Source organism: Phaeobacter sp. NW0010-22 (assembly GCF_040365955.1).
Classification (GTDB): Bacteria; Pseudomonadota; Alphaproteobacteria; order Rhodobacterales; family Rhodobacteraceae; genus OMPR01.
This window is the reverse complement of sequence record NZ_BAABWT010000006.1, coordinates 57,672-281,776: the sequence shown is the minus strand read 5'-3', so window position 1 is coordinate 281,776 and position 224,105 is coordinate 57,672. Positions and strand designations below refer to the sequence as shown.

At 55.4% G+C, this 224,105-nt stretch carries 222 protein-coding genes, 2 tRNA genes, 1 other RNA gene, 2 pseudogenes and 3 riboswitches (2 of these 230 cut by a window edge); of the genes and pseudogenes, 76 read left to right on the top strand and 151 right to left on the bottom strand.

Going from position 1 to position 224,105, the window contains the following annotated elements; translation table 11 throughout:
• The 6 genes from ABWV33_RS15110 to ABWV33_RS15085 all read right to left on the bottom strand — a co-directional run.
• On the bottom strand, nt 1-679 hold the 5' end (the start) of the coding sequence (locus ABWV33_RS15110; RefSeq protein ID WP_353331912.1) for an OpgD/OpgG family glucan biosynthesis protein. It extends 827 nt beyond the left edge of the window; the window shows 679 of its 1,506 coding nt (coding positions 1-679); its start codon is at nt 677-679; the stop codon falls past the left edge of the window.
• Nucleotides 676-1,893, bottom strand: coding sequence for an OpgC family protein (locus ABWV33_RS15105; RefSeq protein ID WP_353331910.1), 1,218 nt, complete (start codon nt 1,891-1,893; stop codon nt 676-678). Before ABWV33_RS15105 ends, ABWV33_RS15110 begins: the two co-directional genes overlap by 4 nt.
• 22 nt (nt 1,894-1,915) lie before the next feature.
• The gene (locus tag ABWV33_RS15100) at nt 1,916-3,283 is read right to left on the bottom strand and encodes a tetratricopeptide repeat protein (RefSeq protein ID WP_353331908.1); all 1,368 of its coding nucleotides are present in this window, start codon (nt 3,281-3,283) and stop codon (nt 1,916-1,918) included.
• A gap of 178 nt (nt 3,284-3,461) precedes the next feature.
• Complete coding sequence (locus ABWV33_RS15095; protein WP_353331906.1) at nt 3,462-4,646, bottom strand: CaiB/BaiF CoA transferase family protein; 1,185 nt, start codon at nt 4,644-4,646, stop codon at nt 3,462-3,464.
• On the bottom strand, nt 4,633-6,252 hold the full coding sequence (locus tag ABWV33_RS15090) for a thiamine pyrophosphate-binding protein (protein ID WP_353331904.1): 1,620 nt from the start codon (nt 6,250-6,252) through the stop codon (nt 4,633-4,635). The genes ABWV33_RS15095 and ABWV33_RS15090 overlap by 14 nt, the downstream gene beginning before the upstream one ends.
• 91 nt (nt 6,253-6,343) lie before the next feature.
• Nucleotides 6,344-6,814 carry a DUF302 domain-containing protein gene (locus ABWV33_RS15085; RefSeq protein WP_502930916.1) on the bottom strand — a complete coding sequence of 157 codons (471 nt, stop codon included), beginning with the start codon at nt 6,812-6,814 and terminating at the stop codon, nt 6,344-6,346.
• Between the two features lie 179 nt (nt 6,815-6,993).
• On the opposite strand from ABWV33_RS15085, the gene ABWV33_RS15080 reads away from it, so the two are divergent.
• Together ABWV33_RS15080 and ABWV33_RS15075 are read left to right on the top strand one after the other, a co-directional pair.
• Nucleotides 6,994-8,544, top strand: a complete 1,551-nt coding sequence (locus ABWV33_RS15080; protein WP_353331902.1) for an acetolactate synthase large subunit — start codon at nt 6,994-6,996, stop codon at nt 8,542-8,544.
• Between the two features lie 230 nt (nt 8,545-8,774).
• Entirely contained in the window at nt 8,775-9,131 is a 357-nt protein-coding gene (locus tag ABWV33_RS15075) for a DUF1636 family protein (protein ID WP_353331900.1), read from the top strand.
• Between the two features lie 92 nt (nt 9,132-9,223).
• Here the strand turns inward: ABWV33_RS15075 and ABWV33_RS15070 are convergent, their stop codons facing one another.
• The 9 genes from ABWV33_RS15070 to cbiE all read right to left on the bottom strand — a co-directional run bounded on the left by ABWV33_RS15070 (nt 9,224) and on the right by cbiE (nt 16,063).
• Nucleotides 9,224-9,718: a hypothetical protein gene (locus tag ABWV33_RS15070; RefSeq protein WP_121998655.1), complete on the bottom strand. Its 495-nt coding sequence runs from the start codon at nt 9,716-9,718 to the stop codon at nt 9,224-9,226.
• 69 nt (nt 9,719-9,787) lie between these two features.
• Complete coding sequence (locus ABWV33_RS15065; protein WP_353332010.1) at nt 9,788-10,474, bottom strand: CbtA family protein; 687 nt, start codon at nt 10,472-10,474, stop codon at nt 9,788-9,790.
• Nucleotides 10,475-10,478: 4 nt separating this feature from the next.
• Complete coding sequence (locus ABWV33_RS15060) at nt 10,479-10,649, bottom strand: CbtB domain-containing protein (protein WP_113825933.1); 171 nt, start codon at nt 10,647-10,649, stop codon at nt 10,479-10,481.
• Between the two features lie 36 nt (nt 10,650-10,685).
• A riboswitch (cobalamin riboswitch) is annotated at nt 10,686-10,894 on the bottom strand.
• Between the two features lie 43 nt (nt 10,895-10,937).
• Nucleotides 10,938-11,681 (bottom strand): precorrin-6A synthase (deacetylating), encoded by a 744-nt coding sequence (cobF, locus tag ABWV33_RS15055; protein WP_353331897.1) that lies wholly within the window; start codon nt 11,679-11,681, stop codon nt 10,938-10,940.
• Nucleotides 11,674-12,402, bottom strand: a complete 729-nt coding sequence (gene cobA / locus ABWV33_RS15050) for a uroporphyrinogen-III C-methyltransferase (RefSeq protein WP_353331895.1) — start codon at nt 12,400-12,402, stop codon at nt 11,674-11,676. Before cobA ends, cobF begins: the two co-directional genes overlap by 8 nt.
• Nucleotides 12,399-13,721 (bottom strand): cobyrinic acid a,c-diamide synthase CobB, encoded by a 1,323-nt coding sequence (locus tag ABWV33_RS15045; protein ID WP_353331893.1) that lies wholly within the window; start codon nt 13,719-13,721, stop codon nt 12,399-12,401. The genes cobA and ABWV33_RS15045 overlap by 4 nt, the downstream gene beginning before the upstream one ends.
• The gene (cobM, locus tag ABWV33_RS15040; protein WP_353331891.1) at nt 13,708-14,502 is read right to left on the bottom strand and encodes a precorrin-4 C(11)-methyltransferase; all 795 of its coding nucleotides are present in this window, start codon (nt 14,500-14,502) and stop codon (nt 13,708-13,710) included. The genes ABWV33_RS15045 and cobM overlap by 14 nt, the downstream gene beginning before the upstream one ends.
• A complete protein-coding gene (locus tag ABWV33_RS15035) occupies nt 14,499-14,867 on the bottom strand; it encodes a cobalamin biosynthesis protein (protein WP_353331889.1) in 369 nt (122 codons plus the stop codon). Before ABWV33_RS15035 ends, cobM begins: the two co-directional genes overlap by 4 nt.
• Nucleotides 14,864-16,063: a precorrin-6y C5,15-methyltransferase (decarboxylating) subunit CbiE gene (gene cbiE, locus ABWV33_RS15030; RefSeq protein ID WP_353331887.1), complete on the bottom strand. Its 1,200-nt coding sequence runs from the start codon at nt 16,061-16,063 to the stop codon at nt 14,864-14,866. The genes ABWV33_RS15035 and cbiE overlap by 4 nt, the downstream gene beginning before the upstream one ends.
• Between cbiE and ABWV33_RS15025 the strand changes: the two genes are divergently transcribed.
• Nucleotides 16,062-16,793, top strand: coding sequence for a cobalt-precorrin-6A reductase (locus ABWV33_RS15025; RefSeq protein ID WP_353331885.1), 732 nt, complete (start codon nt 16,062-16,064; stop codon nt 16,791-16,793). The two genes, cbiE and ABWV33_RS15025, sit on opposite strands and share 2 nt — an antisense overlap.
• On the opposite strand, the gene cobJ is transcribed toward ABWV33_RS15025, so the two are convergent.
• The 8 genes from cobJ to ABWV33_RS14985 all read right to left on the bottom strand — a co-directional run bounded on the left by cobJ (nt 16,784) and on the right by ABWV33_RS14985 (nt 26,009).
• Nucleotides 16,784-17,551 (bottom strand): precorrin-3B C(17)-methyltransferase, encoded by a 768-nt coding sequence (gene cobJ, locus ABWV33_RS15020; protein ID WP_113825941.1) that lies wholly within the window; start codon nt 17,549-17,551, stop codon nt 16,784-16,786. The genes ABWV33_RS15025 and cobJ overlap by 10 nt on opposite strands.
• Nucleotides 17,548-18,276, bottom strand: a complete 729-nt coding sequence (locus ABWV33_RS15015) for a precorrin-2 C(20)-methyltransferase (RefSeq protein ID WP_113825942.1) — start codon at nt 18,274-18,276, stop codon at nt 17,548-17,550. Before ABWV33_RS15015 ends, cobJ begins: the two co-directional genes overlap by 4 nt.
• Nucleotides 18,273-18,902, bottom strand: a complete 630-nt coding sequence (locus ABWV33_RS15010) for a precorrin-8X methylmutase (protein WP_353331883.1) — start codon at nt 18,900-18,902, stop codon at nt 18,273-18,275. Before ABWV33_RS15010 ends, ABWV33_RS15015 begins: the two co-directional genes overlap by 4 nt.
• On the bottom strand, nt 18,902-20,029 hold the full coding sequence (gene cobG, locus ABWV33_RS15005) for a precorrin-3B synthase (RefSeq protein ID WP_353331881.1): 1,128 nt from the start codon (nt 20,027-20,029) through the stop codon (nt 18,902-18,904). Before cobG ends, ABWV33_RS15010 begins: the two co-directional genes overlap by 1 nt.
• Nucleotides 20,026-23,319 (bottom strand): cobaltochelatase subunit CobN, encoded by a 3,294-nt coding sequence (cobN, locus tag ABWV33_RS15000; RefSeq protein ID WP_353331879.1) that lies wholly within the window; start codon nt 23,317-23,319, stop codon nt 20,026-20,028. Before cobN ends, cobG begins: the two co-directional genes overlap by 4 nt.
• A gap of 14 nt (nt 23,320-23,333) precedes the next feature.
• Entirely contained in the window at nt 23,334-24,389 is a 1,056-nt protein-coding gene (gene cobW, locus ABWV33_RS14995; protein ID WP_353331877.1) for a cobalamin biosynthesis protein CobW, read from the bottom strand.
• A 2-nt stretch (nt 24,390-24,391) separates the two neighbouring features.
• Nucleotides 24,392-24,775, bottom strand: a complete 384-nt coding sequence (locus ABWV33_RS14990; protein WP_353331875.1) for a DUF1636 family protein — start codon at nt 24,773-24,775, stop codon at nt 24,392-24,394.
• Between the two features lie 66 nt (nt 24,776-24,841).
• Nucleotides 24,842-25,052: riboswitch (cobalamin riboswitch) on the bottom strand.
• Nucleotides 25,053-25,124: 72 nt separating this feature from the next.
• On the bottom strand, nt 25,125-26,009 hold the full coding sequence (locus ABWV33_RS14985) for a LysR substrate-binding domain-containing protein (RefSeq protein ID WP_353331873.1): 885 nt from the start codon (nt 26,007-26,009) through the stop codon (nt 25,125-25,127).
• A gap of 122 nt (nt 26,010-26,131) precedes the next feature.
• On the opposite strand from ABWV33_RS14985, the gene ABWV33_RS14980 reads away from it, so the two are divergent.
• Entirely contained in the window at nt 26,132-27,097 is a 966-nt protein-coding gene (locus ABWV33_RS14980) for an NAD(P)-dependent oxidoreductase (RefSeq protein ID WP_353331871.1), read from the top strand.
• Here the strand turns inward: ABWV33_RS14980 and ABWV33_RS14975 are convergent, their stop codons facing one another.
• Genes ABWV33_RS14975 through ABWV33_RS14945 form a run of 7 tightly spaced genes read right to left on the bottom strand, consistent with a single transcriptional unit; the run spans nt 27,098 to nt 34,469 of the window.
• A complete protein-coding gene (locus tag ABWV33_RS14975; protein WP_353331869.1) occupies nt 27,098-28,939 on the bottom strand; it encodes a V-type ATP synthase subunit A in 1,842 nt (613 codons plus the stop codon). It lies immediately after the preceding gene.
• A complete protein-coding gene (locus ABWV33_RS14970) occupies nt 28,936-29,628 on the bottom strand; it encodes a hypothetical protein (RefSeq protein ID WP_353331867.1) in 693 nt (230 codons plus the stop codon). The genes ABWV33_RS14975 and ABWV33_RS14970 overlap by 4 nt, the downstream gene beginning before the upstream one ends.
• Before the next feature lies 1 nt (nt 29,629).
• A complete protein-coding gene (locus ABWV33_RS14965; RefSeq protein ID WP_353331865.1) occupies nt 29,630-30,307 on the bottom strand; it encodes a hypothetical protein in 678 nt (225 codons plus the stop codon).
• A complete protein-coding gene (locus ABWV33_RS14960; protein WP_113825952.1) occupies nt 30,307-30,750 on the bottom strand; it encodes an ATP synthase subunit C in 444 nt (147 codons plus the stop codon). Before ABWV33_RS14960 ends, ABWV33_RS14965 begins: the two co-directional genes overlap by 1 nt.
• Nucleotides 30,747-32,528 carry a V-type ATP synthase subunit I gene (locus ABWV33_RS14955; RefSeq protein WP_353331863.1) on the bottom strand — a complete coding sequence of 594 codons (1,782 nt, stop codon included), beginning with the start codon at nt 32,526-32,528 and terminating at the stop codon, nt 30,747-30,749. The genes ABWV33_RS14960 and ABWV33_RS14955 overlap by 4 nt, the downstream gene beginning before the upstream one ends.
• On the bottom strand, nt 32,525-33,130 hold the full coding sequence (locus ABWV33_RS14950; protein ID WP_113825954.1) for a V-type ATP synthase subunit D: 606 nt from the start codon (nt 33,128-33,130) through the stop codon (nt 32,525-32,527). The genes ABWV33_RS14955 and ABWV33_RS14950 overlap by 4 nt, the downstream gene beginning before the upstream one ends.
• Nucleotides 33,108-34,469, bottom strand: coding sequence for a V-type ATP synthase subunit B (locus tag ABWV33_RS14945; protein ID WP_353331861.1), 1,362 nt, complete (start codon nt 34,467-34,469; stop codon nt 33,108-33,110). The genes ABWV33_RS14950 and ABWV33_RS14945 overlap by 23 nt, the downstream gene beginning before the upstream one ends.
• Nucleotides 34,470-34,863: 394 nt before the next feature.
• On the opposite strand from ABWV33_RS14945, the gene ABWV33_RS14940 reads away from it, so the two are divergent.
• A complete protein-coding gene (locus ABWV33_RS14940; protein WP_113825956.1) occupies nt 34,864-35,523 on the top strand; it encodes a L,D-transpeptidase in 660 nt (219 codons plus the stop codon).
• 43 nt (nt 35,524-35,566) lie between these two features.
• Here ABWV33_RS14940 and ABWV33_RS14935 read toward each other — a convergent pair whose 3' ends face one another.
• Nucleotides 35,567-35,848 (bottom strand): hypothetical protein, encoded by a 282-nt coding sequence (locus ABWV33_RS14935; protein WP_113825957.1) that lies wholly within the window; start codon nt 35,846-35,848, stop codon nt 35,567-35,569.
• 256 nt (nt 35,849-36,104) lie between these two features.
• Here ABWV33_RS14935 and ABWV33_RS14930 point away from each other — a divergent pair, with 256 nt between their 5' ends.
• Nucleotides 36,105-37,034: an MYG1 family protein gene (locus ABWV33_RS14930; protein WP_353331858.1), complete on the top strand. Its 930-nt coding sequence runs from the start codon at nt 36,105-36,107 to the stop codon at nt 37,032-37,034.
• 308 nt (nt 37,035-37,342) lie between these two features.
• Nucleotides 37,343-40,129, top strand: a complete 2,787-nt coding sequence (locus ABWV33_RS14925; RefSeq protein ID WP_353331856.1) for a bifunctional aconitate hydratase 2/2-methylisocitrate dehydratase — start codon at nt 37,343-37,345, stop codon at nt 40,127-40,129.
• Between the two features lie 982 nt (nt 40,130-41,111).
• On the opposite strand, the gene ABWV33_RS14920 is transcribed toward ABWV33_RS14925, so the two are convergent.
• The 3 genes from ABWV33_RS14920 to ABWV33_RS14910 form a co-directional block, all read right to left on the bottom strand.
• Nucleotides 41,112-42,761 carry an arylsulfatase gene (locus ABWV33_RS14920; protein ID WP_353331854.1) on the bottom strand — a complete coding sequence of 550 codons (1,650 nt, stop codon included), beginning with the start codon at nt 42,759-42,761 and terminating at the stop codon, nt 41,112-41,114.
• Between the two features lie 669 nt (nt 42,762-43,430).
• The gene (locus tag ABWV33_RS14915) at nt 43,431-43,727 is read right to left on the bottom strand and encodes a hypothetical protein (RefSeq protein WP_353331852.1); all 297 of its coding nucleotides are present in this window, start codon (nt 43,725-43,727) and stop codon (nt 43,431-43,433) included.
• A gap of 261 nt (nt 43,728-43,988) precedes the next feature.
• Nucleotides 43,989-44,996, bottom strand: coding sequence for a helix-turn-helix domain-containing protein (locus tag ABWV33_RS14910; RefSeq protein ID WP_353331850.1), 1,008 nt, complete (start codon nt 44,994-44,996; stop codon nt 43,989-43,991).
• Nucleotides 44,997-45,402: 406 nt separating this feature from the next.
• Between ABWV33_RS14910 and ABWV33_RS14905 the strand changes: the two genes are divergently transcribed.
• Together ABWV33_RS14905 and ABWV33_RS14900 are read left to right on the top strand one after the other, a co-directional pair.
• Complete coding sequence (locus ABWV33_RS14905) at nt 45,403-45,783, top strand: hypothetical protein (RefSeq protein WP_164619133.1); 381 nt, start codon at nt 45,403-45,405, stop codon at nt 45,781-45,783.
• On the top strand, nt 45,780-46,997 hold the full coding sequence (locus ABWV33_RS14900) for an HlyD family secretion protein (RefSeq protein ID WP_113823291.1): 1,218 nt from the start codon (nt 45,780-45,782) through the stop codon (nt 46,995-46,997). Before ABWV33_RS14905 ends, ABWV33_RS14900 begins: the two co-directional genes overlap by 4 nt.
• Before the next feature lie 752 nt (nt 46,998-47,749).
• On the opposite strand, the gene ABWV33_RS14895 is transcribed toward ABWV33_RS14900, so the two are convergent.
• Entirely contained in the window at nt 47,750-48,166 is a 417-nt protein-coding gene (locus ABWV33_RS14895; RefSeq protein ID WP_113823292.1) for a VOC family protein, read from the bottom strand.
• Between the two features lie 157 nt (nt 48,167-48,323).
• Between ABWV33_RS14895 and ABWV33_RS14890 the strand changes: the two genes are divergently transcribed.
• Both ABWV33_RS14890 and ABWV33_RS14885 read left to right on the top strand, forming a co-directional pair.
• Nucleotides 48,324-48,932 (top strand): carboxymuconolactone decarboxylase family protein, encoded by a 609-nt coding sequence (locus ABWV33_RS14890; RefSeq protein WP_353331847.1) that lies wholly within the window; start codon nt 48,324-48,326, stop codon nt 48,930-48,932.
• 1,275 nt (nt 48,933-50,207) lie between these two features.
• A complete protein-coding gene (locus tag ABWV33_RS14885) occupies nt 50,208-51,482 on the top strand; it encodes an MFS transporter (RefSeq protein WP_353331845.1) in 1,275 nt (424 codons plus the stop codon).
• A 60-nt stretch (nt 51,483-51,542) separates the two neighbouring features.
• Here ABWV33_RS14885 and ABWV33_RS14880 read toward each other — a convergent pair whose 3' ends face one another.
• The 3 genes from ABWV33_RS14880 to ABWV33_RS14870 all read right to left on the bottom strand — a co-directional run bounded on the left by ABWV33_RS14880 (nt 51,543) and on the right by ABWV33_RS14870 (nt 54,127).
• Nucleotides 51,543-52,034, bottom strand: coding sequence for a hypothetical protein (locus ABWV33_RS14880; RefSeq protein WP_353331843.1), 492 nt, complete (start codon nt 52,032-52,034; stop codon nt 51,543-51,545).
• 541 nt (nt 52,035-52,575) lie between these two features.
• Nucleotides 52,576-53,490 (bottom strand): nickel/cobalt transporter, encoded by a 915-nt coding sequence (locus tag ABWV33_RS14875; RefSeq protein WP_353331841.1) that lies wholly within the window; start codon nt 53,488-53,490, stop codon nt 52,576-52,578.
• Nucleotide 53,491: 1 nt separating this feature from the next.
• Complete coding sequence (locus ABWV33_RS14870) at nt 53,492-54,127, bottom strand: DUF1007 family protein (RefSeq protein WP_353331839.1); 636 nt, start codon at nt 54,125-54,127, stop codon at nt 53,492-53,494.
• A gap of 662 nt (nt 54,128-54,789) precedes the next feature.
• Between ABWV33_RS14870 and ABWV33_RS14865 the strand changes: the two genes are divergently transcribed.
• Nucleotides 54,790-55,581: a class I SAM-dependent methyltransferase gene (locus ABWV33_RS14865; RefSeq protein WP_353331837.1), complete on the top strand. Its 792-nt coding sequence runs from the start codon at nt 54,790-54,792 to the stop codon at nt 55,579-55,581.
• Nucleotides 55,582-55,716: 135 nt separating this feature from the next.
• On the opposite strand, the gene ABWV33_RS14860 is transcribed toward ABWV33_RS14865, so the two are convergent.
• The 3 genes from ABWV33_RS14860 to ABWV33_RS14850 all read right to left on the bottom strand — a co-directional run bounded on the left by ABWV33_RS14860 (nt 55,717) and on the right by ABWV33_RS14850 (nt 58,573).
• A complete protein-coding gene (locus tag ABWV33_RS14860) occupies nt 55,717-56,328 on the bottom strand; it encodes a glutathione S-transferase family protein (protein WP_353331835.1) in 612 nt (203 codons plus the stop codon).
• A 13-nt stretch (nt 56,329-56,341) separates the two neighbouring features.
• Complete coding sequence (locus tag ABWV33_RS14855; RefSeq protein WP_353331833.1) at nt 56,342-57,214, bottom strand: alpha/beta fold hydrolase; 873 nt, start codon at nt 57,212-57,214, stop codon at nt 56,342-56,344.
• A gap of 69 nt (nt 57,215-57,283) precedes the next feature.
• Nucleotides 57,284-58,573, bottom strand: coding sequence for an alpha/beta hydrolase family protein (locus ABWV33_RS14850; RefSeq protein WP_353331831.1), 1,290 nt, complete (start codon nt 58,571-58,573; stop codon nt 57,284-57,286).
• Nucleotides 58,574-58,862: 289 nt separating this feature from the next.
• Here ABWV33_RS14850 and ppk2 point away from each other — a divergent pair, with 289 nt between their 5' ends.
• Both ppk2 and ABWV33_RS14840 read left to right on the top strand, forming a co-directional pair.
• Nucleotides 58,863-59,867, top strand: coding sequence for a polyphosphate kinase 2 (gene ppk2 / locus ABWV33_RS14845; RefSeq protein ID WP_113823303.1), 1,005 nt, complete (start codon nt 58,863-58,865; stop codon nt 59,865-59,867).
• Nucleotides 59,868-60,123: 256 nt separating this feature from the next.
• Nucleotides 60,124-61,485 carry an MATE family efflux transporter gene (locus tag ABWV33_RS14840; protein WP_353331829.1) on the top strand — a complete coding sequence of 454 codons (1,362 nt, stop codon included), beginning with the start codon at nt 60,124-60,126 and terminating at the stop codon, nt 61,483-61,485.
• A gap of 33 nt (nt 61,486-61,518) precedes the next feature.
• Here the strand turns inward: ABWV33_RS14840 and ABWV33_RS14835 are convergent, their stop codons facing one another.
• Entirely contained in the window at nt 61,519-61,935 is a 417-nt protein-coding gene (locus ABWV33_RS14835; protein ID WP_353331827.1) for a VOC family protein, read from the bottom strand.
• A gap of 173 nt (nt 61,936-62,108) precedes the next feature.
• Between ABWV33_RS14835 and ABWV33_RS14830 the strand changes: the two genes are divergently transcribed.
• Nucleotides 62,109-62,873: a nuclear transport factor 2 family protein gene (locus ABWV33_RS14830; RefSeq protein WP_353331825.1), complete on the top strand. Its 765-nt coding sequence runs from the start codon at nt 62,109-62,111 to the stop codon at nt 62,871-62,873.
• A 42-nt stretch (nt 62,874-62,915) separates the two neighbouring features.
• Here the strand turns inward: ABWV33_RS14830 and ABWV33_RS14825 are convergent, their stop codons facing one another.
• From ABWV33_RS14825 to ABWV33_RS14815, 3 genes are read right to left on the bottom strand one after another with little or no spacing between them, the layout of a single operon-like run.
• Nucleotides 62,916-63,317 (bottom strand): hypothetical protein, encoded by a 402-nt coding sequence (locus tag ABWV33_RS14825; RefSeq protein ID WP_113823307.1) that lies wholly within the window; start codon nt 63,315-63,317, stop codon nt 62,916-62,918.
• On the bottom strand, nt 63,314-63,691 hold the full coding sequence (locus ABWV33_RS14820; protein ID WP_353331823.1) for a DUF8817 family protein: 378 nt from the start codon (nt 63,689-63,691) through the stop codon (nt 63,314-63,316). Before ABWV33_RS14820 ends, ABWV33_RS14825 begins: the two co-directional genes overlap by 4 nt.
• On the bottom strand, nt 63,688-64,890 hold the full coding sequence (locus tag ABWV33_RS14815) for a pyridoxal phosphate-dependent aminotransferase (RefSeq protein ID WP_353331822.1): 1,203 nt from the start codon (nt 64,888-64,890) through the stop codon (nt 63,688-63,690). The genes ABWV33_RS14820 and ABWV33_RS14815 overlap by 4 nt, the downstream gene beginning before the upstream one ends.
• A 94-nt stretch (nt 64,891-64,984) precedes the next feature.
• On the opposite strand from ABWV33_RS14815, the gene ABWV33_RS14810 reads away from it, so the two are divergent.
• The 3 genes from ABWV33_RS14810 (at nt 64,985) to ABWV33_RS14800 (ending at nt 66,206) form a co-directional block, all read left to right on the top strand.
• Entirely contained in the window at nt 64,985-65,374 is a 390-nt protein-coding gene (locus ABWV33_RS14810; protein ID WP_121998698.1) for a helix-turn-helix domain-containing protein, read from the top strand.
• Nucleotides 65,374-65,631, top strand: a complete 258-nt coding sequence (locus tag ABWV33_RS14805) for an FAD assembly factor SdhE (RefSeq protein ID WP_113823311.1) — start codon at nt 65,374-65,376, stop codon at nt 65,629-65,631. The genes ABWV33_RS14810 and ABWV33_RS14805 overlap by 1 nt, the downstream gene beginning before the upstream one ends.
• 77 nt (nt 65,632-65,708) lie before the next feature.
• Nucleotides 65,709-66,206 carry a MarR family winged helix-turn-helix transcriptional regulator gene (locus ABWV33_RS14800; RefSeq protein ID WP_162930695.1) on the top strand — a complete coding sequence of 166 codons (498 nt, stop codon included), beginning with the start codon at nt 65,709-65,711 and terminating at the stop codon, nt 66,204-66,206.
• 206 nt (nt 66,207-66,412) lie between these two features.
• On the opposite strand, the gene ABWV33_RS14795 is transcribed toward ABWV33_RS14800, so the two are convergent.
• From ABWV33_RS14795 to ABWV33_RS14785, 3 genes are all read right to left on the bottom strand, one after another.
• Nucleotides 66,413-66,841 (bottom strand): VOC family protein, encoded by a 429-nt coding sequence (locus tag ABWV33_RS14795; protein WP_113823313.1) that lies wholly within the window; start codon nt 66,839-66,841, stop codon nt 66,413-66,415.
• A gap of 73 nt (nt 66,842-66,914) precedes the next feature.
• On the bottom strand, nt 66,915-68,309 hold the full coding sequence (locus tag ABWV33_RS14790) for a surface lipoprotein assembly modifier (RefSeq protein ID WP_353331819.1): 1,395 nt from the start codon (nt 68,307-68,309) through the stop codon (nt 66,915-66,917).
• Nucleotides 68,310-68,311: 2 nt separating this feature from the next.
• A complete protein-coding gene (locus ABWV33_RS14785) occupies nt 68,312-69,322 on the bottom strand; it encodes a hypothetical protein (protein ID WP_353331817.1) in 1,011 nt (336 codons plus the stop codon).
• Nucleotides 69,323-69,525: 203 nt separating this feature from the next.
• Between ABWV33_RS14785 and thyX the strand changes: the two genes are divergently transcribed.
• Nucleotides 69,526-70,437: an FAD-dependent thymidylate synthase gene (thyX, locus tag ABWV33_RS14780; protein ID WP_353331815.1), complete on the top strand. Its 912-nt coding sequence runs from the start codon at nt 69,526-69,528 to the stop codon at nt 70,435-70,437.
• Nucleotides 70,438-70,689: 252 nt separating this feature from the next.
• Here thyX and ABWV33_RS14775 read toward each other — a convergent pair whose 3' ends face one another.
• Nucleotides 70,690-70,896 (bottom strand): cold-shock protein, encoded by a 207-nt coding sequence (locus ABWV33_RS14775; protein ID WP_113823318.1) that lies wholly within the window; start codon nt 70,894-70,896, stop codon nt 70,690-70,692.
• Nucleotides 70,897-71,113: 217 nt separating this feature from the next.
• Here ABWV33_RS14775 and ABWV33_RS14770 point away from each other — a divergent pair, with 217 nt between their 5' ends.
• Both ABWV33_RS14770 and ABWV33_RS14765 read left to right on the top strand, forming a co-directional pair.
• Nucleotides 71,114-71,431, top strand: coding sequence for an ArsC/Spx/MgsR family protein (locus tag ABWV33_RS14770; RefSeq protein ID WP_353331813.1), 318 nt, complete (start codon nt 71,114-71,116; stop codon nt 71,429-71,431).
• A gap of 39 nt (nt 71,432-71,470) precedes the next feature.
• The gene (locus ABWV33_RS14765; RefSeq protein ID WP_353331811.1) at nt 71,471-71,839 is read left to right on the top strand and encodes a hypothetical protein; all 369 of its coding nucleotides are present in this window, start codon (nt 71,471-71,473) and stop codon (nt 71,837-71,839) included.
• Between the two features lie 62 nt (nt 71,840-71,901).
• Here ABWV33_RS14765 and ABWV33_RS14760 read toward each other — a convergent pair whose 3' ends face one another.
• From ABWV33_RS14760 to thrS, 5 genes are all read right to left on the bottom strand, one after another.
• Nucleotides 71,902-72,465 (bottom strand): DoxX family protein, encoded by a 564-nt coding sequence (locus tag ABWV33_RS14760; RefSeq protein ID WP_353331809.1) that lies wholly within the window; start codon nt 72,463-72,465, stop codon nt 71,902-71,904.
• Nucleotides 72,466-72,469: 4 nt separating this feature from the next.
• Nucleotides 72,470-73,222 (bottom strand): HvfC/BufC family peptide modification chaperone, encoded by a 753-nt coding sequence (locus tag ABWV33_RS14755; protein ID WP_353331807.1) that lies wholly within the window; start codon nt 73,220-73,222, stop codon nt 72,470-72,472.
• The gene (gene bufB, locus ABWV33_RS14750; RefSeq protein ID WP_353331805.1) at nt 73,219-74,076 is read right to left on the bottom strand and encodes an MNIO family bufferin maturase; all 858 of its coding nucleotides are present in this window, start codon (nt 74,074-74,076) and stop codon (nt 73,219-73,221) included. Before bufB ends, ABWV33_RS14755 begins: the two co-directional genes overlap by 4 nt.
• 74 nt (nt 74,077-74,150) lie before the next feature.
• Nucleotides 74,151-74,456, bottom strand: a complete 306-nt coding sequence (locus tag ABWV33_RS14745) for a BufA1 family periplasmic bufferin-type metallophore (protein ID WP_113823324.1) — start codon at nt 74,454-74,456, stop codon at nt 74,151-74,153.
• Nucleotides 74,457-74,676: 220 nt separating this feature from the next.
• Nucleotides 74,677-76,623, bottom strand: coding sequence for a threonine--tRNA ligase (thrS, locus tag ABWV33_RS14740; protein WP_353331803.1), 1,947 nt, complete (start codon nt 76,621-76,623; stop codon nt 74,677-74,679).
• On the opposite strand from thrS, the gene ABWV33_RS14735 reads away from it, so the two are divergent.
• The 7 genes from ABWV33_RS14735 (at nt 76,622) to ABWV33_RS14705 (ending at nt 81,118) form a co-directional block, all read left to right on the top strand.
• Nucleotides 76,622-76,798, top strand: coding sequence for a hypothetical protein (locus ABWV33_RS14735; RefSeq protein ID WP_164619588.1), 177 nt, complete (start codon nt 76,622-76,624; stop codon nt 76,796-76,798). The genes thrS and ABWV33_RS14735 overlap by 2 nt on opposite strands.
• A 39-nt stretch (nt 76,799-76,837) precedes the next feature.
• The gene (locus tag ABWV33_RS14730) at nt 76,838-77,587 is read left to right on the top strand and encodes an alpha/beta fold hydrolase (RefSeq protein WP_353331801.1); all 750 of its coding nucleotides are present in this window, start codon (nt 76,838-76,840) and stop codon (nt 77,585-77,587) included.
• Entirely contained in the window at nt 77,584-78,579 is a 996-nt protein-coding gene (locus tag ABWV33_RS14725; protein WP_353331799.1) for an alpha/beta hydrolase, read from the top strand. Before ABWV33_RS14730 ends, ABWV33_RS14725 begins: the two co-directional genes overlap by 4 nt.
• Nucleotides 78,579-79,007 (top strand): VOC family protein, encoded by a 429-nt coding sequence (locus ABWV33_RS14720; protein ID WP_353331797.1) that lies wholly within the window; start codon nt 78,579-78,581, stop codon nt 79,005-79,007. The genes ABWV33_RS14725 and ABWV33_RS14720 overlap by 1 nt, the downstream gene beginning before the upstream one ends.
• Before the next feature lie 17 nt (nt 79,008-79,024).
• Nucleotides 79,025-79,639: a hypothetical protein gene (locus ABWV33_RS14715; RefSeq protein WP_113823500.1), complete on the top strand. Its 615-nt coding sequence runs from the start codon at nt 79,025-79,027 to the stop codon at nt 79,637-79,639.
• A 98-nt stretch (nt 79,640-79,737) separates the two neighbouring features.
• Complete coding sequence (locus ABWV33_RS14710) at nt 79,738-80,433, top strand: alpha/beta fold hydrolase (protein WP_353331795.1); 696 nt, start codon at nt 79,738-79,740, stop codon at nt 80,431-80,433.
• Between the two features lie 133 nt (nt 80,434-80,566).
• The gene (locus tag ABWV33_RS14705) at nt 80,567-81,118 is read left to right on the top strand and encodes an NYN domain-containing protein (protein WP_353331793.1); all 552 of its coding nucleotides are present in this window, start codon (nt 80,567-80,569) and stop codon (nt 81,116-81,118) included.
• Nucleotides 81,119-81,157: 39 nt separating this feature from the next.
• Here ABWV33_RS14705 and ABWV33_RS14700 read toward each other — a convergent pair whose 3' ends face one another.
• Entirely contained in the window at nt 81,158-81,748 is a 591-nt protein-coding gene (locus ABWV33_RS14700; protein ID WP_353331791.1) for a DUF6151 family protein, read from the bottom strand.
• 4 nt (nt 81,749-81,752) lie between these two features.
• A complete protein-coding gene (phaZ, locus tag ABWV33_RS14695; protein WP_353331789.1) occupies nt 81,753-83,030 on the bottom strand; it encodes a polyhydroxyalkanoate depolymerase in 1,278 nt (425 codons plus the stop codon).
• A 112-nt stretch (nt 83,031-83,142) separates the two neighbouring features.
• Here phaZ and ABWV33_RS14690 point away from each other — a divergent pair, with 112 nt between their 5' ends.
• From ABWV33_RS14690 to phaR, 3 genes are all read left to right on the top strand, one after another.
• Nucleotides 83,143-84,945 carry a PHA/PHB synthase family protein gene (locus ABWV33_RS14690; protein WP_353331787.1) on the top strand — a complete coding sequence of 601 codons (1,803 nt, stop codon included), beginning with the start codon at nt 83,143-83,145 and terminating at the stop codon, nt 84,943-84,945.
• A gap of 131 nt (nt 84,946-85,076) precedes the next feature.
• Nucleotides 85,077-85,523 (top strand): phasin family protein, encoded by a 447-nt coding sequence (locus ABWV33_RS14685; protein ID WP_113823332.1) that lies wholly within the window; start codon nt 85,077-85,079, stop codon nt 85,521-85,523.
• Between the two features lie 264 nt (nt 85,524-85,787).
• Nucleotides 85,788-86,348, top strand: a complete 561-nt coding sequence (gene phaR / locus ABWV33_RS14680; RefSeq protein WP_121998717.1) for a polyhydroxyalkanoate synthesis repressor PhaR — start codon at nt 85,788-85,790, stop codon at nt 86,346-86,348.
• Between the two features lie 78 nt (nt 86,349-86,426).
• Here phaR and ABWV33_RS14675 read toward each other — a convergent pair whose 3' ends face one another.
• The 18 genes from ABWV33_RS14675 to secG all read right to left on the bottom strand — a co-directional run bounded on the left by ABWV33_RS14675 (nt 86,427) and on the right by secG (nt 102,315).
• Nucleotides 86,427-87,617: a DegT/DnrJ/EryC1/StrS family aminotransferase gene (locus tag ABWV33_RS14675; RefSeq protein WP_353331784.1), complete on the bottom strand. Its 1,191-nt coding sequence runs from the start codon at nt 87,615-87,617 to the stop codon at nt 86,427-86,429.
• A 180-nt stretch (nt 87,618-87,797) separates the two neighbouring features.
• Nucleotides 87,798-89,156, bottom strand: coding sequence for a glutamine synthetase family protein (locus tag ABWV33_RS14670; RefSeq protein WP_113823335.1), 1,359 nt, complete (start codon nt 89,154-89,156; stop codon nt 87,798-87,800).
• A complete protein-coding gene (locus ABWV33_RS14665) occupies nt 89,156-89,833 on the bottom strand; it encodes a type 1 glutamine amidotransferase (RefSeq protein ID WP_353331782.1) in 678 nt (225 codons plus the stop codon). The genes ABWV33_RS14670 and ABWV33_RS14665 overlap by 1 nt, the downstream gene beginning before the upstream one ends.
• Before the next feature lie 59 nt (nt 89,834-89,892).
• On the bottom strand, nt 89,893-91,212 hold the full coding sequence (locus ABWV33_RS14660) for a glutamine synthetase family protein (protein ID WP_353331780.1): 1,320 nt from the start codon (nt 91,210-91,212) through the stop codon (nt 89,893-89,895).
• A gap of 385 nt (nt 91,213-91,597) precedes the next feature.
• Entirely contained in the window at nt 91,598-91,831 is a 234-nt protein-coding gene (locus ABWV33_RS14655) for a nucleotidyl cyclase domain-containing protein (protein ID WP_353331778.1), read from the bottom strand.
• Nucleotides 91,832-91,840: 9 nt separating this feature from the next.
• A complete protein-coding gene (locus ABWV33_RS14650; protein WP_353331776.1) occupies nt 91,841-92,617 on the bottom strand; it encodes a CHASE domain-containing protein in 777 nt (258 codons plus the stop codon).
• Between the two features lie 264 nt (nt 92,618-92,881).
• Nucleotides 92,882-93,688, bottom strand: coding sequence for an ABC transporter permease (locus tag ABWV33_RS14645; RefSeq protein WP_164619573.1), 807 nt, complete (start codon nt 93,686-93,688; stop codon nt 92,882-92,884).
• A 91-nt stretch (nt 93,689-93,779) separates the two neighbouring features.
• Nucleotides 93,780-94,667, bottom strand: coding sequence for an ABC transporter permease (locus ABWV33_RS14640; RefSeq protein ID WP_113823341.1), 888 nt, complete (start codon nt 94,665-94,667; stop codon nt 93,780-93,782).
• A 102-nt stretch (nt 94,668-94,769) separates the two neighbouring features.
• Nucleotides 94,770-95,492, bottom strand: coding sequence for a transporter substrate-binding domain-containing protein (locus tag ABWV33_RS14635; protein WP_353331774.1), 723 nt, complete (start codon nt 95,490-95,492; stop codon nt 94,770-94,772).
• A 33-nt stretch (nt 95,493-95,525) separates the two neighbouring features.
• Nucleotides 95,526-96,302: an ABC transporter ATP-binding protein gene (locus ABWV33_RS14630; protein ID WP_121998724.1), complete on the bottom strand. Its 777-nt coding sequence runs from the start codon at nt 96,300-96,302 to the stop codon at nt 95,526-95,528.
• A 149-nt stretch (nt 96,303-96,451) separates the two neighbouring features.
• Nucleotides 96,452-97,264 carry an SDR family NAD(P)-dependent oxidoreductase gene (locus ABWV33_RS14625; protein ID WP_353331772.1) on the bottom strand — a complete coding sequence of 271 codons (813 nt, stop codon included), beginning with the start codon at nt 97,262-97,264 and terminating at the stop codon, nt 96,452-96,454.
• 4 nt (nt 97,265-97,268) lie between these two features.
• A complete protein-coding gene (locus ABWV33_RS14620) occupies nt 97,269-97,997 on the bottom strand; it encodes a phosphate/phosphite/phosphonate ABC transporter substrate-binding protein (protein ID WP_353332005.1) in 729 nt (242 codons plus the stop codon).
• A 5-nt stretch (nt 97,998-98,002) separates the two neighbouring features.
• Nucleotides 98,003-98,455 (bottom strand): tellurite resistance TerB family protein, encoded by a 453-nt coding sequence (locus ABWV33_RS14615; protein WP_353332003.1) that lies wholly within the window; start codon nt 98,453-98,455, stop codon nt 98,003-98,005.
• Nucleotides 98,456-98,496: 41 nt separating this feature from the next.
• Nucleotides 98,497-98,937 carry a tellurite resistance TerB family protein gene (locus tag ABWV33_RS14610; RefSeq protein ID WP_113823346.1) on the bottom strand — a complete coding sequence of 147 codons (441 nt, stop codon included), beginning with the start codon at nt 98,935-98,937 and terminating at the stop codon, nt 98,497-98,499.
• A gap of 42 nt (nt 98,938-98,979) precedes the next feature.
• Nucleotides 98,980-99,273 (bottom strand): DUF1330 domain-containing protein, encoded by a 294-nt coding sequence (locus ABWV33_RS14605; RefSeq protein ID WP_113823347.1) that lies wholly within the window; start codon nt 99,271-99,273, stop codon nt 98,980-98,982.
• 233 nt (nt 99,274-99,506) lie between these two features.
• A complete protein-coding gene (locus tag ABWV33_RS14600; protein ID WP_353331770.1) occupies nt 99,507-100,013 on the bottom strand; it encodes a hypothetical protein in 507 nt (168 codons plus the stop codon).
• Nucleotides 100,014-100,146: 133 nt separating this feature from the next.
• A complete protein-coding gene (gene pyrG, locus ABWV33_RS14595) occupies nt 100,147-101,790 on the bottom strand; it encodes a CTP synthase (RefSeq protein ID WP_113823349.1) in 1,644 nt (547 codons plus the stop codon).
• A 162-nt stretch (nt 101,791-101,952) separates the two neighbouring features.
• Entirely contained in the window at nt 101,953-102,315 is a 363-nt protein-coding gene (gene secG, locus ABWV33_RS14590) for a preprotein translocase subunit SecG (RefSeq protein WP_113823350.1), read from the bottom strand.
• A 149-nt stretch (nt 102,316-102,464) separates the two neighbouring features.
• Between secG and nthA the strand changes: the two genes are divergently transcribed.
• Genes nthA through ABWV33_RS14575 form a run of 3 tightly spaced genes read left to right on the top strand, consistent with a single transcriptional unit; the run spans nt 102,465 to nt 104,079 of the window.
• Nucleotides 102,465-103,079, top strand: coding sequence for a nitrile hydratase subunit alpha (gene nthA, locus ABWV33_RS14585; RefSeq protein WP_353331767.1), 615 nt, complete (start codon nt 102,465-102,467; stop codon nt 103,077-103,079).
• Complete coding sequence (nthB, locus tag ABWV33_RS14580; RefSeq protein ID WP_353331765.1) at nt 103,076-103,753, top strand: nitrile hydratase subunit beta; 678 nt, start codon at nt 103,076-103,078, stop codon at nt 103,751-103,753. The genes nthA and nthB overlap by 4 nt, the downstream gene beginning before the upstream one ends.
• Nucleotides 103,750-104,079 carry a nitrile hydratase accessory protein gene (locus ABWV33_RS14575; protein ID WP_113823353.1) on the top strand — a complete coding sequence of 110 codons (330 nt, stop codon included), beginning with the start codon at nt 103,750-103,752 and terminating at the stop codon, nt 104,077-104,079. Before nthB ends, ABWV33_RS14575 begins: the two co-directional genes overlap by 4 nt.
• Before the next feature lie 86 nt (nt 104,080-104,165).
• Here ABWV33_RS14575 and ABWV33_RS14570 read toward each other — a convergent pair whose 3' ends face one another.
• Nucleotides 104,166-104,384 carry a hypothetical protein gene (locus ABWV33_RS14570; RefSeq protein WP_353331763.1) on the bottom strand — a complete coding sequence of 73 codons (219 nt, stop codon included), beginning with the start codon at nt 104,382-104,384 and terminating at the stop codon, nt 104,166-104,168.
• Between the two features lie 3 nt (nt 104,385-104,387).
• A complete protein-coding gene (locus ABWV33_RS14565) occupies nt 104,388-104,783 on the bottom strand; it encodes a DUF6524 family protein (protein ID WP_113823355.1) in 396 nt (131 codons plus the stop codon).
• 155 nt (nt 104,784-104,938) lie between these two features.
• Between ABWV33_RS14565 and ABWV33_RS14560 the strand changes: the two genes are divergently transcribed.
• Nucleotides 104,939-106,234, top strand: a complete 1,296-nt coding sequence (locus tag ABWV33_RS14560) for an adenylosuccinate synthase (protein WP_353331761.1) — start codon at nt 104,939-104,941, stop codon at nt 106,232-106,234.
• Nucleotides 106,234-106,479, top strand: a complete 246-nt coding sequence (locus ABWV33_RS14555) for a DUF2842 domain-containing protein (RefSeq protein ID WP_353331759.1) — start codon at nt 106,234-106,236, stop codon at nt 106,477-106,479. Before ABWV33_RS14560 ends, ABWV33_RS14555 begins: the two co-directional genes overlap by 1 nt.
• Nucleotides 106,480-106,641: 162 nt before the next feature.
• Here the strand turns inward: ABWV33_RS14555 and ABWV33_RS14550 are convergent, their stop codons facing one another.
• Nucleotides 106,642-108,783 carry a chemotaxis protein CheA gene (locus ABWV33_RS14550; protein WP_353331757.1) on the bottom strand — a complete coding sequence of 714 codons (2,142 nt, stop codon included), beginning with the start codon at nt 108,781-108,783 and terminating at the stop codon, nt 106,642-106,644.
• A 139-nt stretch (nt 108,784-108,922) separates the two neighbouring features.
• Here ABWV33_RS14550 and ABWV33_RS14545 point away from each other — a divergent pair, with 139 nt between their 5' ends.
• Complete coding sequence (locus ABWV33_RS14545; protein ID WP_353331755.1) at nt 108,923-109,618, top strand: thiamine diphosphokinase; 696 nt, start codon at nt 108,923-108,925, stop codon at nt 109,616-109,618.
• Here ABWV33_RS14545 and ABWV33_RS14540 read toward each other — a convergent pair.
• The 4 genes from ABWV33_RS14540 to ABWV33_RS14525 all read right to left on the bottom strand — a co-directional run bounded on the left by ABWV33_RS14540 (nt 109,563) and on the right by ABWV33_RS14525 (nt 113,190).
• Nucleotides 109,563-110,501, bottom strand: coding sequence for a DMT family transporter (locus ABWV33_RS14540; protein WP_353331753.1), 939 nt, complete (start codon nt 110,499-110,501; stop codon nt 109,563-109,565). The two genes, ABWV33_RS14545 and ABWV33_RS14540, sit on opposite strands and share 56 nt — an antisense overlap.
• A gap of 63 nt (nt 110,502-110,564) precedes the next feature.
• Entirely contained in the window at nt 110,565-111,938 is a 1,374-nt protein-coding gene (locus tag ABWV33_RS14535) for an L-serine ammonia-lyase (RefSeq protein ID WP_353331751.1), read from the bottom strand.
• A gap of 1 nt (nt 111,939) precedes the next feature.
• The gene (locus tag ABWV33_RS14530; protein ID WP_353331749.1) at nt 111,940-112,641 is read right to left on the bottom strand and encodes a glutathione S-transferase family protein; all 702 of its coding nucleotides are present in this window, start codon (nt 112,639-112,641) and stop codon (nt 111,940-111,942) included.
• A 99-nt stretch (nt 112,642-112,740) separates the two neighbouring features.
• Complete coding sequence (locus tag ABWV33_RS14525; protein ID WP_353331747.1) at nt 112,741-113,190, bottom strand: hypothetical protein; 450 nt, start codon at nt 113,188-113,190, stop codon at nt 112,741-112,743.
• Nucleotides 113,191-113,270: 80 nt separating this feature from the next.
• Here ABWV33_RS14525 and ABWV33_RS14520 point away from each other — a divergent pair, with 80 nt between their 5' ends.
• From ABWV33_RS14520 to ABWV33_RS14485, 8 genes are all read left to right on the top strand, one after another.
• Complete coding sequence (locus tag ABWV33_RS14520) at nt 113,271-113,705, top strand: MarR family winged helix-turn-helix transcriptional regulator (protein ID WP_353331745.1); 435 nt, start codon at nt 113,271-113,273, stop codon at nt 113,703-113,705.
• A gap of 114 nt (nt 113,706-113,819) precedes the next feature.
• On the top strand, nt 113,820-114,608 hold the full coding sequence (gene rpiA, locus ABWV33_RS14515) for a ribose-5-phosphate isomerase RpiA (protein WP_113823364.1): 789 nt from the start codon (nt 113,820-113,822) through the stop codon (nt 114,606-114,608).
• Nucleotides 114,609-114,875: 267 nt separating this feature from the next.
• The gene (gene gor, locus ABWV33_RS14510) at nt 114,876-116,234 is read left to right on the top strand and encodes a glutathione-disulfide reductase (protein WP_353332001.1); all 1,359 of its coding nucleotides are present in this window, start codon (nt 114,876-114,878) and stop codon (nt 116,232-116,234) included.
• A gap of 71 nt (nt 116,235-116,305) precedes the next feature.
• Complete coding sequence (gene hflK, locus ABWV33_RS14505; protein ID WP_353331743.1) at nt 116,306-117,469, top strand: FtsH protease activity modulator HflK; 1,164 nt, start codon at nt 116,306-116,308, stop codon at nt 117,467-117,469.
• Entirely contained in the window at nt 117,469-118,344 is an 876-nt protein-coding gene (hflC, locus tag ABWV33_RS14500; protein WP_353331741.1) for a protease modulator HflC, read from the top strand. The genes hflK and hflC overlap by 1 nt, the downstream gene beginning before the upstream one ends.
• Nucleotides 118,344-118,538, top strand: a complete 195-nt coding sequence (locus tag ABWV33_RS14495) for a DUF2065 domain-containing protein (RefSeq protein ID WP_121998804.1) — start codon at nt 118,344-118,346, stop codon at nt 118,536-118,538. Before hflC ends, ABWV33_RS14495 begins: the two co-directional genes overlap by 1 nt.
• A gap of 35 nt (nt 118,539-118,573) precedes the next feature.
• The gene (locus tag ABWV33_RS14490) at nt 118,574-119,335 is read left to right on the top strand and encodes a sulfotransferase-like domain-containing protein (RefSeq protein ID WP_353331739.1); all 762 of its coding nucleotides are present in this window, start codon (nt 118,574-118,576) and stop codon (nt 119,333-119,335) included.
• A 177-nt stretch (nt 119,336-119,512) separates the two neighbouring features.
• Nucleotides 119,513-120,952 (top strand): DegQ family serine endoprotease, encoded by a 1,440-nt coding sequence (locus ABWV33_RS14485; RefSeq protein WP_164619670.1) that lies wholly within the window; start codon nt 119,513-119,515, stop codon nt 120,950-120,952.
• Nucleotides 120,953-121,213: 261 nt separating this feature from the next.
• Here ABWV33_RS14485 and ABWV33_RS14480 read toward each other — a convergent pair whose 3' ends face one another.
• The 5 genes from ABWV33_RS14480 to ABWV33_RS14460 form a co-directional block, all read right to left on the bottom strand.
• On the bottom strand, nt 121,214-121,882 hold the full coding sequence (locus ABWV33_RS14480) for a Crp/Fnr family transcriptional regulator (protein ID WP_353331737.1): 669 nt from the start codon (nt 121,880-121,882) through the stop codon (nt 121,214-121,216).
• A gap of 67 nt (nt 121,883-121,949) precedes the next feature.
• Nucleotides 121,950-122,558 carry an inner membrane-spanning protein YciB gene (locus tag ABWV33_RS14475; protein ID WP_353331998.1) on the bottom strand — a complete coding sequence of 203 codons (609 nt, stop codon included), beginning with the start codon at nt 122,556-122,558 and terminating at the stop codon, nt 121,950-121,952.
• Between the two features lie 20 nt (nt 122,559-122,578).
• A complete protein-coding gene (locus ABWV33_RS14470) occupies nt 122,579-123,481 on the bottom strand; it encodes an EamA family transporter (protein WP_353331735.1) in 903 nt (300 codons plus the stop codon).
• Between the two features lie 34 nt (nt 123,482-123,515).
• Nucleotides 123,516-124,664, bottom strand: coding sequence for a signal recognition particle-docking protein FtsY (gene ftsY / locus ABWV33_RS14465; protein WP_353331733.1), 1,149 nt, complete (start codon nt 124,662-124,664; stop codon nt 123,516-123,518).
• 59 nt (nt 124,665-124,723) lie between these two features.
• Nucleotides 124,724-125,374, bottom strand: a complete 651-nt coding sequence (locus ABWV33_RS14460; protein WP_353331731.1) for a lysoplasmalogenase family protein — start codon at nt 125,372-125,374, stop codon at nt 124,724-124,726.
• 138 nt (nt 125,375-125,512) lie between these two features.
• Between ABWV33_RS14460 and ABWV33_RS14455 the strand changes: the two genes are divergently transcribed.
• Nucleotides 125,513-126,535: an alkane 1-monooxygenase gene (locus ABWV33_RS14455; protein ID WP_353331729.1), complete on the top strand. Its 1,023-nt coding sequence runs from the start codon at nt 125,513-125,515 to the stop codon at nt 126,533-126,535.
• Between the two features lie 38 nt (nt 126,536-126,573).
• Nucleotides 126,574-126,969, top strand: a complete 396-nt coding sequence (locus ABWV33_RS14450; RefSeq protein ID WP_353331727.1) for a hypothetical protein — start codon at nt 126,574-126,576, stop codon at nt 126,967-126,969.
• Between the two features lie 3 nt (nt 126,970-126,972).
• Here ABWV33_RS14450 and xseA read toward each other — a convergent pair whose 3' ends face one another.
• Nucleotides 126,973-128,526, bottom strand: a complete 1,554-nt coding sequence (gene xseA / locus ABWV33_RS14445; RefSeq protein WP_353331725.1) for an exodeoxyribonuclease VII large subunit — start codon at nt 128,524-128,526, stop codon at nt 126,973-126,975.
• A gap of 77 nt (nt 128,527-128,603) precedes the next feature.
• Between xseA and purD the strand changes: the two genes are divergently transcribed.
• A complete protein-coding gene (gene purD / locus ABWV33_RS14440) occupies nt 128,604-129,866 on the top strand; it encodes a phosphoribosylamine--glycine ligase (RefSeq protein ID WP_353331723.1) in 1,263 nt (420 codons plus the stop codon).
• A 254-nt stretch (nt 129,867-130,120) separates the two neighbouring features.
• Entirely contained in the window at nt 130,121-131,011 is an 891-nt protein-coding gene (locus ABWV33_RS14435; protein WP_353331721.1) for a bestrophin family protein, read from the top strand.
• Nucleotides 131,012-131,038: 27 nt separating this feature from the next.
• Here ABWV33_RS14435 and ABWV33_RS14430 read toward each other — a convergent pair whose 3' ends face one another.
• Entirely contained in the window at nt 131,039-131,872 is an 834-nt protein-coding gene (locus ABWV33_RS14430; RefSeq protein ID WP_353331719.1) for an FG-GAP repeat domain-containing protein, read from the bottom strand.
• Nucleotides 131,872-132,195 (bottom strand): 2Fe-2S iron-sulfur cluster-binding protein, encoded by a 324-nt coding sequence (locus ABWV33_RS14425; protein ID WP_113823379.1) that lies wholly within the window; start codon nt 132,193-132,195, stop codon nt 131,872-131,874. The genes ABWV33_RS14430 and ABWV33_RS14425 overlap by 1 nt, the downstream gene beginning before the upstream one ends.
• Before the next feature lie 380 nt (nt 132,196-132,575).
• On the opposite strand from ABWV33_RS14425, the gene ABWV33_RS14420 reads away from it, so the two are divergent.
• A complete protein-coding gene (locus ABWV33_RS14420) occupies nt 132,576-133,115 on the top strand; it encodes a peptidoglycan-binding domain-containing protein (RefSeq protein ID WP_353331717.1) in 540 nt (179 codons plus the stop codon).
• A 22-nt stretch (nt 133,116-133,137) separates the two neighbouring features.
• Here the strand turns inward: ABWV33_RS14420 and ABWV33_RS14415 are convergent, their stop codons facing one another.
• The 18 genes from ABWV33_RS14415 to ABWV33_RS14330 form a co-directional block, all read right to left on the bottom strand.
• Nucleotides 133,138-133,839 (bottom strand): glutathione S-transferase N-terminal domain-containing protein, encoded by a 702-nt coding sequence (locus ABWV33_RS14415; RefSeq protein WP_353331715.1) that lies wholly within the window; start codon nt 133,837-133,839, stop codon nt 133,138-133,140.
• A 29-nt stretch (nt 133,840-133,868) separates the two neighbouring features.
• Nucleotides 133,869-134,804 (bottom strand): alpha/beta hydrolase, encoded by a 936-nt coding sequence (locus ABWV33_RS14410; RefSeq protein ID WP_353331713.1) that lies wholly within the window; start codon nt 134,802-134,804, stop codon nt 133,869-133,871.
• 312 nt (nt 134,805-135,116) lie between these two features.
• Nucleotides 135,117-137,414, bottom strand: coding sequence for a hypothetical protein (locus ABWV33_RS14405; RefSeq protein WP_353331712.1), 2,298 nt, complete (start codon nt 137,412-137,414; stop codon nt 135,117-135,119).
• A gap of 1,036 nt (nt 137,415-138,450) precedes the next feature.
• A complete protein-coding gene (locus tag ABWV33_RS14400; RefSeq protein ID WP_353331711.1) occupies nt 138,451-139,020 on the bottom strand; it encodes a carboxymuconolactone decarboxylase family protein in 570 nt (189 codons plus the stop codon).
• A 194-nt stretch (nt 139,021-139,214) separates the two neighbouring features.
• Nucleotides 139,215-139,700 carry a YHS domain-containing (seleno)protein gene (locus ABWV33_RS14395; protein ID WP_353331709.1) on the bottom strand — a complete coding sequence of 162 codons (486 nt, stop codon included), beginning with the start codon at nt 139,698-139,700 and terminating at the stop codon, nt 139,215-139,217.
• Between the two features lie 131 nt (nt 139,701-139,831).
• On the bottom strand, nt 139,832-140,698 hold the full coding sequence (locus tag ABWV33_RS14390) for a cysteine hydrolase family protein (RefSeq protein WP_353331707.1): 867 nt from the start codon (nt 140,696-140,698) through the stop codon (nt 139,832-139,834).
• Nucleotides 140,699-140,893: 195 nt separating this feature from the next.
• Nucleotides 140,894-141,142, bottom strand: a complete 249-nt coding sequence (locus ABWV33_RS14385) for a hypothetical protein (RefSeq protein WP_147232866.1) — start codon at nt 141,140-141,142, stop codon at nt 140,894-140,896.
• A gap of 171 nt (nt 141,143-141,313) precedes the next feature.
• Nucleotides 141,314-142,324 carry an AraC family transcriptional regulator ligand-binding domain-containing protein gene (locus tag ABWV33_RS14380; RefSeq protein ID WP_353331705.1) on the bottom strand — a complete coding sequence of 337 codons (1,011 nt, stop codon included), beginning with the start codon at nt 142,322-142,324 and terminating at the stop codon, nt 141,314-141,316.
• 145 nt (nt 142,325-142,469) lie between these two features.
• Nucleotides 142,470-142,955 (bottom strand): acyloxyacyl hydrolase, encoded by a 486-nt coding sequence (locus ABWV33_RS14375; RefSeq protein WP_353331703.1) that lies wholly within the window; start codon nt 142,953-142,955, stop codon nt 142,470-142,472.
• Between the two features lie 1,364 nt (nt 142,956-144,319).
• A complete protein-coding gene (locus ABWV33_RS14370) occupies nt 144,320-144,619 on the bottom strand; it encodes a hypothetical protein (RefSeq protein ID WP_353331701.1) in 300 nt (99 codons plus the stop codon).
• Between the two features lie 162 nt (nt 144,620-144,781).
• Nucleotides 144,782-147,358: a nitrate reductase gene (locus ABWV33_RS14365; protein ID WP_353331699.1), complete on the bottom strand. Its 2,577-nt coding sequence runs from the start codon at nt 147,356-147,358 to the stop codon at nt 144,782-144,784.
• A complete protein-coding gene (nirD, locus tag ABWV33_RS14360; protein ID WP_113823388.1) occupies nt 147,355-147,690 on the bottom strand; it encodes a nitrite reductase small subunit NirD in 336 nt (111 codons plus the stop codon). The genes ABWV33_RS14365 and nirD overlap by 4 nt, the downstream gene beginning before the upstream one ends.
• Nucleotides 147,687-150,113, bottom strand: coding sequence for a nitrite reductase large subunit NirB (gene nirB / locus ABWV33_RS14355; RefSeq protein ID WP_353331697.1), 2,427 nt, complete (start codon nt 150,111-150,113; stop codon nt 147,687-147,689). The genes nirD and nirB overlap by 4 nt, the downstream gene beginning before the upstream one ends.
• Nucleotides 150,114-150,117: 4 nt before the next feature.
• Nucleotides 150,118-151,776, bottom strand: a complete 1,659-nt coding sequence (locus ABWV33_RS14350) for an ABC transporter ATP-binding protein (RefSeq protein WP_353331695.1) — start codon at nt 151,774-151,776, stop codon at nt 150,118-150,120.
• A 42-nt stretch (nt 151,777-151,818) separates the two neighbouring features.
• Entirely contained in the window at nt 151,819-152,892 is a 1,074-nt protein-coding gene (locus ABWV33_RS14345) for an ABC transporter permease (protein ID WP_113823391.1), read from the bottom strand.
• A gap of 81 nt (nt 152,893-152,973) precedes the next feature.
• Complete coding sequence (locus ABWV33_RS14340) at nt 152,974-154,344, bottom strand: CmpA/NrtA family ABC transporter substrate-binding protein (protein WP_353331693.1); 1,371 nt, start codon at nt 154,342-154,344, stop codon at nt 152,974-152,976.
• A gap of 249 nt (nt 154,345-154,593) precedes the next feature.
• Nucleotides 154,594-155,739: a CmpA/NrtA family ABC transporter substrate-binding protein gene (locus ABWV33_RS14335; protein ID WP_353331691.1), complete on the bottom strand. Its 1,146-nt coding sequence runs from the start codon at nt 155,737-155,739 to the stop codon at nt 154,594-154,596.
• Nucleotides 155,736-156,320: an ANTAR domain-containing response regulator gene (locus ABWV33_RS14330; RefSeq protein ID WP_113823394.1), complete on the bottom strand. Its 585-nt coding sequence runs from the start codon at nt 156,318-156,320 to the stop codon at nt 155,736-155,738. Before ABWV33_RS14330 ends, ABWV33_RS14335 begins: the two co-directional genes overlap by 4 nt.
• 654 nt (nt 156,321-156,974) lie before the next feature.
• Here ABWV33_RS14330 and ABWV33_RS14325 point away from each other — a divergent pair.
• Nucleotides 156,975-157,454, top strand: a pseudogene (locus tag ABWV33_RS14325) (VOC family protein).
• A 339-nt stretch (nt 157,455-157,793) separates the two neighbouring features.
• Here ABWV33_RS14325 and ABWV33_RS14320 read toward each other — a convergent pair.
• Nucleotides 157,794-159,896, bottom strand: a complete 2,103-nt coding sequence (locus tag ABWV33_RS14320; protein WP_353331689.1) for an alkyl/aryl-sulfatase — start codon at nt 159,894-159,896, stop codon at nt 157,794-157,796.
• A 213-nt stretch (nt 159,897-160,109) separates the two neighbouring features.
• Here ABWV33_RS14320 and ABWV33_RS14315 point away from each other — a divergent pair, with 213 nt between their 5' ends.
• Entirely contained in the window at nt 160,110-160,817 is a 708-nt protein-coding gene (locus ABWV33_RS14315) for a Crp/Fnr family transcriptional regulator (RefSeq protein ID WP_353331687.1), read from the top strand.
• 353 nt (nt 160,818-161,170) lie between these two features.
• Nucleotides 161,171-162,214 (top strand): hypothetical protein, encoded by a 1,044-nt coding sequence (locus ABWV33_RS14310; RefSeq protein ID WP_353331685.1) that lies wholly within the window; start codon nt 161,171-161,173, stop codon nt 162,212-162,214.
• A 539-nt stretch (nt 162,215-162,753) separates the two neighbouring features.
• On the opposite strand, the gene ABWV33_RS14305 is transcribed toward ABWV33_RS14310, so the two are convergent.
• Complete coding sequence (locus ABWV33_RS14305) at nt 162,754-163,395, bottom strand: DUF1826 domain-containing protein (protein WP_353331683.1); 642 nt, start codon at nt 163,393-163,395, stop codon at nt 162,754-162,756.
• Nucleotides 163,392-164,606, bottom strand: a complete 1,215-nt coding sequence (locus tag ABWV33_RS14300) for a GTP-binding protein (RefSeq protein WP_353331681.1) — start codon at nt 164,604-164,606, stop codon at nt 163,392-163,394. Before ABWV33_RS14300 ends, ABWV33_RS14305 begins: the two co-directional genes overlap by 4 nt.
• A gap of 351 nt (nt 164,607-164,957) precedes the next feature.
• On the opposite strand from ABWV33_RS14300, the gene ABWV33_RS14295 reads away from it, so the two are divergent.
• The 4 genes from ABWV33_RS14295 to ABWV33_RS14280 all read left to right on the top strand — a co-directional run bounded on the left by ABWV33_RS14295 (nt 164,958) and on the right by ABWV33_RS14280 (nt 170,090).
• A tRNA-Gly gene (locus ABWV33_RS14295) sits at nt 164,958-165,031 on the top strand.
• A gap of 194 nt (nt 165,032-165,225) precedes the next feature.
• The gene (locus tag ABWV33_RS14290) at nt 165,226-167,046 is read left to right on the top strand and encodes an ABC transporter transmembrane domain-containing protein (protein ID WP_353331679.1); all 1,821 of its coding nucleotides are present in this window, start codon (nt 165,226-165,228) and stop codon (nt 167,044-167,046) included.
• A gap of 219 nt (nt 167,047-167,265) precedes the next feature.
• On the top strand, nt 167,266-169,155 hold the full coding sequence (locus ABWV33_RS14285; protein ID WP_121999713.1) for an acyl-CoA synthetase: 1,890 nt from the start codon (nt 167,266-167,268) through the stop codon (nt 169,153-169,155).
• A gap of 11 nt (nt 169,156-169,166) precedes the next feature.
• Nucleotides 169,167-170,090, top strand: coding sequence for an alpha/beta hydrolase (locus ABWV33_RS14280; protein ID WP_353331677.1), 924 nt, complete (start codon nt 169,167-169,169; stop codon nt 170,088-170,090).
• A 77-nt stretch (nt 170,091-170,167) separates the two neighbouring features.
• Here ABWV33_RS14280 and ABWV33_RS14275 read toward each other — a convergent pair whose 3' ends face one another.
• The 17 genes from ABWV33_RS14275 to ABWV33_RS14195 all read right to left on the bottom strand — a co-directional run bounded on the left by ABWV33_RS14275 (nt 170,168) and on the right by ABWV33_RS14195 (nt 188,724).
• The gene (locus tag ABWV33_RS14275; protein WP_353331675.1) at nt 170,168-171,004 is read right to left on the bottom strand and encodes an alkaline phosphatase family protein; all 837 of its coding nucleotides are present in this window, start codon (nt 171,002-171,004) and stop codon (nt 170,168-170,170) included.
• 160 nt (nt 171,005-171,164) lie between these two features.
• Complete coding sequence (locus ABWV33_RS14270) at nt 171,165-172,802, bottom strand: ABC transporter ATP-binding protein (RefSeq protein ID WP_121999694.1); 1,638 nt, start codon at nt 172,800-172,802, stop codon at nt 171,165-171,167.
• Nucleotides 172,799-173,614, bottom strand: a complete 816-nt coding sequence (locus tag ABWV33_RS14265; protein ID WP_353331996.1) for an ABC transporter permease — start codon at nt 173,612-173,614, stop codon at nt 172,799-172,801. Before ABWV33_RS14265 ends, ABWV33_RS14270 begins: the two co-directional genes overlap by 4 nt.
• Nucleotides 173,614-174,570 carry an ABC transporter permease gene (locus ABWV33_RS14260; protein ID WP_113823406.1) on the bottom strand — a complete coding sequence of 319 codons (957 nt, stop codon included), beginning with the start codon at nt 174,568-174,570 and terminating at the stop codon, nt 173,614-173,616. The genes ABWV33_RS14265 and ABWV33_RS14260 overlap by 1 nt, the downstream gene beginning before the upstream one ends.
• 11 nt (nt 174,571-174,581) lie before the next feature.
• Nucleotides 174,582-176,168, bottom strand: coding sequence for an ABC transporter substrate-binding protein (locus ABWV33_RS14255; protein WP_113823407.1), 1,587 nt, complete (start codon nt 176,166-176,168; stop codon nt 174,582-174,584).
• A gap of 120 nt (nt 176,169-176,288) precedes the next feature.
• Nucleotides 176,289-178,286, bottom strand: coding sequence for a CocE/NonD family hydrolase (locus ABWV33_RS14250; protein WP_353331672.1), 1,998 nt, complete (start codon nt 178,284-178,286; stop codon nt 176,289-176,291).
• A 74-nt stretch (nt 178,287-178,360) separates the two neighbouring features.
• Entirely contained in the window at nt 178,361-179,464 is a 1,104-nt protein-coding gene (locus tag ABWV33_RS14245; RefSeq protein ID WP_353331670.1) for a DUF4147 domain-containing protein, read from the bottom strand.
• On the bottom strand, nt 179,464-179,901 hold the full coding sequence (gene dtd / locus ABWV33_RS14240; protein WP_121999689.1) for a D-aminoacyl-tRNA deacylase: 438 nt from the start codon (nt 179,899-179,901) through the stop codon (nt 179,464-179,466). The genes ABWV33_RS14245 and dtd overlap by 1 nt, the downstream gene beginning before the upstream one ends.
• On the bottom strand, nt 179,889-180,800 hold the full coding sequence (locus ABWV33_RS14235; RefSeq protein WP_353331668.1) for a carbohydrate kinase family protein: 912 nt from the start codon (nt 180,798-180,800) through the stop codon (nt 179,889-179,891). The genes dtd and ABWV33_RS14235 overlap by 13 nt, the downstream gene beginning before the upstream one ends.
• Nucleotides 180,797-181,465, bottom strand: a complete 669-nt coding sequence (locus ABWV33_RS14230) for a nitroreductase (RefSeq protein ID WP_353331666.1) — start codon at nt 181,463-181,465, stop codon at nt 180,797-180,799. Before ABWV33_RS14230 ends, ABWV33_RS14235 begins: the two co-directional genes overlap by 4 nt.
• A 60-nt stretch (nt 181,466-181,525) precedes the next feature.
• Entirely contained in the window at nt 181,526-182,620 is a 1,095-nt protein-coding gene (locus ABWV33_RS14225) for a TFIIB-type zinc finger domain-containing protein (protein WP_353331664.1), read from the bottom strand.
• Nucleotides 182,621-182,630: 10 nt separating this feature from the next.
• Entirely contained in the window at nt 182,631-183,152 is a 522-nt protein-coding gene (locus ABWV33_RS14220; protein ID WP_353331662.1) for a cytochrome b/b6 domain-containing protein, read from the bottom strand.
• A gap of 3 nt (nt 183,153-183,155) precedes the next feature.
• Nucleotides 183,156-184,307, bottom strand: coding sequence for an SPFH domain-containing protein (locus ABWV33_RS14215; RefSeq protein WP_353331660.1), 1,152 nt, complete (start codon nt 184,305-184,307; stop codon nt 183,156-183,158).
• Nucleotides 184,308-184,338: 31 nt separating this feature from the next.
• Complete coding sequence (locus ABWV33_RS14210; RefSeq protein WP_353331994.1) at nt 184,339-185,298, bottom strand: DUF2927 domain-containing protein; 960 nt, start codon at nt 185,296-185,298, stop codon at nt 184,339-184,341.
• A gap of 10 nt (nt 185,299-185,308) precedes the next feature.
• Nucleotides 185,309-186,499: a toxic anion resistance protein gene (locus ABWV33_RS14205; protein WP_353331658.1), complete on the bottom strand. Its 1,191-nt coding sequence runs from the start codon at nt 186,497-186,499 to the stop codon at nt 185,309-185,311.
• Nucleotides 186,500-186,527: 28 nt separating this feature from the next.
• Nucleotides 186,528-187,445 (bottom strand): 5-bromo-4-chloroindolyl phosphate hydrolysis family protein, encoded by a 918-nt coding sequence (locus ABWV33_RS14200; protein WP_353331656.1) that lies wholly within the window; start codon nt 187,443-187,445, stop codon nt 186,528-186,530.
• A 175-nt stretch (nt 187,446-187,620) separates the two neighbouring features.
• A complete protein-coding gene (locus ABWV33_RS14195; protein WP_353331654.1) occupies nt 187,621-188,724 on the bottom strand; it encodes a pseudouridine synthase in 1,104 nt (367 codons plus the stop codon).
• 62 nt (nt 188,725-188,786) lie between these two features.
• Here ABWV33_RS14195 and ABWV33_RS14190 point away from each other — a divergent pair, with 62 nt between their 5' ends.
• Entirely contained in the window at nt 188,787-189,263 is a 477-nt protein-coding gene (locus ABWV33_RS14190) for a nucleoside deaminase (protein ID WP_353331652.1), read from the top strand.
• Nucleotides 189,264-189,541: 278 nt separating this feature from the next.
• Here the strand turns inward: ABWV33_RS14190 and ABWV33_RS14185 are convergent, their stop codons facing one another.
• Complete coding sequence (locus ABWV33_RS14185; RefSeq protein ID WP_353331650.1) at nt 189,542-189,832, bottom strand: RNA ligase family protein; 291 nt, start codon at nt 189,830-189,832, stop codon at nt 189,542-189,544.
• A gap of 165 nt (nt 189,833-189,997) precedes the next feature.
• On the opposite strand from ABWV33_RS14185, the gene ABWV33_RS14180 reads away from it, so the two are divergent.
• Entirely contained in the window at nt 189,998-191,221 is a 1,224-nt protein-coding gene (locus ABWV33_RS14180) for a reductive dehalogenase (RefSeq protein WP_121999677.1), read from the top strand.
• 1 nt (nt 191,222) lies between these two features.
• Here the strand turns inward: ABWV33_RS14180 and ABWV33_RS14175 are convergent, their stop codons facing one another.
• From ABWV33_RS14175 to ABWV33_RS14165, 3 genes are read right to left on the bottom strand one after another with little or no spacing between them, the layout of a single operon-like run.
• Entirely contained in the window at nt 191,223-191,363 is a 141-nt protein-coding gene (locus tag ABWV33_RS14175; protein ID WP_162930768.1) for a hypothetical protein, read from the bottom strand.
• A 26-nt stretch (nt 191,364-191,389) separates the two neighbouring features.
• Entirely contained in the window at nt 191,390-191,806 is a 417-nt protein-coding gene (locus ABWV33_RS14170; RefSeq protein ID WP_353331648.1) for an ACT domain-containing protein, read from the bottom strand.
• 59 nt (nt 191,807-191,865) lie between these two features.
• Nucleotides 191,866-193,038 (bottom strand): M24 family metallopeptidase, encoded by a 1,173-nt coding sequence (locus ABWV33_RS14165; protein WP_353331646.1) that lies wholly within the window; start codon nt 193,036-193,038, stop codon nt 191,866-191,868.
• A 337-nt stretch (nt 193,039-193,375) separates the two neighbouring features.
• Here ABWV33_RS14165 and ABWV33_RS14160 point away from each other — a divergent pair, with 337 nt between their 5' ends.
• On the top strand, nt 193,376-194,548 hold the full coding sequence (locus ABWV33_RS14160; RefSeq protein ID WP_353331992.1) for an adenylate/guanylate cyclase domain-containing protein: 1,173 nt from the start codon (nt 193,376-193,378) through the stop codon (nt 194,546-194,548).
• 177 nt (nt 194,549-194,725) lie between these two features.
• Here ABWV33_RS14160 and ABWV33_RS14155 read toward each other — a convergent pair whose 3' ends face one another.
• From ABWV33_RS14155 to ABWV33_RS14140, 4 genes are all read right to left on the bottom strand, one after another.
• Entirely contained in the window at nt 194,726-195,292 is a 567-nt protein-coding gene (locus ABWV33_RS14155) for an STM3941 family protein (RefSeq protein ID WP_353331644.1), read from the bottom strand.
• A 279-nt stretch (nt 195,293-195,571) separates the two neighbouring features.
• Entirely contained in the window at nt 195,572-196,264 is a 693-nt protein-coding gene (locus ABWV33_RS14150; protein WP_353331642.1) for a metal-dependent hydrolase, read from the bottom strand.
• Between the two features lie 147 nt (nt 196,265-196,411).
• A complete protein-coding gene (locus tag ABWV33_RS14145) occupies nt 196,412-197,449 on the bottom strand; it encodes a fatty acid desaturase (RefSeq protein ID WP_164619437.1) in 1,038 nt (345 codons plus the stop codon).
• A 201-nt stretch (nt 197,450-197,650) separates the two neighbouring features.
• Nucleotides 197,651-197,962, bottom strand: a complete 312-nt coding sequence (locus tag ABWV33_RS14140; RefSeq protein WP_353331640.1) for a cupin domain-containing protein — start codon at nt 197,960-197,962, stop codon at nt 197,651-197,653.
• 99 nt (nt 197,963-198,061) lie between these two features.
• Between ABWV33_RS14140 and ABWV33_RS14135 the strand changes: the two genes are divergently transcribed.
• The 7 genes from ABWV33_RS14135 (at nt 198,062) to ABWV33_RS14105 (ending at nt 203,039) form a co-directional block, all read left to right on the top strand.
• A complete protein-coding gene (locus ABWV33_RS14135) occupies nt 198,062-198,481 on the top strand; it encodes an Lrp/AsnC family transcriptional regulator (RefSeq protein WP_353331638.1) in 420 nt (139 codons plus the stop codon).
• Between the two features lie 101 nt (nt 198,482-198,582).
• A complete protein-coding gene (gene gatC, locus ABWV33_RS14130) occupies nt 198,583-198,870 on the top strand; it encodes an Asp-tRNA(Asn)/Glu-tRNA(Gln) amidotransferase subunit GatC (protein ID WP_113823431.1) in 288 nt (95 codons plus the stop codon).
• Between the two features lie 3 nt (nt 198,871-198,873).
• The gene (gatA, locus tag ABWV33_RS14125) at nt 198,874-200,361 is read left to right on the top strand and encodes an Asp-tRNA(Asn)/Glu-tRNA(Gln) amidotransferase subunit GatA (RefSeq protein ID WP_353331636.1); all 1,488 of its coding nucleotides are present in this window, start codon (nt 198,874-198,876) and stop codon (nt 200,359-200,361) included.
• Between the two features lie 43 nt (nt 200,362-200,404).
• On the top strand, nt 200,405-201,232 hold the full coding sequence (locus ABWV33_RS14120; RefSeq protein WP_113823433.1) for a hypothetical protein: 828 nt from the start codon (nt 200,405-200,407) through the stop codon (nt 201,230-201,232).
• Nucleotides 201,183-201,890 carry an N-acetylmuramoyl-L-alanine amidase gene (locus ABWV33_RS14115; RefSeq protein ID WP_353331634.1) on the top strand — a complete coding sequence of 236 codons (708 nt, stop codon included), beginning with the start codon at nt 201,183-201,185 and terminating at the stop codon, nt 201,888-201,890. Before ABWV33_RS14120 ends, ABWV33_RS14115 begins: the two co-directional genes overlap by 50 nt.
• 68 nt (nt 201,891-201,958) lie before the next feature.
• Nucleotides 201,959-202,381: RNase P RNA component class A (gene rnpB / locus ABWV33_RS14110), an RNA gene on the top strand.
• A 582-nt stretch (nt 202,382-202,963) separates the two neighbouring features.
• A tRNA-Thr gene (locus ABWV33_RS14105) sits at nt 202,964-203,039 on the top strand.
• Between the two features lie 96 nt (nt 203,040-203,135).
• Here ABWV33_RS14105 and ABWV33_RS14100 read toward each other — a convergent pair.
• Nucleotides 203,136-203,597: a hypothetical protein gene (locus ABWV33_RS14100; RefSeq protein WP_353331632.1), complete on the bottom strand. Its 462-nt coding sequence runs from the start codon at nt 203,595-203,597 to the stop codon at nt 203,136-203,138.
• Nucleotides 203,598-203,883: 286 nt separating this feature from the next.
• On the opposite strand from ABWV33_RS14100, the gene ABWV33_RS14095 reads away from it, so the two are divergent.
• Nucleotides 203,884-205,005: a dsDNA nuclease domain-containing protein gene (locus ABWV33_RS14095; protein WP_353331630.1), complete on the top strand. Its 1,122-nt coding sequence runs from the start codon at nt 203,884-203,886 to the stop codon at nt 205,003-205,005.
• On the top strand, nt 205,002-206,702 hold the full coding sequence (locus tag ABWV33_RS14090; protein WP_353331628.1) for a hypothetical protein: 1,701 nt from the start codon (nt 205,002-205,004) through the stop codon (nt 206,700-206,702). The genes ABWV33_RS14095 and ABWV33_RS14090 overlap by 4 nt, the downstream gene beginning before the upstream one ends.
• Before the next feature lie 12 nt (nt 206,703-206,714).
• Here ABWV33_RS14090 and ABWV33_RS14085 read toward each other — a convergent pair whose 3' ends face one another.
• The 9 genes from ABWV33_RS14085 to ABWV33_RS14045 all read right to left on the bottom strand — a co-directional run bounded on the left by ABWV33_RS14085 (nt 206,715) and on the right by ABWV33_RS14045 (nt 211,042).
• Entirely contained in the window at nt 206,715-207,431 is a 717-nt protein-coding gene (locus ABWV33_RS14085) for a hypothetical protein (protein ID WP_353331626.1), read from the bottom strand.
• Nucleotides 207,416-208,201, bottom strand: a complete 786-nt coding sequence (locus ABWV33_RS14080; RefSeq protein WP_353331624.1) for a terminase large subunit domain-containing protein — start codon at nt 208,199-208,201, stop codon at nt 207,416-207,418. Before ABWV33_RS14080 ends, ABWV33_RS14085 begins: the two co-directional genes overlap by 16 nt.
• Nucleotides 208,191-208,433, bottom strand: coding sequence for a hypothetical protein (locus ABWV33_RS14075; protein WP_353331622.1), 243 nt, complete (start codon nt 208,431-208,433; stop codon nt 208,191-208,193). The genes ABWV33_RS14080 and ABWV33_RS14075 overlap by 11 nt, the downstream gene beginning before the upstream one ends.
• Nucleotides 208,430-209,005 (bottom strand): hypothetical protein, encoded by a 576-nt coding sequence (locus tag ABWV33_RS14070; protein WP_353331620.1) that lies wholly within the window; start codon nt 209,003-209,005, stop codon nt 208,430-208,432. Before ABWV33_RS14070 ends, ABWV33_RS14075 begins: the two co-directional genes overlap by 4 nt.
• Before the next feature lie 2 nt (nt 209,006-209,007).
• A complete protein-coding gene (locus ABWV33_RS14065) occupies nt 209,008-209,397 on the bottom strand; it encodes a hypothetical protein (protein ID WP_353331619.1) in 390 nt (129 codons plus the stop codon).
• Complete coding sequence (locus ABWV33_RS14060; protein WP_353331617.1) at nt 209,384-210,025, bottom strand: hypothetical protein; 642 nt, start codon at nt 210,023-210,025, stop codon at nt 209,384-209,386. Before ABWV33_RS14060 ends, ABWV33_RS14065 begins: the two co-directional genes overlap by 14 nt.
• Nucleotides 210,026-210,129: 104 nt before the next feature.
• Complete coding sequence (locus ABWV33_RS14055) at nt 210,130-210,549, bottom strand: hypothetical protein (RefSeq protein WP_353331615.1); 420 nt, start codon at nt 210,547-210,549, stop codon at nt 210,130-210,132.
• The gene (locus tag ABWV33_RS14050; protein WP_353331613.1) at nt 210,546-210,776 is read right to left on the bottom strand and encodes a hypothetical protein; all 231 of its coding nucleotides are present in this window, start codon (nt 210,774-210,776) and stop codon (nt 210,546-210,548) included. Before ABWV33_RS14050 ends, ABWV33_RS14055 begins: the two co-directional genes overlap by 4 nt.
• Nucleotides 210,773-211,042, bottom strand: a complete 270-nt coding sequence (locus ABWV33_RS14045) for a hypothetical protein (protein WP_353331611.1) — start codon at nt 211,040-211,042, stop codon at nt 210,773-210,775. The genes ABWV33_RS14050 and ABWV33_RS14045 overlap by 4 nt, the downstream gene beginning before the upstream one ends.
• 230 nt (nt 211,043-211,272) lie before the next feature.
• Here ABWV33_RS14045 and ABWV33_RS14040 point away from each other — a divergent pair, with 230 nt between their 5' ends.
• A complete protein-coding gene (locus tag ABWV33_RS14040) occupies nt 211,273-212,712 on the top strand; it encodes an SEFIR domain-containing protein (RefSeq protein ID WP_353331609.1) in 1,440 nt (479 codons plus the stop codon).
• Between the two features lie 629 nt (nt 212,713-213,341).
• Here ABWV33_RS14040 and ABWV33_RS14035 read toward each other — a convergent pair.
• From ABWV33_RS14035 to soxR, 5 genes and pseudogenes are all read right to left on the bottom strand, one after another.
• A complete protein-coding gene (locus tag ABWV33_RS14035) occupies nt 213,342-215,705 on the bottom strand; it encodes a DUF5906 domain-containing protein (RefSeq protein WP_353331607.1) in 2,364 nt (787 codons plus the stop codon).
• A 121-nt stretch (nt 215,706-215,826) separates the two neighbouring features.
• On the bottom strand, nt 215,827-216,072 hold the full coding sequence (locus ABWV33_RS14030) for a helix-turn-helix transcriptional regulator (RefSeq protein ID WP_353331605.1): 246 nt from the start codon (nt 216,070-216,072) through the stop codon (nt 215,827-215,829).
• 183 nt (nt 216,073-216,255) lie between these two features.
• Nucleotides 216,256-217,422 carry a tyrosine-type recombinase/integrase gene (locus ABWV33_RS14025; protein WP_353331603.1) on the bottom strand — a complete coding sequence of 389 codons (1,167 nt, stop codon included), beginning with the start codon at nt 217,420-217,422 and terminating at the stop codon, nt 216,256-216,258.
• Nucleotides 217,423-217,910: 488 nt separating this feature from the next.
• Complete coding sequence (locus ABWV33_RS22435; RefSeq protein WP_502930915.1) at nt 217,911-218,492, bottom strand: PIN domain-containing protein; 582 nt, start codon at nt 218,490-218,492, stop codon at nt 217,911-217,913.
• A 78-nt stretch (nt 218,493-218,570) separates the two neighbouring features.
• Nucleotides 218,571-218,921: pseudogene (gene soxR / locus ABWV33_RS14010) on the bottom strand (redox-sensitive transcriptional activator SoxR); the annotation flags it as partial.
• A 238-nt stretch (nt 218,922-219,159) separates the two neighbouring features.
• On the opposite strand from soxR, the gene ABWV33_RS14005 reads away from it, so the two are divergent.
• From ABWV33_RS14005 to ABWV33_RS13990, 4 genes are all read left to right on the top strand, one after another.
• Nucleotides 219,160-219,489 (top strand): DUF1330 domain-containing protein, encoded by a 330-nt coding sequence (locus ABWV33_RS14005; protein WP_353331599.1) that lies wholly within the window; start codon nt 219,160-219,162, stop codon nt 219,487-219,489.
• Between the two features lie 87 nt (nt 219,490-219,576).
• Nucleotides 219,577-220,167: an MFS transporter gene (locus ABWV33_RS14000; RefSeq protein WP_353331597.1), complete on the top strand. Its 591-nt coding sequence runs from the start codon at nt 219,577-219,579 to the stop codon at nt 220,165-220,167.
• Nucleotides 220,137-220,466: an MATE family efflux transporter gene (locus ABWV33_RS13995; RefSeq protein ID WP_353331595.1), complete on the top strand. Its 330-nt coding sequence runs from the start codon at nt 220,137-220,139 to the stop codon at nt 220,464-220,466. The genes ABWV33_RS14000 and ABWV33_RS13995 overlap by 31 nt, the downstream gene beginning before the upstream one ends.
• Nucleotides 220,467-220,596: 130 nt before the next feature.
• On the top strand, nt 220,597-221,013 hold the full coding sequence (locus ABWV33_RS13990) for a hypothetical protein (protein ID WP_353331593.1): 417 nt from the start codon (nt 220,597-220,599) through the stop codon (nt 221,011-221,013).
• 172 nt (nt 221,014-221,185) lie between these two features.
• Here the strand turns inward: ABWV33_RS13990 and ABWV33_RS13985 are convergent, their stop codons facing one another.
• Nucleotides 221,186-222,133 carry a DMT family transporter gene (locus ABWV33_RS13985; protein ID WP_353331591.1) on the bottom strand — a complete coding sequence of 316 codons (948 nt, stop codon included), beginning with the start codon at nt 222,131-222,133 and terminating at the stop codon, nt 221,186-221,188.
• Between ABWV33_RS13985 and ABWV33_RS13980 the strand changes: the two genes are divergently transcribed.
• Nucleotides 222,102-222,482: a hypothetical protein gene (locus ABWV33_RS13980; protein WP_353331589.1), complete on the top strand. Its 381-nt coding sequence runs from the start codon at nt 222,102-222,104 to the stop codon at nt 222,480-222,482. The two genes, ABWV33_RS13985 and ABWV33_RS13980, sit on opposite strands and share 32 nt — an antisense overlap.
• A gap of 392 nt (nt 222,483-222,874) precedes the next feature.
• Nucleotides 222,875-222,952: riboswitch (SAM riboswitch) on the top strand.
• 67 nt (nt 222,953-223,019) lie between these two features.
• A protein-coding gene (gene metZ, locus ABWV33_RS13975; RefSeq protein WP_353331587.1) for an O-succinylhomoserine sulfhydrylase crosses the window boundary here: on the top strand, nt 223,020-224,105 show its 5' portion. 105 nt of this gene lie beyond the right edge of the window; 1,086 of the gene's 1,191 nt are visible here — the first part of the coding sequence; its start codon is at nt 223,020-223,022; its stop codon lies beyond the right edge, outside the window.

Below are 224,105 nucleotides of genomic sequence, written 5' to 3'. Positions count from 1 at the left end.
GATACGCGCCTGTGACGCTGGGGCTGTCCATCAACGCATGAACGATCATATTGCGCTGACCGGGGGCAGGGCGCTCTAGCCAAAATCGGATAAAGTCGGGGAACTCCTCGCCGTCTGGATCGGCAGTTTTCAGCGCCAAGCCACGGGCAGATAGGCCATAGGCTTCGCTCAGGCCAATCGCACGAAAATAGCTGGCCCCTTGAAAGACGCAGAACTCATCCGTTTTGCCGGGTCGGTGCATTTCGGTGCGCAGTCTCAAACCGGAAAACCCAAGAGTTTCGTCAACAGGTAGCTCTGGAACCTTGTCCGAAATCTTGAACATCGACAAATCAAAGCCAACCGGCTTGGACATCCCGTTTTCGACTTCAAACACTTTGACAGCTTGCGGGAAGTACAAGCCGGGCGTGAAGAAATCCACGTTATAGGGCGTCTTTGTTCCAAACCAGAGCGCTTTGTCTAATCGAAACCGGATCTCGCGGTATTGTTCGTATGACAGGTCCTGCCAAGCCTGCGGCACGCTGGGGCGCAGGGCATAGGGGCGGCTCGCCAAATCACGTGCTTCGGCGATCACCGTATCCCGGTCAAATGGGGTGCCGGCCCCTGCGCCCGTGGCAAAAGCGGCGGGTGCAAGGGCAAGAGCGGATACCGAAGTTAGGAATGTACGACGCGTCAGGGTCATTTCTGGGCCTTCCAGGGCTGCGATTTGAACCATGCGGCCAAATAGGCCACACCAATGATCATTGCAAAACCAATCAGGTTCGCGACAAGGACTGTGCCCATCGTCCGGCCCGATTGGTCCAGAGCCACGCCGATTAAACGCGCGGCGGCCATTGAAAACACAAAGACTGCAAGCGATTGCTGGCCAACTTTTGTAATCAGGGTCAGTGTCACCTGCCAGATTTGCGCCAACCAGCCGTTGCCCGTTGCAACCAACCGTTCGCCTTTCTCGCCAGCGATCACCCATCCGAGATAGGCCAAGGCAAGGAAGTGCATGTAGCGAAACAGGCCAAAATCGGTCTTTTCACGCAATTCTGCGGTCAAAGGCCAGACTTTGCGTACTTCGGCGGCGACATCTGTATTCCATGCGTCGACCCACAAGAACACTTTCCATGATCCAAAGGGCGCGGAAAGAACCAAAAACAGTGCTGCGATCCACATCAGGGTTTTGGACACAGGCGGGGCTGGAATCCAGCCGCGCATAAAGGCGAAGCCGGTGAAAAACAGCAATTGCCACCCAAACGGATTAAAGAACCACTGACGTTGTGACCATGGCTCAGCCGGAAGCGCTAAGACGCCGGTTTGTGCAACAGCCCAGATCGAAACAGACGCAAGTGCAACGGCCCAGAAGCCTACAGTAAAAAGACCCAAAAAAAGAGGCATCAGTGCAAGAACCACCAAATACATGGGCAAAATGTCGAAATAGTTCGGTACATAGGTCAGCGTAAAAAGGCCCAGCATTTGAGGCATGGGGTCGTTAAAGAAGTGTTGCAAGTTCAATGACGAGACATAGCTTTTGTCGAACGCTCCGCTCAGATCCAGCGCAGCCATCGACGTGGCGACAAAGAAAAACAGAGCGATGTGGGCCCAGTAGACTTGCCAAATACGATACGATACGCGGGCTGTCCCCATCCACCAGCCCCGTTTCAGGTAAGCGCCGCCAAAGGCAATGGCTGATGCCATGCCAGAACAGAACACAAAGATTTCGGTCGCGTCCGAGAACCCAAAACGGGCCGGAATCCAGCGGGCCCAGGGATCGTTAGGAATGTGGGCGATCAAGATAATGAACATCGCAATGCCGCGATAGAAATCCAATCGTGGATCACGCACACGCGGCACCGCTGCCGGAGCAGCGGTGGGGGGGACAAAATCGGATGTGGGCGAAATGGTCGCCATAAATTCTGTGTCCTTCTCGGTCTTATTCGGCAGGGACGCTCTGCGCGCCACCCTGATCACGCCCGGTTGCAATAAGGGCGCGGCGCGCAAGCGCATAGTTGTCTTCTCCACCCGCCCGTTTTGCCCGTCGGTCGTCAAGGATCCGCTCCACAGCATCCAGACGACCTGCACGCAGACCCGAGTCGATGGTAATGCGTTCGAATACATCGCGCTGCGCGTGGCTTCCGCCGGCCAGATGCATCGATCCGCGTACCGTCAGCAGGTGATCGAATGCCACGCCATATTGACCATCTCCAAAGGCCTCAAGCCCTTGTGCAGCTGCTAGGCCGGGATCCGCCATCCGACGGCTCATATCGTCGGTCTGCTTCGTGTCGCGGTGAATGCGTTGCAGCATTTTTGCTGTCGCGTCTTCGCGGTTGTCACCGGTCAATGCCAAGAGATAGTGCAGGTCAGCGAAAATCAGACAACCGTCTTCGGTGCGCGCAGCACTGAGATCAGCCAGCTCTTCCCAGCGCGAACCGACGTTCACTCCCTCTAGTTCGAGCCGGGACAACAGGGAGGTTGCATTCGAAATATCGCGATAATCGTCCGTTTTGTCTTTACGAATTTCAACGTCGTAGAGCTCAAACACCTGATCTATCTGACCAAGGTCCAGATGCATCAGTGCTTTGTGCCACCAGACATGGTAGCGGAAATTGTTACAGTGCGTCCAAGCCTCTTCACGCCCTGCGAGCCAGTCGAGCCCCTGTGCTGCGTTGCCCGTCATATCGTGAACGTGCGCCACTGCATGCAAACCCCAAGCATCATCCGAAACCATCCACAGCGCCTGACGCCCAGCGATTTCAGCTTTCTCATAGGCCCCGGTTTCTTCCAATGAAAAGGCGTGACAGCCCAGCAAATACCCGCGACCCGGATGGTCGGGGGCATAAGCTGGCATGACACGTTCAATCGACCGGCGCATGCCCTGGCTATCCCCTAAAACAAAGCGGGTCGCATGGCTGAGCTTCATCGCCAGTGTGTCTTCGGGATGATTAACCAAAATCTTTTCGAACCGCATCAAGGCTGCTGTTGGTTGCCCGGCAAGCCAGATCCGCAGGGCATCAACATAAAGTTTCTCGCGCTCCGAAATTGGGTGCTGCTGCATCGCGCGCTCTGCCGTGGCCAAGGCCTCTGCAGCAGTGGCGTATAGCTCGCGGCGTCCCAGCAGGATGGTAAAGATCCCTTTTATCGCATGACCTAATGCGAAATTGGGTTCGGCCTGTAACACTTTGGCCAGATGCTGTGGTGTCACGGCCGAATGTGCCATGAAACCGAGCAACACCCCATCCCACGCCGCAACGCTGTCTGCGTGGGCCAGGCTGTTCATCTGCCCAAAAATGTCCTGTTTCATGCCAATTTCCAATCCGTTTGTGAGTGCTGGCTTTCAATGCCTTACCTAACTCTATGGGAGGCTGGCACGAGTATCGACGCCGCTCGCGAATTGGTGAAAGGATGTGTGCAATCGCGCGAGAAAATCCGCTTATTCAAGGGGATGTTTCAGCTATTCCCCGCGCAAAAGGCTGCGTGTTTCAGTCTTCAAAGGGGTTTTGGGCCTGTAAGACTGACTCAGTATCCGCGCCAAAGGTCGGGGGTGGGCGCCGATATGTTACAGGTGTGCGTGACAGGTTCAGTGGATTGCCAATCAGATGGACTGCACCGGGGTCTGTTTGCATTGGAATTTTCATACCGCGCGCTTCGACTTGCGCGCTGTCAAACACCTGATCCAAGGTCTGAACCGGGCCAACCGGAACTTTGCGCGCCTCTAGGCCCGCAATGACTTCGGATGTTGTGCGTTGTGCAATCGCCGGGCGCAGCTGTGCATTCAGGCTGTCGCGGTTTTCTAAACGGGCTGGGTTCGTGGCATATTCAGGGGCATCCGGCAGGCTATCAAGACCGATAAAATCACAAAACCGGCGAAACTGCGTGTCATTTCCAACTGCAAGAATGACGTGCCCATCTTTGGTTTCATACACATCATAGGGCACGATATTTGGATGCCCGTTGCCACGGCGTTGCGGCAAGGTGTTCGAGGTTAAATAGTTTGTTCCCTCGTTGATCAGCCAGGCCACCTGAGAATCAACCAATGCGATGTCGATTTGCTGACCCTCGCCGGTGCGCTCGGCATGGCGCAGGGCTGCGAGAATGCCAACGGTTGCGTACATTCCACACATGACGTCTGCGATTCCAACGCCAACCTTCATCGGTGCCCCCTCGGGGTCGCCAGTCAGTGACATGATCCCGCCATAGCCTTGTGCCATCAAATCATAACCGGGCTTAGAGGCGTTGGGACCGGTTTGCCCATATCCCGAAATAGAGCAGTACACGAGACCCGGAAGTTCGTTCGACAGGGTGTCAAAGTCCAACCCGTATTTTGCCAATCCGCCGGGCTTGAAATTTTCGACCAGAATGTCCGCCTGGGCCGCCAATTGGCGGATGATATCCTGCCCTTTGGTCGTGGTGATATCGATAGCAACGGAACGTTTGTTGCGATTGGCCGACATAAAGTACGCGCTCAGATCGCTTGGGTTGCCTTCTGCATCTGTGACATAGGGCGGGCCCCACTGACGGGTGTCATCCCCATCGGTTCCGGGGTTTTCGATTTTCAGCACCGATGCCCCAAGATCCCCCAGTAACTGTGTACAGGTCGGTCCTGCCAGAATGCGGGTCAGGTCCAGAACTTTGACGCCTTCCAAGGCGCCTTTAGATACGGCCATCGTACCCCTCCCGATCAATTTCAGCCGCGATCACAGTGAACGTGTCCGCTGTTTGCGCCGCGTTCAGGGCTGCTCTCAATTCGGACCGGTTGCGGACGGTGTGTCCCTGACCACCAAAGGCGCGGCCCATGGCTGCATAATCGTGGTGGCCAAAATCTACTCCGCGATTTTTCATCTGGCGTTGGCGTTGTTTCAGTTCGATCAGGGCTAGGCTGGCATCAACGAATACCAAAAAGATCGGGTTGCCCCCCAGCTCGGCCGCCGTTGCCAGTTCACCGGCAACCATCAAGAACCCAGCATCACCGGAAAAGCTGATGACGGGTCGGGTGGGTTCAACCAGTTGCAGCCCAATCGCCATCGGGACAGCACAACCCATGGTGCATAGGGCAGAGGATTGAATAAGCCCGCGAGGCTCAGAGCAATCCCACATCTGAGACAATAGAATGCGGTGCGCCCCACTGTCAGCCGTTGCCAGAGTATTTGCGGGCAGGGCGACGCGGGTTTCAGCGATGACTGCAGCCGGCCCCCACTCATCATCATGCGGGAAGGCTTTTGCCAACTCTTCCTTCACGGCCGACGGAGCACCGTTGGTCCATGTTGGATGGGCTGCAACACCTTTGGCGATTGCCTCTAACGTGGCACCTGTATTCGCGATGATATTCAGACCCGCCTGATGCATGTAGTGATCGTTTTCCACGGCAGCGATATCAATGACGCGCGTTTTCGCCGGGTCCCAAATGTCACGCCAACCGGGGCGCATTTCGATGGGATCATACCCGAGACAAAGAACCAGATCAGATTGCTCAATCAACGGGATCAAGTGCTTGTCGGCCAACGGGGATAATCCAGCACCACCCAGACACAGCGGGTGATCTTCGGCGATGATGCCTTTGGCCTTATATGTGGTCACGAAAGGAATTGAGAAGTGTTCAAGAAAGGCCTGAACAATTGGGGCCGAACCGTCGCTTAAAACATCCAGTCCAATAATCGCGACGGGACGATCTGCTTGTTTTATCCAGTCCCGCGCCTGTTCCAAATGCGCACCGCAAGGGGCGACCTTGGCAGCGGGGATCAAGCGCCGCAAACGCGGCGTCGCGACTTTGGTATCTGCCACCGAAATCGGCACATCGATGTGGACCGGGCCGGGGCGTTGTTGGGTTGCCAATGAAACGGCTTTGTCTGCAATGATGTCCGCGCCCTTGGCCGTCAGGCAGAATGTGCCCTTAGTGATCGAGCTATAGACTTGCGCATGATCCATAACCTGATGCGTATAGGTAAGCGCTTCGTCCGCATCGACACAGCCGGTCAGCACGATCATGGGCACACGATCCTGAAACGCATTCGCCACCACGTTAATCCCGTTCATGGCACCGGGACCAAGCGTCGCCACCAAAATGGCAGGCGCGCCATCGCGGTGGTGCACGGCTTCAGCCATGAAACCTGCTGCGTTTTCGTGCTTTGCCAAATGGAAAGCGATCCCCGCCTGTTCCAACGCATCGACCAGCGTCAGAACTTCGCCGCCGGGCATTCCAAATGCGTGACGGCAACCGGCTTCAAAGAGCCGTTGAGCGAGCAGATCTGCTGCGCGTGGGGAAAGGTCTTGCATGATCGACGCTCCGAGTCTGTGTGCTGCGGAGCATGCGGAGTGTGACCATGGGCGCAAGACCTTTCACAGCAGTGTGACCAGCTGAGATCGGTTATTCGTTCACAGAGGTCGCGACGGCTTCGAACCGGGCATCCAATTCTGCGGCGATCTCGGTCAACGTGGCCCCGCCTTCGTCCACATAGGGCGCGAAAACGAAACTGGGTTTTTTATACGAAAGGGTCGCAGTGCCGTCGTCGTTTTCGGTAACATAGAAACGGACCGGGGCCTCGATCATGGCGGATGTGGAAAGCGCGAGAATACGCACGGCAAAGTCATTGTTAAAGGCCCCAATCACCCGATTGCCGGGAATGGTGATGCCTCGGCTCGCCGCCGCGCCGGTCGGCCCGGCCTCGGTTACCACAGCCATACCGTTGGCTTTAACCGCTGATTTTACGGCTAGCACCAGTTCGGAATATGGCTTGTCCGTTGGGTGAATGGCCCACCCATCCCGAGGGGTTGCATCTTGAGCAAGGGCGGGCACAGAAGCCATGAGAAAGGCGAATTGTAGTGGGAGATGTTTCATATCAAAGCTCACATACGAGAAAAATATGATCCCATTTTACATCGCAATTGTTTCAGGCGGCAGGGGCCGCGGGGTCACGATCAGCGGGTACAGGGTCACATTCGCGTGCATTCCCCCCATTTACCCCCTTGGGATTGGCGGCTTATGGTCGCCCATGCGTGCAAGAGGGGAGATTGAACATGTCTGAAATGAATGGGGCCGAAAGCCTGGTGCATTCCTTGATTGAAAGCGGGGTCGAGGTTTGTTTCACCAACCCCGGCACTTCTGAAATGCATTTTGTTGCTGCCTTGGATCATATTCCCGGACTGCGATCGATCCTTGTGTTGTTCGAAGGTGTCGCAACAGGTGCGGCCGACGGGTACTGGCGGATGGCACGAAAGCCCGCTTCAACGCTCTTGCACCTTGGTCCGGGGTTGGCCAATGGCATTTCAAATTTACACAATGCAAAAAAGGCAGGGTCGGGCGTTGTGAATATTGTCGGTGAACATGCGTCGACTCACATCGAATTGGATGCGCCCCTGACCGCAGATATCGAGGGCCTTGCGCGCCCTGTGTCCCATTGGGTTCATACCTCAACCTCGGCAACCGATGTTGGGGCAGATGCGGCGCGCGCTGTTCACGCCGCAAGCACTGTGCCCGGGCAAATTGCGACGCTGGTGTTGCCAAGCGATACCGCTTGGACATTAGGGGGGGCAATCGGCCCGACATTGCCAACTCCGGACCTTGAAACCTGCGACAGTGAAGTGTTGGATCAAGCGGCTGCTGCACTGGCCGGACCCGATACTTTGCTGCTGTTGGGGGGGCAGGCTTTAACCGAAGAGGCGTTGCTCCTGGCGGGGAAGATCGCAGCACATACAGGGTGCGCTCTCTTGTCCGAGTGGTCGAATGCCCGAATGGAGCGCGGGGCAGGGCGCGTTCCTGTGGGCCGCGTCCCCTATCCGATCGATCTGGCTGTCGAACGTTTGAGCCAGTTCAAACGGATTGTTCTAGTCGGAGCGCGGGCCCCGATCGGGTTTTTTGCTTATCCGGGTAAGCCTGCGGTTTTGACAAACCCAGATGCCGAGATCACCGCCTTGGCTGGTGCGGATAGGGACCTGCAATCTGTTCTTCAATCTCTATGTGCACGTGTTGGGGCGCAAAATGCACGTGCTCACGTTGCAGAGCCATTGACGCGATTTGAAGTGACGGGGCCTGCTACACCAGAAACCATTGCAACGGTGATAGGGCAGACAATTCCACACAATGCCATCGTGGTGGATGAATCAATAACCACCGGGCGTGCCTTTCACCCTGCAACGTTGGGCGCGGCCCCACATACATGGCTGAACAATTGCGGAGGATCGATTGGCTACTCGCTTTCAGCTGCGATCGGCGCAGCGGTTGCCTGCCCGGATCGCCCCGTTTTGACGCTGACGGGGGACGGGTCGGCACTGTACATGCCACAGGCGCTTTGGACGATGGCACGTGAAAACCTGAATATCACGGTCGTGATCTTTGCGAACCGAACCTACGAAATTTTGCGAGGTGAACTGACCAATGTAGGCGTTCAAAATCCCGGACCGCGGGCCGTGGATATGCTGACGCTGCAGAACCCACATGTGGATTGGGTGGCACAAGCAAACAGTATGGGGGTACCGGGATGTACCGTCGAAACGGCAGAGGATTTAGAGGCTGAAATGCTGCGCACGCAAGAGGTCCCCGGACCACATCTAATCGAGGTTCTTCTTTGATCTCAAAGCCCTCCCGCCCGTCGTCGCTGTCCCAAGTGGAACATCTCCTTCCGTTGGGCGTAGCCCAGAGCGGCAAAGCCGATCTGGGCTACGCCGTGCCCGCCGTCCGCAGGACGCAAGGCCAAAGGCCGCGCAGGGGGCTGAAATCTGAATATCGCTAAGGAAACGCGCTTGTCACAGTTTCGGTTTGGCGACAAAAGACGCAAATCAGAGTTTAGGTAACCCGGTTAATGCATCCACCCAGTGATCAAATCCGTCTCGTGTTGTGCTCGACGTGTCAAAGCCACGCGACTACCGCGGAGCAAATTGAATCCGTTCAAGAGGCATTGTGCCAGGCTGGGCTGCAGTCACATGTCGAACTTGCGGAACATCCCTGCCTCAATGCCTGTGGGGCGCCAGTGACCATTGGTTTGCAAGGGACAGGACGGGCCACTTACGTTTTTTCCGATGTCGAACCTGTAACGGATGCAGCGGATATTGCGGCGACATGTCAGTCTTATTTGGACAGTCCAAAGGGCTGGATCGAAGACGCCCGATCCTGTGGGCGTCTTCGGCTGTGTCTCAAAGCGCGACTGCCAGCGCTGTAATGACAGGGAACAGCGTACCTTTATTAGATCGCAACATCGCTGCCTTAGTGCTCCCCATCTCTAGGGGCGTGGCGGCGGCGAAGGGTCGAATTTTAGTCGACCTGAATGTTAGCAGAGGCGCTCACTGGGACACTCTCAACCATCAGGGGGCTATGGCTGTTTGCGTTTAGGGACACTTTGATTTCAACATCCCCCTTTGGCAAATTGGTCAAGTGCATCCAATCGCCGTAGAGGCGCGAAAGTTTTGCACCATTCACATAGACGTGGGCATGACCTTCACCGGTGACATCCTGTGCCGATGCGTTCTCTGGCGCAAAGCGAAAGTTCTTTGGCATGACGTGTAGATTCCAACCTGCCATCGGGTCTTTGTGAACCGCAATCGAAAGACTGGGCGCATCTGATCCGGCTGGCACGTTGACCGGAGTGGTATGATCATGTGCCGCCATTTCTGCAGCGCTTGACCCGTGCTGGGCTGGGTCCGAATGGTCATGGCCTGTGAATGTGGCGCCATTGGCCGCGGCCAGAACAAACCCTGCGCCGCCCCCAAAGATCAAGCCAATTCCAAACAGAGCAAGTGAACGAGACATGGGTTTTCCTCAGAAAATGAAAACCCCTGCCAAAGAAAGCTCTGGCAGGGGAGAAGGTCTGTGTGTGGTTTAAGCTTCGGCGCGGGCGCCTTCAGTGTTCCAAAAATAACCGGCAAAGCATCCGACAAGGACCCAGGCAGCCATACCAACGCCAAAGGCACGGGCAGCAAACAGTGCGCCTATCTCTGTTGGCACCGGGCCGGTAAAGACAGCCGGTTCAGGAGCTCCGATAATATGCGGTGCAAGCAACAACACAGCGGCTACACCCCACAGCATCCAGGATCGTGCAAAGGCAATCAGCCACATGGCAACAGCAGCCGAAGCCACCGTCCCGGTCCACCAGATCTGGCGCGCGCCAACATCTGCAGCGGCAACACCAGGCACTTCAGGTGCCAGTGTCAATCCGGGAGCGAAATGGAAGGCAATGAAACCTGCCATACCCCACAGCAAACCAGTGCGCCCATTGATCGTGTGTCCCTGACCTTCGGCCATAGCCATCAGCGCAACCATCACAAGTGCATATCCGGTGTACGTGAGCATCGTGAAAATGATACTCAGCCCGTCGCGCATCAGGTCAATGCCCGGCAGGTCCGGATGAGCGCTGACAGCCTCAGCGCCGAAATGCACCAATTCCCCGGACTCATAGAGCTCGGCATGCAACAAAACAGGTTGCACAAACACCAACTGCAGCATGGCGGCAATCAGCCCTGCTGCAGCACCAGCGAACAACGCGCTGGTCAAAATGCGGGAAAACACGTGCTTAGTGGCAGGGAAAGCCAGTTGCGTGACGCACGTCATGTGCGGCGTCATGCAGGGCAGATGCCTGTACGTGTCCGGTCAGGGTCACAATACCCAAGCCCAGAACAACAGCGAACAGTGCTGGTGCGAAACCAAAGCCTGCTGCAGATGCCTTAAGTGTCTTCGTCGTCATATTCTATCCTCCAAAGCCGTCGCACCCGACGGCTGGTGTTACAGTTTTTGCTTGGCAGGTCTCCTGGCTCACGGGTCGATGCCTCTGTCCGCCTTCCCCATGGAACCCCATGAGTGGCTGATTGGACAGACGCTCGCCGCTTACAGTCGCGGGGGCGGCTTGGGCATTGTCCGTTTTCACGGTCGCACCCAATTCCCTCTTAGCATCCAGATTGCTCCAGCAGGACCAAGCCATTCCATCTAACCGTGATCGGTGCGGTGACGCAATCACGATTCGCGACACTTCAGGTCAGTTTGCGCGCTTTTTGAGCAAATAGATGTCCATGATCCAGCCATGATCCGCCCGCGCGGTGGCGCGCGTGTCCAAAATACTCTGTGCAACGTCATCCAAAGGGCCTTGGATGAGAATCTGTTCCTTCATGCCGACGTAAGCGCCCCACCAAATGTGATAAGCGCCCATAGGAAGATGTTGAAACGAACACTCCCCATCCAGCATGACCGCAACCTTTTCAACACCCGCTGGCCAGCCTTCATCGCGGATCCGGCGTCCGGTCGTGACGACATAAGGCGCACCAATATCGTTGATCGGTATCGCGTGGGCAGCAGTCAGCGCTTGCAAGGCAGTGATACCGGGAATGACCCGAATTTTCGGAGCAGGCGCAAGCCGGGATGCAATGCGCAGGGAGCTGTCATAAAGAGATGGATCACCCCAGATCAGCAAGGCTACTTGTTGTACTCCGGCATGCGCTGCGATTGTGTCTTGCCACCGCAATGCAATTGCGTCGTGCCAGTCGTCTACACCCCTTAAATACCCATCTTCCGACTTGCGCTCGGGGATATCAAAATAGGCAATTTGTACAGGCGTGTCAGACACTTGTTCGATGATTTGTTCGCGAATGCCAGCAAGGTCCGCTTTGTTGTTTCCCTTGCGCGGAATCAGGATTAAATCCGCGTCACGGATTGCCTGTGCCCCCTGAAAAGTCACGTGATCCGGGTTCCCAGTGCCGATGCCGATCAGGTTCAATTCAAACATCGTTAAATTCCGCCAAAGGACCGTACAGAATCAAAGCAGGTGCCGAGCCAATTTCAGACTCCAAGCGTTTGGCCAATGCGCCCATCGTGGTCCGATGCAGGGCTTGAGTTGGCGTGGAAACCGCCTCTGCCAACATCGCGGGTGTCTCCAGCGGCAGTCCATGAGCGTGCAGTGCATTTACCAGCAATGGAAAAGTGCGTTTGCCCATGAACACCACGGTTGTCGCTTGCGAATCCGCCAAGGCAGTCAGGTTCAAATCGTCGGGCAACTCACCACTGACATCATGGCCGGTCACAAACTGAACCCGACGGGCTGTCAGGCGCCGGGTCAATGGAATGCCTGCTGCCGCAGCAGCTGCAACTGCGGATGGAATTCCCGGAATGATCTCATATTCAATACCCGCCGCCTGCAACGCGACCAGCTCTTCTTCCAATCGGCCAAACATGCCCCCGTCACCGGATTTAAGCCGCACAACATGGGCACCGGTTTCGGCGTAATCCACCAATAAACGACTCACGTGATCTTGCTTGGGCGAGGGGCGTCCGGCACGTTTGCCAACCCCCACCATATCCGCGTCGGGGTGGGCGTGGGTTAGGATAGGACCGCTGCTAAGATCGTCAAACAGGACTGCATCTGCCTTGCCCAACCGATCAACGGCTTTCAACGTCAACAATTCAGGATCACCGGGGCCTGATCCGATGAACGAGACAAATCCGGTCATGCCTCGGCCTCTGCGATCAGGTGGAAAAATGTGCCGGTGACATGGCCTCTGACAGACCCGGTTTGTGGGCCTTCGGCACCTTCAGCGTCAAAGACGCGAGCCAATGGCGGATCGGGCTGTTCCAGGATCGAAGAATAGTGAAATTCATGACCCCGCAAAGCGGCACCAACGGAAAATCCGGGCATTGGCGCGATCAATTCGGCCTTGCGATAACCCAGATTAAATTTGCGCTTTTCATAAGAGGTGACCAAGCCCAACAGACCTGCCATCCGATGCCGGGTGCCGTCCTTGTCAACCAACCCTTCACCCAATGCCATATACCCCCCACATTCGCCGTGTACGGGTTTGGTTTCGGCATGTGTGCGTAACCCGGTCAGGAATGTTTCAGCGGCCGCCAAGGTTCCTGCATGAAGCTCTGGATAGCCACCGGGCAACCAAACCAGATCGGCATCTGCGTCTGGGGCCTCATCAGCTAACGGCGAAAACGGCAGGATTTCGGCCCCGGCGTCGCGCCACCCCTTAAGCAAATGCGGATAGGTGAAAGAGAACGCAGCATCGCGCGCCAAAGCGATCCGTTGCGCGGGTGGGCGCGGCAGCGCGACCGACGATGGCCCAACCGGGCCTGAGGCCGCCGCCGCCTTGATCGCATCCAAATCAACGTGGTCACGCAGGAACGTCGCATAACCTGCAATGGCCGCCTCCAGATCGGGGTGTTCGACAGCTTGGATCAAACCCAAATGCCGTTCAGGCAGAGCCAGATCGCCACGGCGGGGCAGCACACCCAACACAGGCAGGCCAGCGCGTTCCATGCCCAAGCGGGTCAGACGTTCGTGGCGCGGACTGGCGCAGCGGTTCAGGATCACACCGGCAAACGGCAGGTCTGGGTTGTACATTCGAAACCCGAGCGCGGTCGCGGCGGCTGATTGGGCTTGCCCACCAACGTCCAGAACCAGAACAACCGGCCATCCCATGCGCAGAGCAGTTTCAGCGCTGGTGCCATGGCCCACTGCGCCGGGTTTAGCGACCCCGTCAAACAGCCCCATGGACCCTTCGGCCACAACGATGTCTGCGCCAGCGGCCTGCGCAGAAATCGCGTTCAGCAAGTCCTCGCCCATCGCCCAGCTGTCAATGTTGAACGACGGCCGTTTGGCTGCCGCCAGATGGAACGCAGGGTCAATGTAATCCGGGCCGCTTTTGAATGGCTGCACGGCCATCCCATCTTCGGCCAAAGCCCGCAACAGGCCCAGCATCACGGTTGTTTTTCCCGTCCCCGAGGACGGCGCTGAAATCAATACTCCGGGAGGGTTAGTCATCGCCATGGCTCCAGCTCGACCAAGGGCTCTCGGCGCTTTGCGGGCGATACCGACGGTCATAATCTTTTGAATATAAACAGCTCTCGGTGAACCCTTCGCCTGCCAAGGCAGGACCAACAAGGATCAACGCGGTGCGCGAGATACTTTCGTCAAGTGAGTCTTTCAATGTCTCCAATGTGGCCCGGATGATCTGTTCATCTGGCCAGCTGGCACGATAGACCACGGCTACCGGGCAGTCCGCGCCATACGCAGGGGTCAAATCTGCAATCACTGTGTCCAGATTGCCAATCGACAGGTGGATCGCCAGTGTCGCACCCGTCGCCGCAAAATTGCTGAGGGTTTCGCCCTCGGGCATAGATGACGCGCGCCCCGGGGTTCGGGTCAGGACGACGGATTGGGCCAACCCGGGCAGGGTCAGCTCGGTGCCCAATGCGGCTGCGGCTGCAGCGAACGACGGCACGCCGGGTGTGACGCTGACCGCAATGCCTTCAGCTTTGAGCCGACGGATCTGTTCGCCCATCGCAGACCAGACCGACAGATCGCCGGAATGCAGGCGCGCAATGTCTTGGCCAGCGGCATCAGCGACTTTGATCTCGGCCACGATTGCGTCCAAATCCATAGCTGCTGTGTTGATGATTTTCGCATCATCGGGGCAATGGCTCAGGATTTCATCAGGAACCAAAGATCCAGCATACAAGCACACGGGACACGCCGCGATGATATCACGCCCACGCAGGGTCAAAAGATCGGCGGCACCGGGTCCGGCACCAATGAAATGAACAGTCATGAAGGGGCTCCAATTGCGACCGCACAAGTGGCAAGGCGGTCGGTCGAGATGTGTCTGGGGGAAAGCAGCCGCGCGCCAGATCCCGCGGCCGCAAGGGCCGCAGCTTCGGCGACGCTGCCGGTGCCATATGTGGCACGGCTACGCGGAGAGCAGGTGAGGGTGCGCTGCCCTGAAAGGTCGTCAGCAGCAATAAGATGGAGTGGCAAGTTCACGGAGTGCGCAAAATCGGATAGCGCAGGATGCCCGTCTTTGTCGGCAACAGTCGCTAAATCGGTTACGACATGGTTCGCGCTGGCCAGATCATAGGCCGCTCGCAGGCTGTCAGCGCTGGCGGTTGAGGAAAACCCTAGACCCGCAACAATCATAGCATCACGCTCCACTGCACCACCGGATAGGCGGATTTCCAGCCGCGCCGTAGACCCAAGGGGGCAGATTGCGCCAGTTCGATCCGCAACAAGTCCCCGCCAAGTTTCCCGTGCCACAAAGCCAGCGCCGCCTCACTTTCCAAGGTGACCGCGTTGGCGACCAAGCGTGTCCCGGCCGGAAGCGTTTCGTGCAACCAACCCATCAGGCTTTCACTGAAACCGCCGCCGATGAAAACAACATCGGGGGGCGTAAGCCCAACCAACGCATCCGGTGCCAGCCCGTGTACGATTTCTAAACGATCCTGCCCAAACGCATCAGCATTCCGGCGAATGCGTTCGGCGCGATCTGCACGAGGCTCGATAGTGGTGGCCGTCACACTGGGATGGCTCATCAGCCATTCGATGCCGATAGAGCCGGTGCCACCGCCAATATCCCACAGATGCTCGCCCTGTTGCGGGGCCAAGGCCGACAGGGTCAGCGCACGGATGGGCCGTTTGGTGATCTGCCCGTCCGTTTCAAACAAAGTGTCCGGTATGCCACTGGCCTTGGGGATGCTTGCCCCGGATCCATCGAGGTCCAACCCAACGCAAACCGGATGGGCGATGTCATCAAATCCAAGGGCTTGCGCTGTCCCCTGTCGCATGCGTTCACGTGGCCCACCGAGGGCCTCCATCACATTCAGTGTCGTGTCGCCAAATCCCAACGCCGTCAGCCATTCCGCCAGATCAAGCACCGCATCGCCATCACGCAGCAACACAATCGCCCGGACACCGCGCGCCAGATGGGGCCGCAAGCGCGCCAAGGGGGCTGCGTGTAATCCCATCGTCAGGGTTTGCTCCAACGGCCAGGCCAGACGTGCCGCCGCCAACGAAAAGGTCGATGGACCAGGCAGGGCGGTCCATTCTTCGAGCGCCAGATTGCGCGCAATCACAGACCCCGCGCCAAACCAAAACGGATCGCCTGACGCCAATACAACGGTTTTCTTCCCCCGCAGATCCAGCAGTTTCTCGAACCCATCCACATAGGGAACAGGCCATTCTATCCGGTCCTGTGGTCCGTGCGGAACCAAAGACAGATGCCGGGGCGGGGCCATGATGACCTCTGCGTCGTCCAGCACTTGACGGCTTGCGGGGGACAGGCCATCCAGTCCATCTTCGCCCAACCCAATTACGGTCAGCCACGGAGCGTTACCCATGTCCCATCTCCTGATTCTTGGCGGCACCACCGAAGCCAACGCCTTGGCCAAAGCTGTGTGCGAACAGGGGGTGAATGCCACTTATTCTTACGCGGGACGTGTGGAAAGCCCGCGCCCGCAACCCTTGCCGACGCGGGTCGGTGGGTTTGGTGGGGCCGATGGGCTGACGCGCTACATCACGGAAAACGCGGTGACCCACGTCGTTGATGCGACCCATCCCTTTGCCGCGCAAATGAGCCAGAACGCCGCCAAGGCGTGCGCCCAGACGGGAATTGCGCTCGCCGCGCTGACCCGTCCCGCATGGCAAAGCAGCGCTGGCGATAACTGGCATCATGTGGCGGATATTTCGGCTGCGGTTACGGCGTTGCAGGGCGCGACCCAGCGGGTGTTCCTTGCTGTTGGCCGCATGCATCTGCAAGACTTTGCCGCGCAGCCCCAGCATGACTATCTGCTGCGGTTGGTTGATGAACCCGACAGTGTCCCGATGCCCAAGGCCCAGATCGTTGTCGCGCGCGGCCCGTTCACGCTGGACGACGATATCACCCTGATGCAGGCGCATAAAACCGAACTGGTCGTGTCCAAGAATGCGGGTGGCACAGGGGCGCGCGCCAAGTTGGACGCCGCGCGCCATCTTGGGCTGCCCGTGCTGATGATTGACAGACCCGTTGTCCCGCAAAGGACCGAGCTGGCAACCACCACGCAAGTCTTGGACTGGCTGGCTCATTCTTGAGCCTGATCTTTGGCGATGAACCGAGGGGTGTAGAGGATCGGATCGCCTTTGCGTTCGATCACCCGGGTCAGCGACGAGCCGACAATAACCATCGTGCGCATGTCCGCCATCTCTGGCGTTGCTTCGGATAGGGGCGAAATGCGCAAGGCTTCTTCATCCGTGGACACGGCACGGGCAAACAGGATCAACCGCTCTGGCTCACACTCTTCGCGCAAGATTTCTAACACGCGCTCAAACTTACCGGGACGGGATTTGGCGCGGGGATTGTAAAACGCCATGGCAAAATCAGCCTGCGCCGCAAGACGCAGACGTTTTTCGATGATCTCCCAAGGCTTTAGGTTATCGCTCAGATTGATGGTGCAGAAATCATGTCCCAACGGTGCACCTGCACGGGCAGCGGCGGCCAGCATGGCGGTGATGCCGGGCAAAACGTCAATCTGCAACTCGCGCCATTCAGCGGGGCCATTGTCCACGGCCTCGAAAACCGCCGATGCCATCGCAAATACACCGGGATCACCTGACGAGACGACAACGACGCGTTTGCCTTCGCTGGCCATTTGCAGCGCGTGCTGGGACCGATCGATTTCAACCCGGTTGTCGCTGGCATGCAGTGTCAATCCGGGGCGTTCGGCAATCCGGGCCACATAGGGAATATAGCCAACAATATCGGTGGCTTGGCTCAGGGCCTCGGTTACCTCAGGGGTGACCAGTGCCTCTTTTCCCGGGCCAAGGCCCGCGATTTTGACCCAGCCGCTCATGGTCGCCGACCTTGTCCGTGCACAATGATGATCGAGAAATAGGGCGTGACGCCGTCCGCCGCTTCGGACAGCTTTGTCACTGTCTGGTTTGGCATTTGCGCAAACTCAACGATCCACGCGCGATCAAACAAACCGGCGGCCGTCAGCGCGCGTTTGACCTTGTCGATATTGCGCCCGATCTTCATCACCACCAATGCGTCGGTGTCCGACATGCGCCGGGTAAGCTCCTCTTCGGAGAGCGTGCCAACCAATACAGTAAGAACATCATCGCCCCATGTGATCGGATCGCCAGTGGCGGTCCATGCACCGGACATGCCTGTGATCGCTGGCACGACGTCGACGGGAGCGTGATCCTTTAGACGCGTGTAGAGGTGCATGAAAGAGCCGTAAAAGAACGGATCACCTTCACACAGAACAACCACATCCTCGCCCTGATCAGACAGTTCTTTCAATCGCACGGTGCAATCGACGTAAAACGCGGCGAGCACTTCGTTGTAGCGCGGATCTGTCAGAGGTATTTCGGTCGTAACTGGGTATTCCATCGGGAATTCGATGACGTTTTCCGGCAACATCCCATCGACAATGCGACGCGCCTGACCCGATTTCCCGGCTTTACGAAAATACGCGACGTGGCGTGCGTTGCGCAGCAGGCGGTCAGACTTGACGCTCATCAATTCTGGATTGCCAGGGCCAAGGCCCAGACCGTATATGGTTCCGCTGCTCATTCCGCACGGCTCGCGATGGCGTTGATCGCAGCAACGGTGATGGCCGAACCGCCCAAACGACCTTGAACGATGACCGAGGGAACTGGCTGTGCTTCCCACAAGGCATCTTTGGATTCGACGGCACCGACAAACCCAACAGGGCAGCCTATGATTGCGGCGGGGCGCGGGCAGCCGGGGTCTTCTAGCATGTTCAGCAGGTGGAACAGGGCGGTGGGCGCGTTGCCGATGGCCACGACAGCGCCTTCCAGTTTGTCGCGCCACAATTCCAGCGCCGCAGCAGACCGCGTGTTGGACATCTTTTCCGCCAAAGGACGCACGCGCTCATCATGCAGGGTGCAGATCACTTCGTTGTCCGCGGGCAGCCGAAACCGTGTCACGCCTTCTGAGACCATACGCGCATCGCAAAAGATCGGCGCACCGTTTTCCATCGCCGTCCGTGCGGATGGTACGAAATTGGGGGAAAAGTGTACGAATTCTTCGAGGCCGACCATTCCGGCCGCGTGGATCATGCGAACGGCAACTTGCTCTTCGTCGGCGTCAAAGCGGGCTAGATTTGCTTCGGACCGGATTGTCGCAAAGCTCTGTTTATAGATAGCCGCGCCGTTGGTTTCATATTCATAGGGCATCAGGTCAGATCCATGCTCAATAATGTTTCGGGACTTAGGCCACGTTGGCAGGGCTCATCTCCTGCGCGGCCATGTTTTACAAGATCAAATCGTCCCGCATGCCCCACAAGGGTCACATCAGCGGGCAATTGTCGGGCGCAGCCTTTGACACATCCAGACACGTGCAGGCTGCCAGAGGTTTTGCTGGCAAGAGCGCTAGCAATTTCGCGGGTTGCGACTTGGGCCTGCGGGCAGAAAGGCGCACCGGGGCAGGCGTCGGTTGTCAGTAGCGGATCGTTTGGTGCAGTCACAAACGCGTCGGTTTCAATTGAGGTACCACCTTCGAGCAGGATCAGGCGCCAAGGGGTGACACGCAATGCGGCCGCGCCGCTTTGCTGGATAAGGTCGCTGAGCGCCTGTGCGGGCAATGCCCCAAAGGGTGCGCCGTACACTGGGCCTAGCTTCGTCATGCCGGGGGACATCTGGGCCTCGGGGGGATTGGGGGCAGTGCCTTGCCAAATGTTTGGCAGAGTAATGTTGCGCACCAAAGGAGCCATGCGCCGGGCATCTTGGGTGTGATTTTGGGCAAACCAATGGGTCAGCTCGATCAGCGTATCGATTGCCTCGGCTTGGCTTACTAAGCGTCCGGTGTCTGTTCCGTCAGCCCGCAAGATCAGTCCATCATCAGATCGTTCCAAGCGGATGTCTGCTGAATAATCGGTCATCACAGGCGCGGGCCCAGTATCCACCGCGAACCCAAATTTAGCTGGAATATCGGGCAGCTCTGCCAACCGATCAGTCAGTTCTGATACCAGTTGGACGGTCAAATCCCCTTGGTCGTATAGCGGAGAGACCAGAATGTTGCGTTTGCGTTCGATCCCGGGTTCTCGATCCAACAGATCAAGCGCAGCCAAGCCGGCCAACATTGGTTGATGATCTGCCTCTGAAACACCGCGCACCTGCAGATTGGCGCGGTTTGTCAGATCAATTGTTCCGTTGCCATAGGTCTGGGCCACCTTGCACAGGCCAAGGATCTGATCCGCAGTTAGGCGCGCCACGCGCGGACGTACTCGGACAACCAATCCATCGCCCGACATCATCGGTCTATGCGCGCTGGGGCACCAGCCACGGACCAGTGGCGCGCTCACAACAGCCCCTCCATCTCGGCCCGCAGGGAATTGCGGCGTGTGTCCCACAAACCGGCCTCGTACAGGGCGCGGAATTTGTCCTGCATTGCCTCTAGTGCTTGCGGGTTGGCGTTTTTCAGAAACGCTTCGACCTCTGGATCGCCAAGGGTGGCATCGTGGTAAAGATCGAACAAATGCGGGGCAACAGTGCCGGACAGATGCGCGAACGAGGCCATGTGGTCCAACGTTGCGGCGATTTCGGCAGCCCCTCGGAACCCATGGCGTTGCATGCCACCGATCCACGCCGGGTTGGCGGCGCGGGCACGGACAACGCGCGCAATTTCCTCGGGCAAGGTCCGGGCGCGGGGGGTGTCAGGGTTGGTGTTGTCCAAGTGATAAAGCTGGGCTTTGCCGCCGGTTGCTTTCTTGGCGGCGGCAAATCCAGCCTCGTGCGTGGCATAATCGTTTGCCAACAAAAGGTCAGTTTCACTCAAGTCTTGCAGGTGTACAAAGCTGTCGGCCTTGGCGACACGATCGGTGATACCATCCAGATCTTGGGCGATATGCTCGCCTTCGAGGGCAAAGGAACTGGCGTTTAGCCAAGCTTGCCCTGCGGCGACGCGCGCCTCTTCGGTGAATGTTTCACTGAGTTCCCCCATGCCTACGCCATAGCTGCCTGGTGCAGGCCCGTAGACGCGAGCGGCAGGGGATTGTCCGGCATAGGGGTTCCAATCTGCGGCTTCGTCACGGGCGCACAGCGCGCGTACGGCGCGACCATAGAGGGCCGACAAGGTCGGGAATACATCGCGGAACAGGCCCGACACACGCAGGGTTACATCCAAACGGGGGCGATCCAAATCCGTGATCGGCAACACCTCGATACCCGAAACACGTTCTGAACCTTTGTCCCAGACGGGTTTGACCCCTAGCAAATGCAAGGCCATCGCGAATTCTTCGCCAGCGGTGCGCATGGTTGCAGACCCCCAGAGATCAACAATCAAGCCCTTGGGGTAATCGCCTTCTTCCTGAAGGTGGCGGCGCACCAGTTCTTCGGCCAATTTGACACCTTGGGTATAGGCGGCGCGTGTAGGGACGGATCGTGGGTCGGTTGTGAACAGATTGCGCCCGGTTGGCAGCACGTCGCTGCGCCCCCGATATGGGGAGCCCGAGGGGCCAGCCTCGATCCGCTTTCCGGCAAGGGCATTCAATAAACCAGTGCGTTCGGCATCTGCCGACGGGGTGGGGTCAAAGTTGCCAACAACCTCGGGAACGCGGCCATAAATGTGCAGGCCATCGCCGAACTGGCTTTCCTTGATGTCACAGACAAACCGGTCGATGCGAGTCAGTGCCTCAGCCAATGACGTAGCGCTGTCCAATCCCAGATCCTGCTCCAAGCCAATGGCTTGGGCTTCGCTTCGGATATCGGCTTGCAGGCGGTCACGCCTCTTGGGATCCAGACCATCCGCGTTTGAGAATTCGTCTAACAGTGTTTCGAGCCGCACCATCTTGTCGGGTGTTCCGCTTTCGCGCAGGGCCGGTGGAATATGTCCCAAGGTCACGGCACCAATGCGGCGTTTGGCTTGCGCGGCCTCGCCGGGGTCATTGACGATAAAGGGATAGATAACGGGCAAATCACCAACCAAAGCTTCGGGCCAGCAATCGTTTGACAACGCAACCGACTTTCCGGGAAGCCATTCCAAGGTGCCATGTGCCCCCATGTGGATCAGGGCATCTGCGTGCTGCTCATGCCGGAGCCAAAGGTAAAACGCGACGTATCCATGACGGGGCGTGCGCGACAGGTCGTGATATTCATCCTCGCGCAATTTTGGCGTGCCGCGTTCGGGTTGCAGTGCCACGATGGCTTTGCCACGTAGGGTCGCGTTGAAGTGGAATGCCTCTTGCGAAAACGCAGGATCATTCTGAAAATCACCCCATGCATCATGCAAATTTTGGCGTAACTGTGGTGGCAATGTGGCAAGAGCTTGGCTGTACTCTGCTGCGGGCCATGAAATGGTCTTATTTTGCAGTTCTTCGTGGAGCGCGCTATCTGCGTGGGTTTTGTACCCATTTTCTTGCAGGTCTGTCAGGGCAGCTTCGGCTGATGCCAAGGCATCCAAACCCACCGCGTGGGCCATCTGCCAGTCTTTGCCGGGGTAGGTCGAAAGGACCAGCACTGGGGTGATCTCGGCTTTAGGTTTGATGCCAATTCGTATCCAGCCGGACACCCGGTTCACAACCGTTTCAATGCGTTCCTGTTCAGGGCGGTGCGCAAAGCGAGAATATTCCAGCTGGGGATCGCGTTTACCGGGTTCCTTGAACGAAACGATACCAGCAGTGATGCGGCCGTCCACTTCGGGTAAAACCACGTGCATGGCCAGATCTGCCGGGGACAGGCCGCGTTCCGCTTCGGCCCAGGCTTTGCGGCGTGACGTGGCGAGCGCGACCTGAAATACAGGGACTCCAGCCGCATCTAGCGGAGATGTTCCCTTGGCCCCTTTGCCAGAAAACGCGGTGGCATTGACGATCGCCGCAGGGGACAGAGCAACGACCTGCTCGGCCAGCCATTTGGCTGAATTGGGTGCTTTGAGTGAGGGAGCAAACAGGCCGACCGCCTCATACCCGCGGGCGCGAAAGGCACGAATGACGGCGGCAATTGGCGCGGTATCCGCAGCAGTTAAATAGGCCCGGTAAAAGCTGACCAACACACGGGGTTTGTCGCCCTGAAATGCAGTTTCGGGGGCAATCACACCCCGATCCGGGCACCAGGCACCGCATTCAGGCAGGGATTTAGACCCCATCACCGGCTTGGCATAAAGCCCGGTCGCAAGCGCCATTTGCGCCAGTGCAGCCTGTGCCGCGACTTCGCCGCCCGTGTCGCACAAATGCGCCAGGCGTCGCAGGGTCGAGACGGGCAGGGTTGAATAGTCATCCAGACGAGTGTCTTCGCGCCCATCCGCTGGCAAAACCGCCAACGCCAACCCTTTGGATTGGGCGAGGCTGAGGACCTGTTGCAACCCATAAGACCAATAGGGCACCCCGCCGATTAGACGGATTAGGATGCCTTTGGCCCCCTCTAGCGTCTGTTCCACATAGGTGTCGACAGATAGGGGGTGCTTGAGCGCGGTCAGATTGGCCAGCCGCAAGGTGGGCATGTGCCCATCTGGTCCACCACCGCGATGCCAGCCCGCCGCAAAAGCGCCAAGGTCGCTGTCTGAATAAGACAGCACCACCAGATCCGCCGGGCTTTGACCCAGATCGGTTGGGGTTTCAGATTCTTCTAACCCGTGGCTTTCGCGAAAGACGACATGCATTGGTGGTTCAGCCCTTACTCGGCAGGTTCAGTGACACCGGCGAGGATATCGCGGATCTTGGCTTCTTGGATGTCATCATGTTCTGCGATGACCACGACGCGGCCCAGACGGTTTTCCTCGGGTTTCCACGGGCGGTCGAACTGATGACGGACGCGGGCGCCAACGGCTTGAACCAGCAGGCGCATGGGTTTGCCAGCAACCGCAGCATAGCCTTTGACGCGCAGGATGTTCAGCTCGTTTGCCAGACGTTCGATGCGCGAAACCAGTTCGAGCGGGTCAGCCAGTTCAGGCAGATCAACAACGGTGGATTCAAAATCGTCATGCTCGTGATCGTGGTGACCGTCGTGGTGGCTGGGGCGCGCATCCATGTCGTCTTCGGCGGCGGCCTCAAGACCCAGAACAACACGGACGTCCACCACGCCTTCGGCAACTTCGACCACCGGCAGTGGGCGGGGGGCCTCGGCGGCGATGATTTCTTTGGCTTTGGCGATGCCTTCGGGGCCAGCCAGATCGGGCTTGGTCAGCAGGATGATGTCCGCGCAAGAGATCTGATCCTCGAACACTTCGCTCAAGGGGGTTTCGTGATCGATGGAGTCATCTGCCAGACGCTGCGCATCGACGGCGGCCACGTTGGGGGCAAAGCGGCCCGCGGCCACAGCTTCGGCATCTGCCAGAGCAATCACGCCATCTACGGTGATCTTGGAGCGGATATCGGGCCAGTCAAAGGCCTTGAGCAACGGCTTGGGCAGCGCGAGGCCTGAGGTTTCGATCAGGATGTGCTCGGGGCGCGGGTCCAGCGCCATCAGTGCCTCGATGGTGGGGATGAAATCGTCGGCCACGGTGCAGCAGATGCAGCCATTTGCCAATTCCAGGATGTTTTCCGCTGGGCAGTCAGGGATAGCGCAGGATTTCAGGATCTCACCATCCACACCCACATCGCCAAATTCGTTGACGATCACAGCAAGGCGTTTGCCTTGTGGGTTCTGCATAAGGTGGCGGACAAGCGTTGTTTTGCCCGACCCAAGAAAGCCGGTGATGACGGTAACGGGAAGTTTTGACAGATCAGACATATTCAGGCTCCAAGCGGGGGAATGCGGGCGGCGCAGTTTTTGCGGAAATGGACAGGGCGTTCGCGCCAAGGAACGATGCCGTTCGCTGTGGCGTGATATTTTGTGGCCCCTTCGACGATGACATCGATATCGTCGGTTTCGTTCAGGTTTTCGTAGACAAAAGTCCAGCGTTCAGGACCGCCGCGCAGCACGACAGAGCACCCCTGATCACAGTTGGATAGGCATTCGACAGCTTTCAGCTGAACGCCGTCGGGCAATTCGGCCTCGGCCAATGCCGCATGCAGCAGGGCACCTGGGCGCTGGTTGTCGTCCTCAATTGGCAAGCCGCGTCGGCAGGTGGTACAAACCAGCAATTCCACTGGTGCTTGATCGGTCACGTCTCTCATCCCCCTACGGGTTGGGGAACGGGGTATGCGCGGGCCATAAGCCCGTCACCGGAACACCCCGTCCGGTTTAGTCTTCGGATGTTGGCAGGTCTCCCGGCTTGCGGATGTCAGAAGGGGCTCCTTCTGTCGGGTGTCCCGCCTTCCCGGCCTGATGGCCAGTGGCTTGGGCTCCCTCTCCGGTCACGGTCGCGGGGGCGGCTGTGTTTCACAAGAGGGCTCTTGCTGACACATTCCCTTTTCATCTGTATTCACAGACACCAACGGTTGGGACATGCGGCATGGGCACTGGCCTTGTCAAGCATGGGGCGACATGGTTCACAGGCCAAGGCAGAAAAGCGACCCGACGCGATCATCCAACGGCATTTGTACTAACCCGGTCGCGCAACCAAGCGGTAAACACCTGTGCCGAAGCAGGACGTGCGGCAGTGTCATCGGGGTAGATCAGGTAATGAGACTGTCCAAAGGGAATCGCCGGCCCGGCAATTTGCAATGGCAGACCCTGAGAAATGGCGTTCTGAGCAAAACGGTTTAGGATCGTGGCATATCCTGCGCCACCCATGACCATTTGCAGGGCAGCCACCGTGGTGTCGACCGAATGGAGCGGGGGGCTGTCTTGCGGAGCTAGGGCGTGTGCCTCGAAGTAGCGTGCCCAATTGTCCTCGTACCCAAGGATGTGGATCAGGGGGGCAGTCCGCAGTTGGTTCAGAGTGGGGAGGGGGCAGTCAGCCCGGCAAACCGGAACGATGGTTTCATCACATAGCTTTTCGACCCGCACACCGGGCCAATCGCCATACCCAAGGCGGATTTCGACATCAACGTCCTCGGGTCCTGTGCTGTCCGCCCAGATGTTGGATACCAATCGCACGGGAATATCGGGGTAGGCGGCTGAAAAAGCGGGGAGTTCCGCGGCGATCCAATAGGTGGCCGAGGAAATCGCCGCCCGAATGGTTAGTGTTTGCCGGGTTGCGGGTCCAAACAGAGCATTGGTGCTGAGTGTGATATCAGCAAGCGCCCGCCGAACTGTCAGCGCATAGGATTGCCCCAATTCTGTCAGGGTCAGGCGTCGGGCCGCACGGGTGAACAGTTTTGCCCCCAGATCCGCCTCGAGAGAGCGGATATGCAGGGACACAGCGGTTTGGGTCAGGCCCAGTTCGCGGCCCGTTTCGGTGAAATTCAAATGTCGGGCGGCAGCTTCGAAGCTGCGCAACCAAATCGGATTGGGGAGGTTTTCCATATATCACCAAAAATATTTGGGCATTGCTGCATTTATTATTCGTTTCTCTTGGGGGTTGTCACGCGAAATACTCACCCTCAGAATCGTATATGCGGGCATGCGTCCGTCAGGGAGGAGAGAACATGAAAGTTGGTTTTATCGGTCTGGGCAATGTCGGGCATAAACTGTCAGGATCATTGCTGCGCAATGGCGTGGATCTGACTGTCTATGACCTGAACCCGGATTTGGTACAGGCGTTTGTGGAAAAGGGTGCCAAGGCGGGGGAAAGTCCGGCCCAACTGATGCGGGATTGTGACGCGGTCATTACCTGCCTGCCGTCACCTGCGGCATCGGATGCTGTGATGCAGGAAATGTTGCCCGAGGTGACGACGGGCAAGATCTGGATGGAGATGTCCACCACGGATGAAGCCGAAGCCAAGCGTCTTGGCGCGATGGTGATCGAGCGTGGCGGTGCGGCTGTGGATTGTCCGGTTTCTGGTGGATGTCATCGTGCGGATACGGGCAACATCGCAATTTTCGCGGGCTGTGATCGTGCCACGTTTGAGCGCATCCTGCCGTTTCTGACCACAATGGGGCGTCGCATTCTGCACACGGGTGAATTGGGATCAGCTTCGGTTCTGAAGGTGCTGACCAACTATCTGGCCACCGTGCATCTGGTCGCCAACGCCGAAGCACTGGTTACGGCTGCTGCTGCGGGAATGAATCTGAACACCACTTATGAGGCGATCAAGATCAGTTCGGGCAATTCGTTTTCTCACGTCACGGAAAGTCAGGTTATTCTGAACGGGTCACGCGATATTTCGTTCACCATGGACCTGGTGAAAAAGGATGTGGGCCTGTTTCAGGAAATTGCTGAGCGGTCCAATGTCCCGCTTGAGGTCAGCCCGTTGATCGTCAAGATTTTCGAGGATGGCATTGCCCGGTACGGGGATCGCGAACTGTCGCCAAACATTATTCGTCGTCTCGAAGATGCAACGGGTCAGTCCATTCTGGCCCCCGGTTTCCCACCCGAAATGCTGGATGACGAGCCGGAAGAGCCCGGTTACGAGGTCATTCCGCAGGGCAAAGAGCTAAAGGCCGCTGAGTAATCAAAGCCCGAGCTTTTCACGGCAAAGCGCCCGGATCGCCTCAAGCGTTGATGTGTATTCGGGTGTGTTTTCAGCGGCATAGTGGAAGTTCTTGACCAAGCCAGTCAGCTGGGTGAAGACCTGTCTTGATTCGGATTTATCCGCAAAATCGGCCTGTGATGTCACCACGTCATACATCATCTGGAATGTGAGGATTTGGCGTGGCATTGGCACGGTGGCGTCAACGACGTCAAATGCATCCTGCTGTAGATAAATCATATCCACAAACAGCGCTTTTTGCTGGGTCACGAAATCTTCGATTGTGACACCTTCTTCGCCGGTGACTTGCATCATCTGGGTGATTTGCTCGCCGCGATCCAACAGGGCAAGAAGTTCGCGCACCTTGGCGGTCCAGCCGCGCTGGGCGTTTTCTTCGTACCAATCGGACAGTTGATCAAGATAGCGGGACCAGCTGAGCAACGGATCCACGGCGGGATAGAACCGTTTGTAGGCCCGTTCCGACGATAGCCCGAGAAAGCATTTCACCGTCGATAGTGTCGATTGCGTCACCGGTTCGTCAAAGTTGCCCCCGGCGGGAGAGACCGTTCCAATCATCGTCAGGCTGCCGGTGTCGCCGTCATTGGTTTTGATCACGCCAGAGCGCTCGTAGAGCCCCTTGATCGAGCTTTCGAGATAGGCGGGAAACCCTTCTTCGCCGGGGATTTCTTCGAGCTTGCCAGAGGTTTCGCGCATCGCTTGCGCCCAACGGGAGGTGCTGTCGGCGATCAACAAGACATTCAGGCCCATCTGGCGGTAATACTCGCCCAGAGTGATGCCGGTAAAGATCGATGCCTCGCGTGCGGCGACGGGCATCGACGAGGTGTTACAGATGATAATGGTGCGATCCATCAGGCTGCCGCCCGAGGTGGGATCGGTCATGTTTGGGAACTCGTTGATCGTTTCGACCACCTCGCCCGCGCGTTCGCCGCAGGCCACGACGACAACCACATCTACCTGTGCATTGCGCGCGATCAGGTTCTGCAAGACGGTTTTGCCAGCGCCAAAGGGACCGGGGATGCAGGCGGTACCGCCGCGCGCGATGGGAAAGAAGGTGTCAATCAGGCGTTGCGAGGTCAGGACAGGTTCTGTTGGGTACAGGCGCTGCGAAAGGTTTCGTTTCAGGATTCCTTCGGATAGCGGGCGACGTACGGGCCATTTCTGGATCAAGGATACTGTATGTTCCGCCCCAGCCTCATCCGCCAACCTGACGACGGTATCCTGCAGGTGCGCCGCGCCTGATTGCACCCAAATCACCGTATAGGTACCGGTCCAGTTAAAGGGGACCATAATTTTGTGATTGAAACGACCCTCTGGTACCGTGCCGAGGGTGTCGCCCGCAACGACTGTGTCACCGATCTTGGCGATGGGCGTGAATGACCATTTCTTTTCTGTATCCAAAGCCGGGACATCAGCGCCACGGGGCAGAAAGGTGCCAAAGGTTTCTGCGACTTTGGGCAGGGGCGATTGCAGGCCATCAAATACTTGTCCCAACAGACCCGGGCCCAATTCGACAGACAGCAGTAAGCCGGTTTGCTCCACCGGATCACCAACGGCAACCCCAACGGTGCTCTCGTAGACTTGCACATCCGCCTCGTCGCCGCGCACGCGCAGGACTTCGGCTTTGAGCCTTTCTTGCCGCCCGTCCGGCCCGATCAGCGAGGGCAGGATATAAACAACCTCGTTCTTGACCAACTGGCCGGGGGTTCCTTGTGCATCTGGCAAGGTTTGGATTTTCAGCAGATCCTCTTGGACCGCAACGACACGCGCAGTTGCTGTATGAGCGATCGGGGTAGGGGCAGTCATGGATGAGTTCCCTCAAGATTGATGTCACCAAAGGCGGCCATTGCTTGCTGTGCCAACACTTCAAATCGCTCGGCAGCAGCTTCGGCGTTGCTGTGGGCCCAGCGGTCAAAAATGTTCCAGGTCAGCACATAGATAGCGACCGCTTCGAAATCGAAATGATGCCGCGCACCGTATCGTTTCAATTGGCGGTGACTGGTGTCGAGTAGGTGGCGTTCCAATCCCAAGGGGTCGTTTTGTTCCAAGAGGTGACGCGCCTCATTCAACCAAGGCAGCGGCGCATCTAATCCAAATGTTGGCTCGGACCAATGGGCCGGGATATGGCGAGTCCAGCGGCCAAATCCAAAGGGGGCTATTGGCGCTGGTTCCCCCCGATGACGTAAACGCAGGGCAGCGACGGCGCTGCGCAGTTCCATTCGGTCCAGAAACAGGCGGCGCAGAGTTGAGTGTGGGATAAGGGGGAGCGTTTGTTTGGCGCGATCTACAGCTTGGGCTTCGGTGATCTCGATGTCGTATTCCTGCCAACTTAGCACGTGTTCGAGAAGGTGGAGGACCTTGGCATCTTCCGGAGACAGGGCCCGCAATCGCTTGTTCAAGCGCAACCGTGACAGAGGGGGTAATCGGTCAACGAACAAGCGTTCGGACCGAGGCAGGCTGCACATAAGCGCTGTATAGCTGTCCTGAGTGCTCATTTTAGCGGATCACACCCTCAAGCACGGCACGGAAGCGAGGTTGTAGATGTTCCATCAGCAAGGAGGCAACGGCGCGGTCTGTAAGATCTAACACAACGCCTTGGTCTTCGGCGCGGACCCGAATGCCATGGTCGATATCATCGGTCGCATGTAATGTGACATCATGGCGGAGCATCTCTGCCGTCAGGCCCAGAACGTATTTGGTCAAGGCTCCAGATTGGAGCGCGTCAGCGTCTTGTCGAATGTCATCTGGGGTTGCGACCTTGGCTGGCAATATAACCCCGGTTTTCCCAGATAGGTTTGACTGCGCTGCGGTTGCGCCAACGATCTCGAGGATCATCTGTTTTAACAGATCAGGGTTCGTCATTTCCTTGGACACAAGGCGCTGCACGTCTTGGGCAAACTGCTCGGTCAGACCCGCCTTCATGGTGAGAACTGCGTCGCGCATAGCTGTGTCCAATGCCTGTTCGCCCGCAGCGCGATAGGTTTCGGCCTCGGATCGGGCGGTTTTAGCCAATGCATCGGCTTCGCGTTTTGCGTCTTCGACGATCTGGGCTGCTTCGGCCTTGGCTTCGGCCCGCATGCGATCTGCATCCGCCTGTCCGGCGGCAACACCATCGTTACGCAATTTGTCGATCAGGGCATCAACACCCTGTGAAATCATGCCCTCTTGTTTCATCAGCTAATCCCCGCACTGATCACCAATGCAAAAACAAAGGCAAAGACGCCGAACCCTTCGATGATGGCGGCCGGAGCCAGTGCCAATCCAAAAATCTCGGGCTTTTCTTTCGCTGCATTGATGGCACTGGCGCAGGCACGGCCCTGTGAAATACCACAATAGAGCAGCGCGATTCCCGCCAAGATACCAATGCCAAACAGCCCGCCGGCGTTTTCTGGTGTGACATCACGGTTGAGGGTGAACATGATGACTATGCCATAAATCACAAAGGTCGACGGAAACGCCGAGATGCCGACAAATCGGCCATAGCCGCTGTCGACTTCGGTCATTGCACCGATGCTGGCCTGACCTGCGATCGAACAGCCAATGGCGCTGGCAACAGTGCCCAGGGCCATCGGTGCGTAAATCCCCAGCCATCCCAGGGCGAGTACCAATTCATTCATTCCTGAACCTCCTTGCGGGCAAACTTGCGAAAGGCGACGCCTTCCTCTGGCAAACCCCATTTGTAGAATTCGATGTAATTCAGTCGTAGCCCGTGAACGACGCCGCTCATCAACGCGAGGGCAAAGTTTAGGGCGTGGCCAATCAGCAAAATGAGGACCCCGAGCAAGATGCCAAGGCCGGGCAGGGCCTCCATCACCGTCAGGGCCAGATCGTTGAACGTTACGGCAAGTGATGCTGAGGCCAACCCAAGCGCAAACAGGCGCATATAGCTGAGCACATCGCCAAAGGCCCCCATGGCACCGGCAAGTGCTTGCCCCCCATCCAGTAAACGCCAGAGCCAATCAATGGAGTGCTGAACGGGGCGGTCGCTGGAAAAGAAGAAGATGGTCAAGAGACCCAGTCCCATGAGGCCCCCCCCGATCACTGGGGTGAAGTCGCGCATACTGGCCAGCCATAACAGTAACCCACCAGCCAAGGCCGCGATCCAGCCAAGGTTTGCGATGGCTTTGCGATGCCCCCAGTTCGCATGCGCGGCAAGGGCATTGGCAAGCACCAAATGGGCGACCCCAATCAGGATCGACAAAAGCATCATGGCGCTGAAGTTATTGAGATCCAGAATTTGCAGGGCTGACAAGCCCGGCGGCAGGGTTCCGAAATAACTGCCGACCGCAACTCCGTAAGCAATTGTGGCTGCGGAAATGATCAGGCCGACACGGCGCCAAGATCGTGTTTGCGCTGTTCGTCCAAGCGGAGCCCAAGCTGCAAGCAGTCCACCCAAAATGACAAAGCCATAGCCCGCGTCCGCGACGATCATCGCAAAGAACATTGCGAATGAGCCGATCAGCAACAGCGTTGGGTCCCACCCGTTGTAATTGGGAACCTGATAGAACATTGCCAGATCAACGCCAGCGCTGCGGTCTTGGGGTTGCTCCAGCAAGGTCGGAGGCAGTTCATCGGGCGCGGGGTCTTCGATCAGCAGAGCAAAGTCTTGGGTTCTTTCCCGGATCGCATCCAATTGATCCTCTGGCACCCAGCCTTGAACGGCGAACAGTTCATCCTGTGTGAGCACCTGCTGTTCGGCATGGGCCAGTTCAGATTGCGTTTCGGCGACAGCTAGGTTGCGCCGCATCAAAGTCAGGTATCGAGTTTGCGCGATCCGCTCCGCCTCGAACCCTTCGAGCGCGATTTCCGCCTCTTCCAGCTGCTCCTCCAACTCATGGATTGGGAGGGAGCCGGTGTGGGTGCGGGGCGCGGGCAGGATGTCATCAGCGGGTTCGTCTGGGGCAATAAGCACGACGTAGAGCGAACGATGATCTTGATGCAGGATGGCCCAAGGCATGGGCAGATCATCCAAAGTTTTGCGGTGTTTTACCGGCAAGCGATAGAACCAGAAATGGTTGCCAGCCAATTCTTCTTTGGGGGGGAATTCCAAATCCCCCCAAGGGCGCACCTGATCAATGCGATGGGCTAGAAAATCGCGCCGATCCCCCATGTCCCGAATGCGTTGCATCAGGTTAAGACCCTGTTCCACCGCCGAGGTCATGTCGAAATCCGGGTCGCGGTGCACTTGGCGGCGCGGTTTTGGAACGTCACCCAAGAAACGCAGGACCTTATAGGCATCCTTGGCCCCGGATTCATTGATCTTTTCTGGGGCGTCGGGTAAGGGCGCAAGGGCCAATATGTGCATGCAACCCAAGTCTTGCAGGGTTTCTAACGCCGCGTGTTTTTGACCCAGCGGACCAAGTAGCGTTAGTTTTTTCAACCGGGCAATGCTCATCTCAGCCTCTCCTGTGCGCGCTTGCGTTTAGAGATCTTTGAGCGCACCACCGCCTGCATTTGTTCATCGCTCAGAAAAATGCGGATTTTCTTGATATTGGCCTTGGCACGCGGGATGAGGACTTTTTCAAACAGGTTCACGCGCTGCGTTACAGTGTCCACTGCCTTGTCGAAAATGCGCACGCGCTGCTGCGCGACCGAGACTTTTAGCCGGGCTTCGATCATATCGTGCAGCAGTTGGGCGACAGCATCGACCCATTGCGGCTTGGCCATAGGGGAATAAGGGCGAACGGCGACCACCATCCGGTCAAGCTCTGGCAGTTTGACACCGACCACGTTCACTTCTTTGACGTGGTAATCTTGCAGTGTGACCAACCCATCTAAATCAACCCCGTCTTGGGCCAGCATAGGGACGCGTTTGCCCACCGATTGCGCCAGTTCGTTGACCTGCGCCGTCAATGTCGCAACATCCGCGCGCGCCTTGGCGCGTTCGGCCATCAGCTGCTGACGTTTGAGATCCAACGATGGCAGGAACCGCTCATAGCTGCGCAGCTGGGTCGTTTCGTGCGCCAGTGCGCTTTTATTGAGCTGCAACCGTGCCATGGGCCACCTTTGGGAAGTATTTGTCGACCAAGGCTTGCTTCATCAACAATTGCTCGGGTTGGAAACACTCGGCCAGGGTTTGCCACCCCAGATCCAACGCATCCTCCAACGCGATTGAAACGTTAATATCCATGAACCGGCTTCGGAACAGATCGCCGAACTTTAAGAGCTGATAGTCGTAATCAGACAGATCAAAAGCCATGGCTTGTTTTTGCGCTGCATCCCGGGATTCAGAATAGAACCGGACCATGGTGTTCATGATTTGGCCGTGATCTTCGCGTGTTTCTTTGCCAATCACGTTCTGTTTGAGGCGAGACAGGCTGCCGAACGGGTCGATCACGCCAGAGTGCAGGTAAAGCTGTCCTTCTGTTATGTAGCCGGTGTTATCGGGCACAGGGTGGGTCACGTCGTTGCCGGGCATCGTGGTGACCGTCAATATCGTGATCGAGCCGCCTTGGGCAAAATCACACGCCTTTTCATAACGTCGTGCCAATTGCGAATAGAGATCCCCCATATACCCACGATTGGATGGCACACGTTCCTGACTGATGCCGACCTCTTTCATGGCGTCGGCGTAAGAGGTCATGTCGGTCATCAGGACAAGAACGCGTTTGCCTTCTTCGACGGCAAATTTTTCAGCTACAGCCAGCGCCATATCGGGCACCAGCAGGCGTTCAACCAGTGGATCCAGCGCTTTGTTGACGAACATAACGGTGCGCGAAAAGACACCGGCGTCCTCAAAGGATTTCCGAAAGGTATAGAAATCATCAAAGATCAGCCCAAGGCCACCAAAGATCACTACATCTGCGTCGGCCTGAATGCCGATGCGCGACAGAAATGCGTTAAAGGGTTCGCCGGAAACCGAAAATACGGGGATTTTTTGGCTTTCAACCAAAGTGTTGAACACGTCAATCATCGGCACATTGGTGCGGATCATCTTTTTGGGGACGGTTCGTTTCGCCGGATTGACCGAAGGCCCCCCGATTGTCAGGCGCGGTTCGGCGGACAAGTCTGGACCGCCATCGATTGGAACACCGGCACCGTCGAAAACACGCCCCAAGATGTTTTCAGAATAGGGAACCTGCATGGGATGTCCAAGAAAGGTTGCGGATGCGCCGGTTGAAATGCCTTTGGTCCCGGAAAACACTTGCAGCGTGACCACATCGCGGTCGATGAAAATAACCTGCGCCAGAGATTTGTGTCCATCCACTGTTTCAATGACGGCCAAGTCCCCAAATCTCACGTGGGTTTCAGTCTCGGATTTCTGTGGAACTTTAACTTTGAGTGTATCGCCAACGATTTCGAGTATGCGTGTATACCTGAGTAAGCTCTGAGACATAACAATTCCTCGTGGCCCGACAAAATCAACTAAATTGTAGCTACGGGCAGGGTGTCACGACTTTGTGACACACACAGGAACGTTACACTTCAATTGTCTTGGTGCAACTGCGTTCCAAGGGGTTAGTCCATTTTCCGCCGACTTAAATATTGGTAACCTGTTGGCGCGTGGGCTTAAAATGACCTCCAGATCTACGAGTGTAAGTTCTGGCAGATTAAGCAGCGGTTATTTGGGGAAATGGCCGCGGTCAAATTTGGTGCCCAAATCAGGCGAGGCGTCACGTGAGATGACCTTTCGCGAGGTTGCTGGGGCAATGGACTGGTACTTTTGGCATTGATGGGTATCTTAAAGGGGTAGCGAGTATTGAAACGCCGAAAGCAAGGATTGTGGACCCATGTTAACCAGACGCCATTTTATCATTTCTACAGCGGCATTGTTTTCGGCTCCTTTGCCGACCTCTGCTTGGGCAGGGCCGACGTCCAATCAATCCAAGTGGTCCGCATGGGATGCTCAGGTGACGCCTGCCGGATATGACCCGGCAACATCAAACCCGTGGGGTCTGCATCGGCGATTTCTGCCGCAACGGGTTGAGGCGAACGCTGGTCTGACGCCCGGGGATATTCATGTCGATGCTGTTGCGCGATATCTTTATCATGTTCGGGGCGATGGCACTGCAATGCGTTATGGCGTGGCGATTGCGCGGGGCAATTTATACGAGCCGGGCACCTACACGATCCGTCGCAAGGCCAAGTGGCCCACATGGACACCGACGGCTGCGATGATCGAACGTGATCCGGGTGCCTATGCGAAACATGCTGATGGTATGAATGGTGGACCCACAAATCCCTTAGGGTCACGGGCTTTGTATTTGTTTGATGGCAACCGTGACACCTATTTGCGCATTCATGGATCGCCCAATCCACAGTCTATTGGCGGGCGCGCCAGCTCCGGTTGTGTTCGCATGGTTATGCCGCATATCAACGGGCTGTACGACTACGTCTCAACCGGTGCGACCGCTTATCTTTATGCGCCAGAGGGCAGCAGCACCGCCTAAGGCGACCTAGGACGTACGGCGCAGGTCGGTGAAATGCCGACCTTTATGCTGGTTCGGGCGCGCGTGAACAGATGGGTTGCCCGCTTTTGGATCTGAGCGGCAGGAACGTCGTTTCCACAGGGCCGGCATGGCGATACACATAGCAGCCGTCCACCGGATCAATTTGCACGGATTTCAGATCCTGATGCGGGGCGGCGATCTCAATCACACCTTCTGGCAATGTCCCAATATATTGGCCAGATGCGCTGCTGCCGCCAGTTTCATATTGTTCGCAAGACGCCAGCACTTGAGCTGTGCCAACCAATAACCAAGCCAATTTTTTCATAAAGTGCTCTCTCCGCGATTTTGTTGGAGAATGGGTGATTTTGTGCTCGATAACCAGCGTTTTCATACTGCTATAAGAATGATTTCCCCGCAACTTTGGCCAAGCTTGGTCCTTTTCTGGTCTGAGCAACACGTCCAAATTTAGACAAACCTATTGATCTGGCCGTGAACCACTGAGATGAGGGCGCTTGATTCCATCCTGAGCCGATGGCGTCCGCACTCTCTGCCTTTTGCCCGATCTCTTGGAGCCTCCCTCAATGACCATTTCCTACCTTATTACGCATTCTGGTGGTTTCCACGCTGACGAGTTGATGTCGTCGGTAATCCTCAGACGGTTGTTCCCACAAGCAGAGTTGGTGCGGACGCGCGATCGTGCGGTGCTTGTGCCTGCGGGCGACAAGATCATTTATGATGTGGGGGGCATGTATGATGCTGAGCAGCAGATCTTTGATCATCACCAGCGTCCCGGTCCGCTGCGCGAAGATGGCCAGCCCTTTAGCTCGTTTGGCTTGGTCTGGGCGCATTATGGGCAAGCCTATCTTGCTGCATTGGGTGTGCCGGCCGAGGAGGTCGAGGCAATACACGCCAAATTTGACACGAAGTTTGTGTTGCCTATTGATTTGCTGGACAACGGCGCGATGGAACCTTCGGTGGCTGGTCCGCTGTCTGTACTGACGTTGCCTACGTTGTTGGGAAGCCTGAAGCCTGTGTTTGACGACACCTCTCCAACTGCGGACGACGATGCCTTTTTTGCGGCCCTCCCCATTGTGCAAAGCTTTATCGAGGCTTTCATTCAGAACCTCGCAGCGAAGGCGCGTGCGCAAGGTCTTGTCGAGGATGCGATTGCCAAAGCAGGGATATCGGCCATTCTCGAATTGCCTATGGGCATGCCGTATCGCTCTGTTCTGGATAAGGCGGGGGCGGATCATATCTTGTTCGTGGTCAATCCACGGGGAGGGGACTGGACCCTCAATGGCATCAAATTGTCGGGCGATACATTCGAACAACGCGCAGATCTGCCCGAGAGTTGGGCAGGGTTGACTGATGCGGATCTAGAAGAGGCATCGGGCGTTAAGGGCGCCAAGTTTTGCCATAACGCGCGCTTTATCGCTGTTGCGAGTTCACGTGAGGCCATCTTGGCCATGGCAGAGTGCGCAGTCAAAGCGGTAGAGCAGGGGGCGTCCTGATCCCATTTACCCTCAAACAAGCAGCACATCGCGTCCTCAGGGGGCGGTGTGCAATGTGTATCGGGTGTTGTGATCAAAGTTGCCGCAGTGCACCCATCGCGTCCTTTGTCTAAAAGGGCCTCTATCGGCGGATCTTGACGTCTGCTTTGCGTGTTTTAGGGCGGTGTCCCAGCAAAGCCCAGTTGAGCATCTTGCAAATCCAGAGCAATAAGTATACCATTGCATACAATTGAGCTTGATGCGACTCGCCAGACGTTTCTGACACCCAGCGTTCAAGCTACGTGCAACACTATATCGGCGGCAAAACCATGACTTTATACAGTGACTACCTAACCGAGATTGAAACTCGTAAAGAACAGGGCTTGCACCCTAAGCCCATCGACGATGGCGCGCTTGTAGCTGAACTTATCTCGCAGATTAAAGACACCGAAAACAAGGATCGCGAAGCGTCCTTGCAGTTTTTCATTTACAATACCCTTCCCGGCACGACGAGTGCCGCAGGTGAGAAAGCAAAGTTCCTGAAAGAGATCGTGCTTGGTGATGTCACTGTCGCCGAAATCACCCCTGTGTTTGCGTTCGAGCTGCTTTCACACATGAAGGGCGGCCCGTCTGTCGAGGTTCTTTTGGATCTGGCGCTGGGCGATGATGCATCCAACGCGGAACAGGCTGCCGCAGTTCTGAAAACACAAGTGTTCCTGTACGAGGCGGACACAGATCGTCTGGCTGAGGCCCATGCTGCAGGCAATGTCGTCGCAACGGATATTCTGGAAAGCTATGCGAAAGCAGAGTTCTTTACCAAGCTTCCTGAGGTCGACGAAGAGATCAAGGTTGTCACCTACATCGCTGGTGAAGGCGACATTTCCACCGACTTACTGTCACCTGGGAACCAAGCACACTCGCGCTCGGACCGTGAACTGCACGGAAAGTGCATGATCACACCTGAAGCACAGGTTGAAATCCAAGAGCTTCAGAAAGCGCACCCTGACGCGCGCGTTATGCTGATCGCGGAAAAAGGCACCATGGGTGTTGGGTCTTCGCGGATGTCTGGCGTCAACAACGTGGCGCTGTGGACCGGCAAGAAAGCAAGCCCTTATGTGCCGTTCGTGAACTTTGCCCCCGTCGTGGCGGGCACGAATGGCATTTCGCCGATCTTTCTGACCACGGTTGGTGTGACCGGTGGCATCGGCCTTGACCTGAAAAACTGGGTCAAGAAAACCGAAGCAGACGGCAATACCGTGATGGATGACAATGGTGATCCAGTGCTGGAACAGGCTTATTCGGTTGAAACCGGCAAGGTTCTGACCATCAACTCGAAAACCAAAAAGCTGTATGACGGCGACACTGAATTGGTTGATGTGTCTTCTGCCTTTACCCCACAAAAGGTCGAGTTCATGAAGGCAGGCGGTTCATACGCTGTTGTCTTTGGTAAGAAGCTGCAAACATTTGCTGCTGAAACCCTAGGTCAGGACTTGAAGTCTGCCTTTGCCGCATCGAAAGAGATTTCGCAGGAAGGGCAAGGCCTGACGGCTGTTGAAAAGATCTTTAACAAAAACGCGCGTGGCGTAGCGACAACCGCAGATCTGCATGCGGGTTCCGATGTCCGTGTGAAGGTCAACATCGTTGGTTCGCAGGACACAACGGGTTTGATGACCTCGCAAGAGCTTGAAGCGATGGCGGCGACGGTTATTTCGCCTTCCGTCGATGGCGCGTATCAGTCGGGTTGTCACACTGCGTCGGTTTGGGATCTCAAGGCGCAGGCCAACATCCCCAAGCTTATGAGCTTTATGAACAAATTTGGTCTGATCACCGCGCGCGATCCCAAGGGCGAATACCACGCCATGACAGACGTGATCCACAAGGTGCTGAATGACCTGACCGTGGATGATTGGGACATCACCATCGGGGGCGACAGCCACACCCGCATGTCCAAAGGCGTTGCCTTTGGTGCGGACTCGGGCACCGTGGCGCTGGCGCTGGCCACCGGCGAAGCCTCGATGCCGATCCCTGAATCCGTCAAGGTGACCTTTAAGGGCACGATGGCTGATCACATGGATTTCCGTGATGTTGTGCATGCCACGCAGTTGCAGATGCTAGCACAGCATGGCGACAACGTGTTCCAAGGCCGCATTATCGAAGTGCACATCGGCACCTTGCTGGCGGATCAGGCGTTCACCTTTACCGACTGGACTGCAGAGATGAAGGCCAAGGCCTCGATCTGTATTTCAAACGATGAAACGTTGATCGGTTCGCTGGAACTGGCCAAGTCTCGCATCCAAATCATGATCGATAAGGGCATGGACAACGCGGCACAGACCCTGCAGGGGTTGATCGATAAAGCCGACAAGCGGATTGCTGAAATCAAGTCGGGTGAAAACCCTGCTCTGACACCAGATGCCTCCGCGAATTACTTTGCCGAAGTTGTTGTGGATCTGGATCAAATCAACGAGCCGATGATCGCGGACCCCGATGTAAACAACGCCGAAGTGTCCAAGCGGTATACCCACGATACCATCCGCCCAATTTCGTTCTACAAAGCGGAAAAGAAAGTGGATTTGGGCTTTGTTGGATCGTGCATGGTGCACAAGGGCGATATGAAAATCGTCGCGCAGATGCTCAAGAACCTCGAGAAATCTCAGGGTAAGGTGGAGTTCAAGGCCCCACTGGTTGTCGCGGCACCGACCTACAACATCATTGATGAGATGAAGGAAGAGGGCGACTGGGAAATTCTGCAGCGGTATTCGGGCTTCGAATTCGACGACTTCATGCCAAAAAGCAAAGCGCGGACTGAGTATGAGAACATTCTCTATCTTGAACGCCCTGGTTGTAACCTGTGCATGGGTAACCAGGAAAAGGCAGCCAAGGGTGACACGGTTCTGGCCACATCAACACGTTTGTTCCAAGGCCGGGTTGTTGAAGACGCGGCTGAGAAAAAGGGAGAGTCCCTGTTGGCCTCGACACCTGTTGTTGTTCTGTCGGCGATCCTTGGACGGACCCCTACCATAGAAGAGTACAAAGCTGCGGTTGAAGGGATTGACCTGACCAAGTTTGCACCCCCTCTGGCAGTCCCTGCTGGGGCGAAATCGGCTCACTTTTAAGGTCGATAGCCAAAGGCGGGCTCGCTGCGCTATCCGCGCAAGGCATGGATTAAATGGGGGAATTTCGTTAGTCTGCCCGACGGTCCGAAAATTAATGGGTGTGCGATGATTGTCATCGCGCGCCCATATTTTTTGGCAGTCACTTCACCCAATCTCAGGTCGGTTGGGATCTAAAGAGTCTCATTCACATGCGAGCTTCGGAACTTACATTTTGGCACGTATGCCGACTTGGGTGATAGCATCCTGCATCTTACTGCGCTTGCGCAAACCGGGGCCGATTTGTTTGGGGGAGGGGAGGCGTAAGTGTCGGGCAAGTCGTTTCCATCCGATCGCACGAAGATTAATACGATCTCTGTTGCGAACGTTACTCTGAAGACATGTCTTGTTTATCGGCTGGTGGCTGCACACCGAGTTTCCAATATGCTCAGCCTGCAGCCACTAAAAAAGTGTGACGAACACCTAATATGCAGAACTAAACAACACCGCTAGGCGGCAAAAAATCGGTGGCAGCCAACACCGATGCAATTTACGAGTCACCACCGTCTAGGATTCCCACCAATCGCCTTTACGAGCTGCTTACTTATTTCTTTTTTGGGCTGCCAGCGGTCATCTGACTGTTTCCGCCAGCCAATTCACGCTTTCGGGGCGGATCGAGCGGCAGCAATGCGCAGAAAGCGGAGTTTGCAAAGTTCAGCGAACGGCTCATTGTAGTCATTGCCTAACTCGTCGGATGCTGCAGCGCGGCTTCACCAAAACAGACGGTTGAGCATCGTGCAGCATTCTTTATCGTTGGATAACTGCAACGCGGGCCAAACCCGCATTATGCTCAATCAGATTTAACTGGTGGTTTTGGTGCATAATGCTTTTAAACAAGTCATTTAAAAGCTCCGGTGTTCGCTGCTGGCGCTTGACGCCAGGTTCTGGTTGCTGAAAACCAGTGTCACACGAGGTCGGGGCGACTGAGTGCCGCCCCAAAGTCTGGTTAGTTTCCGGTTGGCAGGCTCAGCTTGAAGCCGTCTTTTTCCAACTGATCACGAACCGTAGTGAAACGATGATACTGGCTGAGAGTTATCGGGCCCGAATAGGATTCGCTCTGTACGGGACGCGGTGGGTACTCGATATAGGTCTTCACGACCCGCTCAACTTCCCCCATCAATGTCGGCATGGTCCAGGTATTTTCACGACCTGTGGTCATAAAGATGTCGTACCGCTCCATAGGATCTTCCCAAAGGTTGAACACCTGCGGCACCGTCGCAACGTATGCCTCTGCGCCGCGCCATCCCAGCTCAGCAGCAGGCGCTTCGGAACCGGCACGTGCGCCATTGTCACCACGTATGTTGAAAACGGCCTTCCATTCGTTGACCCGCACCGCGCCGGGGGAAAGCTCGTTCTCGGTAAAGTACGCCCATGCGTTGCGTTGGGGATCGGCCTCGCCGAACAGGACTGGCGCCATGTCGATGCTGTCAAAGATCGTCGGTTGACCTTCGCGGTCTTCGGTGGGCAGTGGCACACCCGCGAGATTTGCAAAAGTGGCCATCAGGTCTGTGCCACCTGTGATGTCGCTCGATTTGGAGTTGGGTGCGATCTTTCCTGTCCATTTGGCGAAGAAGGGCACGCGATATGCGCCTTCGCGGTCGGTACCCTTGGTACCACGAAAGGGGGTCATGCCAGCGTCAGGATGCACATCCTGCCACGCGCCATTGTCGACAGTGTAGACGATCAATGTGTTTTCCCCGATGCCGAGTTCTTCAACCTTGTCGAGGATTTGACCGGTGTGAAAATCAAGTTCGACGACCTTGTCACCGTACTTGTTCTTTACTGCCGACTTACCCACGAAGTCGGGCGACGGGAGGTTCGGCTGGTGGTTCGCAGCCCAGTTGACAGACATGAAGAACGGTTGGTCCAATCCAGCGAGACGCTCAAGCTCGGCAACGGCTTTTTCAGCACCAACCTTGTCCAGAGCCGCCAGATCAGCGGTCTTCATGTCCTCGATTTTCAGCACTTCGTTAGCAGCTTTTCCAGCGACCCCTTCGAAGACACCCGTTGTGTTCGCCTTGTAGAATGCCCTTTGATCATCTGACATCTGTACGTTCCAATCGTCCAGCGCATATGTGTAGGCGTTCAAGTGATAAAGAAACGTGTTCTCCATTTTGTCATATCCATGTGCGGTTGGCATCGCATAGTCGGCTTCGCCGAGGTGCCATTTTCCCATGAAGTAGGTGTTATAGTCAGCCTGTTTCAAAACAGACGCGAGCGTCCATTCTGCGGCTGGGAGGCCACCGCCCTGCCCCTGAAAGGCCACAGTCGTCATACCAGATCGATTTGGGAACCTTCCGGTTTGCATCGCCGCACGACCAGGAGTGCAGGAGGACTGAGCGTAGAAATCCGTAAACATCATTCCCGCCTTGGCCAACTGGTCAAGGTTGGGCGTGTCCATGCCGCGTGCTGCGCCACCATGGTAGGCGCCAAGGTCCCAATAACCAGTGTCATCAGACACAATCAGGATGATGTTGGGCTTACTTCCGTAAGTGGAAAGCGTTGTGGCATCAAAGTTCTCAGCCAAAGCCGAAGTAGCCAATGGGAAAGACAAGGCTATCATAGCGGCGGCCACCGCTTTTGTAGTTCGGATCATTCTATCCTCCTAAAATCAATTTTGGTACAGGATTTCACGTTTCACGTGGCCCTGAGGGCCGTTGCAGTTGGAAGCACGAATCCTCAATTTTGCCGCCTCATCTGAGATAATCGTGCAGGTGGAAAGCGACTAAGAACCCGCTCAAATAGGGTAGCGTATATTCGAGACTTTCCAAATATTTTTGTTTTTGAATGCGTATTCCATCCGTGTCGGCGGTCTGTTTCGGGCCATGCGCGAAAGTTCATTTTGACACTCCGTAGAGCAGCTAATCGGGACAGAATGGACATTGGCACATCCCGCAGTGAACATCCGCTATCCGCCCGATCTTGTCGGCAGGCAAGGGCCGCTTTGGGCTGGGAGCAGCCGCCCGCATGTGATGGCCGCTTTGCACAGAATGCGGGCTTTGCAAAGTTTGCTCGGTTGTCAGAAAAAGGTCTTTACTAACGGTTCAATCTTGATGGTTCAGAGCGTTTGATGTGATGATTTCAAAGGTTCTAGTGTGTGTTGGCTTCTTGCGGCCCAAAACCGAACCGCATGACAACCTGCTAAAAGTTGTGCAATTTCTATGTATCCTGATCAGCCTAAACTTTGCCAGCGTAATCGCTGCACGTGATTTTGAGCTAAAGCTGATCAGATTTCATTTGGGCCGAATGTGTGTTCTTCGTTTCTCTAATTTTTGCGGCGGTTGTGGCGATCATCTTTGACATCATCACGACGGTCTTGTGCACGGTCTTGCGCATCTTCGAAGTTGCTTTGTTTGACCGCGCCATTTGCTGCACCGACCGTTGCACCTGCAACGGCGCCTCCGACGACGCTTCCGCCACTTACCGCCGCGACAGTGCCGCCGACGACCGCACCTTTTATCGCTTGATCAGCGACGTAATCCGCTTGGGCAGTTGCGGTCATAGCGATCAAGATTGCTCCTGAGAGGGGTGCGATAAAGACGTTTTTAATAAGGTTTTTCATTGGATTCATCCTTGTTTTTAGCAGGCAACCAATGTGGCTGCCTTGTGCTATCGAATTAGGTGAAACTCACGCCCGCTTTCTTTTGGCGATGAGACAAGGTTTTGTTGATCTTGGACATCTTTAAAACGCCAAGATCTTGTCTTGCGGTTCAAAAGCCGTAAAAAAACTAGCGACCGCATTGAAGGCAGACGACCTATGAAAATACGGTCTAATCTATTTTCGGAAACATATTATGTATCTCTAATAATCTCTATCGAGACATTATCGACCGGCTCTTCTGAAACTCGCCGGTGTGCCTCCGGTCCATCTTTTGAACGCAACCGAGAAGGCAGCCTGATCAGCAAATCCAAGCATGAAGGCAACTCTTGCGACTCCTTCGCCCGCACGAAGCATACGTTTTGATAGGTCGCATAGGACACCATCCAGAAGCGCTTTGAAACTCGTCCCTTCTGCAGAAAGGTGACGCGTCATCGTACGGCGCGTCAAGCCAAGTACCCCGGCAATTTCATCACCATGAGGGATGGGGCCTGGAAGGCGCTTTCCAAGCAGGTCTACAATCTTGTCAGAAAGGCTTTTAAGCGTATCAGGTTGTGACTTTAACTGTTCTTCTCCATGTTTGTGCAAGTGACCTAATAATACCGGGTCAGCCGTGGGGATTGGAAAGCTCGTACTGTTGGGCGGCAAACGTAAGGCATAGCCTGATTTAAACCCTTCGACATCGCACCCCGCGAGTGTCGACAGCAACGCACAATGATCGGTGTCATCTGTTTCCAGCTCAATCGATATTGGACCAAGTTCACCGGACGTAAATTGCTGGATGCGATTGTAAAGGCCAAATAGTAACATTTCGCGATGCCGGGGATATTGGTGCGCTGGGATCACGTTGCTATCAAGCGTGATCCATTGTGCATCTGAATGCTCAATTACGTCCAACCTGAGGTCCGGGTCGATCATCGCGTAGAAGCGTTGGGTCAGGGTAATTGCACTTCCAATCGTTTCAGATGCTCGAACGATATATGTCACAAGTGTACCAGGCCCTCGCGCGCCAAGACCAACACGAGCGGCGAATGTCTTGTCCTCAAGGGCATGGCAAGCGGTCTCAATCACACCCGCTTCGTGAAGCAATTCTACCCTTGCGTCCGGCCCCTCGATAGCTTCGGCAGATGTACCTGCCATTTTAAGAAGTTCAGGGAAGGAAACACGCGACGCCGGTTCTTGTGCAAAAATGCGACCGACATGCTGCAACCTGCTTGCACTGACACGTGGCATTATTCGGCCCTCCTTTGATTGGCCCGTTACCTTTTCTAAAAAAACCGGATGAATCTATTGTCCAAAACCCAACAAGAAATGTCCAGAACCCTAATGATCGCGAAGGTGGTCGCGGTTAGTTCCTGATTATCAAAAAGGAAAAGACCAATGTTCTACTTCGCAAGATATTACCGTCTCCTTAAGGCAATCCAATCGTCCGGTAGAACTGAACGGTCGGGTGACGAAGTCACCAAACGACACGCACTAACTCTTGGTGAGAAAACGCGGGGGGAACAACGATGGGACCCACCGTACAAAACTAAGAAGCCTACGCTCAATACGTCTCAGTAACGCGTCAACAGCTGCCATCAAAGTTCGAAAACTCTCCATGTAGCCCAACTGCCATATCTTTATAGGAACCAAACAAATGAAACTTCCAGTGTTATGGATGACGCCTTTATTCGGCTTCATCTCAACTCCTGCAATTGCCGCCGGGGGCGATCCCCGTTGGTGGGTCGCACCTGGTCAGACTGATGACTATGCATGGGTTGGGCTGATCATCTTTTTCTTGATTATACTGCTGGTCGCCCATCTCTACGCCCGGTTTGACCGCTACACCGAACACAAGGCAACTGGTACGCCTCTACGCACAACTATTCCCGTAATGTTGACCGTAGCACTGGCTTACGAACTGATGCCTGCGCTTGGCCACTTTAGCATTTTGCTACCCGGAGCCTTACTTTTGACCGCAATTGCACGTGATTTCATGTTGTGGTGGCGTCCGTTGGATGAGGAGGCAGTAAGATGATCGAGATCCTTGTCACTTCCTTCCCTTTTGTTCTGCGCGTGATCTATTTGCGTTGGCGCGGCATGCCCATAACCCTTTACAATGTACATAGAGCAGTTGTTCTGTGGTTTATTTTGGCTTTGGCAGTGTTCTTTGCAGTCTTCTACTACTATCCAAAATCCTATACGGGTCTCGTGCCATTTCGCACGGTTCCTGTTGTCGCTGAGAGCGGTGGTACCGTCACACAGGTGTTTGTCAAAGGGGGCGACCGTGTAAAGTCTGGTGATCCATTGTTTGCTGTTGAGAACGCATCGGAACAAGCCGCGGTTGAGTTCGCATCCCGCAAAGTCGAAGAAATCGAAAGTGCCAAGCTCGCGGCAAAGCTTCAAGTCGCAACTGCCGAAGCCGTTCTCGATGCAGCGGTGACCCTGATGGAACAAGCTGAACTTAGTTTAATGGATCATCGCTCACTGCAAGCTAAAGGATCCGCAGCATTTCAAGTAAGCCAACTTGAGCGGGCTCAGGCGACGCTAGACACTCGCACAGCCGAGGTCGAAGCGGCGGAAACACAGTTGGGCGTAGCTCAAGTCCAAGCAAATGCCATCATTCCAGCGCAACTTGCCTCTGCACGTGCGTCATTGAAGCAGGCTGAGGTGGAATTGGGGAAAACCGTAACACATAGTTTTGTCGACGGAACCATTGAACAAGTCACGCTGAATATCGGTTCTCGGGCAGCGCAAGCGGCAATGAGCCCTTCCATGCTCATCATTCCTGATAGAAATGATGAAGTCCGTGGTCGTATTGTGGCTGGTTTTTCGCAGGTTTCGCGCACTGAATTGTATGAAGGTATGGCTGCTGAAGTGGCATGTGAAAGCAATTTTAACATATCGATGCGAAACACAATTTTGCCCGCAAGGATCGTACGCATTCAAGAACCAATCTCGTCAGGGCAACTGGCGCCGAGCGGACGCTTGATCGAACCCAGTGAGAAGGCAAAACGTGGTCAAGTCGTCGTACATCTTGACCTTGTCTACCCAGAGCACCGGGCACTTCTGGTTCCCGGAAGTGGCTGCATTGTTCAATCCTACAACGGTGGTCTCAATGGCGAGATGGAGGGCTCAGTGGTCGCTCATGCGATCGAAGCTATGGGTATCATCAAGGCGGTTGGGCTCCGGATAAAAGCATGGCTGGGTCTGACCGCTGGGATCGGCTTGATCGGTGGTGGACACGCTTGATTTGTCAAAGACAGCGCGGCGACCAATCCGGTTGCCGCGCCAAGCACCTCACAGCTCACTCTTACGCTGTCTTGCCAGTTTGGGTCGGCACTCTCCGGACCAATGAAAATGTCATCGAACCCATCGCGGTTCACCTCCCCTGCAGAGCAACTGAATAACTGCCTTTGTCCCCCGCGTTGACTCCGTCGAGGCGAAATCCGTGGGCGCCCTTGAAAAGGGATAGTTGGAAGACTGACTTCAATAGCTTGAAGGCTTGAACTAAGTTGTAACTATGACTGATCAAATAGCATATTCGCGATAGCAATGGGCACGTGGTTTAATTTTGTCTAGCGCTGCTAGGTTGGGCAGGTTTTGCATTGCTCATAGCTATGGAAGTCGATTTCGCATTCTTGTCGCGTTATTTAGCATTGTGATTGGGCGCTTTGGAGGTTGGAGACAGTTACTCAACCCGAATTTCAGTTCCAATCTTGGCTAAGGTGAGATCGTCCGCGAAATGAATGGTACCCTGACCCCGGACGGGTGGCTAATGCTCGGTCAGTCGTCGACGAGCCCGGGCCAAGGTTGAGTCTCCAGAGAATGAGAACTGCCATTCATAGACAACAAGTAAACGGCCGTTAAGCCCTGCATGCCAACCCCTCCTAGGGCTGATGGCAAGGCCTGCTTTGGACTGGCATCAGCCGGTCAAAGTGCAAGTGCTCTTGTTGATTTGCCTGCTTGCAACCTCCGCGTGCCTTTCAGGCAGAGTCCCCGTGTTAGGGGTCCCGGCTGGGGTCGGTGGGGTTACTGGAGAAGAGAGCGATTTTGTTGCCTTGGGGATCGCGCAGGTAGCTGACGTAGAAGGTTGCTCCGTAGGCGGGGCGGAAGCCGGGTTGGCCTTCGTCTGAACCGCCGGCCGTGAGGGCGGCGGCGTGGAGAGTACGGACTTGGCCTTGGTCTGTTGCCTCGAACGCGACCATAGCGCCGTTACCGGCAGAAGCGGGGCATCCGTCAAAGGTGGGTTTCACATAGAAATCGGGCAGGGTGGGCGTTTGGCCTGCGGGCACGGGCAGGGCGTAGCTGAGCCCCTCCGGGCCTTCGGATAGGGTGTAGTTCAAGGCGGGCAGGAAGGCCGAATAGAACAGTTTGGCGCGGGGGATGTCATCGGCTCCGACGGTGACGTAAGCAATCATGCGAGGGCTCCTGTATTGGGGCGTTGGGCGGTGATTGTGTGAGGGTAGGTCACCCGCCGCAGCAGCGCAATTAGAGAGGGTTTTTTGGGTCTCGCAGCGATGGGTGTTTGTGGCTAGGGTGCGGGAATGTGCAGTCAGTATTCGGGGAGGAGACCTTATGGTCTGGATTAAAACGGTGCCATTTGAAGAGGCGACGGGAAAGCTGAAGAAGTTGTATCAGCGGGTCACGGGGCCGGATAACAACGTTGATAACATCATGATGTCGCACAGTTTGCGTCCCCACACGATGGAAGGGCACATGGTTCTGTACAAGAACGTGCTGCATCATACCGGCAATACGCTGCCCAAGTGGTTTCTGGAAACCCTTGGCGTGTGGGTCAGTTCGCTGAACGGCTGTGCCTATTGTGTCGAGCATCATTTTCAGGGGATGCAGCGCGAGCTGGGCGACGAAGCGCGGGGGCTGGCGATCCGGGCAGCGTTGGAGGCGCGCGATCTGACGGATGTGCCCTTGGACGATGCGCAGGTGGCGGCGTTGTTCTATGGGCGCAAGTTGACCGAGGCCCCGGCGGAGATGGTCAAGGCGGATGTGAATGCGTTGCGGGCCGTGGGCTATGACGATGGCGAGGTGTTGGAGATCAACCAGCTGTGCGCCTATTTCTCTTATGCGAACCGGACGGTTCTGGGGTTGGGGTGTTCGACCAAGGGGGACGTTTTGGGCCTGTCACCGAACAACTCGGATGATCCCGATGACTGGGGCCACAAGTAAAGATTGGGCCTGAAGGGCAACACCTGCGCAATCACGGGCTCGGAGAGGGTTGGTGGTTGCGCACATGCGCGGGGGCTGAGTTGTGTAGCCGGTCGTCGATTGCGAAGACCACCTGAATGAGGGCTTAAGGGGTCCTAACAGCGCCACATACGTGTTGAGGAAGAAACGCTTTGTTGTGAAATTAGGGCCCTCGTGTTGTTCAAAATTCAGACCAAAAGGCAGAAGATGGCTCACAGAGGCTTCGCAAGGGTGCGATAAATCGTTCGGGGGTTCAATTTGGTCAAACCGAAAGCGACGAGGCGACCAGTTGAAATACTGACGCCCATCGTTGCCAACCACGATTAGGATGCCGTGAAAATACCAGCCGGACGTCGATTTGTATCCCGAATCCTAGAAAACCCTCGCAAGTCCCAGATAGAGCTGACGTCCGACGACGGGCCGTGGTGCGAAATGCAAAGAGGATAGCCCGCAGAAATGCGGTTGGCCTGAAATACGACTGACGGGACTGACAGAAGAGACCACGCGGCAGCAGTGGCTGAGAGGGCCATCCCCGAGAAGGCCAATCGCGCGCCTTTTGATCCGTAGCGCCTGATTGCCAAGCACAGCACACTTGACGCGACTGCGAGTGAGATAGCACCACCATGCGCCATCGACAAAAGCGTAGAGTGAGGCGACGAGAACGCCGCGCTGACAAGTGTGAGAAACAGCCCAACCAGCAAAGCCGCAATTGCCAAAGGCCAAATTCGCGCGGGCGATGCGGGGCTTGGCAATGCAATCCTTAGATGACTGATGCGGCGGGTAATGCGGGGGCAGACCAAACGAGCAACACCGCGGCCTTACCCACAGTCATCGCCCCCCCCAAACAGCTTTGTATCATTGAGCTGTATGAAGCCTGCGAAAATGAGGGCAGCAAAGGCCAGAAGAACAACTGACGTTTTCTTCAAGGTTCGCGGTTCCCCATCTGGAATGATTTGTGCAGTATCCTAAAAGAATCAGCACTTTGTCGCGTAGAGGAGCCATAAACGCAATCGAAGGACCTGATCTAGTGAAATGGTCTGCTCTTTGTTTCGTGGATCATTGGATTGCAATTTATGGTGGCAATTGCGTCTATCGCGCAGCCTTCCGCAATGAGGTGCCAACATTATTGCTGACCAATACGTTGTGTGACCACACTTCAAAAAATTTGTCTTTTGGGGATTTTAGGCATTGATCTCAAGTTGACTTGAGGAAGTACAGAGTAAAGCGCTGAACGTTAACAAAGGTGCATGTGATAGTATGAAGACCCTTTCTCGAGCTGATCAGCTGCCACGATTCATTGTGGCCAGTGGCATGACCAATCTCGCCGATGGCATTGCGGTGGTGGTTTGGGCGTGGATCGCATCGTTGCTGAGCCGCGATCCGCTTTTGATTGCATTGATGCCTGTGGCGTTGCGGCTGCCGTGGTTTCTGTTCGCACTGCCCGCGGGCGTGGTGACGGACCGGGTGGATCGGCGGCGGCTTATTCTGGCGATGGATGTTGTGCGGGCTTTGGCGTTTGGGGCTGCGGGGCTGGTGATTTGGCTGTCGCAGCCTTTGGCGACCCCGGTTGAGGATGGCACGTCAATGCCGGTGCTGTTTGGCGCGTTGTTGGGCTGTGCGTTGGTCGTGGGCATTGCCGAGGTGTTTCGGGATAATGCAGCACAAACGATGTTGCCGGCGATGGTGCCTGCGGCACAGCTAGAGCGCGCCAATGGGCGGCTTTGGAGTGTGGAGCTGGTCGGGAATTCTTTGTTGGGCCCCGTGCTGGGTGCGTTCTTGATCGCTTCGGTGATCTGGCTGCCGTTTGTTTTGAACGCGGTGGTGTTTGTGTTGGCGACACTCCTGATGCTGAGCGTACGCGGTCAGTTTATGCCGGACCGCACCGAAGCGGGGCATTGGCGTGATGAGCTGAAGCAAGGAGTGGATTATCTGCGCGGTGCACCGTTGTTGCGATTGTTGGCGGGGCTGACCGGGGTGTGGAACCTGTTGCATCAGATGGTTGTGATTGCCCTAATTCTACATGTGCAGGAAAACTTGGGACTGGGGGCCACCGGTTATGGGTTGATCCTGGCCGCCGGGGCCATTGGCGGCATTCTGGGGGGCTTTGTGGCGGACCGGATTGTTCAGAAGATGGGGCCGGGAGCGGCGGCGCAGTGGATGACGTTGGCCTCGGGCGTGGCGTTCATCGCGATACCGCTGGCACCGAATGGGATTGCATTGGCTTGTGTGCTGGCAGCGTTCGAATTTACTGGGCTGGTGTGGAACACTGTGTCGGTGTCCTATCGTCAGCGCACAATTCCGAATGTGTTGTTGGGACGGGTCAACAGTATTTATCGGCTGTTGGCCTGGGGGATGATGCCTGTTGGGCTGATCCTGTCGGGGGTGATTGTCAGTTTGGCCGAAAACATCATGTCCCGCGAGCTTGCGTTGGGGATGCCGTTTGTGGTGGCGGCGATTGGGGCGGTGGCCTTGACGCTGTTTGCCTGGGGCCCGTTGGGGCGTGGCTTTGGCGCCGCCACGGTTGACGTTTAAAACGTGGGGGTGCTCTAGGGCATTGGCGAGTGCCCTTGAGCAATATCGTTTAGGGGCGGATCAAGCGGCTTTGCGAGTGATCAGGCGCATGACTGCAACCATCACGATGCCGTAGAGTACGTGGCCGACCAGTGCGACCCATGTGATACCTGTGAAGTTCAGGAAAAAGGGCAAGCCCGCAAAGGTGGTGATGCCACCAATGGCAAAAACCCAGAGACCAAACCCGTAGATCGCGGAGGGCAGGAACCAGTGGGTGTTGCCCATCACACGGGTCCAAATGGGTTCAAAAATGAACAACCAACCCACCGGGTAGCCTATCAGGCCAACAAGGTAGAAGTGGACAAAGTAGCCTGCAAAGTCACCCGAGGGCAGGCCAAGCGTTGAAAGCAGGCTGCGCGCAAGCCCGTGGGGCGACAGGTTGGCAAAGCCCAATGCCGGGCTGATCATCTGTCCCCAGAGATCAAAAGCGTTGCTGGCGAAGAAGCCTGAGATGAACATTAACCCCAAGGTCTGGACGTTCAGCGGCGGAAAGGTGCGGGAAGACGTGCTCATTTTTGGGCCTCATCAATTACGTGTCTGGTGAACTGTAAGCCTGCATTTAGGCACGATATCAATTCTGTGACGGGGTTCTCGCGAGATGGTGAGAGAGGAACCCGGTTTTGTAACATGCGGCTTTGGGTGGTGATGTCCGGTTGGTGGTTAGGAAGCCGTCCCCCAATTAGGTGATATAGAGAAGATCATTTGATTGCGCGGTTCCCGTCCGAAACAAGTCAGGACCCGTGAAGACGATTGTTAGGTAGCAATTGGAGGCTCGTAATTTGTGCTTTGATCTAACGAGACTGCCTCTGATCTAGAAAGCCCCTGACATTTTTCGCGGTAGGATCCGGTGACTAAGTTGCGAGCGTTTGTCGCCTTTTTGTTCGGGGTGCTGACGGGTGGTTCAGCAAAGGTCACTTTTCCTGAATGCAAAGTAAAAAAGAAATGAGTTGGCACGGTCAGGGGGGTACAGTCAAAGAAGTGGCAACGGTATAACGGCAACCGGCCTCATCTTTTTCTTGAATCCCTAAAGGGGCTCAAGAAGACGAAGCGCGAATTACAGCGACCGCAGAAAAATCTGGCCAGCAAGAACAGCAACCATTGTGCCTGCAAGGATCTCCAGCGTCGCAGCTGCTCGCACTGCGCCCGGACCCTGCCATTGCATCAGTGTGCCTTTGCGGATTGTGACCGCTGCCACTGCAACAACAACAGTGAGCAAGGCCGTGCCCAATCCCATGGCGAAAGCACCGGCAACCCCTGCCCACAGGATGTCCATACGCCATGTGAGAAGCAGCAAAAACACGGCTCCCGTACAAGGCCGGATCGCCACTGCACCAACAATCGCAAGCGCATCCCGGATTGAAGACATCTCTGCTGCTTCCTCTGCCGTCGGCCCATGCCGGTGCCCGCAGGTCGGGCAATTTTCGGTATGATGCGCGTCGAGGCTTTCATGGCTATGATCATGGGGCAGGCTATGCCGACTGAGAAACAACCGCCGAAGGCCTCGGATCAACAGCCACAGACCAACAAGCGCGATCAATCCGTATGACAGGGGCGCCAGTACGTCGTCCGCCGCGCTGGTTAGCTGTTCCCTGCTCCAATCCAACAGCAGTAGCCCGCCCACGACAAGCAGAACAGCCATTGCCGCCTGCGCCAACGATGCCGCCAGCGACAACCCGGCCAGCCTTAGTAACGGCACAGGTTTACCCAAACCATAGCCTCCGATCACCAGCTTGCCGTGCCCGGGCCCTGCTGCGTGAAAAAAACCATAGGAAAAACACAAGGCAAGCAGCGCCGCAAGCGCTCCCGGCTCTCCGTTGCGAAGCGCTCGCAAGCCCCTTGCCATGGCGTTTTGCACATTGCGCTGCCCTTCTGCTGCCCAAGCAAGGACTGCCTCGGCCCCTCCAAAAACCCAAAGCCAAACAGCGACCACCAAAACTGCTGCTGCTAGCAGGAATGCACTTTTGCGCATCTTACTCTCCGCAACTCAGCCGCACGGTATCAGCAAATGCTTCACCAACTTCAGGATAAGCATTCTCAGTCTGGTCCACAGGCGTCGCGTACAGCAGCTCTTCTACTTTATCATAGGCAGCAATCAGATCTGGTGGGGTTGTCTCTCCCGTGCAGCCACCTGTAACTTCCAAACCCTGGTTCAAAGTATATGCAGTATAATAGGTGGGGTCATAAGCCTTGAAAACCACTCCGTTTGCTAAAGACGGCTCGAGCAGCGTTCTACGATGGCGGGTGGTGATCTGTCCGCCTGAAACGTTTGTCATCAGATGTTCGGCACCATTCAACGCCAACGCTTTTCCGCCCTGCGTCAAGTAAATATCACCGTCAAAGCCTTCGCTCCACTGTAGATCAAAACCCTGTAGCTTTGCCAACTCTTCCGATGTCAGCTCCCCATCAAAATCCGCGTCCAACCCCAGATCCTCAAAGATTAGAAGGGAGTAAAACTCATCATAAGCCCAAGTCACTTCTACGGCCTCAAGCTGTCCGTCATCCGTGACGAGCACCTTCAAAGCGGTGTCGACAAAAATATGCGGGTGCGCGCTTACTCCGCTGGGACCCAGCGCGATAGCAACAAGAATGGGTAGAAATTGTTTCATGCCCTATTCTGTAGGGTGCTGCTTTGTCCTGATCAAGCAATGACCCATATGGAAGAGAAATTGCTTTGTTCGTTGGCCCCAGCGTTCGGATCTTGTGCACTTCGGATATCTCTATCGAACGGTTGTGGATCGAAGCGGACATTAGACAAGTTTGGTAGGGATGCTCAGGGAATTAGTAGGATCAAGGGCAACAATGTGGGATGTCGTTTGCGTCCGTTTATAAAACAGTAAGGTCGGCTTCTAGAACCATACCAATGAAGAAATTTGTCACCCGCTGCAAATCTTGCAATCCCTTCAAGCTATTTGTGCAAAAGAATCCACCTGTATGTGGGATCTTCTCGTCCCACATCCTGATGTGGCAGCACGTTTCACAAACTGACCGCAGGTGCGTTGGAGACCGCGTAGGTTACGAGCGCCCAAACGATCGAGGATTGATATGATCGTGGACATAACAAAATGAAGATCGTGTCTCAAAAGATCAAAGTTCTCAATTGGAACACTCATTCTCTTTTCCGTTGATCGGACATGTCGCCAAAACTCGACATCAGAGTCTGTAAAAGCGGGCAAAGTTGACGGTGGATGATCCCGCAGCTTAGCCTTGTAAGTGAGGCCTCTTACTGCACCAAGGGGGCAGCGAGGTTGGGAAAAAGGGGAAAGGGTTTATGTCATTTCAACTCTCTGGCAATGCACCAGAAATATATGAAAATATAATGGTACCGCTATGGTTCGGACGTTGGGCAGAGGCCCTTCTGACATTTGTTTCTTTGAAAGCCGGCGAAACCGTTCTCGATGTTGCTTGTGGGACCGGCGTGACGACCCGAATAGCTAAGCGGGATGTCGGCAGTGATGGGCGAGTGATTGGGTTGGACATCAATGGAGGGATGCTTGCGAAGGCCCGTGAACTGGCTGCTGACATGGATATTACATGGATCGAAAGCGATGTCATTGAGACGGGGCTTTCGGAGCACAGTGTCAATGCGGTCATACCCCAGCATGGCTACCACTACTTTCCTGACCAACCTGCTGCGCTAGCTGAATTCTATCGCGTTCTTGTCCCATCGGGGCGCATCGCAATGTCTATATGGGATGGGCACAGTGCCTACACCAAAGCTATTTGCTCCGCTGTGGAGAAATTCATTTCCCCTGAAATTGCGAGGAAGCAACGCAGTCAAAGGGAAACACCTTCAGCAGAAAGGTTGATTGCGAGATTTTCGGAAGCCGGATTTCGTAATGTTGCTGTTGTACGCCAAGAATTGTTGATCAAAGTTCCCTTGGCTGCAAAGTTCGTCCCGCTACACCTTGGATCGATGCCAATCGCTAGCTCATTTCACAATCTTCCTGATGAAAAGAAAGAGGAACTTATTGCTGACGTCGCCGATGCATTGAGAGGCAATATCGCTGGTGACCAGCTTGTGTATCCAGATGTCGTCAATGTCGTGACGGGGATAAAGTAATCCGGTTTTTTGGGCGTGGAAGCTTATGTCCCGGTACTTTGGACTCAGTGGTGCCGTTCACTGCATGGAGTAGTCCTTGGGCTGCACGCAATATTATAGCGCGTGCATAACTTTACACGCGCCATGTATTTGCAGTCAGGCCTCGCCCCCTGATTTCAGGGCACGTTGAAAAGCGGGGCGGGCTTGGATGGCTTGGGTAAAGGCGGCTAGCTTCGGAAATTCCGCGTCGCGGCCCAGACGCGCGACGACACCGGCAGGAAAGCTGAGCATGATGTCGGCTGCGGACAGGTTATCCAGCACAAAGTGGCCCGAGGGACGCAGCAGGCTTTCCATATAGGCAAAGTGGCTAGTCAGTTCCTGTTGGATGCGGGGGTGCAGGGGGGCACCGGCCTCGCCCAGTAGCCCGACATAGAGGTTGAGCAGGATTGGAGTCATCACCGACCCTTCGGCGAAGTGCATCAGCTCTAAGTGGCGGATGTATTCTGGTGTGCCGAGGGGCGGGATCATCTGTGGCCCATGCGCGGCGCAGATCAGTTCAACGATAGCGGCGGATTCGGTGATCAGCTGGCCATCCATTTCGATCATGGGGGATTTTCCCAGCGGGTGCATAGCGATCAAGTCGGGCGGTGCCAGTCGGGTTTTGGCGTCGCGCTGATAGGCGATCACCTCGTAGGGCACACCGAGTTCTTCTAGCAGCCAAAGGATACGCAGGGACCGGGATTGGTTGAGGTGGTGAACTTTGATCATGGGGGCGCTCCGGTTACGGGTGCCAGTTGCGGATTGCGTCGGCAACGGCTTGGGGTTGTTGATGGCAGAGCCAGTGGTCTGCACCGGGAATCGTGACGCGGGTCAGGTCGGGGGCAAAGTCTTCGAGCCCATTGGTGGATTCAGGCAGCAGTGCCTTGTCGTCATCGCCCCAAATTAGCAGATGGGGTTGGGGTACGTGCAGCTTATCCAGCGGCAGGTTGGGCAGATCGGTGAGCGGTTCGCCCGGCGCGGCAACACGCAGCGGCGAGGCGCGGTACCAGTTCAACATGCCGTTCAGGCGACCGGGACGCGCCCATTCTGTTTTGTAGCGAGCCAGTGTTGCGGCATCAATCCAATCGGTGCCCACGTGATGGCGAAAGAAACGTTCGAGGTTCTTATAATCATTGGCCGAAAAGATCTCGGCGGCGTCGTCGCGGCGCAGGGTGTGGATGTATTGCGAGGCGGCGGATTGCGCGCCACCCGCGGCCATTTCGCGTTGGAACGGCACCGGGTGCACCCCGTTGGCGATGATCAGGCGGCTGACCAGATGCGGTTGGAACATCGCCAGCCCATATGCAACAGCCGCGCCCCAGTCGTGGCCCATCACTGTGACCGGGGCGTCAAACCGGTCGATCAGGGCGACCATGTCGGACACCAGCGCAGCGGTGGAATAGTTCTTGACCCCATCGGGCGCCCAGCTTTGGCCATAGCCCCGTTGATCTGGGGCAATGCAATGAAACCTGTCTTGCAGATAGGGGGCCAGATCTGCCCAAGCCCCACCGTATTCGGGAAAGCCGTGCAGCATTAGCAGGGGCGATAGGTCAGGTTCACCCCAGGTTCTGACAAAGAAATCCTGCCCGTTCAGGGCGATGGTTTTGGTTTGCATCCGTGGGCTCCCTTAGGGCTGACTAAATACACTCAAGCAGCCCCAATGTGAAAAGGGAACTTTGAGGGTTCAGTTACCCTTCGTCAGGGTTTCGAATGTGAGGCCTTGGCCTGTGCGGGCCGCAAAACCTTTCCAATGGGTGTGGTCATCGGTTTCTTTGCCTGCATCATCCACAGCGACAACTCCATCAGCGGCGCGGGTTACCAAATCAAAATAGGCGGCTTTGTTTCCGTCAACCTTGAGGTGTTGGTCCATGAAGGCGGTGGCAAAGTGTTGAGTGATGTTGTTCATCCGGTTTGTGTCCCACACGGCATCAGCGTAGTGGTCGAACGGAATGAAATCGAGCGTTTCGACCGGTTCCCAGCTTTCGATTGGGGCTGGCATGGGGGCGGCGGCATTGTGATTTGCGCCTTCAAAAGTCAACAGGTGACGGTCGGTGCCTATGGTGCCTGCAAAGATCTGACGCATTGCGGCGTAGACCGACACATCATCCGCGCCACCCGCCATAAGCATCAGCGGTTTTTCAAAACCCGCCAGCCCGGTTGTGTCCCAAAAACCGGTGTTCATGCCCCAAGGCCCTATCGCAATGATCGCCTTGACCCGATCATCAACAAGTGCTGCGTGGCTGTCGGATCCGGCGAGATGTTTGGCGAGAAGCCCATTTGGCGTTCCCCAGCTGTATTCGGTCGAGGCTTGCGTAACACCCGCACCGCCAAAGATGAGCGCGCCATAACCACCCATGGAATAGCCGATCACGCCGGTTTGGCTGGTGTCAGTGATGGCGCCAAGTGGACCGCCAAGGGACTCCATCTGGTCAATGACGAACCGCTGGTCGATGGGGCGGTTCAATAAGGTGGACCCAAACGCGGCTTGATCGGAATAGATGCTGTCGGTGTGGTCGATAGAGACGGTGACGTATCCCTTGGAAGCGAGGTTTTCACCCAGATGGGACATCAGAAATCGATTGCCAGGGTAGCCGTGGCTGATCACAATCAGGGGGTAGGTTGTATCGCTGACGGGCGTCGCGTCGCGTGCGGCGCGGCCATGCAGCGTTACCTCGGTTTGCCCATCGCGCAGGTTGGCCTGATAGGTGCCGCCCTGTTCTGTTCCATCAACTGCTGGATACCAGACCTCGACCGTGAGGGGGCGATCATAAAGCGGCGCGGCGTCTGCCGTAGTGTTGAGGATATCGATTTGGCCGGGATTGGTGAATTGTAGGGTCTGCACGCCGATGGGCAAAGCTCCGTAAGGCGCCAGTTCGGGGGCATCAGGGCGCACGCGATCAATCCGGTTTTCGGCGGCGACACCGGTTGCGGTCAAGCTCGCGACGACAGCGGCAGCAGTGAAAGTGGTTTTCATGATTGGCTCCTTAACGCTTGAATTGATCGCCCGACAGATTGTCTCTGAGGTATGAGGGCGGCGGATTTGCTGGGTACTGGTTCAGGTCCGAGTGAAGCAGGGTAGACGGTGCATTGAAATGAAACACTGCAGTGACCCTCCGTCACCTCATGGAATTTCACTAATGTCCACATCATCGACACTTATGTTGATGATTGTAAAAGTCAGAATTTGTTGACCGGGATCAAAGTGAGCCTTCGCGGGGTGGGGTAGGATGCGCTCAAATCAAAAACGGACAGGAGACGACCCTATGGCAACAGCCCCCAACGCCGACAAAATTGCGCTGGTTTCTACCTCAAAAGAAGAGGCTGCAAAGGAGGCAGCCGTAGAGACACAGGCCGCACCGATTCCTGCAAATGACAAAGGCGACACGCAAGCCACGCCCAAAGGCAAGGCCGCCGTTCCAAACGCCGAGCGCGTGCGGCAGGCGTTTGAAACGGGGCGGTATCCGTATTCGCGCAAGATGCCCCGTCGTAAGTACGAAGCGGAAAAGGCGCGGTTGCAGGCAGAGTTGCTGAAGGTTCAGCATTGGGCGCAGGAAACCGGCGAACGGTTCATCTTGCTGTTTGAGGGGCGCGATGCGGCGGGTAAGGGTGGCACGATCAAGCGGTTCATGGAACACCTGAACCCCCGTGCTGCACGCGTGGTGGCGTTGAACAAACCCAGCGAAGAGGAAAAGGGCCAGTGGTATTTCCAGCGCTATGTGCGTGAGCTGCCCACCGAGGGCGAAATGGTGTTTTATGACCGCTCTTGGTACAACCGGGCCGGTGTGGAACGGGTGATGAATTTCTGCGCTCCCAACGAGTACCTGGAATTTATGCGCCAGACGCCCGATCTGGAACGGATGTTGGTGCGTTCGGGCATCCGCTGCTACAAATACTGGTTCTCGGTCACGCGCGAAGAGCAGCTGCGCCGGTTCAAATCGCGTGAGACAGATCCGTTGAAACAGTGGAAACTGAGCCCTATTGATAAGGCGTCGTTGGGCAAGTGGGATGATTATACCGAAGCCAAAGAGGCGATGTTCTTTTACACCGACACAGCTGATGCACCTTGGACGATCATCAAATCCAATGATAAGAAACGCGCACGCCTAAACTGTATGCGCCATTTCCTGTCGACCATTGATTATCCGGATAAAGATCTGGATGTAGTGGGCGAACCTGATCCGTTGATCGTTGGTCAGGCGCATCATGTGATCCATCGCTCGGAACATATACTGGGTACAGCTTTGCACCCGGATGGGCGGACGAAGTAAGCGCATGTTCTGATCTATCAGGATGAAGAATGCGTAGGTGAGCGGTGTTCGCCTGCGTTGCGCAGATGCCATATGCGCCCGAACGCGGCATCTGCGCATGTATTGATTTCAATCCCCTAGTGAACAGCCAATCGGTGACGTTTTTCTGTTGCTTTGTGTCGTTGGGTTGAATTTTTCGACGTGTCATTTTGAAACTTAATAGTCGCCTCTTGTATGAGGCGAAACTCCGCCCTAAGCCTGTTGGGTGAATAAAGTTATGACATATGGCGGGCATGCCCGCGCGATCGCCGTGTTGGGGTTGCCGCTAGTTGGCGGGCACCTAGCACAATTTGCCATTGGTTTGACCGATACGGTCATGTTGGGCTGGTACGGGGTTGAGGAGCTGGCGGCGGTGACGTTGGCCGGAAGCTATTTCTTTATCCTGTTCATGCTGGGCGGTGGGCTTGCCATTGCGATCATGCCGCTGGTTGCGGCGTCGGATGCGCAAGGGGATGATACCTCGATCCGGCGGGTGACGCGCATGGGGCTGTGGCAGACGCAACTCTATGGACTGTTGGCGATGGGGCTGCTGTGGTGGTCCGAGCCGATCTTGTTGGCCTTGGGGCAAAAACCTGATGTGGCCTCGTTGGCGGCAGAGTATCTGCGCGTTGCGGGCTGGGGTATATTCCCAGCGCTGTGGGTGATGGTGTTGAAATCCTATCTTGCGGGGCTTGAGCGCACGCAGATCGTGTTGTGGATCACAATTCTGGCTGCTGTGGTCAATGCCATGGGGAACTATGCGCTGATTTTTGGCAACTGGGGTGCACCACAGTTGGGTATTCAGGGGGCCGGGATTGCATCGGTCGTGACACAGGTGGTGTCGCTGATTGCGGTGGTCATTTACGCGCTGCGAGTGTTGCCCGAGCATGCGCTGTTTCAGCGGTTTTGGCGCCCTGATTGGGAGATGTTTGGACGTGTGTTCAAGATCGGTCTGCCGATTGGTTTAACCAATCTGAGCGAGGTTTCGATGTTCGGGGCGTCGGCCTTTATGATGGGGTGGATTGGCACGGTGCCGTTGGCGGCGCATGGGATTGCGGTGCAGTTGGCAGCGGCGACCTTTATGGTGCATCTGGGTCTGAGCAACGCGGCGACGATCCGGGCAGGCAATGCGTTTGGGCGGCAGGATCGGGCGCATATGGCGCGCGGTGCAGTGGTTGTTACGGCGATCTCGTTGGCGGTTTCAGCGGTGTCCGTGGTGATTTTCCTAACCTGTTCGGATTGGCTGATTTCGTTGTTCTTGAAAGACGGAGAAGACAATCGTGAAGAGATCCTTGCAATTGGCGTTGGACTCTTGGGGATGGCGGCCCTGTTCCAGCTGGTTGATGGTATTCAGGCGATAGCGTTGGGCGTGTTGCGCGGTGTGCAGGATACTGCTGTTCCGATGGTGATGGCTGCACTGAGCTATTGGGTCGTGGGCATTCCAGCCAGTTATGTTTTTGGTTTTATCTTTGGGTGGCAAGGCATTGGCGTCTGGATGGGCTTGGTTTTGGGATTGGGTTGCGCAGCGGTGTTGCTGATGGCGCGGTTCTGGGGGCGCTCGATCAAACAGATTGGCACGGATGGTGTGCCTGCTGAGTGAGAGTACGCCCCTGACGTATCTAGGTGGCCGGGTTTAGGCCACCTGTTGGTGGACTTCGATCACGTTGCCTTCGGGATCCATGAAAAACACCTGATGCCATTCCTTGGCAAATGTGGTTCCGTAATCGGAATAAGGGATGCCATTATCGTCGAGTTTGCTCAGGAAGGCGGGTAGGTCATCGGTGCGAAAGGCGATATGGCCGCGTTCGACCGGGTTGATGACCTGATCGTGATTAAACCCCACATCAAAGGCGCGTTCCGCCAGATGCATCTGCATCGCACCTTCGGTCGCGAAGCGGATTTTTCCCGTGTAACCATGGTCTTTGGTGGCCTCGGTCCGAGGAAAGTTTTCTTGGGCGATGTCATCAAGGCCCAGCACATTGGTATAGAAATCATGCAACCGGTCGACGTCTTCGGAGACAAAGTTGATGTGATGGAATTCCAGTTTCATTAAACTACGGCCTTTGCTTTTTGTCTTGCTTGGCCTGAGCTTAGCGCTGGTGCGATTTGGTGGCTACTGTGTTTTCGGTCGGGTTGGCGGCGTTGAAGTGCAAGAAAGGGCTGGTGTTTTGCATCAAGGGACGGCTTGCTGTGGGTCCAAGCTAAATTTGGGGAGCGTTGGGCATGGTGACACCTCGGGTTGTGCAGATCAGGGAGCTGTTGAAGAGCATCGAAACAGGCGATCCAGGGCCGGTAGCTGTGGTCAATGAGAGTGCGTACATTCAGCACAATCCGCAAACACATGAGGGCAGCGACGGGTTGGCGCAGTTGTTCGCGCGGCTGTCCAAGACCGAACCACGCGTGAATATGGTCCGTGGGTTTCAGGACGGCGAGTATGTGTTCGCGCACATGGAATACGACTTTGCCAGTCGAAAGATCTGTTTCGAGGTGTTCCGGTTTGAGAACGGCCAAGCGGTTGAACATTGGGACAATATCCAAGAACGGCAGGGGCCGAACGGGTCAGGGCACAGTATGGTGGATGGCCCATCTGCAAGCACGGATCTGGACCTGACCGAGGTCAATCGGGCGCTGGTTCGATCGTTTGTTGAGTGCGTGCTGATCGACGGGCAGGTGGAGCGTTTTGAGGATTTTGTGGATGGTACCGCATACACCGAACACAACCCTCATATGGGCGATGATCTGGCAGCGTTGCGGAGCGTGCTTGATCCATCTTCGGCGGGGAGGCTGCGGATTGACTATCAGCATGTGCACCGGGTTCTGGCCGAAGGAAGTTTTGTGCTGAGCGTCAGTGAGGGCGAAGTAGGCGGTGTTCATTCCGCCTTTTATGATCTGTTTCGTGTTGAGGGTGGTAAGATTGTGGAACACTGGGATACCACCGAGAGTGTTGCCCCGCGCGCCGAGTGGAAGAACCAGAACGGCAAATTCTGATACGGGGGCATACGCCGCGCTCCAAGTGGCGGGTAAAGGCCGTTACCGCTTCATCAACCTATCTGCTTTCTTGCGTACCAGCACGGACCGCAGATCGTGCATCGCCAGCAGCAAATCGTCGGTGATTTCTTCCAATTGGTCATCACCTGCTTTGGATTGCGCCCAATGGGTGGTCAGGTTCAGGTAATCGACGGCGCGATGGATGTCGTCGATATCGCGTTCCGACAATAGGGCAATACGGTTGGCCATCCAGGTTTTGATTTCCTGACGGTCTTGTTTGGTTAAATCGCGCCCGCCGTGGGGTTTGATTTCGCCGTTGCGGATGTTCACAACGGCGATCTGGTCCATTTCAATCCGACGTTGCCGGTTTTCGGTGTCCACACGAAAGACAAAAGCCCCGTTGTCGCGGACACGGAAGTAGTATTCTGGCAGTTCGGTTGTCATGCGCTTGTCTGTCCTTCCATTACCCGCCAAAGGCTGCCATCTGGGTCGATCATCGCAAACATGCGAGGGGCGTCACCATTGGCTTGCATTGGCGCGGTGAGGCGTGGGGCGTCGTTGGTTTGGCTCCAGTGGTCCAGTGCGGTCCATTGGCTGTGTTGTGTATCGATGTCAGGCAGGCGCAAGCTGGCGGAAAACCAGCTTTCCTTGGGGTTCAGATCGGGATGAGGAAAGAATTCGACCATCATCCCGTTTAAATCCAAAATCATCCAACCCTCCCCACGATAGACGGTTTGAAAGCCGAGCGCGTGATAAAACACCTCGGTAATTCCAAAGTCCCGGCTGGGAAGGTTGGCGGTGATTTTGCCTGTTGTCATTGCAATCCTGCGCAGAATTTCTGAATGCGGGTGCAGGCCTCTTGCAGGGCCTCGTCAGACGTAGCGTAGCTGACGCGGAAGTTTGGGGAAAGCCCGAAGGCAGCCCCGAAGACCACGGCGACGTCGGCCTCTTCGAGTAGGGCGATGGCAAAATCCTCGTCGGTGTCGATTTTGGTGCCTTTGGGGGTGGTTTTCCCGATCAGCCCAGAAATCGAAGGGTAGACGTAAAACGCGCCTTCGGGTTTGGGACAGGTCATGCCGTCGATTTCGTTCAGCATTTTAACAACCAAATCGCGGCGGCGGACGAATTTTTCATTGTTGGGAGCGAGGAAATCCTGTGTGCCATTCAATGCTTCGACGGCGGCCCACTGGCTGATCGTGCAGGGGTTTGAGGTCGATTGTGACTGAACCTTTCGCATGGCCGAGATCAGCTCAACCGGGCCAGCGGTATAGCCGATGCGCCAGCCAGTCATTGCATAGGCTTTGGACACGCCGTTGCAGGTCAGGGTGCGGTTATAGAGTTGCGGTTCTACCTGCGCGGGGGTGCAAAATTCAAACCCGTCATAGGCGAGGTGTTCGTACATGTCATCGGTCATCACCCAGACGTGGGGATGGCGCAGCAGAACGTCGGTCAATTCTTTCAGCTCTTCGCGGCTATAGCCGGCACCGGTCGGGTTCGACGGTGAGTTGAAGATGAACCATTTGGTTTTGGGGGTGATCGCCGCCTCAAGCTGATCCGCGGTTAGTTTGAAGTTGGTCTGGATCGAGGTTTCCGCAACAACGGGCGTGCCACCAGCCAACAGCACCATATCGGGGTAGCTGACCCAATAGGGAGCGGGGATGACGACTTCGTCGCCTTCGTTCAGGGTGGCCATCAACGCATTATAGAGCGTCTGTTTTCCGCCAGTGCCGACAGAAATCTGGGCCGGTGTGTACTCCAACCCGTGGTCGCGCAGCATCTTGTCACAGACAGCCTGTTTCAGTTCAGGGATGCCATCTGGGGCGGTGTATTTGGTTTTGCCAGCTGCAATCGCTGCGATGGCGGCGTCTTTGATGTTTTGAGGGGTGTCAAAGTCCGGCTCGCCTGCGCTGAGGCCGATAACGTCGCGGCCAGCGGCCTTGAGCTCGGCTGCTTTGGCGGTCATCGCGATGGTGGGCGAAGGTTTGACGCGGGACAGTGTCGCAGACAGGAAACTCATGGTGGGCCTCGGTTTGTATGTTGGGTCAACCTGTCATAGGGTGCGCCTGATTGACGATCAAGCGATATGCAGATGAAGCGGCAGGAGAGCCCAGATGAGTAATGACAGCGATTGGTTTGGACCGGAATCGGCGACCTTTGGAGACCGTGTAGCAGGTGGGCGTGAAGCAGCCGGGATGACACAGGCACAGCTGGCGCGCCGTCTTGGAGTCAAAAAGGCCACGGTCACTGGCTGGGAACAGGATTTGTCAGAGCCGCGCGCCAATAAGTTGTCGATGATGGCGGGGCTGTTGAATGTTTCGATCATGTGGCTGCTAACGGGCGAAGGCGATGGCATGGAAGCCCCCGCGGGCGAAGTGACACCGATCGAGGGTCTGTCTGATGTCGTGGCTGAATTGCGCGCGATCCGGTCCGATATGCGGGCAAACGCTGAGCGTGCTGCGCGATTGGAAAAACGGCTGCGTCAAATGTTAGGTCAGCCCTAATGACGGAAACGCACGAAAACCGGCTGAAACGGATGACCATGCGTTCTATGCGGCGTGGGATCAAAGAGATGGATATCATCCTGCTGGCTTATGCCGAGGCTAACCTGAGCGGGATGGATGCCGCCCAGTTGGACCTGTATGATGCGATGCTGCATGAGAATGACCAAGATCTGTATCAGTGGGTCACGGGGCAGGTGCCAACGCCCGATCCTTATGGTGAATTGGTCGCAGATATCTCGCAAACGTTTCAAAAATAGCACAATTTCCAGCTTAACTGATTATTCGGCTTTTGGCGTCATTTTGAGATGCACAAAAAAGCGAGTCGGAGAAACGGATGAGTATGGAGATGCAGATTGCCCCGACCGGCAACAAAGGGTTCATGACCAGCTATCTAGAAGCACTGGCGTTGGTCGAACGACTGCACCGGCTGCTACTGGATGTGATCAAGGACGAATTTGAGCGGGTCGGAGAGCTGGAAATAAACGCGGTGCAGGCGTTGTTGCTGTTCAATATTGGCGACAATGAGGTCACCGCCGGTGAATTGAAAAGCCGCGGTTATTATCAGGGCAGCAATGTCAGCTATAACCTAAAGAAGCTGGTCGAGATGGGGTACATGCACCATCAACGGTGCGAGATTGACCGCCGGTCGGTTCGGGTTCGATTGACCCAGCGTGGGCGCGAGATCCGCGATGTGGTTTCAGAACTGTTCCTGCGCCATGCCGAAGGGCTACAAGGCAAAGGGGTGATTGACCCTGAAGGGATCGTGGATATCACCAATTCGCTCAAGCGGGTTGAACGGTATTGGACGGATCAGATCCGCTATATCTATTAGGGATAAGTCGAAGTGGCCCGACGCTGTGCTGCCAAATAGTAAAATCGGAGGTCACCCCAGAGGTAACCTGGATCTTTGGGTGCCTGCGCCAAAGGGTGATCGGCTGAGAGTGGTAATACCGCTCACGTGACTGCAGAGGCAGAGCTAGAATGCGCGCGCGGCCGGGGTGAACTCGGCCGCGCACGCTGGTCTGTCCAGACTGGGGTTTACCAGTGACCTGTGCTGTCCATGCTGACCCAAGGTTCTGCGGGTGCAAGGGCATCGCCATTTTGCAGCAGTTCGATCGAGATGTTGTCGGGCGAGCGAACAAACGCCATGCGCCCGTCACGAGGAGGGCGATTGATCACAACGCCGTTGTCCTGCAGGTGCTGGCACATCGCATAAATATCATCGACGCCATAGGCGAGGTGGCCAAAGTGGCGGCTGTCGCTAGGCAGGCCTTCGTCGCCATCCCAGTTATAGGTCAATTCAAGGGCGGCATTCTCTTGTCCCGGAGGGGCCAGATAGACCAAGGAAAAGCGACCTTCTTCACTGTCGTATTGCTTTGTCTTTTCGAGGCCGAATAGTTTGTAAAATGCCATCGATTTTTCGAGATCTTTTACGCGCACCATCACGTGCAAATAGGTGAGGGCCATTGAGGGTCTCCTTGGGTGAACAACGTTGAGTGCGACATTAGCGTGCTTGTCTGACTTGTCGAGCAAGGCCAGATCAAAAAGCGGATTGAATTCCGAAATTCACGCCAAACCGCTTTGCATCATAGAGCGAAATGTTGCTGTCTGTCTTAGATGCGGTCACCCGCATAGTTGGGTTGAAACCGTAGTAGTCGACTTTGTTAAAGACCATGGTCAAATCCGCCTGAATGCGATCTTCGCGGCGGCCATCGCGGTGGTGGGGTGAGAAATCATAGTTCCGTTTACGCGCCCAAAGGCCCAAATGCATTGTGGCACCGGCAACCTTTTTAGGCAGGGTCAGTTGCGCGCGCAAACCCAACTCGTGAAACTCATCAAGGGCCAGAGGGGAAGTAGCAAAGGCACCCGTGACATTGGTCCAAAGAAGCGCGCCGCTCTGTAATCTGTGCGTATAGGAAAAGTCTGTGCGCACGGTGTCAGAATCGCTGCGGGTGATGCCGTCTTGTTTCTCGCCCGAAACCCGCAGGTTCACGCGGTTTCCGCTTTGCAACTTATAGCTCTGGCCTAGGCTAAGACGAGCAAAGCGGGCGTATTCATCGCCGCCATACCAACTTTGGCCGATATCGAACACGGTGCGGAATTCCCCCCGGCGATCCAGATTGATGCGTTTGTACCCGTAGCCAAGGGTGTAAGAGGCAAAGGCGAAATCATTGCCTTCGGCGTTGGGGGCAAGGGCTTTGGCGCTAGACGACAAGGTGTAGTGGCGTACATCTGCAGTAAAGATGATGTCATGCGCCTGTGTAGGTGTTTCGGAAAATCGGTAACGGGTGGTCAGGCCAAGACTGTATTCGATGCCCGACAGGGCGCGTGCGGTGCCGGGTAATTGATAATCGACGGGTTGACCTGCGATGATCTCGGACAGGCGGTAATTTAGAAACGACGACCGTTCGGAAGAGCCGTTGTTGATGTTGGAATCTGGCGTGATAGAGAACGAAATTCGCGCCAACCATGGATTGCGGGCTTTGACATAGCGGAAATCGCCGATGGCTTGCTGGGTGGCCCGTTCATCGGGCGCGTGTTCGACGGCCCGGCGCAACCACCATTGAGCACGGGTGCGGTGCCCTTGAGATGACAGGATCTGCGCCATGGTGCGCGAGCTGGAGTAGAGTTCAGCTTTGGTTTCGCTGAGTGACCAAGCGGTTTTGGCAGATGTGCGCGCGGTACCAAACTGCTGCAGATCGCGCAGCGCGCGGGCGCGGATCAAATGTGACATCACGTCCTGATCATCGCGTTTCAGCAAGGCGTCAGAATATCTTAGCGCGCGTTCGGGCTGCCCAAGCTGCAAATCTTGGATCGCGACCGCTTTGAGTTGATCTGGAGATAGCTTTACAGTCTTGGCCTGACCTTGGGTCATGGCCAAGAGCGAAAGGCTTACCCCCACCGCAAGACAGAACCGTCGGGATAGCCGCCCCATGGTCAATTATACACGATAAAGCCGCCCGTTTCGCGCGCCGCTACGCCATCTATCGGCAGAGTTGATTCCAGCACGACTACACCGACAATTTCATCAGCGTTATCGCCAGAGACGATTGCATAGTAGTTCCCCGTTTCAAATGCGACGACATTGCCATCTGCATCGGTGTAACTGCTGCTGATCTCGCCCAGAATTTCACCGTTATCATCTATCACCCCGGGGCCGACACTGAAGGCCGCGCCCGGAATAGCTGTCAAGCCGGCGCCGTGCGCGGCGAGCACAGATTGTGTAATGTCAGCGCCTGTGCGGGAATCAAAAATTCTTCGGTTGTTGATGACACCCCGTACAGCATCACCACGAGATCCGGTGCTGTCGTTGAAATCGTCAAAGTCGATTTGGATATTCACATCAGCTGTTGTATATTGCAGATCTCCTGCACCGTTGGGATCGCGAATACCTGCGAGTGTCCCGCGATAGGCGGCTTGGCCAGTAGTCGGTAAGGTGACGCCGCCATCGCGTTGATAAACAAAACCACCAAAGCCATAATTGAGATAATTGCCGGTGCGAACAATCGCAAAGCGGGTGTTGCCGGATGTGCTTTCGCCATAGATGGCGCGGTGTCCATACTGGTTGATGAGTGCTCCGTCGAACCGATCCGGCTCGGTTAGAGGGGCCTCATATACGGCGAAGGGGCCAAGGTTAGGGACATCTGAATCGCGCGTGTAGCTGTTGTTGCCATCAAAGGCGATGTTATCGACCGTGAAAACGTCGGTGTCCGCGTTATAGGTCACTGATTGTGCATACCCATCGCCGAGACGGTCCCCAGTATTGCGGGGCTCGCGTCTGAGAATGTCACTGTTGGGCGTCGGGTTTTCTGTGCCGGGCGGCATCTCGCGCGTCGAGGGCGTTGGAGTAGGATCAGGATCTGGGTTTGTATTGAATGGATCACCGTCCCCGCCGCCGCACGCAGACAGAGAAACGGTCGCTGCGATTGCAACGAGAATTTTTTTCATGACAGCCTGCCTCAGCTCGATTTTTTTAGCGTATTTTTTCTGAAATTTCAGCGCTCTGAAGCGGAAAGTCAACTAAAGATGGTGCACACGTTACGATTGTTTTTGGAAGTTGTTCTATTTGCAATACCCTATCTAGCGGTTTCAGTGTGGGGACTGCGGATATATAGTGGGGGCCGACTCATCTTGTAAAAGGACGCCCCCCAATGCCGCTGTCGCCCGAGCAACAGGCCGAAATCGATACTCTGCGCGCTGCGCCGCAACCAACACTGCGTGCTGTTTCACCGGGACTGGAGGCGCATTTGTACACGGCGCATCAGGTGCTGGATCATGGGTTTGTCCGGGTTATTGACTATATGGGCGATGATGCGGCGATTTGTCAGGCGGCGCGCGTGTCGTATGGCAAGGGCACCAAATCGGTGCAAAACGACGAAGGCCTAATTCGCTATTTGATGCGGCATTGGCATTCGACTCCGTTCGAGATGTGCGAATTAAAATTGCATGTGAAACTGCCTGTTTTTGTGGCGCGTCAGTGGATTCGCCATCGCACCGCAAACGTGAATGAATATTCTGCGCGCTATTCGATTATGGATCGCGAGTTTTATATTCCTGCGCCTGAGCAGATGGCGGCGCAATCTGTGGTGAACAACCAAGGTCGCGGTGACGCGTTGCAGGGTGAAGAGGCGGCGCGGGTTCTGGAAATACTCAAAACCGATTCGATGCGCGCTTACGACCATTACGAAGAGATGATTGGTCAAGATGGGCAACAAGGTCTGGCGCGTGAATTGGCAAGGATGAACCTGCCGACCAACATTTATACCCAATGGTATTGGAAAGTGGATTTGCACAACCTGTTCCACTTTTTGCGACTGCGTGCGGATGCCCATGCGCAGTATGAGATTCGGGTTTATGCGGATGCGATCTGTAACATCGTCGCGGATTGGGTGCCATTTGCTTACAAAGCGTTTGAAGATTACCGGTTGGGCTCGGTTACTATGTCGGCGCAAATGGTGGACTGCATGGGCCGCATGTTAAAAGGCGAAGCTGTGACGCAAGAAAGCTCTGGAATGTCTGCGCGGGAATGGCGGGAGTTTCAGGATGTGATTGAAAAATCATAATTATTCAATCGCTTATCCGAATGAAGAGAGCGGTCAAATTGGCCGCTCTTTTGCATTGTTCAAAACTATTGCCGATGTGCAGGGGGTAAAGCACAAAACACAGTAGGTCGCAAAAGTATAGCCGCCAATGCGGATGCTTTGGTCAGTAAACGTCTATGAAAAACCACCGGAGGGTTAGAAATGGCAACCACCCGGTGATCTATAGATTGAGGCATCGCCCCGGCCTCAAAAACCGGGGCGACGCAAAGCTATTTATAAGGGTCGCAGATCCGCAGCCATCTGCCGCCCGTCACGCCCATCCTGAAGTTCGTAAGAAACTTTCTGATTATCAGCTAGGCCAGTCAGACCAGAACGTTCGACCGCAGAAATGTGCACAAACACATCTTTGCCGCCTTCGTCCGGAGCAATAAAGCCAAAACCCTTTGTCGTATTAAACCATTTCACGGTGCCAGTCGGCATGTCCCGTGTCTCCTTCTACTTTGCACGTGGCCCCTCAATTATCGGGGTAGTGAATAGCATAACCCAAGGATTGTACTGCACTCTGTACACGCCAGAGCGGAGAAGCAATCAAGTGTTACACCGTGGACAAGATTGCATGGTCGCGCCAAAAATCAAGAGAAAGGGGATGTAATCGGCGGGAATGCCCGATATTTCCTCAGGAAAATCTGGAGGGGATATGAGACTTTTTGGCCTAAAGAATTGCGATACATGCCGTAAGGCGCTGAAATCGCTTGGTGAAGTTGAGTTTTTTGATGTGCGCTCTGATGGGGTGCCTGAATATGTTATGTCGTGTGCATTTGAAACCTTTGGCGATGCATTGGTGAATACGCGGTCCACAACGTGGCGCGGATTGAACGAGTCAGAGCGTTCGCGCCCGAGTTTGGAGCTGTTGGCCGAGCACCCCGCTTTGATGAAGCGCCCCTTGATTGAGCGGGACGGGGAATTGTTTTTGGGATGGACCCCTGACACCCGGTCTGCTCTTGGCGTGGCGTGACGCCGATCCTATCTGAGGGTCTGGATTTGGAGAATACACATGCGCAATGCGGCCCTTGTTTTGGGAATTATTGGCGGGCTGATAGGGATGCTCGTTGGGTTTTTCAGCTTTGGTTATGTCGAAGCTGTGCAACATTTTGGTGAGATTGATGGGGTGGCCGAGCAGGTTGATAACGCTGATCTGATCCAAGTGACCTCGATCGTGTCGCCGATGTTGGCCATCGCCGGTGGCGCCATGGCGCGGGCACGTGCCTTGTGGGGCGGGCTGTTGCTGCTGGTGTCGTCAGTGGGAATGTATGTGGCCTTTGGGTTTAACGTGTTCACGATGTTCCCCATTGCCTTTGCTGGTGTTGGCGGTGTGTTGGCCGTGGCTGCGGGCAAGCCAGATGTAGAAAAGGCCCATTTCTAAATGGAAAAGCACCGGCTCCTGAGGGGAGCCAGTGCCATTTTTTGTATGAGTGGTGGTATTATTTACGCAGGCGCGGTTGCTGTGCGGCGGCGCAACAGAGCATCGATTGACAGGAACCCGGCACCTTTGACGACGATAAAGGTCAGGGTAAAGACCCAGAACAGGCGCTGATCCATAATCACGCCATCAGACAGGTGGTCAAACCACGCGCCCAGCGTTTTGATATCGGTTGCCCCATGACCGTAGATGTCGGTTAGGGATTGCATGACAACAAAGCCGATCATTCCCAGTGCTGCCAGACGGGTGGCGAGACCAATCACGATCAGGAGCGGCAAGATGAATTCGGCGTAAGTGCCGGCCATGACCACAACCCAGTGAAAAAAGCTGAGCTGAGAGGCATCATAGCCAACGGCTTCGAGCTGTTTTGGAAAGATCTGGCTGTAGGCGCCGATTGAGGGGCTGAAGAGGCCAAAGGTACCATCGCCCAGTTTGGTCAGGCCAGAATTCCAATAATAGATCCAAAGGGTTGCCGCAAAGGTAAAGCGAGCAAACAGAGGCAACAACCAATCTCCGGCGCGTTCGACCTGGTCGAAGATTAAATTGTGGATCGAGACAAGCGCGTTCATGGCCTTATCCTTTTGTGGTGAGTGATGTCAGGGCACCGCCCTGCAAAAGCAGAGCCAATGTGGTGCCGAGGTCGAAGTCTGGGTGAGTTGTGGTGGTTTGGGCATGGGCCGCGCCAATGGTGGCCCCGGCTTGCAGGGCCGCGATCCATTCTGCGCCACCCGCTGGCAGCGCGTTGGGGATCGGGTCAAATTCGGGGCGGCTGATCAGTACGGTCTCTGGATCGCCGCCGGGCTGTGGGGAACCATCGATCATGTTGAATTGCCAGATGCCGTAGATCGGCCAATCTGACGGGATGATCTGCATGGCCGGGGCAAATGTAACCGTCGCCTGCATCAAGAGGTCTGGGTCGATGGCCAAGGCCTCGGGCGAGATGGGGGTGCTGTCGGCGGCATGATAGGACCGGCGCATCGCCAGTTCGAGCCGGGCGACATCGGGCAGATAACCCAGGTGCGACAGTTGTTGCATCCCGGCCAGAAACTGGGGGAACGCATCGCCATAGTGCATCATCAAAGGTGAGGTCGGAGGGTGTTGGCGTAGGAACAGCCCTGCGAGCCCATCCATATTCTGCGCGCCCAGCAGTTTAGTGATGACAGGAAAAGCCTGATGCATCGCCTCGGTCAGAGACACGGCGACGTTGTTGCGATAGACGGAAAACCGGCGCCCTGCAGGGCGGTTTGCAGCGTCGCTGAGCCCGTCGGGAACGGGCTGCGTTGGGGCCAAAAGGGCGGACACAAAGAGACCTTGTGACACGCTCATGCGAGAACCCGGTTCAGAGCGGAGTGCGCGCGCGCGGCCTCGGCTTGCAGGATGGGCCAGTCAGGCACGTCAGTGTCCCATTCTACCAGAACCGGTTTAGGGCCAGAGCGGTCCAGAACATAATCAAGCAGCGACCAGACCGGATCGACCACTTCGCGTCCGTGGCTGTCGATCAACAAGGGGTGGCCATGGTCATCAAGGTCTTCGTCGTGACCACCGAGGTGGATTTCGCCGACCTGATCCAGTGGATAGGCTTCGATGTAGCTTTGTGGTGAAAAGTCGAGATTGACCGCAGACACAAACACGTTGTTCACATCCAGCAACAGTCCGCAGCCGGTGCGCCGGGCGATTTCCCGCAAGAAATCGGGCTCGGACCAGGTGCTTTCGTCAAAGGACAGGTAAGAGGACGGGTTTTCCAACAGCATCTGGCGGCCCACGGTGGTTTGCACCTGATCGATGTGATCGCAGACCTGGGTCAGCGTCGCGTCGGTATAGGGCAGGGGCAGCAGGTCATTCAGGAAATGGCTGTCGTGCGTGGACCACGCGAGGTGTTCTGAAAAGCTGGCGGGGTTAAGCCAGTCAACAAGGTGTTTCAAGCGGGCGAGGTGGTCGCTGTCCAAGGGGCCTTCGCTTCCGATAGAGAGGCCAACGCCATGCACGGAAATCGGAAACTGTTGCGAAAGGTGGCGCAGTTGCGCCAAAGGGCGTCCGCCATCGCCCATGTAATTCTCGGCGTGGATTTCAAGCCAGCCCACAGGCCCGGCGCTGTCAAGAATGTCGTTGAATTGCTGGGGCTTGTATCCGACCCCGGCCGCAGCAGGGAGACGATTTGATCTGAGAGTGCTGTCCAGCATAGCAAAGCCCATATGTTCTATAAGGAGGGGCGAGCGCAATGTGCGCACGGCTCGCCCCGATATCTTAGAGTGGTTTATGCAGGCAGGTCACGCTCCAGCGCTTCGAGAGAGCCAGCGCGGGCTGATCCGTCTGCTTGCTTGGGCAGATCCATTGTGGTGCATGAACCGGCGTCAACCAGAGTCCAGGCGTTGCCTTGATAATCAACAGTGGATGTACCGGCGCATGTGGTGCCGGGACCGGCGGCGCAGTCGTTTTTACCGGCCAGAGATACGCCATAGCATTTCTCTTTGGCTTGTGCGCTGGCGGTTGTGGTAGAGACAGCGGTCAGAGCGGCTGCAACGGCGCCGGCTACGGCGAAAGCTTTAACGGTGTTCGACATCTGAGTAATCCTCTTGAGTGATTGCGTCTGTCTGTAGTGACAAGACCAAACTAACGCCTTGCGGAACGGACTTGAATTCACGAGCCCGTGTCTCACGCGCCCGTCAACCAATGTTATGGGCGGGGTGGTGTTAATGTTTTGTTTTTAAGGGGGATTTTCAGACATGTTACAAACCGGCCCGGATTTGGGGGCCGGTTTGCGTGTGTTTTAGATGCGAATGTTACAGCAGATCAGGAGCGGTCGCTTCGATCGCCAGAGCGTTTGTTACATCTTCAAGGCTTTGAACCGAACTTTGTTTTTGGCCAAGCCGACGCACAGACACGGTGCGCTCTTCGACTTCGCGGTGACCGATGGCTAGAATAACTGGAACCTTGCCAACCGAATGCTCGCGAACCTTGTAGTTGATCTTTTCGTTGCGAATATCGGCCTCGGCGCGGACACCAGCAGCGCGTAGTGTTTCAACAACTTCCGCTACATAATCATCTGCATCCGACGTGATTGATGCAACGACGACCTGACGAGGGGCCAGCCAGAACGGCAGCTTGCCCGCGTGTTCTTCGATCAGGATGCCGATGAAGCGTTCGAACGAGCCCAAAGTCGCACGGTGCAGCATGACGGGACGATGGCGTGCCCCATCCGCCCCTACAAAGGACGCGTCGAGACGCTCGGGCAGGTTCGGGTCAACTTGAAGCGTGCCACATTGCCAATTCCGGCCGATGGCATCGGTCAGAGTGAACTCCAGCTTAGGACCATAAAACGCGCCTTCGCCTTCGAGGACTTCGAATTCGTACCCGGCCGCATTACAGGCATCGCCAAGGGCCTTTTCTACCCGATCCCAGCTTTCATCGCTGCCGATCCGCTGTTCAGGACGGGTCGAGAGCTTGATGGTCCAATCGTGGAACCCGAGGTCGGCATAGACCTTGGAGAGGAAGGCGATGAACTTGGCTGTTTCTGCGGTGATCTGATCCTCGGCACAGAAGATGTGGCCATCGTCCTGCGTAAAGCCGCGCACGCGCATGATGCCGTGCAACGCACCTGATGGTTCATACCGGGCACAAGATCCGAATTCGGCCATGCGTAGAGGCAGGTCGCGATAGGATTTGAGGCCCTGATTGAACACCTGCACGTGGCAGGGGCAGTTCATTGGTTTCAGAGCGTTTACGGCCTTTTCGCGGGCATGATCTTCGTCGACTTCGACGATGAACATGTTTTCTTGATACTTGTCCCAGTGGCCTGACGCCTCCCACAACTTACGGTCAACGACCTGTGGGGTGTTCACTTCGACATAGCCGTCGCGTTCCTGCATCCGGCGCATGTAGTCCTGCAGCTGGGTGTAGATTTTCCAACCGTTGGGGTGCCAGAAGATTTGGCCAGGGGCCTCTTCCTGCATGTGGAACAGGTTCATTTCGCGGCCCAGTTTGCGGTGGTCGCGCTTGGCGGCCTCTTCCAGCATGGTCAGGTGGGCTTTGAGCTTTTCCTTGCCGGTGAAGGCAACACCATAGATCCGCTGCAACATGGCGCGGTTGCTGTCGCCGCGCCAATAGGCACCGGCGATGGACATCAGTTTGAAGCTGTCGCCGGGAACCTGTCCGGTGTGCTGCAGGTGTGGCCCACGGCACAGATCCTGCCAGTGGCCGTGCCAGTACATGCGCAAGGGCTCATCCCCGGGGATGGCGTCGATCAGTTCAACTTTGTAGGGCTCGTTATTGGCGGTGTAGAATTCAACAGCACGCTGACGATCCCAGACCTCGGTGGTCACGGGCTCGCGCTTGTTGATGATTTCTTTCATCTTTTTTTCGATGGTGCCAAGGTCTTCGGGGGTGAAGGGTTCGGCGCGATCAAAGTCATAGTACCAGCCGTTTTCGATCACGGGGCCGATGGTGACTTTGGTCGCGGGCCAGATTTCCTGCACCGCACGGGCCATGATGTGCGCCAGATCGTGACGGATAAGCTCGTTCGCCTGGGCTTCGTCCTTCATGGTGTGCAGGGCGATGTCGGCATCCGCATCGATAGGCCACTGAAGATCCCAGTGCTGGCCGTTGACGGTCGCGCTGATGGCTTTTTTGGCGAGAGAGGTAGAGATGTCAGCCGCGACCTGTGCAGGGGTTACGCCCGCGTCATAGGATCGTGCATTACCATCAGGAAGGGTGAGAGAGATTTGGGCCATGGTCTGGCTGCTCCTCGTCGGTTTGGCGCCCACTGAACGCCCGGTTGCGGGTTATGTGTCCGGCCTATTTGGAGCGGCGCGCGAGGCAAGTCAAGATGTGTCTGGGGCCTGTATTGGGGTACTCTGGGCCTGTGCAATTGGTTTTCTAACAAAAACAGGATTGCAGACCGGCTAAAGGCCTCGCATGATCAAGAAAATATCAAGGGGGGCCAACGTGCCAGCGACGGATTTTCTGGAAACAGCACAGGGCCAAAAATTGGCCTATCACAAAACTGAGGGTGACGGACCAACTATGGTTTTCCTTGGTGGGCTGAAGTCGGATATGGAGGGCACAAAAGCGGTGCATCTAGAAGCCTGGTGTCGGGCGCGCGGGCAGGCTTTTTTGCGGTTCGATTATTCTGGACATGGCGAAAGTTCGGGTACGTTTGACGAGGGATGCATTGGCGATTGGCACGCTGATACGCTGGCTGCGGTTGATGATCTGACAACGGGTCCTTTGATTGTTGTGGGATCGTCTATGGGTGGGTGGCAGGCGCTGTTGTTGGCGCGCGAACGGTCTGATCGGATTGCGGGCTTGGTGACGGTTGCCGCAGCGCCTGATTTCACCGAAGACGGATGGTGGGCGTCGTTTGATGATGCGCAAAAAATTTGCCTGGAAAGTGATGGCTATATCGAGCTGCCCTCGGATTACATGGAGCCTTATTACGTCACCAAGCGGATGATTATGGATGGGCGCGAGCGGTTGGTGCTGCGATCACCTTTGTCCTTGCCGTTTCCTGTGCGGTGCCTTCAGGGAACCGCAGACACAGCGGTGAAGACAGAAACCGCAGTGCGGTTGATAGAACATGCAACGTGTGAAGATATGCGCTTGTTGTTGGTCAAAGATGCGGATCATCGGTTTTCGGACGGGCCGTGTTTGGGGCTGATCGAGCAGGCCGTCTTGGACGTAATGGAGGCCGCATGATACGCAGCGTGGGCAAGTTTTTGGGGCGTAGCGCGCTGGCTGTGATTGCTTTGGGCGGGGCGTTCTGGGTCTTTGGTCCATATGAAGAGGTCAATCTCTCCCCGACATTTGAGCCGCGCAAATTCGGCGAAGGGGTTCAGGTCTATTTTGAAAGCACTGAATCGGGGTTCAAGGATATCACGTCGGGCGTCGCCAAGCGGGTGATCTGGCAGGATGGGTTCAAAGAGCAGCGCACGCCTTATTCTGTTGTGTATTTGCACGGGTTTTCTGCGACATCCGAGGAAATCCGCCCGGTCCCGGATCGGGTGGCCGCGGCGCTGGGTGCCAATCTGGTCTTTACCCGTTTACGCGGTCATGGCCGGGGCTCTGACCCGATGATCGAAGCAACTGCTTCGGATTGGATGCAGGACGCTGCTGAGGCGCTTGCGGCAGGCCGCGCAGTTGGTGAACAGGTTGTAGTGATCGCGACCTCGACGGGTGCTACCTTGGCCGCGGCTGCGGCGCTAAACCCAGAGATGAGCAAGGATGTGGCTGCAGCCGTGTTTGTCTCACCCAATTTTGGTTTGAATGATCCGTTTGCCTGGATTTTGACCTTGCCCGCAGCGCGCCATTGGGCGCCGTTGTTGATGGGTGGTGAACGCGTTACCTCGGGCGGGAATCCGGAAAAGGACAAATACTGGACTACGCGGTATTCTTGGGGGGCGTTGGCTCCATTGGCGGCTTTGGTTCGGGATATCGAAGCGCTTGATTTTTCTCAGGCAACGGTTCCTGCCTTGTTTCGATTGTCGGACGAAGACCGGGTTGTGCGCCCGGATCTTGGCCATGAAGTCGCTGGGCGGTGGGGTGCTACCGCATTGGTGCAGGTGGTCAAGATGGGTCCCCAAGACGACCCAGCAGCGCATGTCATCACAGGCGATATCATGTCACCAGGACAAACCGATAAGACGGTTCGTGATATTCTGGCCTGGCTTGAAACGCATGGGATTAGATGATGGAACAAAGGGTGAGTTTGATCACGCTTGGTGTGCCGGACATGGCGCATGCGACAACGTTTTACGAGGCCTTGGGCTGGCGCCGTGTTGAGACACCGGATGGGGTGATTGCGTTTGATCTTATTGGTCAGGTTTTGGGCCTGTATCCGCTGCAGAAGCTGGCTGAGGATATGGGGTTGCCGTTGGCCGATTTAGGGCAGGGGGCCATGACGCTTAGTTATAACTGCCGGACCAAAGACGATGTCGGGGATGTTCTGAAACGGGCGGCCCAAGCGGGAGCTGAGATCATCAAACCCGCAGTGGATGTGTTCTGGGGCGGGTACCATGGCTATTTCCGCGCCCCGGACGGCACGATCTGGGAAATTGCACACAACCCGTTTTCCGCCTTGGGACCAAACGGGGAGTTCTGTTGGAACGGGTATAGCTGATGCGCACGCCAGGCAGCATGTGGAGCCTTGAAACGTTTGGGCGACAGCGGCTGTCACGACATTTTTTCATGCGAGATTTCCTGTACTCCGAAATCGGGAATTACCATGAAAAACAAAACCTCCCGGATAATCCGGATCTGGTTTTGGAAACTGGGCGGGCGTTTTGTGAAACCCTGATGGACCCGCTTGAGGAAACCTTTGGCCGGGTGGCGGTGCGGTCTGGATATCGCTCGCCGTCGCTGAACCAATTTGGCAATGACAACAAGCTCAACTGCGCGAGAAACACCCACCCGTTAGAGTGCCATATTTGGGACCGGGGTATTGGGGATGACAGGATTGCAGGGGCGTCCGTCGTGATCCCATGGTTTGCCGATCAATACGCGTTGGGCCGTGATTGGCGGGATCTAGCTTGGTGGCTGCATGATCACTTGGACTATTCAGAGGTCTGGTTCTTTCCCAAACTTTGCGCATTTAATCTGGTTTGGCGTCCTTTGCCTTTGCGCCGGATCGACAGCTATATTGCGCCGCGTGGACGGCTGATTTTGGAGGGGCAAGATCCCGACACACCTCTTGCTGAGCGGCGCGCATGCTATGCGGATTTTCCGCCGTTTCGGGGCATTGATTATCCCTAAGGTAAGACTTGCTCGTTCGAGGCAAAACACGCATTCTGCCCTGAGCATGGATTTAGGTGCTGTTCGGGTAAATGTGTTGATTCACAAAGGGTTTTTGAATGATTGAGCCATTGGTTCTTGTGCCAGGAATGATGTGTGATGCACGGCTGTATGAGCATCAGTTGCTGCATTTGTCGCGGGAACGAGCGGTCACAATAGCGCCTGTCACGCAGGGCGATCGTATCGAGGATATTGCTGCATTGCTATTGGATCAACTGCCTGCACGGTTTGCTTTGGCTGGGTTGAGCATGGGCGGCATTGTGGCGATGGAACTTATTCGCCGCGCCCCAGATCGCGTGACCCGCTTGTGCCTGATGGATACCGAAGCCATGGCCGATACACCCCACATTGCTGCGGCGCGTGAGCCGATGATTGTTGGAGCCAAGGCCGGGCGATTGGACGAAGTGATGCGCCAAGCCATGCAGCCCGAGTTTCTGGCCCCCGGACCAAGGCGTATGGCGGTTTTGGATCGGGTGTATCAAATGGCGCGGGATCTGGGACCGGATCTGTTTGAACGGCAATCTCGCGCCTTGCAACGGCGACCAGATCAGCAAAGTACCCTGCGCAAGATCAAGGTGCCCACATTGATCTTATGTGGCGCGCATGATGCTCTGACGCCCGTCAAACGGCACACCTTTATGGCGGAGCTGATCCCAGGTGCCCACTTGCAGGTGATTGAGGGCGCAGGTCATTTGCCAGTGTTGGAAACGCCAGAGATCGTGACGCAGGCCTTGCGAGACTGGCTTGCGCTTTAAGCGGTGTGCGTTTTCTTAGCGTATCAAAATTGCGGAGAATTGGCTGCAAAATTGATATGCGCGCTGGGTTAAAACTGGCTGAGCAATTGATTATTTTTTTGGTTAAGTAGACGTTGTTTTTTAGAGTGTGTTTATGACGGTTTTGCTTTGGAAGTTCTCATTGCTTGATGCGATACGTCCTTTGTTTGGGTATCAGGACACCGTGCTCGTCTTGGGTGCCTTGATTGTCATCATTTTCCTGATTGTGCGCCTTGTACGCAAAAGCGAGGCCAAGCCGAGCAAAGATGAGAACTGGGTTATTCTCGATGGTTCTAACGTCTTGTATTGGAAAGATGAAACGCCCCAAATCAAAACTGTTCGTGAGGTTTTGACGCGGCTGAAGGAGTTGGGCTTTACACCGGGGGTCATGTTTGACGCCAACGCGGGATATCTGGTTTCGGGGAGCTATCAGCATGACCACCGATTTAGTCAGCAACTCGGCTTGCCAGAAAGCCATGTGATGGTCGTGCCCAAGGGCACGCCCGCAGACCCCTATATCTTAGCCGCTGCCCGCGATTTGGGTGCACGGATTGTAACTAATGACCGCTATCGGGATTGGGAGAAAAAGCACAGTGAAATTCGCACACCCGGTTTTTTGATTAAAGGCGGGTATCGGTCTGGGAAGCTCTGGCTTGACGTGGACTAGTTGAAACGCCCGATGATGTATCTGACAAGTCCCGGATAATTACACCTTCGGGTAGAGCTTTTTGCGTTCTTCTTTGGTCAAGGTCATCGCCGTTCGAACGGGTTCGCCTGTTTCCACATCAAAAAATGGCGTGCTCCGCCAGCGGCCAGACAGGCGGGTGGCGATCATACGGCTGAACAAGGCAAAGGCAGAGCGCCCGACGTTCTTGTGTTTGCGCTTGCCGTCTGGTTGGGGAATGTACCCCTCGCTTATAACGGGTCCCAGACGCTCTGGCGTGGTTAGACGTGCCGCAGCAACGCCAGCAAAGGCCAATTTGGGGGATTTCAGAGTGTTAAACATCGGGGCATTGCAGCAGGTCGCATACCAGCGAAACAACCCCTTGGGGCCAAGGCGGAACAAGCCAAGATGTTGCTGGCCTTGCGTGATGTGAATGACGTCTGGTGTTGTTTGCAAGATATCGACCGGGCCGGGGGCCGGGTCAGGTTGGCCGAGGTATAGCTCGGCCGCGCGGCAATCGGCACAATAACAAACAACATGATTGCCGGATTTGGCAGCAGAGGCATCGAGATGCCCCTGCACAGACCCGCAGTTGCAGGAAAAGGCGAGATCGTTGGAGGAGGTCCCGCCCATTGCTTTATACAGCTTTCAGTTTCTTCACCGGTGCTTTGCGCGCAGGTTTGCGCACAGCATTGGCGTTCATGAAGTCGATGACAAGTGGACGAATATTGTCGCGCCAGCTGCGGCCTGCAAAAATGCCATAGTGACCGGCACCGGGTTCGACATGGCTGGCCTTTTTGTTGTCGGGCAGGCTGGTGCATAGGTCCAATGCTGCGATGCACTGACCCGGCGCGGAGATGTCATCATTTGCGCCTTCAACTGTTTTCACCGCGACGCTGGTGATTTTGCCAATGTCGATTTTGTGGCCTTTGACTGTGAATTCGTTTTTGGCGATTTCACAGTTTTTGAATACACGTTCGACGGTCGAAAGGTAGAATTCGGCGGTCATATCCATAACAGCCAAATATTCGTCATAAAAGCGGTTGTGTGCATCGTGATCAGAGGCTTCGCCACGCATGGCGCGTTGAATCTGATCCTGGAATGCCTTGGAGTGGCGTTCGCCATTCATAGACATGAAAGAGGACAGTTGCAGAAGGCCCGGATAGACCATGCGACCGACGCCGGGGTATTTAAAGCCAACGCGCTGGATCATGGTTTCTTCGAGCTGGCCCATAGTTACACGGCGCCCAAAATCTGTAACCTCGGTTGCGTTTGCATCTGGGTTTACCGGACCACCGATCAGGGTCAGGGACAAGGGCTGTGCGTCGGGATCCTGTTCGGCAAGATAGGCGGTGGCAGCCAGCGTGAGCGGCGCGGGTTGGCAGACTGCGATTACATGGGTGTCAGGGCCCATTTCGCGCATAAAATCAACCAAGTAGAGTGTGTAATCTTCGACATCAAACTTGCCTGCGGAAACTGGGATGTCCCGGGCGTTGTGCCAGTCTGTAATGTAGACTTCGCAGTTGACCATCAGGCTTTTAACGGTCGAGCGCAGCAGGGTCGCGTAATGGCCAGACATCGGGGCGACCAGCAGAACCTTGCGGGGTTGTTCTTCGCGGCCGTTAACCTTGAAATGGATCAGATCGCCAAAGGGACCTTCGACAACGGTGCGGATGTCAACCAAATGGTCCTTGCCATCTTCACAGGTGAAGGTGCGGATGCCCCAATCGGGTTTTACAACCATACGTTGGAAGGTGCGTTCGGTAACCTCGCCCCATGCTGCCATCCAATTCAAAGCGGGGTTGGGCATCATCGAAAACATTGGATAAGAAGCCATGGAGTTGGCTGATGCTCCGAGCCACTGGTTGGTGTTTCGCACCGTTTCCATCAGGTCGTAGGTCATCATATAGCGCATCGATTGGCTCTCCTAATAAAATACCGGGAAAACCCGGACCATTCGTCGCTTTGCCCCCCGCAACACACGACGTTATTCTGCGTAGCAGCGAGACTAGGGGGGATTCCTTTAAATGACAACTGGCCAAGACAACGCACCGGAATTGACCGGCGAACACTTTGAACGCCTTAAAGAAAATATGACTAAGGTTGAGATATTATCGAAACGCCTCGTCGAAATTATGTCTGGGAAAAATCCGCACCATCCGGCGCTAGATGGCCCGAATCAAGATCTTTTCGCAAAGGCAGCAACGGCTTATTGGTCCGACGCTGCGCAAAATCCCGCCAAGTTGTGGGAGCAGCAGGTCGAATTCTGGGGTAAAACAGTGATGAATTTCGCTGAGGCGCAGAAATCGATGACCTCGGGATCTGTCGTTGAAGGCGGGGAGGCCTCTAAAGACCGTCGTTTCGCGAACCCCATGTGGGACACCAACCCCTATTTCCATTTCATCAAACAGCAATATTTGACCAATGCCGCCACGATTGAACAGGCACTTGCAGAGGTGAACGAAGACGACCCGACAGAAAAACAGCGGCTGCAATATTTCGCGCAGCAGATTGTTGATCTGATGGCGCCGACCAATTTTCTCGCGACCAATCCGGATGCGCTAGAGAAGGCAGTCGAAACCGAAGGCCAATCACTGGTACAGGGGTTGGAAAACATGGTGGCCGACCTGGAGGCCAACAAAGGTGAGCTGATTGTACGTCTGGCGGATGAAACCGCGTTTGAACTGGGTGGCAATATTGCGACCACGCCGGGTGATGTGGTGTTCCGCAACAACATGATGGAGCTGATCCAATACAAACCAGTGACTGAAACCGTGCACGAGATCCCCATCGTGCTGTTTCCGCCCTGGATCAACAAATTCTACATCCTTGACCTCAAGGCGCAGAATAGCCTGATCAAATGGGTGACCGAACAGGGCTATACTCTCTTTGTTGTGAGCTGGGTGAACCCAGATACTTCGCATGCTGAAATAGGGCTGGAAGATTATATTCAGGACGGGTTCCTGACTGCCTTTGATGAGGTAAAAAAGATCTGCAACGTAAAGCAGGTCAACGCTGTGGGCTATTGCATTGCGGGCACCACGCTAAGCCTGACGTTGTCGTTGCTGAAACAGCGTGGCGATAAGACGGTTAAATCCGCGACTTTCTTTACGGCGCTGACGGATTTCTCGGATCAGGGGGAATTCACGCCCTTCCTGCAGAACGATTTCATCGACGGGATCGAAGAAGAGGTGAACAAGCAGGGCATTCTGCGGTCGTATATCATGGCACGAACGTTCTCGTACCTGCGGTCCAACGATCTGATATATTCGCCAGCGATCCGCAGTTACATGCTGGGGGAAACGCCGCCTGCGTTTGATCTGTTGTACTGGAACGGGGACGGGGCCAATTTGCCGGCCAAGATGGCGGTGCAGTATCTGCGTGGCCTGTGTCAGCGCAACGAATTCGCGGATGGCGGGTTCGAATTGATGGGGCATACGCTGAACCTGAAAGACGTTGATGTGCCTTTGATGTCGATCACCTGCGAAACCGATCACATCGCGGCGTGGAAAGACTGCTATCGTGGTGTGCAGAAAATGGGGTCGCGCAATAAAACATTCGTGGTTTCAGAGTCGGGTCACATCGCCGGTATCGTGAACCCTCCCAGCAAAATGAAATACGGTCACTACCTGAACCCTGATCTAAAGGCGGATTCCGAGACATGGATGAAAGAGGCCGATTACCATGCAGGGTCGTGGTGGCCGATGTGGGAAGTCTGGCTGAAAAAGCGGTCAGGTAAGCAAGTTCCGGCGCGTGATACTGGCGATTCGGACCATCCGCGGCTTGCACCTGCACCAGGGGACTACGTGACCGTCAAGGCAAACACTTGATTTCGCTTGGTTTTTGAAATTATTCTGCATTGCAGCAAGAAATATCTTGAAATGCTGCGATGCAGAAAGCATATTCTCATCAGCTGAACGAAAACGGGGTGGGCCCGTAAACAGCCTAGAGGATTGATACAATGAACAAGACACAAGATTTTTCCGCGATCATGAAAGACATGATGGGTTCTTTTCCAGTTGATACCGGTGCTGTTGAAGACGCATTCAAAAGCACTGCTTCGCTGAACGAAAAACTGTCCGGCGTTGCTCTGGAAGCTGCTGAGAAATCCGCAGAGATCTCCAACAAGTGGACCAAAGAGACTCTGTCGAAGCTGACCGAAGTTTCCAAAGTAAAAGCTGATCCAGCCGACTACGCAAAAGCCGCAACCGATTTCGCATCGGCCGCTGCTGAAGTTGCTGCTGAAAACATGTCTGCTTTCGCTGAAATCGCGAAAAAAGTTCAGATGGACACAGTTGAACTGATGATGGCTGCTGGTAAAGACGCTGCAGAAGACGCAACTTCTGCCGTTAAAAAAGCAACCAACGACGTTACTGCCGCTGCTCAGAAAGCAACAGCAGCTAAGTAAGACATACTGCGGGATCGCTCCCTCTCCTCCCTTTAGGAGTATCCCGTTTGGGCAGATCGAAAGATCTGCTTTTTCTTTGTTTTAACAGCATGTGTTTTTGTATTGTCGTTTCGGGTGGCCCTTTGGGCGCGGAGGGATAGGCGCGTACTCAGTAGGAATTTGAGTAAACAGGCAAATCGGGCTGTTCCCCGCAGCTGCTCTTTCTTTTTGTTCTGCGCTCGCATAGTCTACGCTGCAATGCATCATCCTTGGGGAGGGAAGTCCGTGGCAGATAACGATAAGCCGCTGTTGATTAAGCGTTATGCCAGTCGGCGGCTGTATAATACCGAAACCAGTGATTACGTCACTTTGGAAGATATCGCAGGGTTCATTCGCGAAGGACGCGAGGTTCAGATCATCGACTTGAAATCAGGCGATGACCTGACGCGTCAGTATCTGCTGCAAATTATTGCTGAGCACGAGAGCCGTGGCGAAAACGTATTGCCGGTCAATGTGTTGAACGATCTGGTGCGCAGTTACATGCAACCCGGTGGTGGGGTAATGCCACAGTTTTTGCAAAGCTCTTTTGACATGCTGCGCGAAAGCCAATCCAAGATGATGGAAGGCATGACCGCCATCAACCCGATGTCTCAGATCCCCGGATTTGATGCGATGCAGGCGCAGCAACAAGCGTTTCTCAAGGCGATGACGGGGGGCTTGGCGACAAATTGGTCTGCCCCGGATGCAAGTGAAGAAAAAGCCGCGACCGAAGAAGGTGGCGAGGATCTGGATGAGATCAAGAAGCAGCTGGCGGAATTGCAGAGCAAACTGTCCAAGCTGAGCTAAGCGTTACCAATTAAGTCTGGTGAACGTGCTGAGGCCCCAATTGGGGCCTCTTTGCATTCTTAGGGGCGGGAATTTGATTTAGGTGCCGAAGACGCGCAAGGGGCCGGCCACCTCTGACATCGCTTCCAGCAAGATATCCGCAACCGCATCCAGTTCCGCCCGGGTGAGGCGAACAGGCAGGCGTACATCACAGGCCTGCATCAGCATGGCCCGTGTTTGGGGCAGATCTGGCAGGTTAGGGATGAATTGCCAGTTCCAGAAAGCACGTGCGTTATCCTCGCTCAAGCCAAACACCTGAACCTTTACGCCTTTGGCTTCGGCTGCAGCGGCAAAGGCGCGGGTGTCGGCTTCGTCTAGGCCGCTGATGTTGAACTGGATCGAATCCGGTGCGCGGACTTCTGGCTCCAGCGGTGCGGGAACAGTGATCCAAGGCGAGGAATTCAGCCGCTCGGCCACATAGTCGTGATTGGCGCGGCCATCGCGGACCCGGCGCAACAGTTCTGGCAATTGGGGACGGATCACAGCCGCGCTGAGGTTGCTCATCCGCAGGTTATAAAGCGGCAGCTGGTTCTGCCATTTGGCAAATGCATCCTGTAGAACCGGGTGTTTCTTCCAATTGTGTTCATATGCGCCGGACATAATGATAGCGCGGGCGACAAGGTCGGCATCGTCGGTGATCAGGATGCCACCTTCGCCCGCGTTGATCATCTTGTAAGATTGGAACGAAAAGCAGCCAACCTGGCCAAGTGTGCCGATGTTTTCGCCATTCCACGTGGTGCCCAGCGAATGGGCGGCATCTTCGATGACGGGGATTTTGCGGGCATCGCACAGGGCCATGATAGCATCCATGTCCGAGGTGTGACCGCGCATGTGGCTGATGATGACGGCCTGTACGCTGTCCAACTTGGTCTCAAAATCTGACATGTCGATGCGGTAGTTATCCTTCACTTCGCACAAAACGGGGATGCAGTCTGCATGCACCACGGACGACGGGACCGCCGCGAAGGTAAAGCCGGGAATCAGGACGCGCGCGTCACGGGGCAGGTCAAGAGCCTTGAGCGACAGGAACAGCGCGGCAGAGCAGGAGGATACAGCCAATGCGTATTTACTGCCCATGAGGGCGGCGAATTCTGCCTCGAGCAAGGAAACAGGGGAATCATCTGACGCCGTGTAACGGAATAAATCCCCTGAACGGAGCAGCGCGTCGATCGCGTCACGGGCAGCTTCGGGGATGGGTTCGGCGTCGTGGACGTTTGGCGGCTGTATCATATTTCAATTTCCTGAATAGAACCTTTGGTAAATGTAAAACAAAGACTCGAAATTGCCAAGGTCTGTTGCTGTCTTTTGCGGCACTGGGCGCACATGCGCGTGGGTTTATCCCATAGAAAAACCCGCCCAGCTGCGGCGGCTGGACGGGTTGGACTGTCTTAGGGATGGCTGTTGCTGGTATCAGACGTTGAGCAGCAGGTGTTCGCGTTCCCAAGGCGAGATCACTTGCAGAAACTCGTCATATTCCGCGCGTTTGACGATGCCATAGACACGGGCAAAATCAGGGCCGAGGACCTCGTGTAGAGCGGTTGCCTCTTCAAACAGATCAAGCGCTTGGCCCATAACTTGTGGGATATCGCCTTCGCCCTCGTAAGCATCGCCTTTGAATTGGCGACGGGGGCGGTTTTCTTCGATCAGACCCAGATAGCCGCAGGCCAATGATGCGGCGATGCCCAAATAAGGGTTGCAGTCCATGCCCGCGATCCGGTTCTCGACCCGGCGGGACGATGCGCTTGATAGGGGAACGCGGATGCCAGTTGTGCGGTTGTCGCGGGCCCATTCCAGATTGATCGGGGCGGCGTGGTCTTTGACGTATCTGCGATAGGAATTCACATAGGGTGCCATGACGGCCAAAGCCGAGGGCAGGTGAGTCTGCAACCCGGCGATGAAGTGGTAAAAGGCGTCGGTCTCGCCGCCCTGAGGACCGGAAAAGATATTTTCGCCAGTTTCGATGTCGATGATCGAATGATGGATATGCATGGCAGAGCCGGGCTCGTGTTCGATAGGTTTGGCCATGAAGGTGGCGAAACAATCGTGACGCAGAGCCGCCTCGCGGATGAGGCGTTTGAAATAGAATACCTCGTCCGCCAGTTTGACGGGATCGCCATGCAGTAGGTTGATTTCCAGTTGACCTGCACCGCCCTCTTGGGTGATGCCGTCGATCTCGAACCCCTGATGTTCGGCAAAGTCGTAGATATCGTCGATGACGGGGCCAAATTCATCCACGGCCGTCATCGAATAGGCCTGACGGGCGGCGGCCGGGCGGCCTGATCGTCCCATCATCGGCTTGATTTCATGCGCCGGGTCGATGTTGCGGGCGACCAGAAAGAACTCCATTTCCGGGGCCACAATCGGTTCCCAGCCTTTGTCACGATAGAGCTGCACAACGCGTTTGAGCACATTGCGAGGGCTGAACGGGATGGGGTTGTCGTCCCGGTCATAAGCGTCGTGTATCACCTGAAGTGTCCAGTCCCCGGTCCAGGGAGCGGCGGTAGCGGTGGAGAAATCAGGCTTGAGAATCATGTCCTTTTCGATGAATCCGTCTTCGTCCGCGGCCTCGCCCCAATCGCCGGTGATGGTCTGATAGAAGACGCTGTCAGGCAGGTGGAAATAGCTTTGGCGGGCGAATTTTTTAGCGGGTACGGCCTTACCTCGGGCAATGCCCGGCAGGTCTGAAATGATGCATTCGACTTCGTCCAACCGACGCCCTTCGAGATAGGTGCGTGCGCCTTCGGGGAGGTTGTCTGTCCAATCGGCCATCAGGCCCTCGCTTTCTGGAAAAAATCTGCCATTTGAGTGGCCAGCCATGCGGCGTCGGTTGGGGCCTGTGTTTGATTGGCGGCGGCGTGCAGCAGGTCATCTGGGACGACGCCGGGGCCATAATCCTGAAGCAGGCCATCAATAAAGGGGCCGTCGAATTCGGGGTGGGCCTGTACGGTCCAGATGTGGTCGCCGTACGCCAGCACCGCGTGTTCGCAGTGGGCGTTGCTGGCGAGGGTTCGGGCATTGTTTGGGGCTGCGATCACCTGATCCTGATGCCACGCATTCAGGGCGATGGTTTTGCCGTCCAACTCGTATTCGGTATATCCGACAGCCCAGCCGCCTTGGAATTTTTCGACTTGTCCGCCCAAAGCCTTGGCGATGATCTGGTGGCCAAAACAGACGCCGATCAGCGGCTTTTTCGCGTAATTGATATCGCGGATGAGCTGTTCAAGTGTGGGGAGCCAAGCGTGGTCTTCGTAGACGCCGTGCAGGGAGCCAGGGATCAGCCACCCATCGGCTTGATCCACCGAAGGGCTTGCCCCGTCTAGTAGGTCAAAGCTGCTGAATTCAAAATCCCGGCCGTTCAAGAGGCGCGCGAACATCTGGTCAAAATTGCCATGGGTTTCGCGAAGTGGGTCTGGCGTGTGGCCGGCGAGGAGGATGCCGATTTTCATATATCACCTGATGTTGGGCTGTTTCACGCTAGACGAAGACTGGGAGACGCAGCAAGTCGTTACACTGCGTTCAAATAGCTCAGCCAATGGGTCTCTGGCGGGCGATCTGCGAAACGCGCGATTTCCTGGCGTTTGGTCATGGCAAGATAGCGGATCAAATCAGCGGGCAGAATCCGCGTTATGAGCGGGTCGGTTTCCAGTGCTGTGATCGCTTCGGCCCAATTGGCGGCCAGTTGCGGGACATTGGGAACCTCATAGGCGTTGCCGGTGATCGGGGGCGGCGGTGTTATGGAATCCTCGATACCGATGAGGGCCGCGCCGAGGACGCTGGCGAGCATCAGATAGGGGTTGATATCGCCACCTGCAACGCGGTGTTCGATACGGCGGGCTGCGGGTGCGCCACCGGGAATACGGATGGCGGCGGTGCGGTTTTCATAGGCCCAGCACGCCGCGGTGGGCGCGTGGGCACCGGGGACCAGTCGGTCATAGGAATTGCCATGCGGGGCAAAGATCAATGTGCTGGTGGGCATAGCAGCAAGACATCCAGCCACGGCTTGGCGCAAAAGATCGGTGCCGTCTGGGCCGCCATCATCAAAGATATTGCGTCCGAATTTGTCTACGACAGAGAAATGCACATGCATCCCGTTGCCTGCGTCATCGGCATAGGGTTTGGACATGAAGGTCGCAGCGAACCCGTGTTTGCGGGCAAGGCCGCGCACCAGATCCTTGAACAGCCAAGCGTCATCTGCGCTGCGCAGTGCGTCTTGGTGGTTCAGGTTGATTTCGAACTGGCCGACGCCGCCTTCTGAGATCGAAGTTTGGGCGGGTATCTCCATGGTTTCGCAGGCGTCATAGAGATCGGTAAAGAAGCCATCAAAGGCATCCAGCTCTGCCATGGAGAGGACGGATTCGTTAACGAGGCGGCGCTGTGTCAGCGGGTTTATTGGAGGCAGTGGTGAGGTGCCGCTGTCATCCAGTAATGTGAATTCCATCTCGGTTGCGGCAATGACTTTCCAGCCCCGCGCGGCATAGCGGTCCAACACGGCGGCAAGCGCGTGGCGCGGGTCACCGACAAACGGGGTGCCATCGTCGTGGTGCATTGTCATGGGAAACAGCGCTGTTGGGCTGTTGATCCACGGCATGGGCACGGGCCCCCTATCGGTTGGAAGCAGGACTGCGTCGGCATCGCCCGTTTCAAACACCAGTGGGCTGTCAGCAATGTCAGCCCCCCACAGATCCACGTTAAGAGCCGAATAGGGCATTCTGACCGCGCCAGTGCTGAGCTTGGTTGCATAAGCCGAGGGCACGCGTTTGCCACGCATCTGGCCGTTCAGATCGCAAATTCCGATGCGCAAAGTGTGCAGGTGGCTAACGTCCATGGTGCTCTCCTGAATGCTATGAGTTGAGATGTACCGGAGGGAAATCAGGTTGTCACGAAATATGATCAAATTATTGGGAGTTAAGAAACCATGCCAGACTGAAGGGGGCGAAGATGAATCTTATGAGCCTTTCGGCCGTAAACATTTCTCATGCAAACTCCCTTGAGGTGAACTTGCCTGCAATCCGCTATATCGAATGCGTCTTGGACTAGATCAGAGGTTGTTTTCAGTGACAGTTACGCCATCCAAGATGCCCTGTTTTTGCACGCGGGCTGTGAAATTTACGTATAGCCCAATGATCGTGTTAGGCATCCGATTAGAACCACCAAACGTGCCTGCATTTCTAACGCCATCGACACACATTCATGGCGTCTTGCTTTTGCCCTTAACTAACCGGGTCGTCAAAAAACATGATGATTGCGTCTGTAACGTATTTGCCCAGTGCCACTCCGTCGCGCGCGGCGATCTGAGACATTCCAGCAAAATATTCATTCAGAATCTGGGTCAGGTCGGCTGGATCCAAAGTGCTCGAAACCTCGGTGAGGCCCTCAATTTTACTTATAAAGATGGTCAAGAGGTTGGGTTTCGCTGAAATGTCGTCTCGGGATTCTCCGTCCATAACCGCACCTCAAAGTTGCTGCGGGAGACATTTTGAAAGTGTCTGGAAAACGGTTCGAAGTTCTCGATTCTGAAGTTTTAAGGACGCGGACAAAGCCGATAGCTTTGCCATACCGATAAGGCGCAACCAATATACAAGAGTTGCGATTGTGGTCAGCGCTAGACCAAAAACCAAGGCGAGAGAGGGTAGCCAATGGTTGTATGTCGTCGCCCACTCAGGCGGAGTGCGAATAATCACCTGCCGTTTCTGGTTGGCGATTTCTACACTCTGAGACACGGCAGGATTTGTGGTTTGTGTTAAATCGCAGGCTTGGCTTAAAAAAATCAACTGGCGTTCATCTGTACTCAAGGTTGCAAGCATTTGGATGTCAGCGGTTCCATACCGATCCGCACAAGGCCCGAATGCGGTTTCAGTCAGTTTGTTTTCCGATCCCTGTACCAGCGTCATCGGCAACGAGGCGAAAACCCGACAGAGCCGGATAGCTGTCTCAAACGTCGTTGTTCGGATTCTCTCAGACATCAGATCAAAGCTCAAAGCGGCTTCGTTTCCTGATATGGGCTGCATGTCGAAGACGGGAAAATATTCAGAGCGCGAGTGGGTGGATATCAGCTTCCGGCCCTCCCTTGCTCGGAAATATGAAACGTTTTTAACCCGGCATATCTTGCATTTCTGGCGAAAGCTTCGCGTCCTATTGCAGTGATTTCTATTGCTGAGGTTTGCCATCGGGTGATTGGCAGAGAGCGCAAAATGTGCGGTTTCACGATCATGCTCCACGCGTTCCAACATGTCATAGGCAACGAAAGAGAGGGATGCTCCGATAAAGGCAACTGGAAAAGTGGAATGACCTCAGCCAGACGAAGTCGAGTTTTCGACCGCATATAGTCACTGAAATAGCTATCTTTAACGGAACAGCTCAAACGGCTGATCCAATTAATAAAGGGGTGAGAAAGAATGTATGGCCGCAACTTGCTCGATATCACTGCAAACACCACTCTTTAGGGGGATGTTCTCGTGAAGTGAGGTGCTATCTGGAATTGGCGATACCGGTGATTAGCGGATTAAATTGGGGCGAATGCGCAGTTTGGCGCGACGTGCTGAGGGCAGGTGACTGTTCAGCCGTTTATTGATCAATCCGAACACACCCACAATCACCAGTGTGACTATGATGAAGTAGAACGCCAAAATGGGGTAAGGCACAAAGGGGTTGAACGTTTTGTCAGCAAAGTAGCTGGCGTAGTAGAGCGCATCGCCTTTTTGACGCCACGCGGGGAAGCCCGAAAAATAGACCAGTGTGGTGGCGTGAAACAGAAAGATCGCCTCGTTCGTGTAAGCAGGCCAGGCCAAGCGCAGCATTGTTGGCCAGATGATCCGTTTGAAGCGGGGCCAGCCGGACATGCCATAGGCATCGGCGGCTTCGGTGTCGCCCTTGGGGATGGAGCGTAGCGCGCCATAAAAGATCTCAGCCGTGTAGGCGGATGTGTTCAGGAACAGTGTTATCAATGCCCCCAACCATGCGGCGGTAAACGGGCCAAAGAAGGGGTGGACCCCCTTAAGGTTCAAAAACAGGAAGTAGGCAAAGAAGAACTGAATGAACAGGGGCGAGCCACGGAACAGAAAGATGAACCACTCTGCCGGTTTGCGGAACAGGCGGCTGGACGAGGATTTGGCCACGGCCAGTGCGGTTGCAAAGAAGAACCCAAACAACAACGCCAGAACACCAAAGTAGATGTTCCAGATCATACCAGATCCGATCAGGGTGAATTGTTCACACAGGGTGAAATCGGATTTGGGCAGGAGGCGCTCGCCATAGCCGATAGAACGCAGGCCATAGTCCTGAATGGTCTGAAGACAGCTCATGCCCGACCTCCTTGGAAAGGAGGTCGTGCGCGCGCAAGCGCCTGTGTCACAGGCGCATGCGGCACCCGGTTGTGGTGTGCAATACGGTTCTTCATGCCGGTGCCCCCTTACGCTGGGCTTCGCCCCCAGAGGTGGCCTGACCGTAGGTGAGTTTGGTCATGATGCGCTCAAGGAAGATCTCGGACACGCGGGTAAAGGCGAGGTAAAACACCAGCAGGAACAAGAAATACCACATGCGCCAGTCGCCGTGCGGGTAGCTGGTGAATTTGGAGGTCTTGGTACCGCCCAGTTCCCGCGCCCAATAAACAATGTCCTCGACGCCAAGCAGGAACAGCAACGGAGTGGCTTTGATCAACACCATCCACAGATTGCTGAGACCGGGTAGGGCAAAGACCCACATTTGTGGAACAAGAATGCGCCAGAAAGTTTGGCGATGGCTCATCCCGTAAGCTTCGGCTGTTTCCAACTGGGCATGAGGCACGGCGCGCATGGCCCCAAACAGGACGTTGGCCGCAAAGGCGCCGAACACGATGGCAAAGGTGATAACGGCCAGCGAAAACCCATAGGTTTCGTGAACCCATTCAGGCGATGTGCCCAACGGCAGCTTGGCTGCAGAGCACACAAGGAAGTCGTTGCCTTGGCGAATGGGATCGGTCCATTCGGGACACAGCACCTTATGGCGGGTCCACTCGAACGCCTGATCCAGCGCAATGACAAAAAATAGGAAGAAGGCAATATCGGGTACACCGCGCACGATGGCTATATATCCTTTGCCCAACCAGCTGATCGGTGCAAAACGGGCGCGGGCGGCCATGGCACCGGCGAACCCAAACCCCAACGCAACAGGGGCGGTCACAGCAAGCAATGCCAGAACTTTGAGGAAAGACATGTAGAACGACATGTGAACGCCGTTCGTGAGATAACACGAAAACCAGCGGAACGTTCCGAGCGTATCGGGATCAGCGCAGTAGGAAAACATCAGGATCCAAGAGCGGTGGCATCAGCAGCAGCCCAATGGCTGGCGTCGCGGCGCGTGGGGCAAAGGGTCCGCATGTTTCCATACGGACCCTCTGGATTTAGATTAGTAGGTGGCGGTTTCTTCGCCGAACCACTTTTTCAGCAGCGTGTTCAGTGTGCCGTCCGCCTTCATTGCGGTGATACCGTCATCGAATTTGGCACGCAGTTCACCGTCGCTTTCACGCAGGCCCATGCCTACACCACCGCCCAGTGGAACAGGTTCGCCAACAAAGACGAGTGTGCCATTGGATTCTTCGACCAGAGGAACCAGATAGTCGCGGTCGGCCAGCACGGCATCGGCTTCGCCGTTACGAACGGCTGCGATGGTTTCTTCGGGGGTCGCGAATTCAACCAAGGTTGCACCGGATTCAGCAACGTGACCGGCCTGAATGGTTGCGGTCTGGGCAGCAACAACGCCGCCATTTACATCAACACCTTCGGCAGCACCGACATAGGCGGAGTTGGTCGGCGGATAGTAATCCTGCGTGAAGTCGATGACTTCGTCACGCTCGGCTGTGATCGACATGCCGGCGATGATGGTGTCGTAGTTGCCGGACACGAGGTTGGGGATGATCGAATCCCAGTCGTTTTTTACCCACTCACAGGTCAGGCTGGCGCGCTTGCACAGCTCATCGCCCACTTCACGCTCGAAACCGTCGATTTCGCCGGCGTCGTTGATGAAGTTGTAGGGAGGGTATGCGCCCTCGGTGCCCATGCGGACAGTTTCAGCCATTGCCATGCCAGCGGTCAGCGCCAGCGCAGCTGTGGTCAGGATCAGCTTGTTCATTTTGTGTCTCCCATCGTTTTTTGTTGGTTATGATTATGCGGCCTGCGTTGCGGAGAGAAACCCGCGCAGCCGGTCGGATTTGGGCGCGCCAAAGACGTCGTCGGGCGTGCCTTCTTCTTCGATCAAGCCTTGGTGAAGGAACACCACGTGGCTTGAGATATCGGCGGCCATTTTCATGTCATGGGTCACGATAAGCATCGTGCGTCCCTCTGCCGCCAGATCTTTGATAACTTTGATGACTTCTTGTTCCAACTCTGGATCTAGCGCCGAGGTCGGTTCGTCAAATAACAACGCCTCTGGTTCCATGCACAGACCACGCGCAATCGCTGCGCGTTGCTGTTGACCGCCAGACAGCTGTGCCGGGTAGTTGTCGCATTTGTCGCCAATTCCGACCTTGTCCAGATAGCGCCGGGCACTGTCCTCAACTTCGGCTTTGTCGCGACCCAGCACGGTAATCGGGGCTTCCATCACGTTTTGCAGGATGGTCATGTGAGCCCAAAGGTTAAATTGCTGAAACACCATCGATAGGTTTGTGCGAATACGCAGTACCTGTTTCGCGTCGGCGGGTCGGCGCGCGTGGGTCTCGCCTTTCCAAGTGACGGGTTCACCTTTGAACAGGATCTCGCCTTGCTGGCTGTCTTCAAGCAGATTGCAGCAGCGCAGCAGGGTGGATTTTCCTGATCCAGAGGACCCGATCAAGGACACCACGTCGCCCCGATGTGCGGTGATATCGACCCCCTTAAGAACTTCGAGTTGTCCAAAGCTTTTGTGGAGGTTGGTGATCTGGATAACGGCTGAGGTGTCTGTCACGTTGGGTCCGGTGTTGTAGGATCGATTAATGAGCTAATAGGTCGCAATTTTCGGCGCAATGCAACGTTCAAAAGGGAAGTTCAAGGGGGCAAATTAACAAATTGACCATAGGGAATGCTGTTTTTTGCCCGGATCGGCAGATTGATGGTCTATTCGGTGCTTGGGCGTGCCGCCCCGCGGTGACCATGGGATTCGAGCATGCCGCGCGAGGGATAGTCGATCGTGGTCTTGCCCCCATCCACGATCAGGGTCTGACCGGTGATGAAATTTGCATCCCGCGAGGCGAGAAAGGCAACCGCCCCGGCGATATCGGCGGGTGAGCCCATGCGACCCGACAACGACGGAGGTTGCGTCGTGTTGCGCAGAACCTCGTGTTCCTGTTCGGGTGAGGTCGCAATCCAGCCCGGGCTGACGGCATTCACCCGGATGCCCATTGGTGCCCCTTCGGAGGCCATGGCACGGGTCAACCCTTCGACGCCAGCTTTGGCGACGCCGTAAAGTCCCCAATTACCGTGCAATGTTGCAGTGGACGAGATGTTGACCATGCTTGCGTCTGTGCCCTTGGCCAGCAGTGGCAAGGCATGTGCGCTCAGCAAGACCATGCTGTCGAGGTTGGATTGGCGAAAAGCCTGCCAGCGTTCGGCGGTGGGCGTGTCGGGTTGGACCGGGCTTTTTAACAAACCGCACCCTGCATTGTTTACCAGCACATCCATATGGCCATAGGCGTCCTGGATGTGATCCAAGGCGGTCAGGATTGAGGGTTCATCGGTTAAATCGGTTTGCAGGAACAGAGCCGGGCGGTCTTTAGAGGATAACGTCTTGGCGGCCTGGACCCCGGTGTCGGCGGACCGGGCAAGGATCACAACATGTGCCCCCTCAGAAGCAAACCGTTGTGCGATCCCAAAGCCGATCCCGCCATTTCCACCCGTGATCACAACGCATTTCCCGTCAAACCGCATCATTGGCTTATTCCTCGGGTGCAGCGGGGGTCGGCACCGCCAGATAGGTTTCGGCAGGGATGTCGACTAGTCCATGCAGGTGCAATGTGTCGCGATCTTCGGACGAGAGTTCAGCGATGGCCGCGCGAACCGCCGCCGCGATTAGGGTCCGGTCGCGTCCTAGTGCGGTGATATAGGGCAATGTGGGGGTCGGATCTGTCAGCTCTACGACCCGCAGAGACTGCGCAAAGGGTTCGTGTTCTTGCAGCAATACCCATGTCAGCATGTCGAGCGCGGCAAAATCTGCGCGGCCGTCAGAAACAGCTTGTGCAGACAGGGCGTGCCCACCGGATTGCAGCACTTTGGCAGGTTTTAGGCCAAGCCCCTTTAGGTGCGTTGTTGGTGCAGCCCACCCGGATTGGGACACCGCTTCGTTATACGCGAACACGCCCGTGCAAAGCTCGGCCAGATCGCCCGTCGTGTCTGCATCAGCAACAAAAACTGAGCGGTAGTAGCCCGCAGGGCAATCAGGCAGGCCATAGTCGGGGGTGCCTACCAGTTGAACAGTCCCATGCAACTGCGTGCGAAAGGGCATGCCGCAGGTTTGCGAGAACACCATATTGGGATCGCGCCAGATTTCCCAAAAATCGCTATCGCGATCCAGAGTTTCTGGGCCGTCGTTCAGATTGCTGCGGATAGCGGCCCACAGCCGATCATTGGCGGATTGCAGGGCTGGCATGTCGTACATGCCCAGCATGGCGGTCAAGATGAATGTCCCAATTGACGCGCAGCGGCTTGGCGGCAAAGTGCAGAATCACGGTCATTGATTCCCAAGAGATTTGAGACCAATCGCAGCACAGCGTCTTCTTCTTGTGCGCGCTCGTCATCTATCAAAACCACAGACCAAGCGGCCTCAAGCACAGCGCGGCGATCCTCATAGGGGACGGCGTCTTTGATGGCGCGGGTAAAGCGGACAGTGTCTGGTGCCTCGGATTCCAGCACTTCGGCATTGGAGCGTAGGCCCGCTGCCTCAAACGGGCTGAGCCCGTATCGGGTGGCGGTGATCCGGTCAATCCGGGCCATTTCCTGCGGCGCATAGTCGTTGTCAGACCGTGCGATACGGACCAAAAGGGCAGTCAGCGCCAAACGGGCATCCGTATCGGCAAGGGGGGCGGGCTCTGGCTGAATCAGCTTGGAGAGGAAATCGCGAAACATAACAGAAGGTATAGGCCGGGATTTTATCCGGGCCAAGACATTCACATCTTATTCATTGCCCGGGTACGCGCGGCTTGGCTGTCTTTGACGCTAAGGCCCATCGCGATACGTGATTCTTCGACGATTTTTAGCTCGCCTTCTTGCTGTTTGCCGTCAGCAAGGACCACTTCCCACAGGGCATCAAGGGCTGCCAGACGCTCTTCTAACCCGGTCGTTTCGCGGATCAGGCGCCCAAACGTGTCCGTTTCCGGCGCCGCTGAATGCAGTTTTTCGCAGGTTGCGCGCACTTTTGCGGCCTCGATCGCATTGTGTTGATAGAGGCGGGCCAGAATGCGGTCGATCAGGCTGATTTCTTCGACCTGATATTCGCGGTCCGATTTGGCAACACGCACCAAAAGAGCCCCAAGCGCCAATTCGGCATCCGGATCGGGCAGGTTTGGTGTTTCAGAGGGGCGGAACGCCTGAAAGAGCTTTTTCAACATGACCCGAAATTACCCCATATTTTGCGTCCCGCCAAGTGGGAACTACCCGTCATAGCCTTCGATAATCACCAAATCCCCGTTGGAAACCGGATCACGCAGGGCTTTGGCTGCCTGATAACCAGGGCTGTTGTAACACTCTAGGGCTGTTTGGTAGTCTTTGAACTCAATTACAACGGTGCGCGCGCGGGCCTGACCTTCGGGATTTTGACGGCCTCCGCCACGTACGAGAAAACGGGCGCCATATTCTGCAAACACTTCGCCATTTGCGGCAATATAATTCTTGTAGGTTTCCATGTCATCCACATCTACGTGGGCTACCCAATAGCCTTTGGCCATATCTACTCTCCTGTTGTTTTGGGCAGGGTGGCGCGGATTGGCACCCGGCGCAATCAGTTTTCAAGGCCACCTAAAAGGCGGACACAGTATCACACTACTGTGAGAGCATGATGATATTCGAAGGACTGAATGATGTGCTGACCAAGTTATGGTTGGCAGGGGCCGAAGGGATCGGCCGTGGATGATATAAATGGATACGGATGCCGAGAGACGGTTGGCATCTGAGCTTTGGGTTAGATCAAAGGATCATGCGACCATTGAAGTAGGCCCTGCCGTTGGCGAGGTCTGCAAAAAATATCCCCGGGGTGGCAGTTGGCGCGGATCTGCCCCGCATGGCGCGCAAAGGCACGCCAGCGTTTGATTTGCCGGGCGTCGACTTCTGGCAGGCGACGACCAAGGTAATAGCGGCAGTACCACTGAAACCATCCGCGGGGATCTGGTCCGATGATCCATCCCTTGTCCTGCCAAACGGATAGGGGTTGGCGGCTTTTGATTCCAAAATAGTTGAGTTCAGGGTTTGCGGTCGGGCTGAGTTTGGCGTTTTCGAACCAGTCAGCGGGAAATTCATCCCGGCAGTCGGAGCAATACTTCCCCTCAAACACACCCATTTCGAGCATCTGCTTGGGTGAATAATGTGGTTTGAACTGATCATTCTCCACATCACCGGGACTGGCTGAAAGGGTGTAGCTGTATCCGCTTTGCATGTGGTCATGGACAGTGATGGTGGTGCCGGATGTCATCTGAAGGTCAGTCCTTTGAGGGAATGACATAAATCTAGCACAAGACCAGTGTTCGGCAATTGGCGTGCTGGGGTGGGGATAGGGAAAAATGCGGTAAAACCCGCCTCTGGTATAAGAGGCGGGTAATATTGGATCAAACCAAGCGCGAGTTTTCTGTAGCGGCGCGGATGAAATCCGCAAACAATGGGTGCGGCGCAAAGGGTTTGGATTTCAATTCAGGGTGGAATTGAACCCCGATGAACCAAGGGTGATCGGCCCATTCTACGATTTCTGGCAAGCGTCCGTCGGGGCTCATGCCAGAGAATTTCAGGCCAACTTTTTCCAGCTGTTCGCGATATTTGATATCAACTTCATACCGGTGACGGTGGCGCTCTTCGATCTGGGTCGTGCCATAGATCCGCTCGACATTCGATCCCTCAGTCAGGGTGGCGTTATACGCGCCCAGACGCATGGTGCCGCCTTTGTCATCGCCGACTTTGCGTTCAACTTTGTGGTTGCCCTGAACCCATTCCTTGAGGTGGTAGACGACGGGCTCGAACCGCTTCTTGCCGGATTCGTGATCGAACTCTTCGGATCCTGCTTCGGTGATGCCAGCCACATTCCGGGCGGCTTCGATCACGGCCATTTGCATGCCCAAGCAAATACCCAGATAGGGCACTTTGTGCTCGCGGGCGTACTGGGCTGCTTTGATCTTACCTTCGGTGCCGCGTTCACCAAAACCACCGGGTACAAGAATCGCACTGTACCCTTCGAGGTGGGGTGCTGCGTCTTCTTTATCAAAAACTTCGGCGTCGACCCATTCGATCTTGACCTTGACGCGATTGGCCATGCCACCGTGAGTCAAAGCCTCGGCGATGGATTTATACGCATCTTCAAGCTGGATGTATTTGCCAACAATGGCGACTTTGACTTCGCCTTCGGGGTTGAACACCCGGTCCGCGACATCATCCCAACGGGCCAAATTGGGCTTTGGGGCCGGGGTGATCTGGAACGCATCCAGAACCGCCTGATCCATGCCTTCGCGGTGATAGGCGAGAGGCACTTCGTAGATAGATTTCAAATCCTGCGCGGCAATCACCGACTCGGGGCGCACGTTGCAGAATAGGGCCAGCTTGTCGCGCTCTTTCTTAGGGATTGGCCCTTCGGAGCGGCAGACCAGAATGTCGGGGGCGATGCCAATCGAGCGCAGTTCCTTGACCGAGTGCTGAGTTGGCTTGGTTTTCAGCTCACCGCTGGCCTTGATGTAGGGCAGCAGAGTTAAGTGCATGAACAGACACTGGCCACGCGGCTTGTCGTTGGCAAACTGACGGATGGCTTCGAAAAACGGCAGACCTTCGATGTCACCCACGGTACCACCGATTTCGCAGAGCATGAAATCAACCTCATCCTCGCCGATTGAGATGAAATCTTTGATCTCATTTGTGACGTGCGGGATCACCTGAATGGTTTTGCCGAGATAATCGCCACGACGTTCTTTTTCCAACACGTTGGAATAGATCCGACCTGAGCTGACCGAGTCAGTCTTGCGGGCTGCAACGCCAGTGAAACGTTCATAGTGCCCCAAATCCAAATCGGTTTCAGCGCCATCATCGGTGACAAAAACCTCGCCGTGTTCAAACGGAGACATCGTGCCGGGATCAACGTTCAGATAGGGGTCAAGTTTGCGCAGACGGACTGAGAAACCGCGCGCTTGCAACAAAGATCCCAGTGCGGCCGAAGCCAGACCTTTGCCAAGAGAGGACACAACCCCGCCAGTGATGAAAATGAAACGTGCCATGTCTGTTCGGCTGCCCCCGTGAATGGTCAGAATTTAGGTGCCCGGTGGTCTTTAAAAAACCACTGCATCACGGGACTTCGCATATAAAGGATTCGCGCGCATAACGCAAGAGAACCGCAAGATGCTGTTGCGGTTCTCATCCAAAATTCAAGGTATGGTGTGTTAGTCGGCTTTCGGGACCAACGGCGCATCGTCGCCCTGTGTCGGTGGCAACAGGTCGCTGCCTGCTGGGACACTGGGAGTGACGGGTGCTGATTGTTCCTGTGCGGGAACACCGAGGCGATCAATGACCGAGCTGCCGGATGCTTTTTGCGCTGCGATGATGGTCAAGGTGATCGAGGTCACGATGAACGCGGCTGCAAGGATCCAGGTGATTTTACCTAGTGCTGTTGCGGCTGACCGACCGGCTGCGGCGCCACCGCCGCCGCCCATGCCAAGACCCCCGCCTTCGGATCGCTGCATCAAAACGACGGCGATCAGGCTCAGAGCCAGAAGAAGATGGACGATGAGAACGACGTTTTCCATGTATATCCCGAGGAGTTTGGCTGTACCGCGCGGTATCTAAGCAAGTTTGGGGGCCGGGGCAAGGGATGAGTTTGCATCAAAATCATTGATCGGTGTGATCACGGATTTGACACTGGACTTGCGCGCCTTCTGAACCCAATCTCTGAGCCATGCCACATGATCATTCAGACCACCCGCACGCGCTCTTGCCCCCGGATCCTGCATTAAGGGTCAAGGCGTTGGAAACCATTCTCACACGCAAGGGGCTGATCGATCCGGCCACGCTGGATGAGATTATCGATATCTACCAAAACAAAATTGGCCCCCAGAACGGTGCGCGGGTTGTTGCCAAGGCCTGGAGCGATCCCGCGTTCAAGGCAAGGCTGTTGGCGGATGCCACGGCAGTGGTTGCTGATTTGGGATATTTCGGGCGTCAGGGTGAACATATGGTGGTGGTTGAGAACACGCCAGAGCAGCACAATATGGTCGTGTGTACTCTATGCAGCTGTTATCCGTGGCCGCTGTTGGGCATACCGCCGGGGTGGTACAAGTCAGACGCTTATCGGGCCCGTGCGGTACGCGAACCGCGCAAGGTTTTGGCCGATTTCGGGGTTACTCTTTCTGGCGAGAGTTCGGTCCGGGTTTGGGATTCGACGGCCGAAGTGCGGTATCTGATTCTGCCGATGCGACCTGCCGGAACCGAAGGGTTGAGCGAAGAGGAATTGGCAGAGTTGGTAACGCGGGACAGTATGATTGGCACGGGCCTGCCAAAGGTGCCATCATGACCCGGGTGCATGATATGGGGGGGCGGTTCGGCGATGGGCCGGTTGTGCCCGATGCCGAAGGCGCGCCCGTTTTTGCAACCGAGTGGCATGGACGCGCTTTGGCGGTGACATTGGCGGCAGGGGCTTTGGGGCAATGGAATATCGACGTGTCGCGCCATACGCGCGAATTGCTGTCGCCCAAAGATTACATGCGATTCTCGTATTACGAAAAATGGATCTCGGGATTGGCGGATCTGCTGGTTCAGACTGGTGTGTTGACTCGCGAAGATTTCGAGGAGGGTGGGGCAGTGCAACGGCACCCTCTGGCAGATAAGAAGCTGAAAGCGGAGGTTGTTGCCGGGGCATTGGCCAAAGGGGGACCTGCGGATCGACCCAGTGATGTGCCGGTGTCCTTTGAAACAGGTCAAGCGGTGCGGACCCTGCGGATCAGTGGGAACCGTCTGGTGGACGGGGGGCACACACGCCTGCCAATCTATGCCGCTGGGGCAAAGGGCCACATTCTAAAGCTGCATGGCACACATGTCTTGCCGGACAGCAGTGCCCATGGATTGGGTGAGGCACCTGAGCCGCTTTATGCGGTCGTGTTCCCGGCGTCCGAGTTGTGGGCCGATCCAGAGCATCCCGGTGATGAGGTCGTGTTGGATCTGTGGCAAAGCTATTTGGAGGCGGTATGAGCAGTTGTGCGACAGTATCAGCCCCAGAGCCGGTGTTCAGTGAGCCGTGGCATGCACAGGTTTTTGCGCTGACCGTGCATTTAAACGAAGCCGGCCGGTTTGCGTGGCCCGACTGGGCCGCACGGTTTTCAGCGACGTTGAAACGCCATGGTCTGCACAAGGAACTGGATGGGGGCGAGGACTATTTTCAGGCGTGGTTAGAGACGCTGGAAACCTATCTGGTTGAAGAGGGCAGTGTCTTGCCCGACGAAGTTGGGCCGGTCAAACAAGCTTGGGAAGAGGCCTATTTGACCACACCGCATGGTGAGCCTGTGGTGTTGCGCTGATCGCAACGTAAAGACGCGCTGATCTGGCCCACAAGGAGCAAGATCAGCGCGGCGCGACCTGAGAGTCGCGCGCGTGCTGGCCAGTGTCAGTCTTTTGGGTGTGACGGGCGGCGCGTGAGGCCGGCCTTTTGCAGGAAACGCCTGAAGGCTGCCCTGTTTGGCAGGGTGAAACGGGGGGGTATCCGTTTGCTGCGCCCCGCAAGGCGATTGAATTCATGCACATCGATGATCTTTTCGGCGCAGCCGCACCCTTCGCCCAGACCTACGTTTTTGTAATAGAAGTCTTCGAATTTCTGGGGGTGCATGGGTTAATCCTCGACGTCGTCTACATCTGCCTGTCCCGCCAACTGGCGCCGGACATGGGACCAGCTTAATCCGATTCCCAACACAACAGAGAGGGCAAAGATGCCCAACCAAACATTTCTGTTGGTGTTCGTGAGGTCCAGCAGGCCAAAATCATAAAGCACCCAAAGCAAGGCCGCGACCACGGACATAATCAGCGACATGCCGAATCCCCCGATTGATCGCAGGGTGGCGCGGAGGTAAATAATATAGCCAATCGTAAGCAATAAACCCATCAGGACCGCCACAGACAGGCGGCTTTCATAGTGGGTTGCGGTCCATCGCACATAATTCCAATCCGTGGGATTGTAAGTGAGTGTCAACAGCACGAATGCAAACAACCATCGCAAAAACATGCCCAAAGTCCCAATCTGAATTCATTTTTTGCGCCCCAGAATCGCTCAAAGAAGCAGTGCTGTCCAGTGTTTCAGATCACATGCGTCGAAATTGCGGTTTCCCTGTTGCGCGGGCATCGTTATACGGACGCGGGTTTGACGAACACAAAAAAGGACCGGATATGGCCAACGTGGTTGTTGTCGGCGCTCAGTGGGGCGACGAAGGTAAAGGCAAGATTGTTGATTGGCTCAGTGAGCGCGCTGATGTGATCGCGCGCTTTCAGGGCGGGCATAATGCCGGTCATACGCTGGTCATTGACGGCAAGGTGTACAAGCTGCACGCGTTGCCTTCTGGCGTTGTGCGCGGGGGCAAATTGTCGGTGATCGGCAATGGTGTCGTGCTGGACCCTTGGCATTTGATGAATGAAATCGAAACCGTGCGGGCGCAGGGCGTCGAAATCAGCCCGGAAACGTTGATGATCGCGGAAAATACGCCGCTGATTCTGCCGATTCATGGTGAATTGGATCGCGCTCGGGAAGAGGCGGCCAGCAAGGGCACCAAGATCGGGACCACCGGTCGTGGCATTGGCCCTGCCTACGAGGACAAGGTTGGCCGTCGCTCAATTCGCGTCGCGGATTTGGCCGATGAAGCCACGTTGGAAGCCCGCGTTGATCGTGCATTGCAACACCATGATCCACTGCGCCGCGGCTTGGGGATTGATCCGGTCGATCGTGACGCGCTGATCGCGCAGTTGAAAGAGATCGCACCCAAGTTACTGCCATTTGCGGCTCCGGTCTGGAAAGTGCTGAATGAAAAGCGCAAAGCCGGTAAGCGGATCCTGTTCGAAGGGGCGCAGGGCGCGCTGTTGGACATTGATTTCGGGACATACCCTTTTGTGACCTCGTCCAATGTGATTGCTGGACAGGCGGCGACTGGCGTGGGCATGGGACCGGGTGCGATTGATTTTGTGCTGGGCATCGTGAAAGCGTACACCACTCGTGTGGGTGAAGGGCCGTTCCCAACTGAACTGGACGATGACGATGGTCAGCGTTTGGGTGAACGGGGCCATGAATTTGGTACGACAACCGGTCGTAAGCGTCGTTGTGGCTGGTTTGATGCCTGCCTGCTGCGCCAAACTTGCGCGACGTCGGGCGTGAATGGTATTTCGCTGACCAAGTTGGACGTTCTGGATGGGTTTGAAACCCTGAAAGTCTGTGTTGCTTATGAGTTGGATGGCGAACGTCTGGACTATCTGCCAACAGCTGCAGATCAGCAGGCGCGGTGCAAGCCGATCTATGAAGAGCTGCCAGGATGGAGCGAATCGACCGAAGGCGCGCGCAGCTGGGCGGATTTGCCCGCCAATGCGATCAAATACGTGCGCCGCATCGAAGAGCTGATCGATTGTCCGGTTGCGATGGTTTCGACCTCGCCCGAGCGTGAAGACACCATTCTTGTCACCGACCCGTTTGCAGACTGATGGCTGAGTCAAAGAAACCACGGCTCAGCTATAAGGCCCGGCGACGTTGGTCGCTGGTAATTTTGCTGATTGGTCTGCCGCTTTATATTGTGGCAGTCATCACTTTGCTGAATGCATTAGGGCGCCCGCCGATCTGGTTAGAGCTTTTGGTCTATGCCATTTCAGGGGTGCTTTGGGCGCTGCCGTTCAAGTTCATCTTTATTGGTGTTGGGCAGGCTGATCCTGAAGCTGAAGAAAACAAGTAAAACTGTGAAATTTAAAAAAGAGAGCGCTGCAGAAATGCAGCGCTCTCTTTTGTTTTTTGTGATCCGCTGTTCTAGTTCTAAGGTTTGGTGCGGGCGGGGTGATCTCGTAGAACGCAAAACGCAGAGGGAATTATCCCTCTGCGTTTTGCGTTTTTTACCTAGTTAACCAGCCGCGCGACTGTCGGGTTGAAACCCGATTTGACCCGAAGCTGTAAAGCGGCCACCGCCGGTCTTTTCGATTTTGCCATCCCGCAAGAGCTGACCAAAGGTCCGAAGACCGTCTTCGCGGTTGAACGATTCGACCTGTAGCTGGCGAACCTTGTTCATCAACTGAGGGCGGGAAAACTGATCGCGGTTTTCTACAAAGGACATATAGGCGGCCGCTGCTTCAAGCATTTCTGGCAGGGTGGTCGCCCCATTTTCGGTTGCGTATTGCGCAAATCCACCTACGTCTCCGGTTTCGGTTTCGTCACCCGAGAGGGACGGAACACGGCGCGGACGGACTGGCCCACGGTTCGTCGTGGGTTCCTCGGATGTGTCAACACGTTGTTCTGCAACCAGTTTCAGTGGTGCGGGCTTATCCGTCTCTGCACGTGGGCGGCTGCGGCCTGATCCAACTGCTGGGCGACGGGGGCGAACAACTGCGGCCAGATCTTCGCGATAGGCGTCATCACTGGACTGTGTGCCGACAGTTCCGCCCGCAGAGCGCTCCGCCTCCGCTGCGGCAACTGCGGCGCGCAGGTGGGAATAGGTGTCGCGATTGGTTGACAGGTCCGGGTCGTCCAATTTCTGGTCTGCCGCTTCCATCAGCCGTGACAGATCATTATCTGTCTTTTCTGGTGCTTGCTGACGTGCAGGCTTCTCGCTGACTTCGGCCTGCTCTGGCTCTATGATCTCAGCTACCTCAGCCTCGATAGAAGCGTCTTCTTGAATGGATTGCGCTTCTTCTTCAATCTGGGCGGCTTTTTCCTCTTCGGCCTCGGCATCATCTTCTTGATTGGACTTGGCTTTCAGCTCAGCTTCGACAGCTGCGAGTTCGCGCAACAGGTCTTCTTCGTCTTCAGGAGACAGAGAGGCAGCTGCTGGGTTTTGTTCATTAACGCGTGGTGTTTCTTCTTTTTCTTCAGTCTCAACCTGCTCTACATCACCTGAAGAGACTGCATTTTCAAAGTCGGTGTTTTTGACTTTGATAACGCGGACGCGGCGCGGTTTGTTCACCGTAGCGATGGGCTCTTCGGGCTCGCTGAGGATGTTCATTAGCTCATTGTCGGTCTCTTCGCTGTCACCCTCGGTGTCCAGATCAGAAAACAAAGCATCGCCTTTAGTCGGGGCTTCAGACACGTCGCTGGCGCGCTCGACGTTTTCCAGAATGGAGGAGATGTCGTCATCGGACTGCGTATCTTCGATGATCTGGTTCCGGTTGAGGTTCAGATCTTCGGCGTGCTCATCTTCGGAATAATCGACTTCATCTGTGCTTTTTTCGTTGCGGGAAACAACGGCACGGATACGCTGCAATTTTGCGGCGATGCTGTCCGAAGAGGGTACGATTTCAGGCTCTTCCAAAACTTCAGCTTCGGGAATTTCAGCTTCGATCTCGGGGGTTTCGTCAGATTGTACGGCGAGTTGGGCTGTAATGCTTTCGATCGTCGCAGCTGGAGCAGGTGAGGCGGTGTCAACTTTGATTTGCTCAGGTTCGGCTGCGGGCTCTTCGATCACCTCGGCAGCCGTTTCGACCAATTCCTGTGCATCTACCGGTTCATCGATCTCTTCAACGCTAGTATCTTCGGCGAGGGCCTCTTGGACAGAGGACTCCTCGACAGCGGTCTCTTCGAAGATGTCCGCGGGGGCTTCTTCTGCTGGCTGAATCTCGTCTTCCTGTGGAGGTGTAACCTCTCCGACAGGTTCCGCGGGCGGTTCTGCCGGTTCGACTGACTCGGGTGCTTCTACGGCCATCTCAGGTTCTGAGGGGGCCACAACTGTAGGAGCAGGGGCGATCTCAACTGTTTGAGGTGTAGGAGCAGGGTCTGCAGCGACGGGCACTGGCTCCGCTTCGGCGGCACGCAATGTGATCCCTTTGGAATCATGGTGCGCCTCGACCTGACGAGAGATTTCCCGTTGGGCAATGCGCGCCAGCATGTCCGCATCGGGTTGCGGCGGCTCCGCCCCGAAGTATCGGTCGTCTGATGCGAGATCCCGAAAATACTCGGCAATCGCTTTCATTGTGTCGAATGAGTCGTCAAACCCTTCGAGAGTGCAGGAAAACGTCCCATATGAGACGGTCAATACCTTGTTGTTCTGTACCATAGGATGCTCGTCCTCTACATACTTATTGAACCACTTCTACCATCCCTTGGACGTCAATTTCGGTCCGAATCTGTGCAAATGAACGTATCATTTTGTGTCCAGATTGTGTCCAAGCCAAAAATCGGACGCTAATTCGCGCATGACTCTGCCTATTGTTCAGACTTTGGAACCAATAACCTTGATCGGAGGCGGTCACTTGGGTCCTGACGACTGCAATCTTGCCTTGAAACATGCGCCTACTCTGGTTGCTGCGGATGGCGGAGCCCACGCTGCACTGGCAGAGGGTCATATTCCGCAGGCCGTTATTGGCGATTTTGATTCAATTTCGGCGTCAGTTCGAAACCGCATCCCTCCTGAACGTCTGTTTCCGATTCCCGAACAGGATAGCACGGATTTCGACAAAGCCTTGCGCCATTTGTCGACTCCGCTTGTGCTGGGGGTCGGGTTCATGGGACGGCGGGTGGATCATCAGTTGGCTGTGTTTAACGCGCTGATACGGCGCGCTGAACGCGCCGTGGTCCTGATTTCTGAACGTGAGGTGATTTTTCACGCGCCGCCCAAGTTGAGGTTGGACATTGCGCCGGGTGCTGTGGTTTCGATCTTTCCACTGGCCAAAACGCGGGCGCGGTCACAGGGCTTGGAATGGCCGATTGATGCCGTTCCCTTTGCGCCGGATGGTGCGATTGGGACATCCAACCGCACGCCCACGGGTCGGATAGAGCTCGAGGTGGACGCGCCGGGTTTGCTGATCTTTTTGCCGAGAGAAGCGTTGATCCCAGTTATGCAGGGGCTTCAGGCGTCGGAATCCGGGCGTTGGCCCGCTCGCGAAGAATGACATAAACGCCTGCCCCAATCGTAATGCAGATTCCGACGCTGGCCATGGTATTGGGCAGGTCGCGAAAGATGATCCATCCGATTGCGGTTGCGATTGGAATTTCCAAATACTGCATTGGGGCCAGCGTGGCCGATGGGGCAAAGCGCAGGCTCCAGGTCATCAGCAGATGCGCGCCAGTTCCCAAAGCGCCAATCGCGAACAACATCCATAGGGTGCTTGTATCTGGCATCGACAGGGACAAAGCGGGGATGTCCATCGCGTTACCAACCAGTAGAACCGGGAGCATGAGGGTCGAGGCGAGCACGCCAGATACTGCCTGCAGGCTAATTGGATCGGTGTCTTTGGCCAGTTGCCGGGTCACAAGCATGAAGAACGAAAAAACAAAGGCGACGACCACGGGCAAAAGTGCGGGCCAGCCGACCTGAACAAAACTAGGTTGAATGACAAGCAGCGTGCCGATGAACCCGACAAGACAGGCCGCAAAGCGCCTCATGCCGACATCTTCGTTCAGGATGTATTTGCCTAGAACCAGCATGATGAATGGCATGACAAAGGCGATTGCCACCGCATCAGCCAAGGGCAGGAATTGCAATGCGCTGAACATTGCCGTGATGCCCGCAATATGGAGCAGGGTGCGCAGAACCATCAGCCGGAACAGGCGTCCGCGCAAACGCCAAGGGCGCTTGGTCGTCACCACAATGGGAATCAGGATCGCCGCCTGCACGAGGAAGCGCACGAACACCAACAGGCCCAACGGCACAACCGCACCCAGAATTTTTGCCAATGCATCGCCCATGGGGGCAAGCACACAAAATCCCAACATCAACATGATGCCGAGAACGGGGCGGTCCATGGTTGGACTGAGAGTTGCAGATTGAGACATCAGCGCACGCTAACAGGCTTAGATCCGGGGGCAAGAGGCCCCTGTCTCAATCTGTGTAGAAAGTCAGCAGTTGGGGACGTTGACCGCTAGCCCGCCCAGCGAGGTCTCTTTGTACTTTTCATGCATGTCTTGACCAGTCTGGCGCATGGTTTCGATTGCGGAATCCAGCGGCACGAAATGTTGCCCATCTCCACGCAGCGCAAGTGACGCGGCTGACACGGCTTTGATCGCACCTAAGCCATTGCGTTCGATACAGGGCACCTGAACCAAGCCTTTGACGGGATCGCAGGTCATGCCCAGATGGTGCTCCAGAGCGATTTCCGCAGCATTTTCGACTTGCTCCGGTGTGCCACCCATAACGGCGCACAGCCCGGCTGCTGCCATGGCGGCGGCGCTGCCCACTTCGGCCTGACATCCGGCTTCGGCACCTGAGATAGAGGCATTGAATTTGACCAGCCCGCCAATGGCGGCTGCGGTCAGCAGGAAATCTTCGATATGGCTGGGTGCGGCGCCCGGTACATGGTCCAGATAATAACGCAGCGTGGCAGGCAGTACCCCGGCCGCCCCATTGGTTGGCGCCGTGACAACCTGACCGCCTGCGGCGTTTTCTTCGTTCACGGCCATGGCGTAAACGCTCATCCAGTCGTTGATTGTGTGCGGTGCGGTCAAGTTCATGCCACGCTCGGCTTCAAGCGCGTCATAGATCCCTTTGGCGCGGCGGCGCACGTTCAGGCCGCCGGGCAGGATCCCGTCGGTGACAAGACCGCGTTCGATGCAGCCATTCATGACCTCCCACAGACGCGCGGTACCTTTAGCAAGGGAAACCTCGCACCCACGTGAGATTTCATTGGCCCGTTTCATCGCTGCAATGGATTTCCCGCTGGCTTTTGCCATTTCCAACATCTCGGTTGCGGATTTGAACGGGTAGGGAACCGGATCGCCTTCGTCTGTGGCTTTGCCTTGAGCCAATTCCTCTTCGGTCAGAACAAAACCGCCGCCGATGGAATAGAACACCTGACGCAGGGTGACATCGCCCTGAGCATCGGTCGCCATCAAGATCATCGCGTTGGCGTGTCCGTCCAGCGTGTGATCGTAATCGAACACAAGATCGGCTTTGGGATCAAAGGCCAGCGGCGGCAAACCTTCGGGTTGGACCGTGTGGGTGGCGTTGATGTCGGCAAGCGCGGCTTCGGCTTTGTCATTGTCGTACGTGTCAGGAATGAAGCCGGCGAGCCCGAGGATCGTGGCGCGATCAGTAGCATGGCCAACACCCGTAAAGGCCAGTGAGCCGTGCAGGGATCCTTTGAGACCGTGGAACTCAAAAGGAGAGTTGCGCATCATGTCAAGAAACCGTGCGGCGGCCACCATTGGACCCATAGTGTGAGAGGACGAGGGGCCAATGCCCACTTTGAACATATCGAAGACGGAGAGGAACATCTTAGGTAGCTGAGCCTTCTAGAGGAGTGGCGTATTCGGGCGAGGTGAAGGGGGTGACACCCAACCCCTCGGCGGTGATCGCGACGCGGGTTGCGTCGCGGGTTTCAAGGGATTGTAGAATGCGTTGCAGGTGCGGCGTGTCGGCTAGGCTGAACCAGCTGTGGTCCGTCCCTTTGGGATACAGCGCCATCCATCGCATCATACAGGCAACATAATAGGTCAGAACCGATGGGGTCTGCGCATGAAACCAATCCGGTGCGTCCTGCGCGACCTGATCCAGCAGTTTCAAATGGTGTCGCAAACGCGGACGAATGCCTGCGCGCAATGTATTGGCTTGAGAGGGATCGATGTATTTCTCGGCGTAAAACAGAATGCGCAGATCTGCATGCAGTGTGTTCGAGGCAAAGAAGAGCCACTTGAGAAATGCGCTACGTTCATCGCTCTGAGGGTTTGGGGCCATTTGGCCCATGCGTTCGGAGAGCCAAAGCAGGATCGCGGCCGTTTCAAAGATCGGGCCTTGGGGCGTTTCCAGCACAGGGATCAAACCGTTTGGGTTCAAGGCTAGATAAGTTGTACTGTTTTGGGCCGATTTCGTACGATCCACCAGAACGGTTTCGAACGGTAGGCCCATCTCGGTCAGCACCAGCCGAATGATCAGCGAGGCATTGTCGGGGGCATAATGAAGGCGCAAAGTCTGAGTCATGGCCCCGTTCTATCGCTGGCCAAGGGGCAATGGAGGGTCGATTGCGACGTTTCCTATTGGAAACGCGCAATGATGTCATCTGTATATATGTCTTGAGAGTTAGGGGCGTTTGGCGGCTTTTCGACGTTTGCCCAATGCAAGACCGTCTCGCATATTCAGGCTTAAGAGGGTGATATTCGTCAGCCCTGCACAGAGCTCGATGACTTGGACTGTATAAAACAGAGTATCGAATTGACTTGATTGCGCGCGCAGGGCCAGAAACACGGCGCTGGGCAACAGGATCAACAGTCCGTTTGCAGCAATGATCTTCATCCGACGGCTTTTGTTAGCCACCTGCGGCAGCTTCCACCCTTTGCCCAAAGAGGCCCCAGTGGCGCCAGCGGTGGCCATGGCCGGGATAAGCAGAGCCATTCCATAGAGCACACCGGTTTTTACCATGGTGATTGTGTCATGAGATCCAAAGAGTTCGCTCAACACTGTGGACATCCAGAACGTTGTAATCGTGGCAAGGGCAAGGGTCCCGGCAGTGGCGTGTATTGCGGTTTTCATAGGAATCTCCTTAGAGCACAAAGATAGCATGCTATGTAAATTGCATTGCATAGCGTGCTATTCAAGTGTTTTTTACAAAAATGTCCAAATTCCAAGAAAACTCGGCGGGGTTCCTCGCCAATCAAATGGCTCGATTGTTTGCATCAGGGTTGGCGCGGCGGCTGAACGCACTCGACCTTGCACCTGCTCAGTTCATGGTTCTGCTGGAGTTGTGGGACGAAGATGCCCGCACCCAGGTTGACCTGGTCGCGGCGCTGGACGTCGAACAAGCCACAATGGCCAACACTCTGTCGCGTATGGAGCGGGATAAGCTGATAGAGCGACGGCCCTCTGAATCGGACAAGCGGGTCCGTATCGTTGTGTTGACGGAAAAGGCACGCCAGCTGCAGAAGGCGGCGATGGAAGGGGCGCAGGCTCAAAATGCAGCGGCTCTTGCTGGGTTCAGCCCCGATGAGGTGCAAACTTTTTTGTCCCTAATGCGTCGAACAATTCGTAACCTCAAAAGCGAAGCGTGACATCTGATTCCCCTGCAAACACTGACCGTCCTGCGGGATTGGATCTAGATTCCCTCTCGCGCCTTGGGGTTATGTTGTTATAAGTCGCACAAGGATGCATGAGGGGATGCTGTAATGACCGGGGAATTGTCGCCCATTGATAAAGCCAAGTTTGTTGCTGCCAAACGGGCCGCCGATTTCGTTGAAGACGGGATGCGGGTCGGTCTTGGAACGGGCAGTACCGCGGCTTGGTTGGTGCGCTGTCTTGGGGAGATGGTGCGCGACGAAGGTCTCAAGATCCGGGGTGTCCCCACGTCGACCCGGACCGCGCGGTTGGCACGAGATGTCGGCATCGAAGTCATTTCGTTGGATGAAGCGCGTTGGTTGGATCTGACAATCGATGGTGCGGACGAATTTGATGGGGATCTGAACCTGATCAAAGGCGGTGGTGGGGCATTGCTGCAAGAAAAGATCGTGGCGACGGCTTCGGATCAAATGGTTGTGATCGCTGACATCGGAAAAGAGGTCGAAACGCTGGGCGCTTTCCCGCTACCGGTTGAGGTCATTCCGTTCGGGTGGCAGACCACACAGGCGTTGATCGAAGAGACGCTGATTTCGATGGATGTGCTGGGCCGGTCCGCGACATTGCGGATGAATGGGGAAACGCCTTTCATCACCGACGAAGGCAATCACATTCTGGATCTACACCTGAACCGCATTGGCAATCCGCGTCAAATGGCCTTGGTGATCAACCAGATGCCGGGTGTGGTGGAAAACGGTCTGTTCATTGATATCTGCGACACGGTGGTGATTGGCTACGGGGATGGCCGGGTCGAACTGCGCGATATCAACGATGGGACGGTCGAACATGACCGGCTGGATTTTGTCGAAAGCGATAATCTGTTTACTGATCTGGCGGACTGAACACTAGGTTGCGTTTGCACGATCTGCCGTCCGTTTTGTAGGCGATGCTATTGTTTTCGTTTGTTACACTGGGAAACAGGGGCTTTCATTCCTAACATCCCGGCTTATGTGAACGGTTCATTGCAAGGCTGCCATCTTTTCCGGAGTGACGGGACGCACAAGTGCGACCTTTGAAATTACGGAACAGGCTGGACAGTGGCGCGGGATAAGTTACACCCTTTGCAAGGCTTTCGGGCGGTGCAGGAATTCCAGATGAGGCAAGAAAACATGAGCTTTGATTTCGATCTTTTCGTTATCGGTGGTGGATCTGGTGGCGTACGTGCGGCCCGAGTAGCAGCAGGCGAAACAGGGGCCAAGGTGGCTTTGGCCGAGGAAGACCGCTATGGCGGCACCTGCGTGATCCGGGGCTGTGTTCCTAAGAAATTGATGGTCTTTGCCAGCGAATACGCCGACATGGTGGAAGATGCGCAAAGCTATGGCTGGGATATTCAGCCCGGTGCTTTCAACTGGAACATGTTCAAAGGCAAAATGCATGCCGAATTGGACCGTCTCGAAGGCATCTATCGCAACATTCTGAAAAACAATGGTGTCGAAAGCTTTGATCAGCGCGCCAAATTGGTGGATGCGCATACGGTCGAATTGGCTGATGGGACACGCAAGACCGCCAAGCATATCCTGATCGCGACAGGCGGCTGGCCGACATTGCCAGATATTCCCGGTGCAGAACTGGGGATTTCGTCGAACGAGATTTTCCATCTGGATCAACTGCCCAAGAAGATGCTGATCGTGGGAGGCGGCTACATCGCCAGTGAATTCGCCGGGATCATGAATGGTCTTGGTGTTAAAGTCACACAGTATTACCGGGGCGCCCAGATCCTGCGCGGGTTCGATGACGAAGCGCGCGGGTTGGTCAGCGAAGAGATGTGCCAGAATGGCGTTGATCTGCGACTGGGCACCAATGTGCTGGAAATGCGCAAAGAGGGCGAACAGATTCTTGTCAAAGCTACAAACGGCGATGAAACCCTTTTCGATCAGGTGATGTTTGCAACCGGCCGGAACCCCAATTCAGACAACTTGGGCCTCGAAGAGTTGGGCATTGAACGCGGCCGCAAGGGAGAAATCCTTGTAGACCAGTACAGCCAGACGGCGGTACCGTCGGTTTATGCCATTGGCGATGTGACGGACCGCGCGAACCTGACACCTGTTGCGATCCGCGAAGGCATGGCCTTTGTCGAAACCGTGTTTAAAGGCAACCCGACATCGCCGGATCATGAACTGATCCCTACGGCTATCTTTACCCAGCCTGAGATGGGCACCGTGGGTCTAAGCGAAGAAGATGCGGCCGCGCAGGAACCAATCGAAGTTTATGCGACGTCGTTCAAACCGATGCAGCAAAGCTTTGCCGGACGATCCGCGCGGGTTTTGATGAAATTGATCGTGTCCAAAGCCTCGCGCAAAGTGTTGGGGTGTCATATCGTGGCTCCGGGCGCTGGTGAAATGATCCAGTTGGCTGGAATTGCAGTGAAAATGGGCGCGACCAAAGAAGATTTTGACCGGACGGTGGCGGTTCATCCGACCATGTCGGAAGAATTGGTCACAATGAAGCAGCCTGTGCGTAGCGCTTGATTTGCGCCCAGACGAACACAGGTTTAAGTTGATGCCGCGAAATGCGGTCTGACAAAGGGATGTAGACATATATGGCGGGCAACAGCGGTGGCCCCTGGGGGGGCGGAGGCTCTTCCGGTGGCGGAGATAACCAGGGAAACAATGGTGGTGGTAACCAAGGTGGCGGTAAGCGTCCCGAAGGCGACGGCAACCAGATCCCTGAAATCGATGAGCTGATGAAGAAAGGCCAAGAACAATTGCGCGTCCTGATGGGCGGTCGCGGTGGTTCGGGCCAAGGCGGCGGTGGCGGGCGTGGTCCTGTCGGTGGCGGTGGACCTTTGTTCACGCGCGGAACCGTTGCGCTGGGCGTATTGGTTGCTGTTGGTCTGTGGGGTTTGGCGAGCGTTTACACGGTCAAACCCGAAGAGCAGTCAGTAGAATTGTTCTTGGGTGAGTTTTCAGCGATCGGAAATCCGGGCCTGAACTTTGCGCCTTGGCCTTTGGTCTCTGCCGAAGTCATGCCAGTCACGCGCGAACAAACCGAAGACATGGGCGGTGCCCGTGGAGCGCAGGATGGCTTGATGCTGACCGGCGACGAAAACGTTGTCGACATCGATTATCAGGTGGTCTGGAACATCAACGATCCAGCGCTGTTCCTGTTTAACCTGCGTGACCCACGTCAGACCATTCGTGCGGTTTCAGAATCAGCGATGCGTGAAATTATCGCCCAATCCGAACTGGCACCGATTCTGAACCGGGATCGTGGTGTGATCGCCGATAAGTTGGAAGAGCTGATCCAAAGCACGCTCGACAGCTATGACAGTGGTGTGAACATCATTCGCGTCAACTTTGACAAAGCCGACCCACCGGCAACAGTGATTGATGCATTCCGTGACGTTCAGGCCGCTGCGCAGGAACGGGACCGTTTGCAGAACGTGGCTGACGCTTATGCAAACCGGGTTTTGGCCGAAGCACGGGGTGAAGCCGCCCAGTTGCTGGAAGAAGCCGAAGGGTACCGCGCTCGCGTTGTGAACGAAGCCGAAGGTGAAGCCAGCCGTTTCTCGGCTGTTTTGGAAGAATACTCCAAGGCGCCAGAAGTGACCCGCAAACGTCTTTATCTGGAAACGATGGAGCAGGTTTTGGGTGACGTGGACAAAGTGATCCTGGACAGCAATGCAACGGGCGAAGGTCAGGGTGTCGTGCCCTATCTGCCGTTGAACGAGCTGCGCAAAAATACTGATGGGGGATCGAACTGATGCGGAAGACAACATTTATTCTGCCAGTTTTGGTAATCGTCGTTGTTGCAGCTTTGTCAGCTTTGTTCATCGTGGATGAGCGAGAAAAAGCGCTGGTTCTGCAATTTGGTCGGGTTGTGGATGTCAAAGAAGAGCCGGGTCTGGCCTTTAAGATTCCATTGATTCAAGAAGTTGTGCGTTACGACAGCCGCATCCTTTCCATCGACGTGCAGCCGTTGGAAGTGACACCGCTGGATGATCGTCGTTTGGTTGTTGATGCATTCGCACGCTATCGCATTTCTGATGTGAAACAGTTCCGTCAGGCTGTTGGTGTGGGAGGTCTGCGGACTGCCGAAGATCGCCTGAACCGGATCCTCGTTGCTGAAACCCGCGAAGTTCTGGGTTCCGTAAGTTCCAAAGACATTCTGAGCTCGGATCGTGCGGCCCTGATGTTGCGGATCCGGAATGCAGCTATCGTACAAGCACGGGGCTTGGGTTTGGAAGTCATCGATGTGCGTTTGAAAGCCACCGATCTGCCGTCGCAAAACCTCGAAGCGACATTCGACCGGATGCGCGCTGAGCGGGAACGTGAAGCTACAGACGAGCGGGCCCGTGGTAACGAAGCGGCGCAGCGTGTGCGCGCGCAAGCTGACAGAACCGTGGTCGAGCTGGTTTCAGAAGCCAAACGCGAAGCCGAGGTCACACGCGGTGAAGCAGACGCTCAGCGAAACAACATTTTTGCCCAAGCATACGGCAAAGATTCAGAGTTCTTTGAATTCTATCGCTCGCTGACGGCCTATACCCGTGCGCTGAAAGCTGGAAACAGCTCCATCGTGATGAGCCCGGATTCTGAGTTCTTTAACTATCTGAAGTCGTCCACGGGCGCTTCTAAATGATGGCAACGATCTTTCTGGCCCTTGGGTTGGTACTGATTGTCGAGGGGCTGGCGTACGCGCTGGCCCCTTCGCTTGTGGAGCGGATGCTTGAGGTATTGCGCAGCCTTCCAGAAAGTGCACGGCGTCAGGTTGGGCTGATTACCTTGGTGATCGGTGTCATATTGTTGTGGATTGCGCATCAGTTGGGTGTCTGAAAGGGTGGTGATACCGCTCTTGTTAGAGGTTTCACATGCACCCGATTTACGCGCTTTGGGCTCATCCCCGATCTATGTCCACGGCGATAGAGCGGATCATGCGTGAACGGGGTGATCTGGACTGTGCGCACGAGCCGTTCATGTATGACTATTACGTACACCGTGGCGTCGGGCAGATGCCACATTTCGATGTCCTGGCTGATCACCCACAGGAATATTCCGATATTCGTGACATGTTGTTTGAACGGGCTAAGCATCAGCCAGTGTTCATCAAAGACATGAGCTATTACGTTATGCCGCATATCTTAGGGGATAGCGCCTTTCAGGGAAGGCTGCGCAATGCGTTTTTGGTGCGCCGACCACGGGCAGCTATTGTGAGTTATCACAAGATTGATCCGGAATGCAGTTGCGAGGAAATTGGCATTGCCGCGCAGTTGGACCACGCTCAAGGATTGGCCGCACAAGGGGATACACCGCTGGTGATCCGCTCTGAAGATGTGCGTGCCAACCCGCGGGGAATGATGTCGGCGCTGTGGCGCGCCTGGGGGCTTGCCGAGGCCGACCATGCCTTTAACTGGCAGTGTGAAGCCCCCAAAGATTGGCAACAAGTTGAGGGGTGGCATGCCAAAACCATGCAGACTCAGGGAATTGAACCACCCGATCCGAACGCCGAGGAAAACGAACGCCGCAAATTCGATGCGTTGGCAGCCCAAGTTCCAAAACTGGAGACATATCTAGCGACTCATGAACCCGCGTATCAGACCCTGAGTGACATGGCTTTGAGCGCAAACTCATGACTTGGTCTTCACGTTAGGGGGATTTGGAGGCGATCACGAGTTGCTAGGCGAGACAAACTCACTACATTAGATATCAAACCCTTTGGGCAATGATCCCCAAAGGCGCAGGTTGAGACAAGGAGATCTCCAGTGCAGCAGGCTAAGGCCCTTTCCATACCCCTTCGACAAGACGGCGCGATGATGCGTATGCGTTTGATGTGGCTGGGCGCTCTCACCATGTTCTTGGTGCTGGCGCAAACTCTGATGGTGCAAGCGCGACCAGAAAGCCTTGCGCCATTGGCCGAAAAATTCAGCCCCGCTGTGGTGAATATCACGACATCGACTTTGGTCGAAGGCCGGTCCGGTCCACAGGGGATTGTGCCCGAAGGGTCCCCGTTCGAAGATTTCTTTCGCGAGTTTCAGGATCGCAATGGTGATGGAGAGCGTCCGCGCAAATCATCGGCTCTGGGATCAGGGTTCGTGATTTCCGAAGATGGCTATGTGGTCACGAACAACCATGTGATCGAAGGTGCCGATGAAATCTTGATCGAGTTCTTTCCTGGCGACGGGCAACCTGAAGAACTGCCTGCAAAGGTGATCGGTACTGATCCAAAAACAGATATCGCGTTGCTCAAGGTTGAAGCACCGGGTCCGTTGAAATTCGTCAAATTTGGCGACAGTGACACCGCGCGTGTTGGGGATTGGGTCATCGCGATGGGCAATCCATTGGGGCAGGGGTTCTCGGTCTCTGCGGGCATTGTGTCCGCGCGCAACCGGGCCTTGTCAGGCAGCTATGATGACTACATCCAAACTGATGCAGCCATCAACCGGGGTAACTCGGGCGGTCCATTGTTCAACATGGACGGGGACGTGGTCGGCGTGAACACCGCGATTTTGTCGCCAAATGGGGGCTCGATCGGGATCGGATTTTCTATGGCGTCCAATGTGGTGACCAAAGTTGTGGCGCAGTTACGTGAATATGGGGAAACCCGTCGTGGCTGGTTGGGAGTACGTATTCAAGACGTCACGGATGATGTGGCCGAGGCGATGGGGCTTGAAGAAGCTGCTGGCGCCTTGATCACGGACGTGCCCGAAGGCCCGGCAAAAGAAGCCGGTTTACTGGGCGGCGACGTGATCCTGACCTTTGACGGGGTTGATGTGAAAGACACCCGTGGATTGGTGCGTCAGGTGGGCGAAACCGAAGTCGGCAAAGCCGTGCGTGTTTTGGTGTTCCGGGACGGTGGGACCCAAACCGTGCTGGTGACGCTTGGGCGTCGCGAAGATGCGGAACGTGCCGATGAAACGGGCCAAACGCCCGAAGCCACACCAGAAGTTTCTGAAAAGGATGTTCTTGGTCTGACGGTCAGCACGTTGAATGATGCACTGCGTGAAGATCTGGGTATAGACAGCAGCGCAAACGGTCTTGTGATCATGAACGTGGATGAGGCTTCTGAAGCCTTTGAAAAGGGCCTGAGAGCTGGTGATCTAATCACCGAGGCTGGGCAGCAAAAAGTGACGTCGCTTGCAGACCTTGAGGCGCGTATTGAAGAAGCAAAAGAGGCCGGGCGTAAGTCGTTGCTGTTGCTGGTGCGCAGGAACGGAGAGCCGCGCTTTGTGGCGCTGAGTTTGGATCGCTAGTCGGTACCATCTCTAATAACGAATAAGACGGCCGAACCATGGTTCGGCCGTTTTTGTTTGAACTGAGTAGAATTTAGTAAGGGAGACATTGGGTAAATAAGTTCGAGCCATGTGTGGGGACACATGGCTCGACATGGTCAGGGCCAGTTGGGACAGAACACTGGGGATGCTCGACCAGCCCTTGAATATAACCAAGTAAACGTATGACTGATTCTGATGCGGTTAACTGTGAAATGGTTCACAGATCGAACGTTTTCTTACCTAAATCTGTTCCAGATCCGCCAAGACATGCAGCGCCTCTAAGTCTTGGATAAGAATCCCGGAACGTACGGTTTCGATCACACCCAAGCGTTTCCAGGCGGCAATGGTCTTGGAAATAGCTTCACGTGTGGCGCCGACGTATTCAGCCAGTTCGGATTGAGAAAGGGCTACTGTTTTGGGGCACGAGTCGCTTACGGGTGCGAGGTGAAGCAACTTGCGCGCCAGTCGCGTCGGAACGGGCAGAAACACTTGTTCATTCAATTGCCGCCCCATCCAGCGCATCCGCAAACCGGCCAACCGGATCATATCCCCGGCCAGCTCTGGGTGCTTGTTAATTTGCGCAAGTATGTCGGCATTGCGCACCTTAAGGACCTGACTGGGCTGGGTGGCGGTAATGGTTGCAGTGCGCGGGCCGGGGTCAAAGAGCGAAATTTCACCAAATATCGCGCCAGGGCCCATGAGGTCTAGGGCAAGCTTGCGCCCTTGCAGCGACAGAACTGAAACTTCCAACGCACCGTCCGTTACCGCAAAGAGCGCATCACCCGGATCCCCTTGATCGAACAGCACTTGACCCCGGCTCAGAGACACGGGCCTGGCCTGTGCAGCCATCATAGATTTTAGTCGGTCAGAAGCATCGGCCAGAAAGCCGGTATTGGGTAGCGAAATCATTAACACACAGTCCTTTTACAACGCGCTCCGCGTCAAGGCGTTTGTGTGACCTTTTTCGTGACCGTAATCAACTTTCTTGATCAGGGTCGATCAAATACCGTTGCAGCAGAGAAAACTGCAGCATGAGAAATGCCATCAACGCCAAGGGGAACCCAAAGGTTTCAATCTTGACCCACAGGTCCGTGGACATTGTTCGCCAGACTACTTCATTTGCCACAGCCAAAACCGCAAAGGCCAGGCACAGTCGGCGGGTCAGAATCATCCAGCCTTCGTTTTCCATAGGCAGCATTTCATTGAGAACAAAGGCAAGATAGCTGCGTCCTTGCAGCAGGCCGATGCCCAATGTCACGGTGAAAAAACCATAGACAAGTGTGGTCTTCATTTTAAAAAACCGCTCGTCATTGAACCAAGCGGTAAGCCCACCAAAGAAGATAACCATGAAGGCGGTAAAGATCTGCATCCGGCTCAGCTTACCTGTCAGGAACCAAAGGGCCCCCATGGCAGCCAGCAGGATTGGAACAAAGAGAAGCGTAGCAACGATAAAGCCGGAATAGTCGACCCCACCCATGGTATAGGTGTTTTCCTTGATCCGGATATAAAGCAGGAAAAAGGCCAGCGTTGGGCCAAGTTCGAGCACTTGCTTCATAATCGGGTTGATGTCTTTTTTATTGGCCATCTTGGATTGGTCCTGCTCTGTCATCCGCCCATCTCAACTATCACGGCACCCAGCGCGATCAATGCCATAAGCGCAATTCGTCGCGGTCCGACGGTTTCTTTCAATACCAACCAGCCGATGAGGGCGGCAAACACGGTTGATGTTTCGCGTAAAACGGCCGCTTCGCCAACTTTGTCGAGCCGGGTTGCCATCATTACGGAACCAAAAGAGGCAAAGGCGATCAATCCCCCGAAAAATCCCCGCACCATGAGCGGGCCGGGGGCAGGGCGATTTTCCATGTTGCGCCAGCGCCGATAGGCGAACCAAGGCAGGGTTGCGCCATCAATCATGAAAAACCATGCCAGAAAGGTGAACGGATCGGCGGTCGCGCGGATGCCATAGGCGTCATACGTGGTGTAGAGCGCGACCAGCAACCCCGTGGCCACAGCCAAACCCATTGCCAGATGCAGGGTGTCACGTTCGCTTTCCAGATTGCGTAGATTGTAAAGTGCCAGTCCAAAGATCCCGGCCAACAAGGTCGCAACACCGAGCCATTGGATCAGCGTGAAAACCTCGCCAAACAGGACATAGGCCCCGATCACCGTAAACAACGGCCCTGTGCCACGCACAACGGGGTACACGACGGTATACGCCCCTTTGGTATAGGCCAGCGCCTGCAAACATTTATAAGCGACGTGTATGGCCCAGACTGCCGCAAAGATGGGCCACATGTGGGGTTCGGGCCATGGCACCACAAACAGTGCAAAGGGCGCGGCCATCAAACCGTAAGAGGCATCAATGGCCCCACGGGACAACCACGGATCATGTCGCCCCTTTTGCAGGGCCCCAAAGATGGCGTGCAAAAAGGCGGCCATCAGCGCCAGCGCCAGCGCCAACTGGTGCCCTGCCTGTGTGCCTTCGAGGGAAATCAGCCAGTCGCTCACGCTGTTGGGCTTTCGTTAGGGTGGTGGCAAAGGATCAGTTTTGACCCAGGCCCGTCAGAGCGGCTGCAAAATCTTCGGGATCAAAGGGGGCGAGGTCGTCGATCTGTTCCCCGACACCAATGGCATGGATCGGCAGGCCAAACTTGTCAGCCAGAGCCACCAAAACGCCGCCTTTGGCTGTTCCGTCCAGCTTCGTCATGACCAACCCGGATACATCGGATATTTTGCGAAAGGTTTCGACTTGGCTCAGCGCGTTCTGCCCTGTTGTGGCATCCAGCACCAGAAGGGTGTTGTGGGGCGCTGTCTCATCCTTTTTGCGAATGACGCGGACGATTTTTGCGAGCTCTTCCATTAGATCCGCGCGATTTTGCAAGCGGCCAGCGGTGTCAATCATCAGCAGATCCGCGCCGTCTTCTTCGGCACGTTGCATGGCATCAAAAGCAAGCGAGGCGGGGTCTGACCCTTCTGGTGCTGTCAAGACGGGCACGCCAGCGCGTTCACCCCAAACCTGCAGTTGCTCTACGGCGGCGGCGCGGAAGGTATCGCCTGCCGCAATGACGACCTTTTTACCGGCGCCTTTGAATTGGCTGGCCAGCTTGCCGATCGTGGTGGTTTTACCCGATCCATTTACACCAACCACCAAGACGACTTGCGGACGCTTTGGGTAGATGGGCAGCGGTTTTGCCACCGGTTCCATGATGCGGGTAACTTCCTGCGCCAAAAGTTGTTTGATCTCATCAGTTGAGAGCTTTTTGCCGTAGCGACCTTCAGCCATGTTTGCAGTGACGCGCAGGGCGGTATCAACCCCCATATCAGACGTGATCAACAGTTCTTCGAGCTGTTCCAGCATGTCGTCATCAAGGGTGCGCCGAACGACGGTTTTCGCATCGTCGCGGGTAAACAGGCGACCTAGAATAGATTTAGGATTGGCGGTTTCGCTTGGGGTCTGTGCAGGAGGTGCAGGAGCCGGAGCAGGGGTCGGCTGGGGTGTTGGTGCCGCTGCAATGGTTTGCTCGGGTTCTGCTTGTGCAGGCGCTGTGACTGGTGTGGGGACTTCCGGTTGCTCTTCAGCGGCTGTAACGGGTTCTTCCTGACCACCGTCCTCAACAATAGCGTCCAAGCCCTGTTCCAATTTAGAAGAGGATTTAAAGAGCTTATCTTTGAGCTTTGAGAAAAAGGCCATTTCGGATCTCCGCCAAGTATCACTTCCACCTAATGCGGATTTGCGCCGGTTGCAAAGGGTCAGGTGAACGCAAGAAGGAATCCGACTTGTGCACCCCAATAAAGGGGCCAGATCAGATAGGGCGTTACGCGCATCGCCGGATGCCCTTCAGGCAACAGGAACTTTTCCGTCGCAAGCGTCAGGTCCGACGCGATAAAGGCGGCGGCGGCAGGCCAAGCCCAGACCAGCATGCCGGTTGCGGGCAAGCAAAGGGCCGCAACGCCCATGCCAAGAATGATCGGGATATATAGCAGAACCGGAACACGCAGGTCCCCAGCACGTGGCGCCAGCACCACGGCCATAACAACACCCAGAGCAGCCAACGCCGCGATGATCCACGCGTTATCGGACAAGAGGTCCAGATCACTGTGGCTGTGGGTTAAAAACAAGAGGATGTAGGCAATATGGCCTGCGGCGAAGCTCCCGATACCAGCCATAAAGGTTTGTTCAGTTTCAGCTGATAAAAACGCATCCCCAGCTGCACACAAAGCCAAAGCAATTGCCAAGAGTATGGGGGCGTCACTGAACGCCGCCAAAATCGCCAATAGCGCAACCGACAGCGTTTTGGTTAGGGTTCGCACGGGGCTGGCACCACGCGCTGTCATAGTTAGGTAAAGAATGGCGCAGGCCGCAGCCGGAATGAACAGGGTCCAAAAGAGAGGGATAGGCATCAAAGCTCCGCTGAGCATACAATTTGCGGGCATGGTCCAAAATTTGTTCCCCCTTTGCAAGCTTACTATTTGAGGCCACAAGGAAATGACCGCTGTGTATCGCTGGTGCAGGGCTATTGGGCATGAAAGGGCGCAGGAATGATCTGGTATGGACTGGCTACTGTGCTACCGGCTGCCCTGATTGCACTGGCCTGTGTGTTACAGGGGATGTGGTGTTTCGCAGCCTTGCTGGGCATGACGCTGTATGTCGTTCTCATGGATTCAGCCCCTTTGGCCCCTTTGGCAAAACGGGACGATGAGCAGAGTTTGCGGCTCGGGGATTGTCTGACAATCTGTTTGGGTGTTGTGCATTTTGTGGTCTTGGGCCTTGCTGTTTGGGGGCTGACACAGGGGACAATGGGCGTTTGGCACGTTCTGGCCCTTGGCAGCGCGGTTGGGTTGTGGCTGGGACAGGTTTCAAACCCCAATGCGCACGAGCTTATCCATAGGTCTGGGCGTGGGTATCGGGCGCTTGGTGTCGCGATTTACGTCAGTCTATTGTTTGGTCATCACGTCTCGGCACACCGTTTGGTGCATCATGTGCATGTCGCAACCGACAAAGATCCGAATTCGGCCAAACGGGGTGAGGGATTCTATCGGTTTTGGTTCCGTGCTTGGTGGGGCTCGTTTGTGGCGGGGTGGCGTGCGGAAAAGGCGCGCCGTCAAAAGCGGCCATCTTGGAAACATCCCTATCTGATTTATTCTTTAGGGGCTGGACTGTGTTTGCTTGGCGCCTTTGGGATTTCGGGTGGTTGGGGCGTGGTCGCGTTGGTTGCGGTGACGGGCCATGCGCAGGTTCAATTGCTGTTGGCTGATTATGTGCAGCACTATGGCTTGCGGCGGAGCCTGATTAAGGCTGGGCGCTATGAGCCTGTAAAGGCATATCATTCATGGAACGCACCCCATTGGTATAGCGCAGCGATGATGCTCAACGCGCCGCATCATTCTGACCATCATCTGTTTCCAGATCGCAAATTCCCGCAATTGGATGTTTCGCCGGATCTGCCAATGCTGCCCTACAGTATGCCCGTGATGGCTGTTATCGCCTTGTGCCCGCCTTGGTGGCGTCATGTCATGGATTGCAGATTGGCGGACCTGACGGTTAGGCCGAGCGAGAGCTGAGTGTAGCGTGGGCAGTTCGGATCTGGCAAAATAATTTTATGATACGACGTTTCTTGATTCTCATCTTGTTGTCAGCAGGGCCAGGTGCTGCGCAAAGCGTCATGACCGCTGATGAATTTGATGCATATACGCGTGGGAAAACGTTGTATTATGGCTTTGATGGCATCGCTTATGGCGTTGAACGGTATATGGGGGGGCGCAGGGTTGCATGGTCTTACCTAGATGGGGATTGCAAAGAAGGGATCTGGTACCCGCAGGATGAGCAAATTTGCTTCCTGTATGATGACCGTCCTGATCCGCAATGCTGGCTGTTTGTAGATACGCCACGCGGACTTGTGGCGCGTTTTGAAGGGGATCCAGAGGCGACTGAGCTTTATGAGGCTGAACAGGTCGACGAAGAGATGGTGTGTTTTGGGCCTGATGTCGGCAGTTGATATTTAAAATAGGGACCCTTGGTCAGGGGGCGTTGGTTTCGGCTTTGCTGTAGGTTTCGCAGCGGCTTTTGCGCCAAGCGCGAGACGTCCATCGTGGAACTGGATTTCCAAATCACTGGCTTTGGCAGCCTGCGCTTTGCTGGTGATCAGCGTGTCTTTCGAGCGCACAACGGCAAACCCGCGTTCAAGCGTCGCCTCATACCCAAGAGATGTGCGCAACCGCTCAGTTGTTTCCAGCTGCGCGCGCAGGCGTTTGATCTGAGTTTGAGCTACGGTCGAAAGGCGTTGCGACAGCGCCTGCAATTCTGCAGTCTTGCGTGCCAGATCATTTTGTAAACGGAGAGGCTTTAGCCCATTGGCGCGGATATCAAGGCGTTCACGCCGCGTTTCAATCAATCGATCCAGTGCTGGGCTCAAACGGGCTGCAAGGCGATTAGTGACTGTTGCATCATCCTTTATGCGTCGCAACAAAGTGGCAGGCCGTAAGGGTGCGGTGGTTTCAGACAGATTCAAGCGACGGGTTTGAACACCGCGAATCAGGGCATTAGGTAACTTGTCAGAAATCTGGTCCAGTCGTTGTCTGGGACTGTCCAACAGGCTGTCCGCACGTGGCAGGGCCCGAGACAGATCGCGCAGACGCTGTGCACGCCGTTGAACGGCATCCGCACCGCTGCGGCTGAGGCGCGCGCCTTGTTCTTCGATCCAAGCAGCTAGTTCCAGACGCACCGGAACGGCCAGTTCAGCCGCCGCCGTGGGAGTTGGTGCGCGTTGATCCGAGACAAAATCAATCAGTGTTGTGTCTGTTTCATGCCCGACCGCAGAAATCAGGGGAATTTCGCTGTTTGCGGTGGCGCGGGCGACCACCTCTTCGTTAAACCCCCAGAGGTCTTCGACTGACCCACCGCCTCGCGCCACGATGATCAGGTCCGGGCGTGGCAATGCCCCGCCGGGCGTCAAAGCGTTAAAGCCATCAATGGCACAGGCCACTTCTGGGGCGCAGTTCGCGCCTTGGACGGCAACCGGCCAGATTAACACTTTGCGGGGAAACCGGTCCCGAAGGCGGTGCAGAATGTCTTTGATAACCGCGCCTTGCGGAGATGTGATGACCCCAATGATTTCGGGTAGGTATGGCAACCGCTTCTTGCGCTCTTGGGCAAAGAGCCCTTCGGCCTCGAGCGCCTTTTTGCGTTTTTCCAGCAATGCCATCAACGCGCCTTGGCCTGCGACAGCGACCTCATCCACGTTCATGTTGTATTTTGACTGTGCGCCAAATGCTGTGAGGCGCCCGGTTACGACGACCTCCAAACCTTCTTCGGGGACGACGGACAGACCCGAAACCTGACCCTTCCACGTTGTGCAGGCTAGAACGCTGCGATCGTCTTTGACATCATAGTACAAGTGGCCAGAACGGGCGGTAAAGACACGTCCCACTTCGCCGCGCACACGGATTCGCCCGAACGACCCTTCGAGTGTGCGCTTCACTTCTCCGGACAGTTCGGAAACGGAATATTCGGGCATATTTTGCCCCGGGATCGGGTCGTCTAGCAGGTCGGACATTTCAGCGCCTTGTTTCGTCAGCCTGTGCAGCTTAGAACGCGCGACAAGCAAGGCCAAGCAGATCGGAGCGCGTTCCCATGAATATTCTTATACTCGGTAGTGGTGGGCGCGAACACGCGTTGGCCTGGGCAGTCATGCAGAACCCAAAGTGCGACAAGTTGATTGTTGCCCCGGGCAATGCGGGCATCGCACAAATCGCAGAATGTGCTGATCTGGACATCATGAATGGCGGTGCAGTGGCCGTGTTCGCCGAAGCCAATGCCATTGATTTTGTGATCGTTGGCCCAGAGGCACCTTTGGCAACAGGTGTGGCGGATCGGCTGCGCGACGCGGGTGTTCTGGTCTTTGGACCTTCGGAAGGAGCAGCGCGTCTGGAAGCCTCCAAAAGTTTTACCAAGGAAATTTGCGACGCCTCGAATGCGCCCACAGCGGGCTATGGCCATTTCACGGATGCAGAGGCCGCCAAAGCCTATATTCGTGAACAGGGCGCGCCCATTGTTGTCAAAGCCGATGGCTTGGCAGCGGGCAAAGGCGTAATCATGGCGTTTGATATACAAACCGCGCTGGATGCGATCGATGATATGTTTGGCGGGGCCTTTGGGGGCGCGGGCGCCGAAGTGGTGATCGAAGAGTTCATGGAAGGCGAAGAGGCGTCTTTGTTTGTGCTTTGCGATGGTGAAAACATCCTGTCGATGGGATCAGCACAAGACCACAAACGCGTTGGCGATGGCGACACCGGCCCCAATACTGGCGGTATGGGAGCTTATTCCCCGGCTCCAGTGCTAAGCGCAGAGATCGAAGCGCGCGCAATGGAGCAGATCGTGCAGCCTACGATGACCGAAATGGCCAAACGGGGCATGCCGTATCAGGGCGTTTTGTATGTGGGTCTGATGATCAAGGACGGGCAACCCCGCCTTGTCGAATACAATGTGCGCTTTGGCGATCCAGAGTGTCAGGTTCTGATGATGCGCCTGGGGGCACAGGCGATGGACTTGATGCATGCCGCCGCCGAAGGACGGTTGAACGATACACGTGTCAACTGGGGTGATGATCATGCTATTACCGTGGTCATGGCGGCAAATGGGTATCCTGGATCCTATGAAAAAGGGTCTGAAATCAATGGCCTTGATGCGCTACCGGAAGATAGCAGAAATATGGTGTTTCACGCAGGCACCAAAGCCGAGGGTGGTGCGATACTGGCCTCTGGTGGGCGTGTTTTGAACGTGACGGCACGAGGTGACACGTTGCAGGAGGCCCGCGATCGGGCTTATGCGATGGTTGAAGCAATCGATTGGCCCGGTGGTTTCTACCGCAATGACATCGGTTGGCGCGCCCTCTGAGAGCGAGGGGCTCCCGCGTCTTGGAATGCATCAAAGATGCACCGCCAAGGGCCTTGGGCCCGGCAGCCCGCAAAAGCGGGCTGCGGTTGCGCCTGATTGATCAGTCTAGATCCCAATGGCGTGTTTACAGGTATCTGTGACGTATTCTCGTGAGAGCTTTGTCTGCGAATCCGCAAGGGTCAAATTGGCTTTAGGCGCAGTGGTTCTGTGAGCTAGAGCGGATTGGTGCGACAGAGCAAAGGCGGGTTGAGCGATTGATCGTACGTGATGAACCGGGACTTTGGGCGCTGACCTTTGCCATGCGCGGATCTGTTTTGCCTAAGATCCTCCCCCGCATTGCGGTGGTCACTGGGATTTCTATCGCATTGGTTTGGTTCGACCACGCCATTTGGCCCATTCATTTGGCTGGGGCTGCGCCGTTTGCGGTTTTTGGAGTGGCTTTGTCGCTGTTCCTTGGGTTTCGAAACAACGCAGCTTATGACCGTTGGTGGGAAGCGCGCAAATTGTGGGGGCAGTTGATTGCCGATTGTCGTGCCTATGCGCGCGAGCTGGATGTGTTTGTCTCTGAGGTCTCTCATCGTCATACATTGTTGCGATTGGCCGGTGGGTTCATTCATCTTCACAGGGTGAACCTGCGTGGAATTTCCCCGGATGGGATTGCGCGTGTTTGGGTGGACGATCTGCTTGATGCCCCTCATCCCCCGTGTGCCGCTCTGAATGCCATCGCGCATTCCCTCAGGGACGCTCAGAAAAACGGTGCGCTCGACGGGTTTGGCGCCAAGGCTTTGTCCGAGCGACTCGCCTCGATGGCATTGGCGCAGGCCGGATGTGAGCGGATCGCCACAACGCCATTGCCATTTGTTTATTCGCTTTTAGTGCATCGAACCAGTTTGCTGTATTGTTTGCTGGTACCTTTGGGGGTGATGAACATCGCAGGGTGGATGACGCCGGTTTTTGTCGCGGTGATTGCTTATGTTTTCTTTGGGCTTGCGGCGGTCACAGAGGAATTGGAGCGTCCATTTGGATCTACCGTAAATAGCCTGCCACTGGATGCGATGTGTCGGGTGGTCGAGATCGCACTTGCGCCACATCTGGGTGAAGCCGCACCTAAACGAATGCAGCCTGTGGCACATGTGCTGAGTTAACTCTGGGCTTGGATAGGGGGCTGAAGCTTACTTGTTTTGGTCACATGATAAGGCTTCTAATGCGCCCTTGCTGCTTAGCGGTCCCAAATCTTTTACGTCCCAACCGCGATCAAAGGTGACGGATTGAAGGCGGCGCCAGTTACCTGATGCCAGAATCATTTCGGGGGCGGAGCCGCAGTTTGCTATGCCACCGAAGATATAGTCGTCACCGATGCGATGGTTGGTAAGTCCGGGTATCTGGGCGATTTCGTTTAACCGCTGGTTACTGAACCGCCAAATGCGTAGGGTTTTCGCCAAGTGTGGGCGATCAATATAGGCGATTTCAATATGCCCATCCCCATCCAAATCAGCTGCCCCGACAGGTGCGAGCCATCGATTTGTACGGCCAATATGGGGTGTTTCAGCGATTTTTCCGCTGGGTCCATATAGAGCGAGCGCAGCCCCAAGCGCCATGTCTGTTTCAACAACCATAACGGCATCGGCGTGCCCATCCAGATTCAGGTCCACAAGTCGTGGTTCGATATCTTCAAAAACGTGATCGGTTGGAAGTTCTACCGTCACATTTGAGGTCACGCCATTGCGCCCATCAAAGGAGATAGAGAGACCACCAAATTCGATGGCGTCGCCGAGCACGCCATGTGCGTACCGCGTTGTAGGGAGCTGAAAGGAAGCGTCTTTGATGGTTTGACCATCGGGAAACCACTCCCCGATGTCGTTCGCACTCATTTGCGCCGCAACTGGGCCAGCCCCAGTTCCAAGGGCGGCCAATAGCCAAAGACGCGCCATCTGCCTTGCGCGGCGGGCAGGGCCGGGCCAAAGGCGGGCCAGCTGACGCCGCGCTTTGGACCCAGAGATCTGCATCAGATCTGTTTTTCCGGCATTTGAACGATCAAACCGTCCAATGCGTCTGTCACTTTTACCTGACAGGTCAGACGCGAGCGGGCTGCATCCGGTTCAAAGGCAAAATCCAACATGTCTTCTTCCATGTCGTCCTTGGCTGGGATCTTTTCAACCCAGTCAGGATGTACGTAAACGTGGCAGGTCGAGCACGCACAAGCACCACCACAATCGGCTTCGATGCCGGGGATGTTGTTGTCGCGCGCGCCTTCCATCACGGTCAGTCCGTTGGCGACATTCACGGTATGCTCTTTGCCGCCGTGCTCGATATAGGTAATCTTTGCCATTGCTCAGGTCTTCCTCTGCGATGTTCCGCCATTTCCTTAGACAAGCGCAAAAGCGGATGCCAGCCTCATTTGCGACGTAGGCATGGCGCGTCTGGACTTTCGTAACGTATATTCTTCTTTTGTTCCTGTTTGGCGTACTGGGATGGCCTTCGTGCGGGATATAAAGGTGCGCTCTCTCTCATAATTTTGTCGCAAACTGTCGTGGCCGCAGAGTTTGGGTTAAGGGCCATGTAACTTGAGTGTGCCCTGGTTCAGAGGCGCGCGCGCCCCTTCGGAAAAGCAATCTATCCCTGATTTCCTGACACAGGCCTCCTGCAGGCTTTGCCTCATACCAAGGAATACGGTATGGTTCAGAAAAACCGCCCCCAGAGGCTCAGAGCATGACCCAGTTTCGATTTCCGTTGCGCCTGATGGCGGTTGCTTGTTTTGGGCTGAGCGTGAGTGCGTGCGTTGATAACTTGCCGGATCTGGATGCGCTGAACGAACCCGAAGTGTCGCGCCTAAGCCAAGTTGCCCCACCGGGCGCCGAACCAGGAACGTGTTGGGGCAAACATGTTACACCAGCCGTTATCGAAACCGTTACGCTGCAGGTGATGATGCAACCTGCCGAAGTGCTGGCAGATGGCACAGTGAGGCAACCGGCGATCTTCAAAACGGAAACGCAGCAGCAAATTGTGCAAGAGCGCAAAGAGATCTGGTTTCAAACCCCGTGTCAGGAGCAAATGACACCGGAATTCGTCTCATCGGTCCAGCGGGCTTTGGCGGCGCGATACCTTTATCGCGGGTCCGTTAACGGTGAGATGGATGCGCGCACACGCGCTGCGGTGCGCAAATACCAGAAACCCGAGGGATTGGATTCTGGTATTTTGTCTTTAGCAGCGGCGCGCAAATTGGGACTAGTAGCGGTTAAACTAGATTAACTCTGAACCTTGAACTGGTTCGTTACTTGCGCTTGAACAGAGCGTCCTGCGCCTGCTTGCTGCGATGGTCCCCGCGGAGTTCAATGTTGAGTGACTGTCCGGCTTGCACTGCGGGGCGCGCGCCGACTTTTTTCAACCACCGCTCAAGATGCGGTTTGTCATCCAATTGCTGTTGCTGACCTTCCCAGAGATGCGCCCAAGGCCAAGTTGCCATATCTGCGATTGAGAAAAAGTCACCGGCCACAAATTCGGTTTCGGCCAGCTTGCGATCAAGTACACCATAAAGCCGAGCCACTTCGGCGCGATATCGGTCTTTGGCATACGGAAGGTCCTGCGGCGGGTCCATGTGTGGGGCATATTTCAAAAAATGATGCGCCTGTCCGGCCATCGGCCCCACGCCCCCCATTTGCCACATAAGCCATTGTTCGACGTTAATCCGGTCCCGCTCTGTGTAGCCGTAGAACAGCCCAGTTTTGCGCGCCAAGTACATCAGGATTGCACCACTTTCAAACAGCGAGATCGGCGCATTGTCCGGCCCGTTCGGATCTAAGATCGCGGGCATGCGGTTGTTCGGTGCGAGCTTAAGAAAGTCAGGTGCGAATTGGTCGCCTTTGCCAATATTGATTAGGTTCACGGTGTATGGCAGCCCCATTTCCTCAAGCGCAATCGACACTTTCCAGCCGTTCGGCGTTGGCCAATAGTAGAGTTCGATTGGATCAGTCATAGAGATACCTCGCGCTTGTATGCGCTGGATCATGACGGTTTTTGCGTCAGGAACAAGGGGCGGACCACGGTCGGGCGCGCAAACAGTCGTGACCAGCGCGGCGCCGGAGCTTCTGGCAGCCCGCTCCGCAAAAGATCAAGCGTGAGCTTTTCGCGATTACGCAGTAAATCTTGATAAAATGGCATGGTGCCCGGTCGCATATAGGTTGACCAATGGCAGATTCGGCGTTGGGGTGGCGCAATGATTTGACCCAAGCGGGCAATCTGTTTCAGAGTTTTGGGGCAATCCAACTGCAGCGTCAGAACGTTTCTGAGATTAACGCCATGTCCTATGACCCGATCCCCCGGTACAGCAGGCGCGACCATCCGTTCGTACAAAAAGTCGAAAATATCATTTTCGCGACTAGTGATGTTGACAAATTCAGCCTGTCGTCCAGATGGCGAGGTGAGGGCAGCAATCAATCGACCCTGATAGGTCGCGCCGGTCATTGAAATGATGCGATCAACCGCGCCGGGGGGGACATGGAGCAGGGATTCCAAAATCACCTCAACCCCCATCGAATGCGTTAATACGTGGATCGGACGCTGGGGGCTTTGCTGATGTACTCTAGACAAAACTTTGGCCAGGGCTTTCCCGGCCAGTTTTGCGCGATGATGTGCCTGCCAAAGCGCGCATCGCGCGTCCCAGCCAAAGGCGATTGCCAAGCCTTCGGCTTGATTGCCTTGGCCAAACCCCAGTTGGTGGGGCCATTGAGACGCGATCCCGGTCCCGCCCTCTGGCGGAAGAGACAGAATATCTCGGTGGGGGCAATTTGAACCCTGATTGGGGGCGAATTTGTACCCATGTGTCATGACAATGACGGGGCCATCGGTTGATTTAGTTTGCTTCAAGATACTTGCAACGGGGTGGGGGCTGCCGTGTATGACCGGCGTCTCGCCCTGGGCGTTGATCCTGATGAGTGCCATTATGCTACCCCGTCCAAGGTCTTGTCGCTTCCTCACTTGCACGAGGCTATGACGATGCTGTGAAGGAGGGATTACACCTGCGTGACGGTCGTCAGCGGGTTTGACGCAACAGGTGGGGTACCGGTTTTGTTGCTAATAAAAAGGAAGATGCCCGGAGTTTCATTTTTCGCTGGCGGATTTTTCCTCAATGCTCTCCGATAGGGAATCTAAACGCGATGCTGCTGTCCTCAGGTCGCTGGCCTCGCTTGCTCGTAGGTGCGCGCACCTATGCCATCTCCGGATCGAACTAGATCATAAGAGGGCCTTGCTGATTCATCGCTTACAAGCGTGACCCAAGGCTTTACCGTTGTTCGTAATGTAGGCAGTTTCAACGGCTGCATCGTCTTGCTGCGTATCTCCATCGTCCTGAGAAACCGTTGCATATAGCCAAACCGGTATAGAAGACGGCACCGCGTTGTTGAGGGTTACTACGCCCTTCTGAGCCACGATAACGGTTGTGTTTTCGGGTAAGTCACACGGTAACTCGTTGACCCCAACAGACATTGCGCCGTTTACAAAAAGCCCAGTTGCGTGAACGCTACATTTACTTCCGTTCGACAACTCAATGTCCAATTGATCTCCTGCGTTTATGTCATGCCATGCATTTTTCAGGGCATGAATGGGGAGTTTTGTTGCTCCCTTTTTGACCGCAGTGCGCGTTGTGAAGCTAAAAATTTGCCCTTCGGCATAAAGCGTCGCTCGCTCTTTCGATTCGCCTTGAGTGTTGCTGAGTGGAGATCCCAAGGAGCGGAACTGTGGCCCACCCACCATTGTGCCCTGCAATGATCCACGCGCATTATTTCGCACATGGATCAATCCGTCGAATTTTTGAAGCTGGGCTGTCCATTCACCATCCCCGCCCAAGACATAGAGTGCTTTCTTCGCGTTGAGCAATCGACAGTCGCCCAAGTCAACACAGCCACGAAATTGTCGTAGGCGGACTGCTTCAAGAGTTCCTGATACTGCTTCAATGGTATGGCCTTCACAGATCACATTGAGTTCACCGTGGCGCTGGAGAGAAATGTCCGTACCGGGGTATTTTTCAAATTTAGAAGTGCCTGTTCCCTTATAAAGTACGCCATAATATTCCGAATTTGGATCTGGTGCTATGTTGGTAGCCGTCTGATGGGAAACACTAATCTTCGCACGATTGACGCGCTTTCGCTGTTCGTCGCACGCAAAAGCATCAGACACATCGCCAACTCCGATCCAGTAGGGATGGCTTACCCCGATATGTGTGACCGCGCCTATGTCCGCCCCTGCGACAGCGGCTAATTCCCACCCTTTTTTGAAACCGTGTGCGCCTCGGTCAATTTGCGATAGAAACACCAACTTGACGTCTTCGGGATGCCATGTTTTTTCGAGTGCATAAGAGGTTTTGTCCAAAAGCTCGATGCCGCCTGGAGGTGTGTATTTCCCCCCCCAATGGGCAAGAAAAAGCATGTTGCTTTTCGTGTTGCTGCGGCCAAAAGTTCCAACTTTTAAATTTGGACGGGTTATCCAGCCAAATACGCCAGTTAAGGTCGAGGGGTCACTGTCCACAAAGGGGTCATTATCATCTTTCTTTACTGACGCCGCACGGCAAATGAGCGCCCGCAAGGTGACATCTGACCTCTTTGTTGGGGGGCGTGATGTATAATATCCGGTACTTGAACCTAAGACGATCCCATGTTCCCCGCGGTTGGAGGGTTTCGAAGCAGGATAACTGTATTGCCCGATAACGCGATCACCATCCCAAGTGGCCCCTGAGGCAGCCAAGTTCAAACCAATTTGGAACGTTTGGAAATTCGTCCACAGGTGATGACTGTGCGACCACTTCGCTTTTATATCAAATTGCCTACAGACGTCGATATAGCTCCCCGCTTCCGGGGTGTATCGTATGATGCCTCCCATACCGTTTGGATTCAGTGAAATAGAGTATTCAGAGGGCGACAGTTCGGCATGCACCAATTCTGCAATTTCCGAGCCGAATAGGCCGTGATCTTTTGGTAAGGCCTTGTGAACATCGGCGCGGTAAATCGCTACACGAATATCATCGGGTCGTTCAGCAAAAAAATCGAATGGCCATTCGCTTTGAACGCCATCCGCCCGCTTACGGGTATAGCTGCGCACAAAATAGTCACCTACGGCGCGGCAAAGCCCCATTCCAGCCTCTCTCGCGTAGCGATCCGCAAGCAAAAAACCGTTAATGGCATTAGTGCCAGCTTCACGATACGGGCCGTATACTTTCGCATTAATCCCGTCGAGGTCACCTTCTTGTAGTTGTCGCCATCGCATGTTTGGGTCAAACCCAAAGTGTTTAGGGGAAGGGACAGATTGCGGAACTACGTTTGGCATATCAGGAATCCAAGCGGCGCCGTTCCGCCAGCGATATGCCTCTTGGTCAGCAACAAAAATTTCTCCATTTCGAAGACGAGCGCCACTCGCTAACCATTCCTTCGCAGCGCTCCGAGAAACAAAAACCTCTTTTGCCGTGGCCAAATATTCCTGATTGGAGCCAGCAGCGAATCCTACCGCGCCATTTAGGGGGGATGATGCCGCTGCAATAAGAAATTTACGGCGGTTAAGCATTGATATTCACCCATATTAGTAACTTAGACAACATTTGCCTGATGTTCGTTAAATCTTTGGCGTCAATGTAATTGTATCCACTCAAATACTATGTGGCAATGATATTGTTTCGCGGTGCGTTTGATTTTAATTGAGGTATTACTTATCTTTATCCGCCAACCTGGTTCCCCGCTTTATTGCTTGGTGGCACAAGCAATCTGATATGCTAATTTGGGGGGGTTATTTAACAGGATTTTTTTGGGTGAGTGCTCTCGCATATGAGAGGGCTTGGAGTTTTTACATATTTTTCTTTTAATCACAGGTTAAAGTCTCGCCCTAGGTATTGTGATAAGTCAACCAACTTTTGATCCGTTATATTGATGTTTTAGGTGGCGACGCGATTGCAGTAAAATTTATAGTGGCACCGTTGATTTAAATGGTGGAATAGATGGAGCGACATGGTTGTGGTCTTCGGAATTCAGGAAGGATTGGTAGCAGAGCGTAGGGATCAAAACAAAATGACCGATGCGACCTATCTCAAAACGCATCGGATGGCGTCCCGCTCGCGGAGAATGCGGGTGGCGTGGCCAACTGATCGGTCGAAGCAAAGACGGCATAAACGTAAGATTTCACGCCCTCACCGACGGTGTTGGACACCATATCCGGTTATTCGATCCGCTGGTGGTTTGGGTGCTGCGAGATCGCGGACATGATGCAGTCTGGTTCTGCAAAGCCTCAATTAGAAAAGGGGTAAAGCCTTGTACGGCCCGGGTGGGCGCAAAGCGACAAACCGGTCAGATCTAAAAACGACGAATCAGGATCGAGATCATATTCCGACGCCAACGTGACTGGGGTCGTGTCGTCACTGACTACGACAGATCCCTGGGGTATTTCTCACAGCTATCGCGCTCGCAAAAGATTTCTTGTTCTGGCTGTAAATCAATGAGCCCGAAACTTAATCAATACCCGCCAACCGAGAATTACTCTCAGTTGGCGGTTCAATTGTATTACACTCATTAGTGAGGCCGGTATTTAGACTGCGGCTCCGTCGATGCTACTATTCGGCTGCTTGAGACTCTGGTGAAGTCCAAGCATTTGAGACAAAGGCAGCATCCAAGTCTGTTTGGGCGATGTGGTTCGTATAATTCGACAACGTTTTAAGGGCGGTGCCAAGAATGACTTCCAAAATTGTTTGCCGCGTATAGCCCGCCGCTAATACCGCTTCGATTTGTGTGTTCGACAACCAGCCGCGGTTTTTGTTAAGTGCAATCGTAAGCTGACGCAGGGCTTCTAATTTGCTGTCTGGAATAGAAGTGTCGTTGCGCAGTGCTGTTATGACCTCTTCTTTGACACCACCCATCTGAGAAAGGGTCGTATGAGCTGCCATGCAATATTCACAGCCGTTTAGGCGGTTGTTGGTCATCAAGATGATCTGGCGTTCTGTTTCTGAAAGATCAGCTTTGCCGAAAATTTCTGATAGGGTTGTGTACCCTTCCAGAATGGTCGGAGCCTCAGCCATAGTGGCATAGAGGTTCGGCACAAACCCATAGGCCTTGAGTGCGTTTTGCAGAATTGGCTTAGCGGTCGCTGGTGCAGTGTCCAAAGTGTGTGTGCTAAAAGTTGTCATGTTCGGTTCCATTTCTAGTTGGTTCCCGCATTTTGCCTGATGATTTTGTGCCCATCCTCAACGAGGCTGTGCCGGAGTTTTTTCAGCTGTGTGCGGTTACAAAGATCAGTGCAGTCTGATCTCGCAAGAAGTGAGAAAGAGACTGCGGCACCCCCATCGGTTCAGAGGGCGCCGGAGTTTGGCCAATCGTTGAGTTAGAGATCACCCACAGGTGAATGCACGATTTCGGCCCATTTGGCGTTTGCCCCTTCGATCACAGAGGTTTTGTCTTCCTGATACTTTTGGAAGATCGCGGCATTGACAAAAAGATACAATTTCCCATCGACAATGTCGGCATACCGGACATCACCGTCTAGCTTTTTGCCAACAAAAACGCCAAATGCGCAGAACCCGCCAAATTGGGGCAGGTAGTTTTCCGGATCGGCATCAAAGCCTTGCTGAGCTTCGGTCGTGCTAAAGTAGTAATCCACGCCGTCATGGCTGGATGTGTACTTCGCGTCACCAATCGCGGGGGCGCCATCTTGGAACATCGAAACTGGATCAACGCCGTGCATACCCAGAGGGTTCCCGTTGAGGCTGAGGCCATTTGAGACATTATATTCGTCGGCCGCGAAAACAGGCGAGGCAAGAGCAAACGTTACCGCAAGGGCCGTCGCGTGAAGAAATAAAGTGGTGTTCATGGTTTTATCTTTTCATTGAGGGATAAGGACACGGCAATGCCAAGCTGGGTAGGGCAGCAGAGGCATCACCGTGCCGAGAGTTGTATTGCGATTTAGAAAAAGTCTGCTTTGACTAGGTCAAAGATCCTTCGTCAGGCGGATTTTCCAATCCGCTCGACTGCGTCTTCTGTCCACCAGAGACCGTTTGCAACCATTCGGAAGTTGATCAGAGCAGCCAGATATCCATCGCCTTCGGGTACCTTTGCACCGGCGGTCGCATCACGCACGACAGCAACTTCGTACCCCAGTTCCAGCAGATCATAGAGGTGCGCCTGCGTGCAGAGGTTCGCGGACATACCTGCAAGGATCACTTTGTCGATTCCACGTTTACGCAGCTGAAGATTCAGATCGTTTTGGGCCGGGCTGTAAACTTTGTGCGGCGAACAGACGATGGTTTCGCCGTCTTCAATGTACTTCTTGTATTGCGGCATCCAATCAGCGCCCGAGCCTTCGAAATTCTCAAGGTTCAGCGGCCCCAGCCGGTCGAACATACCGATGGAATGCATGGTCGCTTCCAGTGTGCCTTCAAAATTCCATTTGTGGTCATGGGGGTAGTAATAGTGGGGAGAGATGAAAACAGGCATGCCTACGGCCTTTGCCGCGATGAACAACCGCTCGATGTTGTCCACGGTTCCTTGTTCGGTCACGCTTTCGCCAACGACCCCCCAAGTCACGCCGTCCTCGGACAAAAAGTCGATCTGCGGATCCGTGACGACTAACGCTGTGCGGCCTGGATCAATATCCATGTCGATCTGGGGTAGGCCGGGGGATTTGGGGTCTGCATAATAGGCCCGAGCCTCGTCAGTTGCGGCGGCGGCTGTTCCGCCTGCCACGGCTGCGACCGCTGCCGCAGCGGCTCCCGCGGATCGGGTCATCAGTCGGCGACGTGCCATGTCAACGCGCTCGGGCGTAACATCGCAACCGCAATTGGTGTGGTGGTGGTGATCATGGTCATTCATGGGAAAGGACCTTTGCTTGGATGGTGGCAGCGTGTTTTGGTGTCTTGCTGCCGGGGTGATGAGGTGAAGTCCCTTTGCACGAGGCACGCCTCCGCCAGCCCGCTTGCGCTGTAGGCATCAGGGGGGGTAAGCCGTGCTTGGGGATAGGTGCCGCTTGACTCAGTCAAAACCGGTGTTCGTTGGAGCCGCGCGTGGCTAGGCCATAGGGGGCAAAACCGTTATCGCATCCATCACGCCGCCGCTGTGCAGTGCATGCGTCAAGGTTCCACCTGACATGAAAATCAGGAATGACAACGTACCGACGAGCAGTGCCGCTACGATGGCGACAACCAGCATGCCGAACATACCAGTTCTGTCGGTATATCCCGCTTGCGATATCTTCCAAGGCGCGACGCCGTGATATTTTGGAGAGGCTACTTGGGGTGTTCTGTTGACCTTACTCATGGCGAACGCCTTTCTCTTTGGGGGAGAGATGTTAGCGGCGCAGCGATGTGCTCACGCTGTCCATTCTCTCTGTTGATCCATGAGAAGACATTATGCTGGGTATGGGACGCTGGTATTGGCCCGGCCTGCCACGATCTTGGCTAAACCTGCCATAGACAGGCATTGTGCAGATCAAACAGTAGAAGATTGCTGCCTGAACTGGGCTGGGGCCTTACCAACCCATCGCTTAAAGGCACGAGTAAAGGTACTTTGCTCGGAAAAGCCGGTCAAAAAGGCAATCTCTGCGATTGAAATCTTGTCGTCTCGCAGTAGCTTTTGCGCGAGCGAAGATTGGGCGTTCGCCAGCACGTCGCGAAACGTAAGCCCCTCTTTTGCAAGACGGCGATATAGCGTGCGTTCGCTCATGCCCATTTCGCGAGCAATGTCCGCTGCCTGAGGCAACCCAGTGCTGAGCGTTGGGGTAAGATGATGCAATAGCGTGCTGCTGAATGACGGAGAGTCTTTGAGCGAACTCATTTTAGTTTCGAGGTGCCCTGTCAGGAAATCCGATACTGCCTGGTCACTAAGCCGGTTCGAGAGATCGAGCATTTCAGTTTTGAGCTGGATCGCGTCTTGGTCCGCATTGAACTGGACCGGGCACCCAAAATGTGCTGCGTATCGATCTGTATCACATCGGCAGGTGTGGCGAAATGAAACCGAACTCAGAACAAGCCCGGATCCAACGAACCGGTGCATATTTTTTGCAAAGCCTGCAAGAGCGCATTCGTTGCGTAGCTCAAGCGCAGCACGATGAAGCGTTTGGCTCTGGAAAATCCAAAAGGCGTCGGGGCCTTTTTCAACAAGCTGATAAACAGCAGTGTCTGTTACAAGACGAAAATACCGTTCAACACGCTGCAGAGAGGCCCGTAGCGTTGGTGCCGTTTTGATGGCCAGCCCAAGAACGCCAAGATCATCGGTTTGAATGGATGCGGCATAAGCTTCGACTAATGCAACTTCATCGGGATGCCGTTCGCGTATCCAGTCGATAAGATCAAAGTAATCTGTGTCTGCAAGCAACCCATCGACGGGACGTGGCAAACGAAGGACGACGGCGCCGTTCGAAACTAGCGCACCTTCATCTGTTAACGTCATCCCGGCCGCTTCGGCCATAGCGCGTGCGAATGCATTGGTTACGCTGGGCATATTCAATATTTCTACATTAGAATTATTGAATAGGGATATATCAGACAAATCTATATGACTAGATGTTTCAAACGCGGCACCAAGGACTCTTTCTGAAACGGTTGATGAATTCAGGTCCTGCCTCAGTTCTGGCTACTGGGTATTGTTAGAGGGGAAAATGCCATCGCAGCAGCAGCGCATTGACCCCGGGGTTTTTCGCCGCGGTTGAGGCATTGGATTTGTGGGTAAGGGCCATTGATATTGCTCCACCGTTTTTCAAACGTTTGCCAACGGCTAAGGAGCTGCGAACTTCAAACACAGAACCCAAGTCATTTTCAGTTGTTAAATGGGCATATAGGCCTGGCATTATGCTTACTTCGGCAAACCATCGGTGCCCTAGGTCAATAATTCCAACAGGGCCGCCTCCAAGATGTACGTCTCCTGTACCAAAGATAGAAACAGCGCCGCCCCATCTCAGTTCCAAGTGTTTTCTAATGTAGAAGGGGGAAGAATGGTACTCAGCAGATACAATCGCGGTATCCTTTGACCGGCTGCTAGAAAAATCTGCAAAGCCAGTGCCAACAATCCATTCCTCAGAATGGGCTGGCAAAAATGAGCATAGAAAGAATGCGCACGGCAGAAGGCTTTTCATGGTGGTGGTACCCTGTATCGGTCAGTAATGCGTATCGGCACGAACAAGGGTTCGATGGTGCCGGGATGAACAAATTTAGGGTAATTCGAATGAAGTAGTCGGTATTGGCTCGGCCTGCCAAGGGATTGGCCGTTTCTGCCATCTCACTCCACAAATCCTAGCTCTTGGAATATGGACATAGCTACCGACAGCGCCCATGCCTGAAACGCGATTATGCCCATCAGGAATCATCCCTTTTGAACCGGAGGTGCAAACCATGCCCGCTAAAAATCACTCAGTTTTTTGAAGTTCTGTCTTGGCTGATACGGGGTGTGATTTTGAAGGGAGGCTTGCTGTCAATGACTTAAACAAAGTCGCTATCCGAAGCGTAGGGAACAAAATTCATGTATGGCCGAAAATACCATTTTGCAAAGGTTGCTTACTGCGCAAAACGGCCACCCGCTGCGGATGGCTGCATCCAGCTCAAAGGCGACATTGTCGAAGGCCTAAGGCTGAATCGCTAAACGGATATTACTTCAGTTGGCCTCGTTGCTTTGGCCTAACCAATCAAAGCGTCCATTGTCCCATAGGAAATGAAGATCAGTTTCTAACATGGTTTCTACGTTGAGCGTTGATATTTATGAACTCTGTTTGAACTCTCGCTCAGTCGAGGAGGTGCTTCTCACAATCCACACGCAGATCTCGGGCTTTACGGACTCTCGGATCGTCCCTGTTTCGTAGATACGTACGGACTCACGGAACACTTCTTATAATTTCACTGATTTGGGATGGAGGACGTGGTTATGATGCGTGCAGTCGTTGACGCTAGGAAGAGCTTTCTTGACCCAGTAGAACACAAAAAGATCCTGAAAAGTTCAGGATCAACAGCCCTGTGCCCTTTGATATCAACACTGTCCTCGATAAGCTTCAAAAGCTAAACGAAGTGATGGTCACAGGGGCAGGGAACCGCGAAAAGCAGGACCCGTATCACGGAAAACTCAGCCGCTTGATTGGTCGCCTGGAAGCCAAGTGGCAAGCGGAAGCTAGCTGCAGCCGCGTTGATCGGGTCTGCTTGGAGATTCCTGTGGTCGCCTCAACTCCGACACTGTTGCAAAAGGTCAAACCGCGTTGTCCAATTTCGATATCGGCGTCTGCTTCAGCGCACTCATCCGTCACATTAAGTCGGCGAACTCCATGTTTGCTCGAGAACATGTTTTACGATACGGCACTCTGCGCCGCGCCGCTTCTTTTGGCTTCTTGAAGACTACGAGGCCACAGGACGAAAAGGATCGCTGCCCCTGAGATGTCATTTCCCTTCAGCGTCTTTGGCAATTCCTCAAGAGCGCAATTTAGCAGAAATTGACCCTTTCGTTGGACCTTTGCGGCTATCTGCACGACGAACCGGGTCTGCGGGTGATATGCGCTCCGGCTTCGGCCCGCTCATACTGCGGCGGCGCAGGCGGCTTTGAAGCCGGGGCGATTTCAAACTGGATGTCTGCTGCCTTCAGCGACAAGAGCGCAAGGGCGCCGGTGCCGATTACTGTTGCTATGGTAAACCCACCCTCCACCGCCCCGTGCCAGAGGCCGCGCAGGTCAACATCGGCGCCCGCGTCTTGCAAGCGGCGTGTGTCGTCCAGCAGCCCCGCGGCTTGCGCATGCGAACCCTGGTAGGATGGGCGGATCACACCCTGCACGCTGACCGGCGCTTGCGAAGGATTCCACCTACGCAACACGGTGTTAATACAAGACTGCAGACCGAAGGGGGCGTGCAGGTTCTTGTGCTTGGGACAAGGTCAGGGGTCGCGCACGGCTAGTGTCGCAGGCAACGATGCGTATAGGGTGCGGGCTCATTCGGCGGCCATCGGCATCGGTGCTTCCGCGATGAGTGACTTGAGCTCGGGTTTGCAGGACCCGCAATTCGTGCCAGCGCAGGTAGCGCCCCCAAGCGCGGCGACAGATTTGGCGCCAGCAGCGATGGCCGACATCAGCGTGTTGCGCCCGACGTTGAAGCAGGCGCAGACCGTCGCGCCGGGGTCGGGCAGATTGGCAGCATTGCGACCAGCAAGCGCCATAAGCGATGGTGTTTCTGTTCCGATCACACTGATGATTGCGTTTCGGGCCACGACAACGGGGCGGGGCGCAACGAACAGAAGCGCTTCGATTACGCCGTCCTGGACCAGCGCCACACGGGTGGTTCCGCTGGCTGGATCGGTGTGAATTGAAACTTCTGCCTGTTTCAATCCAGCAAGCTTTTGCGCCTCGGCCTCCCAATCGGGGGGCGTTCTGCGCCCTGCCAGTTCTACCTGCCAGCCGGTGGTCGTGCGGGCTACCGCAGCATAGGGCGTCTGTGGCCTAGGCTGGTGACGGCAAGCCAGAAATCCGTACCAAGCCGCACGGTAGATCTGTGCTGTGATCGAACCGGTTTTGAGCGCGGGCTGGCCTGAAACAGGATCGACCACTGGTGCTGTCAGGCTGTTGACCGTGCCACGTTTTGAGCGTTGGCGCGTCCAATGCATCGGCGCGAATAGCTGCCCCTGCGGGCCGCGGTCAGTTATCAATGTGCGCAAAAGAGCCGAGCCATAGAGGCTTTCAATCTCAATGATCGCCCCGGGGTTAGCACCCAGTTCGATTGCATCGGCAGGGTGGATTTCAACATAGGGTTCCGCCAGATGAGTCCCCAACCGTTGGGATTTGCCAGTGCGTGTCATGGTGTGCCATTGGTCGCGGTTGCGGCCCGTGTTCAGGGCAAACCGTGGCTTGGATAGCTTGGGAGCGGTGACGGCGATCATCCGCGCCTTGCCGTCGGGGTGAAAAAATTGCCCGTCAGAAAAGAAGCGGTGACCATTGCGCGGCCACTGAGTAGGGAGCATTTGGTCATAATCGACATCTGCGAAAATGCTGAGATCAAGATCACGCGGGGCAGGGGACAGGGCGGTATCAAGTGCAACGTATTCCGCAAAAATGTCGGCGGGCGAATGATATGCAAAGGCTTTGCCAAACCCCATCCGTGCGGCCACATTACTTATGATTTGCCAATCCGGACGCGCTTTCCCGGGCGTTTTCAGAAACGCGCGTTGGCGCGAAATGCGACGTTCGGAATTCGTTACGGTTCCGTCTTTTTCGCCCCAGCCCGCAGCGGGCAAAAGCACGTCCGCAAGGGCATTTGTATCGGTCTTTTCGATCATGTCCGAGGTCACGACAAAAGGTACATTCGCTATCGCCTCGGCCACGCCATCGGCATCCGGCAAGGACACGGCCGGGTTTGTCGACATCACCCAGAGCGCCTTTATCTTCCCATCGGCGCAGGCCTGAAATAGATCAACCGCTTTCAGCCCCGGTTTGGTGCAGATTGTTGGGCTGCCCCAGAAATCCTGTACGGCAGCGCGGTGGTCCGCATTGGCAATCTCAAGATGGTTGGCGAGCATATTGGCCAGCCCACCCACCTCGCGCCCGCCCATGGCGTTGGGCTGGCCGGTGACAGAAAATGGCCCCATGCCCGCGCGCCCAATTCGCCCCGTCGCGAGGTGGCAGTTCAGGATCGCGTTGACCTTGTCGGAGCCGCTTTGCGACTGGTTGACGCCTTGGGAATAGATGGTGACGACCTTGTTGGTGCTCCCCCAAAGTTCGAAGAAGGTGGCGAGATCCTGCGCCGATAGGCCTGTGTCATTGAGGTTGGACGCACGCGCTATTTCGACCGCCTCTGCCACCCCGCTCACATGCGCCGATGTATAGGTGGTGTCGCTTCGTCCCGTCTCTGCCAGATGGGTCAGCAACCCGTTGAACAGCGCGATATCCCCGTCGGGTGCGATGGAAAGATGCAGATCCGCCAGTTCGCTAGTGGCCGTGCGGCGGGGGTCGATGTTGACGATGCGCATGGCTGGCCGTGCCTCTTTCGCCGCCGCGATGCGTTGGTAGAGTACCGGATGGCACCACGCGAGGTTTGATCCGACCAAAACGATCAGGTCAGCCTGTTCTAGGTCCTCATATGTCCCCGGCACCGTATCCGTGCCAAAAGCGCGTTTGTGGCCCGCCACCGAAGACGCCATGCACAGCCGCGAATTCGTGTCGATATTGGCCGATCCGATAAAGCCTTTCATCAGCTTGTTGGCGACATAGTAGTCTTCGGTCAGCAATTGGCCGGAGGCATAAAACGCGACACTTTCGGGGCCGTGTTCGGCTATGGCCGCACTGAATTTTTTGGCGACCAGATCAAGGGCGCTGTCCCAGTCGGCGGCTTCGCCGTTTATTTTGGGCTGCAATAGCCGCCCCTCTAGATCAATCGTCTCGCCCAAGGACGCTCCCTTGGAACACAGCCGACCGAAATTCGCGGGGTGATCGGGATCGCCCTTGATCGTGCCGTCCTCGTTGGCCAGCACCCCGCAGCCCACGCCGCAATAGGGGCAGGTTGTGCGGGTCATGCTCATGCTGCGCTCCGTGCTTGCAGGAATGTGCGATCCAGCAGGATGCGCCCGCCGTCCACGCGGGCCGGATAGGTCGCTACACGGCCCTCATCGGCACCCTGCGCCTCTCCGGTTTCCAGCGAGATTACCCAATTGTGCAGTGGGCACGTCACGGATTTGCCATGCACGATGCCGTCAGCCAATGGTCCCGCCTTATGCGGGCAAGCATTGTCGAGAGCAAAGACCTCGTCTTGTGCTGTGCGGAAAACCGCCACACAGCCAAGCGCCGTTTTGATCATCCGCGCCCCGCGCCGAGGGACATCCACTAGGGCTGCAATATCAATCCAGTCGGTCATTCCGCGGCCTCCACTAACAAGTTTGCAAGGGGCCGGTAACGCTCGGCCTTTTGGGTGGCATGTTCGGCCCAAGGGTCTTTGCGATAGATGGTCTGACTGAGTTCGAACCGCTCGACCAAAGCATCGCGTTCGGCTTCGACACGTTCTTTGATCCAGTCCAGCCCCACCTTGGCCATCCATTTGTAGATCCGGTCGAGGTATTTGGCGTTTTCGCGATAGAGTTGCGTGACGGCCTTGATCACGAGGATCGCCTCCGCCTCAGTCGAAACCTGGCACAGCAGCTCGGTTTCCTTGACGTCCATGCCCGCCGCCCCGCCGATGCTGATCTGATAGCCGCTGTCTACGCAGATAATGCCGATGTCCTTGCAGGTGGCTTCGGCACAGTTGCGCGGACAGCCAGACACGGCCAGTTTCAATTTATGAGGCGTCCAGGTGCCATGCAGCGTCTGTTCGAGCTTGATGCCAAGGCCGGTGCTGTCTTGTGTGCCAAAGCGGCAGTGGTCGGTGCCGACACAGGTTTTCACCGTGCGCAGCCCCTTGGAATACGCAAAGCCCGACACCATGCCCGCAGCATTTAGATCGGCCCAGATGTTAGGCAGATCCTCGCCCTTTACTCCCAGCAGGTCGATCCGCTGACCGCCGGTGACCTTGACGGTCGGGACCATGTATTTATCGGCCGCATCCGCAATTGCACGCAGTTCTTGCGGTGTCGTGATCCCGCCCCACATGCGCGGCACGACGCTGTAGGTGCCGTCTTTCTGGATGTTGGCGTGTTTGCGTTCGTTTATGAACCGGCTTTGAGGATCGTCTTGGTACTCAAGCGACCAATCTGCGAGCAGATAGAAGTTCAACGCAGGGCGACAGACGTGGCAGCCATCGGGCGTCTTCCAGCCGCATTCTTGCCAAACGGCAGGCATGGACGTCAGCTTTCGCGATTTGATCATGCGTCGCACGTCTTCGTGGGTCATATCGGTACAGCCACAGATCGATGCGGCGGTGGGAATGACGAAATCATCGCCAAGCGTGACGGCCAACACCTGTTCGACCAGCCCCGTGCAAGTGCCACAGGAAGCGCTGGCCTTTGTCGTGACCTTTATCGCACCCAGATCAGAGGCACCCGCCGCGATGGCGTCTTCGATTTGCCCTTTGCAGATACCGTTGCAACCACAGATCTCCGCGTCACGCGGTAAGGCTGCAACAGCTGCTAAAGGGTCCAGGGGGGTCCCCCCTTGAAAGGCGGGGCCAAAGATCAGCGTATCGCGCATCTCCGAGATGTCGGCCTTGTCCCGAATGAGGCCAAAGAACCAGTTGCTGTCGGCGGTGTCGCCATACATGACCGCGCCGACAAGCGTGCCCTCCTCGATCACCAGACGGCGGTAGACGCCGCGAGCGGGATCGCGGAACACGATATCCTCGCGCCCTTCGCCTTCGGCGAAATCACCGGCACTGAACAGATCGCAGCCCGTCACCTTCAGCTTGGTCGCGAGTTCTTTGGCGACAAAGGCGCCGCCCTGTCCAAGCAGGGATTTAGCAACCACCTTGGCCTGATCATAGAGCGGTGCAACAAGGCCGAACAACAACCCGTCAAATTCCACGCATTCGCCAACGGCAAAGATGTCAGGGTCCGAGGTTTGCAACTGGGCATTCACCTCGATCCCCCGCGCAACCTCCAGACCGGCATCCGTGGCCAACCGTGTTTCGGGGCGGATACCAACGGCCATGACGACCAGATCGGCCTCCAGCACGGTTTTATCCTCCAGCAACACAGCCTCAACATGGCTTTCGCCCAGTATCGCGGAGGTCGAACCCTTGCAGATGACCTTGACGCCCTTGTCCTGCAAATCGCGGCGCAGCAAGAAGCCCGCGCTTTCATCCAGTTGACGTTCCATCAGGTGGCCCATCAGATGCAGAACGGTTACGTCCATCCCGCGTTCGGCCAGCCCGGCGGCGGCCTCCAGCCCCAAGAGCCCACCACCGATGACCACAGCCTTGCCTCCCTTAGAAGCGGCTTCGATCATCGCGTTGGTGTCATCAAGATCACGGTAGGTGATGACGCCCTCCAAATCCTTGCCCGGCACCGGGATGATAAAGGGCGCAGAGCCTGTGGCGATTAGAAGCTTGTCATAGGACACCAAGCCATTCTGCCCCGTCACCGTTTTCGTCGCGCGGTCAACCCCCACCACATGCTCGCCAAAGCGGCAGGTGATGTCATTTTCCGCATACCAGTCGTCATCATGGGTCACGATGTCAGCGTAGGTTTTCTCCCCCGAGAGGACCGGCGAAAGCATGATGCGGTTGTAGTTCCCCCGTGCCTCTGCATTGAAAAGGGTGATGTCATAGGCATCACGGTCTTGTTCCAGCAGGTGCTCTAACACCCGTCCAGAGGCCATTCCGGCACCAATCACGACAAGTTTCTGTTTCATGGTCTCACTCCGCCGCGATTGCTTTGGGTTTCGGTTTCGCGCCGTGCTCGTATTCCTCAAGGAAATCGAGCACTTCTTGGCGATAGGTGTAGTAGTCGGGGTGTTCGAGCAGCGCCTTGCGGGTGCGCGGGCGCGGCAGGTTCACGTCTGTGATCTTGCCGATGGTGGCCTGTGGCCCGTTGGTCATCATCACCACGCGGTCCGCCAGCAGGATCGCCTCGTCGACATCATGTGTGACGCAAATCGCCGTCACCTTGGTGCGTGACCAAACCTCCATCAGCACTTCCTGCAATTCCCAGCGGGTCAGGCTGTCGAGCATCCCGAAAGGTTCATCCAGAAGCAACAATTTGGGTGAGAGGGCAAAGGCACGGGCAATGCCGACGCGCTGTTTCATCCCGTTCGAGAGGCTGGCGGCGTTCTTGTCCATACTGTCAGCCAACCCGACCCGCTCAAGGTAATACTCCACCACATCCTGACGTTCAGCCTGGCTTGCACGCGGGTAGACTTTGTCGGCACCGATGGCGACGTTCTCTTTGGCCGAAAGCCACGGGAACAGGTTGGGCGATTGGAACACAACGGCGCGTTCAGGGTCTGCACCTTCGACGTTCCAGCCATCCAGCCGGATCGCCCCTTTGGAAATCGGGTTCAGCCCCGCAGCCATCGTCAGAACCGTGGACTTGCCGCAGCCCGAATGCCCGATCAGCGAAATGAATTCGCCCTTGTTAATCTTCAGATTGAAGTTCTCGACCACGGTCAACGGTCCCTTCGGGGTCGGATAAACCTTGTGGAGCTGTGAGAAATTCAGAAATTTTTCTGCGATCGCGCCTTCCTGCGCTTTTGCAACCGCAGAAGGCACTGAATGGATCGGCGTGACATTGGGCAGCAGGCGCGATTCTTCTACTTTGGCGGCGATGCCTACATCCATAAGGTAGGTCGTGACCTGTGCGCGCAGGGCCTTGAACGCGGGGTTGTCGTTCATCGCAATGCGGTCGCGTGGACGCGGGACCTCGACCTTGAACTCGTCGCCCAGCGTGCCGTCGGGATTAAGGGCAATGATCCGGTCAGCAAGGATGATCGCCTCGTCCACATCATTGGTGATCAGCACGCAGGTCTTTTTGTCTGCGTCCCAGATCGCCTCGATCTCGTCGGCCAGATTGGCACGGGTCAGGGCATCCAGCGCCGAAAGAGGTTCGTCCAGCAGAAGCATTTCGGGGTCCATCGCCAGTGCACGCGCCACATTGACCCGCTGACGCATCCCACCGGATAGTTCTGCAGGACGGCGCGAAGCTGCATGGGACAGGCCCACCATGTTCACATAGTGATCGACCTTCGCAGTCCTCTCTGTCTTGGAAAGGTCGGGGAACATCGTGTCCACAGCCAGCGCAACATTGCCCTGTACCGTCAGCCAAGGCATCAACGAATAGTTCTGAAAGATCACGCCGCGTTTACGGCCCGGTTCGGTTACAGGCTCTCCCCGAAAGGTCACGGCACCTGTGGTCGGCTGTTCCAGCCCTGCCATCAGGTTGATCAGCGTGGTTTTACCCGTTCCGGAAAAGCCGAGGATGACAACGAACTCACCCTCTGCCACGTCCAGATTGATGTCTTTGAGAACCGGCGTTTCGCCATAGCTCTTTGTGACGTTCTTGAATTGCAGGATATTCATTGGTTTACCTTTCGCGCTATCGCGTTGCTGCTTGAGCGCAGATCACCGTTGGTTCGAGAAGGTGAACATGGACTGGAGCGCATACATCACACGATCCAGTAGGAAGCCGATGATGCCGATGGTGAACACCGCGACCATAATCCGTGCCAGCGACTGCGAGCTGCCGTTCTGGAATTCATCCCAGACGAATTTGCCAAGGCCGGGGTTCTGGGCCAACATTTCGGCCGCAATAAGCACCATCCAGCCAACACCTAGCGACAGGCGCAATCCCGTGAAAATCAGCGGCAGAGCCGAGGGCAGTACCAGTTTGGTGATTTTGGTGTAGGTGTTCATTTTCAGCACGCGGCTGACGCTCACGAGGTCCTTGTCGATACTGGCGACACCAAGTGCCGTGTTGATCAGCGTGGGCCAAAGCGAACAGAGCGTCACCGTGATGGCCGAGATCAGGAATGACTTGGAAAACAGTCCGTCGTTGGTCGTGTAGGTGGCTGAAACGATCATCGTGACAATTGGCAACCACGCCAGCGGAGAGACAGGCTTGAAGATCTGGATCAGCGGGTTCAGTGCGGCATTGGCCGTCGCTGAGAGGCCCGCGGCAATGCCCAGTGGAATGGCCACGACCGAGGCGATCAGAAAGCCGAAAAAGACGGTTTTGATCGAGGTCCAGATTTGATCATAGTAGGTCGGCTTTCCGGTGTAGACGCGGTCGCGAACCTTGTCTGGCTGGCCGTTGGCGATGTGTTCGGCGTTGCGCTCGTCCTGACGTTCATAAAACGCCACCTCGCGTTTGCCCTCGCGGATGGCGTCGGCCCGCAGTTCGCCGACCTGTTCCCAAACCTGCGCCGGTCCGGGGACAGCGCCAAGGGAGGTTTGCACCTGCGGCGCCAGCGTGGCCCAAAGCCCGATGAAGACGGCAATCGCAAGCAGCGGCACCCCCAACAGGCGCCAGATTTCCTTGGCTTGTCCGCGCGGGTTATCCCCAGCCGCGGCTTTTAGAATGGGCGTCATCCAGGACAGGCCAAACACGCGAAACCAGGCATCGGCCTTGTTAATGCGGGCAAACCAGCGTTGACGGCGGGCCTCTGTGTCCAGTGTGATAGGGTCAATAGCGGTCATATCGGGTGTCCAACTGCTGCTTTTGAAAAGAAGGGGGAGCGGCCGCCCGACGCGCGCTCTGGCGGGGCGGGCGACGGTTAATTAGCCTTGAATTTCACCTTCGATGACGATCTGGCCCGACTTCAGGCCAATCGGCAGGCTATCGACATAGGCATTGGGCGCGTGCCCATCGAAGGGGATGCCATCAATGATGTCCGCCGCCGGTGTCGGAGCCTTAAAGCCATCGCTGTCCCAAGGGAAATCCACCTCGTCCGCCAGCCCTTCGTCGACCAGCAGGCGTGCAGCCCCAAGATAGATATCAGGGCGGTATACATCAGCAGCGGTCTCGAAATACCACTCGTCCGACATGGTTTCGGTGATCTGCCCCCAGCGGCGCATCTGGGTCAGATACCAGATGGCATCTGAATAAAAGGGATAGGTCGCGTTGTAGCGGAAAAAGACGTTGAAGTCCGGTGCCGGGCGCACATCGCCTTTCTCGAATTCAAAGAACCCCGTCATCGAGTTGGCAATAACCTCGAAGTCCGCACCAACATATTCGGACCGCGACAGGATCTCGACCGCTTGAGGGCGGTTGGCGTTGTCGTTCTCGTCCAGCCAGATCGCCGCCCGGATCAGGGCCTTGGTCAGGGCCAGCGTCGTGTTGGGATTCTCCTCTGCGAATTCTGCAGTGATGCCAAAGACCTTCTCGGGGTTGTTGTTCCACATGTCGTAGTCGGTGATGACGGGAACGCCGATGTTCTTGAACACCGCTTGCTGGTTCCAAGGCTCGCCCACGGCGTAACCAAAGATTGTGCCAGCCTCCATCGTGGAGGGCATCTGGGGGGGCGGTGTTACCGACAATAGCACATCCGCGCCGATCTGGCCGGAAATATCCTGTTCGCTGTAGTAACCCGGTTCAAGCCCGCCAGCCGCGAGCCAGTAGCGGATTTCATAGTTATGGGTGGAGACGGGGAAGACCATACCCATGTTGAATGGCTCGCCGCGATCAAGATAGTCCTCGACCACGGGGGCTAGCGCGCTCGCGCTGATCGGGTGCTGCGGGCGGCCATCCTCCATCAGAGGTACGTTGGGGCGCATCTCTTCCCAGATTTCATTGGAAACAGTGATGGCGTTGCCGTTTAGGTCCATCGAGAACGGCGTGACGATATGGGCTTCGGTTCCGTAGCCGATTGTTGCAGCCAGTGGCTGACCTGCCAACATATGCGCACCATCAAGCTCGCCGCTGATGACGCCATCCAGCAAGACCTTCCAGTTGGCTTGCGCCTCAAGTGTCACAAAAAGCCCCTCATCCTCGAAATATCCCAGCTCATAGGCCACGGCCAAAGGGGCCATATCTGTCAGCTTGATAAAGCCAAGGGTCAGGTCTTCCTTTTCCAGATCAAGGGACTGGGCCGCAGCCGAAGTTGCCAACAGGCTGGAGGTGGCCAACAGCATCGCGAGAGTGTTTTTCATATTCCGTTCCTTTCACGGCCCCAAAGGGCGAAAACAAAAAAAGCCGCGCGTAAAGATCACGGGGGAGGAGGTCCGTGTTCCCTACGAGCGGCTTTGCTCTAGAATGTTGCGCGACCTGCATCGGCCAGCGCGGATTAATGGGCGACGTTGCCCCTTGGTGTCATGATGCCTAGGCGAGCGCGCTCTTTGCAATGAAAATGCTGCAATGCCGCATGGATTTTTGCTGCAGTGCAGAGGCTGCCCAAGATTTCATCGTTTTCCACTCGGGAAGTCGAAGGTTCTGCCATCAAAGAAAGCGTCTTGTGCAAGAATCATATGGCCGCCGGTAGACGCCACAGCAGTTTCAACTTGCAATCCACCTTCGACTTTCTCGGATGCTCCAGGCAAGTCGGCGCCGATCCCGCTGAGGTTCTGGCGATACAGATCAGAACGAAAACAGGCCTTGGCCTTTTGAATACCCGCGGTGTCCGCGCCCAGTTGCTGGGCGATCCATGCCGCTTGGCTTCGCCACGGAAAGGATGCGGCATGGTTGTGAAACTGCAGGAAATGCGCCACCGGTTCGGGCGCATGGTTTAGTCGGGGCGTGATCTGACCCGATACAGCGGGATCAATAAGATCGGGCGACATGCTGAGATGTTCGCTGCGTGCCAGTATCTCGACGGCGAGTGTCCGGTTCTTGCGCGCATCAAGCCATGCCGAGGCACGAAAGACCGCCCGCATCAGTCTGCGCGCGGCATCCTCGTTGAACCCGGCCCAATCATGGCGCACGGCCAGCACCTTTTCGGGCGCGAATTTCCAGACGTCGCTGCCTGTCATCATCAACTGCCCAACATTCTGCTGAACCGCCACGCTGCCCCAAGGCTCGCCGACCCAGAACGCATCCACGAACCCATCTGCAACCGCATCGGCCATGCGCGACGGCGGCACGGTGACCTCCTCTACGGCGAGGTGCTCAACCGTCGAGGTCCAATACGACAGCAGTAAGCGATGCATAGAGTAATGAAAGGGAACACCGATCCGCAGCGGGCCTGACTGGCGCGCTGCAAGCGCTGCCAATAGTGCCTGCGCATCACCAAATGGCAGATCGCCCAGCTCAGCCGCTACAGCATTCGAAACCCCGAATACCGTGCCATTCACCGACAAAACCATCAGCGTATCAATCCGCGCGGGCAATCCGCCGAGCCCGATCGACATGGCAACCGGCATAGGGGAAAGCATATGCGCCGCATCAAGAGAGCCAAAGGCCAACATATCCCGCAACGCCGACCAAGACGGTTGCGCCACTAGATTGAGAGCAAGCCCCTCTTCAGCGGCAAAGCCAAGGTCTTTGGCGATCACTAAGGGCGCGCAATCGACCAGTGGAACGTAGCCGCAATTCAAGACAATATCGTTCATGACAACAGCTCCGCCGCCGTCACCAGAGCGTGAGCCACGTCGATAACCTTGCGGTTCTGCCCCATCGCCGTCTTGCGCAGCAGCGTGTAGGCGTCGTCCTCAGACATATTTCGCTGGCGCATTAGGATGCCTTTTGCACGATCTATTGTCTTGCGGTCCTCCAGCGCCTGTTTCGCGGCATCAAGTTCCGATTGCATCTGGCGCATGATCTTGAAGCGCGCGATTGCCGTCTCGAGAACCGATTTGATCCGCTCCATATTGAGGCCATCAACGACATAGGCACTGACCCCTGCGTTCAACGCCGCCTGCGTCAGGTTTTCATCGGTCTGATCCACAAACAGCGCCACAGCGCGCTTGGAGGTTTCCGTCGCAAAAGAGATATGTTCAAGCGTGTCGCGATCGGGGTTGGTCAGATCAATCAGAACGATATCCGGCATGAACTCCTTGACCGTGCGGTCCAGTGCCGAAATCTGTGCCAAGGCTTTCAGATCCGACCAACCGGCATCCGTCAAAGCGTTGATGATCCCAAGCACGCGCTCCGGATCAGGCTCTACAACAAGGATGCGCAAGTCATGGTTCATGGACTCGTCATTTTGCGCCGGTACAAGGAACGTCAACTGCCCGGACGCTGCTAAAGCCTTCTACCTTTTGACCTGCAATCAAATTGAGCAACTGGCGCCCAGCTGCATATTTTTTCAACACATTGCGAGCAAAGGGTGGCTGGTGTGTACGGTGCTCACGCATTCATTCGAAACAAACCGCGCAAAGACCAGATCGATTATCGGCTTAGGGAAGGCCGCACCGCGCGCAATTGCTCGAGGTGAATGTCCGCAATGGGCGAGCTGACCATCTTGGCCCGCCTTCAACCATGCCTTTGCAAAGATCACTAACTGCGCAGTACTGCCTTCGGTGCATACCAGAGGACGATCCTTTTGATTGGATTACTGCATAAAGGCGTCATGAAAGATGATCACCTCGACTTAATATTCAAGGCACTCTCTGACAGCGCGTGCTGTCGCATAATCGACCGCCTGAGCAAAAAGTCAGGTCAGTCATTGTTCGAAGTATGTGCTGCTTCGATTGCCGAAGGTGGAGTTGCGTTGTCCCATTAGACGGTCTCACAGCATCTCGCAGTCTTAGAGGAGGCTGAACTAATTGAGATTATATGGAAGGGGCGCACAAAGGCTCACTCTTTGAGCATCAATGAAAATCACGCCACCGCTGCATCTTGGCTCATGAAATACAAAAAATGGAGAAGAAGAATGAAAATCTATGTGACCCATGTCTTCGCCGATGACCAAGATAAGGCCGAGACGTTTTATACTGAAGTCCTCGGCTTTAAGGTGAAAAACAACGTCCCATTGGGTGAGCATCGTTGACTCTCAGTCGTGTCGAGCGAAGACCCTGAACGAAAAGAAAATCTGCTTGAGCCAAGCGACCATCTCGCCTTGAAGCCTTCTAAAGAAGCACTGTTTTTCGATGGAATCCCTGCACACTCCTTTCAGGTGGTAGATCTTGAGATAGACCGGAAAAGGTTGGGTGAAATCGGTGTTAAGTTCACCGTTGAGCCGATGGATGCGGGTCCGGTCCATATGGCGGTTTTCGACGACACTTGGGGAAACCTCATTCACTTGATCCAAATGATGGACACAACCCAACAGCCAGTGTTGCACAGCCCGCGAAATCATCACCCCAGCAGCGGTACAAGCCGTTAGATCAAGCAACAGAAACCAGTAGCATGGATTCAGGGCAGACCCGTGGCGGTGCAGTAAAGCAAGAAATCATTCGCCACGACGTTCTGCGACCAGACTTCTGACGCATCAACAGATGGCTCGTGACAGCCTAGGCCAGACGTCTTCATTTCTTGGAACGTTTGTTAGGCGTGTACGTCCCCCGTCCCAATCAAAACCAGCATAAGTTAACAAAGCTCCAATTTGATCGAATAGACCAACATGGGCGAAAGAAGTGCCGCCAGGCAAGGCCTGTCCTCGAACATAGATTAAGGCTCGAAACCCAAGCGGCTTCGAACCTCAGTTATCAACAGACTCCTGGATTTACTCGATGGCAGGCAAGCCCGTCACCGCTTCAAACGCATCAGAGTGGGCTTCGACATGATGTGGATCACGCGTACCGGGTAGTACTTCGAAGAATGGATCGAAATCGACCATCGCCTGTGCAAGCACACCCAATATTGTCGGGTCGCCTTCAATTTGCGCGGTGCCATCGGCCAATTGAGCCTCCAACTCCTTCTCACCAGCCATTGTTTGTTCCAAGTCGCTGCGATTGATCGTCAGCGTCACGTCCGGCGTCGGCGAAAGGAAGCCCTCCACGTTGGTCAACGTCGCGTTTCTGAGTTCGACGAGGAACTTCTCACCATTATCGGGAGTGATTAAGTTCATAGTGAATTCATGACCTTCGACTTTGCGGCTATCCATTTTGATGGCCAGGAAGTTCAGGAACAATTCCGTCGACATCGCACGGATCACATCCGGAGACGAGGGGTCAGGGATGTCACCTTCGGGAATGCCAGACCGCAATTCAAACGCACCTGAAAGGAAAGAATTCCTTAGTCCCGGATTTTCCTGCTGATAACCGATCTGCTCATAGACATCCGCCAGCAGATCTTTGGCTGCTTGGTTATTTGGTTCGGCCTGCACCAGTTTGTTCAAGATCTCAGTCGCAAGGAGGTATTCTCCTGCGTCATGCAGGGTCCTTCCCTTGGTCATGATCGCATCTGAGCCCCCCATCATCTGGACATAAAGAGGGGCGGAATCCGATGGTGACAAGGGGATCAAAGTAGCCGGATTGCAGTCCCAGAAGCCGATGTATCGCTGAACCACGCCGCGGCTATTGTGTTCAGGTGAACCGTGATATCCCCGACAGTGCCATTTGTTTTTCAGGCTTTGCGGTAACTCATATACGTTGTGGATCTGATTGATGGTGACACCCTTGTTCACAAAATGCAGAACCTGATTGTTCATGTGTGCGTAAAGATCCCGCTGGTCGCGCATGATTTTCTGTAGACGGTCATTGCCCCAGCGTGGCCAGTGGTGCGAATAAAACATCACTTCGGCCTCTTCGCCATACAGGTGCAATGCACGTGACATGTATTTTGACCACCTTAGCGGATTACGCACCGGGGCACCGCGAAGGGTATAGATGTTGTGCAGAGTCCCCGTGATATTCTCCGCCATCCAAAGCGCCTTCATGTCCGGGAAATAGGTGTTCATGTTCGAGGGGGCCTCGGTGCCGGGGGTATTCTGGAAGATCATCCGCACCCCATCGATTTCGAGCTCCTCAATATCGTCCTCAATAATTCTCGTTGGGGCAATAAGACCAACTGCACCAGCAGATACGCCTTGTCCTAAACCCTGACCCGCATACCCATGCGGGCTGGCGGGCAAAAGCAGCCCATATTGGTAGAACAAACGACGGTTCATAGCGTTACCGGCATAGACGTTTTCCGAGATCGTATGCTCCATGAAATCACGTGGTGCGATAATCTCGACCTTGCCGGCCTGGACATCCGCTTCGTCGACCACACCGCGTACCCCGCCCCAGTGGTCACCGTGAGAGTGGGAATAGATCACAGCAGTCACAGGGAGCCCTTTGCCGACATGCTCTTGGAACAGCTCAAGGGCCGCGCGCGCAGGTTCCGCAGAGACCAACGGATCAATCACAATCCACCCCGTTTTGCCACGAACGAAAGTTATGTCGGACAAATCAAATCCGCGCACCTGATAAATGCCCGGAATGACTTCATAAAGTCCGTAATTCTGGTTGAGCCGTGAGATACGTTGCATGGACGGGTGTATGCTGTCGAAATCCGTATCACTGTTTAAGAAATCAAAGCGTTCCATGTCCCATGCCACATGACCGGCGTCTGCCATAATCTTCTTTTCAGGCATTTCGGCGATGAGGCCGCGTTTTTGTTCGTCAAAATCCTGAGTGTCTGAAAACGGCAACGTTCGCCGGGCTTCGTCAAGTTTGTCGAGGGTAAACTGGGACGGTGCTTTACCCTTTGGGTGGAAATGCCCGTCAAGCGGCGCGGCTTCCTGCGCGTGGGCCACGGCATCGTCCAAAAGAACTGTTCCGGAAACAGCAAAGGCAGTACCCACGGTTGGAATAGCTTTGAGTAAATCGCGTCTGGTCGTCATGGTACTTCTCCTCGTTGATTACTTACAAATTCACAGCCGATGAGGTGGCACTGGCTTTCAAAACCGGTACAAATACTTGTTCGAGCGCTGTAATTTTCATATATTGCAATGCTAGCATGTCTCGCTTGGGCAGACTTGATCACCTGATCAAGTCATCAAAGTGGATACGTTGCCCTGGTTTGATTTGGCGCTGTGTAGGAAGCTGGAGGTGAGATGGCGAAGACACAGAAGCTGACGACAGAGCACAAGGATGTACTACGAGGCTCTGGCTGGCTGTCTACAAGGCGTCCGGCTTTTCAGGACGCGTGGCTTGCGCTGGGTACATTGAAGACACTGGAAATTGGACAAGTGCTATATCCCCGTGGGAAAGCGCCGTCTCATGTGCACGGCCTAATTTCGGGGCAAATAGATGTGCAAATACTGGCCCCGAATAACGAGGAATTGGCCTTTCCGTCTGGGCAGCAAAGCAAGTGGTACAGCTTTTCTGACGTGATTACTCATGAGCCTGCTGCTGGTCTGGCCATTGCCCGGCAACCCTCAGAGTTGTTGTGCATTTCAAGTAGGGAATTCCTGCAATTCCTGAATGAGGATCCGAGCCGCTACGTTGACATCATCGCGCATGACAATTCCCTCCGACGTCAAATTCAGGACGTCATCGCTGAGCTCGTCACAGGCGATGGTGTTGAACTGGTCGCGCGGCGTTTGACTTGGATGATGGAAACAGATCGCTTGGACAAGTCAAACTCGGTCGTCATATCCCAGATGGACTTTGCGCTGAGTACCGGGGTGTCAGTCCCCACGGTGCAACGTGCATTTCGGGACATGAAGCGCAGGGGAATTCTAGAAACTTCCTATGGAAAAATCGTTATCAAGGATCTCAACGCTCTGAAGGCCTTTACTGAAATGCTTGGATCAGACTGATCCATTGCAGTGGAGCATCGATGAGTGTCTCAACTGAGAAGTGCGCGCCCCGGAAATGGTCTGTGAATACTGCATCCTGTGAAAGCCTGCTTTTCTGAACCACTGTTGCGCTTCCCAAGCCGGTTTCCTGCGCATCGTTTTCGCCCCATTCCGAGAAATGCGCAGCCAAAGCCAAACGCGTGCGCTGCACCTGTGGGATGGGCAAGCCGACGTTTACAGAACCTATTTCCTGGACGCAGTGTCGGCGGACTCATATAAGTCTCGACAAGCAAAATTAGCGATATTGCGCCCAGAAAGCGAAACATACGTATTATTAAGTACAACACCAACACCGGTTGACGCATAGTCGGCGTATGTACAGGACAACGCTTTCATTCTTACTGGCCGCTGGCCTGACGGTGCCTACATCCGTCAGCCCTTGTGGATTTCACAACTACGCACCACAGCCGACATTGGTTGATCGGTTACTGGGAAGCGACCAAATCGTTCTTGCCCGTTCTGCGCCCAACAACCCGTTCCGGTTCGAGGCATATGAGGCGTTGGAGGGGGGGCTCAACTTTTCAGAAATTCCTCTACTTGTCGACAGCACCACGCGCAGGCGCTTTGCACTGGATACCAATGCTGCTGTTCTGTTTGCGCGGGACGGAGCTTATGGGCCATGGCAACGCCTTGCCTATGTTGATGCAGCAATGGCCCCGGTCGTACGTACAGTCATGGCGCGGTTACCTTCTTGGGAACTCGGTGAGGGAACAGATCGGTTTCGTTACTTCGCGACATTGGTCGGGCACCCCGAGGACCGGATCCACAAGTTAGCATTGCGCGAGCTGGATCAGGCCGACTACAGCCTTTTACGCAGCCTTGACCTGAGGATTGACACCCCGCGGTTAGTGGCGCGATTGAACCAGCTAAATGAAAACGAATTCAAAGCCATACGTATACTTCTTCTTGGCCTAAGTGACGATGTCCAGCTAGGCGACCGATTGGCGAAAGGTGTTCAATACAACGTCAGGTCCGGAGGGACGTATCTTGGCGCATATGCGACAGCTTTGATTGAGCTTGTGGGGCCGGATGCGGTCACGAACCTTGCCGCTCGCTTCTTGACCAATCGGGAAATTCCGCTTCAGACGCGGGAACTTTTGATTGAAGCGATTGCTTTACACGGAGGTACTGACGACCAAGACATGGAGGCGTCAATATCACAGGCCATCAACAGCGCACTTTGGATAGATCCTAGGCTCGCAGCTGCCGCAGCGCGCCAGTTTGGCGCCAGAGGGAACTGGTCGCTTCAGGATGCGGTGCAAGCACTGCTTGAGGAAGGAACCGTGCTTGGCGTGGCCGACAAACAGGATGTGTCTCACTACGTGGTGCTTGCCAAAGAGGCTTTGGAGAAACCGTAAAAGAGTCCGATTTCAAACGATAACATAGACCGTTGATTTCATAGGGTAGGGCGCCTCAACGGCGACCATGCGATAGCAGCAATGCAATGTGAGACGCGGAAGTGGAAGTCGGTACAGAGCTCTGAAGGCTTAGCCTGAGAACGCCGAGCCAAAAGGCAATGACGGTTAGAGGGTCACTGAGCTCGAGAACCTGAGGGGGAAGCGAAACCCAACCTATCAATCCTGTCAGGCTAAACGCTCACACAGCCTGAATAGAAATTTGATGTAGGGATGTAATGTCCGAAAGTCGGCTTGCCGCAAGCAGCACTGCAGCGAGGCCTATGCGCTGAAGCGTGTGCCAAGTGGAATCAGGGTCCTGACGTCCGCAGGCAGCCCTCAGCAGGCCTGACGCTCAAACCTCTCGCAGCGAAAGCGGATGTTGGCGACGGCTTGCTGTAGGGGCATAAGGCGAAAGAAGCGACTATGCGTACCGCATTGTTCCACGACTGCAATGTCCATGGAAATCAGGCGCAATCTGGTAAGGCGTTTTGCTCTATGTCTCAGGCTTCTTCCTCTAAATCGTAGATGGGGTCGAGCACCAGCAAGAGACGGGATTCTCCGCTTGCCTCAATTGGCGGCGAGCGATGGAGAATTCGCGTTCGCGCATCACTCGGCCAGTTGGTGCCGCGTAAAACGACGGGACAGCTTTGAGGAACCGATATGACTACATCTGGATCACATCCCAGTTTTGCCTCGCCAAGCTGGGTAGTCTGGCCGCGATAGGTACAAACCAGCCGCGCGGTCACGGCATCTATGTGGAATTTTCGACAGGCGTTTGTGGTGACAACATCCAAACGCACTCGCAGATGCTGGACATTCATCAAATCGGAAAAATGCAATGCCAAAGCCGCGATATCATCAATCAGTAAATTACGCGCGGCCGCCTTTGGCACACCAGATGTTTCGCAGATTGAGAATAAAGCCTCTTTGACCCGATCAGCCCGTAGAATAACACGCGCCCGAGGCAGTTGCTCAGGCTCAAGCGCATTTAGCCAGGGTTGGATTTGCGGCGGGGGTTGACGTGATAAGATCACCGCTGCGCAGCCTGCATCCCGGATCGCCGATAGCCCACTTACTGTATTTGCGATCGTCACACCGGTTGGAACGCGCAAGGCTAATGTTGCCACGTCCAGCGCGGTCACTGGTGCTGTCCCCACCGTGGGAATGGGTCCTGCAGGTCTTTCCAATCTTCTGGACGAAACTCATCGGCATCGAGCAGAGCAGAATTTAGCCGCGCGCAAATGGTCTCACGTTCCAAGCCAACACCGATAAAAACCAGCTCTTGTCGGCGATCCCCCCAAGGTTCAACCCAATTTCTGGCAATTTCAGCTTGCGCCTGGGGATGGGTGGGGAGGCGGTCTTTAGGTACCGCAGCCCACCAAAGACCCAAAGGTTTTACCGATGACAAGGCGCCAGCAAGGCTGAACTCAGCGGCCCATTGCGGTTGAGTCGCGATCCAGAAGTGCCCTTTGGCACGGATCACACCCGGTAAAGTCCCATTGAGTATTTCATGTAGCTTTCGCGGATCAAAAGGCGCGCGCGCATGATAAACAAAAGAGCCGATCCCGTATTCTTCGTCTTCCGGGGTGTGATTTGCGAAACCATAAAGCTCCTTGGCCCACATCGGATGTTCATGGGCCGTGTCAAAGTCAAACAATCCAGTATTCAAGATCGATGCGGCTGAGATATCCGAATGGTTGGTTTCAATAACTTTCGCATCGCCATTCAAGGCACGGATGATTTTGAGAGCGGTATCTGTCCGTTCGCGTCCAGCATCGGCAACCTTATTGAGGATCACCACATCTGCAAATTCGATCTGTTCCGTCAAAAGACTGACTAGGCTGCGATCATCTTGCTCGCCCAGGGATTCTCCTCGATCTGTCAGAAAATCATGACTTGAAAAATCTTCTAGCAAATTCACCGCATCAACGACCGTGACCATGGTGTCCAGGCGTGCAACATCTGACAGGCTCTGGCCGTCTTCATCGCGAAAATCAAACGTTGCTGCGACCGGAAGCGGTTCGGAAATACCCGTAGACTCGATCAGCAGATAGTCAAAGCGACCTTCTTTGGCCAGATGGCGTACTTCTTTCAGCAAGTCATCGCGAAGGGTGCAGCAGATACAGCCGTTGGACATTTCCACGAGCGTTTCCTCAGAACGAGACAGCTCTGTGCCTTCACGCACCAGATCGGCATCAATGTTGACCTCAGACATATCATTAACAATCACTGCTACGCGCTGCCCGTCCCGATTGTTCAATACGCGGTTTAATAGCGTTGTTTTACCAGCCCCAAGAAACCCGGATAAAACCGTTACGGGAAGGCGGTTGTCTGATGCATCGATGTCTTTCATTGCAACGGTTCTTTCATTTCAGGTTCCAAAGGGTAGGGCGGGTTTGGCGTGAACTGTTATGTTATTCCATAACATACCTCAATCCCAAATTTCCCTCCCTCTGGCTCGCCTATCGGATGTCAGCCAACATTCTACTCAGCCAGCAAAAGACACTACAATTCTTCGCAGCTATGCCCTGTCTCCAAATGTCAGAACCCAAATGGCAGTCTAAGGGGCCTGCCGACTGTGCATGGCTGCGTTTGGGATAGCTGTTGAAATTGGTCCAGCGAATGTTTTGAAGAAAAGTTGGTCAAGATCCAGAGTTCAGTCTTGACCCCTTTGGCGTCATAACATAACCAACACGAACACTGCGCGGGCGTTGTGTAGTGGTAAGACCTTAGCCTTCCAAGCTAATGACGCGGGTTCGATTCCCGCCGCCCGCTCCATTTTCCGATATATGTTGAAACGAAAGACGAATTCCGGATTTTTCGGGATTTTCACGTGCGTTTTCTCCTACGACTTTAGGGTCGCGGCATCTGGTCGCTTGACCCGCCCGACGCTGAGGGCCAAGAAGCGAGATCAGGATCTGGCTGATGCTGGATAGAAGCGCGAATTCAATAAACTGTCACAAGGGCCCAACATGGCAAGATCTCAGACTGCGCAATCAGCGCCGAACCAGGTGCCAGGTGGCAGCGAAGAGCGTGCAACGTCAAAGAAGATCGGCGTTCTTTCGGCTCTTTGGCCCTTTATGGTGCCTTACAAGGGCCTGATGCTCGGGGCGGGTGTGGCTTTGGTCATAACCGCGAGCATGTCCTTGATGTTGCCGTTGGCTGTGCGCCGTGTCGTCGATAATTTCCGTATCGCTGACGAAGCTCTGTTGGATCAGTACTTTATGGCCGCTTTGGTGATCGCCGGGATGCTCGCAGTGGGGACCGGTTTGCGATACGCCTTGGTGACCCGATTGGGTGAGCGCGTGGTCGCAGATATTCGCATGGCCGTTTTCGATCGTGTGATCGGGATGAGCCCAGAGTTTTTCGAAAAGATCATGACGGGCGAAGTGCTTAGTCGGATCACCACTGATACAACTTTGATTCAATCGGTTTTAGGGTCGTCGGTTTCAATTGCATTGCGCAATGTGCTTTTGTTTGTGGGCGGCTTGATATTGATGCTGCTGACGTCGGCCAAGTTGACTGGTTTGGTTCTGCTGATCGTGCCCGCTGTGATTGTTCCGATCTTGGTCTTGGGGCGGCGATTGCGGGTTATCAGCCGGGAAAACCAAGATTGGATCGCCGCGTCGTCTGGAAATGCAGGGGAGGCGTTGGGCGCCGTACAGACAGTACAGGCGTTTACACACGAAGCCGCCAGCCGGGCACAATTCGCAGACATGACCGAGACGTCGTATCAGGTGTCTCGTACCCGCATTCGAACGCGCGCGATGCTGACTGTCATTGTTATTTTTCTGGTTTTCACTGGCATCGTTGGTGTTCTGTGGATGGGTGCGAATGATGTTCGCGCTGGTATAATGAGCGAAGGCGCGTTGATCCAATTCGTCATCTACGCGGTGCTTGTTGCCGGTGCCGTCGCGGCCTTGTCTGAGATCTGGAGCGAGTTGCAACGCGCTGCAGGTGCGACAGATCGTTTGATCGAAATGCTCAACGCCGAGGATACGGTTCAAAACCCACAAACGGCACAGCAATTGCAAGAGCCAGTGGCCGGGGCCATCGCGTTTCAGGATGTGACGTTCCGCTATCCTGCGCGTCCCGATACTGTTGCTCTTGATGGGCTGAGCTTGATCGTAAACCCCGGTGAAACCGTTGCGTTTGTTGGTCCATCCGGCGCTGGCAAAACAACTGTCATTCAGATGATTCAACGGTTTTATGATCCTGACCAGGGGATAATATCGTTGGACGGCGCAGCGTTGACAGATCTCAACAAAGATGAATTCCGCAAGCACATTGCCTTGGTCCCACAAGATCCGGTGATTTTTGCTGGATCTGCGCGTGACAATATCCGGTTCGGGCGTCCTGATGCCACCGACAGCGAAGTTGAAGAGGCCGCAAAGGCCGCCGCCGCGCATGACTTTATCTCAGCTCTGCCAGATGGATACGATAGCTTTGTTGGCGAACGCGGAGTTATGTTGTCGGGTGGACAGAAACAGCGGATTGCGATCGCACGTGCGATTTTGCGCGACGCGCCTGTTTTGCTGTTGGACGAAGCAACCAGCGCCTTGGATGCAGAAAGTGAACGCGCGGTTCAGGCCGCAGTGGATGAGCTGAGCGCGGGGCGTACAACGCTGATCGTTGCGCACCGGCTTGCGACGGTCAAAAAGGCCGATCGGATTGTGGTCATGGACGGCGGACAGATTGTAGCACAGGGCAGCCACGATGAACTGGTTGCTGAAGGTGGATTGTATGCGCGTCTGGCCAAACTGCAATTTACCGACGGGAGTATCGGCGGTTAAACTTGGTTGGCCGGGCGGGGCTGATCTCACGCAAAGCACCGATCTGATCTGAATAAAAGGCGCGGTTCTGTAAGGGCCGCGCTTTTGAGTCGTGGCGTCATTTCGCTAGGTCTTGAAAGTGACGCTAAGGCGTTGCTTGCATGGCAACCAAAATCCCCCCATCCTGTGGACAAGGATGAAATGCCCGGCACAAGGGCAATCAAATAGGGAGGAATGTTCATGGCCTTTACGGGTATGGAAGATCGTTTGAAGATCGAAAGCGAAATGCCTTGGGAGGATCGGGACGTTCCGGTGACGCTCTATCAGATGCTGTCATCAACCACGAAAAAGTTCCCCACCAACAGTGCGACCAGTTTTCAGATTTTCTCAGGTCCGACAGACAAGGCTGAAACCTTGAATTGGCAAACGCTGCACGACAAAACTGTTCAGGCTGCAAACCTGTTCCGGTCTTTGGGTGTGGGCGAGAATGACGTCGTTGCTTATATTCTGCCGAACTGTAACGAGACCCTGATTTCATTTCTGGGCGGGGCAGTAGCCGGCATCGTCAACCCGATCAATCCGTTGTTGGAGCCGGAACAGATTGCGTCGATCCTCAGGGAAACCAAAGCCAAGGTTGTCGTAACGCTAAAGCCGTTCCCCAAAACCGATGTCGCAGAAAAAACTGCCGAGGCCGTGCGCCATGCACCCGGCGTGAACACAGTGCTCGAAGTGGATCTGAACCGCTACCTGACGCCACCGAAATCCTGGATCGTGCCACTGATCCGTCCCAAGTTAGAAAACAAAGAGCGTGTGGCCCATGCGGATTACAAAAGCTTTACCAAAGAGCTGAAGAAACAACCCAAAACGTTGCAATTTGCTGACAGCACCGAAGACCGGGTTGCCTGCTATTTCCATACGGGTGGCACCACCGGGATGCCCAAAGTGGCACAGCACAAATATTCCGGCATGATCTACAATGGCTGGCTGGGTCACACGCTGCTTTATACCGAAGAAGACGTGATCATGTGCCCGCTGCCCCTGTTCCACGTGTTTGCCTGTCATGTGATCGTCATGGCCTCGGTCGCCAGTGGCGCGCATGTGGTTTATCCAACACCGCAAGGCTATCGCGGCGAAGGGGTGTTTGATAACTTCTGGAAACTGATCGAACGCTGGAAAGTCTCGTTCATCATCACGGTTCCCACCGCAATCTCTGCGATCATGCAGCGCCCCGTGGATGCTGATGTCAGCTCGGTTCAGCGCGCCTTTTCAGGCTCCGCGCCTTTGCCAGTCGAGCTGTATCGTCGTTTCGAAGAGGCGACTGGCGTGAACATCGTCGAAGGGTATGGCCTGACCGAAGCCACTTGTATGGTTTCTGGCAACCCTGTGGATGGTGAGAAAAAGATTGGCTCAATCGGTATTCCGTTCCCCTACACGGATGTCAAAATCGTCAACGTGACGCCCGAAGGTCCGGTCGAAGCCGCGACAGACGAAGTGGGTGAGATCTGTATTTCAAACCCCGGTATTTTTCCAGGCAACACCTATACCGAAGCCGACAAAAACAAAGACCTCTATCACTATGAAAAGTTCCTGCGCACCGGGGACTTGGGGCGTGTGGATGCGGACGGCTATGTCTGGATCACCGGACGTGCCAAGGATCTGATTATTCGCGGTGGCCACAACATTGATCCGGCTGAAATCGAAGAGGCCTTGCTGGGTCACGAGGCGGTCGCCTTTGCCGGTGCGATCGGTCAGCCTGACGAACACGCAGGTGAGGTGCCCTGTGCCTTTGTCGAACTGGTCGGTGGGGCCAGCACCACCCCCGAAGAACTGATGGAATATTGCAAGGTCCACGTGCACGAACGCGCGGCACAGCCCAAGCATATGACAATCCTGCCTGAGCTACCCAAAACGGCTGTTGGCAAAGTCTTTAAGCCAGAGCTGCGCAAACAGGCGATTACTCGGATTTACAACGCTGCTTTGGATAAAGCCGGTGTTGCGGCACGCGTTGAAACCGTGATCGACGATAAGAAACGTGGACTGGTTGCACAGCTTGCACCAAACGGAAGTTCGGACCAAGATGTGAGCGCAGTCCTTGGCGGGTTCACGCGTCCTTGGGAGTGGCAAAGCTAATCGGAGGAAACATGGACTATAACGCGCTGATAGATGAGGAAACTTGGGCATTTATTGCCCGTACCCTCGAAAGTTATCCCGAAGATGCGGTCGAGTTGACCATCGAAGGGCAGCGCGCTGTCTATGACACCATGTGCCGGGAATTCCATCAGGGATACCCGGACGGTATCTCGGCCACAGATGTCAGCGCCAATGGTGTGCCAGTCCGTGTCTATTCCGCGGGTCAACCCACACGAACCGTCGTCTATTACCATGGCGGCGGTTTTGTCGTTGGTGGGTTAGAAAGCCATGATGATGTCTGTGCTGAAATATGTGTGCAGACTGGATATCGGGTGGTTGCGGTTGATTACCGCCTGTGCCCAGAATTCCGTCATCCTGTGCAGTTTCAAGACAGCTGGGCCGCCACTCAGTGGGCCGCATCAGAATTCGGTGATCCTTTGATTTTAGCCGGCGATAGTGCCGGCGGCAACTTGGCAGCCGCGGTCGCACATTTTTCTCGCGGACGGTTGGACAATGTTCTGGGGCAGGTGCTTATTTACCCAGGCCTGGGTGGGGACATGAGCAAGGGATCTTATCTAGATCATGCCAATGCCCCGTTGTTGACCTTGGCGGAAATTCAGTTTTACCAAACCGTCCGTTTTGACGGGGAAGAACCCGTTGGCGATGCAACCTACGCCCCTTTGCAGGACACAGATTTTGCGGGTCTGCCGCCGTCGGTAATCGTTACGGCAGATTGCGACCCACTACGCGATGATGGTCGGGACTACCGGGATCGGATTCAGGCGGCGGGGGGGCTCGCCCATTGGATTAACGAAGACGGCATGGTGCATGGGTATCTACGCGCCAGAACGACCGTGACACGGGCCCAAGACAGCTTTGAGCGGATCTCGATCGCGATCGAAGCGTTGGGGCAGGGGCTCTGGCCGTACGATTAAGCCGCGATTTCGTACAATTCATGAAATGAAAAGGGCGCCATTGTACGGCGCCCTTTGTTTTAATGCGCTGTGCGTCTCTATTTCAAAAACGGTTTGGCTTTCATTGTGTCCGCGATCGGGGCCCCCATGCGGGACAGGATCGTCGGGGCCAGCTGCAGCTGATCAATCACGGCGTCTTGCTCGGGGCCTTCGGCGTCTCCGAAATAATAAAGCGCGGTTTCCTGTTGCAATGGACCACGACCACCATGGTGACCGCGTTCATCTTGACCGTGGTCTGCGGTTACGATGACTTCGTATCCTAGATCACGCCAGCGTGGAATAAACGGAGCAAGCATTTCATCCATCACGAAACACGCATGGTCCATCTGTTGGCAATCATGGAAAAAACGATGCCCCATGCTGTCCAACGTGCAGGTGTGCAAGATGCCGTAATCCAAACCGAACCGCAGCGCGAGGTTGGTGAGGGTTCCAAACAGATCCACATCCGAAGGCGTCATTTGGTTGTCGTGCCCATATCCAGTCATGGAATGAAATCGGCCATGGTTGATGGTTTTGCTTTCGGGTTCGTCATATTCGACGTCGCGAACATAATCGAAAGGATGACGGTTAAAGAACTGCGACCAAAAGCTATGCGTCACAGCGCCTGTCACACCACCACCTTCGCGCACCTGACTGAACACGTCCTTGTGGCCTAGCCTGAACACGTTGCCATTGCCGGTGCATCCGTGCTCAGCAGGGGTCACGCCCGTGTGGATCGAGGCATAGCAGCTGGCAGAAATGGACGGCAGCACAGCGCGCAGCTTCCACACGCGGGCATCGCCGCTATCGACCCACCCCTCGAGGTTGCCAAACAACCGGCGGAAGTTGCGGTAGGGCACCCCATCCAGAATGATTAAAAGCAGTTTCCGGTCCATCGCGATCTCCTTTTCGCGTCACAGGATTTCGAACAAGCCTAGCCTGTTCAAGCTTAGGGACACGTCCGTTCACGCCCCAAATAGTAAAATCCCGACGCCTGCCAAGGTGCAAAACGCCGGGACTTAATATGTTCATGAAAGTGCCGTGGAAAACGACGGCTTAGTTGCCTGCGCTTTCCATCTTACGATGGGCCACAACCTCTTCCAGCCAACCCAGCCGCATCTCGGGAACCGAGCTGAGCAGCAGGTCCGTGTAATCATCGAAGGGGGGGCTGAGAACCTCAGATTTCGATCCGTAGCGCGCCACGCGCCCCTGATACATCACTGCGATGGAATCAGAAATCGCCCGAACCGTTGCCAGATCGTGGGTGATGAACAGATAGGCCACGTTTTCAATCTTTTGCAGATCGAGCAGTAGCTTGAGAATGCCGTCCGCAACCAAGGGGTCGAGGGCCGATGTGACCTCATCACAGATGATCATCTTGGGTTTTGCAGCCAAGGACCGCGCGATACAGACACGCTGTTTTTGGCCCCCCGACAATTCAGCCGGATAACGATCCATGAACTTTTCGCCCAGTTCGATCTCATCCATAAGTTCGATGACGCGCTTGCGCTTTTCATCACCGCGCAGACCGAAATAGAACTCGAGCGGACGACCGACGATTGTACCCACGGTTTGACGCGGGTTCATCGCCGTGTCCGCCATCTGATAGATCATCTGCAATTCGCGCAGATCCTCGCGCGAACGTCCCGCAAGATCGGGGGACAGCGACCGTCCGGCAAAATTGATATCACCATCGCGTGGCGGCAAGAGGCCGGTAATGACCCGCGCCAGGGTCGACTTGCCTGAGCCGGATTCACCCACCACAGCCAAGGTTTGACCGGGGTGCAGATCGACACTGACATTGTGCAACACATCAAAGTTGGTCCCTTTGTATCGGGCAGTGATGTTGTTGACACTGAGAACAGGTTCGGGCGTCGGCGCCTTTTCTTCGTGTTCAATCGAGCGCACAGACACGAGCGCCTGTGTGTACTCTTCTTGAGGGTTGTTGATGATCTGATCGGTGTTTCCGTATTCGATCATGTCCCCCATCTTGAGCACCATGATATCGTCGCTTACCTGTGCCACGACCGCAAGATCGTGGGTAATGTAGAGCGCAGCAACACCGGTGTCATGAATAGCTTCTTTGATCGCCATCAGAACGTCGATTTGGGTTGTTACATCCAACGCCGTCGTCGGTTCATCAAAAACCACCAGATCGGGTTCTGGGCACAGGGCCAAAGCTGTCATGCAGCGTTGGAGCTGTCCACCAGAGACCTGATGGGGATAACGCTCGCCGATGTTGTCAGGGTCGGGCAAGCCGAGTTTGGCAAACAAGACACGGGCGCGGGCTTCGGCGTCCTTGGTGTTGAATTTGCCCTGTTCAACAGCCGCTTCGATCACCTGTTCCATGATCTTTTTTGCGGGATTGAACGAGGCTGCTGCGGATTGAGACACGTATGTCACTTCGCCGCCGCGCAATTTGCGGATATCCTTGATTTTGGATTTCAGGATATCGCGGCCATTGATCCAAACCTCGCCACCAGTGATTTTCACACCGCCCCGGCCATAAGCCATCGAGGCCAGACCGATGGTCGATTTACCAGCACCTGATTCACCGATCAGGCCCAACACCTTACCGGGCTCGAGGTCAAAGCTGACCCCGTGCACGATTTCGATGTCATGTGGTTTTTCCCCCGGGGGGTAGACCGTGGCGCCGATTTTCAGGTTACGGACTTTCAGAAGTGGTTCGCTCATCCGCGGCCCCCTTTCAGCGAAGTGGTGCGGTTCAGAACCCAGTCAGCAATCAGATTGACCGAGATCGCCAGAGTGGCAATTGCAACAGCAGGGTACAGGGCTGCACCGATGCCAAAGTTAATGCCCTCTTTGTTTTCTTTCACGATTCCGCCCCAATCAGCGAGTGGTGGCTGAACACCGACACCCAGGAACGATAGCGTTGAAATAAACAGAACCATAAAGATGAAGCGCAGGCCAAGTTCTGCAACCAGAGGAGACAAAGCATTTGGCAGGATTTCCCGGAAGATGACCCAACCAATCTTTTCACCGCGCAGGCGCGCTGCTTCGACATAGTCCATGACTGTGATGTCCACCGCAACAGCACGCGCAAGTCGATAAACACGTGTTGAGTCCAGCAAGCCCATCAAAACGATCAGCGTCAGGACGGTTGCCTCGATGCTGGACAAGATGACCAACGCCAAGATCAACGAAGGGATTGACATCATCAGGTCCACGAAGCGGGACAAAACCATGTCAATCCAGCGTCCTGAAACAGCCGCCAAGAAGCCCAGAGAGGAGCCTGTTACAAAGCTGAGGATGGTCGCAAGGGTCGCGATCCAGATGGTCGTCCGCCCCCCGTAAATCATCCGGCTGAGTAGGTCCCGACCGATTTGGTCAGTGCCCAGCAGATGCGCAGAAGAGGAGGGTTCCCAGACATCACCAACAACTTCGGCCATGCCATAGGGAGAGATAACCGGAGCCAGAGCAGCGGCGATGAAATAGGTGGCGGTAATCACCAGTCCGATGAGGGCTGAGATAGGGATATTCTTCATCATTTTGGATGCCTCAGCCTTGGGTTGGTGAAGATGGAGACAACGTCAGCGATGATGTTCAGGATAATGTAAACGGCGGCAAAGATGACGCCGCAAGCCAACACCACAGGCACATCGCGTTTCACAACAGCATCAACCAGATACTGTCCCATGCCGGGGTAGGCGAAAACCACCTCGACCACGACAACACCCACAACCAGATATGCCATGTTGATCATGACAACGTTCACGATCGGAGCAATTGCATTAGGGAACGCGTGACGTGCGATGACTTGAAAGCCACTGAGACCTTTAAGCTCAGCCGTTTCGATATAGGCCGATTGCATCACGTTCAGGATCGCAGCGCGAGTCATACGCATCATGTGTGCAAGAACAACCAATATGAGCACTGCAACAGGCAATGCGATCGCGTGCAACTGCTCAAGCAGTGACATCGAGGAGGAGATATTGGCAAAAGACGGTGCCCAGAACAATTTGACCGCAAAGAAGAAGATCAAAATGTAGGCGATCATGAACTCTGGCAGGGAAATAGACGCAAGCGTGATGCCTGAGATCATTTTGTCCGGCCAACGGTTCTGGTAGCGAACCGCAATCAATCCCAGAATAATAGCCAGAGGAACTGAGATCAGAGCCGCCCAGAAGGCGAGAAAGAGTGTATTGGCCATGCGGCCTTGGATGCTGGTTGCGATGTCCAGCTTGTTTGTTAGCGCAACACCCATGTCACCGGTTAAGATACCCCCTAGCCATTCGAAATAGCGGGTCAACGGCGGGCGATCGAGCCCCATTTCTGCGCGCAGGTTTGCAAGAGATTCAGGAGTGGCGGCTTGACCAAGAATGGCCTGAGCGGCGTCCCCTGGGAGAGCTTCGGTCAATCCAAAGATCAGTGCCGAGGCGGCGATGAGGAGAAGTAGGCCCAGCGCTAAGCGCTGAGCTACAAGTTTAACGATCGGGTGCATGATGCTGGCCCTTAGGCTTTCCAGGTTTTATGAGGCGCGTACCAGTTCATCATTGGACCGTTGGGATCACCCTCGTAGCCCTGAACCTTGTTGCTCACCGCATCGATGAAGTCGTTGAACATTGGCAAGATCAAGCCGCCTTCGTCACGCACCAGAGAGCCCATTTTGGAATAGATCTCTTTACGCTTGGCATTGTCCAACTCAGCACGGGCCGAGAGCAGCATTTCGTCAAACTCAGGGCGCTTGAACTTAGTGTCGTTCCAGTCCGCTGTTGACAGATATGCCGTGGTGTACATTTGGTCCTGAACCGGACGACCACCCCAGTACGAGCAGCAGAACGGCTGTTTGTTCCATACTTCCGACCAGTAACCATCGTTTGGTTCACGCTTGATTTCCAGTGGGATGCCAGCGGCTTGAGCTGACTGCTGGAACAAGGCCGCGGCGTCCACAGCACCAGGGAAGGCACCATCGGCGGTCCGCAGAATGATGGGCGAGCCATCGTGACCAGACGCTTTGTAGTGCTCAGCTGCTTTTTTCATGTCGTAGGCACGCTGAGGGATCGAGTCATCAAACAACGGATAAGCCGCGTTGATGGGCATGTCGTTACCGACACCACCGTATCCACGCAGGATCTTGTCGACCAATTCCTGACGGTTCACAGCGTATTTCAGTGCCAACCGCAGTTCGTTGGCATCAAACGGTGCTGTGTCAACGTGCATGATGAAGACATAGTGACCACGGCCCGAAACGTTCTGAACGCTCAGAGTTGGCGCGCGATCCAACAGTTGAGCGATCTTGGGCTCAACGCGGTTGATCATGTCAACTTGACCAGACTGCAGGGCAGCTGTCCGTGCTGTGGCGTCGTTCAGTACGATTACTTCGGAGCTTTCGTAATGGGCAACGTCGTCGTTCCAGTAATTCGGGTTCCGCTTGTAAACCTGACGAACGCCGGGCTCGTCGCTTTCCAAGATGTAAGCGCCTGTGCCGATTGCAGCAGCTGGATTGTCAAATCCGCCATCGGGCTGGATCATCAGGTGGTAGTCGGCCATCAGGTAGGGAAGGTCAGCATTGGCTGTCGCCAAGGTGACTTCGAACACGTCACCATCGGTGCGCATTGATTCAATGCCTTTGACGATGCCCAAAGCGCCTGATTTCGAATCTTCGTTCGAGTGGCGTTCCATAGTGCGCATGACGTCTTCGGAGGTGACGGATTTACCATTTGAGAAGGTAATGCCGTTGCGAACCTTGAAGCGCCAAACCTTGGCGTCTGCGGAGGCTTCATAGCTTTCAGCGACCAGACCTGAGAGTTCACCGTTGGGGCCAACTTCGAGCAGAGGTTCCGCCCAATGACGGCCGCCCGCGATTGGAACATCAGAAGCCCACAGTGCTGGATCCTGAGTGTTTGTGCTTTCGCCACCCTGAACACCTTGGCGCAATGTGCCGCCTTTTACCGGACCAGCGGCGCGGGCTGCGTCTGCGAACATAGTGCTGGCAACTGCGGCGGAAACGCCCAGTGCTGCGGCTTTGCCCATAAACTCACGGCGGGTCATTTTGCCTGCTGTGACTGTCTTGGACATAAATTCGAGTTTATCGTTCATGGATTTCTCCCTGTCTTGAGTGGTGACACTTTGGTGCCTTTTTTGTTGATTGGTGAGTTAAGTTTGCTCATTTCGGTGCATCGGGCAAGCCTCAATGTCGCAGGTTTTTCGCATACGAAGTCAGATTTGATGTCTTGGAATTTGATCCTCTACGTCGCGTTCGTATATAACAATGTCGTTTTCATACGCAAACAGTTGAGCTGCAAGGTAGAAATGGTCGCGGTCGGCCCACATCTGACAACGTGTTTCTGTACGTAATTTTATTTCGCCGCGCTGCATTTCGTCGGTCCAATGGCAGTTGCCACGTGCTGAAAGGGGGTCATCTGGGTGAATCACCCATGTTTCGCGCGCGATCCCACCGCTGATCAGACCATGGATATCGTCTTGCACTTTGCCAAAATCATCTTCGATGATCAGACTTATGTGGCCTGACGCTTGGTCGATTTCTGTGCGGCGGATGTTGCTTCCTTCACGCAGGGTCGTGGTCTTCCAAGGTGGGTCTGACTCGGCAGGTGGAAAGATCCATTCGTCGTTCTGCCCAGACGGGCGGAGCGGCAGATCGATCTCGCCCTTTTGCAGCTGCAATGTCGTCTGTTCAGGCGATGGCCAGATCAGGGGCCAATAACTGGTGGAGATGGCCACGCGAAGACGGTGCCCCTTGGGAACACGATAGGCGATGTGATCCAGGTCGAGCACGGCTTCGACACTCTCTCCCACAGGTAGCGGCTGCGGGTCAGAATGGCTGTCGCGATGCGTCAGATTGAGAACGCCATAGGTGATCCGTGAGGATGAGCCATCGGGCAGGATGTGATTGAGGCGGACAGCGATCTGCGCCTGCAGAGTATTCGCGCTGAGGGTTAGGCGAATGCGCGGGGCGCCAACTATATCGAGGTCCTGATCCAGAACAGGCCCTTCAAAACAGCACGACAAAGCGTCATCAAACCTTTGATCACCGGGCAGTTCTGGTCCGCCAAAGAACGCACCATATTCCCCGGCTTCCATGCCGCAATGCTGTGGCGTGCCGACCGTTGCTGTGAGTGGGCCATCTGGCCCTAATCCAGTGTCCGTCAGGTGATGGGTTTGCACAGGTAAATGCGAGGTGGCCCCTTTGTCTTCTGCGATCCAGCGGCCGGGGCGATGATCATAGATCCGTTCGGGCGCGATGCCATCCATCAGGTAGGCCCGGTAGTCGGGATCATCCTCAACCCCGGTAGGGATGTCTTTGAGCCAGCGATCCCACCACCGCAGCGCCTCTTGCAGAAACCCGATGCGTGGACCGGGGATCGCGAAATGCGGGTACTTATGTATCCAGGGCCCGTTGATGCCTTTGACAGGGGCTGAGATATTTTCGACCAGTGAGGGCACGGCGTTGATATAGCTGTCTCCCCAGCCACTTATGGCAAGGGTCGCGGCTTTGATCGAAGAATAATCTTCGCAGACCGAGCCGTGTTCCCAATAGGTGTCCCGGGCTTGGTGACGCAACCACTTTGAGGTCAGGAACGGCTCGTTTTCCAAGCGGTTCAGCCACATGTCACGCCATTTGTCCCCGACCAAAGCAAGGTCAGGCGCGCGTGATGAAAAGCACCACATGGTCGCGCCCCAACCGAGGTTCTCGTTCAGCAGGCAGCCGCCCTTGTAATGGATATCGTCTGCATAGCGATCTACCGTCGAGCAGAGTGTGATAATCGCCTTGAGCGGTTCGGGCTGCATGGCGGCGACTTGCAGGCTGTTGAATCCGCCCCAACTGATCCCCATCATGCCGACTTTGCCGGTACACCAATCTTGCGCTGCGAGCCAATTGATCACCTCAACTGCGTCGTCGAGCTCTTGTTGGGTGTATTCATCCTCCATCAACCCTTCGCTGTCGCCGTTGCCGCGCATATCGACGCGGACACAGGCATAGCCCCGTTTGGCGATATAGGGGTGGGTCAGCTCATCGCGGGCGGTGGTTCCGTCCCGTTTGCGATAAGGTAGATATTCAAGGATCACTGGCACAGGGTCGTCACTGGCGTTGTCCGGGCGCCAGACCCGGGCGGAAAGACGGCAGCCATCTGATAGGGTAATCCCGAGATCGGGCAATTCTTCGATATCGCGCAAGGCGTTGAGTTTAGAAGTCATACAGCGACTGTCTTAAGCCGCGCGCAGAGAGTCAACGGCGACTCGCGACCATTTGAAGTGGGATCGCGACGAATTCAGGTCCGGATTGCGACGAGCAAATCCATCACATTTGTCCCAGTTGGACCCGTTGTCAGCAACGCGTCATGCGCTTCGAGGTAGGTGCCGCTGTCCGCCGATATTGCAAATTGGGCGCCATTCTCTGTCCATGTGGACCCGTCGATAATGCCGCCAGCATCTTGGGTCGGGCCATCGGATCCATCTGTTCCGCCAACAACAACGACCAGATCAGGGTGATCCGCGATTTGTTCGGCCAGAGCAAGAGCAAGTGCTTGATTGCGGCCTCCCCGGCCGGGCGCAGGGGGGAGTTTTACCGTTGGCTCTCCACCCAAAATCAGGACACCTTTGTCCATGGAGCGCAATTGAGAACCAACGTGCACTGCCAAAGTCGGCAAATCGGCATGCAGCGATTCCAAATTTGCCACAACAGATAGGCCATATGTTTTTGCCGCTTGCGCTGCTGCGTCGCGGGCATGGGTGTTGCTTGCGATAATTTGGGTGTGTGTCGAAAACGTAGCGGTTTCGGGAACCATGCCGATCCCGGATCCAATCACGTTCAGATCATCGCCCGGCACATCAGAGATCGCCAAAACGTCGACATGTGCACCGGGGAAGAATCCCAACAGACCGCCGCTTTTGATGCGTGAGAGCTTGCGCCGTTGGGCGTTCATTTCGGTGATGTCTTGTCCGGACGCCAGCAACTGCGCGTTCAATGTTGTTAAATCCGTCAGGGACACGCCCGGCATTAGATCCTCGGCAAGCGACGAAGCCCCACCGGAGACAAGCAACAGAAGGCGCGCGCTTTTAGGTTGGGACATCACGGTTTCACGTAAGGCTGCCCCGGCATGCAAGCTACGTTCGTCGGGCACGGGATGCGCGGCTTCGATCAGGTCAGCGTCCTGAGACAAGGCGTTGCCGTGACCGTCTTTAGTCACGACCAAACAGGGTTTCTGGCCGAAATGATCGAGTGCTGCTTGTGCCATGCTCGCCGCTGCTTTGCCGACGGCCAAGATTTGATCAGGAGGGGCGAGCTCTTGAATCGCACTTTGTGTGGCCGCATATCCGCCGACGGCATCAACCCCGGCCTGCCATATTTTCAGGGCTGTTGCGCGTGGTGTCATTACATGTCCATCCATATCGTGACGGGGCCGTCGTTGGTCAGATCAACGGCCATATCCGCCCCGAATTGACCGGTTTGCACTGGCAGGTCTTGGGCCGTCATTTGATTGGCAAAATATTCATACAAACGCTCGCCATCCGCAGGCGCGGCGGCGGTCGAGAACCCGGGCCGGTTGCCGCGTGACGTATCTGCAGCCAGAGTGAATTGACTGACGACCAAAACGGCCCCGCCAATGTCTTTGACAGAGCGGTTCATCTTTCCAGCGTCATCGGTAAAGATGCGCAGTTTTGCAATTTTTGCCGCCAGTTGGTCAGCTTGCTTTTCGCCGTCACCCTGCATGGCGCAGATCAGGATCAGCAGGCCGGGGCCAATCTGACCAATGATGTTCCCTTCGACGGTGACGCTGGCTTGGGTAACACGTTGAATTAATGCGCGCATGTTAGGTCCTGTCGTGTGGGGGCGTGGGCACCGGGGTGCGATACGCTGAAGCTGGCGGCTTGGATGCCGGAGTGTAAAGCGGATTTCAGAATGTTTGGAGCGAGGAGTAAGGGTTTCTCAAGTGCATCTTGGCGATACAAGGCGGCAAGAAACCCAGCATTGAAGATATCGCCAGCGCCAACTGTGTCCTGCACTTCGACCAAGGGTGCAGATATCGTGTAGCTGTCTTGCCCGGACACCGCTGTTACCCCATCAGCACCCTTTGTATGAAGAAAGAGCGTGTCTGCCTGCAGGTCGGGCAGGGGGCCGAACCAGTCCAGATCCTCGTCCGAGACTTTGATGATATCCGCCAGTTTGATTAGTCGAGACAACCGCGCGCGGTACGTACTTTGATCACTGACCAAACCGGGGCGAATGTTGAGATCCAGATAGATCAAGTGATCATGGGCAGCTTGGGAGGCCAGTGTTTCAAACGCATCTGCTGCCGGGGCGTGAATGAGGCTGATACCACCAAAAACCAGCGCCTGCGCGCTGTTTGGTAAATCGGGCAGGTCTGTCGTTGCATAGCTGCGCCCGGCGCTGCCCTGATCATAGAGATCAAACCGCGTGCCACCATCGACGACATGTGCCAACGCGACAGTCGTCGGGGCCGGGCTGCGGGTCACATGTGAAAGGTCCACCCCCTGCGTTTGGATATGCGCAAACAGCCGTATCCCCATTGGGTCATTGGAGAGCGCGCCGACAAAGCCGCAGGGGACATCTTGGCGTGCCAAGGCGATGGCCGTATTGACGGCGCCCCCCCCCGGAACAGGGCGAAACCCGTGCCCTCCGTCGGACAAGGCAGCGGGGACAAGATCCATCACCGCCTCGCCACAACAAAGGATCACGGGGTCCGTCATCCCCGCCAGTCCACGATGTCATCGACTGTGGCGCGGTCGGTTCTGAACCCGTTGGCAGGGTGGGTTGTATCAGCATAGCCAAAAGAGATTGCGCAAAGGATCAGCCTGTCGTCAGGTATCTCAAAATAGCGGTGCAAGAATGGCCCATAGGAGGCCACGGCAGCCTGTGGAATCGAGGCAACATTCAAAGCTTGTGCGGCTAGGGTAAAGGCGGTCACAAAACCACCGCTGTCCATAGCCCCGTAAGCGCCCAGTTCCTTGGGACTGGTAATGATTGCACAGTGTGGTGCACCAAACAGGGCAAAGTTTTGCATCATCTGTTTGCCCGACCCGACACGGTCACCTTTTTCGATACCGACTGCGTCATACAAGGCAAAGCCGCATGTGCGACGTCGATCCTGATAGATCCCGGTATATTTTTCTGGAAAGGGAAGATCTGGTTTGGGGGCGCCGCTGGAGACTTCGGCCTGCAATGCTGCGCGAAACGACTCTGTCTCTGCTCCACTCGTCACAGTTACCTGCCATGGCTGGGCGTTGCACCAGCTGGGGACGCGTCGAGCTGTGGTGATGATGTCAGAAATCTGGGATTGCGGCACGAGATCGGGCAAAAACGCCCGGCAGGAATGGCGCTGCTTCATCAGCGCTTCCAAGTCGGTCAATGTCATTGTGGGTTCTCCTCTTGCGCGCACTTTGCCGCCGGGAACAGGGATGCGCAAGAGCAGGGGTTATTGGTTTGTGGCGATCATGTAACCGACGCCAGCAGCCACCAAAAGACCCAGCACAACGGCGATCGTAATCTTGATTGCGGACCATGGACGTTCGCCCTGAACCCGCCCAGTGCGACCGTTGACAACAAAGCGATAAGTCTTGCCCTGATATTTGTAGGCAGCCAGCCAAACAGGCAGCAGAATATGTTTAAACGTGACATCTGAAACGGCCGTATCAATGTCGTGGATGCGCTGGCGATCCCCCCCAATGTCAAACCGCACATCACGCTCTATGACCCGTGCCATATGGGCTCGTGCTTCCTTGTAACCGTCTGTCAGGTCAACGGTATAGGCTTCGGCCCGGAACCCGGCGAGGTACTGCGGCTGATAGGGTTCCAGTGCTGGCAGGTCCCAAGGCTCCAATGCATCGGTGTATTTCTTTGGCAATGAGGCCGACGCCAAAACCAACACGTCATCAAAAAACCGGGCGACGCGCCCGGCGACCGACCGCCAACGCACCTTTGCAACCTGTTCCTGCACTTGCTTGCCATCCCGTGTGACAGTGCGGGTCACGTAATAGACGGTGCCGCGTTCGCCGCGGTAGCTGGATTTGGTATCGGCATCAAAAGTCCAATAGGGCACATATATGCCCTGCATTTTCCGTCCCTTGCGTGCGTATTGTTTCAAACCGCTTGGGGCGAACCACAAGCCGCCAAGCCAATCTGTCATGGCAGCGTGGGCCGCGCGCTCTTCCAACGCAAAGGGAAGAACTCCGCGGGGTTTAATGTGCCGGTTAATACCTGTCCCCGTGACAACCGGGGTGGCGCAAAACGGGCACTCGGCCGCGTGGGTATCTGGATCGAATTCAACCTGCGCGGCACAGTTTGGACAACTCAGGACCTTGGTTTCTTCGATTTCGCTGGCGGGCAATTTTTGTGCCACGGCTGCATCGAAATCCAATTCGCGCAGACTGGCGCCTTTCCAGGGACCAGCCGAGATCAGTTCGGAATGCCCACAATGGTCACACGTCAGCGACCCATCGCTGGGACTGAAGCGGTAATCAGCGCCACATTGATCACAAGGAAAGCGGTGGTCGGTTTCAGAAGAAGTCACGGCAAAACCCTTAGAGGTATATATGCGGAATGCGGGGTGCCACGACCCGCAGTGCATTATCTTTTAGCCAGAAATGGCGCCAGAGATGAAACGCAATATGCAGACCAATCAAAAGGATCAAGCCATCAAACAGCAGCTCATGAACCTCTTGAGCGAAGTTATGAAATCCCTTGCCCCCGAATCCCTGATTGATTGGAACAGATCCAAATGCGTGGATCACAAAAGGGGCTGCTAAACCTGCAAGCGCCCCCGATACTATACCCACTGGCACCCCGATTTGCAGGGCTTTGTGTCCAATCGGGTCAAAGGTCTTCACCCATCCGGGCAGTTTAGGTCCGGGGTGATCGGTCAATCCCTTTGCCAAGTACATCACAATCCACACCATCCCGACAGCGGCAAGCACCATCCCGGTGTGCAGATCTAGTCCAGCCGCCGGATCTGATGGCACGTTTTCGGGTTCGACCACAAAGAAATACAGGGTCAACCCAAAGGTTGACCAATACAGCCACTTCACAAGGGCGCGGCGTGTCATAGCTTAGACCCCGGGCGGTGGGGGCGGAGGCAAAATAGTGAACAATTGGGCCAGCTCTCGTACATCCTCGGCCCGTTTCCACCCGTCTTGACCCGCAGTCCACACAAAGGTGTCGCGCGTTAAGGCACCTTCGGTCGCCATGCGTCCGAGTTTGGCTTTCGAAAAGGGGCCGCTCGTTTGGCCGTTTTCCGCGATATGCCAAACATGCTCTACCGGTGGGGGTGGCGGCGCTGCCACAGGTGCTGAGGGGGCTGCGGCAGCGGGGGCAGGCGCGCCCCACGGGCCGGACGATTGCCCCGCTGCCATAGAACCCATCTGCTGGGCCATTGCCATGCCCATTCCCATACCCAATCCGGCGCCCATACCACCACCGCCACCGGGGGCGCTGGCGGCGGCGGTCATCGCTTCGGCGGCTGAATATTGCGTGAACTTGCCCAGATCGCCGGCCAAGCCCATCGAGGTTCGTTTGTCCAATGCAGCCTCAACCGCCGGTGGGAGCGAGATATTTTCGATATAGAACTCGGGCATCTCCAGCCCATAACCCTCCAGAACGGGAGAGACCTCGGCCGCGATCAGTTTGCCCAAGTCCGCCGTGTTGGCCGCCATGTCCAATACCGGAATGCCTGAGCTTGCGATGACACGGGAAAACTCCTGCACGATGATGTTGCGCACCTGATACGAGATTTCATCCATGGTGAACTCACCATCCGTCCCGACGATCTCGACCAGGAACCGGGCCGCGTCTTTGACCCGAACCGTATAGGTGCCAAACGCGCGAATACGGGTGGGGCCGAATTCGGGGTCGCGCAGCATGATGGGGTTTTTCGTGCCCCATTTCAGGTCGTTGAAACGGGTGGTGTTGACGAAATAGATCTCGGATTTGAATGGGCTTTTGAAGCCGTGATCCCAGTGCTGCAGGGTTGTCATGATCGGCATGTTGTTGGTTTCGAGCATGTAAAGCCCGGGCGTGAACACATCCGCCAGTTGCCCCTCGTGCACAAACACGGCCGCCTGACCTTCGCGAACTGTGAGCTTGGCCCCGTATTTGATCTCGTGGCCTTCCCGTTCGAACCGCATAACCATCGTGTCGCGGGTGTCATCCACCCAATGGATTACATCAATGAATTGGCCGGATAGAAAGTCGAAAATACCCATGGTCTGGTCCTTTTGTAATCTCATGTACCTCTCAGAGAGGTTGCCCCGTTTTTTCCATTGCAATGGCTTGGGTTAGGGGGCGAATTTCATCCGCTCCCATTCCCTGCTTCAAGCGAGGATCATAGAGCATCTGCAGCAGAATTTCGTCGTGACTGGTGAGCAACGCAAACTCGTCGTCGTCGTTGAAAATCGAAGGGCGCGCACCGGGGGAGTCATTTGGCAGACCCAAGCCCTGCGCAATCTCTTCGTGGATACAGGACAGGCGAACCAGATCCGGGTGTTCTGCCCGGATCAAGGCAACAGCCTGCGTATAATTAAACGGATTTCCCGTGTCTGAGACCGCTATCACAAGGCAATAAAACGATTTGGGCAGGGTTTTAAACAGATCCAGCTGGCTGGTGCTCATCGTTGGGATCAGCTGTTTCAGACGCTGCTGCACAAAGGGGGCATCGTCTTCGCCCGCTACAAAGACATGAAAATTGGCATTTCTAGGCGTTGCGGTGATGGAGTGTCCGGTAATCCGTTTTAGACGCGCGGCATAGGCGTCGACATTCTTCTTGTCCAACGTTCGCTGATCAAGTGGCACGCTCGCACCAAATTCGGTGTTGATCCGGACGGGGCCTGACCAGCGGCTCAGCTGGCCACTGGAGCGTCGTCCGTTGGGCGAAAGTGCGCCACGCGTGTATTCATCATAGAGCGCGATATTTTCAAAGTTGCGCACCAGATCCTCGGTATCAAATGGGGTGTCTGGTCCGCCTCCATCGGTGCGCAACAGACCGCGCGTGAGCAGATCGCTCTGAACTTTGACATAATAACGCTCCAGATCGATGCTCTTTGCGGACCTTGGCACAACGGTGTCGCCGATAGGCGCCAGGCCCGCAGGCCTTGCCTGTGGAAACGGCGTCCGGCGCGGGGTTGCATCGCAGGCCGACAGCACCAAGAGCGCCGCGCATGTCGCCGCCCCGGTACAGAGTTTTATGCCAGTCCGCAGTGTCAATTTATCAACTTGGAACCGCGGTGCTGGCGTTGTCGCCAACCCCATCTTTGCGGGCCTTTGCCGCGGCTAGTGTGTCGCGCAATTCGCCCTCCATCTTTTTCAGCTCCTCTTCGGCTGCAGCCCGATTGGCTTTGCCTTGATCAGCGATTTGCAGGCTTTCCTGAATGGTGCCAATCAGATCAGCGTTGGCCGCCTTAACGGCTTCGATATCAAAGACGCCGCGTTCCATTTCTTCGCGGATCATCTTGTTGGATTGGCGCAGGTTTGCCGCGTTCGAGGTCAACAGCTCGTTCGTTAGGTCGTTTGCATCTCGTACTGCTGCCGCAGCTTCGGCGCTGCGTTGGATGGTGACGGCTTGTGCAAGTTGAGTTTCCCAAAGGGGAACCGTATTCACCAGTGTCGAGTTGATCTTGGTGACAAGGGATTTGTCATTTTCCTGAACCAAGCGGATCGATGGCAGCGATTGCATGGTGACCTGACGGGTAAGTTTCAGGTCGTGCACACGGCGCTCAAGATCGTCGCGCGCGGCGCGCAGGTCCCGCAATTCTTGAGCGCGCATGACTTGCTGCTCTTCTGGAGCAGCGTCTACGGCTGCTTCCAATTCAGGAATGTTTTGACTGTCCAGCTCGGTCAGTTTCTCTTCGCCAGCCGCAATATACAGGGCCAGCTCATCATAGAAATTCAGTGTCTTTTCATAGAGTAAGTCGAGCGACTTGATGTCCTTGAGCAGGGTGTGCTCGTGACCCAACAGATCATCCGTGATCTTGTCGATTTGGCCCTGAACCTCTTCGTAGCGCGCAGTGAACTGTGCAAAGGGGGCTGCACGTCCTAACAACCGCTCCCACCAGCTTGGCTTGCGGCGCACATCCAGCTCGCTGACGGAGAACCCGCGAATGGTGGTGACGATGTTGCGCAATGAATCGCCTGCGGGACCAACATCCTTGTTGCGCACATCGGCCAACATCGCTTGAGAGATTTCCTGCAGTTCGGCCTGTGCCCCTGACCCAAATGAAACGATTGAGTTGGTATTGCTCATGTCGACTTCGTTCATCCGTTTGCGGATTTCGGCGCCGACGGGAGCCTCTGCCTCTTCCAACGGGACGATATCCGCTGTGGGTTCCGGCAGGACAATTGCGTTCACTTCTTCGACCAAGGCTTGGTTTTCCTGCGCTTTTTGACGGATCGTTTCAGACATGAGTGGTTCCTCGTAACAGATGGGCCGGTCAATCCAGCCGGACGCCTTCGCGTTGAAGCCGCTCGCGCAGCACATCAATTTCAACAGTCAGGTCGCTGCGATCATCCAGCAGCATCTTGCGCGTACGCGCGGTGAAGTTTCGTTCCAGATCGTCCAGTAGATCCGTGTAGTCGCTAAGCGCCTTGGGATCGCGACTGCGGGCATAGAAATCCGCAAATTTAACAGTCGCATCACGGGCACCACGTAAATAGACAGTCAGGTACTTTCGTGCCCCTGACAAGTCACGCGGGTCTTCTTCTACTGTGCGAAACAAGTCGCGCGCGGTGTGTTGAAACCGTTCCACGCGGGCCTCGATCTTGCGGTCTTTGGCGCGCAGAATAGCATCTGACATATCTGTTAGATAGGCTTCGGCCTCATCCACGGCGCGCGCGACACGGTTTTGCTGAAAGGTATCGATGCCTTCCATGCCCTTGTCTTTCATCGGATCAAAGCCAAAGGCCACAACGTGAAGTACGCTCGCGACAACGCCGAAAAGCAAAGGGGCCAGGGCGGTTGCGGCTGAAACGCTGTCAACATCCATGTAATCATGTTTGAAGACAGCCAGTGCCACACCAAGGCCAGTCAGAATGGACGCGCCTGCTTTACGTGGAAAAGCAGGGCGCTTGGCCACGCGGCGTGCAGCATATGCCGCCTCAGCGCGCAGACCTTCGCGCAGCAGCAAGGCAGCGCCGGTCAAAAGACCCGCGGCCCCAAGGCCGAGGGTTAGCCCAACCGCGCCATCGTTCAACGAGGAAAAGACAAGCGGAATGGCCGGGACGAACAAGAGGTTGGTGCGGCCACCTGCAGGGTCAATTTGGGCCCCATCAAATTGCCCACGTTGCGGCGCATCCTGATCAGATGTGGGTTCAGCATCGGGGCTGAATTTACCGCCATAGCGTTGCGCCATTCCTATAACCCTCCGAGCCATCCGGTGCAGACACCAAACAGCAATATGATCAGAGCGGTGTAGGCTGTCTTTTGTACGCCGTTTTGCGACATGCCGAATTCCCTAGTGTTCTGCTTTGCAAGAAATCTAGGGGATGAGAGGCAGGCTTGCTAGGGGGAAGGTTGCACTAACTGGCTCAGGACCGTGGCTTTTTGGGGCCGCCACGGGTTTGAGGGGGGCGACCACCGCGACTGGAGTCGGGGCGTTGACCGGGTTTACTGCCCGGTTTGCCACCTGGCCGGCCCGTTGGTTTTCCGGTTGGTTTTGCACCCGCGCGATCAAACGATTTTCCGGCAGGCTTACTGCCTGACCGATCAAAGGTTTTCACGCCCGGTTTTCCGGTTGAACGGCCTGTTGGTTTGGCGCTGCCGCGGCCTGTGGGGGCGGCAGCGGGTTGGGCCGGGCCGGGGCGTCCGGCCATGGTCGAGGGGCGTTTACGTTGCGGTCGGGCCGGGCGTTTGGGCGGGCCGTCAGGTTGTGGTTCAGCTTCCAGCCCCAACTGGTCTCGCATCACGCGGCGGCGGACTTCTTCGACCATGCCGGGTTTCAGGTCGCCCAGTTGAAACGGCCCGTAAGATACGCGCATCAAACGGTTTACATAGAAACCGACGTCTTCCAGAGCGCGCCGAATTTCGCGGTTTTTCCCCTCGCGGATCGAGATGGTCAGCCACGCATTTGCGCCCTGCTGCCGGTCCAGTGACACTGTCATGGGCTGGAATTTTTCACCATCAATCAGCAGACCACGACGTAGCGGGGTAAAGTCATCCTCTTGCGGGCGGCCATTGATACGGACGCGATATTTGCGCAGCCATCCGGTCGAGGGCAGCTCGAGTTGGCGTTTGATTCCACCGTCGTTGGTGAGCAGCAAGAGGCCTTCGGAGTTGATGTCCAAACGGCCGACGCTCATCACGCGGGGCATGTCTTCGGGCAGGTCGTCATAGACGGTTGAGCGGCCCTTTTCATCGCGGTCCGTGGTCACCAGGCCGGTGGGCTTGTGATAGAGCCACAGGCGCGCGGGTTCCGGATCGCGCAGGGGTTTGCCCTCTACGGTGATCTTGTCTTTGTCGGTCACATTCAGCGCGGGGCTGGTGATAGTTGCGCCGTTGACGGTCACAAGACCTGCTTCGATCATGCGTTCGGCGTCACGCCGCGAGGCGACACCGGCACGGGCCAGAACCTTGGCGATCCGGTCGCCTTTGGGGGGCGACGCAGGCGTCGCGGAGGGAGGGGTTTTGCTCATCCAATGGGCTTTAGACCATTCCGGGGGATTGCGAAAGGGGGGCACAAGGGGCAGGGTAGGGCATGACCTTCAAATCCCATATGAATCAAGCGCTTGACCAAGCACGTGCTGCCGCAGAACGGGGCGAAGTTCCTGTAGGCGCGGTGTTAGTCGACCCAAACGGGCAGGTTGTGGCCGTTGCGGGCAATCAGACGCGGGCCCAGTGTGACCCCACCGCCCACGCCGAAATTGTGGCCCTGCGCGCGGCCTGTGCGGCGGCGGGGTCTGAGCGGTTGGTGGGGTATGATTTGTATGTAACGCTAGAGCCTTGCGCGATGTGCGCGGCGGCGCTGGCGGCGGCGCGGGTGGGGCGGATTTACTATGGTGCGTCGGACCCGAAATCGGGCGGCGTGGCCCATGGCGCGCGGGTGTTTTCCCACCCCCAAGCGCACCACAAACCCGAAGTCTATGATGGCATTTCCGGGGCTGAGTGCGAACAGATTTTGAGAGAATTTTTCGCGCTGCGACGCGGCGAAAATGGGTCTGACATCGGGGGGTGATATGCGTGCACCTTACGTGCAACCCCCGTGCACCGCCGCGGCGCAGCATGTTGTTGGTGGTTAAGCTAGTCCGTTTTTAGCGATTTCCGCGTTCATCCAGTGCGTTTCACTTTGCATATGATTGGGGCGAACATATTTGCCTAGATTGGTCGGTATTTGCGTCACTGTGAAGGCCTTCGAGGTGCGAACCACAAACCCCTCTTGTGTAGAGAGATCAAGGCCCGCGATAGAGGACTGGAACGCTGGCTATTCCAAGTTCGCTGAATTTGGCCAAGGTATCATCCCAAGATTGAACCACGTCGTCGACGATCCAAGCGAAACCTAAAAAAATAGCTGGGCAGGTTGTCATAGCCGATTGAATGACGCGCAAAGAGATATTCACCGACGATGCGCTCATTGGCGGCGAGCATTGGGGATATACCGGCAGCGAAGGCTTTTACCCAATCGCGAGAGGGATGATACCGCGCGTCTGGGCTGCGCGGGTGGCAGCCCTCAGAAAAAATCGTGGTGTTTTCACCGCCCACTTTTTCGGTAATGACAACCTCTGCTGCTGCGAGGAGAGGTGACATGTCGCGCATGAGATGGGCTTAACCTCGAGCGATGTCACCGGGTGAATGGGATTGGGGGCGCGCAAAAACAGCCTCGAATACTTCAAGTATAAAACATCTTGACGGATGGTCGGGTTTCTAGAATGTCTTGAGTCGTAATCTGTGTGCGAGCAGGGGAGAGCAAGCATGTCATGGCCATCCAATTCTGGTGTTTCCGACGAACAGCGACAGGACTGGAAAGAGCGTTTCTCTGAGAGCGATGCGGCGGCGGGGATTGAGGTCACTGAGGAATTCGAGCCGTTCAAGCAGCGCAATGACATGTTCACGCGGGCGTTCTGGGATGAGAGCGTGCGCAGCAAGCAGACGGATGCGTTTTTCTCGAGCTATCGGATGAAGGCGAGCTATCGCAAGGGCGATGGGTTCCGGCAAAAGGATTTTGCGCTGCGCAATGCGAGCTGGTTGATTTCGGACATCATCAGCAACCGGGGCGGGGACAGTGGCAAGCGCGAGGGGTTTCAGGCTCCGATTGATAATGACACGCCGGTGGCCGAGGCGCGGGTTGAGATTGACGACCCCACGTTGATGAGTGCCGAAGTGAAGCGCATTGCCAAGTTCTTTGGCGCGGATCTGGCGGGGATCACCGCGATGGATGAGCGGTGGCTGTATTCGTCGCGGGTGGATACGCGGGATTTCTCGGAGGCGGAGAACGAACTGCCCGAAGGGATGACCAGTGTCATCGTGTTGGGCCATCAGATGGATAAAGAGCTGGTGGCGACGTACCCCTCGGCCTTGGCCGGGGCGGCAACGGGGCGCGAGTATTCCCATGAGGCGGCGATCATCATGCAGTTGGCGGCCTATATCCGCAATCTGGGGTACGAGGCGGTGGCGTCGATGAACGACACGGGGCTGGTCATTCCCTATGCGATCAAGGCGGGGTTGGGGGAATATGCTCGCAACCAGCTGGTGATTACGCCGGAGTATGGGCCGCGACTGCGGTTTTCCAAGATTTTCACCAACCTGCCGCTGGATCATGATCTGCCTGCCAAGATGGGTGTTGAGGAGTTCTGTAACATCTGCACGCAATGCGCGGATGCCTGCCCGGCCAAGGCGCTGCCGTTTGGGGAAAAGACGGTGAGTGAGGGGGATGCGGCGTCGGCCATCAAGGGGGTGCGCAAGTGGACCTCGGACGCGAAGGCGTGTTTTGGCTATTGGGCCAAGCTGCAGTCGGATTGTGCGATCTGCATGCGGGTGTGCCCGTTCAACCGTGAGTTTGATACGTGGCAGAACAAGCTGTGGCTCAAGGTGGCCTTGTCCCGCTGGCGCGAGTGGGCGTTGTGGTGGGACAAACGCAGTAAACGTGCGGATCGGCTGAAGCCCAAGGAGTGGTGGGGCGGCTCGCCCGAGGCCTGAGTCAGAGACCTTGGTACAGATAGGCCTCGCGATTGGCGCGGTGGTATTCCAGCGCCTCGGGGTCGACGTTTGAGGGATCGCAGGCGGTGAGGGCCATGAGGCCGAAACCGATGAACAGGACTGTGAAAGTCTTGCGGGGCATGGGGCGGATCCTTGCTGAGCGTTGCGTTACGAGCGGGTTGCCTGATCTTGCAGGGTGGTGAGGATTGACATCGCCTGTGTGCTGTTGCCTGCGGGAACAAAGACATGATCGTGGTGGTGGGCCGCGACCATGTTGCAGGGGATGTTCTGTGCCCCAAGTGCGGCTGATACAGCGGCGGTCAGTCCAACCCCGGTGAGAGATGAATAGACGTTGAGAGTGATACACCGCATGGGGTCGTCAATGGACAGGGCACGGGATCGGGCCACATCGAGGGGCAGGATCAGCGAGAGACCTTCGGCCTCTTTGAAGGTTGCGAGTGCTTGAGGGATGAGAGCGGCGGCCAGATCAGTGTCTTGGGTGGTTGCAAAGACAAAATCGCCCGCGATCAAGGTTGGGGTCATGCCGGAAATCATATCGTGGGCGGTTTCTGAGATCTTCTGCATCTGGGCCTCTTTGATTGGGGGATCGGCCCCGGATAGAGCGGGGTCGATGGTTTGGTTGGTTAGGGGACCGCGACGATATTGAGCGGGATTTCAGCCAAAGCCTGACCACCTCTTGGGGTCACAACAAAGCTTTCGGTGATGGCGACGCCCCAATCCGGGGTCCACAGGCCGGGCATCAAATGAAAGGTCATGCCGGTTTCCAGGCGGGTGGTGTCGCCGGGGCGCAGGCTCATGGTTCGTTCACCCCAATCGGGGGGGTAGCTGAGGCCGATGGGATAGCCGGTGCGGTTGGCTTTGACATAGCCTGCGCGGGAGAAGCTGTCGTAGACGCAGGTTGCGATCTCTTCACAGGTGACACCGGGACGGGCTGTGGCGAGCGTGTCGGAGATTGCGGTCAGCACCGCCTCTTCGGCGCGGCGGATGTCGGCAGGCACCTCGCCCAAGAACAGCGTGCGGCTGGCGGGGCAGTGGTAGCGGTGGAAGCAGCCGGAAACCTCGAAATAAGTTGCCTCGCCCCGTGTCAGGGGGCGGTCGTTCCATGTGATATGTGAGGCGGAGGCCTCGAGCCCAGAAGGGGCGATGGGGGCAATTGCGGGGTAATCGCCCGCCAGTCCGGGCAGACCAGCAATGCCTGCGGCCTGGACCTCGGCGACGAGTTCGTTCTTGCGGCGTCCTTCGCGAAAGCCCTCGCGCAAAACCGCATGCATATGGGCGGTCAGGCGCCCGGCTTTGCGCATCATCTCAAGCTCGGTTTCGCTTTTGACAGCGCGTTGCAAGTTCACAAGGCTGGTGGCGTCGGCAATGGCGGTGCGCCCAAAGGCGGTTTCCAGAATACGGTGGGCGGCGGCAGAGTAATAGTAGTTGTCCATCTCAACCCCCAGCGCGCCGGTCCAGCCGCGGTCCTGCAACAGGGTGACGAGAGCGTCATAAGGGTGGTGATTGGGGTGTTGGACGTGCTCTTCGGGCCAGTCGAACAGGTTTTCTGTGCCGATCCATGTGGTTTGTGCGGCGCCTGCCTTGTCCTGTGTGCGACCCCACCAGAGCGGCGTGCCCTCAGACGGGAGGATGACCACTTGGGGGACATAAAAGCTCCAGCCGTCATAGCCGGTGAGCCAGGCCATGTTGGAGGGATCGGCGACGATCAGGGTTTCGATTCCCTGCGAGGCCATAGCCGCGCGGGTTTTGGTCAGGCGCTGGGCGTATTCTTGGGGCGTAAAATCGGATGCAGGCACTTTTGCCCCTTTCTCTCCATCTGGCGGGAGCAACCCGCAGTCTGGGGTCAGGCAATGTGTAAACAGAAGCTTTGTCTAGTCTGAAAGCGAAACCATCGGGTCGGTGGTGGTGTTTTGCAAGGGAAAGAGGTGGTCTAAAGAGAGATGATCAGGATCAGCCGGACTGTTTGGAGTGGATGATTTAATGGCGGTTTTGCGGACAAAGCTGCCGTTTTCCGGAAACCTTTGAACGGCCGCTTAAAGAAATCAAGCACTGATCAGCTTACAACAATCCATCATTTAGCGCGCGGCTCTTTTTGGGGTTTGTACTTTCCAAGTAGGTGACTAGTCTTGCTTGATGGATGCGATTGATGATCTTAATCACTGGATGATGACCGAGGGTCGTTGTTCAAATGACCCTGTCAAAGTGGTTTCGCATTTCTGCGCGACATTGATAGACGCGGGCGTCCCGCTCTGGCGTGTGAACATCGGCCAGCGCTTCGCAAACCCGCTGCTGATTGCTTGGGGTGTGGTCTGGACTCCCGAAGGCACGGAAAGCTACGATGTCACACACGCGCGCATGGTCACCGACGGCTATTTGGGTAGCGCTTTTGATTACATTTTGACAAACCAGCGCGCCCTTCACAAAAACCTGCGCGACCTTGACCCAGAAAAGGATCACTCTTCCTATCTTGAATTTGCCGCAGCGGGAGGCACAGATTACTATGCCACCCTTCTGAACTATGGGGATGGGTCCCAACACGGCTGCACATTTGCAACCCAATCAACGCTTGGCTTTTCACCCAAACAATTGAACATGATCGAAGCCGCCAAACCCGGACTTGCATCGGCGATGGAGCCGGTGACGATGCGCAAATCTTCAAAAAGCCTTCTGCGCACCTACCTTGGGGACGGTCCCAGCGAAGCGGTTTGGAATGGCACTATTCAACGCGGCGAACGGACAACTCTTGACGCTGTGGTAATGTTCTCTGATCTACGTGGTTTCACGGCACTCTCCGACAGCTCCAGCGAGAGCGAAGTCTTTGATGCTTTAGATGCCTATTTCGACGTTGTAGTGCAGTCGGTCGAGGAAAATGACGGCGACGTGTTAAAGTTCATGGGTGACGGCATTCTGTCTATCTTCCCAATTCGGTCGACAGCTGATCGGCCACACCAGTGCCAAAATGCGGTGACCGCAGCAAGGGGAGTGCTCGCCGGATTGGCTGCGCTCAATGAAAAGCGCGCAGACGCAAGCAGGCCACCTTTGGACATTGGCATCGGCATCAATGTGGGACAGGTCAGTTACGGTAACATCGGCAGCCCTGGCAGGCTGGACTTTACGGTGCTTGGCGGGGCAGTCAACGTTGCCAGCAGAATCGAAGGCTTGACCAAATCCCTCGGGCACCGCGTGCTCGTAACCCGTGCTATTGCCGAGACATCCCCAGAATTGTTTGCAATGTGCGGGTCGCACGAGGTACGTGGGCTCGTACATTCAATTGATCTTTTTAGTCTTTCCGAGCTTAATCTCTGATACCAAACTAAGTTCAGTTAGCAGCGCTTCTAACGCAGATAAGTCATTCACACGTAGTGCAGCAATCGACACTTCGGGCTCACAGCCGCCGTTCGCCGCGTCAGCTCACCAGATAGGCACTCATGCCTGAGGTCAAGGGCGGCAGAGCGGACAAAGGGTGAATTAGCTGTAGCGGCATCAATGCCTGCTTTTAGAAAGAGTATGTCCGTCCTCAAGAGCAGAAGGCTGGAATTCTTTGACGTACGTAAACATCAGGTTCCTAAGTTCAGAAAACGACATATCAAGGTCATTTGAAGTCATATATAGCCCATCCAAGCCAACTGATTTGTTGAACCAACGCGTTATGGTTGCTGACCACGTAAACCCGAACTGATGAGTGCCTTCAGAGGCTAGTTGCAATCGTATCGCCGAGTTTCGTCTGTGAGACCACACAGAAACACGGGAAAACGCCGACCACGGAATTTCTTCTTTAAAGGAGCGTTTATCGACGAGCCCGTTTGGGGAGAGTCTGACAGGAGTTTTCTCACCAAGAATCAACCTCACAAAAAGCTTAGTGGAGATCGAACCAAAAACCAGCACTGATAGCCAACCATGCAATACAGAGATCTCGCCGCGAGTATCGACAGCCCCTCCTTGGATGAGCCAAACTCCCGTCGCCAGGAAAATACCTCCTATACCTAAAAGTCCGATTAACTTTGAAAGGGATCGATTAACTGTTCTTTGGCCGAGGGCGACAGGTTTCATTCTAGCTCCAAAACGGGCTTGTGCGAAGTTCAGATAGCAGCCCTTGGAGTCGACGACGACATCAGCAGTTCGGGCTCAAACCGGTCATTGAATTGCGGCGCTCTTCGCTTCCCTTTTATCGCGCGGGATTCGAACGCTTTGCGTATCTTATACGCTCTGCCGTCTGAAAAATTCGCCCACATCTAGCCGCACTTCCAAGGCACTCTAATCTGTCATATAGTCGAAACAGAGCCAACGGTAGGCGTTGGCTCCGGGCTCGGGAGTATGGGCGATTTAGCCTCAGAGTGTGATGGCCTTCATCACCTCGGGTTCGATTACGTCAACTCCGGGTAGACCATCAATCAGCACCTGTGCGGATTGTTCCAGAATGGGGAACGTTTTGTAGTGGCAGGGGATCACGGTCTTGAAGTTGAAATAGCGTTTCGCCGCGTAGGCTGCGCCTTTCATATCCATAGTGAAATGACCCCCGGCGGACAGAATGCCGATGTCGGGTTTGTAGTAATCGCCCATCCAGTCCATGTCGGCCATGATGTCTGTATCGCCAGAAATATAGAGCGTTTTGCCCTCGGACTGGATCATGAAGCCGACCTCGGTTCCGCCGGTGCGAATGCCCTCTGGGGTGTTGAAGGTTGAAGAATGCGACGCCGCGACCATCGACACTTTGACCCCGTTCAGATCAACTGTGCCACCCTTGTTGAAGCCAACAGTATCGACACCTTCGGTCTCGCCCCAATGGCCCATCAGATCGTATTGCCCGACCAGAGGAATGTTGAGACGCTTGGACAGCGCGAGCACATCAATCACGTGATCAAAGTGGGCGTGGGTCAGCAAGATGTGTGTCGCGCCGGACAGGGCGGCATCATGTTGATCTTCGGGCAGGGCCGGGTTTCCGGTCAGCCAGGGGTCGATGAGCAGAACCTGTCCTGCGGTTTCGATGCGAAAGCTGCCGTGACCAAGCCAGATGATGTCCATAAAGATTCTCCTATTCCGTTTGACAGGAGCCTAGCACCGGACGAGAGGAAATCTATGGACTGCTTGTGCAAATTTGGAAGGGGGAGAGGTTGATGGCATCTCCAAAACCAAAAACGCCGCCCTGTGTGGGGCGGCGTTGGGGTTGGTTTAACCGTAGAGCGTTCTGGCTTGGGCGAATGACAACAATCGCTTGGTCTTTTCGTCCCACAGATGCAGGCGTGCGTTGATGATGCTTTCGCGAATGGTCATGTGGTTGCTCGCATCGTCCAGTTCGGGTTGATCGCGTAGGACTTCGGTAAGGCGATAGAACGGGATACGGCTGTAGAGATGGTGCACATGGTGGATGCCGATGTTGGCACTGAACCATTGCAGAACTGCGGGCATTACGTAGTGCGAGCTGCCGTGCAGCGCCGAATCGTGCAGCTGCCAGTCTTCTTCGTGGTCCCAGTTGGTGTGCTCGAACTGGTGCTGAACGTAGAACAACCACATGCCAGCAGTGGCGGCGAGAATGGTTGAAGGCAGGAAGATCAGAAAGATTGGGGCCAAGCCGCCAAAGTACCAGATGGTGACCAGAGCCACGACCAGCGTCAGGTTGGTGCCCATGGCACTGATCCAGTATTTGGCCTTGTCTGTTACTCCAAAGGGGATGCGGTTCTGCAACAAAAACAGATAGCTGGGGCCGAAACCGAACAGAATAATGGGGTGACGGTAGAGACGGTACATGATGCGGTCCCAGCGGGACATTTCATTGTACTCTTCGACGGTGGCGGTGTGGATATCGCCCATGCCGCGTTTGTCGAGGTTACCCGCAGCACTGTGGTGCACCGAATGTGTGTGGCGCCAGACCGCGTAAGGGGTCAGCGTCAGAACGCCCAAGACCCGCCCGACCCAATCGCTGAGCACGCGGCTTTTGAAAAAGGCGCCGTGACCGCAGTCATGTTGGATAGTGAACAGGCGCAGCAAGAACAGCGCGTTCAGAACGGAGATGCCAAAAGTCAGCCAGTAGCTGACGGACATCGACCACCAAGCGAGCCCCCAGAGCAGTAAAAACGGCCCAAAGGTAACAGCCAGTTCAAACAGGCTGCGCAGCTGGTTGGGTTCCCGGTACTGGGCAAGAACCTTGACCCAGTCGCGAGGAGACATGGTGCCCGGTTTGATCCGGGGAAACTCGGAGTGCTGATTCATGCGCCTGCTTCATCTCGTTATCAATGGATCGGATAAACGATCAGCCCAACATAGCAAGCTAAAATTGAACATCCAGTTGCCTTAAGCTTGGGACTATTGCGCGCAGGGAACGTCAAAAGGCATGGTTTGAAGGGGGATTACTGAGCGCCGGTAAGTTACGCAAAAGAGTTGGGGTTTCACATTGAGATTTCAAGGGATGCGCTAAATGCTGCCTGCGCGTTCGATCACGAGCACCCGTGCGGGGCCTTGGGGATGAGCGACGTGTTCATCGCCGTCCTTTGCGTGGAAAATATCGCCCGGGGACAGAGAATGTTGCGTGATCTGTCTCTCTTGACGACAATGCATGATGACATGGCCATCCAGAACCACAAATACCTCTGGGCCATCGTTGATATGCCATTTGTAAGGTTGGTCGGTCCAATGCAGTCGAATAGTGGCGGTGTCGATCTGTTCGATATCCAGCGCGTCCCACGCTGTTGTGCCAGTAAAGGATGTTGGGTTGATGATGCGCATGGGGTACCTCTTGGTTTTGAGGTGAAATAGCACCCTTGGCTGGCCGCCGGTATTTGCGATTCGTCGGAAGGTACCTGCGTTTGAAAGGATCTGGACTGCATGACGTTGGATCGCACGAATTTGCATATTCTGGCTTTGTTGGAGCGCAACGCGCGCCTGAGCAGCGCTGCTATCGGGCGGGAAATCGGGCTGTCGCGCACAGCTGTGCAAGACCGGATCGCTAAAATGGAACGCGACAATGTGATTGCTGGATATCGGGCTGTGATCAATCGCGAAGCGGACCAGTCAGTGCGGGCGGTGGTTTTTGTACATATTGCCGAGCGTCCGTGCGGCCCGGCGTTAAGCTGGTTGGCAGGCTTGCGGGGGGTGCAATCGGTGGTGTCACTGGCGGGTGAGTATGATGCGGTGGTGCAGGTTGCGGTGGCCTCGACCGAGGAACTGGCACGGCTGAATGACACCATCGGAGGGCATCGTTTGATTGCGCGATCCAACACGCAGATCGTTTTGCAGACGCTTTAAGGTGCGTCAAACTGCAAGGGTGGGCCGCTGGAAGGCCCATGCAGGCTTGCGGGTCGCGAGCGTGCGGGGTAAATGCGGGCCTGACGCAGATGAGGGTTCCCATGTCGATTGACCAAAGCACCGCCGCCAAGGTGGCCAAACTGGCCCGGATCAAGGTCGAGGATGACGCGCTTCCGGCGCTGGCCTCGGAATTTAATACGATCCTGGGGTTCATCGAGCAGTTGAACGAAGTGGATGTTGAAGGGGTCGAACCGATGACTTCGGTCACACCGCAGCGTTTGAAGCGCCGTGTTGATGTGGTGAATGACGGAAATCAGCAAGAGAAGGTGCTGAAAAACGCACCCGACGCCCGCGAAGGCTTTTTCGCGGTCCCGAAAGTGGTGGAATAAGACATGAGCGATCTGAACAAACTGGGCTTGGCCGAAGCACGCGATCTGCTGCGTAAGGGCGAAACCACCAGCGTTGAGCTGACCGAATCTTGTCTGTCTGCAATTGATGCGGCGGATGCGTTGAACGCGTTTGTGCACAAGACACCTGAAATTGCTCTGGAACGCGCCAAGGCTGCGGATGCGCGCATTGCCGAGGGCGATGCGCCTGCAATGTGCGGTTTGCCGATCGGCATCAAGGATCTGTTCTGTACCAAAGGTGTGCCGTCTCAGGCGGCCAGCCGGATTTTGGAAGGGTTCAAGCCCGAGTATGAATCGACTGTCAGCCAGAACCTGGCCGATGCGGGTGCGGTGATGCTGGGTAAGTTAAATATGGATGAGTTCGCGATGGGCTCGTCGAACGAAACCAGTGCGTATGGCAACGCGATCAGCCCATGGCGACGTGACGGCGATACCGCTGATATCACGCCCGGCGGATCGTCTGGTGGGTCGGCGTCTGCTGTTTCTGCGGATCTGTGTCTGGCCGCGACTGGGACGGACACTGGTGGATCTATCCGTCAGCCTGCGGCCTTTACAGGCATCACCGGCATCAAGCCAACCTATGGCCGCTGTTCGCGTTGGGGCGTTGTCGCTTTTGCCAGCTCGCTGGATCAGGCCGGTCCGATGACCAAGAATGTGCGTGACGCGGCGATCATGCTGGAAGCCATGTGCAGCCACGACCCTAAAGATTCGACCAGCGCCGACCTGGCCGTGCCGAATTTTGAGGCGATGCTGACCGGTGACATCAAGGGCAAGAAAATTGGTATCCCCAAAGAATACCGTATGGACGGCATGCCCGGTGAGATCGAAAAACTGTGGGCTGAGGGCGCAGAGATGCTCAAGGCGGCAGGGGCCGAGATCGTTGATATCAGCCTGCCACACACCAAATACGCTTTGCCTGCCTATTACGTGATCGCACCGGCTGAGGCGTCGTCGAACCTGGCGCGCTATGACGGTGTGCGCTATGGCCACCGCGCTACGTTGGAAGCGGGCGATGGCATCACCGAAATGTATGAAAAGACCCGGGCCCAAGGTTTTGGCACCGAGGTGCAGCGCCGTGTGATGGTTGGGACATACGTCTTGTCGGCCGGTTTCTATGATGCCTATTACAACCGCGCCCGGAAAGTGCGCACGCTGATCAAGAAAGATTTCGAAGATGTCTTTGCGGCGGGTGTGGATGCGATCCTGACCCCTGCAACACCTTCGGCGGCCTTTGGTCTGGGTGAAATGACGGATGCGGATCCGGTGCAAATGTACCTGAACGACGTGTTCACCGTGACTGTGAATCTTGCAGGTTTGCCGGGTATTGCAGTGCCAACAGGTGTGAATGCACAGGGCTTGCCCTTGGGTTTGCAGCTGATCGGGCGCCCATGGGAAGAGGGCGATTTGCTGAACACCGCCTATGCGCTTGAGGGTGCTGCCGGGTTTGTAGCCAAACCCGGAAAATGGTGGTAACTCTCAACCCAAAGCAAGAGCAACAAACGGCAGGACGGCAGCCATGCGCGCATATTATCTGATCCCGGTCGTCGGGGTTTTGACAGCTTGTAGCCCGGCAATTCCGGATTCGGCTGCGGGGGTTGGGTTCAACTCTCCGCAGGAACAAGCCGCGCGCGAGGCCGCGTTGGCGGGAGAGACCGTAGCGGGGGATCCGTTGATCCCGCCGTCGGCTGTTGCGTCAGAGACCTTGCCGGATTCGCAGCCTCTGACCGCGACCGGAACGCAAACCGCTGCGGTAGAAAGCACCACGTTGTTTGGCGGGTCGACGACCACCTCTGCGCCGCTTGTGTCTGCTGCAAGCCCGGCGGCAACAGCCGGGTCGTCTGACGATATCGCATTGGAAGCGGCGGCTGCTTTGGCGGCGTCCAATCAGAACTCGGGTGTCGCCCCTCTGGAGGCGAGTCCGTCTAACCCTGCACCGTCCTTGATCAATAATCCCGGTATTTCGGACGAAAACGATTTTGCTGCGGTATCGAGCCGTCAGTCGATCGAGAGTGATGCTGAGCGGATTGCGCGTAACAAGGAACAGTATCAGGTGGTTACACCAACCGCTGTTCCAGAGCGCAGCGGAACGGCCCAGCCAAACATCGTGTCTTATGCTCTGGAAACAACACATCCTGTTGGAACCAGTGTTTACACCCGCACCGGTTTTAACTTGCGGGCCAAGTCCGAGCGTAACTGCCGGGCCTATGCCTCGGCCGATCAGGCGCAGCAGGCGTTTTTGGATAGCGGTGGACCGCGCAAGGATCGCAAGGCTTTGGATCCCGACGGGGATGGCTATGCCTGCGACTGGAATCCAGCGGCCTTCCGCAGTGCCATCAAACAATGAGTTAGAGCGGGTGATTTGGCACCCGTCTCCCAATTTCGGCCCACGCCGGGAAGGTTTGCTGCCGTCACTGGTGGTCATTCATTATACCGCTATGAAAAGCGCTGAGGCGGCTTTGGCGCGGCTCTGCGATCCAAGTGTTGAAGTGTCTGCACATTATCTGATCGGCTCTGATGGCACGGTGTGGCAGATGGTTGATGAAGCGCAGCGCGCGTGGCATGCGGGCGCGGGCGAATGGGCCGGGCAGGGGGATGTGAATTCCCGCTCGGTCGGGATCGAGTTGGACAATAGGGGCGATCATCCCTTTGCTGAGCGGCAGATGGCGGCGTTGGAAAGCCTTTTGCCACAAATCATGACCCGGTGGGATATTCCTGCGGATGGGATCATTGGACATTCTGATATGGCCCCTGATCGCAAGTTTGATCCCGGAAGCCGGTTTGATTGGACCCGCTTGGCGCGGCAAGGGTTGGCGTGCGGAGTAGGGGGCGGGCCTGTCGGTCCCTCGGTGGCATCTGATGAGTTCCGAGCTTTGGCCCAACGCGCTGGATTTACCGCAGATGTGGACGACGCCACCTTGCTCGCGGCAGTGCGTCTACGATTTCGCCCACAGGCCCGTGGGCCGCTAGAGGCAGCTGATCTGACGGCACTTACCAGAACCTGACCCGGGAACGGGTTTTTGCACTGTCAAAGGCTTGACGCCCATGCTGTCCCGGCCTAGGTCAACGGCGCGCGGAGGGCCGGATGGCCGCGTGAGGGGCAACCCTCGCGAGGAAAGTCCGGACTCCACATGACAAAGGTGCCGGGTAACGCCCGGGCAGGGCAACCTGACGGAGAGCGCCACAGAAATGAAACCGCCTGTCCCCCCATGGGTTCGCCCGCAGGGACCAAGGGGCAGGTAAGGATGAAACGGTGGGGTAAGAGCCCACCGCGCCCCTGGCAACAGGGGTGGCACGGCAAGCCCCACCTGGAGCAATGCCAAATAGGATCCCCGCGCGGGCAGCGTCGGTTTAGGCCGATACCTCCGCTAGGCACGACATGACCGAGAGGGATCGGGTTGGCAGCTAGAGGGGCCTGGTAACAGGTCCACCAGAGGAATGGTCATCAAAGGGGGCAACCCCGGAACAAAATCCGGCTTATAGGCCCTCCGCGCAAAACACACATTCGATGGCCCTGTTTAGAGGCTTATGGTCACTTTAGAGGTTGAGACCCCGAAACTTGCCTGTGCGATCTTTGGGTCTGATATCCTAAGGGGTGCTTTGCCGCACAAATCGTGATCGGAACACGCTTCCTTTTCTCCCGGACAGATGTATCCGATGACCTCGCCCGTAGGTGTGCCAAGCGCGGTGATTGCACCGATAGACAAGGTTGTTAGAGACGTCTGTATCGTCTTCAAGGCGAGACAGTCAGAAACACAGACGATGGCTACCAAAGGAGTTTAAGCGCCTGCTATGTCATCTTCACATGCGACTCTACGTCGGCCGTATAATAATTCAAAAACAACCACTTCCTGAAATGCGCCTCGCTTCGAACCCCCAATTCCTTCAACCCTTTACTTGGGACCCAAGCACGCTCTGTTCCTGAACGCGGTCGCATGTTTCAGCAGCAATTTTGTTGCTGTAATCCACAGTCAGACCACCTCTGAAGAGGCCCGTGAAAAAGAAATGGAAATTTACGCATTTCATGCGTTTTTCCATCTTGCAGTGGAGGACCTTTGATACTATTGAAACGCCAACGGCCCCTATAGCTCAGCTGGTAGAGCAACTGATTTGTAATCAGTAGGTCCGCGGTTCGAGTCCGTGTGGGGGCACCATTTAACTCATTGAAAATGAACGGTAAAAAGCGCATCGACGGATCGCCGCGCTCCCATTTTTGCAACATTTTTGCAACATAGCGTCATTTCGAATTTCTAGAACGGTATGGAGCTGTCTCCTTCGAGTCGCGCACCTAGGTTGAGATTTTCTTCACGTGTCAGCACTTCTAGGTTCCAAGGGACGTGAAGGCCGCAAGCTGCAATGTCACCGGAGGCACGACTCTTTCCACAGAGTGGCGAGGAGTGATGCAGATCGTGCGGTATCAGCGACCAAAATTCTAGCTCAACAGCCTTTTCATGTAGGCGCAGGATTTGACGTTCTTGGTTTCTGGTAAGCCAAGGTGGGATTGCGTTGAGCTTCGCTGCTCGCCGCATTCCTTGTTTGTGACGAAGCAGCGCACGGTTCTTTGCTCTATATCGCGCCTTTCGATCCATGGAGGCGAGGTTCGCCTTCCACTCCGTCATTCGTTGTCGTTGTGCGACTTCGATGCTTAGCTGAGACTGTAATTGCTCTGCAAAGTCAGAAGCGTCAAGAGACGCGAAAAATGCTTCAATCACCTTGATTGCTCCGAGCTGAAGGTGTCAGAAGTCACGCGGAAAACCAACACCAGTTAAAGTGTGCTTCCTATGAGGCAACCAGCAATGTGCGGATTGGGGCGCGATCTCGGAACAGGTAACGAGCAACGCACTATCCACTAACTTGATGTCTTCGATCAGTCAACGATTTTCAAGAAGAGCGAAAGTGTGGCTTCTCTTGCAGAGGTTGCTCTGGAAAGCTGGAGGATTTTTTCTTGTATGTTCCGCCCATGGTTGTAGGGTAAAGAAAAAATTTTGGACCTATATATTGAGTTTAGCTGACAAACTAGAAAAAATTCCTCAGCGGGAGGTTGCCGGGTCGGATGCCTACGCTGCATTCGAATTTCAACTAATGTTTGGTGTCGAATTGCTGTTCGAGCAATTCGACAAACTCGACGATTTTGCCGTTTTGTTTGAATTTCATGACGATATCGTGCTTCTGACAGGAGCTGACAGCCCTTCCGAAATTGAATTTTTTCAGCTCAAACACTCTACCAAGGGGAATTGGACTCTAGCCAAGCTAACTAACAATTCCAAAAAGTTGAAATCGGGTGAGAAAGCCCAATCAATCCTTCAAAAGCTGTATGGGAACGTCGACGAGTTTTCGGGCTATTCCAAAAACGGGCATGTAGTGTCTAACGCTTACTGTGCCGAGTTCGGGCAATCGGAAAATGCGAAATTCAACGCAATGTCGGATGATGAGAAGGCAAAACTCTTACAGCATATTCAGGCCGTATATCCCGGCGCAACTTCGAGCTGTTTGGATGTCTTGGGGTTTAGGCGAACAGAACTTGATAAAACGGCTTGCCATGAGTTGGTGAAGGGGCGCGTGCATAGCTTTCTGCAATCGAAAATCGGTGGTGATGCATTTCAGTTAGAAGCATGTACGAACGCCATTGTTGGTCAATGCCGCCTCAAGAACAAGAAACTCGCGACAGACGTTCCCGATGCCGTTACCGAAATTGTTAAGCAAAAAGGCATATCAAAAACAGATGTTGAACTGTGGTTGACTGACATTGCCTCAAACAAAAATGCACCCGAATGGAGTTTTATTCAGACGCATTTAGGAGGGCACTGGGGGTTCCTTGAAGCAAACAATATTCGTCTAGCCTATGAAAACTACAAAGTTGAGGCGCTGGACAGTGGCAACGATGCTCAAAATGCACTGGTCGCAAAGGTTCGACAGGCACTGGATGCCAATAGCGTCACTGAGCCTATCGGTGCATTTGTCGATGGTTTGATCGCAATGGCTGATTTGGCAAGTGCTGCTGGAGAATTTGGCTATTCGGGCGCTCAACTCAAAGCAATGGTGATTTATGAAATTTTCAGATCTCAGCAAGCAGGAACAGTTCAAAAAACTGATACGCAGCATGCGGAAGAAAACCAATGAAAAAACTGAACTTCAAAAAACTATGGATCGTATCGGATCGGGAAAAGAGCGCGAGGATCGAAAGCCTTGATAGTTCAGAAGTTGTAGTCACTAGTCATGGGGTCAATCGCACCGGAAAATCCAGCTTTATTAAATCCTTATATGCTGCTCTGGGCGCAGACCCAAAAAAGAAAAATAGTGACTGGGAGGAACTGGAAGCCAAAATCCTTTTGGAGTTCACAGTGGACGAAATTTCATATTTCTCTCTCAGGGTTGGGAGAAGTATTGCGCTTTTCGATGCGCGCGGGAGGATGATTTCGGCGTACTACGGGATCACCAAAACTTCGGAGTTTTGGGCGGAAATATTTGATGCGAATATTCAGTTCCCCGGTGTGCGCGGTGGACTCGTTACACCTATGCCAGCAGCATGGTTTATGCCTTTTTACATAGATCAGGACACTGGGTTGAATGACACATGGGCATCATTTGATGGGTTGAATGCATACAAAGATCACAAAGATACTTTGATCGATTTCCACTCAGGTTCGCTTCCTAAGGAGTACTATTTGGCCAAGGCCGAGAAGGATGTTGCGAACAGCAAGCTCGCTGAGCCGAAGAAGGAGCGCGAACACTTGGTGTTTGCCCAAAATAAGCTCAAAGCTCTTACTCTTGACAGTGATTTGACTTTTGACCCTAAGGCATTCGAGGCGGAAATCTCAAAGTTCTTGGAGAAGCAAAATCAATTCAATGAATTGAGGGAAAAAGTTAGGCTGGAGATCAGGGAGCTACAAGGGGTCCGTAGCCGTCTGATACAAGAGAGTAAGCTGGCAGCGTCGACTCTCAAAGAGCTGGACGCTGATGTGGCGTACTTAAAGAAAATCGATACCTCAGAAATCACCTGCCCAACTTGCAATGCTGTCCACGAAACAAGTTTTGCAAACACCTTACGATTGACGGGCGATGCGGAGACGTGCCGCTCATATTTGGCTGCAACAAAAGAAGAACTACGAAAAGTATCAAAGAAAATCGATAAGAAATCTAAAGAGATGGGCGCGCATGAGAAAGCTGCTTCCGAGATCAATGCAATACTTGGGGAAAAGCGCGGGAAGCTCACCCTGCGCAAAATGTTGGAGCATGAAAGTCGCAGGATTGCGGGTGTAAACCTCGACAAAGAGAAGAAAAAAATTGACGTTGTCTTGGGCGGCATCGAAGAAAGTATCCTCGCCGCGGCGAAAAAAATGCGTGAGCATAACAATGCAGAGCGAAAGGCTGAGATACTAGAGTTCTATCAAGGTAAGCTGCGCTCATTTTGCTCTGACCTGAACTTACCATCGCCACCAGAAAAGACATTTTTGAAGCTGCGCCCAGTGATTGATAGCACTGGAAGTGACCTTCCTCGTCTAATACTCGCCTACCACTATGCGATACTGCACACGATCTCGAAGTTTTCCACTTCGGTCATTGCTCCAATAGTTTTTGACACGGCGCAGCACCAAGATCAGGACGATACGAACATCAATGCGATGATCAAGTTCGCTTTCGAGAAGCGGCCAAAAGGAACCCAGTTTGTATTTGGGACGGTTGGCTTACACGATTATCAATACTCAGGTGCGACAGTAGTATCGCAGCAAAAGGCCCGGTTGCTTTCGAAAACCACTTATGACCAAGCTCATCTAGAAATCGCCCCCTTTATGGAACAACTGATGGCAAGCGAGTAACTCGCCTTGCTTTTAATACATCCCGACCAGTTTGCTGACGCGGATGCTTTGCGGCGTGAGGTATTGCGAGGCGAAGGCTGCGACGATCAAGGCAATTCCTGTATCACCGTGACCGGAGGCATTGCGCGATTGCGTGATGATCTGATTGCCAGCAGCCGTCGTCTGTGTGGTGAACGATGCTAGGTCTTCTTCGATCTCGGAGCGCAAAGGCAGATCATGGGCAAATTTGAGATCGCCTGACGCGAATAGCACCGCAAGGTTTTCGATCATCAAAGTTTTGCTCGCGTTGACGTATCGCCCCGACCGACGCCACTCTTGACCGCCCGTCATTTGCACAGCCGTGTGATCCACTGACTGCTCCTGCATCATGTCCGACACGACGCGCCCGATAGACGTTCCGTCGATAACGAGTTGCGATTTGCCCCCGAAGGGCGGCGCGTTGCGCAGGCGGATCAGGTAGTCAACCACATCGACATATGACACGCCGCGAAACTTGTCGGCAAAGACGACTGTGCGTTCGCGCGTACCGAGTTTGACGCGAGTTCCGTCATGGACGGGCAATTGCTGATCTTTGATCACCACCGCAGACGAGAAGTCATTTGCTTGCCCCAAGTCAGCACCGACGAAGTATCTGACAAATCCGGTCACTCTCTCGATTGCGGGGTCATGTCCAGTCTCGTTGATCACGCGACCGTCAGGCATGTAGTTGAGGTTCAAAAGCGAGGACATATTGCGTTCTCCATACTGGTGGCGTTCTCAATCGCGGACAGATCAAAGTAAGACAGCCCGTCCGATAGAAATTCGCACATGACTTCTTGGCGGAAACGGGTTGCCGATAATTGCGACCGAAGGCGTTCGACGCGGGATGCAAGGCGAGGGATCGACGTGCCGGGAACCTTGATCCGATGCACGCTGTCTTTCGGTTCGAGGAACAGGCTTGCGAAAAGATTCGCTTTGCCAGCGGGGGTGCTCGCATAGAACGTCTGCCCGTTGTCTTTGAGCATGGGCAGGATAGAAACGACGACATCCTCGCCGCCATTCGTTCCGGGTAAATATGCCATCTCGTCCACGAGAAGCAGGTCGGCGGTATAACCCCGAATTGTTGCCCCCGACGCAGGCACAGCGATGAACCGACCGCCGTTCGAGCATTCGATTTCCGTCTGTGTCGCCCGCTCGACGACGAGATCGGTTGCGCGCAGGTATGCTTGAACCTTGCGGGTGATCTCGCGCGTCTGACGTTCTGCGGGGGCGACACAAATGATCGTGCCACCTCGTTTCAACTCGCGGACGCCGCGTGTCGCGAGGACGCAGGATTTACCCGCCTGACGGCACACGAGCAGTGCAACCGTTTGCGCGTCAGACGTGATTGCCTCCACCTGCCAAGGGTCAACTTGTGTGGCAGTTGGCACCTCCTGTTGCAGGAAGTGGAGCATTTCTGCGCCGGGATCGAGGTCGCGTTCGATCAAAGAGCAAAAGTCGTGGAGCGCATCAAATGGCATCGCGGCGCTCCGCAAGGCGCATCAAATGGCATTGGGTGCAATCGCCATGCTGGTTGCGCGGCGAGATGTGACCCCGTTTACACGCGTTGCCCGTGAAGAACAGTTTGCCGCCTTCCGCGACCATGATGCGTTTGGCGTGGGGCAATCGCGCCCACTCAGGGTTGCCTGCCTTTGTCGCCGCAGAGACGCGCTGTGCGTGGGCGCCCCAACCTTCAAATTCACGATGTATCATAGGATTGTGTCCTCCTTCGTGACAGACAGGACGTGGTGGCGCATCCGGCGCAGGAGCGGTTCGCGGGCGGCAGGAATTTCATCACATACTTCCTGCAAAATGGTTCGAAGCGTGACCCACTCTTTGCTTTCAGCCAGAGACACATTGACGGTAAGGTTCTGGGCCAGCTTGCCTTGAAGTTGGGCAATGTCTCGGAGGGTGCGACGAAGCCCCTCCATCGCGGCCAATGCAAAGTGATCGTCTTCATTTTGCTCGGCTTTGGTAATCAGCCTTTCCACGCGCTTTGCCAAACTCTCATAGGTCATTGCGACGTCCATGCGATCTTGGTTGATGATCTCGGTGTCCGCTTCAATAGCAGCGATACGGTTTCCAGCCATGATCTCGCGGCGCATTTCTTCGGAGATTTTCTCATCTCGATAACGCTGCACAGTAGAATATTCGACGCCAAGACGACGGGCGATTTCAGTCATGGAGCGCCGTTCAAGCACTATGTCCTTGATGATCTCATTCTTGTCTGGGCGCATGTCGATGATGGCTTTGCGGCCAGAGTTTTTGTTTCCCCCTTGGGCCATAATCAGGTTTCTCCTTGAACTGCGGTTTCACCAGAGGCGGTGCAGGTCATATCGTCGGCATACCAACGGACGCGGCCACGCAGTGCCGCCCATTCAGAAGCAAGGACGTCCACCAAATGATCATAAATGCGATTTGCGAATTGTTCCCCGACGCCAGACCGGATCAGGTCGTCGCGCAACTTATCAAAGCTGGCACCGCCGAGGTGCAGTTTCATCATCTGAGCAAGGGCAGCGATTGACGCGTCACTAGGGCTGTTGGCTGGGTCGATTTTAAACATGTCGTCCCAGACCAATGTACCGTCGCGGCGCGTATAAATCTCGGTGGAGGCGTCGATGCCGTAAACCACACGGCAGGCCCATTCGAGGCAGGCGCGGTTCTCAGGATTCAGCATTGGCCGCGCGCTCCATCAAATCGAATTTCGTGCGGGCGTGCGCAGGCAATTCGTCAGGCGAGTGGAAGGTTTTAATCGTGTAACCCTCTTTCTCCGCCTGCATCCGGCGGCCCACAATGCCGTTGCCCGTTTGCATGTCAGCGCGCAAATACCGGATGCGTTCGTGGGTGTCGTCGAAAGTGAACGTCTTGGTCGGGGTAACAGTGGGGCGGCTGGTGTTGCGGGTCGTTACGTCACCGTCGCTCGTGTCGATCACAGTCAAGGTCGCGCCTGCTTTCTCTGCCGCTTCTTTCGCCGCACGATATTTGGCCGGATCGCGCGCATCCTCGCGGCTAAGGCTATGGGGTGGTCGCACGCCTTTGGGATACCAGTTACCATCGGCGTCCTGTTCGAGGCCTGCCGCGTGCATTTTGCGCTCGTGGGTTTCGTCGTTGATGATGTCCACGAGGGTTTTCTTGGGCGGTTGTTGCGCCTCCAACTTACGCTGCATGTCCTTCTTTTCATCCAGCACACGGCTGTTGAAAGAATGCAGTTCATCAAGTCGTTTCGCCTGATCTGTGACGGTGGTGGTGAGGGTTTGCACCTGCTGCATCAAGGCTTGCAGGGCGGCGGTTGTATCATCTGGCATGATCTACTCCTATGGGTCCAACTGAGCGCGATGTTATCGGGACACCGCGCTCAATCTGGATTGGACAGATAGGAGCGTTGCGCCGCTTTGCTCATGAGTTGAATTTATTCGGCAGCAAGGAGATGTCCGACCGAAGAAACAGGTCTTTTAGGGCTGTTGCGTGGGAGATTAAGGTCTTTCCAACGGGCGCGGATGCGCTCCACGGCGTCGGCATGGCGCGCGATGGTTGCCGGACTAGGATCGGGGACAGGCGGCGGAAATTCTGCGCCATCCATCATGTCCCGTATGCGCGCGGCAAGCACATTGCCGTCCCAGCCGATCAGGGAGCAGAGGTCATTTCGATGTCTGGCCAATGTGCCAGAGCTATCCGTTAGAAAGCTCATGGCGGCGTCTTGGTCAGCTTGGGTCGTAAAGGATGATGATCCGTCCGACTTGATCGTGATGAACAGATCGCGGTAGGCCTGCATGATGATCGCGGTCACGAAAGTCGCTTCGGGCGTCTGAGGCGTGTCTATCGTGATCATGCCCAAGGGCAACCGGGATAGGTCGTACCGGGCGGGACGTGGCGGACATGGGCAGCGTAGACGATCTGCTCTGCGGCCAACTTCTGCCATTTCTCAGGTTCACGAAACCAGACGACATAGACGACGCGCGGGGTCAGGTCGTCGCCTAGTTTGAACACGCCGCGCGTGGGCAGGTCGGAGTCCGCAAGCGAACGCTGGGTCAGTGGAAGGGGTCGCCACTCAGTCATTGGCGCAACTGGTTTGCCACTGGCATGATCCAGCGCCACGGAATGTCGATCTGACCGAGGCGGTTCGTGATGCGCACGCCTGTGTCAGTTGGGTAGGTCATGTAAGCGGGCGAGTTGTCGATGGGATGCGCCGTTTGATCGTTGACCAGTTTTTCGAGTTGATCACCAAGATCCGAGGCGTCCTCGACCTTGAGGTTTGCCGTGCTATTCAAAACCGTGACCGTGATGGTCGCCGTTGACCCGTCAGTTGATGCTGAGAACGTCATGGGGTGCCCCTTTTCGTGTTGATGCGCGCCCAAGTGCCAAGCCAGTCGAACCTGCCTTGGGCGCGCGTTTCGTCACAGCGGTTCGACAAATGATGCGTATCACCCAGCCGCGCGGCGGATGTGGACAAAAGCAGGTGGCGGTATTTAAATTTTAGGTGCCAATCTGCTGGCACCATTTCAACCTAAGCGGTAAGGTGAAGGAAAATTAGACTTGAGCAGGAGCGACTGTTTTGACAGCGATTAAAGTTTTTATTTCTTACAGTTGGTCTTCCCCAGAACATGAAGATTGGGTGCTTCGCCTTGCTACGGACCTTAGGGAGTCAGGCGTCGATGCGATCTTAGACAAATGGGACCTTAAGGAAGGGCATGAAGCCAACGCATTTATGGAAAAGATGGTTTCTGATCCAGATATTTCCAAAGTCGTGATCGTTTCGGATCGCATTTATTCTGAAAAGTCGAACAAACGAACCGGTGGGGCCGGAACAGAAGCCCAGATCATTTCGTCTGAGATTTTCGCAAAAGAGGATCAAACGAAATTTGTAGTTGCCGCCACTGAACTGGACGACAAAGGCAAACCGTACGTGCCGACGTACTATACATCGCGCATTTTCATAGATTTCACTGATGAAAGTAAGTTCGCGGGCAGCTTTGAGCAGCTTCTTAGGTGGATCGCAGACAAACCCATCCATAAGAAACCTGAGCTTGGGAACCTTCCAAAATATATATCCGAACCCGAGGATGTTGTTGTTTTAGCCACTAGCGCAGCCAAACGTCGCGCTGTGGATGGCCTGACAAACTCAAAGGCTTTCGCTTACCCAGCCACCAAGGAGTATTTTGAGCTTCTCAGTCGAGAGCTTGAAAAGTTTCGGTTAGCACCAGATATCTCACCGGAGAGTGACGAGTTTGTAGAGAACTTTCAATCGTTCGCTCCCTATCGGGATGAATTTTTAGACATCGTAAGGGCGATTTCGAACTACACTGAAGACGAAAAATACGTCGAACTCATTCACGCATTTTTTGAGCGATTTCAGGGGTACTTTCATCCACCGAAAAACGTGAACAGCTACCGTGAGACCGATTTCGATAACTATAAGTTTTTTGCTCATGAATTATTCTTGCATACAGGCGCAACCCTAATCTCCGAGGGAAGGTATGCTGCATTTAACCATATGGTGGAGACGCCATACTATTTAGCAAATCGAGCTGATCGTGGGCAGGAACCTATGGGCAACTTCACGGAGTTTCGGCACTATCTTAAATCCGTAGAAATTCGCAACCAAAGGCTAAAACTGAACAGGTTGTCGTTAGTGGCGGATTTCCTGCATGATCGCGCGGGTGCGTCTGGGACTGATTTTTCAAAGATAATGGAAGTCGACTTTCTTCTATTTTTACGTGCCGAGCTTACGGATTTGGGGGACTATGAGCGTTGGTACCCGGACACATTGTTGTATTTGGGGTATGGTCATAGGACGTTTGAAATTTTCGAGCGTTCTCGATCCAAACGATATTTCGAACGGATCAGGCCTGTGCTGGGAAATGCCACAAAAGAAGATCTCGATAAACTGGTTGAAGGTTATAGTGCCGACCCGCAACGGCTTCCAAGATGGGAGGGGACGCGGATCGGTCCAGCTAGTCTGATGGGGATGAAAAACGTTTGTTCGTTGCCGTAGTGGCCATATAGCTGCGATTTGTGCACAGACATTGGACAGTCCCCGAGTTGACCAAGACACCCGCGTGATCCTCAGCAGATCACGTCTCTGGCGCGGTGTCGGGAGTATGCGTCGATGGTAAGCGCGGCGACGCGCTCGATATGTCTATATTCCAGTGACCTTTACCGTCGCTTATTTGCCCATGTTGCAAAGCGCGTTGCAAAAACTGACTAACCGCTTGATCTTTTACATCAGAACCACTGATTAGTTATCACAAGGGCTGGTGTTTTCACTCTAGTTGCGACCAAGTCGCATCAAGTGGGCGGAGATTTCTAGGCGTGATCAGCAGACCCCAAGCAACGCTCGACCCAAGGTGTGTCAGCCTGTGTCACCCAAGAAACAACTGACACGCCAGAAACGCTTTGTTTTCAAAGTCGTGTGTCAGTGTGTCAGTTGTGACAATAAAATAATAGTAGCAGCAACAGCATCGCTGTACGCGCAGCCGCTGGCAACAGACGCATTTCACAGATCTACAATTTACCCCCGTCACAGGCGACACAACTGACACAAATCGTCTAACCGCTTAACATACAAACAGAAAAGGCGTGTCACCCCCTGACACGCCTTTCCCACCACTGACACGCTCTAACTCAGAAAGGCGGATCGCCGTTCAACTTATCGGTCTGCGCGACCTCCCACGCGCGCCACCCGGTCTGGCTCCCAACGCCAAACTCCGCTGGGTCAACGCCGCCGAAGTCGATTTCTTCGTCGCCATCACCATAGGTTTGCATTGTGATCCGCGACACCGCGTCCCGAAACTCATCGAGCGTGCCAAGGCAATGCCCGCGCTGCCGCGTTTCCATCATTGGGGTTGCTGACGCATCGCCGTTCATGTCCGTGTAAGTGTGAACCCGTTCGCAGAACATCGCCTTTCTTGATTTCTTTGCATTGGGGATCAAGTCGAGAAATTTATTGGCGATCTCCTCCGGCGACATGTTGCGCCCGCCCACTTGATGCACCTGCTGGGTCAAGGTCTTGTTCGATATAACGCCCGCTGCTTTGAGATCGTGTGGGCATACACCGCGCTCTGCGATTTCATGCAGCACAGCGATCAGGGGATCAGACGCCACCTTGTCACGCGCCTTCGCCTCCGTCCCATAACCGTAGGTCAATGCCTGTCGGTCAACGGGATAGTCGAGCAAGTAGCGCAACACGATGCTTGGGCCGTCGTCTGACTGCATGAAGGCGTAGTATGGATCCCAGAACGCATACGCCGCCATTTGACCCTCAGTCGTCGTCAAATCGAATGGCTGTGCGACCTCGACAACCGTCCACCGTCTATCGTCAAAGTCGATATGCACGGCTTGAGTTTCGTTAGTCGACGCAATCAAGCGATGGACGTTCTTTGCCTGCACCGTCGCCTTGAATTTCTCCTCATACGTCCATGATGGCGACGATATGAACGACTTGAGTTTTGCTGCCGTCGCGTGCGAACCGTGGAAAATGGACTCCTCGGCAGCAATGAAGGTCGCGCCGAAGATCGAACGGTTGAAGCGAGAAAACAGGCGTTCTGACTCCTGAACTTTCTGGACATATCGCTCACCAAAGATCGGCGTCAGGACGCGTTCTTGCAGAAACGATTTGCCGCCGCCTTGACGCCCGCGCAATGCGATTGCTGTTGGCGGTGACGGATCGGTTGGGCGTTGCACGGCGTCGGCAAGCCACATCGTCACCCAGTGCGCGAGACCATCGTCGCCGCCACAGAGGACGTCACGGACATACGACTCGAACACCGAAGCGTCGCCATCTTTCGGCGCGACGGCAAAACCACGCCAGACGTTGTATGCAGGCCGATCATAGTCGATAGGTTCGGCCACCACTCCTTTGAAGCGCGCGTGATCAGGGTCGCGCAACCACAGTTGCGCAGTTGGCATTAGTGACTTGCCCATCCGCACAACTTGGTCTGATGTTTCATCGAAGAGCATCTGCTTAGTGAACGTTGTGAACTCGGCCGCGTCTTTGTCGATATATTCCACCGTGCCGTTGATCGTGATTTTCGACCATCGACGGTTGAACTTTTCCACCTGACGATAGTGCAGAGGCGTCGGTGTGCCTTTCTCGCGCCGCTTCGCGCTCTTGAGCAGGTTGACGATCTCGGTCTCGGGCAGCGCGCCGTCGGCAAAGAGGTGATGGAAATTGGCGTCGCCATTGAGGCGTCTGACTTCGGCGTCCATCTCAGTGTCCGGCCAACCGCGCGCCTGCATGGACATGGCGACGCGCATCAGCAGGTCATTCCGACCAGCAGGATTGTCAGGCACTTTGTAACCGATGTCAGACGTGTCGAGCGTTGGTGTGGCGTTGACAATATCGCTGATCACCTTTGCGGAGACACGGCAATGGTCAACAAGGTGACTTAGCAAGTCGCTGACACTTGCCTCGTCCAGCGGCAACTTGCCACCCTCGTCGTCGATCACCCATGCGGGTTCACGCTTTTTTCCATTGATCGGCAGCCAAACCGCTGTCGGTTCATCGTTGGGTGTCACCACCGTCTGCGTCGCCTTCGGGAACACTTCGGTTTTGCTCTGCACCGCCTTTGGAAGCCGCTTGCGCAGCGTGACCAGGTATTGGTGCATCAGTTTCGCTGGGATCGGTTCATCGACAAAGACGATGACATGCAAGCCGCGTGACTTTGTGCGAAAGGCGGCGCAGCGCGTCGGCAAGCGGGCGCGCAACGCCATCACGTCGTCTTCGGGCATGTCATACCAGTCAACGTCGAGCACGCCCCACAGGCACGTGCTGTCGGCGCGCACGGGGGCGATACCAACGGGTCGTCCGCCTGCGATGTGCTGGCCGACGAGTTCGAGTGTCAGTGGTCCTGCCACCGTCTGTGGCTTGCCGTTGACTTTGCCTTTGTCGTCAGCGGCCATGTTGCCGCGCATTTGAATGTGCCGTTTGTCATAGCCTTCGAAAAGACGAAGCATGAGTTCGGCGGGTTCGTTTAGTTTATTGTCCATACCAATTCAGGTTGGACCCGCTTCAATGGTTCATGGTCGAACGGCAACCGTCTATAAACAAGTTATAGCGCATGTCGCTTTCTTTCTGTGTTGTCCAATCGTGAACCGGTGGGGCGGGCCTTTAAACCTGCCCCACTTCTTTTTGTTTCACCCATGCCATCACAGCTTCGAGATCATAGCGAACCGTGCGCACGCTCCAATAGATCGCTGGGGGCGAGTCGCCTGCGCGCTTCCATTCATAGAATTGGCGTTCGGAAATTTGCAGGAAGTCGCAAACCTGACGAGGGGTCATAAGTTTGGGGAAGGTGAGCCGGAATTCCAACTCTTCGATGCGCTGTTCAAGGGCGCGTACTGCTTCATGGGACATGATAACGGAGTCCTTTCGTCGTGTCCTAATCCAGACAGACGACCCTCCGTTGATATGCGCTGGTGCGGGTCTTCACTTGATCCGCTATCCAACGCGGCGCTATCAAGCATCACTGTTGCCCCCAAATGGGCGCGGCATTTACTACCGCGAGACGTTACCGCCAGCAGTGAAAACGTAGTGCGATTAAGTTAATCCTTCAATAACGAAACAAGGTTCTACCTTAATTCGTTGCAGGATCACTTTTTCGATTTCGGCTGGCGCGCGGTGATTGCCCATACGCTTCATGTACTTCATCAACATGTCGTTGCCTTTGCCGCCGGACACATCGCCGCGCAGGTAGTGGATCACGTAGTCGGGCAAGAATGCCTCAGCGCCTGCTTGCATAAAGTGGCGTCTAGTATCGTGCTGGCTCAAAATTGGGACGCGCTCGCCGTGAACGGTCGCATTCAAAACGTCGAGTTGGTCGATATGCCCTGTCTTTGAATTTGCAGGGAACACGAAGTCTAAGCCGCCCGCCCGAATTGCTGTCAACGCGCTGACCACCGTATCGCAGATGGGCAGGGTGCGTGCGAGTTTGTTTTTCATTTTCGGCAGATGGATCGTCCGCATCTGTAGGTCGACTTGATCCCAACGAAGCGAGCGAACATTTCCAGCACGTATGCCTGTGAACAGCATCACAACCCACGCTGTCCGCCGTAAGGCATTGTCCATGCCCATGATCGCTTCCCACATAGGCGACCAATCGTCTTCGTCTAAGTCGTGGGCGGTGCAAGCCAGCATCCATTTTGTTTCGGTTTCGCCGGAACTAGGGGCGCGCACTTTCTTGCCCGATACGGGGTTTGGGACATTTGCATAATTGAAAGCAGAGCCAAGTGCTGTTCGTATATGGCGCGCAGTTGCCTTCATGCCCTCCTTCGCGAGGGAATTCACCACATCTTGCACACTAGCTGAGGTCACGTCGGCAACGTGCATCTTTAGAATTTCCGGCGCGTGGCGTTCCAGCTTTGAAGTCATGTCGGCACGGTGTTTGTCAGACATTGATCCCATTGCCTGCGACGTGTCGCAGTGCTTCTCCCAGCCGTCACGCACGGTTGTGATGTTTGGGCTGGTGCGGGCTTGCTGGCTTTTAGTGTCGCCTTGTTTGCTCGCCTGCATGGCGTCCATATCGGGGAAGGTGCCAATTTTGATCGACTTCACTTTGCCGCCCACACGCTTCTTTAGGTACCACGTCGAACGCCTTTTTCCGACGTTCAAGTAGAGGCCGGGAAAGCGGTCGCCATCATGACGATACATGCCCGTGGGCGCTTTCATGAGCTTTGCGTTCTTCGTGAAGTCGATTGCGTCGGTCATCCATCCATCTCCGTTTTTGCAACGTTTTTTGCAACAGACATGTTCACTAAGACGCATTTCGGCGCAGTGTCAACCGACTGATAAATGTTGCAAAAATAGGATAACCTATTGTTTTAAAAATGAACTGCACCAACATACACCAACTGTATAAATTTCAGTGGTTGTTTTGTAATCAGTAGGTCCGCGGTTCGAGTCCGTGTGGGGGCACCATTTCACATATTGATGTGATATTCTCAAAAACTCAAATTTTACAGACGCTTGCGGAGTCCGATATTCCTTTTGGCGATCGTATGCTAATGGGCTTGCGAAGGCTGTTTTTAGGATGGTTTTACGCACTTCGAGTGTTTCATTTTCAATGATACTCCAAGGCTTGCGAGATATGCTCGCAATAGTTCGAAAATTTCGCCTAGGGTGCTCTTTGATTTAGTTTTTTGTGACCGCTTATCAGTCAGCAAAAGTTACTAATCATCCAGCTTCGCCATCTTGTTTTAAAGCGCTGCGATGACCTTCGGCTTCGGAGTTTCAACCAAACGTTTAACAAGGGCATCTTTTTGCTTATCCAACTCTTTGTGCTGGTGTTTAATTTTGGCCTTCGCCTGCTTGGCCTGGTCGCAGCGTTGATCCCAAGCGTCTTTCAGCATCGACATTGCAATGTCGATAATTTGTTTACTTGTTTCGAGAGAGCGCTGGATTTCTTCAAACCCAGCGTCGATTTTTTCGGCACGGAAACTCTTGCGATATTCGGAGCAAGCGAGGGTCAGGCAATTTAAGTACGGATAGCGTTTGCCCGTTATGCTCCGTGCAATAAACGCTATCATCGGTCGTCGCAGCACGTGCGCTGTCACACGCCAGACGCTTCTTTCCGGCTTCCATGAAGTCCTTCGACCATCTGCACTAAACGCTCTGGAAAATCCCCCCATGGCACCACGGTTTAGCATGCGCTCATTGTCCGCGCCACGTAGACCTTCCAAGACGATCCTGACCTTCTCTTCAGAAGAATACCGCTTGCGAGTTGTTCGTTTGATATCTTTGACGATCTTCTCGATTGGGCTTTTTGTGGTCTTTCTCATCGTCCAACCCTCAGTGGTTTCGATGAGCCAGAAACACTCTCTTTTCAAATAACGCTGTTTGGTCCCAAAGCGCTGACGTCAAACAGAAACGATTTCCTCAATCAAGGGCGCGTCTTCCTCTAAGTATCGTGGCCCTGGTCCATTGGCACCGATTTCGTCGTCGGGGTTCACCAATTTGCACACGTCAATCGACAGGCAGCCACATCCGACACACCCCGCTATCCCATCCCGTAGCCGCTGCAGTCGTGCGATGCGATCGTCCAGTTTATTTGTCCATTGGGTCGAGAGTTTTTCCCAATTCTTGACTGTTACTGTCTCCCCTGGAGGAAGAAAATTCATGGCGGCGGAAACCTCGCGCAGTGGAATCCCGGCCCGCTGTGCCACTTGAATGACTGCGATCTTGCGAAGGACTGTGGGTGAATACCACCTGTGATTGGCATCGTTTCATACAGACGCAAACAGCCCTTTGCGCTCATAGAATTGTATAGCAGAGACGGCAGTGCCGCTTCAATCTGCTGCTTCTCCCACTGTCAGTCCACCTTTTCGTTGCATCATGAACTGCCTTTCGTTTCGCCGCTTGACCTGAACTTAAGTTGAGGAGGTAGCAATACTAGGGAAGGCTTGAATCAACACCCAGACGACACGGGCAAACCAAAGGAGAAATCTCATGTCGAATCCGAAACCTGTGTTTCTTGTGGCCAGCTCCTTCATGCCCGAAGTTCATGGCTCGCTTGATCCCTATGGAATGGCGGTGCACCCGGTTTTGGAAAAAAGGGGCGGCTCGTCAATCGTTGTTGGCGAGACTGCGCAAATCATGGATCACTTCGAGGGCAAGTGGAAAGATGATCCTCGCTTCGCGCTGTTCGGGGTCCCGCCAATGGAGGCACTGCAGGGATTTCGGTACTCGGACGAGTATCAGGCTGTCAAACACCTGCGCACCGATGTGATCCTTCCGAATTTCACTTTTGCCGTCGAAGCCTTCGATCCCGAGGAATAGGCGGTGCCCAATCCCGACCATGCTTACAATCAAGATCATTGATCCCTCATCACAGCGGAGTTCGTCGTGACAGCATAATTTGAATAGATGACCGAAGCCGGCTGGCGCGCGATCTTGTTGGGACCGCTTGCTCCAGCTTCGGCCGTTCTGGCTGCAGGGATAGCTCTGCATGCGGTCAACATCACCCTATCAGCAACGATGTTGCCATCAATCGTTGCCGAAATCGGCTGGCAGAATCTCTATGCTTGGAACGCGACGTTGGCAACGTTGGCGGCGATACTGAGCGCGGCGTCGACGGGCAATTTGCTTAGGCGCACGGGCATGCGGTTGGGGCTCGGATTGTCCGGTTTGATCTTCGCACTAGGCAGCCTGGTCGCTGCGACGGCGATGACCATGCCGGTCTTGATCCTTGGCCGGATTATGCAGGGGGCTGGCGGGGGCATGTTGTTCACCTTGTGCTACTCGATGATTATCGTGGTCTATCCGGAGCGGCTTTGGTCACGCGCGATGGCGTTGTTATCGGGGACCTGGGGTATAACCATGCTGTTTGGCTGGGCCGGTGGTGATGATGGTCTCCTGTGTATTGTTAGGCGGCGCGACCCCAATGTTTGCCAGCTCGGGCGACCTCCTGACGCTGGCGATTTCGTTTGCCCCTATCGTTCTTGGGGGCGGGCATAGGGATCGTTTGGCCACATCTCAACACGTTCATTTTGCAACTGACGGATGTCGGTGAACGGGATCTGGCGGCGTCAGCGCTGTCGACCGCACAAATGTATGCGGTGGCGTTTGGCACTGCGCTTGCCGGGCTGGTCGGCAACCTGACCGGTATCAATGACACGAGCAACCTGGCCCATATTGCAAACTCTGCCATCTGGTTGTTCTGTCTATTTGGTTTTGCCGCGGCTTTGGCGGTTGTCGCCAGTCGCAAACTGGTGGCGGACCTAAAAGCAAAACACCATGAATCAGCTGGTTCATGACCTCTGATAGAAACCTCAGGAAACCAGTTTCGGGGCCTTTCAGTCCCGTGCCCACATCCTTGAACACAAGCCCGACGCGAGATGATCTATGTCGCCAAGCCCCCCGGCAGGGCCTAAGGAAATCCAAGCGATGAGCCGGATTGACAACCCGTATGTCAATCACAACCATGAAATCACGGATGGATTGGGCAACAGTCGAAAGGCCTTTGGTGTGCCGTTGGCGGGGCAGTGGGAATATGCAATCGTTCTTTGCCGACGGCACGCCATTGGACCGAACGATGACTTGACCGGTACACTCAGCCGCCTCGATGAGCTGGAAACGATGCACACCGCTGAGCATACAGACAAGAACGTCTGCTATCGATATGCCTCGCGACCTGGCAAAATCTATCTGTTTGTCGGGGAATCGATTTACCCTGACCATGACGTGCCGAAAACGTTGTTGACGAAGGCTCGTGGTGGGGACAGAACCATCCTTGTTGTGACGCTCGATCACATGAAACCCTTGCAGATCAATGTTGTCCTGCTCAGCGTGGCGCTTGGTTAAATCGGAGAGATTGAGATGATGTCGACCCGGTGGGTGTCGGCCCTTGATGAAGCCATAATGGAACGGATTTTTGGTGGTCAGCCCCCCTGCAACCCCCCGGAATCCAAGCCGAAGAAGTTGGTTCTTTGATCAGAGATCATTGTCGAATTCCTAGCCGTGAGTGAAATCTGCCTCAGATCGGTGGGGCTGCGCGCTCAGTGATCGACTTTCTAGAAGTGACCCTTTCACGGTGTATCATGTACAGGCCCGCGCCGATAATGATGGCGATGCCTGTCAGGCTTAGTGTGTTCGGGAAATCGCGGAAGACAAGATACCCGAATAGCGTCGCTACTGGTAACTCCAAATACTGTAATGGAGCCAGCGTGGCCGAAGGCGCCAGCGATAGCGCATAGGTCATCATCATATGGCTCAGCGTGGCAAAAAAACCAACTCCGAAGAGCCACAGCCACACAACGCCCACTGGCCAAACCGGATCAAGCAGCTCAGACCCGGAACCTTGGGCCAATATCATCACGGGAATGCAAAACAGACTGGCGATCAGGCCCGTGTATAATTGCAAGTTCACCGGATGCATTTTGCGCGATAGTCCGCGGGTCACAAGGATATAGAGTGCGAACGCGACTGCGGTCCCAAGCGGAAATAGTGCCAAGGTGCCAAACGCGGCAAAGCTGGGTTGAATGACAAACAAGACACCGACAAATCCCACAATCGCCGCTCCGACGCGACGCGGGCCGACATCTTCGCCCAGATAGAATTTGCCCACCAGCAACACAATGAACGGGGCCACGAATACAATTGCCAGCGCGTCTGCAAGGGGCATCACGCGGATCGCGGCGATGAAACAAAACGTCGCCACAAACAAAAACACTGCGCGCAACACCAACGCCAACCATTGCTCACGCGCTACGCGCAACGACAGCCCCATGATCCAGGCAAACGGTGCCATCAAAGCGCACTGTACAAAAAAGCGTGCGGCCGTAATCTGTCCGACTGGTATGCTGTCTGACGCGAGTTTGGCAGCTACATCAAGCAAGGGAGCAGTCAGGCAAAACCCCAGCATCAGAGCGACACCGGTAAGGACCTGATCCGTGGATGAAGTGGTAGAAGCGGTGTTTGTCATGACTTCACATAAGTATATCACGAAACACGCGTCCACCCTCAATGTGTCTCCACCCAGAGAACAAGAGCACTGCGATTTTGCCCGTTTCGAACCGTACGGGTTTTTGAGGTTTGTTTTGAAGCACCGACGCCCGGTCCTTGATCTGGCCAGATGCCATAACGTCGACGGCTTTCATCTGACAGAGATCACAGCCGCGAAGTTTGCTATCAATCGCCAAATTAGAGAAGGCAAAATCACGATGGTTTTCGGCAGGATCCTGCCTGATCCTGTTAGACCAGATATGCTTTGGTTTCAGCGAGCGTTTCCGGCCAACGAGGTGACCAAAACAGTTGATTTTGAAAAGCCGTAGGAGTCTCTATGTTATTGAATGTATTTATCAATCACCGTCGTAAGAGTATGTGGTAAGCTGCGCCGAAGCTCTATTCGACCGTGTTTTGTCGTTCTTTTTCGCGGGTCTGTATCCAAACTTTCGCTGTAGTTCACCTCAGAAACTCTCTGGCTTGGCGGGAAACTTATCCCTTGCGTTTCATGGTGATCTGAGCGTTATACGCGTTGCGACCATCTGAAAGTGTTCGTTTGATAAGAGATCCCCGGTATACCCTAGTTGGATTGATATGCCTTCGGGGCTTAGCGTCAAACGGGAACTATCGGAAACGCAAAAATATAAAGGTGAATGTCTAAGGTGAATATAGGACTTTGAGAACGAACATGTTCTTTAAGCGCCTGGATTTAATAAGAAAAACATTCTCTCGTGGTGATTTGTTACCGGATTGCGGGCCACGTTAAACATTCCCGCTAAAAGGTCAGGATGAAAGACCCCTTTCGCTTGACCGCGTCTGGGGTTTTTTATTTGCGCCAACACAGGGCGTAGGAAAGGAAGAAAAAGATGAGCGAGACCTGGAACAAGCGAACCCGTGCCGTTCACGGCGGGACCCGCCGCAGCCAATATGGTGAGGTTTCCGAGGCTATTTTTCTAACGCAAGGTTTTGTGTACGACAGCGCAGAGGCTGCCGAAGCTCGTTTTATCAACTCGGGCGATGATGAATTCATCTATGCGCGCTACGGCAACCCTACTGTCAAAATGTTCGAAGACCGCATTGCAAGCCTCGAAGGGACCGAGGATGCTTTTGCGACGGCATCAGGCATGGCTGCGGTTTCCGGCGCGTTGACCTCTATGCTCAAAGCCGGAGACCACGTGGTGTCGGCCAAGGCGCTGTTTGGCTCTTGCCTGTATGTGCTGGAGGATGTTCTGGGCCGGTTCGGGGTCGAAGTAACCTTTGTAGATGGCACTGATCTGGACGCATGGCGCGCGGCAATGCGCCCTGACACCAAGGCGGTTTTCTTTGAGTCTGTCTCAAACCCAACACTGGAAGTGATCGACGTCAAATCTGTTTGTGAGATCGCCCATGAAGCTGGGGCATTGGTTCTGGTGGACAACGTTTTTGCGACGCCGCATTTTTCCAAAGCGGTTGAGCTGGGCGTAGATGTGGTGATTTATTCTGCGACCAAGCACATCGACGGGCAGGGGCGCACCCTGGGCGGGGTGATCCTAGGGTCGCGCGAATATATCCGCAAAACTGTTGAACCCTACATGAAACACACCGGCGGCTCGATGAGCCCGTTCACGGCGTGGGTCATGCTGAAGGGGTTGGAAACGATGGGGCTGCGGGTCAATGCGCAGGCCGAAAATGCGCTGTCCGTTGTCAGCGCAGTTCGCGAACACGCGGCACTTGTACGCGCGATCTATCCCGGTCATCCAAGCCACGCCCAGTACGATTTGTGTCTGGAACAAATGGGCAAAGGTGGAACTGTCATTTCACTGGACCTAAAGGGGGGGCAACCAGCGGCTTTTGCGTTTTTGAACGCGCTGCAAATCGGCAAAATCTCCAACAACTTGGGTGATGCGAAAACGATTGTGACGCACCCGGCCACGACTACGCATCAACGCCTCAGCGAAGATCAGCGCAGTGAG

What these genes read in the sequence shown, in the direction of transcription:
- ABWV33_RS14820 (WP_353331823.1), bottom strand. Translation starts at nt 63,691, where the DNA reads ATGACAACAGGCAAAATCACCGCCAACCTTCCCAGCCGGGACTTTGGA.
- ABWV33_RS13990 (WP_353331593.1), top strand. Translation starts at nt 220,597, where the DNA reads ATGAGCCGGATTGACAACCCGTATGTCAATCACAACCATGAAATCACG.
- hflC (WP_353331741.1), top strand. Translation starts at nt 117,469, where the DNA reads ATGCGGAAGACAACATTTATTCTGCCAGTTTTGGTAATCGTCGTTGTT.
- ABWV33_RS14865 (WP_353331837.1), top strand. Translation starts at nt 54,790, where the DNA reads ATGTCATTTCAACTCTCTGGCAATGCACCAGAAATATATGAAAATATA.
- ABWV33_RS14880 (WP_353331843.1), bottom strand. Translation starts at nt 52,034, where the DNA reads ATGAGCACGTCTTCCCGCACCTTTCCGCCGCTGAACGTCCAGACCTTG.
- ABWV33_RS14970 (WP_353331867.1), bottom strand. Translation starts at nt 29,628, where the DNA reads ATGAGCACTCAGGACAGCTATACAGCGCTTATGTGCAGCCTGCCTCGG.
- ABWV33_RS14985 (WP_353331873.1), bottom strand. Translation starts at nt 26,009, where the DNA reads ATGGAAAACCTCCCCAATCCGATTTGGTTGCGCAGCTTCGAAGCTGCC.
- ABWV33_RS14790 (WP_353331819.1), bottom strand. Translation starts at nt 68,309, where the DNA reads ATGGGGCGGCTATCCCGACGGTTCTGTCTTGCGGTGGGGGTAAGCCTT.
- cbiE (WP_353331887.1), bottom strand. Translation starts at nt 16,063, where the DNA reads ATGGGTAACGCTCCGTGGCTGACCGTAATTGGGTTGGGCGAAGATGGA.
- bufB (WP_353331805.1), bottom strand. Translation starts at nt 74,076, where the DNA reads ATGCTGGACAGCACTCTCAGATCAAATCGTCTCCCTGCTGCGGCCGGG.
- ABWV33_RS14685 (WP_113823332.1), top strand. Translation starts at nt 85,077, where the DNA reads ATGAACAAGACACAAGATTTTTCCGCGATCATGAAAGACATGATGGGT.
- ABWV33_RS14090 (WP_353331628.1), top strand. Translation starts at nt 205,002, where the DNA reads ATGAAAAAACTGAACTTCAAAAAACTATGGATCGTATCGGATCGGGAA.
- ABWV33_RS14550 (WP_353331757.1), bottom strand. Translation starts at nt 108,783, where the DNA reads ATGGTACAGAACAACAAGGTATTGACCGTCTCATATGGGACGTTTTCC.
- ABWV33_RS14600 (WP_353331770.1), bottom strand. Translation starts at nt 100,013, where the DNA reads ATGACATCCGGCACCACCATCACTGTCCATGACCACATGCAAAGCGGA.
- ABWV33_RS14275 (WP_353331675.1), bottom strand. Translation starts at nt 171,004, where the DNA reads ATGGACCGGAAACTGCTTTTAATCATTCTGGATGGGGTGCCCTACCGC.
- ABWV33_RS14190 (WP_353331652.1), top strand. Translation starts at nt 188,787, where the DNA reads ATGACCTTCAAATCCCATATGAATCAAGCGCTTGACCAAGCACGTGCT.
- ABWV33_RS14485 (WP_164619670.1), top strand. Translation starts at nt 119,513, where the DNA reads ATGATGCGTATGCGTTTGATGTGGCTGGGCGCTCTCACCATGTTCTTG.
- ABWV33_RS14535 (WP_353331751.1), bottom strand. Translation starts at nt 111,938, where the DNA reads ATGTTCCTCTCCGTCTTCGATATGTTCAAAGTGGGCATTGGCCCCTCG.
- ABWV33_RS14935 (WP_113825957.1), bottom strand. Translation starts at nt 35,848, where the DNA reads ATGAAAAAATTGGCTTGGTTATTGGTTGGCACAGCTCAAGTGCTGGCG.
- ABWV33_RS14050 (WP_353331613.1), bottom strand. Translation starts at nt 210,776, where the DNA reads ATGACTGAGTGGCGACCCCTTCCACTGACCCAGCGTTCGCTTGCGGAC.
- ABWV33_RS14385 (WP_147232866.1), bottom strand. Translation starts at nt 141,142, where the DNA reads ATGAGTAAGGTCAACAGAACACCCCAAGTAGCCTCTCCAAAATATCAC.
- ABWV33_RS14670 (WP_113823335.1), bottom strand. Translation starts at nt 89,156, where the DNA reads ATGGCCGATTGGACAGACAACCTCCCCGAAGGCGCACGCACCTATCTC.
- ABWV33_RS14915 (WP_353331852.1), bottom strand. Translation starts at nt 43,727, where the DNA reads ATGAAAAACCTTATTAAAAACGTCTTTATCGCACCCCTCTCAGGAGCA.
- ABWV33_RS14975 (WP_353331869.1), bottom strand. Translation starts at nt 28,939, where the DNA reads ATGACTGCCCCTACCCCGATCGCTCATACAGCAACTGCGCGTGTCGTT.
- ABWV33_RS14700 (WP_353331791.1), bottom strand. Translation starts at nt 81,748, where the DNA reads ATGGGCGGGACCTCCTCCAACGATCTCGCCTTTTCCTGCAACTGCGGG.
- ABWV33_RS14205 (WP_353331658.1), bottom strand. Translation starts at nt 186,499, where the DNA reads ATGTCTGAAACGATCCGTCAAAAAGCGCAGGAAAACCAAGCCTTGGTC.
- ABWV33_RS14770 (WP_353331813.1), top strand. Translation starts at nt 71,114, where the DNA reads ATGAGACTTTTTGGCCTAAAGAATTGCGATACATGCCGTAAGGCGCTG.
- ABWV33_RS14025 (WP_353331603.1), bottom strand. Translation starts at nt 217,422, where the DNA reads ATGACCGACGCAATCGACTTCACGAAGAACGCAAAGCTCATGAAAGCG.
- ABWV33_RS14075 (WP_353331622.1), bottom strand. Translation starts at nt 208,433, where the DNA reads ATGATACATCGTGAATTTGAAGGTTGGGGCGCCCACGCACAGCGCGTC.
- ABWV33_RS15070 (WP_121998655.1), bottom strand. Translation starts at nt 9,718, where the DNA reads ATGTCTCGTTCACTTGCTCTGTTTGGAATTGGCTTGATCTTTGGGGGC.
- ABWV33_RS14525 (WP_353331747.1), bottom strand. Translation starts at nt 113,190, where the DNA reads ATGAAAACCGCAATACACGCCACTGCCGGGACCCTTGCCCTTGCCACG.
- nthB (WP_353331765.1), top strand. Translation starts at nt 103,076, where the DNA reads ATGACCCGGGTGCATGATATGGGGGGGCGGTTCGGCGATGGGCCGGTT.
- ABWV33_RS14605 (WP_113823347.1), bottom strand. Translation starts at nt 99,273, where the DNA reads ATGGCCAAAGGCTATTGGGTAGCCCACGTAGATGTGGATGACATGGAA.
- ABWV33_RS14200 (WP_353331656.1), bottom strand. Translation starts at nt 187,445, where the DNA reads ATGGCGCAACGCTATGGCGGTAAATTCAGCCCCGATGCTGAACCCACA.
- nirD (WP_113823388.1), bottom strand. Translation starts at nt 147,690, where the DNA reads ATGACCGACTGGATTGATATTGCAGCCCTAGTGGATGTCCCTCGGCGC.
- ABWV33_RS14650 (WP_353331776.1), bottom strand. Translation starts at nt 92,617, where the DNA reads ATGTTGGAACGCGTGGAGCATGATCGTGAAACCGCACATTTTGCGCTC.
- ABWV33_RS15085 (WP_502930916.1), bottom strand. Translation starts at nt 6,814, where the DNA reads ATGAAACATCTCCCACTACAATTCGCCTTTCTCATGGCTTCTGTGCCC.
- ABWV33_RS14480 (WP_353331737.1), bottom strand. Translation starts at nt 121,882, where the DNA reads ATGATTTCGCTACCCAATACCGGCTTTCTGGCCGATGCTTCTGACCGA.
- ABWV33_RS14390 (WP_353331707.1), bottom strand. Translation starts at nt 140,698, where the DNA reads ATGAATGACCATGATCACCACCACCACACCAATTGCGGTTGCGATGTT.
- ABWV33_RS14610 (WP_113823346.1), bottom strand. Translation starts at nt 98,937, where the DNA reads ATGTTGAAAAAGCTCTTTCAGGCGTTCCGCCCCTCTGAAACACCAAAC.
- ABWV33_RS14545 (WP_353331755.1), top strand. Translation starts at nt 108,923, where the DNA reads ATGACTCTGCCTATTGTTCAGACTTTGGAACCAATAACCTTGATCGGA.
- ABWV33_RS14960 (WP_113825952.1), bottom strand. Translation starts at nt 30,750, where the DNA reads ATGAATGAATTGGTACTCGCCCTGGGATGGCTGGGGATTTACGCACCG.
- ABWV33_RS14340 (WP_353331693.1), bottom strand. Translation starts at nt 154,344, where the DNA reads ATGAAAAACACTCTCGCGATGCTGTTGGCCACCTCCAGCCTGTTGGCA.
- ABWV33_RS14035 (WP_353331607.1), bottom strand. Translation starts at nt 215,705, where the DNA reads ATGGACAATAAACTAAACGAACCCGCCGAACTCATGCTTCGTCTTTTC.
- ABWV33_RS14490 (WP_353331739.1), top strand. Translation starts at nt 118,574, where the DNA reads ATGCACCCGATTTACGCGCTTTGGGCTCATCCCCGATCTATGTCCACG.
- ABWV33_RS14045 (WP_353331611.1), bottom strand. Translation starts at nt 211,042, where the DNA reads ATGACGTTCTCAGCATCAACTGACGGGTCAACGGCGACCATCACGGTC.
- ABWV33_RS14755 (WP_353331807.1), bottom strand. Translation starts at nt 73,222, where the DNA reads ATGAGCGTGTCACAAGGTCTCTTTGTGTCCGCCCTTTTGGCCCCAACG.
- ABWV33_RS14180 (WP_121999677.1), top strand. Translation starts at nt 189,998, where the DNA reads ATGTCATGGCCATCCAATTCTGGTGTTTCCGACGAACAGCGACAGGAC.
- cobF (WP_353331897.1), bottom strand. Translation starts at nt 11,681, where the DNA reads ATGTTTGAATTGAACCTGATCGGCATCGGCACTGGGAACCCGGATCAC.
- ABWV33_RS14070 (WP_353331620.1), bottom strand. Translation starts at nt 209,005, where the DNA reads ATGGCCCAAGGGGGAAACAAAAACTCTGGCCGCAAAGCCATCATCGAC.
- cobN (WP_353331879.1), bottom strand. Translation starts at nt 23,319, where the DNA reads ATGCATGTCGTCTTTCGCGAAAGCCACGGGTTAGAAGAATCTGAAACC.
- ABWV33_RS14085 (WP_353331626.1), bottom strand. Translation starts at nt 207,431, where the DNA reads ATGTCCTCGCTTTTGAACCTCAACTACATGCCTGACGGTCGCGTGATC.
- ABWV33_RS14625 (WP_353331772.1), bottom strand. Translation starts at nt 97,264, where the DNA reads ATGATGCGGTTTGACGGGAAATGCGTTGTGATCACGGGTGGAAATGGC.
- ABWV33_RS14410 (WP_353331713.1), bottom strand. Translation starts at nt 134,804, where the DNA reads ATGGCACTCATCAGGATCAACGCCCAGGGCGAGACGCCGGTCATACAC.
- ABWV33_RS14890 (WP_353331847.1), top strand. Translation starts at nt 48,324, where the DNA reads ATGGTCTGGATTAAAACGGTGCCATTTGAAGAGGCGACGGGAAAGCTG.
- ABWV33_RS14250 (WP_353331672.1), bottom strand. Translation starts at nt 178,286, where the DNA reads ATGACTTCTAAACTCAACGCCTTGCGCGATATCGAAGAATTGCCCGAT.
- ABWV33_RS14785 (WP_353331817.1), bottom strand. Translation starts at nt 69,322, where the DNA reads ATGAAAAAAATTCTCGTTGCAATCGCAGCGACCGTTTCTCTGTCTGCG.
- thrS (WP_353331803.1), bottom strand. Translation starts at nt 76,623, where the DNA reads ATGGCCCAAATCTCTCTCACCCTTCCTGATGGTAATGCACGATCCTAT.
- ABWV33_RS14030 (WP_353331605.1), bottom strand. Translation starts at nt 216,072, where the DNA reads ATGTCCCATGAAGCAGTACGCGCCCTTGAACAGCGCATCGAAGAGTTG.
- ABWV33_RS14475 (WP_353331998.1), bottom strand. Translation starts at nt 122,558, where the DNA reads ATGGCCAATAAAAAAGACATCAACCCGATTATGAAGCAAGTGCTCGAA.
- ABWV33_RS14665 (WP_353331782.1), bottom strand. Translation starts at nt 89,833, where the DNA reads ATGAAAATCGGCATCCTCCTCGCCGGCCACACGCCAGACCCACTTCGC.
- ABWV33_RS14835 (WP_353331827.1), bottom strand. Translation starts at nt 61,935, where the DNA reads ATGAAACTGGAATTCCATCACATCAACTTTGTCTCCGAAGACGTCGAC.
- ABWV33_RS14840 (WP_353331829.1), top strand. Translation starts at nt 60,124, where the DNA reads ATGACATATGGCGGGCATGCCCGCGCGATCGCCGTGTTGGGGTTGCCG.
- ABWV33_RS14945 (WP_353331861.1), bottom strand. Translation starts at nt 34,469, where the DNA reads ATGTCTCAGAGCTTACTCAGGTATACACGCATACTCGAAATCGTTGGC.
- ABWV33_RS14930 (WP_353331858.1), top strand. Translation starts at nt 36,105, where the DNA reads ATGACCATTTCCTACCTTATTACGCATTCTGGTGGTTTCCACGCTGAC.
- ABWV33_RS14365 (WP_353331699.1), bottom strand. Translation starts at nt 147,358, where the DNA reads ATGAGCATGACCCGCACAACCTGCCCCTATTGCGGCGTGGGCTGCGGG.
- ABWV33_RS14850 (WP_353331831.1), bottom strand. Translation starts at nt 58,573, where the DNA reads ATGAAAACCACTTTCACTGCTGCCGCTGTCGTCGCGAGCTTGACCGCA.
- ABWV33_RS14775 (WP_113823318.1), bottom strand. Translation starts at nt 70,896, where the DNA reads ATGCCGACTGGCACCGTGAAATGGTTTAATACGACAAAGGGTTTTGGC.
- ABWV33_RS15025 (WP_353331885.1), top strand. Translation starts at nt 16,062, where the DNA reads ATGTCCCATCTCCTGATTCTTGGCGGCACCACCGAAGCCAACGCCTTG.
- ABWV33_RS14540 (WP_353331753.1), bottom strand. Translation starts at nt 110,501, where the DNA reads ATGTCTCAATCTGCAACTCTCAGTCCAACCATGGACCGCCCCGTTCTC.
- ABWV33_RS14555 (WP_353331759.1), top strand. Translation starts at nt 106,234, where the DNA reads ATGGCTGAGTCAAAGAAACCACGGCTCAGCTATAAGGCCCGGCGACGT.
- ABWV33_RS14290 (WP_353331679.1), top strand. Translation starts at nt 165,226, where the DNA reads ATGGCAAGATCTCAGACTGCGCAATCAGCGCCGAACCAGGTGCCAGGT.
- ABWV33_RS14350 (WP_353331695.1), bottom strand. Translation starts at nt 151,776, where the DNA reads ATGAATATCCTGCAATTCAAGAACGTCACAAAGAGCTATGGCGAAACG.
- ABWV33_RS14315 (WP_353331687.1), top strand. Translation starts at nt 160,110, where the DNA reads ATGGCGAAGACACAGAAGCTGACGACAGAGCACAAGGATGTACTACGA.
- ABWV33_RS14710 (WP_353331795.1), top strand. Translation starts at nt 79,738, where the DNA reads ATGATTGAGCCATTGGTTCTTGTGCCAGGAATGATGTGTGATGCACGG.
- ABWV33_RS14965 (WP_353331865.1), bottom strand. Translation starts at nt 30,307, where the DNA reads ATGAAACAAGAGGGCATGATTTCACAGGGTGTTGATGCCCTGATCGAC.
- ABWV33_RS14520 (WP_353331745.1), top strand. Translation starts at nt 113,271, where the DNA reads ATGTCCAAATTCCAAGAAAACTCGGCGGGGTTCCTCGCCAATCAAATG.
- ABWV33_RS14725 (WP_353331799.1), top strand. Translation starts at nt 77,584, where the DNA reads ATGATACGCAGCGTGGGCAAGTTTTTGGGGCGTAGCGCGCTGGCTGTG.
- ABWV33_RS14115 (WP_353331634.1), top strand. Translation starts at nt 201,183, where the DNA reads ATGCCTGCGACTGGAATCCAGCGGCCTTCCGCAGTGCCATCAAACAAT.
- ftsY (WP_353331733.1), bottom strand. Translation starts at nt 124,664, where the DNA reads ATGGCCTTTTTCTCAAAGCTCAAAGATAAGCTCTTTAAATCCTCTTCT.
- ABWV33_RS14265 (WP_353331996.1), bottom strand. Translation starts at nt 173,614, where the DNA reads ATGAAGAATATCCCTATCTCAGCCCTCATCGGACTGGTGATTACCGCC.
- ABWV33_RS15015 (WP_113825942.1), bottom strand. Translation starts at nt 18,276, where the DNA reads ATGAGCAGCGGAACCATATACGGTCTGGGCCTTGGCCCTGGCAATCCA.
- ABWV33_RS14065 (WP_353331619.1), bottom strand. Translation starts at nt 209,397, where the DNA reads ATGCTGAATCCTGAGAACCGCGCCTGCCTCGAATGGGCCTGCCGTGTG.
- ABWV33_RS14620 (WP_353332005.1), bottom strand. Translation starts at nt 97,997, where the DNA reads ATGCTGGGCATGTACGACATGCCAGCCCTGCAATCCGCCAATGATCGG.
- cobJ (WP_113825941.1), bottom strand. Translation starts at nt 17,551, where the DNA reads ATGAGCGGCTGGGTCAAAATCGCGGGCCTTGGCCCGGGAAAAGAGGCA.
- ABWV33_RS14655 (WP_353331778.1), bottom strand. Translation starts at nt 91,831, where the DNA reads ATGGACGGAGAATCCCGAGACGACATTTCAGCGAAACCCAACCTCTTG.
- ABWV33_RS14870 (WP_353331839.1), bottom strand. Translation starts at nt 54,127, where the DNA reads ATGAAACAATTTCTACCCATTCTTGTTGCTATCGCGCTGGGTCCCAGC.
- ABWV33_RS14380 (WP_353331705.1), bottom strand. Translation starts at nt 142,324, where the DNA reads ATGCCCAGCGTAACCAATGCATTCGCACGCGCTATGGCCGAAGCGGCC.
- ABWV33_RS14705 (WP_353331793.1), top strand. Translation starts at nt 80,567, where the DNA reads ATGACGGTTTTGCTTTGGAAGTTCTCATTGCTTGATGCGATACGTCCT.
- ABWV33_RS14450 (WP_353331727.1), top strand. Translation starts at nt 126,574, where the DNA reads ATGATACGACGTTTCTTGATTCTCATCTTGTTGTCAGCAGGGCCAGGT.
- ABWV33_RS15090 (WP_353331904.1), bottom strand. Translation starts at nt 6,252, where the DNA reads ATGCAAGACCTTTCCCCACGCGCAGCAGATCTGCTCGCTCAACGGCTC.
- ABWV33_RS14160 (WP_353331992.1), top strand. Translation starts at nt 193,376, where the DNA reads ATGGATGCGATTGATGATCTTAATCACTGGATGATGACCGAGGGTCGT.
- ABWV33_RS14875 (WP_353331841.1), bottom strand. Translation starts at nt 53,490, where the DNA reads ATGCGCAAAAGTGCATTCCTGCTAGCAGCAGCAGTTTTGGTGGTCGCT.
- ABWV33_RS14135 (WP_353331638.1), top strand. Translation starts at nt 198,062, where the DNA reads ATGACGTTGGATCGCACGAATTTGCATATTCTGGCTTTGTTGGAGCGC.
- ABWV33_RS14280 (WP_353331677.1), top strand. Translation starts at nt 169,167, where the DNA reads ATGGACTATAACGCGCTGATAGATGAGGAAACTTGGGCATTTATTGCC.
- cobM (WP_353331891.1), bottom strand. Translation starts at nt 14,502, where the DNA reads ATGACTGTTCATTTCATTGGTGCCGGACCCGGTGCCGCCGATCTTTTG.
- xseA (WP_353331725.1), bottom strand. Translation starts at nt 128,526, where the DNA reads ATGTCCGACCTGCTAGACGACCCGATCCCGGGGCAAAATATGCCCGAA.
- ABWV33_RS14060 (WP_353331617.1), bottom strand. Translation starts at nt 210,025, where the DNA reads ATGCCAGATGATACAACCGCCGCCCTGCAAGCCTTGATGCAGCAGGTG.
- thyX (WP_353331815.1), top strand. Translation starts at nt 69,526, where the DNA reads ATGCCGCTGTCGCCCGAGCAACAGGCCGAAATCGATACTCTGCGCGCT.
- ABWV33_RS14735 (WP_164619588.1), top strand. Translation starts at nt 76,622, where the DNA reads ATGGTCTGGCTGCTCCTCGTCGGTTTGGCGCCCACTGAACGCCCGGTT.
- ABWV33_RS13985 (WP_353331591.1), bottom strand. Translation starts at nt 222,133, where the DNA reads ATGACAAACACCGCTTCTACCACTTCATCCACGGATCAGGTCCTTACC.
- ABWV33_RS14120 (WP_113823433.1), top strand. Translation starts at nt 200,405, where the DNA reads ATGCGCGCATATTATCTGATCCCGGTCGTCGGGGTTTTGACAGCTTGT.
- ABWV33_RS14570 (WP_353331763.1), bottom strand. Translation starts at nt 104,384, where the DNA reads ATGCACCCCCAGAAATTCGAAGACTTCTATTACAAAAACGTAGGTCTG.
- ABWV33_RS15010 (WP_353331883.1), bottom strand. Translation starts at nt 18,902, where the DNA reads ATGCCCTATGAATATGAAACCAACGGCGCGGCTATCTATAAACAGAGC.
- ABWV33_RS14920 (WP_353331854.1), bottom strand. Translation starts at nt 42,761, where the DNA reads ATGATCCGAACTACAAAAGCGGTGGCCGCCGCTATGATAGCCTTGTCT.
- ABWV33_RS15060 (WP_113825933.1), bottom strand. Translation starts at nt 10,649, where the DNA reads ATGACGACGAAGACACTTAAGGCATCTGCAGCAGGCTTTGGTTTCGCA.
- ABWV33_RS14760 (WP_353331809.1), bottom strand. Translation starts at nt 72,465, where the DNA reads ATGAACGCGCTTGTCTCGATCCACAATTTAATCTTCGACCAGGTCGAA.
- ABWV33_RS14720 (WP_353331797.1), top strand. Translation starts at nt 78,579, where the DNA reads ATGGAACAAAGGGTGAGTTTGATCACGCTTGGTGTGCCGGACATGGCG.
- cobW (WP_353331877.1), bottom strand. Translation starts at nt 24,389, where the DNA reads ATGTCTGATCTGTCAAAACTTCCCGTTACCGTCATCACCGGCTTTCTT.
- ABWV33_RS14430 (WP_353331719.1), bottom strand. Translation starts at nt 131,872, where the DNA reads ATGCAGATCTCTGGGTCCAAAGCGCGGCGTCAGCTGGCCCGCCTTTGG.
- ABWV33_RS15105 (WP_353331910.1), bottom strand. Translation starts at nt 1,893, where the DNA reads ATGGCGACCATTTCGCCCACATCCGATTTTGTCCCCCCCACCGCTGCT.
- ABWV33_RS14615 (WP_353332003.1), bottom strand. Translation starts at nt 98,455, where the DNA reads ATGTTTCGCGATTTCCTCTCCAAGCTGATTCAGCCAGAGCCCGCCCCC.
- ABWV33_RS15080 (WP_353331902.1), top strand. Translation starts at nt 6,994, where the DNA reads ATGTCTGAAATGAATGGGGCCGAAAGCCTGGTGCATTCCTTGATTGAA.
- ABWV33_RS14375 (WP_353331703.1), bottom strand. Translation starts at nt 142,955, where the DNA reads ATGAAAAGCCTTCTGCCGTGCGCATTCTTTCTATGCTCATTTTTGCCA.
- pyrG (WP_113823349.1), bottom strand. Translation starts at nt 101,790, where the DNA reads ATGGCACGTTTCATTTTCATCACTGGCGGGGTTGTGTCCTCTCTTGGC.
- ABWV33_RS14415 (WP_353331715.1), bottom strand. Translation starts at nt 133,839, where the DNA reads ATGACTGATCCAATCGAACTCTACTATTGGCCAACGCCGAACGGCTGG.
- ABWV33_RS14300 (WP_353331681.1), bottom strand. Translation starts at nt 164,606, where the DNA reads ATGAAAGACATCGATGCATCAGACAACCGCCTTCCCGTAACGGTTTTA.
- ABWV33_RS14805 (WP_113823311.1), top strand. Translation starts at nt 65,374, where the DNA reads ATGACGGAAACGCACGAAAACCGGCTGAAACGGATGACCATGCGTTCT.
- ABWV33_RS14795 (WP_113823313.1), bottom strand. Translation starts at nt 66,841, where the DNA reads ATGGCCCTCACCTATTTGCACGTGATGGTGCGCGTAAAAGATCTCGAA.
- ABWV33_RS14420 (WP_353331717.1), top strand. Translation starts at nt 132,576, where the DNA reads ATGACCCAGTTTCGATTTCCGTTGCGCCTGATGGCGGTTGCTTGTTTT.
- gatA (WP_353331636.1), top strand. Translation starts at nt 198,874, where the DNA reads ATGAGCGATCTGAACAAACTGGGCTTGGCCGAAGCACGCGATCTGCTG.
- ABWV33_RS14245 (WP_353331670.1), bottom strand. Translation starts at nt 179,464, where the DNA reads ATGACACCACGCGCAACAGCCCTGAAAATATGGCAGGCCGGGGTTGAT.
- ABWV33_RS14990 (WP_353331875.1), bottom strand. Translation starts at nt 24,775, where the DNA reads ATGAGAGACGTGACCGATCAAGCACCAGTGGAATTGCTGGTTTGTACC.
- ABWV33_RS14560 (WP_353331761.1), top strand. Translation starts at nt 104,939, where the DNA reads ATGGCCAACGTGGTTGTTGTCGGCGCTCAGTGGGGCGACGAAGGTAAA.
- ABWV33_RS14815 (WP_353331822.1), bottom strand. Translation starts at nt 64,890, where the DNA reads ATGAGTTTCCTGTCTGCGACACTGTCCCGCGTCAAACCTTCGCCCACC.
- ABWV33_RS14855 (WP_353331833.1), bottom strand. Translation starts at nt 57,214, where the DNA reads ATGCAAACCAAAACCATCGCCCTGAACGGGCAGGATTTCTTTGTCAGA.
- ABWV33_RS14885 (WP_353331845.1), top strand. Translation starts at nt 50,208, where the DNA reads ATGAAGACCCTTTCTCGAGCTGATCAGCTGCCACGATTCATTGTGGCC.
- cobA (WP_353331895.1), bottom strand. Translation starts at nt 12,402, where the DNA reads ATGACCGGATTTGTCTCGTTCATCGGATCAGGCCCCGGTGATCCTGAA.
- ABWV33_RS14215 (WP_353331660.1), bottom strand. Translation starts at nt 184,307, where the DNA reads ATGGGTATTTTCGACTTTCTATCCGGCCAATTCATTGATGTAATCCAT.
- ABWV33_RS14425 (WP_113823379.1), bottom strand. Translation starts at nt 132,195, where the DNA reads ATGGCAAAGATTACCTATATCGAGCACGGCGGCAAAGAGCATACCGTG.
- ABWV33_RS14745 (WP_113823324.1), bottom strand. Translation starts at nt 74,456, where the DNA reads ATGTCGAACACCGTTAAAGCTTTCGCCGTAGCCGGCGCCGTTGCAGCC.
- dtd (WP_121999689.1), bottom strand. Translation starts at nt 179,901, where the DNA reads ATGCGCGCATTAATTCAACGTGTTACCCAAGCCAGCGTCACCGTCGAA.
- ABWV33_RS14345 (WP_113823391.1), bottom strand. Translation starts at nt 152,892, where the DNA reads ATGACCGCTATTGACCCTATCACACTGGACACAGAGGCCCGCCGTCAA.
- ABWV33_RS14800 (WP_162930695.1), top strand. Translation starts at nt 65,709, where the DNA reads ATGAGTATGGAGATGCAGATTGCCCCGACCGGCAACAAAGGGTTCATG.
- rpiA (WP_113823364.1), top strand. Translation starts at nt 113,820, where the DNA reads ATGACCGGGGAATTGTCGCCCATTGATAAAGCCAAGTTTGTTGCTGCC.
- ABWV33_RS14950 (WP_113825954.1), bottom strand. Translation starts at nt 33,130, where the DNA reads ATGGCACGGTTGCAGCTCAATAAAAGCGCACTGGCGCACGAAACGACC.
- ABWV33_RS14140 (WP_353331640.1), bottom strand. Translation starts at nt 197,962, where the DNA reads ATGCGCATCATCAACCCAACATCCTTTACTGGCACAACAGCGTGGGAC.
- ABWV33_RS14175 (WP_162930768.1), bottom strand. Translation starts at nt 191,363, where the DNA reads ATGCCCCGCAAGACTTTCACAGTCCTGTTCATCGGTTTCGGCCTCATG.
- ABWV33_RS14230 (WP_353331666.1), bottom strand. Translation starts at nt 181,465, where the DNA reads ATGACATTGACCGACTTGGAAGCGCTGATGAAGCAGCGCCATTCCTGC.
- secG (WP_113823350.1), bottom strand. Translation starts at nt 102,315, where the DNA reads ATGGAAAACGTCGTTCTCATCGTCCATCTTCTTCTGGCTCTGAGCCTG.
- ABWV33_RS14080 (WP_353331624.1), bottom strand. Translation starts at nt 208,201, where the DNA reads ATGCCATTTGATGCGCTCCACGACTTTTGCTCTTTGATCGAACGCGAC.
- ABWV33_RS14640 (WP_113823341.1), bottom strand. Translation starts at nt 94,667, where the DNA reads ATGTTTTCCTACTGCGCTGATCCCGATACGCTCGGAACGTTCCGCTGG.
- ABWV33_RS14335 (WP_353331691.1), bottom strand. Translation starts at nt 155,739, where the DNA reads ATGAACGATATTGTCTTGAATTGCGGCTACGTTCCACTGGTCGATTGC.
- ABWV33_RS14810 (WP_121998698.1), top strand. Translation starts at nt 64,985, where the DNA reads ATGAGTAATGACAGCGATTGGTTTGGACCGGAATCGGCGACCTTTGGA.
- ABWV33_RS14145 (WP_164619437.1), bottom strand. Translation starts at nt 197,449, where the DNA reads ATGAATCAGCACTCCGAGTTTCCCCGGATCAAACCGGGCACCATGTCT.
- ABWV33_RS14270 (WP_121999694.1), bottom strand. Translation starts at nt 172,802, where the DNA reads ATGAGCGAACCACTTCTGAAAGTCCGTAACCTGAAAATCGGCGCCACG.
- ABWV33_RS14910 (WP_353331850.1), bottom strand. Translation starts at nt 44,996, where the DNA reads ATGCCACGTGTCAGTGCAAGCAGGTTGCAGCATGTCGGTCGCATTTTT.
- ABWV33_RS14955 (WP_353331863.1), bottom strand. Translation starts at nt 32,528, where the DNA reads ATGAGCATTGCCCGGTTGAAAAAACTAACGCTACTTGGTCCGCTGGGT.
- ABWV33_RS14830 (WP_353331825.1), top strand. Translation starts at nt 62,109, where the DNA reads ATGGTGACACCTCGGGTTGTGCAGATCAGGGAGCTGTTGAAGAGCATC.
- gor (WP_353332001.1), top strand. Translation starts at nt 114,876, where the DNA reads ATGAGCTTTGATTTCGATCTTTTCGTTATCGGTGGTGGATCTGGTGGC.
- ABWV33_RS14980 (WP_353331871.1), top strand. Translation starts at nt 26,132, where the DNA reads ATGAAAGTTGGTTTTATCGGTCTGGGCAATGTCGGGCATAAACTGTCA.
- ABWV33_RS14715 (WP_113823500.1), top strand. Translation starts at nt 79,025, where the DNA reads ATGTGGAGCCTTGAAACGTTTGGGCGACAGCGGCTGTCACGACATTTT.
- ABWV33_RS14260 (WP_113823406.1), bottom strand. Translation starts at nt 174,570, where the DNA reads ATGCACCCGATCGTTAAACTTGTAGCTCAGCGCTTAGCGCTGGGCCTA.
- ABWV33_RS14310 (WP_353331685.1), top strand. Translation starts at nt 161,171, where the DNA reads ATGTACAGGACAACGCTTTCATTCTTACTGGCCGCTGGCCTGACGGTG.
- ppk2 (WP_113823303.1), top strand. Translation starts at nt 58,863, where the DNA reads ATGGCAACAGCCCCCAACGCCGACAAAATTGCGCTGGTTTCTACCTCA.
- ABWV33_RS14495 (WP_121998804.1), top strand. Translation starts at nt 118,344, where the DNA reads ATGGCAACGATCTTTCTGGCCCTTGGGTTGGTACTGATTGTCGAGGGG.
- ABWV33_RS14405 (WP_353331712.1), bottom strand. Translation starts at nt 137,414, where the DNA reads ATGCTTAACCGCCGTAAATTTCTTATTGCAGCGGCATCATCCCCCCTA.
- ABWV33_RS14170 (WP_353331648.1), bottom strand. Translation starts at nt 191,806, where the DNA reads ATGCAGAAGATCTCAGAAACCGCCCACGATATGATTTCCGGCATGACC.
- ABWV33_RS15075 (WP_353331900.1), top strand. Translation starts at nt 8,775, where the DNA reads ATGCATCCACCCAGTGATCAAATCCGTCTCGTGTTGTGCTCGACGTGT.
- ABWV33_RS15045 (WP_353331893.1), bottom strand. Translation starts at nt 13,721, where the DNA reads ATGGCGATGACTAACCCTCCCGGAGTATTGATTTCAGCGCCGTCCTCG.
- ABWV33_RS14530 (WP_353331749.1), bottom strand. Translation starts at nt 112,641, where the DNA reads ATGACTCAGACTTTGCGCCTTCATTATGCCCCCGACAATGCCTCGCTG.
- ABWV33_RS14765 (WP_353331811.1), top strand. Translation starts at nt 71,471, where the DNA reads ATGCGCAATGCGGCCCTTGTTTTGGGAATTATTGGCGGGCTGATAGGG.
- ABWV33_RS14825 (WP_113823307.1), bottom strand. Translation starts at nt 63,317, where the DNA reads ATGACAACCGAACTGCCAGAATACTACTTCCGTGTCCGCGACAACGGG.
- phaZ (WP_353331789.1), bottom strand. Translation starts at nt 83,030, where the DNA reads ATGCGCTATATGATGACCTACGACCTGATGGAAACGGTGCGAAACACC.
- gatC (WP_113823431.1), top strand. Translation starts at nt 198,583, where the DNA reads ATGTCGATTGACCAAAGCACCGCCGCCAAGGTGGCCAAACTGGCCCGG.
- ABWV33_RS14925 (WP_353331856.1), top strand. Translation starts at nt 37,343, where the DNA reads ATGACTTTATACAGTGACTACCTAACCGAGATTGAAACTCGTAAAGAA.
- ABWV33_RS14575 (WP_113823353.1), top strand. Translation starts at nt 103,750, where the DNA reads ATGAGCAGTTGTGCGACAGTATCAGCCCCAGAGCCGGTGTTCAGTGAG.
- ABWV33_RS14690 (WP_353331787.1), top strand. Translation starts at nt 83,143, where the DNA reads ATGACAACTGGCCAAGACAACGCACCGGAATTGACCGGCGAACACTTT.
- nirB (WP_353331697.1), bottom strand. Translation starts at nt 150,113, where the DNA reads ATGAAACAGAAACTTGTCGTGATTGGTGCCGGAATGGCCTCTGGACGG.
- ABWV33_RS14635 (WP_353331774.1), bottom strand. Translation starts at nt 95,492, where the DNA reads ATGAACAAGCTGATCCTGACCACAGCTGCGCTGGCGCTGACCGCTGGC.
- ABWV33_RS14195 (WP_353331654.1), bottom strand. Translation starts at nt 188,724, where the DNA reads ATGAGCAAAACCCCTCCCTCCGCGACGCCTGCGTCGCCCCCCAAAGGC.
- ABWV33_RS14155 (WP_353331644.1), bottom strand. Translation starts at nt 195,292, where the DNA reads ATGAAACCTGTCGCCCTCGGCCAAAGAACAGTTAATCGATCCCTTTCA.
- ABWV33_RS14455 (WP_353331729.1), top strand. Translation starts at nt 125,513, where the DNA reads ATGATCTGGTATGGACTGGCTACTGTGCTACCGGCTGCCCTGATTGCA.
- ABWV33_RS14150 (WP_353331642.1), bottom strand. Translation starts at nt 196,264, where the DNA reads ATGGACATCATCTGGCTTGGTCACGGCAGCTTTCGCATCGAAACCGCA.
- ABWV33_RS14660 (WP_353331780.1), bottom strand. Translation starts at nt 91,212, where the DNA reads ATGGACGTTAGCCACCTGCACACTTTGCGCATCGGAATTTGCGATCTG.
- ABWV33_RS14400 (WP_353331711.1), bottom strand. Translation starts at nt 139,020, where the DNA reads ATGACAACTTTTAGCACACACACTTTGGACACTGCACCAGCGACCGCT.
- ABWV33_RS14285 (WP_121999713.1), top strand. Translation starts at nt 167,266, where the DNA reads ATGGCCTTTACGGGTATGGAAGATCGTTTGAAGATCGAAAGCGAAATG.
- ABWV33_RS14940 (WP_113825956.1), top strand. Translation starts at nt 34,864, where the DNA reads ATGTTAACCAGACGCCATTTTATCATTTCTACAGCGGCATTGTTTTCG.
- ABWV33_RS14055 (WP_353331615.1), bottom strand. Translation starts at nt 210,549, where the DNA reads ATGATCACGATAGACACGCCTCAGACGCCCGAAGCGACTTTCGTGACC.
- ABWV33_RS14895 (WP_113823292.1), bottom strand. Translation starts at nt 48,166, where the DNA reads ATGATTGCTTACGTCACCGTCGGAGCCGATGACATCCCCCGCGCCAAA.
- ABWV33_RS14645 (WP_164619573.1), bottom strand. Translation starts at nt 93,688, where the DNA reads ATGAGCTGTCTTCAGACCATTCAGGACTATGGCCTGCGTTCTATCGGC.
- ABWV33_RS14005 (WP_353331599.1), top strand. Translation starts at nt 219,160, where the DNA reads ATGTCGAATCCGAAACCTGTGTTTCTTGTGGCCAGCTCCTTCATGCCC.
- ABWV33_RS14185 (WP_353331650.1), bottom strand. Translation starts at nt 189,832, where the DNA reads ATGTCACCTCTCCTCGCAGCAGCAGAGGTTGTCATTACCGAAAAAGTG.
- hflK (WP_353331743.1), top strand. Translation starts at nt 116,306, where the DNA reads ATGGCGGGCAACAGCGGTGGCCCCTGGGGGGGCGGAGGCTCTTCCGGT.
- ABWV33_RS14220 (WP_353331662.1), bottom strand. Translation starts at nt 183,152, where the DNA reads ATGACACGCCGCGCCCTTGTGAAGTGGCTGTATTGGTCAACCTTTGGG.
- ABWV33_RS14900 (WP_113823291.1), top strand. Translation starts at nt 45,780, where the DNA reads ATGATCGAGATCCTTGTCACTTCCTTCCCTTTTGTTCTGCGCGTGATC.
- ABWV33_RS15035 (WP_353331889.1), bottom strand. Translation starts at nt 14,867, where the DNA reads ATGATTGTTGCGGGTCTAGGGTTTTCCTCAACCGCCAGCGCTGACAGC.
- ABWV33_RS14255 (WP_113823407.1), bottom strand. Translation starts at nt 176,168, where the DNA reads ATGAACGATAAACTCGAATTTATGTCCAAGACAGTCACAGCAGGCAAA.
- ABWV33_RS14905 (WP_164619133.1), top strand. Translation starts at nt 45,403, where the DNA reads ATGAAACTTCCAGTGTTATGGATGACGCCTTTATTCGGCTTCATCTCA.
- ABWV33_RS14675 (WP_353331784.1), bottom strand. Translation starts at nt 87,617, where the DNA reads ATGATACAGCCGCCAAACGTCCACGACGCCGAACCCATCCCCGAAGCT.
- ABWV33_RS14860 (WP_353331835.1), bottom strand. Translation starts at nt 56,328, where the DNA reads ATGATCAAAGTTCACCACCTCAACCAATCCCGGTCCCTGCGTATCCTT.
- ABWV33_RS14235 (WP_353331668.1), bottom strand. Translation starts at nt 180,800, where the DNA reads ATGACGGACCCCGTGATCCTTTGTTGTGGCGAGGCGGTGATGGATCTT.
- ABWV33_RS22435 (WP_502930915.1), bottom strand. Translation starts at nt 218,492, where the DNA reads ATGAGAAAGACCACAAAAAGCCCAATCGAGAAGATCGTCAAAGATATC.
- ABWV33_RS15100 (WP_353331908.1), bottom strand. Translation starts at nt 3,283, where the DNA reads ATGAAACAGGACATTTTTGGGCAGATGAACAGCCTGGCCCACGCAGAC.
- ABWV33_RS14460 (WP_353331731.1), bottom strand. Translation starts at nt 125,374, where the DNA reads ATGCCTATCCCTCTCTTTTGGACCCTGTTCATTCCGGCTGCGGCCTGC.
- ABWV33_RS14000 (WP_353331597.1), top strand. Translation starts at nt 219,577, where the DNA reads ATGACCGAAGCCGGCTGGCGCGCGATCTTGTTGGGACCGCTTGCTCCA.
- purD (WP_353331723.1), top strand. Translation starts at nt 128,604, where the DNA reads ATGAATATTCTTATACTCGGTAGTGGTGGGCGCGAACACGCGTTGGCC.
- ABWV33_RS14320 (WP_353331689.1), bottom strand. Translation starts at nt 159,896, where the DNA reads ATGACGACCAGACGCGATTTACTCAAAGCTATTCCAACCGTGGGTACT.
- nthA (WP_353331767.1), top strand. Translation starts at nt 102,465, where the DNA reads ATGCCACATGATCATTCAGACCACCCGCACGCGCTCTTGCCCCCGGAT.
- ABWV33_RS14330 (WP_113823394.1), bottom strand. Translation starts at nt 156,320, where the DNA reads ATGAACCATGACTTGCGCATCCTTGTTGTAGAGCCTGATCCGGAGCGC.
- ABWV33_RS14395 (WP_353331709.1), bottom strand. Translation starts at nt 139,700, where the DNA reads ATGAACACCACTTTATTTCTTCACGCGACGGCCCTTGCGGTAACGTTT.
- ABWV33_RS15095 (WP_353331906.1), bottom strand. Translation starts at nt 4,646, where the DNA reads ATGGCCGTATCTAAAGGCGCCTTGGAAGGCGTCAAAGTTCTGGACCTG.